Origin of the sequence: Paucibacter sediminis (genome assembly GCF_030254645.1) — a bacterium.
In the GTDB taxonomy this organism is placed as follows: domain Bacteria; phylum Pseudomonadota; class Gammaproteobacteria; order Burkholderiales; family Burkholderiaceae_C; genus Paucibacter_B; species Paucibacter_B sediminis.
The window spans coordinates 3,601,673-3,822,840 of sequence record NZ_CP116346.1; the positions used below are offsets into that span (position 1 = coordinate 3,601,673).

At 68.4% G+C, this 221,168-nt stretch carries 211 protein-coding genes (2 of these 211 running past the window's edge); 129 read left to right on the top strand and 82 right to left on the bottom strand.

Annotation, left to right across the window (positions count from 1 at the left end):
- Both PFX98_RS16670 and PFX98_RS16675 read right to left on the bottom strand, forming a co-directional pair.
- On the bottom strand, window positions 1–195 hold the 5' portion of the coding sequence (locus PFX98_RS16670; RefSeq protein WP_285231610.1) for a glycoside hydrolase family 13 protein. Its footprint begins 1,695 nt before the window's first position; 195 of the gene's 1,890 nt are visible here — the first part of the coding sequence; its start codon is at window positions 193–195; its stop codon lies beyond the left edge, outside the window.
- Window positions 192–1,793 carry an alpha-amylase family glycosyl hydrolase gene (locus PFX98_RS16675; RefSeq protein WP_285231611.1) on the bottom strand — a complete coding sequence of 534 codons (1,602 nt, stop codon included), beginning with the start codon at window positions 1,791–1,793 and terminating at the stop codon, window positions 192–194. The genes PFX98_RS16670 and PFX98_RS16675 overlap by 4 nt, the downstream gene beginning before the upstream one ends.
- A gap of 193 nt (window positions 1,794–1,986) precedes the next feature.
- On the opposite strand from PFX98_RS16675, the gene PFX98_RS16680 reads away from it, so the two are divergent.
- Together PFX98_RS16680 and PFX98_RS16685 are read left to right on the top strand one after the other, a co-directional pair.
- Window positions 1,987–4,716 carry an alpha-1,6-glucosidase domain-containing protein gene (locus PFX98_RS16680; RefSeq protein WP_285231612.1) on the top strand — a complete coding sequence of 910 codons (2,730 nt, stop codon included), beginning with the start codon at window positions 1,987–1,989 and terminating at the stop codon, window positions 4,714–4,716.
- Window positions 4,717–4,830: 114 nt separating this feature from the next.
- Entirely contained in the window at window positions 4,831–5,985 is a 1,155-nt protein-coding gene (locus tag PFX98_RS16685) for a tetratricopeptide repeat protein (RefSeq protein ID WP_285231613.1), read from the top strand.
- On the opposite strand, the gene PFX98_RS16690 is transcribed toward PFX98_RS16685, so the two are convergent.
- From PFX98_RS16690 to PFX98_RS16710, 5 genes are all read right to left on the bottom strand, one after another.
- Complete coding sequence (locus PFX98_RS16690) at window positions 5,986–6,318, bottom strand: YkgJ family cysteine cluster protein (RefSeq protein ID WP_285231614.1); 333 nt, start codon at window positions 6,316–6,318, stop codon at window positions 5,986–5,988. It abuts the gene before it with no gap.
- Entirely contained in the window at window positions 6,315–7,559 is a 1,245-nt protein-coding gene (locus tag PFX98_RS16695; protein WP_285231615.1) for a sterol desaturase family protein, read from the bottom strand. The genes PFX98_RS16690 and PFX98_RS16695 overlap by 4 nt, the downstream gene beginning before the upstream one ends.
- Before the next feature lie 64 nt (window positions 7,560–7,623).
- On the bottom strand, window positions 7,624–10,413 hold the full coding sequence (gene prsT / locus PFX98_RS16700) for an XrtA/PEP-CTERM system TPR-repeat protein PrsT (protein WP_285231616.1): 2,790 nt from the start codon (window positions 10,411–10,413) through the stop codon (window positions 7,624–7,626).
- Between the two features lie 125 nt (window positions 10,414–10,538).
- Window positions 10,539–12,005 (bottom strand): bifunctional serine/threonine-protein kinase/universal stress protein, encoded by a 1,467-nt coding sequence (locus tag PFX98_RS16705; RefSeq protein ID WP_285231617.1) that lies wholly within the window; start codon window positions 12,003–12,005, stop codon window positions 10,539–10,541.
- A gap of 17 nt (window positions 12,006–12,022) precedes the next feature.
- Entirely contained in the window at window positions 12,023–12,766 is a 744-nt protein-coding gene (locus tag PFX98_RS16710) for a metallophosphoesterase family protein (protein WP_285231618.1), read from the bottom strand.
- Window positions 12,767–12,861: 95 nt separating this feature from the next.
- On the opposite strand from PFX98_RS16710, the gene PFX98_RS16715 reads away from it, so the two are divergent.
- The gene (locus PFX98_RS16715) at window positions 12,862–13,671 is read left to right on the top strand and encodes a substrate-binding periplasmic protein (protein ID WP_285231619.1); all 810 of its coding nucleotides are present in this window, start codon (window positions 12,862–12,864) and stop codon (window positions 13,669–13,671) included.
- A 9-nt stretch (window positions 13,672–13,680) separates the two neighbouring features.
- On the opposite strand, the gene argF is transcribed toward PFX98_RS16715, so the two are convergent.
- Entirely contained in the window at window positions 13,681–14,643 is a 963-nt protein-coding gene (gene argF, locus PFX98_RS16720) for an ornithine carbamoyltransferase (protein WP_285231620.1), read from the bottom strand.
- Window positions 14,640–15,851 carry an aspartate aminotransferase family protein gene (locus PFX98_RS16725; RefSeq protein WP_285231621.1) on the bottom strand — a complete coding sequence of 404 codons (1,212 nt, stop codon included), beginning with the start codon at window positions 15,849–15,851 and terminating at the stop codon, window positions 14,640–14,642. The genes argF and PFX98_RS16725 overlap by 4 nt, the downstream gene beginning before the upstream one ends.
- A gap of 227 nt (window positions 15,852–16,078) precedes the next feature.
- On the opposite strand from PFX98_RS16725, the gene PFX98_RS16730 reads away from it, so the two are divergent.
- The 4 genes from PFX98_RS16730 to PFX98_RS16740 all read left to right on the top strand — a co-directional run bounded on the left by PFX98_RS16730 (window position 16,079) and on the right by PFX98_RS16740 (window position 18,532).
- Entirely contained in the window at window positions 16,079–16,408 is a 330-nt protein-coding gene (locus PFX98_RS16730) for a DUF3579 domain-containing protein (RefSeq protein WP_285231622.1), read from the top strand.
- A gap of 258 nt (window positions 16,409–16,666) precedes the next feature.
- Window positions 16,667–17,059, top strand: coding sequence for a M14 family metallopeptidase (locus PFX98_RS24675; protein WP_342399154.1), 393 nt, complete (start codon window positions 16,667–16,669; stop codon window positions 17,057–17,059).
- Window positions 17,050–17,709, top strand: coding sequence for a M14 family metallopeptidase (locus tag PFX98_RS24680; RefSeq protein WP_342399155.1), 660 nt, complete (start codon window positions 17,050–17,052; stop codon window positions 17,707–17,709). Before PFX98_RS24675 ends, PFX98_RS24680 begins: the two co-directional genes overlap by 10 nt.
- Complete coding sequence (locus PFX98_RS16740) at window positions 17,675–18,532, top strand: alpha/beta fold hydrolase (protein WP_285231623.1); 858 nt, start codon at window positions 17,675–17,677, stop codon at window positions 18,530–18,532. The genes PFX98_RS24680 and PFX98_RS16740 overlap by 35 nt, the downstream gene beginning before the upstream one ends.
- A 45-nt stretch (window positions 18,533–18,577) precedes the next feature.
- Here the strand turns inward: PFX98_RS16740 and rpsT are convergent, their stop codons facing one another.
- Window positions 18,578–18,874: a 30S ribosomal protein S20 gene (gene rpsT, locus PFX98_RS16745; protein WP_285231624.1), complete on the bottom strand. Its 297-nt coding sequence runs from the start codon at window positions 18,872–18,874 to the stop codon at window positions 18,578–18,580.
- Window positions 18,875–19,017: 143 nt separating this feature from the next.
- Here rpsT and murJ point away from each other — a divergent pair, with 143 nt between their 5' ends.
- The 10 genes from murJ (at window position 19,018) to PFX98_RS16795 (ending at window position 28,197) form a co-directional block, all read left to right on the top strand.
- Window positions 19,018–20,580, top strand: coding sequence for a murein biosynthesis integral membrane protein MurJ (gene murJ, locus PFX98_RS16750; protein ID WP_285231625.1), 1,563 nt, complete (start codon window positions 19,018–19,020; stop codon window positions 20,578–20,580).
- 9 nt (window positions 20,581–20,589) lie between these two features.
- Window positions 20,590–21,468: a SirB1 family protein gene (locus tag PFX98_RS16755; RefSeq protein WP_285231626.1), complete on the top strand. Its 879-nt coding sequence runs from the start codon at window positions 20,590–20,592 to the stop codon at window positions 21,466–21,468.
- A 66-nt stretch (window positions 21,469–21,534) separates the two neighbouring features.
- Window positions 21,535–22,596, top strand: a complete 1,062-nt coding sequence (locus tag PFX98_RS16760) for an AI-2E family transporter (protein WP_285231627.1) — start codon at window positions 21,535–21,537, stop codon at window positions 22,594–22,596.
- A gap of 29 nt (window positions 22,597–22,625) precedes the next feature.
- Window positions 22,626–23,309, top strand: coding sequence for a DnaA regulatory inactivator Hda (gene hda, locus PFX98_RS16765; RefSeq protein ID WP_285231628.1), 684 nt, complete (start codon window positions 22,626–22,628; stop codon window positions 23,307–23,309).
- A complete protein-coding gene (locus tag PFX98_RS16770; RefSeq protein ID WP_285231629.1) occupies window positions 23,306–23,974 on the top strand; it encodes a histidinol-phosphatase in 669 nt (222 codons plus the stop codon). The genes hda and PFX98_RS16770 overlap by 4 nt, the downstream gene beginning before the upstream one ends.
- Window positions 23,971–25,527, top strand: coding sequence for a polynucleotide adenylyltransferase PcnB (pcnB, locus tag PFX98_RS16775; protein WP_285231630.1), 1,557 nt, complete (start codon window positions 23,971–23,973; stop codon window positions 25,525–25,527). Before PFX98_RS16770 ends, pcnB begins: the two co-directional genes overlap by 4 nt.
- A 2-nt stretch (window positions 25,528–25,529) precedes the next feature.
- Window positions 25,530–26,024 carry a 2-amino-4-hydroxy-6-hydroxymethyldihydropteridine diphosphokinase gene (folK, locus tag PFX98_RS16780; RefSeq protein ID WP_285231631.1) on the top strand — a complete coding sequence of 165 codons (495 nt, stop codon included), beginning with the start codon at window positions 25,530–25,532 and terminating at the stop codon, window positions 26,022–26,024.
- Window positions 26,025–26,033: 9 nt separating this feature from the next.
- Window positions 26,034–26,390, top strand: a complete 357-nt coding sequence (locus PFX98_RS16785; protein ID WP_285231632.1) for a DMT family protein — start codon at window positions 26,034–26,036, stop codon at window positions 26,388–26,390.
- Window positions 26,391–26,525: 135 nt separating this feature from the next.
- A complete protein-coding gene (locus PFX98_RS16790; RefSeq protein ID WP_285231633.1) occupies window positions 26,526–27,173 on the top strand; it encodes a DUF47 domain-containing protein in 648 nt (215 codons plus the stop codon).
- A 13-nt stretch (window positions 27,174–27,186) separates the two neighbouring features.
- Window positions 27,187–28,197 (top strand): inorganic phosphate transporter, encoded by a 1,011-nt coding sequence (locus tag PFX98_RS16795; protein ID WP_285231634.1) that lies wholly within the window; start codon window positions 27,187–27,189, stop codon window positions 28,195–28,197.
- Between the two features lie 64 nt (window positions 28,198–28,261).
- Here the strand turns inward: PFX98_RS16795 and PFX98_RS16800 are convergent, their stop codons facing one another.
- On the bottom strand, window positions 28,262–28,708 hold the full coding sequence (locus PFX98_RS16800) for a TM2 domain-containing protein (protein WP_285231635.1): 447 nt from the start codon (window positions 28,706–28,708) through the stop codon (window positions 28,262–28,264).
- Window positions 28,705–29,265 (bottom strand): GNAT family N-acetyltransferase, encoded by a 561-nt coding sequence (locus PFX98_RS16805; RefSeq protein WP_285231636.1) that lies wholly within the window; start codon window positions 29,263–29,265, stop codon window positions 28,705–28,707. The genes PFX98_RS16800 and PFX98_RS16805 overlap by 4 nt, the downstream gene beginning before the upstream one ends.
- A 190-nt stretch (window positions 29,266–29,455) precedes the next feature.
- Here PFX98_RS16805 and rpsP point away from each other — a divergent pair, with 190 nt between their 5' ends.
- The 6 genes from rpsP to PFX98_RS16835 all read left to right on the top strand — a co-directional run bounded on the left by rpsP (window position 29,456) and on the right by PFX98_RS16835 (window position 33,437).
- Window positions 29,456–29,713, top strand: coding sequence for a 30S ribosomal protein S16 (gene rpsP, locus PFX98_RS16810; protein ID WP_285231637.1), 258 nt, complete (start codon window positions 29,456–29,458; stop codon window positions 29,711–29,713).
- Window positions 29,714–29,715: 2 nt separating this feature from the next.
- On the top strand, window positions 29,716–30,327 hold the full coding sequence (gene rimM / locus PFX98_RS16815) for a ribosome maturation factor RimM (protein WP_285231638.1): 612 nt from the start codon (window positions 29,716–29,718) through the stop codon (window positions 30,325–30,327).
- A 33-nt stretch (window positions 30,328–30,360) separates the two neighbouring features.
- Entirely contained in the window at window positions 30,361–31,119 is a 759-nt protein-coding gene (gene trmD / locus PFX98_RS16820) for a tRNA (guanosine(37)-N1)-methyltransferase TrmD (RefSeq protein ID WP_285231639.1), read from the top strand.
- A gap of 107 nt (window positions 31,120–31,226) precedes the next feature.
- Window positions 31,227–31,580 carry a 50S ribosomal protein L19 gene (gene rplS / locus PFX98_RS16825; protein WP_285231640.1) on the top strand — a complete coding sequence of 118 codons (354 nt, stop codon included), beginning with the start codon at window positions 31,227–31,229 and terminating at the stop codon, window positions 31,578–31,580.
- Between the two features lie 139 nt (window positions 31,581–31,719).
- Window positions 31,720–32,427, top strand: a complete 708-nt coding sequence (locus tag PFX98_RS16830) for a CoA pyrophosphatase (RefSeq protein ID WP_285231641.1) — start codon at window positions 31,720–31,722, stop codon at window positions 32,425–32,427.
- 20 nt (window positions 32,428–32,447) lie between these two features.
- Window positions 32,448–33,437, top strand: coding sequence for a CobD/CbiB family protein (locus PFX98_RS16835; RefSeq protein WP_285231642.1), 990 nt, complete (start codon window positions 32,448–32,450; stop codon window positions 33,435–33,437).
- 1 nt (window position 33,438) lies between these two features.
- On the opposite strand, the gene PFX98_RS16840 is transcribed toward PFX98_RS16835, so the two are convergent.
- The 3 genes from PFX98_RS16840 to PFX98_RS16850 all read right to left on the bottom strand — a co-directional run bounded on the left by PFX98_RS16840 (window position 33,439) and on the right by PFX98_RS16850 (window position 37,302).
- Window positions 33,439–35,460 (bottom strand): S9 family peptidase, encoded by a 2,022-nt coding sequence (locus PFX98_RS16840; protein ID WP_285231643.1) that lies wholly within the window; start codon window positions 35,458–35,460, stop codon window positions 33,439–33,441.
- Window positions 35,461–35,566: 106 nt separating this feature from the next.
- The gene (locus PFX98_RS16845) at window positions 35,567–36,463 is read right to left on the bottom strand and encodes a Tim44 domain-containing protein (protein WP_285231644.1); all 897 of its coding nucleotides are present in this window, start codon (window positions 36,461–36,463) and stop codon (window positions 35,567–35,569) included.
- Window positions 36,464–36,525: 62 nt separating this feature from the next.
- On the bottom strand, window positions 36,526–37,302 hold the full coding sequence (locus PFX98_RS16850; protein WP_285231645.1) for an SDR family NAD(P)-dependent oxidoreductase: 777 nt from the start codon (window positions 37,300–37,302) through the stop codon (window positions 36,526–36,528).
- A 33-nt stretch (window positions 37,303–37,335) separates the two neighbouring features.
- Between PFX98_RS16850 and PFX98_RS16855 the strand changes: the two genes are divergently transcribed.
- Entirely contained in the window at window positions 37,336–38,037 is a 702-nt protein-coding gene (locus PFX98_RS16855) for a hypothetical protein (RefSeq protein ID WP_285231646.1), read from the top strand.
- Here the strand turns inward: PFX98_RS16855 and PFX98_RS16860 are convergent.
- Both PFX98_RS16860 and PFX98_RS16865 read right to left on the bottom strand, forming a co-directional pair.
- Window positions 38,016–38,627, bottom strand: coding sequence for a pseudouridine synthase (locus PFX98_RS16860; protein ID WP_285231647.1), 612 nt, complete (start codon window positions 38,625–38,627; stop codon window positions 38,016–38,018). The genes PFX98_RS16855 and PFX98_RS16860 overlap by 22 nt on opposite strands.
- Complete coding sequence (locus tag PFX98_RS16865) at window positions 38,627–39,103, bottom strand: protein-tyrosine phosphatase family protein (RefSeq protein ID WP_285231648.1); 477 nt, start codon at window positions 39,101–39,103, stop codon at window positions 38,627–38,629. Before PFX98_RS16865 ends, PFX98_RS16860 begins: the two co-directional genes overlap by 1 nt.
- 141 nt (window positions 39,104–39,244) lie before the next feature.
- On the opposite strand from PFX98_RS16865, the gene PFX98_RS16870 reads away from it, so the two are divergent.
- Genes PFX98_RS16870 through PFX98_RS16885 form a run of 4 tightly spaced genes read left to right on the top strand, consistent with a single transcriptional unit; the run spans window position 39,245 to window position 42,082 of the window.
- On the top strand, window positions 39,245–39,670 hold the full coding sequence (locus PFX98_RS16870) for a VOC family protein (RefSeq protein WP_285231649.1): 426 nt from the start codon (window positions 39,245–39,247) through the stop codon (window positions 39,668–39,670).
- Window positions 39,671–39,694: 24 nt separating this feature from the next.
- The gene (locus tag PFX98_RS16875; RefSeq protein ID WP_285231650.1) at window positions 39,695–40,114 is read left to right on the top strand and encodes a VOC family protein; all 420 of its coding nucleotides are present in this window, start codon (window positions 39,695–39,697) and stop codon (window positions 40,112–40,114) included.
- A gap of 13 nt (window positions 40,115–40,127) precedes the next feature.
- The gene (locus PFX98_RS16880) at window positions 40,128–41,420 is read left to right on the top strand and encodes an MFS transporter (protein WP_285231651.1); all 1,293 of its coding nucleotides are present in this window, start codon (window positions 40,128–40,130) and stop codon (window positions 41,418–41,420) included.
- Window positions 41,417–42,082, top strand: a complete 666-nt coding sequence (locus tag PFX98_RS16885; protein ID WP_285231652.1) for a helix-turn-helix transcriptional regulator — start codon at window positions 41,417–41,419, stop codon at window positions 42,080–42,082. Before PFX98_RS16880 ends, PFX98_RS16885 begins: the two co-directional genes overlap by 4 nt.
- On the opposite strand, the gene PFX98_RS16890 is transcribed toward PFX98_RS16885, so the two are convergent.
- Entirely contained in the window at window positions 42,067–42,567 is a 501-nt protein-coding gene (locus tag PFX98_RS16890; RefSeq protein WP_285231653.1) for a thioesterase family protein, read from the bottom strand. The two genes, PFX98_RS16885 and PFX98_RS16890, sit on opposite strands and share 16 nt — an antisense overlap.
- 153 nt (window positions 42,568–42,720) lie before the next feature.
- Here PFX98_RS16890 and PFX98_RS16895 point away from each other — a divergent pair, with 153 nt between their 5' ends.
- Complete coding sequence (locus PFX98_RS16895; RefSeq protein ID WP_285231654.1) at window positions 42,721–43,110, top strand: hypothetical protein; 390 nt, start codon at window positions 42,721–42,723, stop codon at window positions 43,108–43,110.
- An 8-nt stretch (window positions 43,111–43,118) separates the two neighbouring features.
- On the opposite strand, the gene PFX98_RS16900 is transcribed toward PFX98_RS16895, so the two are convergent.
- From PFX98_RS16900 to PFX98_RS16920, 5 genes are all read right to left on the bottom strand, one after another.
- Window positions 43,119–44,372 (bottom strand): Zn-dependent hydrolase, encoded by a 1,254-nt coding sequence (locus tag PFX98_RS16900; protein ID WP_285231655.1) that lies wholly within the window; start codon window positions 44,370–44,372, stop codon window positions 43,119–43,121.
- 11 nt (window positions 44,373–44,383) lie between these two features.
- Window positions 44,384–45,853, bottom strand: a complete 1,470-nt coding sequence (hydA, locus tag PFX98_RS16905; protein ID WP_285231656.1) for a dihydropyrimidinase — start codon at window positions 45,851–45,853, stop codon at window positions 44,384–44,386.
- An 18-nt stretch (window positions 45,854–45,871) separates the two neighbouring features.
- Window positions 45,872–47,347 (bottom strand): NCS1 family nucleobase:cation symporter-1, encoded by a 1,476-nt coding sequence (locus PFX98_RS16910; protein WP_285231657.1) that lies wholly within the window; start codon window positions 47,345–47,347, stop codon window positions 45,872–45,874.
- Window positions 47,348–47,429: 82 nt separating this feature from the next.
- Window positions 47,430–48,737: an NAD-dependent dihydropyrimidine dehydrogenase subunit PreA gene (gene preA / locus PFX98_RS16915; protein ID WP_285231658.1), complete on the bottom strand. Its 1,308-nt coding sequence runs from the start codon at window positions 48,735–48,737 to the stop codon at window positions 47,430–47,432.
- A 3-nt stretch (window positions 48,738–48,740) separates the two neighbouring features.
- Window positions 48,741–50,102, bottom strand: coding sequence for an NAD(P)-dependent oxidoreductase (locus PFX98_RS16920; protein WP_285231659.1), 1,362 nt, complete (start codon window positions 50,100–50,102; stop codon window positions 48,741–48,743).
- 135 nt (window positions 50,103–50,237) lie between these two features.
- On the opposite strand from PFX98_RS16920, the gene PFX98_RS16925 reads away from it, so the two are divergent.
- The 3 genes from PFX98_RS16925 to PFX98_RS16935 are packed head-to-tail and all read left to right on the top strand — an operon-like array spanning window position 50,238 to window position 52,928.
- A complete protein-coding gene (locus tag PFX98_RS16925; RefSeq protein ID WP_285231660.1) occupies window positions 50,238–50,933 on the top strand; it encodes a TetR/AcrR family transcriptional regulator in 696 nt (231 codons plus the stop codon).
- The gene (locus PFX98_RS16930) at window positions 50,930–52,135 is read left to right on the top strand and encodes an ATP-grasp domain-containing protein (RefSeq protein ID WP_285231661.1); all 1,206 of its coding nucleotides are present in this window, start codon (window positions 50,930–50,932) and stop codon (window positions 52,133–52,135) included. Before PFX98_RS16925 ends, PFX98_RS16930 begins: the two co-directional genes overlap by 4 nt.
- Window positions 52,128–52,928, top strand: coding sequence for an amidohydrolase family protein (locus tag PFX98_RS16935; RefSeq protein WP_285231662.1), 801 nt, complete (start codon window positions 52,128–52,130; stop codon window positions 52,926–52,928). The genes PFX98_RS16930 and PFX98_RS16935 overlap by 8 nt, the downstream gene beginning before the upstream one ends.
- On the opposite strand, the gene PFX98_RS16940 is transcribed toward PFX98_RS16935, so the two are convergent.
- Window positions 52,925–53,251 (bottom strand): DnaJ family domain-containing protein, encoded by a 327-nt coding sequence (locus tag PFX98_RS16940; RefSeq protein WP_285231663.1) that lies wholly within the window; start codon window positions 53,249–53,251, stop codon window positions 52,925–52,927. The two genes, PFX98_RS16935 and PFX98_RS16940, sit on opposite strands and share 4 nt — an antisense overlap.
- Before the next feature lie 62 nt (window positions 53,252–53,313).
- Between PFX98_RS16940 and PFX98_RS16945 the strand changes: the two genes are divergently transcribed.
- From PFX98_RS16945 to PFX98_RS17035, 19 genes are all read left to right on the top strand, one after another.
- Window positions 53,314–53,823 carry a YbaK/EbsC family protein gene (locus PFX98_RS16945; protein WP_285231664.1) on the top strand — a complete coding sequence of 170 codons (510 nt, stop codon included), beginning with the start codon at window positions 53,314–53,316 and terminating at the stop codon, window positions 53,821–53,823.
- Window positions 53,820–54,041 (top strand): DUF1289 domain-containing protein, encoded by a 222-nt coding sequence (locus PFX98_RS16950; protein WP_285231665.1) that lies wholly within the window; start codon window positions 53,820–53,822, stop codon window positions 54,039–54,041. Before PFX98_RS16945 ends, PFX98_RS16950 begins: the two co-directional genes overlap by 4 nt.
- 7 nt (window positions 54,042–54,048) lie before the next feature.
- Window positions 54,049–54,693, top strand: a complete 645-nt coding sequence (locus PFX98_RS16955; protein WP_285231666.1) for a 2-hydroxychromene-2-carboxylate isomerase — start codon at window positions 54,049–54,051, stop codon at window positions 54,691–54,693.
- A 108-nt stretch (window positions 54,694–54,801) separates the two neighbouring features.
- Window positions 54,802–55,737, top strand: coding sequence for an ATP-binding cassette domain-containing protein (locus PFX98_RS16960; protein ID WP_285231667.1), 936 nt, complete (start codon window positions 54,802–54,804; stop codon window positions 55,735–55,737).
- On the top strand, window positions 55,734–57,317 hold the full coding sequence (locus tag PFX98_RS16965; RefSeq protein ID WP_285231668.1) for a hypothetical protein: 1,584 nt from the start codon (window positions 55,734–55,736) through the stop codon (window positions 57,315–57,317). The genes PFX98_RS16960 and PFX98_RS16965 overlap by 4 nt, the downstream gene beginning before the upstream one ends.
- A 208-nt stretch (window positions 57,318–57,525) precedes the next feature.
- Window positions 57,526–59,211 (top strand): MFS transporter, encoded by a 1,686-nt coding sequence (locus PFX98_RS16970; protein WP_285231669.1) that lies wholly within the window; start codon window positions 57,526–57,528, stop codon window positions 59,209–59,211.
- 145 nt (window positions 59,212–59,356) lie between these two features.
- Entirely contained in the window at window positions 59,357–59,869 is a 513-nt protein-coding gene (locus tag PFX98_RS16975; RefSeq protein ID WP_285231670.1) for a type IV pilin protein, read from the top strand.
- Complete coding sequence (locus PFX98_RS16980; RefSeq protein WP_285231671.1) at window positions 59,869–60,345, top strand: GspH/FimT family pseudopilin; 477 nt, start codon at window positions 59,869–59,871, stop codon at window positions 60,343–60,345. The genes PFX98_RS16975 and PFX98_RS16980 overlap by 1 nt, the downstream gene beginning before the upstream one ends.
- Window positions 60,339–61,061 carry a PilW family protein gene (locus PFX98_RS16985; protein ID WP_285231672.1) on the top strand — a complete coding sequence of 241 codons (723 nt, stop codon included), beginning with the start codon at window positions 60,339–60,341 and terminating at the stop codon, window positions 61,059–61,061. The genes PFX98_RS16980 and PFX98_RS16985 overlap by 7 nt, the downstream gene beginning before the upstream one ends.
- A gap of 22 nt (window positions 61,062–61,083) precedes the next feature.
- On the top strand, window positions 61,084–62,343 hold the full coding sequence (locus tag PFX98_RS16990) for a pilus assembly PilX family protein (protein ID WP_285231673.1): 1,260 nt from the start codon (window positions 61,084–61,086) through the stop codon (window positions 62,341–62,343).
- A gap of 12 nt (window positions 62,344–62,355) precedes the next feature.
- The gene (locus PFX98_RS16995; RefSeq protein ID WP_285231674.1) at window positions 62,356–63,513 is read left to right on the top strand and encodes a type IV pilus modification PilV family protein; all 1,158 of its coding nucleotides are present in this window, start codon (window positions 62,356–62,358) and stop codon (window positions 63,511–63,513) included.
- Window positions 63,514–63,603: 90 nt separating this feature from the next.
- A complete protein-coding gene (locus tag PFX98_RS17000; protein WP_285231675.1) occupies window positions 63,604–63,801 on the top strand; it encodes a hypothetical protein in 198 nt (65 codons plus the stop codon).
- Between the two features lie 55 nt (window positions 63,802–63,856).
- Window positions 63,857–65,767, top strand: a complete 1,911-nt coding sequence (locus PFX98_RS17005) for a type IV pili methyl-accepting chemotaxis transducer N-terminal domain-containing protein (protein ID WP_285231676.1) — start codon at window positions 63,857–63,859, stop codon at window positions 65,765–65,767.
- Entirely contained in the window at window positions 65,764–66,465 is a 702-nt protein-coding gene (locus PFX98_RS17010; RefSeq protein WP_285231677.1) for a response regulator, read from the top strand. The genes PFX98_RS17005 and PFX98_RS17010 overlap by 4 nt, the downstream gene beginning before the upstream one ends.
- Window positions 66,466–66,576: 111 nt before the next feature.
- A complete protein-coding gene (ubiU, locus tag PFX98_RS17015; RefSeq protein WP_285231678.1) occupies window positions 66,577–67,596 on the top strand; it encodes a ubiquinone anaerobic biosynthesis protein UbiU in 1,020 nt (339 codons plus the stop codon).
- Between the two features lie 11 nt (window positions 67,597–67,607).
- On the top strand, window positions 67,608–68,549 hold the full coding sequence (locus PFX98_RS17020; RefSeq protein ID WP_285231679.1) for a U32 family peptidase: 942 nt from the start codon (window positions 67,608–67,610) through the stop codon (window positions 68,547–68,549).
- A complete protein-coding gene (ubiT, locus tag PFX98_RS17025) occupies window positions 68,542–68,961 on the top strand; it encodes a ubiquinone anaerobic biosynthesis accessory factor UbiT (RefSeq protein ID WP_285231680.1) in 420 nt (139 codons plus the stop codon). Before PFX98_RS17020 ends, ubiT begins: the two co-directional genes overlap by 8 nt.
- A gap of 4 nt (window positions 68,962–68,965) precedes the next feature.
- The gene (gene ipdC, locus PFX98_RS17030) at window positions 68,966–70,594 is read left to right on the top strand and encodes an indolepyruvate/phenylpyruvate decarboxylase (protein WP_285231681.1); all 1,629 of its coding nucleotides are present in this window, start codon (window positions 68,966–68,968) and stop codon (window positions 70,592–70,594) included.
- 133 nt (window positions 70,595–70,727) lie between these two features.
- Window positions 70,728–72,272 (top strand): methyl-accepting chemotaxis protein, encoded by a 1,545-nt coding sequence (locus tag PFX98_RS17035; protein ID WP_285231682.1) that lies wholly within the window; start codon window positions 70,728–70,730, stop codon window positions 72,270–72,272.
- 69 nt (window positions 72,273–72,341) lie between these two features.
- Here PFX98_RS17035 and PFX98_RS17040 read toward each other — a convergent pair whose 3' ends face one another.
- A complete protein-coding gene (locus PFX98_RS17040; protein WP_285231683.1) occupies window positions 72,342–72,857 on the bottom strand; it encodes a hypothetical protein in 516 nt (171 codons plus the stop codon).
- 944 nt (window positions 72,858–73,801) lie between these two features.
- Between PFX98_RS17040 and PFX98_RS17045 the strand changes: the two genes are divergently transcribed.
- The 3 genes from PFX98_RS17045 to PFX98_RS17055 are packed head-to-tail and all read left to right on the top strand — an operon-like array spanning window position 73,802 to window position 76,744.
- Window positions 73,802–75,817, top strand: a complete 2,016-nt coding sequence (locus tag PFX98_RS17045) for a ribonucleoside triphosphate reductase (protein ID WP_285231684.1) — start codon at window positions 73,802–73,804, stop codon at window positions 75,815–75,817.
- 37 nt (window positions 75,818–75,854) lie between these two features.
- Window positions 75,855–76,037, top strand: a complete 183-nt coding sequence (gene nrdD, locus PFX98_RS17050; protein ID WP_285231685.1) for an anaerobic ribonucleoside-triphosphate reductase — start codon at window positions 75,855–75,857, stop codon at window positions 76,035–76,037.
- Window positions 76,034–76,744, top strand: coding sequence for an anaerobic ribonucleoside-triphosphate reductase activating protein (locus PFX98_RS17055; RefSeq protein ID WP_285231686.1), 711 nt, complete (start codon window positions 76,034–76,036; stop codon window positions 76,742–76,744). Before nrdD ends, PFX98_RS17055 begins: the two co-directional genes overlap by 4 nt.
- Window positions 76,745–76,769: 25 nt before the next feature.
- On the opposite strand, the gene PFX98_RS17060 is transcribed toward PFX98_RS17055, so the two are convergent.
- On the bottom strand, window positions 76,770–77,162 hold the full coding sequence (locus PFX98_RS17060; protein WP_285231687.1) for a ribonucleotide reductase subunit alpha: 393 nt from the start codon (window positions 77,160–77,162) through the stop codon (window positions 76,770–76,772).
- A 116-nt stretch (window positions 77,163–77,278) separates the two neighbouring features.
- Here PFX98_RS17060 and PFX98_RS17065 point away from each other — a divergent pair, with 116 nt between their 5' ends.
- From PFX98_RS17065 to PFX98_RS17095, 7 genes are all read left to right on the top strand, one after another.
- Window positions 77,279–77,704, top strand: a complete 426-nt coding sequence (locus tag PFX98_RS17065) for a c-type cytochrome (RefSeq protein ID WP_285231688.1) — start codon at window positions 77,279–77,281, stop codon at window positions 77,702–77,704.
- 12 nt (window positions 77,705–77,716) lie between these two features.
- Window positions 77,717–79,141 (top strand): cbb3-type cytochrome c oxidase subunit I, encoded by a 1,425-nt coding sequence (locus tag PFX98_RS17070; RefSeq protein WP_285231689.1) that lies wholly within the window; start codon window positions 77,717–77,719, stop codon window positions 79,139–79,141.
- The gene (locus PFX98_RS17075) at window positions 79,138–79,965 is read left to right on the top strand and encodes a CbbQ/NirQ/NorQ/GpvN family protein (protein WP_425334618.1); all 828 of its coding nucleotides are present in this window, start codon (window positions 79,138–79,140) and stop codon (window positions 79,963–79,965) included. The genes PFX98_RS17070 and PFX98_RS17075 overlap by 4 nt, the downstream gene beginning before the upstream one ends.
- Window positions 79,958–80,926, top strand: coding sequence for a 4Fe-4S binding protein (locus tag PFX98_RS17080; RefSeq protein WP_285231690.1), 969 nt, complete (start codon window positions 79,958–79,960; stop codon window positions 80,924–80,926). Before PFX98_RS17075 ends, PFX98_RS17080 begins: the two co-directional genes overlap by 8 nt.
- A 6-nt stretch (window positions 80,927–80,932) precedes the next feature.
- Window positions 80,933–82,801, top strand: coding sequence for a nitric oxide reductase activation protein NorD (locus tag PFX98_RS17085; RefSeq protein ID WP_285231691.1), 1,869 nt, complete (start codon window positions 80,933–80,935; stop codon window positions 82,799–82,801).
- A gap of 75 nt (window positions 82,802–82,876) precedes the next feature.
- The gene (locus PFX98_RS17090) at window positions 82,877–83,581 is read left to right on the top strand and encodes a Crp/Fnr family transcriptional regulator (RefSeq protein WP_285231692.1); all 705 of its coding nucleotides are present in this window, start codon (window positions 82,877–82,879) and stop codon (window positions 83,579–83,581) included.
- Between the two features lie 147 nt (window positions 83,582–83,728).
- Window positions 83,729–84,430, top strand: coding sequence for a Crp/Fnr family transcriptional regulator (locus PFX98_RS17095; protein ID WP_285231693.1), 702 nt, complete (start codon window positions 83,729–83,731; stop codon window positions 84,428–84,430).
- Between the two features lie 11 nt (window positions 84,431–84,441).
- Here PFX98_RS17095 and PFX98_RS17100 read toward each other — a convergent pair whose 3' ends face one another.
- Together PFX98_RS17100 and PFX98_RS17105 are read right to left on the bottom strand one after the other, a co-directional pair.
- Window positions 84,442–86,022 (bottom strand): S8 family serine peptidase, encoded by a 1,581-nt coding sequence (locus PFX98_RS17100; RefSeq protein WP_285231694.1) that lies wholly within the window; start codon window positions 86,020–86,022, stop codon window positions 84,442–84,444.
- 29 nt (window positions 86,023–86,051) lie between these two features.
- Window positions 86,052–86,570 carry a hypothetical protein gene (locus tag PFX98_RS17105; protein ID WP_285231695.1) on the bottom strand — a complete coding sequence of 173 codons (519 nt, stop codon included), beginning with the start codon at window positions 86,568–86,570 and terminating at the stop codon, window positions 86,052–86,054.
- A gap of 157 nt (window positions 86,571–86,727) precedes the next feature.
- Between PFX98_RS17105 and legP the strand changes: the two genes are divergently transcribed.
- Genes legP through PFX98_RS17120 form a run of 3 tightly spaced genes read left to right on the top strand, consistent with a single transcriptional unit; the run spans window position 86,728 to window position 89,394 of the window.
- A complete protein-coding gene (gene legP, locus PFX98_RS17110; protein ID WP_285231696.1) occupies window positions 86,728–88,068 on the top strand; it encodes a Dot/Icm T4SS effector Zinc-dependent metalloprotease LegP in 1,341 nt (446 codons plus the stop codon).
- Between the two features lie 25 nt (window positions 88,069–88,093).
- Window positions 88,094–89,053: an MvdC/MvdD family ATP grasp protein gene (locus PFX98_RS17115; RefSeq protein WP_285231697.1), complete on the top strand. Its 960-nt coding sequence runs from the start codon at window positions 88,094–88,096 to the stop codon at window positions 89,051–89,053.
- The gene (locus tag PFX98_RS17120) at window positions 89,050–89,394 is read left to right on the top strand and encodes a YbaY family lipoprotein (protein ID WP_285231698.1); all 345 of its coding nucleotides are present in this window, start codon (window positions 89,050–89,052) and stop codon (window positions 89,392–89,394) included. Before PFX98_RS17115 ends, PFX98_RS17120 begins: the two co-directional genes overlap by 4 nt.
- On the opposite strand, the gene cobA is transcribed toward PFX98_RS17120, so the two are convergent.
- Complete coding sequence (gene cobA / locus PFX98_RS17125) at window positions 89,389–90,198, bottom strand: uroporphyrinogen-III C-methyltransferase (RefSeq protein ID WP_285231699.1); 810 nt, start codon at window positions 90,196–90,198, stop codon at window positions 89,389–89,391. The two genes, PFX98_RS17120 and cobA, sit on opposite strands and share 6 nt — an antisense overlap.
- A 127-nt stretch (window positions 90,199–90,325) precedes the next feature.
- Here cobA and PFX98_RS17130 point away from each other — a divergent pair, with 127 nt between their 5' ends.
- Genes PFX98_RS17130 through PFX98_RS17160 form a run of 7 tightly spaced genes read left to right on the top strand, consistent with a single transcriptional unit; the run spans window position 90,326 to window position 96,784 of the window.
- Complete coding sequence (locus tag PFX98_RS17130) at window positions 90,326–90,682, top strand: c-type cytochrome (RefSeq protein ID WP_425334619.1); 357 nt, start codon at window positions 90,326–90,328, stop codon at window positions 90,680–90,682.
- Window positions 90,679–91,854, top strand: coding sequence for a cytochrome D1 domain-containing protein (locus tag PFX98_RS17135; protein WP_285231700.1), 1,176 nt, complete (start codon window positions 90,679–90,681; stop codon window positions 91,852–91,854). The genes PFX98_RS17130 and PFX98_RS17135 overlap by 4 nt, the downstream gene beginning before the upstream one ends.
- Entirely contained in the window at window positions 91,851–92,927 is a 1,077-nt protein-coding gene (gene ahbB, locus PFX98_RS17140) for a siroheme decarboxylase subunit beta (RefSeq protein ID WP_285231701.1), read from the top strand. Before PFX98_RS17135 ends, ahbB (PFX98_RS17140) begins: the two co-directional genes overlap by 4 nt.
- On the top strand, window positions 92,920–93,426 hold the full coding sequence (locus tag PFX98_RS17145) for an Lrp/AsnC family transcriptional regulator (RefSeq protein WP_285231702.1): 507 nt from the start codon (window positions 92,920–92,922) through the stop codon (window positions 93,424–93,426). Before ahbB (PFX98_RS17140) ends, PFX98_RS17145 begins: the two co-directional genes overlap by 8 nt.
- A complete protein-coding gene (ahbB, locus tag PFX98_RS17150; RefSeq protein WP_285231703.1) occupies window positions 93,419–93,907 on the top strand; it encodes a siroheme decarboxylase subunit beta in 489 nt (162 codons plus the stop codon). Before PFX98_RS17145 ends, ahbB (PFX98_RS17150) begins: the two co-directional genes overlap by 8 nt.
- Window positions 93,908–93,911: 4 nt before the next feature.
- Window positions 93,912–95,168: a heme d1 biosynthesis radical SAM protein NirJ gene (nirJ, locus tag PFX98_RS17155; protein WP_285231704.1), complete on the top strand. Its 1,257-nt coding sequence runs from the start codon at window positions 93,912–93,914 to the stop codon at window positions 95,166–95,168.
- A gap of 2 nt (window positions 95,169–95,170) precedes the next feature.
- Window positions 95,171–96,784 carry a nitrite reductase gene (locus PFX98_RS17160; protein WP_285231705.1) on the top strand — a complete coding sequence of 538 codons (1,614 nt, stop codon included), beginning with the start codon at window positions 95,171–95,173 and terminating at the stop codon, window positions 96,782–96,784.
- 152 nt (window positions 96,785–96,936) lie between these two features.
- Here PFX98_RS17160 and PFX98_RS17165 read toward each other — a convergent pair whose 3' ends face one another.
- The gene (locus PFX98_RS17165) at window positions 96,937–97,140 is read right to left on the bottom strand and encodes a hypothetical protein (RefSeq protein ID WP_285231706.1); all 204 of its coding nucleotides are present in this window, start codon (window positions 97,138–97,140) and stop codon (window positions 96,937–96,939) included.
- A gap of 90 nt (window positions 97,141–97,230) precedes the next feature.
- Here PFX98_RS17165 and PFX98_RS17170 point away from each other — a divergent pair, with 90 nt between their 5' ends.
- On the top strand, window positions 97,231–97,656 hold the full coding sequence (locus PFX98_RS17170; protein ID WP_285231707.1) for a YciI family protein: 426 nt from the start codon (window positions 97,231–97,233) through the stop codon (window positions 97,654–97,656).
- A 16-nt stretch (window positions 97,657–97,672) separates the two neighbouring features.
- On the opposite strand, the gene PFX98_RS17175 is transcribed toward PFX98_RS17170, so the two are convergent.
- The 4 genes from PFX98_RS17175 to PFX98_RS17190 all read right to left on the bottom strand — a co-directional run bounded on the left by PFX98_RS17175 (window position 97,673) and on the right by PFX98_RS17190 (window position 100,899).
- Window positions 97,673–98,140, bottom strand: a complete 468-nt coding sequence (locus PFX98_RS17175; RefSeq protein WP_285231708.1) for a RidA family protein — start codon at window positions 98,138–98,140, stop codon at window positions 97,673–97,675.
- Between the two features lie 48 nt (window positions 98,141–98,188).
- Window positions 98,189–98,728, bottom strand: coding sequence for a DUF924 family protein (locus tag PFX98_RS17180; RefSeq protein ID WP_285231709.1), 540 nt, complete (start codon window positions 98,726–98,728; stop codon window positions 98,189–98,191).
- 103 nt (window positions 98,729–98,831) lie between these two features.
- Window positions 98,832–99,155: a c-type cytochrome gene (locus PFX98_RS17185; RefSeq protein ID WP_285231710.1), complete on the bottom strand. Its 324-nt coding sequence runs from the start codon at window positions 99,153–99,155 to the stop codon at window positions 98,832–98,834.
- A gap of 19 nt (window positions 99,156–99,174) precedes the next feature.
- Window positions 99,175–100,899, bottom strand: a complete 1,725-nt coding sequence (locus PFX98_RS17190) for a nitrite reductase (protein WP_285231711.1) — start codon at window positions 100,897–100,899, stop codon at window positions 99,175–99,177.
- A gap of 187 nt (window positions 100,900–101,086) precedes the next feature.
- On the opposite strand from PFX98_RS17190, the gene PFX98_RS17195 reads away from it, so the two are divergent.
- The gene (locus PFX98_RS17195; protein WP_285231712.1) at window positions 101,087–103,027 is read left to right on the top strand and encodes a TonB-dependent receptor plug domain-containing protein; all 1,941 of its coding nucleotides are present in this window, start codon (window positions 101,087–101,089) and stop codon (window positions 103,025–103,027) included.
- 44 nt (window positions 103,028–103,071) lie between these two features.
- Window positions 103,072–103,485, top strand: coding sequence for a SirB2 family protein (locus PFX98_RS17200; protein WP_285231714.1), 414 nt, complete (start codon window positions 103,072–103,074; stop codon window positions 103,483–103,485).
- Here PFX98_RS17200 and PFX98_RS17205 read toward each other — a convergent pair.
- The 4 genes from PFX98_RS17205 to PFX98_RS17220 form a co-directional block, all read right to left on the bottom strand.
- On the bottom strand, window positions 103,433–104,587 hold the full coding sequence (locus PFX98_RS17205; protein ID WP_285231715.1) for an HPP family protein: 1,155 nt from the start codon (window positions 104,585–104,587) through the stop codon (window positions 103,433–103,435). The two genes, PFX98_RS17200 and PFX98_RS17205, sit on opposite strands and share 53 nt — an antisense overlap.
- A gap of 85 nt (window positions 104,588–104,672) precedes the next feature.
- Entirely contained in the window at window positions 104,673–106,283 is a 1,611-nt protein-coding gene (locus PFX98_RS17210; protein ID WP_285231716.1) for a S8 family serine peptidase, read from the bottom strand.
- A gap of 88 nt (window positions 106,284–106,371) precedes the next feature.
- Complete coding sequence (locus PFX98_RS17215; RefSeq protein WP_285231717.1) at window positions 106,372–107,259, bottom strand: acyltransferase; 888 nt, start codon at window positions 107,257–107,259, stop codon at window positions 106,372–106,374.
- 36 nt (window positions 107,260–107,295) lie between these two features.
- Window positions 107,296–107,697 carry a putative zinc-binding protein gene (locus tag PFX98_RS17220; RefSeq protein WP_285235621.1) on the bottom strand — a complete coding sequence of 134 codons (402 nt, stop codon included), beginning with the start codon at window positions 107,695–107,697 and terminating at the stop codon, window positions 107,296–107,298.
- Between the two features lie 119 nt (window positions 107,698–107,816).
- On the opposite strand from PFX98_RS17220, the gene PFX98_RS17225 reads away from it, so the two are divergent.
- From PFX98_RS17225 to PFX98_RS17255, 7 genes are read left to right on the top strand one after another with little or no spacing between them, the layout of a single operon-like run.
- Complete coding sequence (locus PFX98_RS17225) at window positions 107,817–108,098, top strand: DUF2249 domain-containing protein (protein ID WP_285231718.1); 282 nt, start codon at window positions 107,817–107,819, stop codon at window positions 108,096–108,098.
- A gap of 6 nt (window positions 108,099–108,104) precedes the next feature.
- Window positions 108,105–109,292 (top strand): NnrS family protein, encoded by a 1,188-nt coding sequence (locus tag PFX98_RS17230; RefSeq protein WP_285231719.1) that lies wholly within the window; start codon window positions 108,105–108,107, stop codon window positions 109,290–109,292.
- 10 nt (window positions 109,293–109,302) lie between these two features.
- A complete protein-coding gene (locus tag PFX98_RS17235) occupies window positions 109,303–109,758 on the top strand; it encodes an RrF2 family transcriptional regulator (RefSeq protein WP_285231720.1) in 456 nt (151 codons plus the stop codon).
- Complete coding sequence (gene ccoG, locus PFX98_RS17240; protein ID WP_425334620.1) at window positions 109,745–111,196, top strand: cytochrome c oxidase accessory protein CcoG; 1,452 nt, start codon at window positions 109,745–109,747, stop codon at window positions 111,194–111,196. Before PFX98_RS17235 ends, ccoG begins: the two co-directional genes overlap by 14 nt.
- A 3-nt stretch (window positions 111,197–111,199) precedes the next feature.
- Window positions 111,200–112,279 carry an NnrS family protein gene (locus tag PFX98_RS17245; RefSeq protein WP_285231721.1) on the top strand — a complete coding sequence of 360 codons (1,080 nt, stop codon included), beginning with the start codon at window positions 111,200–111,202 and terminating at the stop codon, window positions 112,277–112,279.
- A complete protein-coding gene (locus PFX98_RS17250) occupies window positions 112,276–112,602 on the top strand; it encodes a metal-sulfur cluster assembly factor (RefSeq protein WP_285231722.1) in 327 nt (108 codons plus the stop codon). The genes PFX98_RS17245 and PFX98_RS17250 overlap by 4 nt, the downstream gene beginning before the upstream one ends.
- The gene (locus PFX98_RS17255) at window positions 112,602–113,762 is read left to right on the top strand and encodes a hypothetical protein (RefSeq protein ID WP_285231723.1); all 1,161 of its coding nucleotides are present in this window, start codon (window positions 112,602–112,604) and stop codon (window positions 113,760–113,762) included. Before PFX98_RS17250 ends, PFX98_RS17255 begins: the two co-directional genes overlap by 1 nt.
- Here PFX98_RS17255 and PFX98_RS17260 read toward each other — a convergent pair.
- Window positions 113,712–114,818 (bottom strand): serine hydrolase domain-containing protein, encoded by a 1,107-nt coding sequence (locus tag PFX98_RS17260; RefSeq protein ID WP_285231724.1) that lies wholly within the window; start codon window positions 114,816–114,818, stop codon window positions 113,712–113,714. The two genes, PFX98_RS17255 and PFX98_RS17260, sit on opposite strands and share 51 nt — an antisense overlap.
- 179 nt (window positions 114,819–114,997) lie before the next feature.
- Window positions 114,998–115,762 (bottom strand): Crp/Fnr family transcriptional regulator, encoded by a 765-nt coding sequence (locus tag PFX98_RS17265; protein WP_285231725.1) that lies wholly within the window; start codon window positions 115,760–115,762, stop codon window positions 114,998–115,000.
- Between the two features lie 220 nt (window positions 115,763–115,982).
- Between PFX98_RS17265 and PFX98_RS17270 the strand changes: the two genes are divergently transcribed.
- Genes PFX98_RS17270 through PFX98_RS17310 form a run of 9 tightly spaced genes read left to right on the top strand, consistent with a single transcriptional unit; the run spans window position 115,983 to window position 127,767 of the window.
- Window positions 115,983–117,263, top strand: coding sequence for an MFS transporter (locus PFX98_RS17270; protein WP_285231726.1), 1,281 nt, complete (start codon window positions 115,983–115,985; stop codon window positions 117,261–117,263).
- Window positions 117,264–117,291: 28 nt separating this feature from the next.
- Window positions 117,292–118,944 carry an MFS transporter gene (locus PFX98_RS17275; protein WP_285231727.1) on the top strand — a complete coding sequence of 551 codons (1,653 nt, stop codon included), beginning with the start codon at window positions 117,292–117,294 and terminating at the stop codon, window positions 118,942–118,944.
- Window positions 118,945–118,969: 25 nt separating this feature from the next.
- Window positions 118,970–122,752 carry a nitrate reductase subunit alpha gene (locus tag PFX98_RS17280; RefSeq protein WP_285231728.1) on the top strand — a complete coding sequence of 1,261 codons (3,783 nt, stop codon included), beginning with the start codon at window positions 118,970–118,972 and terminating at the stop codon, window positions 122,750–122,752.
- The gene (gene narH, locus PFX98_RS17285; RefSeq protein ID WP_285231729.1) at window positions 122,749–124,272 is read left to right on the top strand and encodes a nitrate reductase subunit beta; all 1,524 of its coding nucleotides are present in this window, start codon (window positions 122,749–122,751) and stop codon (window positions 124,270–124,272) included. The genes PFX98_RS17280 and narH overlap by 4 nt, the downstream gene beginning before the upstream one ends.
- An 11-nt stretch (window positions 124,273–124,283) precedes the next feature.
- Entirely contained in the window at window positions 124,284–124,985 is a 702-nt protein-coding gene (gene narJ / locus PFX98_RS17290; protein WP_285231730.1) for a nitrate reductase molybdenum cofactor assembly chaperone, read from the top strand.
- Window positions 124,982–125,704, top strand: coding sequence for a respiratory nitrate reductase subunit gamma (narI, locus tag PFX98_RS17295; protein ID WP_285231731.1), 723 nt, complete (start codon window positions 124,982–124,984; stop codon window positions 125,702–125,704). Before narJ ends, narI begins: the two co-directional genes overlap by 4 nt.
- A 14-nt stretch (window positions 125,705–125,718) precedes the next feature.
- Window positions 125,719–126,579, top strand: coding sequence for a peptidylprolyl isomerase (locus PFX98_RS17300; protein WP_285231732.1), 861 nt, complete (start codon window positions 125,719–125,721; stop codon window positions 126,577–126,579).
- Window positions 126,580–126,583: 4 nt separating this feature from the next.
- Window positions 126,584–127,279: a carbonic anhydrase gene (locus PFX98_RS17305; protein WP_285231733.1), complete on the top strand. Its 696-nt coding sequence runs from the start codon at window positions 126,584–126,586 to the stop codon at window positions 127,277–127,279.
- Window positions 127,280–127,323: 44 nt separating this feature from the next.
- The gene (locus PFX98_RS17310) at window positions 127,324–127,767 is read left to right on the top strand and encodes a universal stress protein (RefSeq protein ID WP_285231734.1); all 444 of its coding nucleotides are present in this window, start codon (window positions 127,324–127,326) and stop codon (window positions 127,765–127,767) included.
- Here PFX98_RS17310 and PFX98_RS17315 read toward each other — a convergent pair.
- Complete coding sequence (locus PFX98_RS17315; RefSeq protein ID WP_285231735.1) at window positions 127,738–129,033, bottom strand: glycosyltransferase; 1,296 nt, start codon at window positions 129,031–129,033, stop codon at window positions 127,738–127,740. The genes PFX98_RS17310 and PFX98_RS17315 overlap by 30 nt on opposite strands.
- 121 nt (window positions 129,034–129,154) lie before the next feature.
- Between PFX98_RS17315 and PFX98_RS17320 the strand changes: the two genes are divergently transcribed.
- Window positions 129,155–130,069: a helix-turn-helix domain-containing protein gene (locus tag PFX98_RS17320; RefSeq protein WP_285231736.1), complete on the top strand. Its 915-nt coding sequence runs from the start codon at window positions 129,155–129,157 to the stop codon at window positions 130,067–130,069.
- On the opposite strand, the gene PFX98_RS17325 is transcribed toward PFX98_RS17320, so the two are convergent.
- Together PFX98_RS17325 and PFX98_RS17330 are read right to left on the bottom strand one after the other, a co-directional pair.
- The gene (locus PFX98_RS17325; RefSeq protein ID WP_285231737.1) at window positions 130,066–131,649 is read right to left on the bottom strand and encodes a sensor histidine kinase; all 1,584 of its coding nucleotides are present in this window, start codon (window positions 131,647–131,649) and stop codon (window positions 130,066–130,068) included. The two genes, PFX98_RS17320 and PFX98_RS17325, sit on opposite strands and share 4 nt — an antisense overlap.
- A gap of 143 nt (window positions 131,650–131,792) precedes the next feature.
- The gene (locus PFX98_RS17330) at window positions 131,793–132,830 is read right to left on the bottom strand and encodes a GGDEF domain-containing protein (RefSeq protein WP_285231738.1); all 1,038 of its coding nucleotides are present in this window, start codon (window positions 132,828–132,830) and stop codon (window positions 131,793–131,795) included.
- 265 nt (window positions 132,831–133,095) lie between these two features.
- Between PFX98_RS17330 and PFX98_RS17335 the strand changes: the two genes are divergently transcribed.
- Genes PFX98_RS17335 through PFX98_RS17345 form a run of 3 tightly spaced genes read left to right on the top strand, consistent with a single transcriptional unit; the run spans window position 133,096 to window position 136,054 of the window.
- Window positions 133,096–134,313 (top strand): NAD(P)H-dependent flavin oxidoreductase, encoded by a 1,218-nt coding sequence (locus PFX98_RS17335; protein WP_425334621.1) that lies wholly within the window; start codon window positions 133,096–133,098, stop codon window positions 134,311–134,313.
- A 51-nt stretch (window positions 134,314–134,364) separates the two neighbouring features.
- A complete protein-coding gene (locus PFX98_RS17340) occupies window positions 134,365–135,255 on the top strand; it encodes a DMT family transporter (protein ID WP_285231739.1) in 891 nt (296 codons plus the stop codon).
- Between the two features lie 10 nt (window positions 135,256–135,265).
- Window positions 135,266–136,054 (top strand): SDR family oxidoreductase, encoded by a 789-nt coding sequence (locus tag PFX98_RS17345; RefSeq protein WP_285231740.1) that lies wholly within the window; start codon window positions 135,266–135,268, stop codon window positions 136,052–136,054.
- 7 nt (window positions 136,055–136,061) lie between these two features.
- Here PFX98_RS17345 and PFX98_RS17350 read toward each other — a convergent pair whose 3' ends face one another.
- Window positions 136,062–136,970, bottom strand: coding sequence for a DMT family transporter (locus PFX98_RS17350; protein WP_285231741.1), 909 nt, complete (start codon window positions 136,968–136,970; stop codon window positions 136,062–136,064).
- Window positions 136,971–137,050: 80 nt separating this feature from the next.
- Between PFX98_RS17350 and PFX98_RS17355 the strand changes: the two genes are divergently transcribed.
- Window positions 137,051–138,037, top strand: coding sequence for a quinone oxidoreductase family protein (locus tag PFX98_RS17355; RefSeq protein ID WP_285231742.1), 987 nt, complete (start codon window positions 137,051–137,053; stop codon window positions 138,035–138,037).
- Here PFX98_RS17355 and PFX98_RS17360 read toward each other — a convergent pair.
- From PFX98_RS17360 to PFX98_RS17385, 6 genes are all read right to left on the bottom strand, one after another.
- Window positions 138,017–139,549 (bottom strand): hybrid sensor histidine kinase/response regulator, encoded by a 1,533-nt coding sequence (locus tag PFX98_RS17360; protein ID WP_285231743.1) that lies wholly within the window; start codon window positions 139,547–139,549, stop codon window positions 138,017–138,019. The genes PFX98_RS17355 and PFX98_RS17360 overlap by 21 nt on opposite strands.
- A 68-nt stretch (window positions 139,550–139,617) precedes the next feature.
- Window positions 139,618–140,313 (bottom strand): response regulator, encoded by a 696-nt coding sequence (locus PFX98_RS17365; RefSeq protein WP_285231744.1) that lies wholly within the window; start codon window positions 140,311–140,313, stop codon window positions 139,618–139,620.
- Complete coding sequence (locus PFX98_RS17370) at window positions 140,310–142,694, bottom strand: hybrid sensor histidine kinase/response regulator (RefSeq protein WP_285231745.1); 2,385 nt, start codon at window positions 142,692–142,694, stop codon at window positions 140,310–140,312. The genes PFX98_RS17365 and PFX98_RS17370 overlap by 4 nt, the downstream gene beginning before the upstream one ends.
- Before the next feature lie 15 nt (window positions 142,695–142,709).
- Entirely contained in the window at window positions 142,710–143,243 is a 534-nt protein-coding gene (locus PFX98_RS17375) for a YfiR family protein (RefSeq protein ID WP_285231746.1), read from the bottom strand.
- On the bottom strand, window positions 143,240–145,291 hold the full coding sequence (locus PFX98_RS17380) for a TonB-dependent receptor plug domain-containing protein (RefSeq protein WP_285231747.1): 2,052 nt from the start codon (window positions 145,289–145,291) through the stop codon (window positions 143,240–143,242). The genes PFX98_RS17375 and PFX98_RS17380 overlap by 4 nt, the downstream gene beginning before the upstream one ends.
- A gap of 52 nt (window positions 145,292–145,343) precedes the next feature.
- Window positions 145,344–146,126, bottom strand: a complete 783-nt coding sequence (locus PFX98_RS17385; protein WP_285231748.1) for a DUF2189 domain-containing protein — start codon at window positions 146,124–146,126, stop codon at window positions 145,344–145,346.
- Between the two features lie 393 nt (window positions 146,127–146,519).
- Here PFX98_RS17385 and PFX98_RS17390 point away from each other — a divergent pair, with 393 nt between their 5' ends.
- Genes PFX98_RS17390 through PFX98_RS17405 form a run of 4 tightly spaced genes read left to right on the top strand, consistent with a single transcriptional unit; the run spans window position 146,520 to window position 150,487 of the window.
- Window positions 146,520–146,879, top strand: a complete 360-nt coding sequence (locus PFX98_RS17390; RefSeq protein WP_285231749.1) for an Ig-like domain-containing protein — start codon at window positions 146,520–146,522, stop codon at window positions 146,877–146,879.
- A gap of 31 nt (window positions 146,880–146,910) precedes the next feature.
- The gene (locus PFX98_RS17395) at window positions 146,911–147,981 is read left to right on the top strand and encodes a TolB family protein (protein WP_285231750.1); all 1,071 of its coding nucleotides are present in this window, start codon (window positions 146,911–146,913) and stop codon (window positions 147,979–147,981) included.
- Window positions 147,982–148,012: 31 nt separating this feature from the next.
- Window positions 148,013–149,797: a dockerin type I domain-containing protein gene (locus tag PFX98_RS17400; protein ID WP_285231751.1), complete on the top strand. Its 1,785-nt coding sequence runs from the start codon at window positions 148,013–148,015 to the stop codon at window positions 149,795–149,797.
- A gap of 27 nt (window positions 149,798–149,824) precedes the next feature.
- Complete coding sequence (locus PFX98_RS17405; RefSeq protein WP_285231752.1) at window positions 149,825–150,487, top strand: cohesin domain-containing protein; 663 nt, start codon at window positions 149,825–149,827, stop codon at window positions 150,485–150,487.
- Window positions 150,488–150,521: 34 nt separating this feature from the next.
- Here the strand turns inward: PFX98_RS17405 and lspA are convergent, their stop codons facing one another.
- Window positions 150,522–151,019, bottom strand: coding sequence for a signal peptidase II (lspA, locus tag PFX98_RS17410; RefSeq protein WP_285231753.1), 498 nt, complete (start codon window positions 151,017–151,019; stop codon window positions 150,522–150,524).
- 197 nt (window positions 151,020–151,216) lie between these two features.
- Here lspA and PFX98_RS17415 point away from each other — a divergent pair, with 197 nt between their 5' ends.
- Window positions 151,217–151,723: a DUF1269 domain-containing protein gene (locus PFX98_RS17415; protein ID WP_285231754.1), complete on the top strand. Its 507-nt coding sequence runs from the start codon at window positions 151,217–151,219 to the stop codon at window positions 151,721–151,723.
- A gap of 42 nt (window positions 151,724–151,765) precedes the next feature.
- On the opposite strand, the gene ileS is transcribed toward PFX98_RS17415, so the two are convergent.
- From ileS to PFX98_RS17450, 7 genes are all read right to left on the bottom strand, one after another.
- The gene (gene ileS / locus PFX98_RS17420; RefSeq protein ID WP_285231755.1) at window positions 151,766–154,615 is read right to left on the bottom strand and encodes an isoleucine--tRNA ligase; all 2,850 of its coding nucleotides are present in this window, start codon (window positions 154,613–154,615) and stop codon (window positions 151,766–151,768) included.
- A gap of 108 nt (window positions 154,616–154,723) precedes the next feature.
- On the bottom strand, window positions 154,724–155,770 hold the full coding sequence (locus PFX98_RS17425; protein WP_285231756.1) for a bifunctional riboflavin kinase/FAD synthetase: 1,047 nt from the start codon (window positions 155,768–155,770) through the stop codon (window positions 154,724–154,726).
- A 38-nt stretch (window positions 155,771–155,808) separates the two neighbouring features.
- A complete protein-coding gene (locus PFX98_RS17430) occupies window positions 155,809–157,650 on the bottom strand; it encodes an ATP-binding protein (protein WP_285231757.1) in 1,842 nt (613 codons plus the stop codon).
- Between the two features lie 182 nt (window positions 157,651–157,832).
- Window positions 157,833–158,561: a pseudouridine synthase gene (locus PFX98_RS17435; RefSeq protein ID WP_285235624.1), complete on the bottom strand. Its 729-nt coding sequence runs from the start codon at window positions 158,559–158,561 to the stop codon at window positions 157,833–157,835.
- A 5-nt stretch (window positions 158,562–158,566) separates the two neighbouring features.
- Entirely contained in the window at window positions 158,567–159,550 is a 984-nt protein-coding gene (locus PFX98_RS17440) for a P1 family peptidase (protein ID WP_285231758.1), read from the bottom strand.
- 16 nt (window positions 159,551–159,566) lie between these two features.
- Entirely contained in the window at window positions 159,567–160,676 is a 1,110-nt protein-coding gene (locus PFX98_RS17445; protein ID WP_285231759.1) for an acyl-CoA dehydrogenase family protein, read from the bottom strand.
- A gap of 10 nt (window positions 160,677–160,686) precedes the next feature.
- Window positions 160,687–161,898 (bottom strand): acyl-CoA dehydrogenase family protein, encoded by a 1,212-nt coding sequence (locus PFX98_RS17450; protein WP_285231760.1) that lies wholly within the window; start codon window positions 161,896–161,898, stop codon window positions 160,687–160,689.
- A 125-nt stretch (window positions 161,899–162,023) separates the two neighbouring features.
- Between PFX98_RS17450 and PFX98_RS17455 the strand changes: the two genes are divergently transcribed.
- Complete coding sequence (locus PFX98_RS17455) at window positions 162,024–163,043, top strand: isoaspartyl peptidase/L-asparaginase family protein (RefSeq protein ID WP_285231761.1); 1,020 nt, start codon at window positions 162,024–162,026, stop codon at window positions 163,041–163,043.
- On the opposite strand, the gene PFX98_RS17460 is transcribed toward PFX98_RS17455, so the two are convergent.
- On the bottom strand, window positions 163,020–163,673 hold the full coding sequence (locus tag PFX98_RS17460) for a retropepsin-like aspartic protease family protein (protein ID WP_285231762.1): 654 nt from the start codon (window positions 163,671–163,673) through the stop codon (window positions 163,020–163,022). The two genes, PFX98_RS17455 and PFX98_RS17460, sit on opposite strands and share 24 nt — an antisense overlap.
- A gap of 8 nt (window positions 163,674–163,681) precedes the next feature.
- On the bottom strand, window positions 163,682–164,176 hold the full coding sequence (locus PFX98_RS17465; protein ID WP_285231763.1) for a YajQ family cyclic di-GMP-binding protein: 495 nt from the start codon (window positions 164,174–164,176) through the stop codon (window positions 163,682–163,684).
- A 65-nt stretch (window positions 164,177–164,241) separates the two neighbouring features.
- Between PFX98_RS17465 and murB the strand changes: the two genes are divergently transcribed.
- Window positions 164,242–165,315, top strand: coding sequence for a UDP-N-acetylmuramate dehydrogenase (gene murB / locus PFX98_RS17470; RefSeq protein ID WP_285231764.1), 1,074 nt, complete (start codon window positions 164,242–164,244; stop codon window positions 165,313–165,315).
- A 6-nt stretch (window positions 165,316–165,321) separates the two neighbouring features.
- Here murB and PFX98_RS17475 read toward each other — a convergent pair whose 3' ends face one another.
- The 3 genes from PFX98_RS17475 to argG are packed head-to-tail and all read right to left on the bottom strand — an operon-like array spanning window position 165,322 to window position 169,388.
- Window positions 165,322–167,553: an ATP-binding protein gene (locus tag PFX98_RS17475; protein WP_285231765.1), complete on the bottom strand. Its 2,232-nt coding sequence runs from the start codon at window positions 167,551–167,553 to the stop codon at window positions 165,322–165,324.
- Window positions 167,554–168,051 (bottom strand): putative pterin-binding protein, encoded by a 498-nt coding sequence (locus tag PFX98_RS17480; protein ID WP_285231766.1) that lies wholly within the window; start codon window positions 168,049–168,051, stop codon window positions 167,554–167,556. It lies immediately after the preceding gene.
- A complete protein-coding gene (gene argG, locus PFX98_RS17485; protein WP_285231767.1) occupies window positions 168,048–169,388 on the bottom strand; it encodes an argininosuccinate synthase in 1,341 nt (446 codons plus the stop codon). The genes PFX98_RS17480 and argG overlap by 4 nt, the downstream gene beginning before the upstream one ends.
- 175 nt (window positions 169,389–169,563) lie before the next feature.
- Between argG and PFX98_RS17490 the strand changes: the two genes are divergently transcribed.
- From PFX98_RS17490 to PFX98_RS17500, 3 genes are all read left to right on the top strand, one after another.
- Window positions 169,564–171,264: a long-chain fatty acid--CoA ligase gene (locus tag PFX98_RS17490; RefSeq protein ID WP_285231768.1), complete on the top strand. Its 1,701-nt coding sequence runs from the start codon at window positions 169,564–169,566 to the stop codon at window positions 171,262–171,264.
- A 96-nt stretch (window positions 171,265–171,360) separates the two neighbouring features.
- The gene (locus PFX98_RS17495) at window positions 171,361–172,740 is read left to right on the top strand and encodes an ATP-binding response regulator (RefSeq protein WP_285231769.1); all 1,380 of its coding nucleotides are present in this window, start codon (window positions 171,361–171,363) and stop codon (window positions 172,738–172,740) included.
- Window positions 172,741–172,887: 147 nt separating this feature from the next.
- Window positions 172,888–173,610 (top strand): hypothetical protein, encoded by a 723-nt coding sequence (locus PFX98_RS17500; protein ID WP_285231770.1) that lies wholly within the window; start codon window positions 172,888–172,890, stop codon window positions 173,608–173,610.
- A 2-nt stretch (window positions 173,611–173,612) separates the two neighbouring features.
- Here PFX98_RS17500 and PFX98_RS17505 read toward each other — a convergent pair whose 3' ends face one another.
- Genes PFX98_RS17505 through PFX98_RS17520 form a run of 4 tightly spaced genes read right to left on the bottom strand, consistent with a single transcriptional unit; the run spans window position 173,613 to window position 177,537 of the window.
- Window positions 173,613–173,891, bottom strand: a complete 279-nt coding sequence (locus PFX98_RS17505; RefSeq protein ID WP_285231771.1) for a GNAT family N-acetyltransferase — start codon at window positions 173,889–173,891, stop codon at window positions 173,613–173,615.
- Window positions 173,891–174,853, bottom strand: a complete 963-nt coding sequence (locus tag PFX98_RS17510; protein ID WP_285231772.1) for a Bug family tripartite tricarboxylate transporter substrate binding protein — start codon at window positions 174,851–174,853, stop codon at window positions 173,891–173,893. The genes PFX98_RS17505 and PFX98_RS17510 overlap by 1 nt, the downstream gene beginning before the upstream one ends.
- A gap of 55 nt (window positions 174,854–174,908) precedes the next feature.
- Window positions 174,909–176,960: a prolyl oligopeptidase family serine peptidase gene (locus tag PFX98_RS17515; protein WP_285231773.1), complete on the bottom strand. Its 2,052-nt coding sequence runs from the start codon at window positions 176,958–176,960 to the stop codon at window positions 174,909–174,911.
- 16 nt (window positions 176,961–176,976) lie between these two features.
- On the bottom strand, window positions 176,977–177,537 hold the full coding sequence (locus PFX98_RS17520; protein ID WP_285231774.1) for a YaeQ family protein: 561 nt from the start codon (window positions 177,535–177,537) through the stop codon (window positions 176,977–176,979).
- A gap of 88 nt (window positions 177,538–177,625) precedes the next feature.
- Between PFX98_RS17520 and PFX98_RS17525 the strand changes: the two genes are divergently transcribed.
- The 6 genes from PFX98_RS17525 (at window position 177,626) to PFX98_RS17550 (ending at window position 183,085) form a co-directional block, all read left to right on the top strand.
- On the top strand, window positions 177,626–178,279 hold the full coding sequence (locus tag PFX98_RS17525; protein WP_285231775.1) for a hypothetical protein: 654 nt from the start codon (window positions 177,626–177,628) through the stop codon (window positions 178,277–178,279).
- Window positions 178,280–178,378: 99 nt separating this feature from the next.
- Window positions 178,379–180,442 carry a M3 family metallopeptidase gene (locus PFX98_RS17530; protein ID WP_285231776.1) on the top strand — a complete coding sequence of 688 codons (2,064 nt, stop codon included), beginning with the start codon at window positions 178,379–178,381 and terminating at the stop codon, window positions 180,440–180,442.
- A 20-nt stretch (window positions 180,443–180,462) separates the two neighbouring features.
- Window positions 180,463–181,527, top strand: coding sequence for a 6-phosphofructokinase (locus tag PFX98_RS17535; protein ID WP_285231777.1), 1,065 nt, complete (start codon window positions 180,463–180,465; stop codon window positions 181,525–181,527).
- 161 nt (window positions 181,528–181,688) lie between these two features.
- Window positions 181,689–181,982, top strand: coding sequence for a hypothetical protein (locus PFX98_RS17540; RefSeq protein ID WP_285231778.1), 294 nt, complete (start codon window positions 181,689–181,691; stop codon window positions 181,980–181,982).
- 45 nt (window positions 181,983–182,027) lie between these two features.
- Window positions 182,028–182,786 carry an SDR family oxidoreductase gene (locus PFX98_RS17545; RefSeq protein WP_285231779.1) on the top strand — a complete coding sequence of 253 codons (759 nt, stop codon included), beginning with the start codon at window positions 182,028–182,030 and terminating at the stop codon, window positions 182,784–182,786.
- Between the two features lie 38 nt (window positions 182,787–182,824).
- Window positions 182,825–183,085 carry a hypothetical protein gene (locus PFX98_RS17550; RefSeq protein ID WP_285231780.1) on the top strand — a complete coding sequence of 87 codons (261 nt, stop codon included), beginning with the start codon at window positions 182,825–182,827 and terminating at the stop codon, window positions 183,083–183,085.
- 6 nt (window positions 183,086–183,091) lie between these two features.
- Here PFX98_RS17550 and rsgA read toward each other — a convergent pair whose 3' ends face one another.
- The 3 genes from rsgA to PFX98_RS17565 are packed head-to-tail and all read right to left on the bottom strand — an operon-like array spanning window position 183,092 to window position 185,615.
- Window positions 183,092–184,003, bottom strand: a complete 912-nt coding sequence (gene rsgA / locus PFX98_RS17555; RefSeq protein ID WP_285231781.1) for a ribosome small subunit-dependent GTPase A — start codon at window positions 184,001–184,003, stop codon at window positions 183,092–183,094.
- Entirely contained in the window at window positions 184,000–184,332 is a 333-nt protein-coding gene (locus tag PFX98_RS17560; protein ID WP_285231782.1) for a 4a-hydroxytetrahydrobiopterin dehydratase, read from the bottom strand. The genes rsgA and PFX98_RS17560 overlap by 4 nt, the downstream gene beginning before the upstream one ends.
- The gene (locus PFX98_RS17565; RefSeq protein WP_285231783.1) at window positions 184,329–185,615 is read right to left on the bottom strand and encodes a M48 family metallopeptidase; all 1,287 of its coding nucleotides are present in this window, start codon (window positions 185,613–185,615) and stop codon (window positions 184,329–184,331) included. Before PFX98_RS17565 ends, PFX98_RS17560 begins: the two co-directional genes overlap by 4 nt.
- 56 nt (window positions 185,616–185,671) lie before the next feature.
- Here PFX98_RS17565 and orn point away from each other — a divergent pair, with 56 nt between their 5' ends.
- From orn to PFX98_RS17580, 3 genes are all read left to right on the top strand, one after another.
- Window positions 185,672–186,247, top strand: a complete 576-nt coding sequence (gene orn / locus PFX98_RS17570) for an oligoribonuclease (protein ID WP_285231784.1) — start codon at window positions 185,672–185,674, stop codon at window positions 186,245–186,247.
- 10 nt (window positions 186,248–186,257) lie between these two features.
- A complete protein-coding gene (locus PFX98_RS17575) occupies window positions 186,258–188,060 on the top strand; it encodes a chorismate-binding protein (RefSeq protein ID WP_285231785.1) in 1,803 nt (600 codons plus the stop codon).
- A gap of 158 nt (window positions 188,061–188,218) precedes the next feature.
- Window positions 188,219–190,072: a helicase-related protein gene (locus tag PFX98_RS17580; RefSeq protein WP_285231786.1), complete on the top strand. Its 1,854-nt coding sequence runs from the start codon at window positions 188,219–188,221 to the stop codon at window positions 190,070–190,072.
- Here PFX98_RS17580 and PFX98_RS17585 read toward each other — a convergent pair.
- The gene (locus tag PFX98_RS17585; protein WP_285231787.1) at window positions 190,055–190,645 is read right to left on the bottom strand and encodes a DUF2087 domain-containing protein; all 591 of its coding nucleotides are present in this window, start codon (window positions 190,643–190,645) and stop codon (window positions 190,055–190,057) included. The two genes, PFX98_RS17580 and PFX98_RS17585, sit on opposite strands and share 18 nt — an antisense overlap.
- 611 nt (window positions 190,646–191,256) lie before the next feature.
- On the opposite strand from PFX98_RS17585, the gene PFX98_RS17590 reads away from it, so the two are divergent.
- The 3 genes from PFX98_RS17590 to PFX98_RS17600 all read left to right on the top strand — a co-directional run bounded on the left by PFX98_RS17590 (window position 191,257) and on the right by PFX98_RS17600 (window position 194,148).
- Window positions 191,257–192,933 (top strand): DEAD/DEAH box helicase, encoded by a 1,677-nt coding sequence (locus tag PFX98_RS17590; protein ID WP_285231788.1) that lies wholly within the window; start codon window positions 191,257–191,259, stop codon window positions 192,931–192,933.
- A 71-nt stretch (window positions 192,934–193,004) separates the two neighbouring features.
- On the top strand, window positions 193,005–193,631 hold the full coding sequence (locus PFX98_RS17595) for a DUF1294 domain-containing protein (RefSeq protein ID WP_285231789.1): 627 nt from the start codon (window positions 193,005–193,007) through the stop codon (window positions 193,629–193,631).
- A gap of 22 nt (window positions 193,632–193,653) precedes the next feature.
- A complete protein-coding gene (locus PFX98_RS17600; RefSeq protein ID WP_285231790.1) occupies window positions 193,654–194,148 on the top strand; it encodes a GNAT family N-acetyltransferase in 495 nt (164 codons plus the stop codon).
- Here PFX98_RS17600 and PFX98_RS17605 read toward each other — a convergent pair.
- Window positions 194,145–194,918, bottom strand: a complete 774-nt coding sequence (locus PFX98_RS17605; RefSeq protein ID WP_285231791.1) for a fumarylacetoacetate hydrolase family protein — start codon at window positions 194,916–194,918, stop codon at window positions 194,145–194,147. The genes PFX98_RS17600 and PFX98_RS17605 overlap by 4 nt on opposite strands.
- Window positions 194,919–194,969: 51 nt before the next feature.
- Here PFX98_RS17605 and PFX98_RS17610 point away from each other — a divergent pair, with 51 nt between their 5' ends.
- From PFX98_RS17610 to PFX98_RS17635, 6 genes are all read left to right on the top strand, one after another.
- On the top strand, window positions 194,970–196,319 hold the full coding sequence (locus PFX98_RS17610) for a hypothetical protein (RefSeq protein ID WP_285231792.1): 1,350 nt from the start codon (window positions 194,970–194,972) through the stop codon (window positions 196,317–196,319).
- Window positions 196,316–197,044, top strand: a complete 729-nt coding sequence (locus tag PFX98_RS17615) for a hypothetical protein (protein ID WP_285231793.1) — start codon at window positions 196,316–196,318, stop codon at window positions 197,042–197,044. The genes PFX98_RS17610 and PFX98_RS17615 overlap by 4 nt, the downstream gene beginning before the upstream one ends.
- A 3-nt stretch (window positions 197,045–197,047) precedes the next feature.
- Window positions 197,048–199,867 (top strand): ATP-binding protein, encoded by a 2,820-nt coding sequence (locus PFX98_RS17620; RefSeq protein WP_285231794.1) that lies wholly within the window; start codon window positions 197,048–197,050, stop codon window positions 199,865–199,867.
- A 431-nt stretch (window positions 199,868–200,298) separates the two neighbouring features.
- On the top strand, window positions 200,299–201,102 hold the full coding sequence (locus PFX98_RS17625) for a PEP-CTERM sorting domain-containing protein (protein ID WP_285231795.1): 804 nt from the start codon (window positions 200,299–200,301) through the stop codon (window positions 201,100–201,102).
- Between the two features lie 87 nt (window positions 201,103–201,189).
- Window positions 201,190–203,532, top strand: coding sequence for a CehA/McbA family metallohydrolase (locus tag PFX98_RS17630; RefSeq protein WP_285231796.1), 2,343 nt, complete (start codon window positions 201,190–201,192; stop codon window positions 203,530–203,532).
- A 12-nt stretch (window positions 203,533–203,544) separates the two neighbouring features.
- The gene (locus PFX98_RS17635; RefSeq protein WP_285231797.1) at window positions 203,545–204,186 is read left to right on the top strand and encodes an NF038129 family PEP-CTERM protein; all 642 of its coding nucleotides are present in this window, start codon (window positions 203,545–203,547) and stop codon (window positions 204,184–204,186) included.
- A gap of 66 nt (window positions 204,187–204,252) precedes the next feature.
- On the opposite strand, the gene PFX98_RS17640 is transcribed toward PFX98_RS17635, so the two are convergent.
- From PFX98_RS17640 to PFX98_RS17680, 9 genes are all read right to left on the bottom strand, one after another.
- The gene (locus PFX98_RS17640) at window positions 204,253–204,885 is read right to left on the bottom strand and encodes a PEP-CTERM sorting domain-containing protein (RefSeq protein ID WP_285231798.1); all 633 of its coding nucleotides are present in this window, start codon (window positions 204,883–204,885) and stop codon (window positions 204,253–204,255) included.
- A 194-nt stretch (window positions 204,886–205,079) separates the two neighbouring features.
- On the bottom strand, window positions 205,080–205,847 hold the full coding sequence (locus PFX98_RS17645) for an ABC transporter ATP-binding protein (RefSeq protein ID WP_285231799.1): 768 nt from the start codon (window positions 205,845–205,847) through the stop codon (window positions 205,080–205,082).
- A 2-nt stretch (window positions 205,848–205,849) separates the two neighbouring features.
- Window positions 205,850–206,968: a succinylglutamate desuccinylase/aspartoacylase family protein gene (locus PFX98_RS17650; protein ID WP_285231800.1), complete on the bottom strand. Its 1,119-nt coding sequence runs from the start codon at window positions 206,966–206,968 to the stop codon at window positions 205,850–205,852.
- Between the two features lie 11 nt (window positions 206,969–206,979).
- A complete protein-coding gene (locus tag PFX98_RS17655; protein ID WP_285231801.1) occupies window positions 206,980–207,666 on the bottom strand; it encodes an ABC transporter permease in 687 nt (228 codons plus the stop codon).
- Window positions 207,666–208,358, bottom strand: a complete 693-nt coding sequence (locus tag PFX98_RS17660; protein WP_285231802.1) for an ABC transporter permease — start codon at window positions 208,356–208,358, stop codon at window positions 207,666–207,668. The genes PFX98_RS17655 and PFX98_RS17660 overlap by 1 nt, the downstream gene beginning before the upstream one ends.
- Window positions 208,359–209,141 carry an ABC transporter substrate-binding protein gene (locus PFX98_RS17665; RefSeq protein ID WP_285231803.1) on the bottom strand — a complete coding sequence of 261 codons (783 nt, stop codon included), beginning with the start codon at window positions 209,139–209,141 and terminating at the stop codon, window positions 208,359–208,361.
- A 79-nt stretch (window positions 209,142–209,220) separates the two neighbouring features.
- Entirely contained in the window at window positions 209,221–210,204 is a 984-nt protein-coding gene (locus PFX98_RS17670; RefSeq protein WP_285231804.1) for an alpha/beta fold hydrolase, read from the bottom strand.
- 15 nt (window positions 210,205–210,219) lie between these two features.
- Complete coding sequence (locus PFX98_RS17675; RefSeq protein ID WP_285231805.1) at window positions 210,220–211,002, bottom strand: sulfurtransferase; 783 nt, start codon at window positions 211,000–211,002, stop codon at window positions 210,220–210,222.
- Window positions 211,003–211,056: 54 nt separating this feature from the next.
- Window positions 211,057–212,013 carry a peptidylprolyl isomerase gene (locus tag PFX98_RS17680; protein WP_285231806.1) on the bottom strand — a complete coding sequence of 319 codons (957 nt, stop codon included), beginning with the start codon at window positions 212,011–212,013 and terminating at the stop codon, window positions 211,057–211,059.
- Window positions 212,014–212,095: 82 nt separating this feature from the next.
- On the opposite strand from PFX98_RS17680, the gene PFX98_RS17685 reads away from it, so the two are divergent.
- From PFX98_RS17685 to PFX98_RS17700, 4 genes are read left to right on the top strand one after another with little or no spacing between them, the layout of a single operon-like run.
- Window positions 212,096–213,196 (top strand): sensor histidine kinase, encoded by a 1,101-nt coding sequence (locus PFX98_RS17685; protein ID WP_285231807.1) that lies wholly within the window; start codon window positions 212,096–212,098, stop codon window positions 213,194–213,196.
- Window positions 213,193–214,257, top strand: coding sequence for a sensor histidine kinase (locus PFX98_RS17690; protein ID WP_285231808.1), 1,065 nt, complete (start codon window positions 213,193–213,195; stop codon window positions 214,255–214,257). Before PFX98_RS17685 ends, PFX98_RS17690 begins: the two co-directional genes overlap by 4 nt.
- A complete protein-coding gene (locus PFX98_RS17695; RefSeq protein WP_285231809.1) occupies window positions 214,250–214,672 on the top strand; it encodes a hypothetical protein in 423 nt (140 codons plus the stop codon). The genes PFX98_RS17690 and PFX98_RS17695 overlap by 8 nt, the downstream gene beginning before the upstream one ends.
- A 15-nt stretch (window positions 214,673–214,687) precedes the next feature.
- Window positions 214,688–215,437, top strand: a complete 750-nt coding sequence (locus PFX98_RS17700) for a LytR/AlgR family response regulator transcription factor (protein WP_285231810.1) — start codon at window positions 214,688–214,690, stop codon at window positions 215,435–215,437.
- A 38-nt stretch (window positions 215,438–215,475) separates the two neighbouring features.
- Here the strand turns inward: PFX98_RS17700 and PFX98_RS17705 are convergent, their stop codons facing one another.
- Complete coding sequence (locus PFX98_RS17705) at window positions 215,476–216,807, bottom strand: vanadium-dependent haloperoxidase (RefSeq protein WP_285231811.1); 1,332 nt, start codon at window positions 216,805–216,807, stop codon at window positions 215,476–215,478.
- Window positions 216,808–216,978: 171 nt separating this feature from the next.
- Between PFX98_RS17705 and dnaE the strand changes: the two genes are divergently transcribed.
- Both dnaE and PFX98_RS17715 read left to right on the top strand, forming a co-directional pair.
- A complete protein-coding gene (gene dnaE / locus PFX98_RS17710) occupies window positions 216,979–220,476 on the top strand; it encodes a DNA polymerase III subunit alpha (protein WP_285231812.1) in 3,498 nt (1,165 codons plus the stop codon).
- 97 nt (window positions 220,477–220,573) lie between these two features.
- Window positions 220,574–221,168, top strand: partial view of a patatin-like phospholipase family protein gene (locus PFX98_RS17715; protein ID WP_285231813.1) — the 5' portion only. It continues 707 nt past the right edge of the window; the window shows 595 of its 1,302 coding nt (coding positions 1–595); the start codon lies at window positions 220,574–220,576; its stop codon lies beyond the right edge, outside the window.

Here is a 221,168-nt window from a genome sequence, read left to right on the forward strand (position 1 = left end):
CTTCAGCTCGGCAATGCCCTGGCCGTGCAACATCAGCTGCAGGCGCTGGTTCATCATGCCCACCCACCAGTTGGCGGGTTCGATGCGCTCGAGTTGCTGGGCCGGCTGGGCAGACTGGGCTGACTGGGCTGACGCAGGGCCCATGGCCAGGCCCAGCAGGGCGGCGGCGAGCAGGGTGGTTTTCTTGATCGTCATGGGGCGGCGTTGCTGGAGAAGACCTGGACGGATTGCGGCGGCAGCTCGAAGCGTCGGCCGCGCTGGGCGCGCGTCGCCGCGGCGGGGTACTGGCGCTTCAGGCCGCCGGGCTGCGGCCCCAGCTCGATCCGCCGCGCCTGCTCGCCATAGTTGATCAGCACCAGGCTCAGCCGGCCGCCGAGGCGGCGCTGGAAGCCCAACACCTGGCCATCGGCGAAGGCCAGCCGGTAGCTGCCGCGCGCCAGCTCGGGCCGGCTATTGCGCAAGCTGAGCATGGCCTTGTAGAAGTTCAGAATGGAGTTCGGATCGGCTTGCTGCCGCTGGGCATTGTGGCTGGCGGCATTGGGCGAGGCGGGACGGAAGGGGGCGACGTTGCTGAAGCCGCTGGCATCCGCACTCCAGCTCATCGGGCTGCGCAGCGGTGCGTCGCCCGCCAGCCCCGGCACGCCCGCCATGCCCACTTCCTCGCCGTAGTAGATGAAGGGCGTGCCCGGCAGCAGCAGGTAGGTGGCGGCCGCCAGCTTGTACTGCGCCTCGTTGCCGGCGAACTGGTCCCAGGCGCGCGCGCCGGCGAAGATGTCGTGGTTGGAGAGCATGGTCGCCATGTCCAGCGGCGCGCTCTCGAAGTATTGCCCGACCGCCTTGATCGCCTCGGCATCGCCCTTGGCGGCCTTGACGATCTTGCCCTCCAGGCCGAAGGCGAAGGCGCTGCCGCAGATCGCCGGGGCGGCGTAGACCTTGGGCTCGGCGGTGGCCTCGCACACCACATGGCGGCGCGGATAGCTGCGTATCAGCCCGCTGAACTCGCCGGTGAGGCGGCGGCTTTCGGGCTGGTCGTTCCAGTCCTTGGCGCTGTTCTCGATCAGATGCGGCACGGCGTCGAGGCGGTAGCCGTCGAGCCCGCGGTTGAGCCAGTAGCGCAGGCTGTCGCGGTGGTAGGCCACCACCGCCGGGTTACGCAGATTGAAGTCGGGCATGTGCGGGCCGAAGGTGCCGAAGTAGCGGCTCTCGTCGGCGCTCGCGTCGCTGCCGGCGTACCAGGGGTTCTTGCCCCAGATGTCCCAGTCCTTCAGCTCATCGGACGGCTCGCGCCAGACAAACCAGTCGCGGTAGGGGCTCGTCTTGCTGGCGCGCGCCTCGGCGAACAAGGGGTGGGCCTGGGCGCTGTGGTTGAGGATGTAGTCGATGATCACGCCGATGCCGCGTGCATGCGCCTGTTTGATCAGCTCGTCGAAGTCCGCCAGGCTGCCGTAGGCGGGCTCGATGCTGCGGAAGTCGGTGGTGGCATAGCCGTGGTCGTGGTCGGCGCTGGTGAAGATGGGCATCAGCCAGATGCCCTTGATGCCCAGATCCTTCAGATAGTCCAGCCGCTGCGTCAGGCCGCGCAGATCGCCGATGCCGTCGCCATCGCTGTCCTGGTAGCCGCGCACAAAGATTTCCATGAAGGCGCCATGGGCCCAGCCGGGCCGCAGCGGGCTGGCGCTGGGGCGCTGCGGCACCGGGCTCAGGTCCACCGGCGCGGCATGCCCTGTTGCGGCTGCCAGCGCCAGGCTCAGGGACAGGGCCAGAAGGCTGGGGGGCGCGCATTGCTTCTTCATCTTGGTGACCTGGTGTTTGTAGCAAAAGTACTCATCGTTTGACACGCTGTTCAGACTCAAGCATGCCATTCGATCGCTGAATTCATGTTGGTGAATTCAACGCTTATGAAATTTATGTAGTTTTGCTACTATGTTTCGACGCCTCCCTGTCTGGGCGGCAAGAACAGCGCGGGGCGAGGGGATGCGACGAAGCATGAAGCAGTGGGCGGCCGTCCACATCGGGTTGTGCCTGGGCATGGCGATCATGGCGGGAGGCGTGCGTGCCGAGACCGGCGCAGCCGCCTGCGATGCGGCGGCCGACCAGGTCTTGCAGGCCGCGCCCGCCATCGAGGCAAGGGCTCATTGGCTGGACGCACGGCAGATCGCCTGGCCCGGCATGGCGCCGGCGGGCAGCTACAAGCTCTACCACTCGGCGGCCGGGCGGCTTGCATTGGCAGAGGGGCAGGTCAGCGGCGCCGACGGCGAACTGAACCTGCAGGCGCAAGACCTGACCCCGGGCGAGCTGGCGGGCACGCCCCGCCAGCATCTGGGCGCCGGCGTGCGCCTGAGTCTGCCCGCTGCCTTGCCGCGCGAGACCCTGCAGGACCTGCTGCGGCAGCAGTTGCTGCTGGTTCATGACGGTGGTGACGGCGCCACGCAGGCCACGGGCCTGCAGCTGGCCGGCGCACTGGACGATCTGTACGCGGCGGCGGCACAGCTGCCGGACCTGGGCGTGAGCCTGCCGGCGCGCGCTGGCACGCGCTTTCGGCTCTGGGCGCCGACCGCGCAGGCGGTGTCGGTCTGCATCTACCCGCGCGCACAGGGCCGCGCCAGCCGGCTGCAGCCGCTGAGCCTGGATGCCGCCACGGGCGCCTGGGGCGGCGGCCCGGCGCAGCGTCTGGACGGGCAGTACTACCGTTATCTGCTGCAGCTGTTCGTGCCCGGCGTCGGCCTGGTGCGCCAGCTCGTCACCGATCCCTATGCGGTCAGCCTCAGCGCCGACTCGCAGCGCAGCTATATCGCCGAGCTGGCTGCGGCACGCCTGCAGCCGCCGGGCTGGGCCGCCAGCCGCAGCCCGGCCGGTGTCGAGGCTCCCACCGACATGGCGATCTACGAGCTGCATGTGCGCGACTTCTCCATCGGCGACGACAGCGTGCCCGCGGCGCATCGCGGCAAATACCTGGCCTTCACCGACCGCGGCTCGCGCGGCATGCGCCATTTGCGCGCGCTGCGCCGGGCCGGCATCACGGACGTGCACCTGTTGCCGGTGTTCGACATCGCCAGCATCCCCGAGCGTGGCTGCCTGCAGGCCAAGGTGCCCGCGGCCGCGGCCGACAGCGAGCGCCAGCAGGCCGCCGTGATGGCGGTGGCGGGGCGCGATTGCTACAACTGGGGCTACGACCCCTGGCACTACAGCGCGCCCGAGGGCAGCTATGCCAGCGACGCGGAGGATGGCGTGCGCCGTGTGCTGGAGTTCCGCCGCATGGTGATGGGGCTGCACGAGGCCGGGCTGCGGGTGGGCATGGACGTGGTCTACAACCACACCGCCGCATCCGGCCAGGCGGCGCACTCGGTGCTGGATCGCATCGTGCCCGGCTACTACCAGCGCCTGGATGCGGCCGGCCGGGTCGAGCGCTCGACCTGCTGCGCCAACACCGCCACCGAGCACCTGATGATGGGCAAGCTGCTGCTGGATTCGGTGCTGCTGTGGGCGCGCGAGTACAAGATCGCCTCCTTCCGCTTCGACCTGATGGGGCACCAGCCGCGCGCCCTGATGGAGCAGCTGCAGGCACGCCTGAAGCGCGAGCTGGGCCGCGACGTGCAGCTGATCGGCGAGGGCTGGAATTTCGGTGAGATCGCCAACGGCGCGCGTTTTGTGCAGGCCTCGCAGCTGGCCCTCAACGGCAGCGGCATCGGCACCTTCAGCGACCGCGCGCGCGACGCCATCCGCGGCGGCAGCGCGGCCGACAGTGGCGCGGCCTTGCTGGCCCGGCAGGGCTATGTCAACGGGCTCGTCTACGATCCGAACGGCCATGGCCAGCACAGCCGCGAGGAGCTGCTGCGGGCTGCCGATCTGGTGCGCGTGGGCCTGGCCGGCTCGCTGCGCGACGTCGAGCTCGAGACCTGGAATGGCGAGCGCAAGCGGCTTGACCAGATCGACTATGCCGGCCAGCCCGCGGGCTATGCTTCGCAGCCCGCCGAGGTGGTCAACTACGTGGACAACCACGACAACCAGACCCTGTTCGACATCAATGTCTGGCGCCTGCCGCGAGGCACCAGCGCGGCCGACCGCTCGCGCGTCCAGGTGCTGGCCGTGGCGCTCAACAGCTTCAGCCAGGGCGTGGCCTATTTCCATGCGGGGCTGGAATTGCTGCGCTCCAAGTCGCTGGACCGCAACAGCTATGAATCGGGTGACTGGTTCAACCGGCTCGACTGGAGCCTCAAGGACAACTTCTTCGGCAGCGGACTGCCACCCCAGGGCGACAACGGTGCCGACCACGCGCTGATGCGGCCCTTGCTGGCCGATCCGGCCATCAAGCCGGGGCCGGCCGAGATCGCCTGGACGAATGCCGCGGTGGCCGACCTGCTGCGCATCCGCGCCAGCAGCACGCTGTTCCGCCTGCGCAGCGCGACCGAGGTACGGCAGCGCCTGCAGTTCCTCAACACCGGCCCCGGCCAGAACCCGGTCGTGATCGCGGCCAAGCTGGATGGGCGCGGCCATGCCGGCGCCGGCTGGCGGGCGCTGCTGTACTTCGTCAACGTCGACAAGCAGGCGCATGAGCTGCTGCTGCCGAGCGAGGCCGGCCTGGCCTATCGCCTGCATCCGGTGCAGAGCGCCGCTGCTGCTGCCGACCGGCGCGTGGCGGCCGAGGCGGCCTATGCGCCGGTGCAGGGGCGCTTCAGCCTGCCGGCGCGCAGCGCCGTCGTCTTTGTGCTGGACTGATCTCCGTCTAGCAAGGGCGTCGTTCATCGCCCTGGCGGGGGCGCTCGTCGCCTCGCCGCACCGATGGGCCCGAATCGCACTAGCATTGGGCCGATTGCCTGCCGGAGGTCCACCATGAAAGCGCTGATCGCTGTCCTGCTCGCCTGCACGCTGGCCGCCTGCGCCACGGCGCCGCAACCGGTTGTTGCGACCGCGACCCTGTTGCGCGATGCGGCCTTTGCGCCCAGCACCGAGGCCATCGATGCCGGCCAGGTGATGGCGCTGAGTGACGAGATGCGCAGCTATCTGCGGCGCGAGCTCGGCGCCCAGCTGCGCAGCAACGGTACCCGGCAGGGCCTGCTGGATGCGCTCTATACCAAGAGCCAGCTCAAGCTCGAGTACGACACCGCGATGACGCGCACGGCGGCGCAGGCCTTCGAGGCGCGCGCCGGCAACTGCCTGTCGCTGACGCTGATGACGGCCGCCTTTGCCAAGGAGCTGGGCCTGCCGGTGCATTACCAGAACGTGCTGGTGGACGAGCTCTGGAGCCGGGTGGGCAATCTGCAGTTCGTGGCCGGCCACGTGAACCTGCGCCTGGGCCGACGCCATACGGAGTTCAAGGTCTACGGCGACGAGGCCGAGAACCTGGTCGTCGACTTCATGCCCGGTGCGCAGATCCGCAGCCAGCGCAGCCTCGACATCGATGAGTCGGTGATCGTCGCCATGTACATGAACAACCGCGCCGCGGAGTCGCTCAGCGAAGGCAAGGTGGACCAGGCCTACTGGTGGGCGCGCGCCGCGGTCCTGCACGAACCGCGCTATCTGGGCGGCATCAACACCCTGGGCGTGATCTACCGCCGCCATGGCGAGTTGGATGCCGCGGCGCGGGCCTTCCGCGAGGTGCTGCAGCGCGAGCCCGCCAACACGCCGGCGCTGGCCAATCTGGTGGTGGTGCTGCGCGAAACCGGCCAGACCGAAGAGGCCGATCGCCTGAACCTGCGCCTGGCCGAAATCCAGCCCTATCCGCCCTTCGTGTTCTACGACCAGGGCCGCGATGCCATGGGTGCCGGCGACTTCAAGCGTGCGCGCGATCTCTTCAACCGCGAGATCTCGCGCAACGCCTATTTCCATGAGCTGCATTTCTGGCTCGCGCTGGCCAACTATGCGCTGGGCGACATGGTGGAGGTGCGCCGCGAGCTGACCCTGGCCAAGGACAACAGCACCACCTTGCGCGATCGCGAGCTTTACAGCGCCAAGCTGGACAGCCTGCGCGTCAAGCGCAGCTATTGATCAGAGCGGCGGCAGGCCGTGGCGCGCGCGGGCGCGCGTGCAGGCCTCGTCGCCCAGCCCCAGCGGCGCGCGCAGCCCGAACTCGCGGCAGGGTGCGGGCCGCCACTCGTAGATGCCGCAGCTGGCTTGCACGCCCACCTTGCCCACCAGGGCGGCGCAGCGCGGTTGCGCATGATCGGTGCCGCGCATGCGGCAGCTGCTGTCGGTGAGCTCGACGGTCAGGCCATCGGGCACCGGGCCGCCTTCGCTGAGCAGTTCGGCACGCGCGAAGTCCACGCGGAAACTCGCGCAGCAGGCGCCGCAGCGGGTGCAGGGATTGTCGGCCGCGCTCATTGCACAGCCCCGGCGGTGAGCGGGCGGCGCAGCAGCACACCCAGCAGCGGCACGCTGAGTGCGAAGACGGCCACGCCGGTGGCCCACAAGGCCTGCAGCGCCGCTGAGGGCGCCGCCTGCAGCAGCCAGGCACAGGCCAGCGCGCTGACGATCAGGCGCAGCATCTCGCCGGCGCGCCTGGCCTGCGGGTCCTCCAGCAGCTGGGTCAGCAGCACCAGGCCGGCGGCCAGCCCGAGCGCCAGGGGCAGGGCGGTGGAGAGCGCCAGGCCCGGCGCCAGCGCCAGGAACAGCACGCCCAGGCCCAGTTGGATGAACAGGTGCACCAGGCCGTAGACGGGCAGGCCGGCGGGCAGCGGCGGCGCGTAGCGGTGGAACTGCCGCAGGTCTGGTACCGGCTTGGGCGCCAGCCGCTCGAGATCCGCCGGGCGCCAACCCGGATGCCGGAACCAGAGCGCGAGCTTGTCGCGCCAGCGCGCCGTCATGCGCATATCGCGCCAGCGCTCGGCGTAGACATGCAGATTGGCCGAGAGCGGGTTCCAGCGCCGCAGCTGGCCCAGCACGCCGTAGACGATGGGCTCGTCCGCGCGCTCCTCGACGAAGCTGCCGAACAGGCGGTCCCAGAGGATCAGGATGCCGCCGTAGTTGCGATCCAGGCAATAGGCGTTCTGACCATGGTGGACGCGGTGGTTGGAGGGCGAGACGAAGACGCGGTCGAACCAGCCCAGCCGCCCCACCAGCCGCGTATGCACCCAGAACTGGTAGAGCAGATCGATCAGCGCCACCGCGCCGAACACCAGCGGCGGCACGCCCAGCACGGCCAGCGGCAGGTAGAAGATCCAGCTGAAGAGAAAGCCGGTGCCGGTCTGGCGCAGCGCGGTGCTGAGGTTGTATTCCTCCGAGCTGTGATGCACCGCATGCGCGGCCCACAACAGCGCCACCTCATGGCCGAGGCGGTGATACCAGTAGTAGCAGAGGTCGTACAACAGCAGCGCCAGCAGCCAGACCCAGAGCGCGTCCATGCGCAGCGGCAGCAGCGCCAACTGCTGCCAGGCGAGCGTGTAGATGCCCACCGTGAAGGTTTTGCTGAATACCTCGATGAGCTGGCTGGTGATGCCGGCCGCCAGGCTGGAGACGGTGTCGGCCGCGCGGTAGATCGTCTGGCCGCGCCAGCGCCCCCAGGCGAATTCCAGCCCGATCATCAGGATGAACACGGGAGCGGCATAGACGATGGGGTTGAGCATGGGCAAGCGCCGTCGTGAGGAGTTGCGAGCGCTATTGTCCTGGCCTGTGCCGCCCGCCGCAGGCCTACTGCAGTTCAGCCAGCATGCGCGTGACCTCGGCCTTCTCCGGATAGTCCTTCTTGCCCATCTTGACCAGGTTCTTCAGCTCCACGATCGCATAGGACTTGTCTCCGGCCTGCGCATGCAGCTTGGCCAGGTTGAGCCGGTAGCCGGTCGACATCGGCACCATCTCGACCACCTGCTTCTGGATCTCGAGGGCACGCGGTACCTGCTTGTTGGCGGCTAGCACGGAGGCGAGCGTGTCCATCAGGGCGGGTTGCCCGGGCGCGGCCTTGACCGCCTTTTCGGCCGCATCCAAGGCCGGCGCGAGTTTGCCCTGCTTGAAATAGGCCCAAGCCAGGTTGTTCAGCGCGATCGGGTAGTTGGGGCGTATGGCCAACAGCTGCTGCAGGCGTTTCTCGGCCTCCGCATAGTCCTGCTGAGTCAGCGCCTGGTCCGCCAGATAGAGCACGAACAGCCCGTCCTTGGGTTGCTCCTTCGTCCAGGTTTCGCTGAACTTGGCTGCTTCGGCCGTCTTCTTCGCCTTCAGCAGCGCGAAATGGTACTGCGCCGGTGCTTGGGCCGGATTGGACTTGCCGAGCGCGGTACGGAAGGCGGCAACGGCTTGTTCGTAATGCTCCTGCGACTGCTCGATTTCGCCCTCCAGCATGAAGCCCAAGGCCTGAGTCGGGAACTTCTGCTGCACCTTGCGCGCGGTCTTGAGGGCTTCGTCGTAGCGTTTCTGGCGCAGCGACAGCATGATGGCAGCACGCTGCGTCTGCAGCGCGTCCGGCGCCAGTTCCAGGGCGCGTTTCACCGAACGGGCGGCGCCGTCCACATCGTTGGATGCCACCTGGGTGTCCGCCAGGCCCAGCAAGGCGCTGACCGAGCGTGGTTGTACCGAGATCAGCTTGTTGAAGGTTGCCAAGGCCTGGTTGGCATCGCCTGAGGCGAGTTGGGCACGCCCCAGCCGTTCCTGCAGTTCGGGGCTGTCGGGCAGCGCAGCAACTGCGGCCTGAGCGGCGAGCAGTGCGTCCTGAGCCGCTTCATGATTCATGTAGTGGTCGATCAGGGCGCGCCTGGCCCCCACATCAGACGGGTTGGCCTTGACGGCGTTCTTCAGCAACTCGGCCACGTCCGCGGGCGATCCATTGGTGCGCCCCTTCAACTCGGCCAGCGCGATCAGGGCGCGGCTGCTCTTCGGATCGGCCTTGAGCACGGCTTCGAAGCGCGCCTTCGCGGCGTCCGGTTTGCCTTCCAGGAAATCAAGCGCGGCCAGGCTGGCGATGGCGGGGAAGAAATCGGGGCGCGCCGCCAGGGCAGCCTCGAAACTCTTGCGAGCGCCGGCGCCGTCTTTGCGCAGCAACAGGACCTGACCGCGCAGATTGGCCGGGATGGATTTGTCGCCCTGTTTGCGCTCCATGGCGTCGATGGCGGTGAGTGCCTTGTCCAGTTCGCGGCGGCGCACCAGGGCGCTGATGAGTGCCATATCGGCGGCAATGCCGGTATCGCTGGCTGCGATATTGCGCAGGTCGCTGAAGCCGGCGTCGGTCTTGCCCTGGGCAATTTGCGACATCGCGAGCGCGGTTCTCGCCTTGGCGCTGTCGGGCTGGCTCTGCACCGCCTTGCCGAAATAGGTCTCAGCGCTCTTCAGGTCGCCAATGGCCAGATAAGCCTGGCCGGCGAGGGTCAGCGACTCGGTGTCGGCATGCCCGCTTTCAAGTATCGGCCGCAGGGCGTTGATGGCCTTGTCCGGCTGGTTCGACTGCATATTGGCCCGCGCCAGCAGGCGGCGTGCGCCGACATCATTGGGCATCGCCTGGACGGCGCGCATCAGCAGGGTTTCGGCCGGGGCGCTGGCGCCCAGTTGCAGTTCCACCGCACCGGCCAGCAGCAGCATGCGTGGATGATCGGGCATGCCGCGCAAGCCCTTTTGCAGCAGCGTCTGGGCTTCCTTGAATTGCCCCTTGCCCAGCATCATCTGCGCCTCGAACACCAGGGTGTCGGCGTGACGTGGCAGCGCCTTGCGCATCGCCTCCAGTTGCTTGCTGGCGGCATCGACGTCCTTGGCCGCGAGATGCATGGTGATCAGGGCACTGTGCGCGCGCGCCAGATCGCCGCGCAGCTTCAGCGCCTGCTCGAATGCCGCGCGTGCGCCGGCGTTGTCTTCCTTGGCCAGGAGGAGGTCGCCGCGCAACATGAAGGCCTGGGCGTTGCCGGGCTCACGGGCGGTCAGCTCTTCCATCAATCTGAGCGCTTCGTCGAACTCGCCACTGCCGGCCTTCAGCCGGGCCTGCAGGATCACGGCCGGGCCATAGCCGGGCTTGTACTTGAGCGCTTCCGCCACCGCGACTTGGGCCTTCTCGCGCGCACCCTGCGCAGTATGCGCGGCGGCGATGCTGGTCTTGTAGTCGGCCATCGCCTTGGCGTCACTGAACTCGAGCAAGGCAAATTCGTCGAGCAGTTTGCGGCTTTCTCCTTGTGCCAGCAGGGCGCGCGCCAGTTCGGGCATGACCAGCTCGTCGGCGACCTTCAGGCGGCGAGCCTGGCGTAACTCGATCTCGGCGCCGGCCGCGTCGCCCTGTCCCAGCAGCGCCTTGCCCAATAGCAGGCGGGCCTCAGCCGAATCGGCGTTCTTCTGCAGGGCGTTCTTCAGTTCGATGGTGGCGGCGCTGAAATTTTCGAGGCTGAGGTGCCCCTTGGCCGCAGTGATCAACTCCGCCTCGCTTTTGCCACCGCAGGCAGACAGCATGATCAGGGCGGCGAGTGACAGGCTCGCCAGGCCCAGCTTGGGCTTGTGGCTGGATTTTTTCAAAACTTCCCCTTTTGAGTAGGGCCACACCGTCGGCGGCCTTGCTGCGCGCGAGTATGGCCGAGGCCATGCGGCCCAACAAGCGAGCAGAAACCAGCAGCGTGAAGAATTGGGGAGGAGGAGGGGGCTCAGGCGCTGGCCATCTCGCGCACCACGGTGACGGTGCAGTCCGATTCCGCCACCACCTGGGCCGAGACGCTGCCGAGATAGCGCCGCAGCGCCGAGTTGCCGCGTGCGCCCATCACCACATGATCGACGCGGTTCTTGGCGGCAAATTCGATGATGGCATTGGCCGCGTCCGGCGCTTCCAGCACATGGAAGGTGAGCCGGCCGTCCTCCAGCTTGAGCGCGCGGGTGACAGGTCTTGCCCAGTGCTTGAGGGCGATCAATTGCTTGACGTGCAGGCTCTTGCCATCCTTGTCGGTGAGCTCGTCCATGCCGATGCGGGCGGTCTTCATCACGCTGACGCAGGCCAGGCGGGCGCCGGGTTCGGTCTGCACGATGCGGCGCACCGTCTCGCGCAACTGCTCCAGCAGGCCGGGGGTGGCATGGTCGATGTCCACCGCGGCCATGATGATGGGGCTGCGTGCCACCTGCTCGGTGACCGTGGCCTGGGCCACCGGCTCGGAGCCGAGCGCGAAGAACCAGCGCTTGAGGGTCTTGATGGTGCCGCTGGTGTGCAGGCGTTCGGCGCGCTTGCTGAGGGTGATGCCCTCGGGGCGCTGCAGGTCCAGCGCCAGCTGGGCGGCGCTCTGGTAGCGCCGCTCCGGCTTGACCTCCAGGCAGCGCAGCACCACCTCCTGGAACCAGGGCTGGATGTTGGGGTCGATGGCGCGCGGCGGCACCGGGTCCACATAGAGGCGGCGGCGCAGGCCGCGCACCGAGGCGGGCTGGCCGAAGGGGCGCTCGCCGGTGGCGAAGTGGTACAGCATCACGCCCAGGGCGAACAGGTCGCTGCGCGGATCGTTGCGCACGAACTGCACCTGCTCGGGCGACATATAGGGGCCGGTGCCCATCGGCAGCGAGAACTCCTCTTCGAGCAGATCGGGCAGCTGGTCGTGGCGCGACAGCCCGAAGTCCACCAGCACCGCCTCGCCGCTCGGGCGCAGCATGATGTTGCTGGGCTTGATGTCCAGGTGCACCACATGCTGGCGATGCAGATCGTGCAGGGCGGTGGCCACGCGCGAGCCGATCTCGATCACCTCGTCCAGCGGCAGCGGCGCCTCGTCCAGGCGCGGGCGCAGCGATTGGCCGGCGATCTGTTCCATCACGATATAGGCCTGGCGGGTCCAGTCGCCGCGCGCCACGAAACGCGGCACATGCGGGCCCTTGAGGGCCGGCATCAGCATCTGCTCGACCTCGAAGCCGACAATGGTGGCGGGGTCCTCGCCGCCCTTGATGCGCGGCACCTTCATGATGAGCGGGAAGTCCTCACCAGGCACCGGCTCCAGCCGCGTGACGCGCCAGAGATTGGCCATGCCGCCCTGGTGCAGGCGCTCTTCCAGCCGGAAGCCATCCAGCACCAGGCCGGGTTCCAGGCTGGCGATGGGCAGGGGGGCGGGGATGCTGGCGGGACCGCTGGACTGGTCTGGCATGGATTCCTCGTTAGGCACTAATCGCCGGTCAGCAGGCGCTGCGCCAGGCGCTCCGGCAGGCCGGCGGCGCGGATGCGCGCGGCGGCACCATCATGGTCGTAGGGCACGCGCTGGAAGCAGAGCTCGTGACTCACGGTGTCGAACAGGGCGTAGCAGGCGGCCGGGTTGCCGTCGCGCGGCTGGCCGCAGGAGCCGGGGATGGCCAGCCACTGGCGGTTGGGCAGCAGCGGGATCGACATGCCCGGCACCGGCTTGAAGTCGCCCGCCTTGCCGGTCCCCGAGAGGTGGTAGAGCATGGGCTCGTGCATATGGCCGCAAAAGGTGTAGCGGCACTCGGTGGCATGCAGGCTGCGCATCGCCTCCAGGCGCCCCTGGATGTACTCCCAGGCCCGCGGGTCGTAGGCATTGGCGTGCACATAGAGCCGGTCTTCCTGGGTCTGGCTCATCGGCAGGGCGGCCAGAAAGGCGAGTTGCTCGGCATTCAGCTGGGCACGCGTCCAGAGCACGGCGGCGCGGGCGTCGTCGCGCATGCTGGGTAGCGGGCCCTCCAGCACGGCGCTGTCGTGGTTGCCCATCACCGCGATGGCGCCGTCGGCGACCATTTGCCGCACCCGATTTACTACCCAGGCCGGATCACCGCCATAGCCTACGAAGTCGCCCAACAGGGCATATTGGCCGGCATGCTGGGACTCGGCATGGTCGAGCACCGCGCTGAAGGCTTCGCGATTGGCGTGCAGGTCGGTGATCAGGGCAATTTTCATGACCCGCATAGCTTGCCATGTTTGACTGACGGCTGGCTGATCCTTGCCGCCCGCGGCTTCGGTTATCCTGCAACGAACAGGACGGCAGTACAGGCATGTGGCGCGTATTTGGACTGACAGCTCTTTTCACGCTCGCGCAAGGTGCCTGCGAGCTCAGCCTGGCGGCGTGCAGCCGCGTGATCGAGGCGCCGCTGGCCGCCGTGGGGCTGAGCGTCACTGTGGATGGGCGGCTGCCCGGCGGGGTCTATCCCGAGCTGTTGCGCGGCATTGCCAAGGAGGGCTGCGACTTCGCGTTCAGCGTGGTGCCGCGGGCGCGCCAGGAGGCCATGTTCGAGGCCGGCAAGGCGGATCTGCTGATACCGGCGAGCCGTTCCTCCCGGCGCGACCAGTTCGGGCTGTTCGTGCCGCTGATCTTCGCGCGCGCCACGCTGATCTCCCTGCGCAGCGAGCGTCCCGCCATCACCAGCCTGGATGAGCTGCTGGAGCGCAAGGAGCTGCGCGTCGCGCTGGTGCGGGGCTTCGACTATGGCGACGCCTACCGTTCCCTGCTGTCAGAGCTGCGCGAGCAGCGACGGCTCTCGCTGGAGGTGGATGCGCTGGCGGTGGCACGCTCGCTCAGCAGCGGCATGTCGGATCTGACCATCATGGCGCCCTCCATCCTGGTGGGCGCGATCTCGGCCGAGCCGCGCTACCAGGCCCTGCTGGAGCGGCTGCGCTATGAGCCGGTGGAGGAGCTGCCCTGGGCCGACAGCGGCGCCTATCTGTCGCGGGCCAGCCTCAGCGACGGCGATCGGGAGGCGCTGCGCGAACTGCTGGAGCGCAGCGCCAGGACGGGGGCAGTCTGGAAGGCGTTCCAGCGCAACTATCCCGCCGGCAGCCTGAACGGCAGCATCCGCCCTCGTTGAGGCCTTTGCTCAGCCGATGCGGCCGAGCAGCAGGTACTCCATGAGCGCCTTTTGCACGTGCATGCGGTTTTCCGCCTCGTCCCAGACCACCGACTGCGGCCCGTCGATCACGTCCGCCGCCACTTCCTCGCCGCGATGGGCCGGCAGGCAATGCATGAAGAGCGCGTCCGGCTTGGCCTGGGCCATCATGTCGGCGTCCACGCACCAGTCCGCGAAGGCGGCCCGGCGCGCCTCGTTCTCGGCCTCGTAACCCATGCTGGTCCAGACGTCGGTGGTCACCAGGTCGGCGCCACGGCAGGCTTCGTTGGGGTCCTTGAAGACCTTGTAGCAGGCGCGGTTCTGGATGCCGGCCACGGCCGGGTCCACTTCGTAGCCGCTGGGGGTGCTGACGTGCACGGTGAAGCCGAGGATCTCGGCCGCCTGCAGCCAGGTGTTGGCCATGTTGTTGCCATCGCCCACCCAGGCCACCACGCGACCCTTCAGACAGTCCATGTCGATGGCGCCGCGGCGGTCCATGCCGCGCGCCTCGATGAAGGTGAAGAGGTCGGCCAGGATCTGGCAGGGGTGGTACTCGTTGGTCAGGCCGTTGATCACCGGCACGCGCGAGTGCGCCGCAAAGCGCTCGATCTTGGTCTGCTCGAAGGTGCGGATCATGACGATGTCGACCATGCGGCTGATCACGCGCGCACTGTCTTCGATCGGCTCGGCCCGGCCCAGCTGGCTGTCGCCGGTGGTGAGGTGCACCACCGAACCGCCCATCTGGTACATGCCGGCCTCGAAGCTCACGCGGGTGCGTGTGCTGGCCTTCTCGAAGATCATCGCCAAGGTGCGGTCGGAGAGCGGCTGGTACTGCTCGTAGTTCTTGAAGCGCCGCTTGATGATGGCGGCACGCTCGAACAGATAGGCGTACTCCTCGGCGCGGAAGTCGCGGAATTGCAGGTAGTGGCGCATCAGGCTGTTCCCCGGCTTCATGCTGGCACCGCCAGAAAGTCCTTGATCACCGGCACCAGGATGGCAGCGATCTGGGCGGCCTCGTCGCTGCTCAGGATCAGTGCCGGCACCAGGCGCACCACGCGGTCGGCGGTGACGCTGATCATCAGCCCGGCCTCGGCCGCCTTGGCCAGCAGCGCGCCGGCCGGGCGGTCGAGCTCGATGCCCAGCATCAGGCCCTGGCCGCGGATCTCCACCACGCCGGCCACGCTAGCCAATCCCTGCGCCAGGCTGGCCTTGAGCTCGGCGCCGACCTTGGCGGCGTTGGCCAGCAGGCCTTCCTCTTCCATCAGGCGCAGCGTCTCGACGCCGGCGCGCATGGCCAGCGGATTGCCGCCAAAGGTGGTGCCATGGTTGCCCGGCTGCATCACCTTGGCGGCGCGCGGGCCGCACACCACCGCGCCGACGGGCACGCCGCTGCCCAGGCCCTTGGCCAGAGGCATCACATCCGGCTGGATGCCGGCCCATTGGTGGGCGAACCACTTGCCGGTGCGGCCGATGCCGCATTGCACCTCGTCCAGCATCAGCAGAATGTCGCGCGCGTCGCAGACGCGGCGCAGTGCCTGCAGGAACTCGATGCGCGCCGGGTTCACGCCGCCTTCGCCCTGGATGGTCTCCAGGAAGATGCCGGTGATGTTGGGATGGGCGTCGAGTGCGGCCTCGACGGCGGCGATGTCATTCAAGGGCACGCGCACAAAGCCGGGCACCAGCGGGCCGAAGCCGGCATGGATCTTGGGATTGGCGGTGGCCGAGAGCGTGGCGATGGAGCGGCCATGGAAGGCACCCTCGAACACCAGCAGCTCGGGATTGTGGTTGCCACGGTCGTGGCCGAACTTGCGCGCGATCTTCAGCGCGGCTTCGTTCGCTTCCAGGCCGGAATTGCAGAAGAACACATTCGTCAGGCCGGAGAGCTCGCAGAGCTTGGCGGCGAGTTGCTCCTGCAGCGGCACATGGTAGTAGTTGCTGGTGTGGATCAGCTTGGCAATCTGTTCCTGCAGCGCCGGCACCAGCTTGGGATGGGCATGCCCCAGGGTGTTGACCGCAATGCCGCCCAGCCCGTCCAGGTATCGTCGGCCGTCCACGTCCCAGACCCAGCAACCCTGACCATGCGACAGCGCGATTGGCAGTCGGCCATAGGTTTGCATCACATGCGGTTCGGACGGGGGCACGGACGATACGGCGGCGTTCATCAAGTCTCCATGAAAGGGGAGGGAACAAGAAGGGGACACCCGGCGCCAGCCGGGAGCGATCGATTCTAAGTGTGCATCGCAGCAAATCCGGGTTTGCGCGCACAAAGCCGCAGCGTCCCGCTGGAAAGTTCGCACTGCGCGATGGCTCGTGCTGCGGCGCAACACATCCAGGGCACAATAGCGGTTTCGCCGCGGCTGGTTGTTGCCGCGGCCGCCGCTTTCACGTCATGAGCCAGCCCCCCAAACCGCGCGAAGTCTTCATCCAGGGTGTGACCCTGGAGGGGCGCGCCTTCCGGCCGAGCGACTGGGCCGAGCGACTCGCCGGGGCGATGTCCTGCTTCCGCCCGGGCGGGGCCAAGGGTGGCATCGGGGCCCATATCGGCTACTCGCCCTACTGCGTGCCGCGCGTCATCAACGGCGTGAAATGCGTGATCGTCAACGAAGAGCTGAAGAGCATCGAGCCGATGGCCTGGGACTTCGTGATGAACTTCGCCCGCGACAACCACCTGCAGGTGGCCGAGGCCTGCCTGTTGCCCGAGCGCTCTGAACGGCCCTAGCGGCGCCGCGCGCGCTCATCGGCGGCGCCAGCCTGCCCACTGCAGTGCGAACAGCTCCCTCACGCCCTGACAGCAGGCCCTCAGCAATCCCCATCGACAGGCGGCTGTGTTGGCGCTTGGTAGAGAGGGGCCGGGTGATGTGATGTCCATGTGGCGCCAGCCTGCCACCGCGTGATGACGGCTTGATGTCGTGGTTGATCCAATCGGCTCATGGTGGACCGGCCGCGGTATGACTATGCTGCAGCGCTTTGCATCGCGATGGCAACAGAACTCGGGGTGGCGGGTGGCGACAGCGTGGCGCGGGATCTGCTGGACGAGGTCCGGCTCCTGGCCGAACAAGGTCGGCCCCATGTGGAGTTGCGTCAGCTCGGCGAAGTGCAGGCTGCCGGTCAGTGTTTGCCGCTGTTGGCGTTGGTGCTTGGCAATCCGGCGCCGGACTGCCCGGCCGTAGGCTATTTCGGCGGCGTGCATGGACTCGAGCGCATAGGCATCGAGGTGGTGCTGGCTTTCCTGCGTAGCCTGGTGATGCGATTGCGCTGGGATGCCACCTTGCATGCGCAGTTGGCCGGGTTGCGCATGGTCTTCATGCCGCTGTCAATCCGGGCGGCTTGGCAAGAGGTACGCGCGCCAATCCACAAGGTGTGGACCTGATGCGCAATGCGCCAGTGGATGCCAGCGCCCCTGTGCCCTGGCTGTTGGGCGGTCAACGTCTGAGCGCCCGCCTGCCTTGGTACCGTGGACCGCGCGGGCAGGGCATGCAGCCCGAGAGCCAGGCCTTGTGCGACCTGGTCGAGACCGAGTTGTTGAGCCACCGCGTCGCGCTGAGCGTTGACTGCCATTCCGGTTTTGGCATGCTCGATCGCATCTGGTTTCCCTTTGCAGGCACGGCGCGGCCGCTGGCGCATCTGGCGGAGATGCATGCCTTGAGCGAAATTTTGGATCAGACGTTGGCGCAACACCGCTATGTGTTCGAGCCCCAGAGTCGGCAATATCTGACGCATGGCGACCTCTGGGATCACCTCTATTTGCGATCCCAGGCCCAGCCGGATCGGATGCTGCTACCCTTGACCCTCGAAATGGGCTCATGGCTGTGGGTCAAGAAGAATCCTCGCCAGCTATTCTCGAGGCAGGGGATCTTCAATCCCCAGGTTCAGCACCGGCAGCAGCGGGTCTTGCGGCGGCATCTCGCCTGGTTGGATTTTCTGGCCCGGGCCGCCTGCGGTGCGGCGGGTTGGTTGCCGGCTGGTGATCAACGCCCGGTGCATCATGAGCGTGCCGTGGAGCGTTGGTATCGTCGTTGAGGGCAATGAGGTGGGGATGACCCAGCCAGTCACCTGGATTTTGTTGCGCGGCCTCACTCGGGAGAGCGGACATTGGGGCAGTTTTCCCAGTGTGCTGGAGGCCGAACTGCAGCGGCAGCAGCCGGGCGTCGTGCTGGAGTTGCTAGACCTGCCGGGCAACGGCAGCATGCACCGCTTGACCAGCCCCAGTCGGGTGGACGATATGGTGGAAGTGTGCCGCGACGAAATGCTGCGCCGTGGTATTCCGCCCCCGTATCACCTGCTGGCAATGTCCTTGGGCGCGATGGTGGTGAGCGATTGGATGCGGCGCTACCCGGAGGAGGTGTCCGGCTCGGTGCTGATCAACACCAGCTTGCGGCCCTTCAGCCCCTTCTTCCGGCGTTTGCGGCCCAGCAATTACTGGCCCTTGCTGATGCTGAGCCTGTTCAGGGTCAGCCTGCGCCAGCGCGAGGCCAAGGTGTTGGCGCTGACGACTCGCCTGCTCGATCAACCCGATTCGGTGCTCAACACCTGGGTTGAGTTGCAGCGCAGTCATCCGGTCGGGCGGCGCAATGCGTTGCGGCAATTGCTTGCGGCGATGCGCTATCGCGCCAGTTATGCCAAGCCGCGCGCGCCCATGCTGCTGCTATGCAGCAAGGGTGACGAATTGGTGGATTGGCGCTGCTCCCAGGCGATCAGCCGGGCCTGGGGGGTACCGCTGCGTCTGCATGCAAACGCGGGCCATGATCTGCCCCTGGATGATGGCGGCTGGGTGGCGCGGTCGGTGGCTGACTGGCTGCGTGCTCAGCAAGTGCTGGCGCCGGTCGATATGATGCCCAAGTAAAAAGGTCCGCCGAAGCGGACCTTTTGCTTTGCACCAGGCTGGCTATTAGGCGGCCAGGGCCTTGATCTTGGCCGACAGACGGCTCTTGTGACGAGCAGCCTTGTTCTTGTGGAAGATGCCCTTGTCAGCGACCGAATCGATCACTTGCTGGGCGGTCTTGAACAATTCAGCAGCCTTGGTCTTGTCGCCAGCGACCACGGCCTTTTGCACGTTCTTCACGACCGTGCGGAATTTGGAACGCAGTGCCGTATTGGCAGCGTTGAGCTTGACGTCCTGGCGGGCGCGCTTGCGGCCCGATGCCAAACGGACGGTTTTCTTCTTGGCTTTGGAAGAGCTTGCCATGTTATAGGTCTACCAGTTGGTGCAAAGACCGCGAGTGTAGCACTTTTCTAGCGGTGATCAAAGACTTGAAGCGATTTGTCGACCAGCCCGGGCGCAAATAGATAATGCGCCGGCCGTCGAATGGCCGGCAAACCCCGTTCCCCATGAATCTGCTGCGCGCCGCTTCCCTTGTTTCCATCCTGACCCTTGCGTCGCGCGTCACCGGCCTGGTGCGTGAGCAGATGGTGGCGGCGCTGTTTGGCGCCAGTGCCATCACCGACGCCTTTCAGGTGGCCTTCCGCATTCCCAATATGCTGCGCCGACTGTTCGCAGAGGGCGCGTTCTCCCAGGCCTTTGTGCCGGTGCTGGCCGCGACCCGAGCCAAGGAGGGTGATGCCGCCACCGGCCTGCTCATCAGCGCCGTGGCCACCGCGCTGGCCTGGACGCTGCTGCTGACCTGCCTGCTGGGCGTGCTAGGCGCGCCGCTGCTGGTGTGGCTGCTGGGCGCCGGGCTGGCGGACGATGCGCGCCGCGCCGCCATCGTCATGACGCGCTGGATGTTTCCCTACATCGGCTGCATGTCGCTGGTGGCGCTGGCGGCGGGCATTCTCAACACCTGGAAGCGCTTCATGGTGCCGGCGGTCACGCCGGTGCTGCTGAACCTGTCGGTGATCGCCGCGGGCTGGCTGCTCGCGCCGCGCTTGCAGACCATGGGCTACCAGCCCATCTACGCCATGGCGATCGGGGTGATGCTCGGCGGCGTGTTGCAGTTGGCGGTGCAGATTCCGGCGCTGCGCCGGCTGGGTCTGTTGCCGCACCTGGGCCTGAGCTGGGGCGGCCTGCGGCGCGCCTGGCAGCACCCCGGCGTGGGCCAGATCCTGCGCCAGATGGGGCCGGCGCTGCTGGGCGTGGGCGTGGCCCAGCTGTCCCTGGTCATCAATACGCAGATCGCGATCTGGGTGGCGCCCGGCGCCGCCTCCTGGCTGACCTATGCCGACCGCCTGATGGAGTTTCCGATCGCCTTGCTGGGCGTGGCACTGGGCGTGGTGCTGACGCCGCAGCTCTCGGCCGCCCAGGCCAAGGGCGAGACGGCCCAGTACTCGGCCATGCTGGACTGGGGGCTGCGCATGGTCTTGCTGCTGGCTCTGCCTTGCGCGGTGGCGCTGCTGTTGTTTGCCGGCCCGATGGTGGCGGTGCTGTATCACCGTGGGGCCTTCAAGGCCGACGATGTGCTGCACACCACTAGCGCGGTGATGGGTTATGGCGTGGGGTTGATCGGCCTGGTCGCGATCAAGGTGCTGGCGCCGGGCTTTTATGCGCGGCAAGACACGCGCACCCCGGTGCGCATTGCCGTCGGCGTGCTGGTGCTGACGCAGCTGCTGAACGCCTGTTTCGTGCCCTGGCTGGGGGCTGCCGGCCTGGCGCTCTCGATCGGCCTGGCGGCTCTGGTGAATGCCGGCCTGCTGTTGCGCGGGCTGCGTGCGCGCGGCAGCTACACGCCCGCGCCGGGTTGGTTGCCCTTTGCCCTGCGCGTGCTGCTGGCCAGCCTGGCGATGGGGCTACTGCAGCATCAGCTGGCCGTGCGGCTGGACTGGGTGGCGCTGGGGGCCACCGAGCTGTGGCGCGCCCTGTACATGGCGGGCAGCCTGGCGGCTTCGGCGCTGCTGTACTTCGCGGTGCTGATCTTGAGCGGATTGAAGCTGCGCCAATTCGTGCGGCGCGCATAAACTCGGCCCATGAGTGCCTCCCTGAGCCTGCGTGCGCCAACGCCGCTGGAATACTTTGCGGCCCTGGTGGCCGACGAGCAGAGCCTGAACCTGCTTGAGGCGGCCATCACCATCGCCCAGGACGAATTCCCGCAGCTGGACGTGCAGCAGGTGCTGGCCGAGGTCGATACCCTGGCGCAGCGCCTGAAGCGGCGTTTGCCGGCCGATGCCGCCGCCGCCTACCGGCTGCGCGCGCTCAACCAGTACTTCCATCAGGAGCTGGGCTTCGCCGGCAACGTCAACAACTACTACGAGGCGGGCAACAGCTTTGTGCACCATGTGCTGGCCACCAGGCGCGGCATTCCCATCACCCTGGCGGTGATCTACATGGAGCTGGCGGCGCAGATCGGCTTGCGCGTGCAGGGCGTGGCCTTCCCCGGGCACTTCCTGCTCAAGCTGCGCCTGCCGCAGGGCGAGGTGGTGCTGGATCCCTTCAGCGGCCGCTCGCTGACGCGCAATGCGCTGGAGGAATTCCTGCTGCCCTACCGGCATGGCGCCGGCCTGCCGGACGACCAGGAGTTGCCCATGGAGCTGTTCCTGCAGGCCGCCAGCCCGCGCCAGGTGCTGGCCCGCATGCTGCGCAACCTGAAGGAAATCCACCGCTCGGGCCAGGACTGGCCGCGCCTGCTGCAGGTGCAGCAGCGCCTCGTCACCCTGCTGCCCGGCGAGGCTGCCGAGTGCCGCGACCGCGCCATGACCTGGTTCGCGCTGGGGGACTTGCAGGCGGCGGCGGTGGATCTGGCGCATTACCTCGCCGAGGTGCCGGATGCGCCGGACCGGCAGGCGCTGGAGGCCATGCTGCAGGAGTGGCGTGCCAAATGTGCCAGGGGCGGCCCCACCTTGCACTGAGCGTGAAGGGGCGCCGCGCACTTAGAATCCGCGCCGCAAGCCCCCACCATCTCCCGGCCATCCCCTATGACGCTCAGTACCCCGCAACGCCATGCCCTGGCCTGGGCCGCCCTGGCCCTGTTGGCATTGGCGCTGCTGCGGTTGCTGCAGCCGGTGCTGGCCCCCTTCATCGCCGCGGCGGTGCTGGCCTATGCGCTGACGCCGGCGGTCGAGTTGCTGGTGCGCCGGCGCGTGCCGCGCCTGCTGGCCGTGCTGCTGGTGGAGGTGGTGGCGGTGTTGCTGGTGCTGGCCCTGCTGCTGCTGATCGTGCCCATCCTCAGCAAGGAACTGCCGCTTCTGCGCGAGCAGATCCCGGTGCTGGCGAACGCCCTCAACGCCCATGTGCTGCCCTGGTTGCAGCAGCATGGCATCAACGCGGCGCTGGACACCGCCAGCATCAAGAGCTTTGTGCTCAAGTACCTGGACGCCAATCTGGAAGACTGGCTGGCCACGGCGCTGAGTTCGGCGCGCATCGGCGGCAGCTTCTTGCTGGCCATCGTCGGCAATGCGGTGCTGCTGCCGGTGGTGCTGTTCTACCTCTTGCACGACTGGCCCGAGCTGATGCGGCGCGCCTGGTCCATGGTGCCGCCGCGCATGCGCGAGCGCGTCGGCGGTTTTCTGGGCGAATGCGACCAGATGCTGGGGCAATACCTGCGTGGCCAATTGCTGGTGATGCTGATCCTGGCCGCCTACTACAGCGTTGCGCTGGCGCTGGCCGGCTTCGAGCTGGCACTGCCGGTGGGCGTGTTCACCGGTCTGGCCGTCTTCATTCCCTATCTGGGCTTCGGCCTGGGGCTCTTGCTGGCTCTGCTGGCGGGCGTGCTGCAGTTCGCGAGCCTGTATGGCCTGCTGGCGGTGGCGCTGATCTTCGGCCTTGGCCAGCTCATCGAGGGCTTTGCGCTCACCCCGCGCCTGGTGGGCGAGCGCATCGGCCTTTCGCCCTTGATGGTGATATTCGCCTTGCTGGCCTTCGGCCATTTGTTCGGCTTCCTGGGTGTCTTGATCGCCCTGCCGGTCAGCGCCCTGGGCGTGGTGGCCGGGCGCCGCGTGCGCGAGCTCTATCTGCGCAGCCCTCTCTACAAGGCTTGAGCGGCAATGAACCTGCAGTGACCACGCTCTTGAAACAGATTCCCCTCTCCCTCGGCCCCGAGCCGGTCTACAGCTTCGACAACTTCATGCCGGGTGCCAATGCGGCGGCGCTGGCGCAGCTGCACGCCTTGCAGCCCGGCGCGCCGCCGGTGTTTCTGTGGGGGCCGCCGGGCTGCGGCAAGACCCATGCCCTGAAGGCGCTGGCGCAGCGCTGGCAGCAGGGCGGCGCCCAGGTGGGCTGGTACGACGCCGACACCCCCTTGCCCTGGGAGCTGCCCGCCAATCCCAGCTTGCTGCTGCTGGATGACTGCGACCGTTTCGACGCCGGCCAGCAGCATGCCGCCTTCACGCTCTTCGTCGAGGCCGCCACCCATGGCCTGGCCGTGGTGGCCACCGGCACTGCACCGCCAGTGGACCTGGCGCTGCGCGAGGACCTGCGCAGCCGCCTCGGCTGGGGGCCCACCTTCGGCCTGCAGGCCTTGTCCGAGGCCGAGATGCGCGCGGTGCTGCGGCGCGAGGCGGATCGCCGCGGCATCTTCCTCGCCGACGAGGTGATGGACTATCTGCTGACCCGTTTTGCCCGCGATCTCAAGCACCTGATGAGCTTGCTGGATCGGCTGGATGAATTTGCCATGGCCAGCAAGCGCGCCGTCACCGTGCCCCTGCTGCGCCAGATGCTGACCGATGGAATGAGCGACGAGCAAGCCCCATGAACCTGACCCTCTTCGACCTGGACGGGACCCTGATCCCGATGGACTCCGACCATGCCTTTGGTGGCTTCATGGTGGAGATCGGCTGGGCCGACGGCGCCACCTGGGCGGCCCGCAACGACGAGTTCTACGCCCAGTACCAGGCCGGCCGCCTGGACCTGGACGCCTACATCGACTTTGCCACCTCGGTGTGGCGCTCGCGCCCCCTGGGCGATGCGCTGGCGATGCGCCGGCGTTTCATGGACGAGGTGCTGGCGCCGATGTTGCGCGACAATGCGCGGGCTCTGGTGCGCAAGCATCAGGAGGCGGGTGACCTGGTGGCCATCGTCACGGCCACCAATGAATTCGTCACCGCCCCGATCGCCGAGGCCTTTGGCGTGCCGCACCTGATCGCCGTGCAATTGCAGCGCGACGAGACGGGGCACTACACCGGCGCGGTGCAGGGTGTGCCCTCCTACCAGGCCGGCAAGATCACGCGCGTGCGGCAATGGCTGGCGGCCGAGGGCAGGGCCTGGGATGAGTTTGAACAGGTGCACTTCTACAGTGACTCGATGAATGATTTGCCCTTGTTGGAGTTGGTCAGCCACCCGGTGGCCACCAACCCGACCCCGGCCTTGCAGGCGCTCGCCCTTGAGCGCGGCTGGCCCATACTGAAGCTCTTTGCATGATCAAGAAATTCATAGACAAGCTGCTGGGCAAGCCCGGCGCCGCCAAGTCCGGCAAGACCGTGCTGGGCAAGCGCATCGAGGTGGGGCCGGCCGAACACGGCATCGACCCCGAGTTGCTCGACGAACGCGCGGTGCGCGTGGTCAAGACGCTGACCGAGGGCGGCTTCGAGGCCTATATCGTCGGTGGCGCGGTGCGCGACCTGCTGCTGGGCCGGCGTCCCAAGGATTTCGACGTGGCCACGAACGCCACGCCCGAGCAGGTCAAGGGCCTGTTCCGGCGTGCCTTCATCATCGGCCGGCGCTTTCGCATCGTGCACGTGGTCTACGGCCGCGGGCGCGAGCACGAGGTGATCGAGGTCTCGACCTTCCGCGCCCTGCTGGCCAACGAGTCGGCCGAGCAAGTGGCTGGCAACGAGAAGACCTCCAAGGATGAACTGGCCGGCAAGTCCCATGTGGTGGACGCCAGCGGCCGGGTGCTGCGCGACAACGTCTGGGGCCCGCAGATCGAGGATGCGGCGCGGCGCGACTTCACCGTCAACGCCATGTATTACGAGCCGGTCAAGCAGATGGTGGTGGACTACCACGGCGGCCTGGCCGACGCCAAGAAGCGCGTGCTGCGCATGATCGGCGACCCGGAAACGCGCTACCGCGAAGACCCGGTGCGCATCGTGCGTGCGGTGCGCTTCGCGGCCAAGCTGGGCTTCGAGCTGGAGCCCAAGACGCGCGCGCCGGTCAAGGCCTGCGCCCAGCTGCTGGCGAACGTGCCGATCTCGCGCCTGTTCGACGAGATGATCAAGCTGTTGCAGACCGGCCATTCGCTGGCCAGCCTGGAGGAGTTGCGCAAGCAAGGCCTGGCACGCGGCGTCTTCCCCATCCTGGATGCGGTGCTGGACGAGCAGGGCAATCTGCACGCGGGTGCGCGCGGCCAGTTCGTTCGCCGCGCCTTCGAGGACACCGACCGCCGCGTCGCCGAAGGGCGCAGCGTGGCACCGAGCTTCATGCTCGCCTGCATGCTCTGGCACGAGGTGCAGTCGCGCTGGCAGCGCCTGCGCGAGGCCGGCGAATCGCCCATCCCGGCGCTGCAGCAGGCCATTGATCTGGTGTTCGATGCCCGCATCGGCGACATCTCGGGCCGCGGCAAGCTGGCCGCCGACATGCGCGAGATCTGGATGATGCAGCCGCGCTTCGAGCGTCGCAGCGGCAACGGCCCCTACAGCCTGGTGGATCAGCCGCGCTACCGCGCCGGCTTCGATTTCCTGCTCCTGCGCGCCGAGGTCGGCGAGGTGGAGATGGGCCTGGTGGACTGGTGGGAAGACTTCGCGCTGGGCAGCGACGAGGAGCGCCGTGCCCTCATCGACGAGGCCCGCGAAGCCGACAAGGCGCGCCGCGGCAGCAAGGTGCATCAGCTGCCGCGCGGTGCCCTGAGTGGCCAGCCGCCGGCCGCTGAAGCCGAGGAGGGGGCCGAACCCCAGGCCGAAGGCGCCAGCGCGCCGGCGAAGAAACGCCGCCGTCGCCGCAAGCCGGCCAGCAAGGCGGCGCCGGCACAGGATTGAGCATGGAGCAGGCCTATATCGGCCTGGGCGCCAACCTCGGCGCGCTGCGTGCCACCCTGGAGGCGGCCCTGCGCGATCTGGATGCTCTGCCGCAGACGCGCGTGCTGGCGGTTTCCAGCGCCTACCGCAGCGCCGCCCTGGACTCCGACGGGCCCGATTACCTGAACGCCGTGGCGCGCATCGAGACCGGGCTCGCGCCGATGGAGCTGCTGGACGCGATGCAGGCCATCGAGCTCAAGCATGGGCGCGAGCGACCCTACCGCTACGCGCCGCGTACCCTGGATCTGGACCTGCTGATTCATGGCGATGCCAGCATGCAGCGGCCGCGCCTGGTGTTGCCGCATCCGCGCCTGCACGAGCGAGCCTTCGTGCTGCTGCCCCTGCTGGAGCTCGCACCGACCCTGAGCCTGCCCGTGCTGGGCCCCTTGGCGCCGCGCCTGGCCGGGCTGGCCGACCAGCGCGTGGAACGCGAGCCCCTGCCACTGAACTGGACCTGAAGGAACCTCATGTTCACCACCGCCGCCGGCTGGCAGACCCTCGGTCTGCTGATGCTGTCCAACCTCTTCATGACCTTCGCCTGGTACGGGCACCTGAAGGATCTGGCCGCCAAGCCCTGGTGGATCGCCGCCCTGGTGAGCTGGGGCATCGCCTTGTTCGAATACCTTCTGCAGGTGCCGGCCAACCGCATCGGCTATGGCGCCGGCTTCAGCCTGGCCCAGCTCAAGATCACCCAGGAGGTGGTGACGCTGGCGGTGTTCGTGCCCTTCTCGATGCTCTATATGGGGCAGGGTTTCCGCAGCGATTTCCTCTGGGCCGGCCTGTGCCTGATGGGGGCGGTGTACTTTATTTTCCGGGGTGCCTGAACGCGGCGGGGTTCGCTTGTGCGCTGCTCGCAATTACACTCCAGCCCGTGCCGCGTGACGCGGCGATGACATTTCCAAGAAATCTGCGTTGTTGGTGCGAGCTGGACACCTTGGTCCGGCACCTCAGGAGAACCCATGCTGTTTGGCAAGCTGCTGCCCCGAGAGGGCAATTTTTTCGAGCTCTTCAATGAGCACGGCGACAAGATCGCCTTGGGCGCGCGCGCCTTCATGTCCATGATCCAGAACTATGCGGATCCGCAGCTGCGCGAGAAATACGCGATCGAGGTTGACGACTACGAGCATCAGGCCGACCGCATCACCGCCGAGGTGAACCGCCTGCTGCACCGCACCTTCATCACCCCGATCGACCGCGAGCAGATCCACGGCCTGATCAATGCGATGGACGACATCCTGGACCTGCTGCAGGACTCCAGCGAAACCATGCAGCTCTACGATGTGCGCAGCATCCCGGAGGAAGTGCTGCGTCTGGGCGAGCTCTCGGCCAAGTGCTGCGAGCGCGTGCAACACGCGGTCTCCCTGCTGCCCAAGCTGAGCGAGCCCAAGACCGCCGAGGCGGCCATCAAGACCTGCGAAGAGATCGACAAGCTCGAGTCCGACGCCGACCGCGTGATGCGTGCCGCCATGTCCAAGCTGTTCCGCGAGCAGGAGGATGTGCGCGAGCTGATCAAGCTCAAGGCCATCTACGAGCAGCTCGAGTCGATCTCGGATCGCTGCGAGGATGTCGCCAACCTGATCGAGGGCATCGTCCTCGAGAACTCCTGATCGGATCCTCTTCATGGAATCGGTACAGGTAGCGTTCTGGGTCGTCGCAGTGCTGGTCGTGCTGGCCGTGCTGTTCGACTTCATGAACGGTTTTCACGACGCGGCCAACTCGATCGCCACCGTGGTGTCCACCGGCGTGCTGAAGCCGCAGCAGGCGGTCTTGTTTGCGGCCTTCTTCAACGTCATCGCGGTGGCCTTCTTCCAGCTCAAGGTGGCGGCAACCATCGGCAAGGGCATCGTCGACCCCGGCGTGGTCGATCACCATGTGATCTTCGGTGCGCTGATCGGCGCGATCTGCTGGAACGTCATCACCTGGTGGTACGGCATCCCCTCCAGCTCCTCGCATGCGCTGATCGGCGGCATCGTGGGCGCGGTGATCGCCAAGTCCGGCGCCGGCGCGCTGGTGGCCGGTGGCGTCGGCAAGACGGTGCTGTTCATCTTTCTCTCGCCGCTGCTGGGTTTCTTGCTGGGCTCCATCCTGATGGTGATCGTGGCCTGGGTGTTCAGGCGCAGCTCACCGCTGCGGGTGGACAACTGGTTCCGGCGCCTGCAGCTGGTCTCTGCCGGTCTCTACAGCCTGGGCCATGGCGGCAATGACGCGCAGAAGACCATCGGTCTGATCTGGATGCTGCTGGTGGCTTCGGGCTACGCGGCCGCGGCCGACAAGGCGCCGCCGAGCTGGGTGATCTGGGTCTGCTACACCGCCATCGGCATGGGCACCATGTTCGGCGGCTGGCGCATCGTGCAGACCATGGGTCAGAAGATCACCAAGCTCAAGCCGGTGGGCGGCTTCTGTGCCGAAACCGGTGGCGCCATCACGCTGTTCCTGGCCACCGCGCTGGGCGTGCCCGTGTCCACCACCCACACCATCACCGGCGCCATCGTCGGCGTGGGCTCGGTGCAGCGCGCCTCGGCGGTGCGCTGGGGCGTGGCCGGCAACATCGTCTGGGCCTGGATCTTCACCATCCCGGCCTCGGCCTTCGTCGCCGGTGTCTGCTACTGGGTGAGCTTCTCGCTGTTCTGAGCGCGCCGCGACCCGCCGCTGCAACAAGGCCCGCCGAGACTTGGTCTCGGGCGGGCCTTGGTCCTTATTGGCTGATCTCCTGCGCCGCGTCGACCTGGCTTTCGAAATAGCGCTGTGCGCTGAAGGCGATCGTGGTCATCAGGCAGGCGCCGCCCACCAGCAGGCAGCCCACCACGCCGATGATGGGTGCCCAGCCGGTGCGCCGTGGCGGCTGGCCCGGGTTGCGGTGGGCATCCCACTTCTCGTCGGGCGTGAGGCCGTAGACGATGCCGGTGAGCATGCTGATGCTCAGCATCAGCCCCAGGATGGGCATCAGCACCCAGGCCAGGCGGTCGTCTTGGCCCAGCAGGTCCATGCGCTGCACGCCGTACAGGCCCAGCAGGGTGGGCAGGGGATGCAGCCAGGCCAGCTTGTCGCCCAGGCCATGCAGGTAGAAGCGATGCAGGCCCAGGCTGCCGCCCGCGAAGGCCAGCCAGGTGGCGATGGTTTTGGATTTGTAGCCGCTGCTCATGCCTGGCCCTGTGCGGGGCTGCTCTGGTCGCCCTGGCCCAGTTGGCGCTGCATCAGCACCACGTCCAGCCAGCGGCCGAATTTCCAGCCCGCGGACTTGAGCAGGCCGGTGTGCTCGAAGCCCAGCGCGGCGTGCAGGCCGACCGAGCCGCGGTTCTCGGCATCGCCGATCACCGCCAGCATCTGGCGCGCGCCCAGCGCCTCGCAGCGTGCAACCAGCTCGGCCAGCAAGAGGCGGCCGATACCCTGGCCCTGGGCGGCGGGGGACAGGTAGATCGAGTCCTCCAAACAGAAACGGTAGGCCAGGCGAGGGCGGAAATAGTTGGCATAGGCGTAACCCAGCACCTGGCCATCGCACTCGGCCACCAGATAGGGCAGACCGCGGCTCAATACCTCGGCGCGGCGGCGCGACATCTCTGCCACATCGGGCACCTCGGTCTCGAAGGTGCCGGTGCCTTCCAGCACGGCCACCTGGTAAATCTGCTGGATGGCGGCCAGATCGGCCTCGTTGCTAGGGCGTAAGAGCAGGCTGGAGCCTGGTTTTTCTGGCGTCGTCATGGGATTTTGTGCATTGATGCTGGGGAATATCGCTGGGCCGAGTTTATAATGCCGGGTTTTGGTGCTGGTCGGTGGGGACGCCGGCGTATCTACAGCGCCATGCCATGGCGGTCATTGTGACCGCCGACCCGATCTGCTCGCCCTGAGTGTCTCCTGGTGCGGTGGAACGCTAAAGATCAAAGGAAACATCATGGTCGTGATTCGACTCGCACGCGGCGGCTCCAAGAAGCGCCCCTTCTACAACATCGTTGTGGCCAACAGCCAGCAGCGTCGTGACGGCCGCTTCATCGAGAAGGTCGGCTTCTACAACCCCGTGGCTTCCGGCGCTGCCGAGTCGCTGCGCGTGGCCACCGACCGCGTTGCCTACTGGACCGGCGTTGGCGCCCAGCTGTCGCCCACCGTGGCACGTCTGGTCGACCAGGCCAAGAAGGCTGTCGTCGCAGCCTGAGCTTGACGGTGACGCCCACTGACAACCGCCCCGCCGCGAACGCCTCTGACGAGACGGCGTGGCCGGCTGACGCGGTTGAAGTCGGGCGTGTGCTGGACGCCTGGGGTATCAAGGGCTGGATTCGCGTCCAGGCCTATTCCACCGATCCCCAGGCGCTGTTCGCGTCGCGCCGCTGGTTTCTGAAACCCGGCGACGCCGCACTGGGAGCGAAGGCGCAAGCCGTTCCCTCCCTGCTCAAGATTCTCGCGGTACGAGATCACGGCGATGGCATCGTGGCCAACGTCGAAGGCATCTCGGATCGCAATGCTGCCGAAGCCCTGCGCGGCGCCAGCATCCACATCTCCCGCGCCAAATTCCCGTCCTCGGACCCGGATGAGTATTACTGGGTCGATCTGATCGGCCTCACGGTGCTGAACCGCCAAGGCGAAACCCTGGGCGAGGTGATCGGATTGATGGAAACCGGCCCGCACAGCGTGCTGCGCATCGCGCCGCCCGGCCTCACGCCGCCGATCAAGCCCGACCAGGAGCGCTTGGTTCCCTTCGTGGCCGCCTTCGTCGACGCTGTCGACCTGGAGCAGCGCGTCATCACGGTGGACTGGGGCCTGGACTTCTGAGTCCCGGCGCCGCAGCGCAGGCTTCGCGTCGCAATGCGCTTTGATCTGATCACCCTCTTTCCCGAGTTGTTCGGCCCGCTGCTGACGGCGGGCGTGACGCGCCGCGCCTATGAGAGCGGCCAGGTCGATGTGCAGCTCTGGCAGCTGCGCGACTTCGCCGAAGATAACTACCGCCGCGTCGATGACCGCCCCTATGGTGGCGGCCCCGGCATGCTGATGCTGGCCGAGCCGCTGGAACGCGCGCTCGCGGCGGTCAAGCTGGCGCGCGTCGAAGCGGCCGCCGATGCCGGGCCGCCAGCCATCATCCACTTCAGCCCCACCGGCCGGCGCATCGACCAGGCGCTGGTGCGGGCGCTGGCGCAAGGGCGGGGCGGCGTGCTGCTGTGTGGCCGCTACGAGGGCATCGACCAGCGCTTTCTCGACAAGCATGTGACGCTGGAGTTGAGCCTGGGCGACTTCGTGCTTTCGGGGGGCGAACTGCCCGCCATGGCCCTGCTCGATGCCATCGCGCGCCTGCAGGAGGGCGTGCTCAACGATGCCGCCTCGCACCAGCAGGACAGTTTTTCCGACGGCCTGCTGGACTGCCCCCACTACAGCCGCCCCGAGGTGCTGGACGGCGTTGCGGTGCCGCCGGTGCTGCTGTCCGGCCACCATGCCCAGATTGCGCGCTGGCGCCGCGAGCGCTCGCTGGAGCTGACCTGGCGCCGCCGGCCCGAGCTGATCGAGGCGGCGCGGGCCGCCGGCCGCCTGAGCAAACAGGACGAAGCCTTTTTGCGCACCTTGAGCGTGTAGCATTTTCAGCTATAATGATCGGCTTTTCCGATCCTCTGCCGGGCAACACGGGGCGCCGCCTCGTCAACAGCAATTCATGCGCTGGCACGATCACTTGGAGTGAAAACATGGACTTGATCCAAACCCTTGAGCAAGAAGAAATTGCTCGTCTGAACAAGACCATCCCCGTGTTCGCCCCTGGCGATACGGTGATCGTCAGCGTGAACGTCGTTGAAGGCACCCGCAAGCGCGTGCAGGCATACGAAGGCGTCGTGATTGCCAAGCGCAACCGCGGCCTGAACAGCAGCTTCATCGTGCGCAAGATCTCCAGCGGCGAAGGCGTGGAGCGTACGTTCCAGCTGTACAGCCCCCTGATCGCCTCGATCGAAGTCAAGCGTCGTGGCGATGTGCGCCGCGCCAAGCTGTACTACCTGCGCGAGCGTTCGGGCAAGTCGGCACGTATCAAGGAAAAGCTGGCTTAAGGTCAGCTGCGGTGCGAACCTTGCCGGTTCGCGCTCAACCAGAAGCCGCCCGGGCCAGCGCCTCGGCGGCTTTTGTTTTGCCCGCCTGTTAACCCTGCGACAGCGCTGCCGCGCGCTTCGGCTCTATGCTCGGCCCACCATGTCCCGCCCACCCATTCTGAACGCGCAGGGGGTGCCTGTTGTCGGCACCGATGCGCATCTGCCTGCCGTGCCCGAAGCCGCGCTGCGTGCTGAGGCCCTGCGCCAGCGCTTTGCGGCCGCCCCGGCCTGGCAGCCCGAATTTCCCGGCGACGGAGGGCTGTTCAGCCAGCGCGAGCCGAGTGCGGCCGCGGTGCTCTTGCCCCTGGTGCAGCGGCCCGAGGGCCTGCAGGTGCTGTTGACCCAGCGCACCGCCCACTTGCGTGACCATGCGGGCCAGATCAGTTTCCCGGGCGGGCGCAGCGAGCCCGAAGACGGCAGCGCGGTGGCGACGGCCTTGCGTGAGGCCGAAGAGGAAATCGGTCTTGGCGCCGAGCACATCGAGGTGATCGGCGAACTGCCCGTCTACACCACCGTCACGGCCTTCCATGTCACCCCGGTGGTGGCGCTGGTGCGCCCGGATTTCGAGCTCAAGCTCGACGCCTTCGAGGTGGCCGAGGCCTTCGAGGTGCCGCTGGCCTGGCTGATGACGCCGGCCCACCATCGCCGCCACCGCTTCAGCTGGGAGGGCGGCGAGCGCCACTTCCTCTCCATGCCCTGGACGGGGTCAGATCTTGCCGGGCAGGGCGGCGGCGAGCCGCGCGAATACTTCATCTGGGGCGCCACGGCGGCCATGCTGCGCAACTTCTATCGCTTTCTCTCTGCCTGAGCCCGCTATCATCCCGGGCCATGAACTTCTTTGCGGTCTTGTTCGCGCTGCTCTGTGAACAGCTCAAGCCTTTGCCCCATGGCAACGCGGTACACCATGGCGTGATCGGCTGGGTGCGCTGGACCGGGCGCAACTTCGACGCCGGCCGCGAACACCATGCGGCGGTGGTCTGGAGCATCACCGCGCTGGGTCCGGCCCTGCTGGCCGCGCTGCTCTACATCACGCTGCGCCACTTCAGCGTGCTGCTGGCCCTGGCCATGGATGTGGCGGTGCTGTACCTGACCCTGGGCTTCCGCCAGTTCAGCCATTACTTCACCGACATCCGCGATGCGCTGGAGCGCGGCGATGAACTCGAAGCGCGCCGCCTGCTGGCCGAATGGCGCCACCTGGATGCCAGCGAGCTGCCGCGCACCGAGCTGCTGCGCCATGTCATCGAGCATTCGCTGCTGGCCGCGCACCGCCATGTGTTCGGCGTGTTCTTCTGGTTCATCCTGCTCTCCACCCTGGGCCTGGGTCCGGCCGGCGCGGTGCTCTACCGCATGGCCGAATTCGCCAGCCGCTACTGGGCCTTCAAGAGCCGCACCATCGATGCGCCCACCAACGAGCGCCTGATGCAGCTCTCGCGCAAGCTGTTCGGCTGGATCGACTACGTGCCCTCGCGCCTCACCGCCACCGGCTTTGCCATCGTCGGCAATTTCGAGGAGGCGGTGAACGGCTGGCGGCGCGACGCCGCGCTCTGGATGCATGCCAACGAGGGCATCATCCTGGCCTCGGCGGCCGGTGCCCTGGGCGTGCAGCTGGGTGGCTCGGCCGCGCCGGGCATCACGCCGGACCGCAGCAAGACCTTCAACGCCGGCGGCGACATGGACGCCACCCTGGCCGATGGCTCCACGCCCGGCCAGCTGCCCTCGCTGGGCGCGCTGCAGAGCGTGGTCGGCCTGGTGTGGCGCTCGGTGGTGCTGTGGATGCTGCTGCTGGCCCTGCTGACGCTGGCCAACCTGGTCGGCTGAACTACCGCAGCACCGTCTGCTGCATGAACAGGATCGTCGCGTAGAACTGGAAGTCCTGGTTCTCCTTGCGGGCGAAGCCATGGCCCTCGTTCTCGGCGCGCAGATACCAGACCGGCGTGCCGTTCTCGCGCACCTTGGCGACGATCTGCTCGGCCTCGGTATAGGGCACGCGGGGGTCGTTCTTGCCCTGCACCACGAACAGGGGCTTCGTGATCTTGGCGGCATTGCTGAGCGGTGAGATCCTGTCCTGGAACGCGCGCATCGCCGGATCGCGCTCGTCGCCGTACTCCACGCGGCGCAGGTCGCGGCGGTAGCTCTCGGTGTTCTGCAGGAAGGTCACGAAGTGCGAGATGCCCACCACGTCGATGGCGCCGGCAATGCGCTCGGCGTAATGGGTGGCCACCGCCAGCGTCATATAGCCGCCGTAGCTGCCGCCCGTGACCAGCACGCGCGAGGCGTCCAGGTTCGGCTGGGTGGCGATCCAGTCCAGCAGGGCGCCGATGTCCTTCACCGAGTCCTCGCGCTGGAAGCCGTTGTCCAGCGCCAGAAAGCGCTTGCCGTAGCCGGCCGAGCCACGCACATTGGGCTGGATCACGGCCATGCCCAGCTCCTGCAGGTAGTAGTTGTTGCGGCCCAGAAAGCCCATCGTGGCCTGCGATTCGGGCCCGCCATGGATGCTGATCAGCACCGGGCGCTTGCCCTCGAACTGCGTCGGCGGCAGGCTCAGCAGGCCGGAGATGCTGAGGCCGTCAAAGCTCTTCCAGCGCACCAGCTGCTGCTCGCCGAAGCGGCTGGCGTCGATGCCCGGCGGCACATAGGCCTGGGTCCAGGCCTGGGGCGCACCCCAGCCGGTCTTGGCGCGTGCCACGCTGAACACCTGGCTGGGGCTCCGGGCATGGCTGACGCCCATCACCAGCTCGCCGCGCTGCTGATCGAAATGCAGCGCACCGATGCTGCCGGCGGGCAGCGGCGGCGTCGGCAGGGGCTTGAGGCTCAGCGCGTCGAAGAGACGCAGCTCGCCGCGCCCGTCGGCGTTCACGCGCGCGGCCAGCAGGCGGCCATCCCGGCTCAGCGTGGCGCCGCTGACGTCCCAGGGGATGTCGGCCGAGACGCGCACCAGCTTGCCGCTGCGCAGATCCAGGCGCGCCAGCTCGCGGAACTCGCTGTGGCGGTCGGTGAGCACCCAGAGCTGCCGGTTGTCGTGGCTGAACTCGCCGGCAAAGTAGACCGCGCGCGCACTGTCGCCAGCGGCCGGCAGCAGCTTGCGCCGCGCGCCGCTGGCGAGGTCCAGCAACCAGAGTTCAGACTCGTTGGCCGAGATATAGCGCGTCAGCGCGAGCTGCCTGTCGTCGCGCGAGACCGAGCGCACGCCCCAACCGCCGCCTTCCAGCTGGGCCAGGCGGCGCTTGCCCTCGGGCTTCTCGGGGTCCATGACCCAGATGTCGGTCATCACCTGGGCGCGTGTGCCGCCCTGGGCGGTGCGGTCCAGCGGCAGCGAGGTGACGACCAGTTGCGCGCTGCGATGCAGCCAGGCGCTCATATTGTGGCGTTCGTCCGGGTTGGTCAGCAGCACCGGGGCGGCGCCCTTGCCATCCAGCCGGTACAGCTGCGCCACCTCGGAGCCGCCGCTGCTGCGCTCGAACACGATGTAGCGCCCCTGCCTGGGTTCGTAGCTGGCCTCACCCACCGGATCGGCGCCGTCGGTGAGCTGCTCCAGCTCGCCCTGCGGGTTCGTCAGGCGGTAAAGCTGGGCCGTGTTGGCGCCGGCCTTGCGGTGGCTCACCAGCATCTCGCGCTGCCTGGGATGCCAGTCCACGAAGGCATGGCCGCGGAAGTCGTTGTAGGCCGTGACCTTGTCGGCCAGGCTTTGCGGGATCTCCGGGATGCCCTGGGCCAGCAGCTTGGGGTTGGGTGACAGGAACTGGGGCGCCTGCGCCTGGCTGGCCTGGGTCAGGCCGGCCAGCAGCAGGCTCAGCGCGATCAGCGCGGTGCCGCGGCAGCGCTTGGAAGAGGAGTGGGGCATATTGGGTACGCGGAAATGAAAGGGCCGCGCCACCCCTGCGGTGCGCGGCCCGTGATTGTGGCAACAGCGGCCGGGTCTGAGCTAGGTCAGATCCCCGGGTTTTGCCTCACTGCGTCTGCTGAATGCCGGCAATCGCCCATTCGCGGCTGCCGTCCTGCGGGCGCACCAGATGCCAGATCTCGTCGAAGGACTCGGCGGCGGCTTCGCTCTGCTCGCGGATCAGGCCCCAGAAGCGCACGCTCACCACCTGCTGGTCCGGTTCCTGGGCACGGTCCAGCAGCTGCGCATTCAGCTGCAGCACGTCGGTGCGCTGCGCGCCCTTGCGATCCAGCAGATCATGCTGCACGGCGGCATACATCTCCGGCGTGGTGAACTTGCGCAAATCGTTTTGGTCGCCCGCATCGTTGGCGGCCTGCAGGCGGATGAAGACGCGCTTGGCGACTTGCACGAACTCCTCGTCTTCGGCACTGCTCACGGGCGCCGCAGCGAGCGGGGCTGTCGCAGCAGCGGCGGCGGCTGGCGCATAGCCAGCACCGGCGTCCGCACCTGCACCTGCACCCGCATACTTCAGGCCGGCGCCCTGGGCCGGCTTGGCCGCAAAGCGGCGCATCACGAAGCCCACCACCAGCATCAGGGCCACGCCGATCAGCAGCATGGTCATCACATTGGCCAGTGCGCCGCCAAAGCCGAAATGGCTGGCCAGTGCGGCCAGGCCCAGGCCGGCGGCCAGGCCGGCGATCGGACCCATCCAGCTGCGCTTGGGCGCGGCGGCTGGCGCGGCCGCGCCGGTCGGGGCGGGGCTGGGCGCGGCTTGCTGGGCCGGCACGCCGCTACCCTGCGGCGTCGTGCTCTGCTGGGTGGGCGGGCTGGCGGGCTGGGTCGGCACCGTGCGCTTCATGCCAGCGGAGCCGCCGCCGCCGATGCGCTTGGCCTCGGCGTCCGGGCTCAGCATGCTCAGGCTCAGGGCGGCCACCAGGGTGGCGATCAGCAATCCATGTTTCACGTCTTCATCTCCTTGCGGCCATCGACGGCCGTGGCGGGCATATGGGGTCGGGCGGGGGCAATTCAAGCGTCGCGCACATCGGCCAGCACCTTGCTGCCGAAGTCGGGGCGCGCCAGGAACTTGAGGATGCGCGCGGCCGCCTCGTCGGGGCTGGCCAGCAGGCCCTCGCGCTTGAAATTGGCGAACTGTGCCTGGTCGGGGAACTTGCTAGGGTCGCCGCTGCGCAGCTGGGTCTGCATATCGGTGTCGATGATGCCGGGTGCCAGCGAGACGATCTGCGCGCCGTTCAAACCCTGGCCGCGCTTGTGGGCCTCGTCCAGTGCCATCGCGGCGGACAGGTTGTCCATGCCGGCCTTGGCGGCGCAGTAGCCGGCGCTGGCCGCCATGGCGCGGCGCCCCAGGCCGGATGAGATATTGAGGATGCGCCGGGCGCCCGGCCAGGCGCGCGTGGCGTCGAGGAAGGCGGCACTCAGCAGCAGCGTCGCCTCCAGGCTGACGCGCAGGGTGCGCGAGAGTTCGGCCAGCGGCAATTCGTCCACCGGGCCGGGCGGGCTCACCGCGGCCGCGTTGTTGATGAGGGTGAGGCTGCGGTAGCCCTGGCCGTCCTGCTGGCTCAGCCAGCTGCGCAGCTGTTCGGCGGCGGGCAGGGGATCGGACAGATCGGCCGTCCATTGCTGCAGCGGCGCGCCCAGCCGCGCGGCCTCGGCCTGCAAGGCCTCGCTGCGCTGGCGCGCGATGCCGATGAGCTGCCGCGACGGCGCCAGCAGCTGGCGGGCTATCGCCTCGCCCATGCCGCGCGAGGCGCCGGTGACGATGGTGAGATCGGTGAGGGTGTTCATGGGCGCATGGTAGGGCAAGCTACAGTGGCGGCCATGACGCAGAAGAAGATGTTTGTCTGGCTGGGCCTCGCGGTCGCGGCGATATTCGTGCTGGCCTTTGCACCGGCCCTGTGGCAGATGGTGAGGGGCCCTGTGCCCGGGGCCGTGCCGGAGCACGACCTGCCCTGGCAGGTGCAGGCCTTGCCCGATGGCAGCAGCCGCGTGTTCGGCCTGGCGCTGGGGCCCGGTCGCCTGGCGGACGCGCGGGCGCGCTGGCCCGACAACTTCCAGCTCGCGCTGCTCGTCGACGGCACCGACGCCGCGACGCTGGAAGCCTATGTGGAAAATGTCCAGCTCGGTTTCGTCAGCGGGCGCCTGATCGTCAGCGCCATGCTGCCGGCGGCGCAGATGCAGGGCTTGCGCGAACGCGCCAGCAAGATCGAGCCGCTGGCCAGCGGGGCGCACCGCTACACCCTGGCCGCGCAAGACCTGGCTCTGGCCGATGGCGCCAGCTTGCGGGGCATCAGCCTGATCCCGGCGCTGCAGCTGGACGCGGCGCTGGTGCAGCAGCGCTTCGGCGCCCCCGCCGAGCGCCTGCAGCTGCAGGGGCTGGAGCATTGGCTCTATCCCGCGCTGGGCCTGGCCATCAGCCTGGACCCCAAGGGCAAGGAGCTGCTGCAGTATGTCGCGCCGGCCGATTTTTCGGCGCGCCTGCGCGAACCCCTGCTGGCGCTTCAGAAGTCCGGCGCGCAGTAAAAGCGCTGGCCGCTGTCTTCCAGCACCAGCTCGCTGGCATGCAGCAGCAGGCGCGGTGCGCGCGCCGCGTCCGCGAGGCTGGCGTAGAGCGCATCGCCCAGGATGGCGTGGCCGATCGCCATCAGGTGCACGCGCAGCTGGTGGGTGCGGCCGGTGAGGGGCACGAGCTCCACGCGCGTGCTGTCGGCCGTGCGCGCCAGCACGCGCAACCGCGTCTGCGAGGGTTTGCCGCGCTGCGCATCCACCATCTGGCGCGGCCGGTTGGGCCAGTCGGAGAGCAGGGGCAGGTCGATCTCCAGCTCGTCCTGCGCCAGCCGGCCCGCCACCACCGCCACATAGCGCTTGCCGACGCGGCGCGTGGCGAAGGCCTGGCTCAGCTCGCGCTGCGCCGCGGCCCCGCGCGCCAGCAGCAGCAGGCCCGAGGTGGCCTGGTCCAGCCGATGCACGATGAGCGCATCCGCGCACTGCTGCTGCACGCGCACGCTGGCGCAATCCTGCTTGTCGGGGCCGCGGCCGGGCACCGAGAGCAGGCCGCTGGGCTTGTTGACGACGATCAGGCGCGCATCGGCGTGCAGCAGCGTCAGGTTCATCAGAACTGGTCGACCCAGCCGGACTGCGCGGCCGACTGCGGATTCGAGCCCACCGCGCGCACCGCCGCCAGCGCCGCCTCGCGTTCCAGCCCCAGGCCCTTGAGCACGCAGGCCGCCACCGTGCCGGTGCGGCCGATGCCGGCGGCGCAATGCAGCAGCACCTGCTCGCCCAGCACCAGGCTGTGCGTCAGCTGCTCCACCCCCTGGCGGAAGGCCGCCGGGTCGGCGCCCAGGCCGAAATCGCGCATCGGCAGATGCTGCCAGCGAAAGGGCAGGCGGCCCTCGGCGATGGCCTTGTGGTAGGCGGGCGAGAGCTGCGCCACCTCCTCCAGCGGGTTCAGGCACACCACCAGGTGCAGCTGGCGCAGGCGCGCCTCGTCAAGAAAAGCGCCCCATGACTCGAGGCGGCCGGGCATGGACTGCAGCCAGAGGCGGCCGCTGATGGCAGAGGGCAGGGGCAGAGAGCGGAATGGCATGGCCGGATTGTCACTTGCGCCGGCCCGCTCTGTCAGCCGCGGCATGGGCCTGGCTGCTTCATGGTTTATAAACCAAACGTTTATTTAATTCGACGGCGCTGGCATGATGCCGGCCATCGGCGCTAAGCCTTGGAGGACGCGATGGGTGTGGTGAATCTGCAGTTGCTGGGCCTGGATCATGTGGTCTTGCGGGTGCGCGATCTGGACGCCGCGCTGGCCTTCTACGTCGGTGTGCTGGGTTGCAGCCTGGAGCGTCGCCAGGACGAGATCGGCCTGGTGCAGCTGCGCGCCGGCGCCGCCCTCATCGACCTGCTGCCCCTGGACGGCAAGCTGGGCCGCGCCGGCGGTAGCGGGCCGGGCGCCGAGGGGCGCAATATGGATCACTTCGCGCTGCGCGTGGCGAGCTTCGACGAGGCCCGGCTGCGCCTCGCGCTCGAGGCCGCCGGTGTCGAGGTGGGCGAGTATGGTCAACGTTATGGCGCGGAGGGCGAGGGCCCCTCGCTCTATCTGCGCGACCCCGACGGCAACGGCGTGGAGCTGAAGGGCCCGGCCCAGGCCTCGGCATAAGCGCTTGTGCGTACGGACCCCGCCATGACGTCTTCGCAAGCAACGCATCCCCATCTGCGCATTGCGCGCCCGGTCGCCGATCTGCGGCGCAGCGTCGCGCTCTATATCGACGGCCTGGGCCTGAGCCGCCTGGGCGAGTTCGCCGACCACGCGGGCTTCGACGGTTGCATGCTGGGCCAGCCGGGCGCGGCCTATCACCTGGAGTTCACGCAGTGCCGCCAGCACCCGGTGGCGCCGCGGCCGACGCCCGAGGATCTGCTGGTGCTCTACCTGCCCGAGCCGGCCGCCTGGGAGGCCGCCTGCGCGCGCCTGCTGGCGGCGGGTTTCCGCCAGGTGGCGGCCTTCAACCCCTATTGGGACGAGCGTGGCCGCAGCTTCGAGGACCCGGACGGCTACCGGCTGGTGCTGCAATGCGCGGCCTGGCGCAACGAGCCGGCCCCATGAGCCGGGACCTCGCATGAGCGCCAGCCTTGCCAGCCTCGCGGCCGAGCCGCCGCCCGCCATCAAGCATCCGCAGCTGGTGCTGTGGGCCGTCTGCCTGCTGGGGCTGCTGAGCACCATGGGGGTGGCGATGCCATACCCCATCCTGGCGCCCATCTTCGTGCACGGGCCGGCCGATGCCTTCACGCGCTTTGCGGGCCTGGATCCCAAGCTGCTGATGGGCCTCGCGCTGGCCGCCAATCCGCTGGGCATCCTGATCGGCAGCCTCTTCATCGGGCCGCTGTCGGATCGCTATGGCCGCCGTGCCGTGCTGGCCGTGACCCTGCTGGCCACCCTGGGCGGCTATCTGCTCACCGCCTATGCGCTGCAGCAGCGCTGGTATCTGCTGTTCGTCGCGGCGCGCTTCGTCACCGGGCTCACCGAGGGCAATGTGGCGGTGGCGCGCGCCCTGCTTGCCGACATGCATGGGCAGATCGACCGCACGCGTGCCTTTGCGCTGCTGAATGCCGCGCTCTACATGGGCTGGCTGCTGGGGCCGCTGGTGGGCGGGCTGACGCTCGGCTGGGGTGCCCCCGTGCCCTTCGTGCTGGCGGGGCTGGCCATGCTGCCCTGCCTGCTGGTGCTGGGCCTGGGCGTGCCGGCCTCGCCCGCGGCCAGCGGCCCCCTGCACCTGCTGCGCGCCATGCGCGAGCAACAGGCCCTGGGCCTGCTGGCGCGCGACCCACTGCTGGCCGCCCTGTTTGCGATGCAGCTGTGCCTGACCCTGGGGGTCAACGCCCTGTATGAGTTTTCGCCGCTCTGGCTGCTGGAGCAATTGGGCCTGGACGGCCGCGGCATCGCCTGGGTGACGGCGGGGCAATGCGCGGTGATGACGCTGGCCAGCGTGTTTTCCGGGCGCTGGCCCTTGCGCCGGTTCACCCAGGGCGGGCACCCGCTGCGGGCGGCGGCGCAGGCGGCGCTGGGCGCCGCGCTGCTGATCGGCGCGCTGGCCCTGGTGCCGGGCCCCGTCGGGCTGGCGGTGATCATGCTCTCGGGGCTGCCGCTGGCGCTCTACAACGCGCTGCTGCCGGCCTGGATGTCGGAGCGTTTTGCCGCCCATGGCCAGGGGCGGGTGATGGGCTTGCTGTCCACCGTGTTCTGCATCGCCAACGTGGCGATCGCCCTGGTGGGTGGCGCGCTGGCCCTGCTCTCGGTGCGCTGGATCATGGCCCTGGGCGGCTTGATGTGCGGCGCGGCCGCGCTGCAACTCCTGCGCCTGGCGGCGCGCGAACCGCAGCAGCATCAGCAGGTTGGGGGGCGCGCGCCATGAACGCCACCAGCGAGCGCCTGCTCTACCAGCTCAAGAGCCGCGGGGCGCAGAGCGCCGCCACGCTGGCGGCGGCCTGCGCCATCACGCCGATGGGGGCGCACAAGCAGTTGCAGGGCCTGCTGGCGCAGGGCCTGGTGGAGGCCGAGGACGAGGTCAAGACGGGCGGCACGGCGGGCCGCCCCAAGCGCATCTGGCGCCTCAGCGCGATGGGCCATGGCCGCTTTCCCGATCGCCATGGCGAGCTGGCGGTGCAGCTGATCCGGCAGACCGCCGAGCTGTTCGGGCCGGCCGCGCTGGAGCAGCTGATCGCGGCGCGCGAACGCGACATGCTGGCCAGCTACCAGCAGCGCCTGCAGGGCGCGCGCAGCCTGCCCGCCAGGCTCAGACGCCTGGCCGAGATCCGTGCCGAGGAGGGCTATCTGGCGCGCGTGGAGCGCGATGGCAGCGACTGGCTGCTGATCGAGGACCATTGCCCGATCTGCGCCGCGGCCAGCAGCTGCCAGGGCTTCTGCCGCTCCGAGTTGGCCCTGTTCCGTGCCCTGCTGGGTGCGCAGGTGGCGAGCGTGGAGCGCTGCGAGCACCTGCTGCAGGCCGGTGCCAGGCGTTGCGCCTACCGCATCCGCGCGGCCCGGCCGCGCGCCGCGGTTCAGGAGACGATGTAGGCGGCCGCGCCGGTGCTCAGCAGCCGGCCCTGAGCGTCCAGGAATTCCATGCGCGTGCTGGCCACCCGGCTGCCCAGGCGCAGCACCTGGGCGCGGGCGCGGAACAGCGGCCCGGTGGCGGGGCGCAGATAGTCGATGCGCAGGTCGATGGTGCCCAGCTTGCCGAAGCGCTGCAGGCGCTGCAGCGGCGGCTCGTCCAGGTGGCGCGCGCCGATGGCGGCCATCACCGCCAGCCCGCCCATCGCGTCCAGGGTGGCGCTGATCACGCCGCCGTGCAGGCGCTGGTGGGTGAAATGGCCGATCAGCTCGGGCCGCATGCTGATATGGGCCAGCACCTGCTCGGCCTCCAGCGCGTCGATCTGCAGGCCCAGCACGCGGTTGAAGGCAATATGTTCTTCAAAGATCTCGCACAGCCGCTGCGTGAACTCGGGCTCGAAGATGCTTTGCCGGGGCGGCTGCGGGGCAGTGGCTTGGTCGCTGGTCATGCCTCGAACTTAGCCCAGCGTCGCCTCCCTGGCACTGAGGGCTGACCCTCGGCCGCTGGCGCCTTGGCGACAGCTCGCAGCTGTAAAAGAATGTGTGGCCGGTCGGCAGGATGGTTGCGCTGGGCGTTGATGACGCATTGACCGGAGATCACCATGAAACTGACCGCCTTGTTGCCTCGCCTGTTGCTGTGCTCGGCCGCGCTGGCCTCGGGCGCCGCCTTCGCCTACGACCGCTCGCCCGAGATCGGCTTCAGCCTCTCGGTGGCCCAGCCCGGCGTGTATGGCCGCATCGATATCGGGCCGCAGCAGATCCCGCGTGTCTACTATCCGCAGACGGTGCTGGTACAGCCGGCCGCCGTGGCCTACCGGCCCATGTACATCTATGCGCCGGAACCCCATGTGCGGCATTGGCGCGACTACTGCCGCCAGTACGGCGCTTGCGACCGCCCGGTGTACTTTGTGCGCGACGAGTGGGTGCGCGAGAACTATCGCCACGAGCACCGCCACGGGCGTGGCCATGGTCACGGCCATGGCCATGACTGACTGAACGATCAGCCGGCGCGCTCCAGCATCGCGTGCAGCAGCACGTTGCAGCCCGCCGTGATGTGCTCGGGCTTGGCATCCTCGATCTCGTTGTGGCTGATGCCGTCCTTGCAGGGGATGAAGATCATGCCCGCCGGCGCCAGGCGCGCCATGTAGACGGCATCGTGCCCGGCGCCCGAGACGGCCGGCATGTTCGAATAACCCAGCTTCTCGGCCGCACGCGCCACCGCCTGCACGCAGTCCGCGTGGAAGGGCTGGGCGGGGTAATGCGAGACCAGCTCGATCTGGATGGGCAGGCCGCTTTCGGCGCTGTGCCGGGCGGCGCAGGCGCGGATGTCGGCGTCCATCGCCTCCACCAGCGCGTCGCTGGCATTGCGCAGGTCGATGCTGAACTTCACGCGGCCCGGGATGACGTTGCGGCTGTTGGGGTGCACCTGCACCATGCCGACCGTGCCACGACCATGCGGCGGATGCCGATGCGCCACCGCCACCACGTCCTGCATCAGGCGGGTGGCCACCTGCAGCGCATCCTTGCGCAGCGCCATCGGGGTCGGGCCGGCATGGGCCTCCATGCCGGTGACGGTGCAGTCATACCATTTGATGCCCAGCACGCCGGTCACCACGCCGATGGTGACGTCGTGATCCTCCAGCACCGGACCCTGCTCGATATGGGTCTCGAAATAGCTGCCGATCGGATGGGCGCCGGGTTCCTCGGGCCCGATATAGCCGATGCGCTCCAGCTCCGCCTTGACGCTCTTGCCCTCGGTATCGGTGGCGGCATAGGCATGCTCCAGCGTGAAGGCCTTGGCGAACACGCCCGAGCCCATCATCACCGGCACGAAGCGCGAGCCTTCCTCGTTGGTCCAGAACGCCACCTCGATCGGGGCTTCGGTTGCTATGCCATGGTCGTTGAGGGTGCGCACCACCTCCAGCCCGGCCAGCACGCCGTAATTGCCGTCGAACTTGCCGCCGGTGGGTTGGGTGTCGATATGGCTGCCGGTCACCACCGGGGGCAGGGCGTTGTTGCGCCCCGGCCGGCGCATGAAGCCGTTGCCGATCTTGTCCACCGTCACCGTCATGCCGGCCTCGCGCGCCCAGCGCAGCACCAGGTCGCGGCCCTGGCGGTCGAGTTCGGTGAGGGCGAGGCGGCAGACGCCGCCCTTGTCGGTCTTGCCGATCTGGGCCAGCTCCATCAGCGAGGCCCAGAGGCGCTCACCGTTGACGCGCAGGGTGCCGATGTCGGGGCGGGCGATGGTGTCCATGTGATTGCTCCTCAGCGCTTGGCCGAGCGATCGACCGGCGTGGGTGCCAGGTCTTGCGCGCGGGCCTTGGCGGCCTGGAAATTTGGGCCGAAGGCGGGGCGCTTCAGATAGCGGCCGGCGCCGGCTTCGGCACGCAAGTCGCCCTGGGCGTAGACCACGCGGCCCTGGCTGATGGTATGGCTGGGAATGCCGCGTACCGTGCGGCCCTCGAAGATATTGAAGTCGCCCTTGGAGTGCTGCGTCCGTGCCGAGATGGTCTTGGTGCCCTGCGGGTCCCACAGCACCAGATCGGCGTCGGCGCCCGCGGCGATGCAGCCCTTCTGCGGGTAGAGGTTGAAGAGCTTGGCCGTGTTGGCCGAGGTGATGGCCACGAACTCAGCAGGCGTGAGCCGGCCGCTGTTGACGCCGGCATCCCAGATCACCGCCATGCGTTCCTCGATGCCCCCGCAGCCGTTCGGGATCTTGGCGAAGTTCTCCAGGCCGGCGGCCTTTTGCTGGGCGCAGAAGGTGCAATGGTCGGTGGCGGTGGTGTGCAGCTGGCCCGATTGCAGGCCGCGCCACAGAAACTCCTGGTGGATCTTGGGGCGGAAGGGCGGGCTCATCACATGGGCCGCGGCCGTGGCGAAATCGGGGTGGCGGTAGACGCTGTCGTCGATCAAAAGATGGCCGGCCAGCACCTCGCCGTAGACGCGCTGGCCGCGCGCCCGCGCCCGGGCAATCGCCTCGGCCGCCTCGATGCAGGAGACATGCACGATGTAGATCGGCACGCCCAGCACGTCGGCGATCGCGATGGCGCGGTTCGCGGCCTCGCCCTCGACCATGGGCGGGCGCGAGAGCGGATGGCCCTCGGGGCCGGTGATGCCCATCTTGGCCACTTCCTGTTGCAGCAGATAGACCAGCTCGCCGTTCTCGGCATGCACGGTGGGCATGGCGCCCAGCTCCAGCGCGCGCTTGAAGCTGTTCACCAGGGTTTCGTCGTCGCACATGATGGCGTTCTTGTAGGCCATGAAGTGCTTGAAGCTGTTCACGCCCTCCTGCTGCACCAGGGTGGCCATGTCGGCATGCACGCTCTCGCCCCACCAGGTGACGGCGACGTGGAAACCGTAGTCGCCGGCCGACTTCTCGGCCCAGCCGCGCCACTGCCGATAGGCCTCCATCAGCGGCTGCTGCGGATTCGGGATCACGAAGTCGATGATGGAGGTGGTGCCACCGGCCAGGCCCGCCGCGGTGCCGGTGAAGAAGTCGTCCATCGTCACCGTGCCCATGAAGGGCAGCTGCATGTGCGTGTGCGGGTCGATGCCGCCGGGCAGCAGGTACTGGCCGCTGGCGTCCAGGGTCGGCGTGCCGGCCGGGGCCTGCGCCTGCGCGCTCGCGCCCACGGCCGCGATCTGCCCACCCACGCACAGCACATCGGCCTGGCATTCGCGGTCGGCGTTGACAACGGTGCCGCCACGTATCAGCAGTGCTGAAGAAGAAGCCATGAGGAGTCCTTTGATAGCTCAGGCGCGCTTGAGCGCCAGCCCTTGTTCGTTGACCTTGCCCGCCATCGCCAGGCGATACACCAAGGCCGCGATGCCCAGACCAATGAACCAGGCATAGGTATAGACCTGTTTGAAGATGTCCGCCACCTCGGGGAAGGCGGCCGGGAAGGCGGCGTTCAGAAAGCCCGGCACATTGGGCAGCACGCCCAGCACGAAGGCGGCCACCGCGGCCCAGTTCCAGCCGTTTGTGTAGCCGTAGGCGCCGCGCTCCTGGTAGAGCTGGGCCACGTCCAGCCGGGTCTTGCGCAGCAGGTAGTAGTCGACGATGAGGATGCCCGCCACCGGCCCCAGCAGGGCCGAGTAGCCGATCAGCCAGGTGAAGATATAGCCCTGGGTGGATTCCAGGATCTTCCAGGGCATCATCAGGATGGCCAGGCTGGCGGTGATATAGCCGCCGGTCTTGTAGCTGATGGCCTTGGGCGCCAGCGCCGAGAAGTCGTAGGCGGGGCCGACCAGATTGGCGGCCAGATTGACGCTCACCGTGTCGATCAGCAGCACGATCAGCGCGATCAGCACCGCCGCGCCGCTCATGCGGCTGGCCAGGTCCACCGGGTCCCAGATCGCCTTGCCGTAGATCACCACCGTGGCCGAGGTCACGAATACCGCCAGCGCGGCCAGCAGGCCCATCGGCGCCGGCAGGCCGATGGCCTGGCCGACGATCTGGTCCTGCTGCGACTTGGCGAAGCGCGTGAAGTCGGGGATGTTGAGCGCCAGCGTGGCCCAGAATCCCACCATGGCGGTCAGCGAGGGCCAGAACACGGCTGAGAACTGGCCGGCCTTCTTGCCGCCTTCCACAAAGGCCGAGGGCTGCTCGAGTATGGGCCCAAAGCCGCCCGCTTTTTCATAGGCCCAGTAGAGCAGAACGAAGCAGATGAGGATCTTGACTGGCGCGGTATAGGTCTCGAGCTTGCGGATCGCGTCGATGCCATGCACCACGTAGTAGAACTGGATCGCCCAGAAGGCCAGGAAGCAGCCGAACTGCGCCAGGTTGATGCCCAGGCCGGGCAGCTTGTCGCCCTCCAGCGGATGGCCGATCAGCACACCCGCCAGGGTGTAGATCATCATGCCGCCAAACCAGGTCTGGATGCCATACCAGCCGCAGGCCACGAGCGCGCGCAACAGGGCAGGCAGCTTGGCGCCGCTGGTGCCGAAGGAGGCGCGTGCCAGCACCGCATAGGGGATGCCGTACTTGGCACCCGCATGGCCGATCAAGAGCATGGGCACCAGCACGATCAGATTGCCGAGGAACACCGTCAGCACCGCCTGGTTCCAGCTCATGCCGGACTCGATCAGGCTGGCCGCCAGCGTGTAGGCAGGGATGCACATCACCATGCCTACCCACAGGGCCGCAAAGTGGTACCAGCGCCAGGTGCGCTGGGCGGCGCTGGTGGGTGCCAGGTCCTCGTTCCACAACTCGCTGCTGCGTTCAACCATGCTGTCGACTCCGTTCTCGGGGATGTTCAGGGTGAGCAAACTCTGTGCCCAGGCGCCTGGAGGCGCCATGTGGATAACCCTGTCAGGTGGCTGCCCGCATCGGGTTGTTGGGATGCGAAGTCCAGTTGGCATAGCCCGCGCGTACCGGCTCGCCAGTGCGCGCGTCGATCTCGCCGGGCTTCAGCGCGCGCATCGTGATGGTGTCGGGCACCGGGCAGATCGAGACGCAGAGATTGCAGCCCACGCACTCGTCTTCCATCACTTCGAAGTAGCGCCGGCCCTCTTTATCCATCGCCGTGATGGCCTGGTGCGAGGTGTCCTCGCACACCACATGGCAACGCCCGCACTGGATGCAGCTGTCCTGGTTGATGACGGCCTTTTCCACGTGGTTGAGGTTGAGCTGGTTCCAGTTCTTCACCGAGGGCACGGCCAGCCCCATCATCGCGTCGAGATTGCGGTAGCCCTTCTCGTCCATGAAGTTGGAGAGGCCCGAGCACATGTCCTGCACGATCTTGAAGCCGTAGACCATGGCGGCGGTGCAGACCTGCACCGTGCCGCAGCCCAGCGCGATGAACTCGGCCGCATCGCGCCAGTTGCTGATGCCGCCGATACCCGAGATCGGCAGCCCGGCGGTGGCGGGGTCGCGCGCGATCTCGGCCACCATGTTCTGCGCGATCGGCTTCACGGCCGGGCCGCAATAGCCGCCGTGCGAACCCCAGCCGTCGGTGCTGGGGTTCATCAGCATGCGGTCCAGGTCCACGCCCATCACCGAGTTGATGGTGTTGATGAGCGAGACCGCATCCGCGCCGCCGGCCCTGGCCGCGCGCGCCGGCTGGCGCACGTCGGTGATGTTCGGGGTGAGCTTGACGATCACCGGCAGCTTTGTGTACTGCTTGCACCAGGCCGTGACCATCTGGATGTACTCGGGCACCTGGCCCACCGCCGAGCCCATGCCGCGCTCGCTCATGCCATGCGGGCAACCGAAGTTGAGTTCGATGCCGTCGGCGCCGGTGTCTTCCACCAGCGGCAGGATGGCTTTCCAGCTGGCCTCGGTGCAGGGCACCATCAGCGAGACGATCATGGCGCGGTCCGGCCAGGCGCGCTTGACGCGCCGGATCTCATCCAGATTGGTGCGCAGCGGCCGGTCGGTGATGAGCTCGATGTTGTTGAGGCCGATGACGCGCCGATCCTGACTCATCAGCGTGGCATAGCGCGGGCCACTGACGTTCACCACCGGTGGATCCTCGCCCAGGGTCTTCCAGACCACGCCGCCCCAGCCCGCCTCGAAGGCGCGCGTGACGTTGATCTCCTTGTCGGTGGGCGGGGCCGAGGCCAGCCAGAAGGGATTGGGGCTCTGGATGCCCAGGAAATTGCTGCGGATGTCAGCCATGGCTCAAGCCCTCAGGAATTGATCGATGGAGATCGCGGCCAGCTTGCCGTGCTCCACGGCTTCGACCGTGAGATCGCGCCCGCCCAGGCGGCAATCGCCGCCGGCCCAGACCTTGGGATGGCTGGTGCGGCCGGCCTCATCGGTCTTGACGCGGCCGTTCTGCACTTCGATGGTGGGCGAGAGCGGATCACCAATGAGCTTCTGCCCGATGGCCTTGAGCACCATATCGGCCTGCAGTTCGAACTGTTCGCCCGTGTCCACCAGCTGGCCGTCGCGCTCGGCGGTGACGGCGAAGCGCATGCCGGTGACGCGCCCCTCGCTGCCCAGCACCTGCAGCGGCCGCGCCCAGGTGCGCAGCGCCACGCCATTGGTCTGCGCCCATTGCTGCTCATGCGCCGAGGCCCCCATCTGCGGCTGGCCGCGGCGGTACACGATGCTGACCTCGCGCGCGCCCAGCAGCCGGCTCTGCACCGCGGCGTCCACCGCCGTCATGCCGCCGCCGATGACGAGCACGCGCTGGCCCACCGCCACCTCGCTGGGGCGGGCCGCCTGTCGCAGTTCGGCAATGAACTCGACCGCGTCGCGCAGGCCATGCAGGGCCGGCTCGGCCACGCCCAGCGCATTCACGCCCGCGAGGCCCAGGCCCAGGAACACCGCGTCGTACTGCAGGGTCAGGTCTTGCAGGCTGAAGTCCCGGCCCAGGGCCTGGCCGCACTGCACGCCGATGCCGCCGATGGACAGCAGCCACTCCACTTCCTTCTGTGCGAAGCCATCGGTGGTCTTGTAGCTGGCCAGGCCGTATTCGTTCAGGCCACCCAGCTTGGGCCGCGCCTCCAGCAGCGTCACCTCATGGCCGGCGCGCGCCAGGCCATGGGCGGCGGCCAGGCCGGCGGGCCCGGCGCCCACCACCGCCACGCGCTTGCCGGTGGCAGCGGCGCGGGTAAAGAGTGGTGGGTTTTGCGCAGAAACGGGTTTGGCGAAGAAGGCATCGGTGGCATAGCGCTGCAGCAGGCCGATCTCCACCGGCTTGCTCTCGTTGCCATGGCGCACGCAGCCCTGCTCGCACAGGACCTCGGTGGGGCAGACGCGGGCGCACATGCCGCCGAGCGGATTCGCGCTCAGGATCGCCTCGGCCGCGCCGCGCTCGTTGCCCTGTGCGATGCGGGCGATGAAGCTGGGAATGTCGATGCCGGTGGGGCAGGCGGTGGTGCAGGGCGCATCAAAGCAGTAGTAGCAGCGCTCGGCCTCGATGAGGGCCTGGTGGCGCGTCAGCGGCGGGTGCGCGTCGGCGAAGTTGTGCGCATATTCGGCCTCGCTGAGGCGCGCGGCCTGGATGCCATCTGCGCTGGCGGATCGCTGGTCCATGGGTTCTCCCTGGTCGTGGCGGGCCGCCAATCGCGGCAGCCATGAGGAATGATTTACCAACTGGTAAAAACTAACCAGCTGGTAGATTCCCGTAGCACCACGCCGGGGCGGGCATGCACTCTGATAATCCGCGCCATGCCCAGAAACGTGCCCGCCACCTCTCCCAAGCCCGAGCTCAAGCCCATCGCCAAGAACCCGGCCGCACCGCGCGCCGCGCGTCTGCAAAAAGAGTCCCAGATCCGTGCCGAGGCCGAGCGCCAGTTTGCGCAATACGGCTTCGAAGGTGCCTCGCTCGAGAACATTGCGGCGGCCCTGGGCCTCTCGCGCCACAACCTGCTTTACTACTACCCCAGCAAGGAGGCGCTCTACCGCGTGGTGCTCGACGAGGTGCTGAAGGAGTGGCTGGAGCGCATGGCCGGCATCGTCGGCGGTACCGACCCGGAGGCCGCGCTGCGCGACTACATCGCCGCCAAACTGCGCTTCTCGCGCGAGCGCGCGGCCGGCTCGCAGGTGTTTGCGCGCGAGGTGATGGCCGGCGCGCCGCGCTTTCGCGATGCGATCGAGGGTCAGGTCTTGCCGGCGCTGAACGCGGATGTGCAGACCTTCGAGCGCTGGGCGCGCGAGGGCCGGATCAAGGTGCTGGACTACCGGCATCTGATGTTCACGGTCTGGTCCAGCACCCAGGCCTATGCCGATCTGGCGCCTCAGTTCGCGATCCTGCTCGGCAAGTCCAGGCTGGACGAGGGCGACTACGAGGCCGCCGGAACGCTGATCACGCAACTGGTGCTGGCCGGGCTGCGCCAGGGCCGGCCCGCATCGGAGGAGGCATGAGCGTCTTGCTGCTCGGTGCCGGGCGCGGGCAGTTGGCGGCCTATCGCGCCGCCCGCGAACTGGGGTTGACCGTGGTGGGCGTGGATCCCAATCCCGCGGCACCCGGCCTGGCCATGGCGCAGCATCGCTACAGCTTTGACCTGGCTCACCAGCAGCGAGCCCTGGAGGTGGCGCAGCGCCACCGCGTGCAGGGCGTTTTCACCATGGCCGCGGATTACCCCATGCCAACCCTGGCGGCACTTTGCGCGGCCTTGGCGCTGCCAGGCCCGAGCGTGGACGCCGTCCGCAATGCCACCCACAAAGCGCGCATGCGCGAAGCATTTGCCCGGCACGGTGTGCCCGGGCCGCGCTGCCTGCCGGCGCACAACGCCGCCGAGGCGATCGCTTGCGCACGGGAACTGGGCGGTGACGTGGTCTTGAAGCCGATGCTGAGTCAGGGCGGGCGCGGCATCAGCCGCGTCCCTGCCGGGGCCGATGTCGAGCGCCTGCGGCTTGCCTACGCGCATGCCCAGGCCCACACGCGGGCCGATGGCGTGCTGGTGGAAGACTGCGTCGATGGCCCCGAGTTCTCGGTCGAGACATTGACCTGGCAGGGGCAAAGCCGGGTCCTGGCAATCACCGACAAGCTCACGAGTGGTGCGCCACATTTCGTAGAGCTGGGCCATCAGCAGCCCAGCAGCCTCGACACGCAAGCGCAGGGGCGGCTTGCTGCCACCGCGCTGGCGGCGATCCGTGCGCTGGGCATTGACCAGGCGGCGGGCCACCATGAGATGCGCTTGGGCGCGGCCGGGCCGATGATGATGGAAAGCGGTGCGCGCCTGGGCGGGGGCTTCATCACCAGCGATCTGGTGCCGCTGTCGACCGGCATTGATCTGGTGCGCGCGGCCCTGCAGGTCGCCATGGGACAGTCGCCTGATCTTCGCCCGCAGCGCGCCAGTTCGGCTGCCGCCGTCCGTTTCATGACGGCGGCGCCCGGACGCGTGCTGGCCATCGAGGGCCTGGCCGAGGCCCGTGGGCAGGCCGGCCTGCAATGCCTGGATCTCTACCGCCAGCCCGGCGATCTGGTGCCGCCATTGACGGACGCCGCCGCGCGTTGCGGCCATCTCATTTGCTGCGCCGCGTCGCCGGTCGAGGCCGCGGCGGCGGCCGATGCCGCACTGGCCCGCTTGCAAATCACGACCCAGGAGGGCGCACATGATTGATGACGAGCTGCTCGATTCGCTGGCACATCCGACCTTGTCTTCGGGCTGGCTGGGCCAGGGGCGCGATGCCAGCTTCGCCGCGCTGGCGGGTGAGCTGCAAGCCCAGCCCTATCTTGGCGCTTGCGCAATCGGACTGGCAGGCGTGGAGGGCTACAGCCATCGGGGCTTCATCGAGGCCTGCCGCGCGTATCCGGGCATGATTCCGATCGCGGGCTGCGACCCGGCGTGCGACGGCTCGCTCGAGGCGTTGCGGGCGTTGCGGGCGATGGGTTTTCGAGGCATCAAGCTGCACCCGCGCTTTTCCGGCCTGACCCGGCGCCTGGACAGCCTGGCCCCGCTGCTGCGTGCCGCCGGAGATGTCGGATTGGTGGTGTTCTTCTGCACCTACCAGCATTGCGGGCTGGAGCAGTACCCCGACGAGGATCCCTTCTTCACAATGGTGGGTCTGCTGCGCGAGGCGCCGCAGACCAAGGTGGTGCTGGTTCATGGCGGTGACGTGTCGGTGCTGCGCTATGCGCAGCTGGTGCGACACAACCCGCGGCTGCTGCTCGACCTTTCGCTGACGCTGATGAAGTTCCAGGGCAGCTCGGTCGATGCAGACCTTGCCTACTTGTTCCGGCACTTCGACCGCCGCATCTGCGTGGGCAGCGACTGGCCCGAATACAGCCTCGGCGAGGTGCGCGCGCGCTACGAGCATTTCGCTGCCGGCTTGGCGCCGGACAAGCGGCGCAATATCGCGCATGGCAATCTGCTCGCCTTTCTGGGCGTTGACAGGGCCTCGCTGAGTGCCTAGAGCGTGGCGTTGCGCCTGAGGCTCTCCAGCCGCAGCGCGATGGCCTGTTCGAGTTCGCTCAAGCGCTGCTGCAGCGCTTGGCGTTCCAGCGGGTCCGCGCAGGCCTGCAGGCCTGCCGCCAGCGCGGCGCGCTCGCGCATGCGCTCGACCTCGGGCGGCACGAAGCCGGCGTTCTTGAGGATCTTGAAGGGCATGCGCAGGCCATCCGGTGTGGCCAGATAGCCGGCGTCCTCGTCCAGCGGCTTGCCAAAATGCTCCGCCTGGCGCAGTTCGCCGGATTTGCGCGCCTGTTCCAGGTGCCGGGCAATCTCGTCGTCTTGCATGGGCCGATTCTGCCTTGGCCCGACGCCGGCAGGGGCCGTCCAGGCCTGCCAGAATGCCGTCCATGCAAGATCCGAATATCAGTATCCGTCCCGAAGGTTTTCAACGCGTCAGCGCGGCGCTGCGTGATCGCCAGCATGGCCATGCACCGCTGTGGCTGGAGGTGGCGGCCCGCACCTCGCAGGAGGCCGCCGACGCGCTGGGCGTGAGCCTGGGCCAGATTGCCAAGAGCGTGGTGTTCCGCCGCAAGGTCGACGAGCAGGCGGTGCTGGTGATCGCCTCGGGTGACAGGCGCGTGGACGAGAAAAAGCTCAAGGAGCTGACCGGCCCGCTGGGCCGCGCCGATGCCGACTACGTGAAGGCGCGCACCGGTTTCTCGATCGGCGGCGTCTCGCCGCTGGGCTTTGCGCCGACGGGCGATGCCGCGCCGCCGCTGCTGTTCATCGACCGCGAGCTGTTCCGCTTCGAGCTGATCTGGGCCGCCGCCGGTCATCCCAATGGCGTGTTCCGCATGCGCCCGGACGAGCTGGTGCAGCTCACCGGCGCGCCGGTCATCGATGTGGTGCAGGCATGAGCGATACCCCCGCACGCGTCGCCTCGCCCTGCACCAATGTCTGCCGCATGCACGAGGCGAGCGGCTTTTGCGAGGGCTGCGCGCGCACCATCGCCGAGATCGCCGCCTGGTCGCGCGCCGACGACGCCAGCCGCCTGGCCATCCTCGCCGCGCTGCCGCCGCGCCGCGCGCTGCTGGTGGAGCAGGGCATCTACACCGCCGCCGAACCCAGCATCTGAGCAGCCTATGAAGCACATCCGTTTCTATTTCGACCCGATCTCGCCCTATGCGGCGCTGGCCTTCGAGCGCCTGCCCGAGGCGCTGGCGGGCCAGAGCTACAGCGTCGATTACGTGCCAATCCTGTTCGCCGCGCTGCTCAAGGCCGGCGGCCAGAAGGGGCCGGCGGAGATCCCGGCCAAGCGCGCCTGGACCTATCGCCAGATCGCCTGGCACGCGCACCAGCTGCAGATTCCGATGCAGCTGCCGACCCCGCATCCCTTCAATCCGCTGGCCCTGCTGCGCCTGGCCTGGGCCAGCGCCGAGCCGGGCCGCACGCCGAGCCGGCTGGCGGTGGAGCGCATCTTCCGCCATGTCTGGCGCGGCGCCGGCGCCGACCCCAACGAGCCGCAGCGCCTGGCCGACCTGACGCAAGACCTGGCCCTGGTGCAGGACCCCGAGGGCGAGCCGGTCAAGCAGGCGCTGCGCGGCGCCACCGATGCGGCGCTGGCGGCGGGCGTGTTCGGCGTGCCCACGCTGGAGCTCGAGGGCCGGCTGTTCTGGGGGCTGGACGCGCTGCCCATGGTGGCGGCCTGCCTGCAGGGGGATGCCTGGTTCGACGGCGGCGCCTGGGAGGCGGCCGGCGCGGCGCCGCCCGGGGTGCAGCGCGGCTGAAGCGGGGCTCTCTGCAGCGCATGCCGGGCGCTGCGCAATTGGTCGCAAGGCGCGCGACGCCCCGGCGCCGAGTTCCTAGCATGGCTTCCACATCGTTCGGGAGCCATCATGTCGGCCACGCCAACACCATCGCAACAATGCCCGCCCAGCCTGGAGCTGAAGGGCCTCGGCAAGCAGTACGCCGGCGGCTTCTGGGGGCTGCGCGAATTCAGCGCCTTGCTGCAGCCGGGCATCACCGGCATCCTGGGGCCCAACGGCGCCGGCAAGTCGACGCTGCTGCGCATGCTGGCCACGCTCAGCACGCCCAGCGCCGGCGAGATCTGCTGGAAGGGCGAGCGCGTGCCCACCGGCGGCCTGCACTGGGGTCAGGTCTTGCGCGAGCGGCTGGGCTATCTGCCGCAGGACTTCGGCGTCTACCCGCAGCTCAATGCGATCGAGTTCCTTGGCTATCTGGCCGCGGCCAAGGGCCTGTCGCCGCGCAGCGCCAGGGCGCGCATCGACGACCTGATCGCGCTGCTGAATCTGCAGCATTGCGCCAAGCAGGCCTTGGGCGGCTATTCGGGCGGCATGCGCCAGCGCGTCGGCATCGCCCAGGCGCTGTTGAACGACCCCGAGCTGCTGATCCTGGACGAGCCCACCATCGGGCTCGACCTGGCCGAGCGGGCGGCCTTCCGCCACTTGCTGGCCGAGCTGGCGCAGGACCGCATCATCCTGCTCTCCACCCACATCGTCTCCGACCTTGAGGCCACCGCCGAAGACATCCTGATGATGGCCGGCGGCCGCCTGATCGCGCGCGACTCGGCCGATTCGCTGGCCTTTGCGCTGCAGGGCCAGGTGTGGCTGTGGACCGTGCCTTTCAAGGACGTGGAGGCGCTGCGCCAGCGCTGGCTGGTGGCGGGCATGCTCAAGCGCCCGCAGGGCATGCAGCTGCGCGTGCTGAGCCCGGTGGCGCCGCACATCGATGCGCGCGCCGCCGAGCCGAATCTGGAAGACGCCTATCTGTGGGCCACGCGCCCGCGTGCTGCCCAGGCGGAGGCCGCATGAGCGGGGCGCTGCGCTGGCTGGCGCCGATCTGGCCGGTGGCCTTGGCGGACTTGCGCGAGCGCAGCCGCGGCCGCGGCTTTGTGCTGGCGCTGCTGCTGTGCGGCGCGCTGGCCGGCCTGGTGCTGCGCGGCGACATGATGCTGGCCGTGGGCGGCTACCGCGGCGCCCACAACGCGGCCTGGGTGGGCGCGCAGATGGCGCTGGTCTTCAACACCATGATGAGCTTGTTCGGCTACTTCCTGATCAAGGGCGGCGTGCAGCGCGACGCGCGTTCGGGCATGGACCAGATCCTCGGCAGCACCGGCCTCGGCGCGCTGCGCTACATGCTGGGCAAATGGCTCAGCCATCTGCTGTTGCTGCTGAGCATGCTCCTGGTGATGCTGGCGATGGCGGTGCTGCAGCAGTTCCTGCCGCCGGCGGGGCTGGCGCAGGTGGCGATGGCCGGCCCCTGGCAGGCGGCCACGGCACTGCTGGGCCCCTTCCTGGTGTTGAGCCTGCCGCTGCTGATGCTGCTGGCGGCGCTCAGCCTGGTGTTCGAGAGCCTGCCCTGGATGCGCGGCGCGCTGGGCAATGGCGTGGTCGTCCTGTTGCTGGGCGTGCTGATGAGCCAGGCGGTGCTGCGCAGCGAGCGCGGCGCGGCCGAGCCCTTGGGCATCTCGGTGCTGGTGCCGGATATGCGCGCTGCGCTGCTGAGCCAGGTGCCGCAGGAGAAGCTGCCCGGCTACACCCTGGGCTCGGGCTTCACCAGCGCCACGCAGCTGCGCCAACAGGGCGTCTTCCAATGGAACGGCATGGCCTGGACCGCTCGCCAGGTGCTGACGCAATGGGCCTTCGTGCTGCCCGCGGCCGGCTTGCTGGGGCTGGCGGCCTGCTTTCATGCCGCCTATGTCGCGCGTGGCCGGCGCATGCCGGCGGCCGAACCGCTGGCGGAGCTGGCCGAGGCCGAGCCGCGCGGTGCCGGCCGCCTGCGCCAGGTGCTGCGCCTGCCGCCGGGCTTGCGGCGCTTCGGGCCGCTGCTGTGGGCGGAGCTGCGCCTGTTGCTGCGCCAGCCGCGCTGGTGGCAGGCCGGCGCGCTCGCGCTGATGGTGGCCGGCGCCTTGCTGACGGGTGCGCGCGCCCAGCATGATCTGCTGCTGGCCAGCCTGGCCTGGGCGGCGCTGATGCTGGCGCCGGCGGGTGGCCGTGCGCCCGCCCATGACGCCGGCGCGCTGCTGGGCAGCAGCGCCTGCGGCGGCCGCAGCCAGCGGCTGGCGCTGTTCGCTGCGGGCGTGTTGCTGTGCCTCGCGCTGTGCGGCGGTGCCGGCCTGGCAATGCTGGCGGCGGGGCGCTGGGAGCTGCTGCTGGCCACCGCGGCCGCCTGCCTGTTCCTGCCGGCCCTGCTGATCAGCCTGGGCGCCTGGAGTGGCGGCCCGCACCTGGGCGAGAGCGTGGCCATGCTGTGGCTGCTGCTGGGCTGGCAAGGCCTGACCCCGCTGGATCCGCTGCTGAGCGGCGCGCCGGTCTACGCCGGCCTGGCCCTGCTGGCCTGGGCCGCGGGCGAGCTGATGCCGCGGCGCCGCCTCGAGCAAGCTTGGGCCTGAGCCGCCGCGGCGCATCGCGGTGCGCTCGGTGCTTACCCTTGATGGGGCTCAAATTTCGCATGGAGAAACAGTGGCCTAGGGTTGCTGCGGGTTTCGTCAGCCAGCGTTCAGTCTCGCGTCAGAGACGGGTCAGAGGAGGGGCTCACAGTCGCCCCCAAGGATCACCGGGCGGTGGTTCTCCACGACGCTTCTACTGGAGACTTCTCACATGGCAACTGCTACTGCAGTGTCGACCAACACGCCGATGACGGCGGAAGAGAAGAAGGTCATCTTCGCCTCTTCCCTCGGCACGGTGTTCGAGTGGTACGACTTCTACCTCTACGGTTCGCTGGCGCCGATCATCGCCAAGCAGTTCTTCTCGGGTCTGGACCCGCAGGCGGCCTTCATCGCCTCGCTGCTGGCCTTTGCCGCGGGCTTCATCGTGCGCCCCTTCGGCGCACTGGTGTTCGGCCGCCTGGGCGACATGATCGGTCGCAAGTACACCTTCCTGGTGACCATCCTGATCATGGGTCTGTCGACCTTTATCGTGGGTGTGCTGCCGTCCTATGCCACCATCGGATCGGCCGCCCCGGTGATCCTGATCGGCCTGCGCATGCTGCAGGGCCTGGCGCTGGGCGGCGAGTATGGTGGCGCCGCCACCTATGTGGCCGAGCATGCCCCGCAGGGCAAGCGCGGTGCCTACACCTCCTGGATCCAGACCACCGCGACGCTGGGTCTGTTCCTGTCGCTGATGGTGATTCTGGGCACCCGCACCATGATCGGTGAGCAGGCCTTCGCCGAGTGGGGCTGGCGCGTGCCCTTCATCGTCTCGATCCTGCTGCTGGCCATCAGCGTCTGGATTCGTCTGTCGATGAACGAATCGCCCGCCTTCCAGAAGATGAAGAGCGAGGGCAAGACCTCCAAGGCACCGCTGTCCGAGTCCTTCGGCCAGTGGAAGAACCTGAAGATCGTGGCGCTGGCGCTGTTCGGCCTGGTGGCCGGCCAGGGCGTGGTCTGGTATTCGGGCCAGTTCTATGCGCTGTTCTTCCTGACCAGCGTGTTGAAGGTGGATTCGTCCACCGCCAACATCATGGTGGCGGTCTCGCTGCTGCTGGGCACGCCCTTCTTCGTGGTGTTCGGCACGCTGTCTGACAAGATCGGCCGCAAGCCCATCATCATGGCCGGCCTGCTGCTGGCCTGCGTGACCTACTTCCCGCTGTTCAAGGCACTCACCAACGCCGCCAACCCGGACCTGGCCAAGGCGCAAGCCTCCGCGCAGATCTCGCTGACGGTGGACATGAGCACCTGCTCCTTCCAGGGCAGCCCGATTGCCCGTGAGGTGGACTTCACCAGCTCCTGCGACATCGCCAAGCGTGCCCTGGCACTGTCTTCGGCCAGCTACGAAACCCTGCCCGGCGCGGCCGGCAGCGTGGCCGTCGTCAAGGTCGGCGACAAGCAGATCACTGGTCTGAACGCGAGCGTGGCCGCAGGCGGTCACAAGTTCGATGAGGCCAGCGCCAAGGGCATCGCCGCCTTCAAGAAGGAACTGGGCGACGCGATGAAGGCCGCCGGCTACCCCGCCAAGGCCGATCCGGCCAAGGTGAACCAGCCGATGGTGATCGCGATTCTGTTCGTGCTGGTGTTGTACGTGACGATGGTCTACGGCCCGATTGCGGCGATGCTGGTGGAGCTGTTCCCGACCCGCATCCGCTACACCTCGATGAGCCTGCCGTACCACATCGGCAATGGCTGGTTCGGTGGCCTGCTGCCCTCCATCACCTTCGCGATGGTGGCGCAGAACGGCAACATCTACCACGGTCTCTGGTACCCCATCGGCGTGGCCGCCATGACCCTGGTGATCGGCCTGCTGTTTGTGCGTGAGACCAAGGACGTGGACATCTACGCGCACGACTGATGTCGACCTGACTGCAGCGCGACTGCAGCCAACCGAAAAGGGCTCCGCAAGGAGCCCTTTCTCGTGGCGTGAGCTCTAGGCGCGTTCGTTTGCCTGCGCCCCCGTGCCGGGAACCGCTCATCGCGGCGAGCCGGCCATTTGTCGCTTGGCCGACCTGAGTTGTGCCGTATGCACGCCCGTCTGGCGCGAGGCCGCCGACAATTCATCCGTCGAGTCGAAGATTCACTCCAACCGGGCCTTGCGGATGATTCACTGTTCTACCCTCAAACGGCGGCACGCCGGCTTCACCTTGATCGAGTTGATGATCACTGTGGTGGTAGTCGGCGTTCTGGCCGCGGTGGCCATACCTTCGTACCAGTCGTTTGTGCGCAGAGGTCATCGCAGCGACGCTGTCGATACGGCAGCGCGGGTCATGCAGGCCCAGGAGCGTTGGCGCAGCGAAAACAGCAGCTACGCCACGCTGGCCCAGCTCAATATCAGTTCACCCACGGTCGGGGGCTACTACTCCTTTGCGCTGTCGAGTGTCGACGCAACCGGCTATACCCTGACCTTCACCGGTCTGGGCAGCCAGGCCTCCGACAGCGGCTGTGCCACGCTGGCACTGACGGTGACCGCTGGCGCCGCCAACTACGCGCAGCCTGCCTGCTGGAGCCGCTGATGCACCGCGCCGCCACCAACTGCGGGATGACCCTCGTCGAACTGATGGTGACCTTGGTCGTGGTCGCGATCCTGATGGCTGTGGCCGTGCCGGGCGCAGTGGATCTGTTCAGGCGGTTGCGCATCGAAGGCGTGGCCAATGAGCTGGGTACCGATCTGCAGTACGCCCGCTCCGAGTCCATCCGGCGCCGCGAGGATGTCACCTTGGTGAGCAGCGCGGACGGCAGTTCCTATAGGCTGAAGGGGCTCACCAGCGGGATCGTGCTGAAGACCGTGGACCTGCCCAGTGGAGCCAGCCTGTCCCAGGGCGTCACGATCCGGTTTGAAAGCCTGCGCGGCAGTGCCGCTGCCACGGGCAGCATTGATGTCACGGTATCCGGCACCACCGCAAAGCTGACGCTGGCGGTGGACGAGGTCGGGCGCGTGACCACCTGCATCGCCGAAGGCTCGTTCATGGGGAGGATCAAGCCATGCTGAACATGACGATGACGTCGCGATCGTCAAGACGCCGGGGGGCACGGCTTGAGCGTGGCATTTCCCTGGTCGAGCTGATGGTGGGGCTGACGGTGGGCCTGATGGTGACGGCTGGTGCGATATCGCTGTTCGCGAGCAATGTCTCGCAGAGTCGGCGCGTGGTGGCAAATGCCCGTGTGGAGCAGGATCTGCGCAATATCGCCGATCTGATCACACGCGACCTGCGCCGTGCGGGTTATTGGGGCAACGCCATCAACGGCACGCTTGCCGTCGGCGCCGCCGCTGCTGCTGCGTCCAACCCCTATGCGTCGGTGGCGCCCGCCAGTTCGCCGACGGATGGACAAATCGTCTATTCCTTTTCTCGCGGCGCCGAGGATGATGCGAAAAGCGATGCCGAGACTTTCGGCTTCAGGCGCAATGCTGACGATGGCACGGTCGAAATGCAGACCAGCAACGGTACCTGGAAAAAACTCAACGATCCAAACTACACCACCATCACCTCGCTGAGCCTGAACGACGCCAGCCCGGACACCATTCCGCTTGGTTACCGCTGCCCGACGAATTGCTCCCCGGGCTCAGCCGGTTGCCCCGAGGTCAAGGTGCGCCGCTACGACCTGGTGCTGACGGGGCGCTCGGTGCTGGACAGCACCGTGGTCCGCACGCTGCGCACCAGCGTACGGCTTCGCAACGATGAAATGTCGGGCAAATGCCCGGCCTAAGCGGGGCGTGAGGACAGTAAGCATGAAGCAGCAACATCCAGCATCGAATGCGCGGCAGCGCGGCGTCGGCACCCTGGTGGTCACCCTGACCCTGATGCTCAGCATGTCATTGATCGTGTTCTATCTGAACCGCAATGTCATTTTTGAGCAGCGCACCGCGGCCAACCAGATTCGTTCGACCGAGGCCATGGAACTGGCCGAGGGCGGCATGGAGTGGGCGCTGGGCATGCTCAATACCCCCAGGGAAATAGACCCGGCCTGCGTGCCCACCAGTTCGGGTAGCAGCTTCAGAAAGCGTTACCTGGCGCCCAGCGGCACCACGTTCACGCCTCTGGCCGGTGTGACCGCGGGTTGCAAGCGCAGTGGCGGCGCCTGGACCTGCAGCTGCCCGACCAGCGGCAATGCCAGCCTAGGCAACGCCAGCGAACCTAGCTTCACGGTCGTGTTCGAGGCCCTTGCGGGTCAGTCGGGCGCGGTACAGATTACTTCCTATGGGTGCACGGCCCAGTCCGCTGCCTGCCAGGCGGGGCAGACGGGCAGCGCCGACGCGAGTGCCATGGTCAGGGCGGTGCTCAAGGCCAGCCCCCTGCTGCCGGGCAAACCCGCCGGGCCCATCACCTGCGGAACTTCTTGTGCCATTGGTGGCTCTTACAACATCGTCAACAACGATGTGGAAACCAACGGCGTGCTGGTCAATGCCGGCACGACCATCACCACCAGCCCGGGCACCTCGCTGACGACCATCCCCGGCCAACCCGCGGCCAATGCGCTGGTCGGTTCCGACAAGTCGCTGGCAGATCTGGCCAGCGCCGACCCGACCTGCAGCAATTCCCGCATGTTCAATGCCTACTTCGGTACCACCATGGATGAGTTCAGAACGGCGCCGACCACCACGGTGCTGTCCTGCAGCAGTGCCAGCGATTGCAGCAACAAGTTGAGCACCGCCTACGACCAGGGCAAGCGCGCCTTCTATTTCACCTCCGACGTGCAGTTGAGCGGTAACGGCACTTTGGGGACGGTGGCGGATCCGGTGGTGTTCGTGACGCCCAATGCGTTGAAGGTGAACGGGAACTGGGATCTCTATGGCATGGTGTTTTCCAATTCGGCCGATTACAACAACCTCGGCACGGGTGCGGCCAATATCCATGGCGCCATCGTCAGCTGTGCGGCCTATTCGAACAATGGCAATGGCACGGCGGCATACGACCCGAATGTGCTGAACAACCTGAATGCAAACAACGGCACCATCGTGCGTGTGCCCGGTAGTTGGCGCGACTGGTAAGTGGAGATCCTCATGATGCTGACGACGACAAATACCTACCGGCTTCGGACCATGGGCAGACAACGCGGCTTCACCCTGATCGAGGCCATGGTGGCGCTGCTGATCATGGCGTTCAGCATGCTGGGCCTGGCGGGCATGCAGATGGTGATGTCGCGCAATGCCGATCTGGCGCGCCAGCGCAGCGAAGCAACCAGGCTGGCGCAGGAAAAGATCGAGGAACTGCGTGCCTTCAATTCGATCGAAGCCGGTGCGGGCAAGGCGGCCTGGGATTCGCTTGCGAGCGCCCCCGATGAGATCGCGACGGGCTCCAACGTGACCTTTACGCGGCAGGTCACCATGGGCGGCAGCAATGCCGATGCGCAGCGCACCATCCAGGTGGCGGTTTCTTGGGTCGATCGGGCCGGCGAAACCAAGAGCGTGACGCTCAACTCTTACATTGCCAAGACCGATCCGGCCTTGTCGGGTGCGCTGGGCTTTCCGCTGCCAGGAAACGGCAATATCAAGCGCCCGAAGAACCGCAATCTGAACATTCCGATTGCCGCGACCGACCTGGGGGAGGGTAAGAGCGCGGTGCCGTTGGGTAATTTTGTGATCGTGTTCAGCAATGACTCGGGCTATGTTGTGCGGCGCTGTGGTTCCATGCCCTCCACGGCGGCCGAGGCGGAGAGCTGCGAAAACTACCCGGCCTATATCCTGGCGGGTTATGTGTCAGGTTCAAATTCGGCCGTCACCGGGCTCAATTTCAGCGGACTCTCGGGAACGACATCGCATGGCGCGGCGGATTGCAGCTTCGGCAACGCGGAAAACCAGAATACGCCCGGAGCCTTCATCGCCGGCTACAAATACTATCTGTGCGTGATGCGGGTAGCCGCTACGACTGATCCCTGGGCCGGCAAGGTACTCCTGACCGGCATGGCTTCGGGTAGCAACTATCTGGTCTGCCGGTTCCAGTACGCGGCCACGAATGGGCTCAGCGACAACCAACGCAACTTCCAGGCCTACACCAACGTGCGGGAGTCGCTGGATCAACAGAACTATTACATCACCACCAGCGGTTCATGCCCCACTGTGAGCGGCCTGGCGACCACCCTGCATCAGCGCTGCATCAGCAGCAACGCCAATCGCGCGATAGATTGCCCGGCCAGCCCCGACCCCGCTCCGGCACCTTAGTGCTGTTTGAAGGGACAGGACGCCGCGCTCAGCCCGGCGTCAGCAAGCCCGGCCAGAATGCGGCATCGAATCTTTGCCAGGAACTCTGACATGTGGAAATTGCTCGTCGCCTTCGTGATCTTTGCCGCCCTGGCGCTCTTCGTGCTGACCAAGAGTGGCGGCAATATCGACATGGGTGGCGAGAAGCATGATGTCTCGGCGCCGCACGCCGAGGCTTCGGCCCCGGCCGCCACCCCGGCCGCGGATGCCGCCAGCGCCGCGGCACCGGCATCTGCCGCCTCCAACTGAGGCCGGCTTGATCTTCATCAAGCTCTGACCCGGGGCGGCACCTTAGGGTGTCGCCATGCGCAAGCTCCTACGCAGCCTGGCGGGTAAGCTCGCCCTGATCCAGACCACCTTTCTGACGGTGGCTCTGGCCTCGATCGCCTTCACGCTATGGGTTTCCTGGCAGTTGGAGGGCGGCGCCGGCGCGATCAACGAGGCCGGGCGCATGCGCATGATGACCTACCGGCTGACGCTGGCGCATGAGACCGGCGGCCAGGCCGAGTTGCCCGATGGCGTCGCGGCCTTCGACGCGATGGTGCGCAATCTGCGCGAGGGCGACCCCTCGCGCCCGCTCTTCATCCCCGACAACCAGGCCTGCATCGAGCGCTTTGCCGAGGTCGAACGCGCCTGGCAGCCGCTGCGTGCCAAGCTGCTGGCGGAGCAGGGCGGGCCGGCGCTGCGCCAGCAGGCCGACCGGTTCGTCACCACGGTGGACAGCTTCGTCTCGGCCATCGAGCATGCCATCGCCACCCGCACCGCGCTGCTGGGCGGGCTGTGCTTCGGCCTCGTCGTGTTGGTGGCGGCCGCCTCGGTGGTGTTCGTCTCGGGCACGCTGATGTGGATCGTGCGGCCGCTGCAGCGCCTGCGCGACGGCCTGGCCACCATGGCGGCGCGCGACTTCTCGCAGCGCATCGACGAGCGTAATTCGGTCGAGGAGTTTTCCAGCCTGGCCCAGGGCTTCAACCAGATGGCCGACGCCCTGCAGCGCTCCTATGCGGGCCTGGAGGCCAAGGTGGCGGCCAAGACCGCCAATCTGGCGCAGCAGAACGAGCGCCTGGCCGCGCTCTACGACGTGGCCCTGCTGGCGGCGCAGAACCACGACAGCATGGAAGAGCTGGCGCAGAGCTTTGCGCAGAAGATCTGCCGCATCGCCGGTGCCGACGCCGCCGCCGTGCGCCTGGCCACCGAGGACGGCGAGCGCCTGCTGCTGCTGGGCCAGGTGCGCCTGCCGCAGCAGATGCGCGATGCCGAGCATTGCGTGCGCGTGGGCGAATGCGCCTGCGGCGAGCATCTCGAAACGGCGCCCGGTGCGCGCGTCATCCCGATCCGTCAGCTGGGCCCGCGCACGCTGCGGCATTGCGAGGCGGCCGGCTACCAGACCGTGGTCGCCATCCCCATGCGCACCCAGCAGCGCACCCATGGCGAGGTGGAGCTGTTCTTCTACGGCGAGCGCCCCATCCCCGAGGCCGAGCGGCATCTGCTCGATGCCCTGGTGGGCCAGGTGGCCTCGCAGCTGGAGAACCTGCGGCTGGCGGCGCGCGACCGCGAGATGGCGATCAGCGAGGAGCGCAATCTGCTGGCCCAGGAGCTGCACGATTCGATCGCGCAGTCGCTCGCCTTTCTGAAGATCCAGGTGCAGCTGCTGCGCAGCGCGCTGGCCAAGCAGCGCGCCGAGGAGGTGGAGCGCACCCTGGGCGAGATCGATGCCGGCGTGCGCGAGAGCTATGCCGATGTGCGCGAGCTGCTGCTGCACTTCCGCACCCGCGCCGGCCATGAGGACATCGAGCATGCGCTGCGCACCACGCTCTCCAAGTTCGAGCTGCAGAGCGGGCTGACGGCGCGCCTGGTGGTCACCGGCCAGGGCGTGCCCTTGCCGCCCGACGAGCAGATCCAGGTGCTGCACATCGTGCAGGAAGCGCTCTCGAACGTGCGCAAGCATGCCGGTGCGCGCAGCGTCGAGCTGCGCGTGCTGCAGGGGCCGCAATGGCGCTTCGAGGTCTGGGACGATGGCGCCGGCTTCGACCAGAGCGGCGACGCCGCCGATGAAACCCATGTGGGCCTGCATATCATGCGCGAGCGCGCCGCCCGCATCGGCGCGCGCCTGGAGATCCGCAGTTCGGCCGGCCAGGGCACCCAGGTCACCCTGCTGTTGCCGCCGCGCCAGGAGCGCCAGGCCGACACGCATGAACCGCAACGAGAAAGCGCATGAGCAAGCTGCCCGAGGAGAAGATCCGCGTCATGGTGGTCGACGACCACAGCCTGTTCCGCCGCGGCCTCACCGCCCTGCTGGCCCATGAGGAGGGCTTGGACGTGGTGGGCGAGGCCAGCGACGGCAGCGAGGCGCTGCGCCATGTGGCCACGCTCAGGCCCGACGTGATGCTGCTGGACAACCACATGCCGGGCGTGCGCGGCGTCGATCTGCTGCCGGGCCTGCTGGAGGCCGCACCCGAGACGCGCTTCATCATGTTGACCGTCAGCGAGGACGAGGAAGACCTGGCCGCCGCGCTGCGCGCCGGTGCGGTGGGCTATCTGCTCAAGACCATCGACGGCCAGGAGCTCGCCGCGGCGATACGGCGCGCGGTGCGCGGCGAATCGGTGGTCAGCCCCGAGATGACGCACAAGCTGGTGCGCGCCTTCAAGGCCAGCGTGGCGGCGCCGACGGCGGGTGCGGCGGCCACCAGCCAGGCCGAGCGCGACGCCGCCCTCGGTACGCTCTCGCCGCGCGAGCAGGACATCCTGCGCGAGATCGCGCGCGGCGCCAGCAACAAGGAGATCGCGCGCACCCTCGACATCGCCGAGACCACCGTGAAGATCCATGTGCAGCACATCCTGCGCAAGCTGGACCTCAGCTCGCGTGTGCAGGTGGCGGTGTGGGCCAGCGAACGGGGCCTGTTCAGCGGGCAGTGACGGCGCGCTTGATCGCGAGCAAGTCGGGCTGTTGAGACAGCACAAAACCATGCCGCGGGCATGCGCCTAGATTTCACAGCCTTGCCGCCCCGCGGCGACTATCTGTGATTCATGGCCTCGCCCGCACCCCACCCCAAGCCCGACCTCGTCTGCCCCGCCGGCTCGCTGCGTGCCCTCACCCTGGCCATCGATGCCGGGGCCGACGCCGTCTACCTCGGGCTGAAGGACGCCACCAACGCGCGCAATTTCGCCGGCCTGAACTTCGACGACGCCCAGGTGCGCGAGGGCGTGAGCTATGCCCATGCGCGCGGCCGCCAGGTGCTGATGGCGCTCAACACCTATGCCGATGCGCGCGATGACGGGCCCTGGCGCCGCGCCGTCGACCGCGCCGCCGAACTCGGCGCAGATGCCCTGATCGTGGCCGACAGCGCGGTGCTGGCCTATGCGCGCGCGCACCATCCCGAGCTGCGCCTGCATCTCTCGGTGCAGGCCTCGGCCACCAGCTACGAGGCGATCGAGTTCTACCGCGAGCGCTACGGCATCCAGCGCGCCGTGCTGCCGCGCGTGCTCACGCTCAGCCAGGTCCAGCATGTGATACGCCACACCGGGGTGGAGATCGAGGTGTTCGGCTTCGGCAGCCTGTGCGTGATGGTGGAGGGGCGCTGCGCGCTCTCGTCCTACGTCACCGGCCAGTCGCCCAACACCGCCGGCGTGTGCTCGCCACCCGCGGCGGTGCAATGGCTGGAGGGGCCGCAGGGCGTGGATGCGCGCCTTTCCGGCGTGCTGATCGACCGCTACGCCCCGCAGGAGCCGCGCGGCTACCCGACCCTGTGCAAGGGCCGCTTCCTGGTGGAGGGCGAGCGCGACTACGCGCTGGAAGAGCCCACCAGCCTGAATACGCTGGCACTGCTGCCGCAGCTGATCGAGGCGGGCGTCAAGGCCATCAAGATCGAGGGCCGCCAGCGCAGCCCCAGCTATGTGGCGGGCGTCACCAAGGTCTGGCGCCAGGCCATCGACATGGCCGCGTCGGATGCGCGTTATGCCGTGGCACCCGCCTGGAGCGCCGAGCTGGCGCGCTGGGCCGAGGGCCAGCAAAGCACCCTGGGTGCGTATGAGCGGCCATGGCGCTGAGGGAATCCATCATGGAAAAGAAACGACTGGGCCTGACCATTGGCCCGCTGCAATACTGGTGGCCGCGCACGTGCCTGGTGCAGGCCTATGCCGAGCTGGCCGAGGGGCCGGCCGACACCTTTGTGCTGGGCGAGGTGACCTGCTCGCGGCGCAACGAGTTCACGCTGCTGGACTGGCTGGCGCTGGCGCGCGACCTCGTCAGCGCCGGCAAGCGCGTGCGCCTGGCCACGCTGCCGCTCCTGATGTCGGAGGCCGAGCTGCGGCAGCTGCGCCGCATTGCGGAGCAGGGCGAGTTCGCGGTCGAGGCCGGCGATGCCGCGGCCCTGCAGCGCCTCGCGCAACAGTCTGAGCGCCTGCCCTTCACGCTGGGCCCGCACCTCAACATCTACAGCCGCGCGGCCCTGGTCGAGCATGCCGGCCTGGGCGCCGACACCTGGGTGGCGCCGCTGGAACTGGCGCTGGACGCGGTGGCCCGCGTCAACCCGCCCGCGGCCCGGGTGCATGGGCCGGCCGGCGCGATCCAGACCGAGGTGTTCGGCTTCGGCCGCATGCCGCTGGCCTTCTCGGCGCGCTGCTTCACGGCCCGCCATCACCGCCTCAGCAAGGACGAGTGCGAGTTCCGCTGCCGCGACGATGCCGACGGCCTGCTGCTCTCCACCACCGAGGGCCAGCCCTTCCTGGTGCTGAACGGCATCTCCACCCAGTCCGCGGCCCTGCATTGCCTGATCGGCGAGGGTGCGGCGCTGCGCGCCGCCGGCGTCGATCGGCTGCGGCTCTCGCCCTGTAGTCAGGGCTTTGCCCGCGTGGTGAGCTTGTTCGACGAGGTGCTGCATGCCGGCCTGCCGGCTGACGAGGCGCGTGCCGAGCTGCAGGCAATGCCGCTGCCGGGCGCGCTGGTGAACGGATTCGCCCACCGCCAGGCGGGCATGGTGGAGGAGCTTGCCCATGTTTGAACTGCCCCCCGGCCTCAAGGCTTTGCTGCGCCGCCTGCCGCTGCAACCGCCATCCTTCGTGGCGGCGCGCGCGCTCGACCGCCTGCTGCTGCCGCGCCTGGACGCCGAGCAGCGCCGCCTGCTGGCCGGCCGCGTGGTGGAGCTGGAGCTGCTGGAGCCCGGCCTGCGCGTGCGCCTGCTGCTGGGACCCAAGGGCTTCATGCCCGCCGCCGGTGGCGCGCAACCGGCCGTCACCGTGCGTGCGCGCAGCCTCGCGCTGTGGCGCCTGCTGCGCGGCGAGGAGGACGCCGACCGCCTGTTCTTCGAACGCGCGCTGGTGATGGAGGGCGACACCGAGTTCGGCCTGATGCTGAAGAACACGCTGGACGCGATCGGCCCGCTGCTGCCGGCATCGATGCTGGGCAAGGCCTGAAGCCATGTGGAGCAATCTCACCGAACAGCTGCTGCATGCGCTGAAGGCGCGCGGCGCCACCGAGATCTTCGGCATCCCGGGCGACTTTGCCCTGCCGCTGTTCCGCGCCATCGAGCGCGCCGCCATCCTGCCGCTGTACACGCTCTCGCATGAGCCGGGCCTGGGCTTCGCGGCCGATGCCGCGGCGCGCGTGCGCGGCGGCCTGGGCGTGGCCGCCGTCACCTATGGTGCGGGTGCGCTCAATATGGTGAACCCGGTGGCCAACGCCTATGCCGAGCGCGTGCCGCTGGTGGTGCTGTCGGGCGCGCCGGCCGCGCACGAGGTGGCCAGCGGCCTGCTGCTGCACCACCAGGTGAAGGCGCTGGATTCGCAATGGCGCATCTTCGAGGAGCTGACGGTGGACCGCGCCCGGCTCGACGACCCCGTCACCGCGCCGGCCCTGATCGCGCGCGTGCTCGACAGCGCGCTGCGCCGCGCCGGCCCGGTCTACCTGGAGATCCCGCGCGACATGCCCGAGCGCGCCTGCGCCGCGCCACCCGAGCTGCCGCCCCCGCCGCTGGACCGCGAGCGCCTGGCCGCCTGCGCCGACGAGCTGCTGGCGCGCCTGCGCGCGGCGCGCCATCCGCTGCTGCTGGTGGGCGTGGAGATCCGCCGTTATGGCATCGAGGCCCAGGTGGCCGAGCTGGCGCGCCGCCTCAACATCCCGGTCGCCACCACGCTGATGGGGCGCGGCCTGCTGGTGGATTCCGGCGTGCAGCATCTGGGCACCTACCTGGGCCTGGCCGGCGATCCGGAACTCACCGAGGCGGTGGAGGGCTCCGACGCCCTGCTGCTGCTGGGCGCCATCATCTGCGACAGCAATTTCGCCGTCTCGCGCAAGCGCATCGATTTCCGCCATGCCATCCGCGTCTGGCAGGGCGAGGTGGAGATGGGCCACCATGTCTACCGCGAGCTGCCCATCAAGGAGCTGGTGGAGGCGCTGCTGCTGCGCGTGATGACGCGGCCGCCCCAGCCCTTCATCGAGACCGCGCGCGCGACGCCCGAGCTGCCCGCGCCGGATGCGCCGCTCACCCCGGCGGCGATCGCCGCGGCGGCCAATGCCCTGATGCAAAAGCATGGCGCGTTGCCGGTGGCCTGCGACATGGGCGACTGCCTGTTCACCGCCATGGACCTCACGCCCACCGACCTGATCGCCCCCGGCTACTACGCCACCATGGGTTATGGCGTGCCGGCGGCGCTGGGCCTGCAGGTGGCCACCGGACGCCGCCCCCTGGTGCTGGTGGGCGATGGCGCCTTCCAGATGACCGGCTGGGAGCTGGGCAACGCCCGCGCGATGGGCTGCGACCCGATCGTGCTGCTGCTCAACAACGCCAGCTGGGAGATGTTGCGCACCTTCGAGCCCGAGGGCCGCTACAACGGCCGCGGCGCCTGGGACTTCGCGGCCATGGCCGCCGGCATGGGCGGGCGCGGCTACGAGGTCCACACGGTGGGCCAGCTGGTCGAAGCGCTGGCCTGCGCCCAGGCCGAGCGCGGCCGCTTCCAGCTGCTGGACCTGCGGCTGGCCCCCGGCGTACTGTCGCCCACCCTGCAGCGCTTCGTCGGCGCGGTGAAGCGGCTTTCGATGCCCGGCTGAGCGGCCTGACAGGCTAGGGTCAGATCTTGCTAGCAGGATCGGAAACCCTGGCCGGTGTGGAGCTCCATCCCTATACTGGCCCATCACCCCTGCGCCCAGGGGCATGGTTTGAGGATGGTGTCCGGAGGTCGAGATGCTTACGTTCGAGAACCTGAGAGTCGGAACCCGGCTCGCCGTGGGCTTTGGCACCGTGATGGTGCTGCTCATCATCATTTCGGTGCTGGGCACCCTGGGCGCGCGCCAGATCGCCGCCAGCACCAGCCAGATCTACGAAGACCGCACCGTGCCGCTGCAGCAGCTGGCCCGGGTCAACTCGCTGATGCTGCAGAACCGCGTGCTGGTCACCGAGATGATGCAGGCGCCGGGCAAGCTGGACGAGCTGAACGCGGTGATGCAGGGCAATATCGAGCAGGTCACCAAGGCCTGGAAGGCCTATGCGGCCAGCCAGATGACGCCCGAGGAGGCGCGCCTGGCCGCCAAGTTCATCGAGCTGCGCGGCCGCTACGTCAAGGACGGGCTGCTGGCCGCGCGCGATGCCATCAAGTCCGGTGCGGCCGAACAGTCGACCCAGATCTACTCGGGGCAGATCCTGCCGCTGGGCAAGCAGACCCAGGAGGCCATGGACGCCCTGATCGGGCTGCAGGTCAGCGAGGGCGCCAAGGACTATGCCGCGGCGCAGAGTGGCAGCAGCCAGGTGATGTGGGTGAGCCTGCTGGGCACGGCGCTGGCGATTGCGCTGTCGGTCTGGCTGGCCTGGGTTGTGAGCCGCTCCATCACCGCGCCGGTGCGTGAGGCCCTGGACCTGGCCGAGCGCGTCGCCGCGGGGGACCTCAGCGCCACGCTGCAGGCCAGGGGCCGCAACGAGATGGCGCAGCTGTTGCAGGCGCTTGGCCGCATGACGGAAAGCCTGCGCGCCATCGTCGGCCAGGTGCGCGACAGCAGCGAGAGCATCAGCACCGGCTCGGCCGAGATCGCCACCGGCAATGCCGATCTGAGCCAGCGCACCGAGACCCAGGCCAGCAATCTGGAGGAGACCGCGGCCACCATGGAGGAGCTCTCCAGCACGGTGCGCAACAACGCCCAGACCGCCGCCCAGGCCAACGAACTGGCGCACAGCGCCAGCGCCGCGGCCGGCCGTGGCGGCGCCGTGGTGGGCGATCTGGTCAGCAATATGGCGGCGATCTCGCAGAGCTCCAACCGCATTTCGGAGATCATCGGCGTGATCGATGGCATCGCCTTCCAGACCAATATCCTGGCGCTGAATGCCGCGGTGGAAGCGGCGCGCGCGGGCGAGCAGGGTAGGGGCTTCGCGGTGGTGGCGGGCGAGGTGCGCAGCCTGGCGCAGCGCAGCGCCGAGGCGGCGCGCGAGATCAAGTCGCTGATCGGCGACAGCCAGACCAAGGTCGAGAACGGCAACCGCCTGGCCGAGCAGGCCGGCGGCGCGATGCAGGACATCGTGCAGGAGGTGGGCCGCGTCAGCACCCTGATCGCCGAGATCGCCAGCGCCAGCGGCGAGCAGTCGCGCGGTATCTCCCAGGTGGGCGAGGCGGTGGGCCAGCTCGACCAGGTGACGCAGCAGAACGCCGCCCTGGTGGAAGAAAGCGCGGCCGCGGCCGAGAGCCTGCGCAACCAGGCGCAGCAGCTGTCGGAGCTGGTGGCGAGTTTCAGGTTGAGGTGAGGGGGATGTTTGCGCCGCACCAAGCCAGGCCGCCAGCTAGGCCTGCGCTGCGATGGAGTTCGTAGTCGCTCAGTTGGATTTCGGGGTAGGGATCAATGGGCTTTGGTCGAGCATCGATCGTTGAAGATCAGTAACCGTCGGATCGTTTGGCGGATATGCAAATGCGCCGGTTGCCGGGTCTTTCAGGCTTTGGGTGCCAAACCATTGCTGGCGTCCCATGGACAAATGCAGGCGATCCCAACTCACTCGTTTCAGCTGCTTTGCAAAGCGCCTTTCAGGCTCCAGGGCCGCTGCGATCGTGGCGAGGGCGTGCGCCAACCTGTACTCCTCCGGCGTGCTTCCGTGTTGGAAGATAAGCGCAGCATTCTCATAGTCGATGGGCTCGACCACCTTACCTTCGCGAAGCATTCTCAGCACTGTGGCGCGCCTTTCGTAGTCTCGCACGGAGCTATCGGCGGCAGATTCCCGTGTCTGACGAACAGCCTGATCGTCGGAGACCAACTTGGACAGTTCCATATTCATCGCCTGCACCGGCGATCCCAGTGCGACGAGTGCAAGCAGTGGCAAAAGGCAGCTGAATTTCATGGTTACCTAACTTATTAATGATCTGCTCGACGAAACGCGCTGCAGGGCAGTTCTCATCTGAGGTCATGGCATGGTCTTCAACGAACCCGACTCAATGCATTCAGATTCTCCCTCCAGAACGACGGCATTTTGGGGTCGGAGTTGGAGGTATCTAACGCGCGACTTAGCTGCATTCAGGCGCCAACCCCGTAAGTTGGATTGACAGAGCGGGAGATATCAAGCCGCCCGCGTTGCACAAGGGTGGCCGCGCCGCAGCCCAGGCCGGCAGGCACTCGGCCCCAGATGCGGTGGCCTTCGCGTAGAACGCTCAGGCTTCCCTCGGTGCTCGCCGAACCGGGACTCGCGCACAACTCGCCGTCGCACCCCTGCGGGCCGGCGTGTGCCAGTGGCACCCGCCTGTGCTCCAGCTCAAACAAGGCGCGCTCGACGCATCGCCTGGAGCGATGCGCAACCCGGTTCTGCTGCGCGCCTCGGCATCGCAAATGGGGCCTCGCACCTGCCGACCTGCGCTGCTCGGGCAGTGCACGGCCTTGATGTCGTGGTGCGCGAGCAGCGGTTGGAGCAAAGCGCAGGGCGGGTGGTTGCGGTGGCCCTTTTGCGGTGCCGAGCACCGCAGCGGCTCGCAGCCGCGCGCGTACTCGCGCGCTTCAAGCACTGGATTGGCGCAACTTGTCTGAGCGCAATGAGCGCAGCGAATGCAGCGAGTTTTGCGCCGGCTGCGAGTTGCGAGGAGCGCAGGGGAGCCTGAGCGCAGCGAGGGCCTCCGCATCCGGGCCGCAGCGGCCACCCGCCCTGGGCTTTGCCTGCATGACCGTCGCAGGGTTGCCGAGTTCGCCCTCGCATTTTGCGCTGGCGCAAAGCCCGCTCAAGTCGCCGGGGTCAGGTCTTGTTGACCACATATCTAGTGTCTATCCTGCCGGCCTGACACTAGATATAGGTTTTTCATGTCCACTCAAGCGGCCCAGCAGCCTACGGCGCTGATGAAACGAGACGGGCGCGTCGTCGCCTTCGACGCGGCCAAGATTGCCAGCGCGCTGGCGCGGGCCGGCGCGGCCACCGGCGAGCTGGATGCGCAGCGCGCGCAGCAGCTGACGCAGGCGGCGGTGCTGCCACGCCTGCAAGGGGTTCGCTGCCCGCAGATCGAGCAGGTCCAGGATGCCGTCGAGGCCGCGCTGTTCGATGCCGGCCTGCGCCACACGCTGCGCGCCTATGTGGTGTATCGCGAGCAGCACCGCCAGCTGCGCGGCGCGCGCCAGACCCTGGTGGATGTGCAGGCCACCATGGACGAATACCTGCAGCAGCGCGACTGGCGCATCAAGGCCAATGCCAACCAGGGCTGGAGCCTGGGCGGGCTGATCCTGAACGTCTCCGGCAAGGTGGTGGCCAACTACTGGCTGGACCAGGTCTATCCGCCCGAGGTGGGGCGCGCGCATCGCGAGGCCGATCTGCACATCCACGACCTCGATATGCTGAGCGGCTACTGCGCCGGCTGGTCGCTGCGCACCCTGCTCAACGAGGGGCTCAATGGCGTGGCCGGCAAGGTCGAATCGGCACCGCCGCGCCATCTCTCCAGCGCGGTAGGCCAGATCGTCAACTTCCTGGGCACGCTGCAGAACGAATGGGCCGGGGCGCAGGCCTTCTCCAGCTTCGACACCTATCTGGCGCCCTATGTGCGCCAGGACGCCCTGGGCTACGAGCAGGTGCGCCAGTGCATGCAGGAGCTGGTCTACAACCTCAACGTGCCCTCGCGCTGGGGCACGCAGACGCCGTTCACCAACCTGACCTTCGACTGGACCTGCCCCGAGGATCTGCGCGAGCAGGTGCCGGTGATCGCGGGCCGCGAGATGCCGTTCTGCTACGGCGATCTGCAGGCCGAGATGGACCTGATCAACCGCGCCTATATCGAGGTCATGATGGCCGGCGATGCGCGCGGCCGCGCCTTCACCTTCCCCATCCCCACCTACAACATCACGCCCGATTTCGACTGGGACAGCCCCAACGCGACCGCGCTGTTCGAGATGACGGCGCGCTACGGCCTGCCGTATTTCCAGAACTTCCTCAATTCCGAGCTGCAGCCGAACATGGTGCGCTCGATGTGCTGCCGCCTGCAGCTGGATCTGCGCGAGCTGCTCAAGCGCGGCAACGGCCTGTTCGGCTCGGCCGAGCAGACCGGCTCGCTGGGCGTGGTGACGATCAACTGCGCGCGCCTGGGCCATCTGCACGCCGGCGACGAGGTCGGCCTGCTGCGCCGCCTGGACGAGCTGCTGGCGCTGGGGCGCGACAGCCTGGAGATCAAGCGCAAGCTGATCCAGCGCCTCATCGATGCCGGCCTGTTCCCCTACACCAAGCGCTACCTGGGCACGCTGCGCAACCATTTCTCGACCCTGGGCGTGAACGGCGTCAACGAGATGATCCGCAACTTCACGGCCGATGCGCAGGACATCAGCACGCCCGCCGGCCATGCGCTGGCGCTGCGCCTGCTGGACCATGTGCGCGGCCGCATGGTCGAGTTCCAGGAACAGACCGGCCACCTCTACAACCTCGAGGCCACGCCGGCCGAGGGCACGACCTACCGCTTTGCCAAGGAAGACAAACGGCGCTTCCCTGCCATCCTGCAGGCCGGCACGGCCGAGCAGCCTTACTACACCAACAGCTCGCAGCTGCCGGTGGGCTTCACCGACGACCCCTTCGAGGCGCTCGAGCGCCAGGACGAGCTGCAGCGCAAATACACCGGCGGCACCGTGCTGCATCTCTACATGAACGAGGCGCTCTCCAGCAGCGCGGCCTGCCGCGAGCTGGTGCGGCGCTCGCTGTCGCGTTTCAAATTGCCCTACATCACCGTGACGCCCACCTTCTCGATCTGCCCCACGCATGGCTATCTGAGCGGGCGCCACGAGTTCTGCCCGCATTGCGATGCCGAGGCGCTGGCGCGCAAGCAGCAGGCCGCGGTGGCGGCCTGATGACGTCGATTCCCAACCCAAGCCAAGGAGGCAAGACATGACCCCAAACCAAGCACAGACCGAGCTGCAGGAGCACGAGCGCCAGCGCTGCGAGATCTGGACCCGCGTGATGGGCTACCACCGGCCGGTGGCGTCCTTCAACACCGGCAAGCAGGGTGAATTCGAGGAGCGGCTGTGCTTCCATGAACGGCCGCTGGGCCAGGGCGCGGCCGCGGCTTGAGCGCGGCGCCGGCGGTGGCCGGGCTGACGCCCTTCAGCAGCCTGGACTATCCCGGCCAGCTTGCCGCGGTGGTGTTCCTGCAGGGCTGCCCCTGGCGCTGCGTCTACTGCCACAACCCCGGCTTGCAAGCGCGCGGGCCGGGCCGGCTTGGCTGGGCCGAGCTGCTGGCCTGGCTGGAGCGGCGCCGCGGCCTGCTCGACGCGCTGGTGTTCAGCGGCGGCGAACCCACGCTGGACGCGGCCCTGCCGCGCGCCGCCGCGCAGGTGCGGGCGCGCGGCTTCAAGGTCGGCCTGCATACCGCCGGCCTCTATCCCGAGCGCCTGGCCACGCTGCTGCCCTTGCTGGATTGGGTAGGCCTGGACATCAAGGCGCCGCTGGCGGATGCGGCGCTGCACCGGCGCATCACCGGTGTGCCCGGCGCTGAAGGCGAGGTGGCGCAGAGCCTGGCCCTGCTGGCCGCCTCGGGCCTTGGCTATGAATGCCGCAGCACCATCCATCCGGCGCTGCACGATGGCGCGGCCCTGCAGCAGCTGGCCGAGCAACTGGCCGGCGCCGGCGTGACGCGCTGGGCCCTGCAGATCGCGCGCCCGGACGGGACGGCGGGCGGGGCCGGCGCATTGGCGCCGGTGCCGCCCGACTATCCCGATGCCGCGCTGCTGGCGCGGCTGCGCGGCCGCGTGCCGGGGCTGGAGCTGCGGCGCGGCTGACGAGGCCCCGGCCTCAGCCCCTTCCTCAACCCAGTTGCACCGCCTGCCCCTGCCGGTCGAAGGGGATGAAGCCGCCCAGCTGACCGCTGCGCACCGTTTCCACCATGCGCTGCAGGGCCGCGTCCACGCGCGCGGCGTCGGCGCGGCCGGAGAGCGCGGCGGCGAACACCAGCACCCAGGGCTGGCCCATGCCTTCAGCCTCGGCGGCCAGGGCGGCAAAGCCCTGCAGTTCCGCTGGGTCTTTGTCCACGCACATCAGCGGCTCCAGCTCGCCGCCATGGCCGGCCTCGAAGGCGGCGCGCTCGGCCGGCGTGGCCTCGGGGCTGAGGCTGGCGCCGGCAAACACCAGCAAGAGGCGCTGGGGTTCGGGCTGCTGACGCGCGGCCAGCAGCAGGTCTTCAAAGGTCGAGATATTCATGATGGATGTGATTGGACGCGAGGCCTGTTGGCATTTCCTTATCCCGGTTCAAGGAAATTCCCGAGCAAATCCCTAGGCTACCCACATTCCTTTTTTCTATTCGTCGGAGGCATTCCATGAGCCGAGGCTTCACCAGCCAGATGGCACGCAATATCTTCTACGGTGGCTCGCTGTTCTTCGTGCTGCTGTTTGCCGTGCTGATCTTCGATACCGAGCAACGCATCCCGCAGCGCTCCAAATCCGCTGAAATCACGCCCGCCGTGGTGCGCGGCAAGCATATCTGGGAAACCCGCAACTGCATCGGTTGCCACACCCTGCTGGGCGAGGGCGCCTACTTCGCGCCCGAGCTGGGCAATGTCTACACCCGCCGCGGGCCCGATTTCATCAAGGCCTGGATCAAGGCCCAGCCCACCGGCGCGCCGGGCCGCCGCCAGATGCCCAACTTCCATCTGGACGACAAGCAGCTCGACGACCTGGTCGAGTTCCTCAAATGGACCAATGGCGTGGACACCGAGAAGTGGCCGCCGAACATTGAAGGTTGAGGAGAGACAGACATGAAAACAGCCACTCTCAAGTTCAAATCCCAGTCGGTCGCCAAGCTCTACTTCATGGGCGCGATCGCACTCTTCGTGGGTCAGATCGTGTTCGGCCTGACGCTGGGCCTGCAGTACCTGATCGGGGACCTGATGTTCCCGGCCATCCCCTTCAACATCGCCCGCATGGTGCACACGAATCTGCTCATCGTGTGGCTGCTGATGGGCTTCATGGGCTCGGCCTACTACCTGGTGCCCGAGGAAGCCGAGACCGAGCTCTACAGCCCCCTGCTGGCCAAGATCCTGTTCTGGGTCTTCCTGGCCGCGGGCGCCGCGACCATCCTCGGCTATCTGCTGGTGCCTTACGCCACGCTGGCCGAGATGACCGGCAACAACCTCTTGGCCACGATGGGGCGCGAGTTCCTCGAGCAGCCCCTGCCGACCAAGCTGGGCATCGTGGTGGTGGCGCTGGCCTTCCTCTTCAACATCAGCATGACGGTGTTGAAGGGCCGCAAGACCGCCATCACCCTGGTGCTGCTGATGGGCTTGTGGGGCCTGGCGCTGATGTTCCTGTTCAGCTTCGTCAACCCCAGCAATCTGGTGCGCGACAAGATGTACTGGTGGTTCGTCGTCCACCTTTGGGTGGAAGGCACCTGGGAGCTGATCCTGGGCGCACTGCTGGCCTTCGTGCTGATCAAGACCACCGGCGTGGACCGTGAGGTGATCGACAAGTGGCTGTACCTGATCATCACCATGGCCCTGGTCACCGGCATCCTGGGCACCGGCCACCACTTCTTCTTCATCGGCCTGCCGGGTTACTGGCAATGGGTGGGCAGCGTGTTCAGCGCGATGGAGCCGATCCCCTTCTTCATGATGACCCTGTTCGCCTTCAATATGGTGCAGCGTCGCAAGCGCGAGCATCCCAACCAGGCAGCGGTGCTGTGGGCCGTCGGTTGCGCGGTGATGGGTTTCCTGGGTGCCGGCCTGTGGGGCTTCATCCACACGCTCAGCCCGGTCAACTACTACACCCATGGCAGCCAGATCACCGCGGCGCACGGCCACCTGGCCTTCTACGGCGCCTATGTGCTGGTGGTGATCGCGATGATCAGCTATGCCATGCCGATCCTGCGCGGCCGCGAGGCCAATCCGCGCCGCGCCCAGGCCGTCGAGATGTGGAGCTTCTGGATCATGACCATCGGTATGGCGGTGATGGTGCTGGCCCTGACCGGCGCCGGCATCCTGCAGATCTGGCTGCAGCGCATGCCCACCGAGGGTGCGATGGGCTTCATGGCCACGCAAGACCAGCTGCGCTTCTTCTACTGGGTGCGTGTCGCCGGTGGCGTGCTGTTCCTGTGCGGGCTGCTCACCTATCTGGCCAGTTTCTTCATCGGCGCCGGCGCCGACGAGGATGAGCCGGTGGCGAATGGTCGACTGAGGGCCGCATGATGGAAATGCTGAGCGCGCGCCAGCTCAGCCGGGAACTGCCGGAAGGGCTGCCTTTCTACGCCTCGCAGGGCCAGGAATGCCGGCTCTTCGAGCAGGCCCATGCCAGCCGCCTGCCGCTCTTGATCAAGGGGCCCACCGGCTGCGGCAAGACCCGGCTGGTGGAGCATATGGCCGCGCGCCTGGGCCGCCCGCTGGTGACGGTGAGCTGCCACGACGACCTCAGCGCCGCCGACCTGGTGGGCCGCCACCTGATCGCGGGCGGCGACACGCGCTGGTGCGACGGCCCGCTCACCCGTGCGGTGCGTCAGGGCGCGATCTGCTACCTCGACGAGGTGGTGGAGGCGCGCAAGGACACCACCGTGGTGCTGCATCCGCTCGCCGACGATCGCCGCCAGCTGCCCATCGAGCGCACCGGCGAGCTGCTGGACGCCGCGCCCGGCTTCATGCTGGTGATCAGCTACAACCCCGGCTACCAGAACCTGCTCAAGGGGCTCAAGCCGAGCACGCGCCAGCGCTTCGTGGCGCTGAGCCTGGACTATCCCGCCCCCGAGGTGGAGCAGCGCATCGTGCGCGCCGAGAGCGGCTGCACGGCCGAACAGGCCGCGCGCCTGGTGCGGCTGGCGCAGGCGCTGCGCCGCCTCACCGAGCATGACCTGGAAGAGACCGCCAGCACCCGCTTGCTGGTGATGGCGGCACGCCTGACGGTGGCCGGCCTGACGCTGGGCGAGGCCTGCCGGGCCGCGGTGGTGGATGCGCTCACCGACGATGCCGAGACCGCGGCCGCGCTGGCGGAGGTGGTGCTGGCGGTGGTCGGCGATGCCTGAGATCGTGCTGGCGGCATCGCCACAAGCGCACACGGGCCGCATGGCCCGCCTGCAGCGCCTGCGGCGCGCCACCCAGCTGGGCTTCTTCGCCCTGTTCCTGTGTGCACCGGCGCTGAACCTGCTGCGCTTCGACCTGCAGGAGACCCAGCTCTGGTTCCTGGGCTTCCGCTGGAGCCTGGGCATCGATGCCTTCACGCGCGGCGAGATCAGCGCCAACGAGGCGGCGCTGGCCATCCTGTTGCGCGGCATCCTGCCGGCGGTGCTTTTCGTGGTGGGCTTCATGACCCTGGCCTGGCGCTACGGTCGCGTCTACTGCGGCTGGCTGTGCCCGCATTTCTCGCTGGTCGAGACCCTCAACGAGCTGCTGCACCGCGCCACCGGCAAATACAGCCTGTGGGAGAAAAGCGAGCGCAGCGGCCAGGCCCATGCCGGTTGGTGGCCGCTGTTCCTGCTCAGCGGCCTCTTCTTCGGCTTTGCCTGGTCCATCACGCTGCTCACCTATCTGCTGCCGCCGACGCAGATCTGGAGTGGCCTCGTGCATGGCACGCTGACGCCCAACCAGGCGCGCTTCATCCTCATCGGCGGCGCGGTCTTCAGCACCGAGATGTTGCTGGCGCGCCATCTGTTCTGCCGCTTCGGCTGCGCGGTAGGCCTGTTCCAGAGCCTAGCCTGGATGGCCAACCCGCGTGCCCTGGTGGTGGCCTTCACGCGCGAACGCGCACGCGACTGCCGCGATTGCAGCACCGCCAAGGCCCCCGAGGGCGCGGCTTGCGACGTGGCCTGCCCGATGCGGCTGAAGCCGCGCAATATCAAGCGCCTGATGTTCTCCTGCGTGCAATGCGGGCAATGCGTCACCGAGTGCGAGAGCTCGCATGCGCCGCGCGGCGCGAATCCCAATCTGGAGTGGACCGTGGGCGTGGATGCGCTGCGCGAGACGCTCAAGCAACGCAGGCAGGGCTGATCGATCATGGAAGAGTGGGTCGGCGAGCAATGGCACCGCCTCATCAGCCGGGCGGCCTACCGCGGCTATCCCGAGCAGGCGGTGGCGCTGGCCTCGGTGCAGCGCGCCGCGGCGGTGCTTTACCGCGCCGCCGGCGGCGCCAGCGCGGTGCGCATCGTGCCGGCCGGCCAGGCCCGCGTGGGCGGGCCGCGCGGCTGGCTGCAGCGCATCGCGGGGGCGGGCCAGCGCGCCGCGCGCCCGCGCCTGGATGCCGAGACGCTGGCGCTGCCGCCGCAGATCGATGTGTTCGACGATGCCGGCCTCAACCGCGACCTCTATCTCTGGCTGGCGGCGCTGGCCGCGGCCTTCGAACCCGGCGCCACCTGGGTGATCGCCAACCGCGCCGCCACCGCGCGTGCGCTCGAGCGCTGCCCGGGCCTGGCGCCACGCTACCAGCGCCTGCTCGCCGCGCACCTGGCCCAGCGCCCCGATCCGGCGCGCCTGAACGGCATGGCCGCACGCGCCGAACAGGCGCTGCAGGCGGTGCTGCGCCATGGCCTGGACGGCTCGCCCGAGGGCAAGCTCAGCGGCATCGAGCTGGACGGCATGCAGCTGGCGCCGGTGTGGCTGTGGCTGGAGCCCTGGTCGGAGGCCGCGGCCACGGCGCCGCGCGCCGACACCGGCGAGGGCAGGGCGGGTGACGACGGCGCCAAGCCGCGCCCGCGCAGCACCAACAACAACACGCGCCGGCGTACCCGCCAGCAAGCCCAGAGCTCCGACCGCCCGCCGCTGCTGCTGCCCTCCAAGATCGAGTCCATCCTGACCTGGAGCGAGCATGTGCCGGTGGACCGCGGCACCGACGATGAAGACGACGACCAGTCGGCGGCCGCCGCCGACGACATGGAAAAACTGACGCTGGCACGCGGCCAGCAGACCTCGGCCTCGCGCATCAAGTTCGACCTCGACCTGCCCAGCGCCAGCGCCGACGATCGCCCGCTGGGCCCCGGCGAGCAGCTGCCGGAATGGGACTGGAAGCAGCGCCGCCTGCTGCCCGCGCATTGCGCCGTGCAGACCCTGGTGGCCACGCCGGCCGCGGGCCTGTTCGTGCCGCCGCCGGCGCTGCGCGCCACCGCACGCCGCGTGCGCCGCGGCCTCGAGCTGCTGCGCGCCGCGCCGCGCTGGCAGCGCGGCTGCGCGGATGGCGATGCCATCGACCTGGACGCCTGGGTGCGCCACGCCAGCCAGGCCAGCGATGGCGGCCCCAGCCTCAGCGACCCGGCCGTGTACGCGCGCCGCCAGCGCGGCGAGCGCAGCCTGGCGACGCTGCTGCTGGCCGATCTCTCGCTCTCCACCGATGCCCATGTCAACAACGAGGCGCGCGTGATCGACGTGATACGCGACAGCCTCTATGTGTTTGGCGAGGCCTTGCATGGCCTGGGCGATGCCTATGCGATGCTGGGGTTCAGCTCGGTGCGGCGCGCGCATGTGCGTATGCAGCACCTGAAGGGCTTCGACGAGGCCTGGAAGCCGGCGGTGCAGGCGCGCGTGGGCGCCATCAAGCCCGGCTACTACACCCGCATGGGCGCGGCCATACGCCTGGCAGCCAAGCGCCTGCAGGAGCGCCCCGAGCGCCAGCGCCTGCTGCTGATACTCACCGACGGCAAGCCCAATGACCTCGACGTCTACGAAGGGCGCTGGGGCATCGAGGACACCCGCCATGCGGTGCAGGAGGCGCGCGAGGCCGGCCTCACGCCCTTCTGCCTGAGCATCGACGAGGAGGCGCAGGACTATCTGCCCCATCTGTTCGGCAACCAGGGCTGGGCGCAGGTGAGCCGGCCGGCCGAGCTGCCGCTGCGGCTGGCGGCCGTCTATGCGCGGCTGACGCGGCGTAGTTAAGCCCCTGGTTTGATACGTATCAAGCCCGCCGGCGGCCCGGCGGGCAGACAATGCGCGTGCTTCTGGAGTCTTGCCATGGACATGCGCGCCTTCGACCTGCCGCGATACCTCGCCAACCTGCCGCTGTTCAGCGATCTCAGCGCGCCCGAGCTGCTGCGCCTGGCGGGCGGCTGCCAGCTGCGCCGCTACCAGCGCGGCGAGGCGGTGTTCCATGTGGGCCAGGCCTGCGAGGAGTTCCATGTCACCGTCACCGGCCAGGTCAAGCTGTTCGCGATCTCGCCGGCCGGGCAGGAGAAGGTGATCGAGCTGCTGGGCCCCGGCCACAGCTTTGCCGAGGCGCTGATGTTCACCGGCAAGCCCTACATCATCAATGCCCAGGCGCTCACCGACAGCCTGGTGCTGAGCGTCAGCAAGGAGGCGGTGCTGCGCGAGATCGAGGCCGACTCGCGCTTTGCGCTGCGCATGCTGGCCGGCATCTCGCGCCGCCTGCATGGCCTGGTGCACGATGTGCAGGCCTATGCCCTGCACAGCGGCGTGCAGCGCGTGATCGGCTATCTGCTGCGCGATCAGCTGGTGGAAGACTGCGCCAGCGGTGAGGTCATCACCGTCTCGCTGCCGGTCAGCAAGGCCACGGTGGCCTCGCGGCTCTCGCTCACGCCCGAGTATTTCTCGCGCGTGCTGCACGAGCTGGAGGCGGCGGGCCTGATCGAGGTGGACAAGCGCGACATCCGCATCCTCGATGCGCAGCGCCTCGCCAGTCACTCCTCGGTGGGTGGCTGAGCCGGGCCCGGCGCCATCGTCTGTTCGGATGAGGCGCCTAGTTCTGAAGAACTAGTGGCCGGCCGCATTTGATGCGGATCAAGTCGGCGGGGGCGGGGATGGCAAGAATCGCGGCCATAGAACACGCCATCCACCGGGGAGTCCACCATGTCTGCTGCTGTATTCGATGTGCCGCGTTATCTGGCCGTGCTGCCGCTGTTTGCTGGCCTGCCGGACGCTGACTTGCAAGGTATGGTCCGCGAGGGCGTGACGGCGCTGCGGCTGGAGCGCGGCGCCATGCTGCTGCATGCCGGCGACGCCTGCGACGCCGTGCACCTGGTGGTGACCGGCCATGTCAAGCTCTACACGGTGGCCAGCCATGGCGCCGAGAAGGTGTTCGAGCTGGTGGGGGCGGGCCAGAGCATCGGCGACACCCTGATCTTCAACCAGCAGCCCTACAGCTTCAGTGCCCAGGCGCTCACCGAGGCGCTGGTGCTGCGCGTGCCGGCGGCGCTGCTGACGGCGCAGGTGCGGCGCGACCCGGCGTTCGCGCTGCGGCTGCTGGCCGGCGCCTCGCAGCGCATCGAGGGCCTGCTGCGCGATGTCGAGTCCTACTGCCTGCACAGCGGCGCCCATCGCGTGGTGGGCTATCTGCTCGAGCAGGGCGGCACCGCCGGCCAGGGCTCGGCCGAACCCATCACCGTCTCTTTGCCGGTCAGCAAGGCCAATGTGGCGGCGCGGCTGTCGCTCACGCCGGAGTACTTCTCGCGCGTGCTGCGCGAGCTGGAGGACGAGGGCCTGATCCAGATCTGCCGGCGCGACATCCGCATCATGCAGCCGCGCCGCCTGGCGCGTTACAGCCTGCAGTAAGCGCCAGCGGCTCAGGGCTTCAGCGCCTTGACCGCCTGCAGCGTCTTCAGCGCGTCCACCATGCCATGGCCATAGGCCTTGGAGTGGCCGTTGGCGTCGTAGCTGCCCGGCGGGCCGATCTTCACCGCGCTGCGCTTGAGCAGCGCCGCGACCTGGGCTGGGCTCAGCTGCGGCTTGAGCGACAGCATCAGCGCCGCCAGGCCCGCCACCAGCGGGGTGGCGGAGGAGGTGCCGCCGAAGTCGTTCGTGAACAGGCCGTCCGCGCCACCGGCGGCCACGCTGCCGATATTGAAACCACGGCCCGGCAGCGCGACATCGGTGCAGAAGATGCCCTTGGCGCCGCCGCTGGACGGCGCCACCACCGCCAGCTGCGCGCCGCTGTTGGAATAGTCGGCCTGCAGCCTGGCATCGGTGCTGGCACCCACCGCGATGCAATGCGCATCGGCGGCCGGGTAGGAGACGCGCGGCGCCGCATCGTTGCCGGCCGCACACACGATCACCGCACCGCGGCCGGCGCGGCCCTGGGTGCTGGCGTCGGCGATGGCGGCCTGCAAGTCGGGGCTGCGCGGGCCGCCCCAGGAGCAGGAAATCACATCGGCGAACTGCGCGGCGTAGCGCACCGCATCGGCCACGCGTGCATCGGAGGCGAGGTCGTCGGCATGGAAGATCTTCACCGGCAGCAGGCTGCAGCGCGGCGCCATGCCAAAGCCGCGCGGGCCGCTGCCCACGGCCACGCCAGCGCAGCAGCTGCCGTGGATGTCGTTGCCATTCATCTGGTCGAAGGGCATGCGAAAGCGCTTGGGCCGCGGGTCGAAATGGTCGGCCGCGCTGTCGGGTACGTAGAAGTCGCGCCCCAGCAGGTCGCGTGGCTCCTGCGGGTCGGGCTTGCGCTTGAGGCGCGCCTTCAGCTCGGGATGGTCCACATCCACGCCATCGTCCAGCACCGCCACGGTGATGCTCTTCCTGCCCTGGCTGAGCGCCCAGGCCTGCCTGGCATGCACCATCGCCAGATGCCATTGCGCCTTGGCGGGGCTCGGTGGCGCACTGCTGGCGCAGCGCGTGTATTGCGAAATGAAATTGGGCGTGGCGAATTCCACCAGCGCCTGCTCGCCCAGCTGCAGCGCCAGCTCGATCAGCGCCTCGACGCTGTAGCGCCGCGCCGCGTCGACGACGACGAACTGCTGCGCGTGGAAGGCGTTGCCGCTGCGCTTGGAGAGGCCTAACTTCTTCAGTAGCTGGGCCTGCTGGACGCGCGTCGAATCGGCGCGGAAGCGCAGCACCAGCTCGCGGTAGGCCAGGCGCAGCAGGCCGCTCTCGCCATCCTCGAAGACCGCGAAGCGCTTGCGCGCCATCAGCGCGCCGAGTTCGTCGGCCGCGACGGTCTTGGCGCCCGCGCGCACCGCGCCGTCGCCGTCCGGCGCCGGGTAGTCGAAATGCGCTTGCGCGGCGCGCAGCACGCGGCCCGTGCTCATGGCCGCGTACTCGCGCCCCGAGAGCTTGAGCGCGGGGGCGTCACCCAGGGGCGTGCTCTGCGCCGCAATCGGCTTGAGCGTGACGATGCTGCCGTCGGTGGTCCTGTAGCCCAGTGTCATGGCAAGCTCCTGCGCGGGCGCGCTGATGTTCAGGGGGAACGCTGGTAGGCGCTCTCGGTGTCGAGCCAGGCCGCCGCCACGCCGCTGGCGCCGGCCAGCCTGGCCAGCAGCGCCGGCAGGTCGGCTTCGGCCGCATCGAGCGGGGCGAACAGGGCCTGATTCTGGATGAAGCTGCTGCGGCGCTGCATCCGCAAGCCGAATGAGCGGGCGAACTCGACCAGCTGAGCATCGCTCTGCGCGCCATCAAAGCGCAGCACCAGATCGCCGCTCGGATAGCTGCACAGGCCGGCCTCGTCCTGCAGCACCGGCAGCAGCTGGTAGGCCTGGCCGGCCGCAGCGCGCAGACCCGCCGGCGCTTGTGCGCCGCGCATGGGCTCGTGCAGATGCAGCAGCCAGCCGCCTCTGGCGCTGGCGAGGCGCTCGGCCCGCCCGAACGCCGCCACGGCCGCCGGTAACTCGGGCGATGCGGCCGATGCGGCGGACGCGGCGGACTCGGCGAGCGGGCGCAGCAGCAGGCACTGCGTATCGATCTTGGGTGGTTTGTTCACATGCTGACCATATGCTTGCTGGGGCCAGTCTAGGGCCTGGTGGCCGCCGGACCCCTAACTTCGCAGGGTCGCGACATTGCCATGCGGGGCCAGGCTGCCTATCCTGCCATCGACCCGCGCTGCCAGCGCGAGCGATGTCAACAGGGAGCGATGCATCATGGCGACCAAGAGATCAGCAAGGCGCGGTCAAACTCCGGCCACCACGCCGTCCACCAGCCCGGCCACCACGCAGGATGCCTGCGAGTGCCGTTCCGGCCCACTGGCCGGCAGCGCGCGGGTGCAGGGCTTCAGCTTCAAGAACCGTTGGCTGCACTATGCCGATGTCGATGGCGACGCGATGTTCGAGGGCGACATCGTGCTGGGGCGGGCGGCCGAGCTGGCCGCCGATGCCGCCAACCAGGATGTCACGGGCCGCTTCGGCGTCGGCATCACCGGCGCCAATGTGCGCTGGCCGAATGGCCGCCTGCCCTACGAGATCGATCCCACGCTGCCCAACCAGGCGCGCGTCACCGACGCGATCGCGCATTGGGAGGCGAACACCGCGATCCGCTTTGTGCTGCGCACCGCCGGCAATGCCGCCTCCTTCCCGGACTTCGTGCGCTTCGTGCCGGGCGGCGGCTGCTCGTCCATGGTGGGGCGGCGCGGTGGACAGCAGAACATCACGCTGGGCAGCGGCTGCACCACCGGCAATGCCATCCACGAGATCGGCCACACCGTGGGCCTGTGGCATGAGCAGAGCCGCGAGGACCGCGACGCGCGCGTGCAGATCGTCTGGGCCAATATCGACCCGGCGATGTCGCACAACTTCGACCAGCACATCGCCGATGGCGACGATATCGGTGCCTACGATTTCGGCTCGGTGATGCACTATCCGGCGAATGCCTTCTCGGTGAACGGGCAGAACACCATCGTGCCGCGCAGCGCGCTGCCGGCCGGCGTGGTGATGGGGCAGCGCAGCGGCCTGTCGGCCGGCGACATCGCGGCGGTGCAGGCCATGTACCCCGGCATCGGCAGCACCACCAAGGAGGTGCAGAAGGACCCGATCAGCGACGTCACCATCAAGGAAGTGCGCAAGGATGTGGCGGCCGATCCCACCATCAAGGAGGTGCGCAAGGACCCGACCTCGGACGTGACGCTCAAGGAGGTGCGCAAGGACCCGATCAGCGACCCGACCGTCAAGGAGGTGCGCAAGGATCCGGTGCGCGACCCCATCCCGACGCGCAAGGAGGTGGCGCTGGACAACCCGCGCATCCCCATCCCGATCCCGCGGCCCGGGCCGCTGCGCGGCCCCTTCGACCCCTCGGCCACGCCCTATGTGCTGGCCTCCGGCAGCCGCTATGCGGGCGACAGCGGCGACGCGCTGGCCGAGGCCGCGGCGCAGCTGGAGCAGCTCGCCGAAGCGCATACCCAGGCCCAGCAGGAGGCCGATGCGCTGGCCGAGGCCTACGAGCAGGCGCTGCAGCATTGGCTCAGCCTGCAGGGCGGAGACGGCGCGTGAGGGCGTGCATGAGGGCGGCGCGCGCATGATCGTCGTCGTCTCCTACGAGGGCGAGGATCACAGCGACGCGGTCTGTGCCTGCCTGCAGCGCGCCGGCCGGGAGCTGCTGCGCATCGACCTGGCCGACTTCCCGGTGCGCAACCGCATCGCGCTGCGCTGGCGCGATGGCGCGGCGCCGCAGTACCTGCTGGAGATCGCCGGCCGCGAAGTGGATCTGGCCGCTGCCCGCGTGGTGTGGTGGCGGCGCGTGCGCGGCTTCGATGTCGATCCCGCCATCCTGCGCGGCCAGCACCGCGCCTTTGCCAGCAGCGAGACCGGCCAGGCCGTGCACGGCATGCTCGACGCGCTGGGTTGCGCCTGGATGAACCCGCGCCTGGCCGACGAGGCCGCCCACCACAAGCCGCTGCAATGGACGCTGGCCCAGCAGGTCGGGCTGCAGGTGCCGGCCACCCTGGTCACCACGCGGGCCGAGGAGGCGCAGCGCTTCGTCGCCGAGCAGGGCCTGGGTCAGGTGGTGTTCAAGGCCTTCCTGGCCTCCATCGAGGAATGGCGCGAGACCCGGCTGGTGACGGCCGAGGATCTTGGCCGGCTCGACCTGCTGCGGCTGGCGCCGGTGATCTTTCAGCGCTACATCCCCGGCGTGGACCTGCGCATCACCATCGTCGGCCGGCGCCTGTTCACCACCGAGATCGACGCACGCCACACCTCCTACCCGGTGGACATGCGCATGGTGGTGGGCGAGGGGCGGGCGGCCGCGGCCCAGCTGCCGGCCGACATCGAGGCCAAGCTGCTGGCCCTGCAGGATCGCCTGGGCTTGCGCTACGGCGCCGTCGACATGCGCCGCACCGACGACGGGCAATACCTGTTCCTGGAGGTCAACCCGGCCGGACAGTGGCTGTTCGCCGAGCGCCTCAGCGGCCTGCCCATCACCCAGGCGGTGGCCGACCATCTGTGTGAGCTGGACGGGCCGGCCGCGGGGCCATGACCACCAGGCGCATCAGCGGGCAGCTGCTGCTGCCGGCCCAGACCCCGGCCGCGCAAGGCCTGCGCGTGCGCGTCGAGGTGCGCGATGTGTCGTTGCAGGACGTCGCCTCGGTGCTGGTGGCCGCCCAGGTGATGGAGGGCGTCGCGATCGCGCCGGGCCAAGGCCTGGCGTTCGAATTGATGGCCCCCGAGGTGCCGCCGGGCCGCAGCCATGCGCTGCAGGTTCGGGTGGAGCAGGGCGGTGCGTCGGCCCGCCTGCTGCTGCTCAGCACCGTGGCACAGCCGCTGCCGGCCAAGGGCGAGCTCAGCGGCCTCGAGCTGACCCTGACGCCGGCCTCATGACAGGGCTTGCGCCGCCTGCGGCATCAGCCGCTCATGCAGCGCCGCCACCCCGCCGATCAGCAGCAGCGCCGGCGACTGCACGCCCTCGGCGCGCGCCAGCGCCGGCAGCTCGCTGAGGCTGGCGCGCAGGCAGCGCTGGCCGGGCCGGCTGGCGTGGGCAATCAGGGCGGCCGGCGTGTCGGCCGGCAGGCCATGGGCGATCAAGCGCGCGCTGATGATCTCCAGACCCGCCAGGCCCATATAAATCACGACGGTCTGGTGCGGCCGCGCCAGCATCGGCCAGTCGAGCTCGACATCTTGCTCGGCGCCGGCTTGTGCATGGGCACGCAGATGGCCGGTGGCGAACACCACCGCATCGGCATGATCGCGGTGCGTCAGCGGGATGCCGGCGCAGGCCGCGGCGGCCTGCGCGGCGCTGATGCCCGGGATGGTCTGGAAGGGGATGCCGGCCGCGGCCAGGGCCTCGGCCTCCTCGCCGCCGCGGCCGAAGATATAGGGGTCGCCGCCCTTCAGGCGCAGCAGCGCGCGGCCCTCGTCGCGCACCAGGCGGATCATCAGCGCGATGATGGCCTCCTGGCTGAGATGGTGGTGGCCGCTCTGCTTGCCGACATAGACCAGCTCGGCCTCGGGATGCGCCAGCGCCAGCACCGCGGGCGAGACCAGCGCGTCGTACAGCACCAGCCTGGCCTCGGCCAGCGCGCGCGCGGCCTTCAGCGTCAGCAGCTCGGGGTCGCCGGGGCCGGCGCCCACCAGGGTCACGCTGGGGCTGTTGGCGAAGAAGCGGGGCTCGTCCAGTCGACTCATGATGTCTTGCTCCAAGGGCATGGGCCGATTGTGAAAACAGCGGGCCTGCCCCGTCCTTGAACTGGTTCAAGGACAGCTGAGCTACATCAAGCAAGCATTGGCACATCGAATCGAGAGGTGCTGCGTGATGCGTTGCAATCGGAGCTGGTGCTGGGCCTTGGCATGCTTGCCGGCGCTGCTGTGCCTGCTGCCGGGACTGGCCCTGGCGCAGGCGCCGGCCCCCACCCCGACGCCTCAGCGCCAGCAGCAGCTGCTGCGCATGCTGCAGCAGGACTGCGGCTCCTGCCATGGCATGCGCCTCACCGGCGGCCTGGGGCCGCCGATCCATGCGCAGGCCATGCGCGAACTGCCGCGCGACAGCATCGCCGCGGTGATCTACCACGGCCGCCCCGGCACGCCCATGCCACCCTGGAAATCCATGCTCAGCGCCGCGGAGGCCGAGTGGCTGGCCGGCGTGCTGCGGGGAGAGGAAGTCAAACCATGATCAACACACCCAAGTTATGGGCCGGCCTCGCCACGCTCCTGCTGGCGGCCTGTGCGCAGACACCCATCCAGGGCACCGGCGATCTGGGCCTGGTGGTGGAGCGCGCCAGCGGCAGCCTGCAGCTGCTCAACACCAGCACGCGCAGCGCGCTGGGGCGCGTGCAGGGCCTGGGCGATCTCTCGCATGCCTCGCTGGTGTATTCGCGCGATGGCGCCTACGCCTATGTGTTCGGGCGCGATGGCGCGCTCAGCAAGCTGCATCTGCCCAGCCAGCGCGTGGTGGCGCGGGTGCAGCAGAGCGGCAACTCGATCGGCGGCGCGATCTCGCAGGACGGGCGCTGGGTGGTGGCGCAGAACTACCAGCCCGGCGGCATCAAGGTCTTCGATGCGCAGGACCTCAGCCTGGTGGCCGACATCCCGGCCGAGTACGCGCCCGGCAAGCTCTCGCGCGTGGTGGGCCTGGCCGATCTGCCCGGCCAGCGTTTCATCTTCTCGCTCTTCGATGCCGACGAGATCTGGCTGGCCGACCTGAGCCAGCCGCGCGCGCCGCGCATCAGCAAGTTCAGCCACGTGGGCCACCAGCCCTATGACGCCCTCGTCACCCCGGATGGCCGCCACTACATTGCCGGCCTGTTCGGCGAGGACGGCCTGGCCATGATCGACCTCTGGGCCGCCGAGCCCAAGGTGCAGCGCATCCTGCCGGGCTATGGGCGCGGCCAGCAGCCGCTGCCGGTGTTCAAGATGCCGCATCTGCGCGGCTGGGCGGTGGCCGGGCGCCTGGCCTATCTGCCTGCCATCGGCCGCCACGAGGTGCTGGTGGTGGACACGCAGAGCTGGGCCGAAGTGGCGCGCATCCCGGTGGCCGGCCAGCCGGTGTTCGTGATGGCGCAGCCCGACGGGCGCCAGGTCTGGGTCAACTTCGCCGTGCCCGATTACGACCAGGTGCAGGTCATCGATACGCAGAGCCAGCGCGTCGTGCATGCCTTCAAGCCCGGCAAGGCGGTGCTGCACATGGAGTTCACGCCGCGCGGCGAGGCGGTGTGGATCTCGGCGCGCGACAGCGACCAGATCAGCGTCATCGACACGCGCAGCTTCGCCACCCTCGCCACGCTGCCGGCGCAGGCGCCCAGCGGCATCTTCTTCACCAGCCGCGCGCAGCGCATCGGACTATGAGCAGCCTGGACGACACCGCGCTGGACAGCCGCCTGCTGAACGACTGGCAGCAGCGCTTCCCGCTCGAACCCAGGCCCTACGAGGCGCTGGCCCAGAGCCTGGGCTGCAGCGGCGAGGATGAGGTGCTGGCCAGGCTGCGGCGGCTGCAGGCGGGCGGCAGCATCTCGCGCATCGGCGGTATCTGGAACCCCGGCGCCGGCGGCGCCGCGCTGCTGTGTGCGATGGCGGTGCCGCCGCAGCGCCTGGACGCGGTGGCGGCGCTGGTGAGCGCGCATCCGGGCGTGAACCACAACTACGAGCGCGAGCATGCCTACAACCTCTGGTTCGTGCTCACCGGCCACGACGGCGAGGCGCTGGAGCAGGCCCTGCAGGAGCTGGAGCGCCGCAGCGGCCTGCATGTGCTGCGCCTGCCCATGCAGCGCGCCTACCGCATCAATCTGGGCTTCGACCTGCAGCGGTCGGACCGGGGCGCTTGTGCCGGGCGCGCCGAAGGCGCTTGCCCTGTGGAGCGTGCCGCCGAGGGCGTCACGCGCAGCCGCGCCGTGCCGGTGGCGCGTGCCGACATGGGCTTGGCCGCCCTGGTGGAAGACGGCCTGCCGCTGCTGCAGCGCCCCTATGCGGCCTGGGCCGAGGCGCTGGGCTGGCGCGAGGACGAGGTGCTGGCGCGCCTGGCGCAATGGCTGGCGCAGGGCAGCTTGCGCCGCTTCGGCGTGGTGGTGCGCCACCACGAGCTGGGCTTTGCCGCCAATGCCATGTGCGTGTTCGACGTCGCCGACGAGGCGGTGGACGAGCGCGCCGCCCTGCTGGCCCGCCAGCCCGGCGTGACGCTGTGCTACCGCCGCGCGCGCGGCCCCGGCTGGCCCTACAACCTGTACTGCATGCTGCATGGCCGCGAGCGCGACGAGGTGCTGCACTGGCTGGCCAGCGCGCGCGCCAACGCGGGCCTGGAGAACTGCAGCCAGGCCGTGCTGTTCAGCCGCCGGCGCTTCAAGCAATGCGGCGCGCGCTATTTCCGCTCCGCCGCCGCCGGGCAGGGCAGCGGCATCTTGGAGGCGAATTTTTCTCATGCATGAACCCGACGACACCCCGCCGCTGCCGACGCACCTGGATGCGCTGGACGCGGCCCTGATCAACCGCCTGCAGATCGATCTGCCGCTGCTGCCGCGGCCCTTTGCCGCGCTGGCCGAGGAACTGGGCTGCGGCGAGACGCAGCTGATCGCGCGCCTGCAGCGCCTGCTGGCGCAGGGCACGCTGAGCCGCTTCGGCCCGATGTTCCAGATCGAGCGTGCCGGCGGCCGCTTCGTGCTGGCCGCCATCGCCGTGCCCGAGGCGCGCTATGCGGAGGTGGCCGCGCTGGTGAACGCCATGCCCGAGGTGGCGCACAACTACCGGCGCGAGCATGCGCTGAACATGTGGTTCGTGCTGGCCACCGAGAACCCCGCCGAGATCGCCGCGGTGTGCGCGCGCATCGAGGCCGCCACCGGCCTGCCGGTGCTGGCCTTTCCCAAGGAGCGCGAGTACCACGTGGGCCTTTATCTGGAAGCCCGTGCCGAGGAGGGCTCGCATGTCTGAACAGCCGCTGAGCCGCATCGAGCGCCAGCTCATCGCCGCCACCCAGCATGGCCTGCCCCTGCTGGAGCGCCCCTTCGAGGCGGTGGGCGCGGTGGTGGGCCTGAGCGAGGACGAGGTGATCGCGCAGCTGGCGCAGATGCGCGCGCGCGGCCTGATACGCCGCATCGCCGCCGTGCCCAACCATTACCGCCTGGGCTATGTGGCCAATGGCATGACGGTCTGGGATGTCGACGATGCGCAGGTGGACGAGCTGGGTGCGCGCATCGCCGCCCAGCCCGGCGTGAGCCATTGCTACCGCCGCCCGCGCCATCTGCCGGCCTGGCCCTACAACCTCTTCGCCATGCTGCATGGCCGCAGCCGCGCCGAGGTGGCGCAGCAGGCCGAGGCGCTGCGCGCCCTGCTGGGCCCGGCCTGCCGCGGCAGCGACATCCTCTACAGCACGGCGATCCTGAAGAAGACCGGTCTGCGCATCAAGGAATAGCCTCATGCTAAGAATCAGCCAATACCTGCGTGAAGTGGCCCAGGCCGAGCGCGACGGCGTGTATCCAGTGGTCGCAAGGAAAGGAACTTCGACCGGGCCCCTCGGCCCGGTCGTGATCTGGAACCTGACGCGCCGCTGCAACCTCACCTGCAAGCATTGCTATGCGCTCTCGGCCGATCACGACTATCCCGGCGAGCTCAGCTTTGCCGAGGTCGAGACGGTGATGCAGGACCTGCGCGCCCATGGCGTGCCGGTGCTCATCCTCTCCGGTGGCGAGCCGCTGCTGCGCCCCGACCTGTTCGAGATCGCCGCGCGCGCGCAGGCGCTGGGCTTCTACACCGCGCTCTCCACCAACGGCACCTTGATCGATGCGCCGATGGCGGCGCGCATTGCCGCGCAACGGTTCGACTATGTGGGCATCAGCATCGACGGTACGCGTGCCACGCACGACAAGTTCCGCCGCCTCGAGGGCGCTTACGACGCCTCGCTGAACGCGATCCGGCTGCTGCGCGAAGAGGGCGTCAAGACCGGCCTGCGCTACACCTTCACCGACCTCAACGGCCAGGACTTCCCGGCCCTGCTGCAGCTGATGCGCGACGAGCAGATCGACAAGTTCTACTTCTCACACCTCAACTACGCCGGCCGCGGCAATATCCACCGCGGCCGCGACGCGCATTTCCAGGCCACGCGCGATGCGCTGGACCTGCTCATCGAGACCGCCTGGCGCGATGCCCAGGCCGGCGTGGCGCGGGACTATGTCACCGGCAACAACGATGCCGACGGCGCCTACCTGCTGCGCTGGGTGGGCGCGCGTTTCCCGCAATGGGCGGCGCCGCTGCGCCAGCGCCTGGTGGCCTGGGGCGGCAATGCCTCGGGCGTGGGCGTGGCCAATATCGACAACCTCGGCGAGGTCCATCCCGACACCATGTGGTGGCATTACCCGCTGGGCAATGTGCGTCAGCGCCCCTTCTCGCAGATCTGGAGCGACCGCAGCGACCCGCTGATGGACGGCCTCAAGACCCGACCCCGCCCGGTGCAGGGCCGCTGCGCCGAATGCGAGCATTTCGCCCTGTGTGGCGGCAACACGCGCGTGCGCGCCCAGCAGATCACCGGCGATCTCTGGGCCGAGGACCCCGGCTGCTACCTGGACGACGCCGAGATCGGCCTCTCGGCCGAGGCGGCGGCGCGCCTCAGCGCGCGCGTGCAGCTGGAGCCTTTCAAGTACCGCGCCAAGACGGTTGCGCTTCACCCGGCGGCCTGACCATGAGCACCCTGCTGAAGATCCTCATCAAGCTGGGCCTGGCGCTGGCGCTGGTCAGCCTGGGCCTGGAGTACGGCCGCGCCCAGCCACTGCCGTCGCCATCAACGACGTCATCGCCCGATGCACCCGCCCTCTACCAGCAGCATTGCGCGGCCTGCCATGGCGCGCAGCGCCTGGGCGGCATGGGCCCGGCCTTGCTGCCCGAAAGCCTGGAACGCCTGCGCAAGCCCGAGGCCTTGAAGGTGATGGGGGCGGGGCGGCCGGCCACTCAGATGCAGGGCTTTGCCGGCAAGCTGAGCGAGGCCGAGCTGCAGGCCCTGGCCGCCTACATCTACCAGCCGGTGCAGCCCGCGCCGCAGTGGCGCGATGCCGACATCCAGGCCTCGCGCAGCTTTGATGCCGCCAGCCGCGACTGGCCGGCGCGCCCGCAATGGCGCGCCGATCCGATGAACCTCTTCGTGGTGGTGGAGGGTGGCGACCACCATGTCAGCCTGGTCGATGGCGACAGCTTCGAACCCATTCACCGCTTCGCCAGCCGCTTCGCCCTGCATGGCGGGCCCAAGTTCAGCCCGGACGGGCGCTATGTGTACTTCGGTTCGCGCGACGGCTGGATCAGCAAGTACGACCTCTGGAACCTCAAGCTGGTGGCCGAGGTGCGCGCCGGCATCAATATGCGCAATGTCGCGGTCAGCGGCGATGGCCGCTGGGTGATGGCCGCCAACTACCTGCCGCACACGGTGGTGCTGTTGGACGCCGACCTGCAACTGGTGAAGCGCTTCGATGCCAGGAGCCTGGACGGCCAGCAGAGCTCGCGCGTCTCGGCCGTCTACGATGCCGCGCCGCGGCGCAGCTTTGTGGTGGCGCTGAAGGACGTTGCCGAGCTCTGGGAGATCTCCTACGACCCCAAGGCCCCGCCCATCTACGACGGCCTGGTGCACGACTACCGCATGGCCGAGGCGATCGCCAAGCCCGGCTACCAGAACGCCCGCCGCACGCCGCTGGACGAGCCGCTGGACGACTTCTTCTTCGACGATGCCTACACCCATGTGCTGGGCGCCGCGCGGCCGCGCGCCGAGGGCAGCGCGATGCTGGGCCAGGTGGTCAACCTCGATGTGCGCCGCAAGATCAGCAACCTGCCGATCGCCGGCATGCCGCATCTGGGCTCGGGCATCAGCTTCGACTGGCAGGGCCGGCGCGTGATGGCCAGCCCGAATCTGAAGGATGGCCGCATCAGCGTGATCGACCTGAAGAACTGGAGCGCGCTGCGCGAGATCACTACCCCCGGCCCCGGCTTCTTCATGCGCAGCCACGCCAAGAGCCGCTACGCCTGGACCGACTCGATGATGAGCCCCGCGGCCAAGGACACGCTGAGCATCATCGACAAGCAGACCCTGGAGCTGGTGGCCCAGGTCAGGGAGCCCGGCAAGACCCTGGCCCATGTCGAATTCACCAAGGACGGCCGCTATGTGCTGGCCAGCCTCTGGGAAATGGACGGCGCCCTGATCGTCTACGACGCCGCCAGCTTCAAGGAAGTGAAGCGCATCCCCATGAGCAAGCCGGTGGGCAAGTACAACGTCTGGAACAAGATCAGCAGGGAGGAAGGGACCTCGCATTGAGGGGGCGGGATGGGGGCTTTGCGCGAAGCACTCACCCATCGCTCCCGGGGCGAGAGCCGCGCATTCATGTGCACGCCACGCACATCAAGGCGATCAAGGCTGCCTGGAACCACCACCTGCGGCAAGACCGGCCACACGGCCGAGAGCGCTTGCTATGGGCGATAGAAGTACGGGATCGCGCAGAGCACGATGCCCAGCGCCACCAGGCCCAGCAGATTGCTGACGAAGTAGGGGAATACCGCCAGCGCGATGCCGCACAGCAGCGGCACCGGCTTGCCCTGCTTCTTGCCATAGATGAAGTAGCCGGCGCCGATGGAGCCGAACAGCAGGCCCCAGAAGATGCTTGCGGTGTCCATGCGGCATTTTCACCTGTCGATGGCGTGCCGCGTCGTTCGTCGTGCGGATGTGACGACAATGCCGGCGCGAGCCGCCAACAGGAGACAGCAATGAAATTCATGGTGATGGTCAAGGCCGACCACAACAGCGAGGCCGGCGTGATGCCCAGCCAGGAGCTGCTGGCCGCGATGGGCCAGTTCAACGAGGAGTTGGTGAAGGCCGGCGTGATGCTGGCCGGCGAGGGCCTGCACCCCAGCAGCAAGGGCGCGCGCGTGCGCTTCTCGGGCACGGGGCGCAGCGTCATCGACGGGCCGTTTGCCGAGACCAAGGAACTGGTGGCCGGCTTCTGGATCTGGCGATGCGCCTCGCTGCAGGAGGCGATCGAATGGGTCAAGCGCTGCCCCAATCCGATGCTGGGCGATTCGGAGATCGAGATCCGCCAGGTCTTCGAGGCCGACGACTTCGGCGAGGCCTTCACGCCCGAGCTGCGCGAGCAGGAGGAGCGCCTGCGTGCGCAGGTGGCGGGGCAGGGCTGAGGCCGGCGGCGGCGCTTCAGGGCTGCCGCCGCACCTCGACGATGGCCTTGAGCGTCAGCGGCAGGCCCTTGCGCAGCGAGGCCACGCCTATCACCGAGCGCGCATGCATGCCGGCGGCGCCGAACACCTGGGCCAGCAGGTCCGAGGCGCCGTCCAGCACCTGGGCATGGTCCTCGAACTCGGGCGTGGTGTTGAGCGAACCCTGCAGGTCCACCACCCGCGCCACGCGGTCCAGCGAGCCCAGCTCGGCGCGTATCGCCGCCAGCAGCTCGATGCAGGCCGAGCGCGCCAGGGCATAGCCCTGGGCGGTGTCGTACTCGCGGCCCAGCCGGCCCTTGGGTACCTGGCCGTCCAGCGCCTGCGGCGCCTTGCCCGAGAGAAACAGCAGGTCGCCGGTCTGCACCGCGGCGGCGTAATTGCCGGCCGGCGCGCTGCCCGCGCCCAGCGCAATGCCAAGCTCGAGGATGCGTTGATCTGCACTCATGGGGGCTTCCTTCCTGGATTCACGGGTGGCGAACCATCCTGCCTTGGTTCAGAAGCTCGAGCCTGGCTGCTGCAGGAACTCGAGCTCCTCGGCGCTCGATGCCCGGCCGAGGATGGCGTTGCGATGCGGGTAGCGACCGAAGCGGTCGATGATGGCCTTGTGGCGCAGCTCGAACTGGAGGTTGTCGGGCAGGGCATGGGCGCGGTAGAGCTGCTCGGCGCGTTCATGCACCAGGCGCGACTCGCTGTGCATGAAGGGCAGCAGCAGGAAGCCGCGCTCCACGGCCTCGAGCCCGGCCAGCTCGCCGCGGGCCACCGCCTCCTGCGCCAGCACCAGGGCCATGCCGTCCTGGGCAAAGGCCTGGGGGCTGCCGCGGTAGGCGTTGCGTGAGAACTGGTCCAGCACCACGATCTCCGCCAGCCGGCCCTTGGGCTGGCTGCGCCAGGCCTCGCACTCGCCCTGGGCCGCGCGCCGCAAGACATCGCCGAAGCGCTGGCGTATCAGCGCGTCAAACAGCGGGTCCACCGCCCACCAGGCCTTGGGGGCGGTCTCTTCGAACCAGAAGTGCAGGATGTCTTGGGCTGTCATGAGCCCGCAGCATAGTGGCTTTGGCCGGCGTCTGCCGCCGGTGGCCCTGCACCATGAAAAAGGCGCCCGAAGGCGCCTTGCTGGAGGGTGATGGCACGCGGCCTCAACCGCCTTGCTTGAGGATCCAGCCGACCGAATCCTTCAGCTCGGCGTCGCCGATCTTGTCGGGCGGGTTGGGCGGCATCGGGATGGGCCCGTACACACCCTTGCCGCCGGCGCGCACCTTGGCCATCAGCGTGGCCGTGACGTCCTGGCCCTTGTACTTGTTGGCCACCTCCTTGAACGAGGGCCCCACCAGCTTTTTGTCCTTGGCATGGCAGGCCATGCAGCCGGCCTTGGTGAGGGCGGCCTCGTCGGCCTGGGCGGCGGGGGCGGCGGCCAGCAGGGCCGCCGCGAGGCTCCACAGCAGTTTGCTTGTTGTCGTCATCGTGCGGCCTTCTTTCTGCTCAATACACATCATGCTGCGTGTTGTAGACGTTGAACTTGCCGGTCGGCGTGATCAGGCGCGGGTCCTTGATGACGGTCTTGAGCTTGAGCGTCTTGTCGTCCACCACCACGATGGCGCTTTCCTTGTTCTTGGCCGACCAGACCGAGAACCAGACCTCGTCGCCCGCCTTGTTGTACTCGGGCTGCACCACGCGCTTGGCGCCGTCGTCCTTCAGGCCGGCCCACTCGGCGATCGGCAGCACCTTGAAGCCCTTGTCCAGCGCATTGATGTCGAACACCGCCACCGATTGCGAGATTGCGGCATCCGGGTTCAGCGGCGTGTCGGAGTAGAGGTGCTTGGACTGCGGGTGCGTCTTGATGAAGAGCGCGCCGCCGCCCTGGCCCTTGAGCTGCGCCACTTCCTTGAAGGCGTACTGCTTGTGCTTGACCGGGTCGGTGGCCACCAGCGAGATGGCCTCGTCGCCCAGGTGGCCGGTGCTCCAGACCGGGCCGAACTTCGGGTGCACGAAGTTGGCGCCGCGACCCGGGTGCGGGATCTTGCTCACTTCCACCAGCTGCACCAGCTTGTCTTCCTTGGCGTCCACCACGGCGATCTTGTTGCTCTGGTTAGCCGCCACCATGAAGTAGCGCTTGGTGCTGTCCCAGCCGCCGTCATGCAGGAAGCGGGCGGTGCCGATCTCGGTGGTCTTGAGCGCGTTCAGGTCGGTGTAGTCGACCATCAGCGTCTTGCCGGTCTCCTTCACGTTGACGATGAACTCGGGGCGGAAGTGGCTGGCCACGATGGAGGCGACGCGCGGCTCGGGGTGGTATTCCTGCTTGTCGACGGTGTTGCCGCGGGTCGAGACGATCTTCAGCGGCTCCAGCGTGTCGCCCTTCATGATGACGTACTGCGGCGGCCAGTAGGAGCCGGCGATCACCAGCTTGTCCTCATAACCCTTGTACTTGCTGGCTTCCACCGAGCGGGCTTCCAGGCCGACGCGGATCTCGGCCACGTTGTCGGGCTTCTCCATCCACAGGTCGATCATGTTGATCTTGGCATCGCGGCCGATCACGAACAGGTAGCGGCCCGAGGCCGAGGTGCGCGAGATGTGCACCGCATAGCCGGTCTTGACGATGTTGATGATCTGCTTGGTGTCGCCGTCGATCAGGGCCACCTCGCCGGTGTCGCGCAACGTGGTCGAGAAGATGTTCTCGATGTTGTACTTGTTCATCTTCTTGGTGGGGCGCTTCTCGGGCGGCACGATCACCTTCCAGGTGCCCTTCATGTCGGCCATGCCGAACTCGGGCGGCGTGGGCGCCTCATGCTGGATGTAGCGCGCCATCAGGTCCACCTGCTGCTCGGTCATCTCGCCCGAGGTCTGCCAGTTGGGCATGCCGGCCGGCGAGCCGTAGGCGATGAAGACCTTCAGGTAGTCGGTGCCCTTGCCCAGCGTGATGTCGGGGGTCAGCGGCTTGCCGGTGGCGCCCTTGCGTAGCACGCCGTGGCAGCCGGCGCAGCGCTCGAAGTAGATCTTGCGCGCAACGTCGAACTCGGCCATCGTCATCTGCGGGGCCTTTGGGTTGGTGCTTTGCACCATGGGCACGTCGGTCAGGGCCGAGGGTGCGGCGTGGTACTTCACATCGCCGGGGCTCACGTCCTTCTTCTCCTGTGCCTGGGCCGACAGGGGCAGTACGGCAAATGCCGCTGCGAGCATCAGCAGCTTGGCGGTGGGCAGCTTCTTCATGGTGACTCCTATGGGTTTGGGATCCAGCTTGTGACGGCATCGTCCTGCGCGCTGCCCCCAGCGTCCTTGAACTGGTTCAAGTCCCGGCCCGCTTGTTGCGCGTTTGCACGGGGAAACCCGAACTGGGTCAAGGTGCGTCTTGATATTTGTCGGCATGCTGGCGCTCATCATGTTCAACAAGAGCCCTATGAGACCCCTGCGCTACAGCCTGCCGACCCTCGCCGCCCTGGCCTGTCTGGGCACGGCCCGTGCCGAGCCCGAGCAGTTGCCGACCGTGCTGGTCTCGGCCACGCGCCACGCGATGAGCCTGGTGGACGCGCCCGCCGCGGTGAGCGTCATCAGCGCCGAGCAGATCGAGGCGCGCGGGGCCGACAACCTGCTGGAGGCGCTGCGCGGTGAGACCGGCATCAGCGTGTTCGGCCGCACCATCAGCGGCCGCAAGACGCTGAGCCTGCGCGGCATGGATGCGCGCCACACCCTGATCCTGGTGAACGGCAAGCGCGTCGGTGCCAGCGATGGCGTGATCGGGCATTCCGATTTCCAGCTCGACTGGGTGGCCGCCGACGACATCGAGCGCGTGGAAGTGGTGCGCGGCCCCTTGTCGGTGCTCTACGGCGCCGAGGCGCTGGGCGGCGTGGTCAACATCATCACGCGCCAGCCCGGCGAGCAATGGCAGGGCAGCGCGCGCCTGGAGGGCAGCCGGGCCGATGGCGGGCGTGGCGGCGACGGTCATCGCGCCTCGGCACGCCTGGCCGGCCCGCTGGTCGCCGGCCCGGATGGCGTGCGGGCGGCGCTGAGCCTGGCCGACACGCGCCGCGAGGCGGTGGCCTCCGGCCCGGACCCGCGCATCTCCGACATCGAGGGCCGCCACAAGCAGGACGCCGGCCTCACCCTGCAGTGGCAGCCGCAGCCCCAGCACCAACTCGAGCTGGAGGCGCGCGTCGGGCGCGAGCAGCGCGACGCGCTGGCGGTGGAGCGCAGCGGCAAGAAGCGTGTCTACGCGAGCGACACCCTGCTGGAGCGCCAGCACCTGATGCTGGGCTGGGAGGCGGACTGGGATGCCGCGCGCCATTGGCACAGCGTGGCGCGCGCCTATGCCAGTCGCATCGCGATGAGCAACGAGCGCAGCAACGGCGTGGCGGCGCTGCGGCCCAACACCCTGAACGACCAGGTGCTGGAGGCGCAGCTGAACGGGCACCTGAACGAGGCGCACTGGCTCACCACCGGCCTGGAGTGGCGCGAAGAAGCGCTGCGCAACGAGGGCCTGCCCGGCGGCGAGGCCCAGGCCCGCCATGCCGCGCTGTTCCTGCAGGACGAGTGGCGGCTGCAGCCGGCCCTGACCCTCACCGCCGGCCTGCGCCGCGACGAGCACCAGCGCTTCGGCGGTGTCTGGAGCCCGCGCCTCTACGGCGTCTGGCACCTTGCCAGGCGCTGGACGCTCAAGGGCGGCTACAGCGAGGGCTTCAAGCCGCCCACGCTCAAGCAGATCACGCCCGGCTACCAGGAAGACGAGGGCCCCTACACCTACCAGAGCAATCCGACCCTGCGGCCCGAGAAGAACCGCGCGCTGGAGCTCGGCCTGGGTTACGACAGCGGCGATGCCGGCGCCCAGCTGATGCTGTTCGACAACCGGGTGCGCGACCTGATCGTGCCGCTGCTGATCAGCAGCAGCGGCCCGCGCAGCCTGTTCCGCTTCGACAACATCGAGCGTGCGCGGCTGCGCGGCGCCGAGGCCTCGCTGCGCTGGCGCCTCGCCGGCGGCTTCGCCCTGGCCGCCAACTACCAGTACCTGGAGGCCACCGACGCGGCCGGCCAGCGCCTTGAGAAGCGCCCGCGCCATACCCTGGGGGCAGGTCTTGACTGGGCCGAGGGCCCCTGGCGTGCCGGCCTGCGCCTCGAGCGCAGCAGCGGCCAGCTGCTGGCCGCTGCGCAGCCGGGCCAGCCCCTGCAGCCGGTGCCGGCGCTCAATATGCTGGGCGCCAATGTGGGCCGCAGCCTGGGCGCGCAGCTGGCGCTGGACCTGGGCGTCAGCAACCTCGGCAATACCCAGCTGAGCGAACGCTCGCCGCTGTTCACCTGGGCCGAGGCGCCGCGCACCTGGCGCCTGGCGCTGCGCGGGCAGTGGTAGTCGTGGTGTTCGCGGCGGCGGCAGATCGGCGATGATGCCGGCCCATGAGCCTTTTGCTGCAAGCCCTCCAGGCTAACTACCCCCTCATCAAGAACCTGCACATCGGCCTGGTGAGCTGTAGCGGCACGCTGTTCGCGCTGCGCGGCCTGGGTGTGCTGGCGGGGGCGGCCTGGCCCATGCAGGCCTGGGCGCGCCGGCTGAGCGTCTGGATCGATGTGCTGCTGCTCAGCGCCGGCGTCAGCCTCTGGACCCTGCTGGGGCTGAACCCGGCGCGCGAGCATTGGCTGGGCGTCAAGCTCATGCTGCTGCTGGTCTACATCGTGCTCGGCAGCATCGCCCTCAAGCGGGGCCGCACGCGCGGTCAGCGCGCGCTGGGCTATCTGGCCGCGTTGGCGGTGTTCGGCTTCATGGTGACGGTGGCGCGCGCCCACCATCCGCTGGGTTGGCTGGCCGGCTGAGCGCGGCCACCACGTCCGACTGGGTGATCATGCCCAATAACTTCTTGCCGGGCCCGACGATGGGGATGTGGTGGTGGCCGGTGCTGCCGAACATCGGGATCAGCTCGGCCAGGTGACGGTCCACCTGGGCCACGCGCACCGAGCGCGTCATGATGTGGCCCACCAGCTCCTGCTTGCCGGTGCCCGAGCGCAGCGCCCAGTCGCGCAGCGCGCGCAAGCGGGTGTCGAAGCTGGCCTCGGGGCTGACCTCGGCGGCGCGCATGAAGTCCGCCGGCGTGACGATGCCCAGGATCTCGCCGTTCGCATCCACCACCGGCAGGGCCTTGATCTTGTGGGCGCGGAACAGCTGCCAGGCCTGTTGCAGGGGCGTGCTGTGCGTCACCGTGATGAGCTGGCGCGACATGATGTCGCCGCAGCGCAGGTCGGCCAGGCGGCGCTGGTAGCCCTGCAGCTGGGTGTCTTCGATGAGGGCGCGCAGCTCGTCGCGGCCGATGTCCAGCACCTGGTTGTAGCGCGCCAGCACCTCGTCCAGGTCGTGCTCGGCGGCCGGCGCGGCCGGGGCCGGGCGGTGCGGGTAGGGGCGGCGGGTGGCGTGGTTGTAGGCGATGCCGGCCAGCACCAGCAGCAGCGAGTTCAGCAATACCGGGTGCAGCGCGAACATGGGGTCGCGCACGCCGCTCAGCGCCACCAGCAGGGCCGAGGCGCCGCCGGGCGGATGCAGGCTGCGGGTGGCGATCATCAGCGCGATCGCGCCGCCCACCGCCGCCGCCGCGGCCCATTCGGGCGCCGCCACCCAGTGCACACAGGCCACGCCCACCAGGGCCGAGAGGCTGTTGCCGGCCACCACCGCCCAGGGCTGGGCCAGCGGGCTGTTGGGCACGGCAAACACCAGCACCGCGCTGGCCCCCATCGGCGCCACCAGCCAGGGCAGGGGCCCGGGGCCGGCCAGGGCATGGCAGAGCCAGGCGGTGAGCAGGATGCCGAGGGTGGCGCCGGCCACCACGCGCAGGCGCTCGCGCCAGTCGATCGCCAGGGGCTGGGGCCGCAGGGCCTGCAGCCATTGCAGCGCCGGGTGGCGTTGGGGGTCGGACGAGGTGGGCAAGAGCTGAGACGAAAAAAAGCGGGCCGCAAGGGCCCGCATGGTAGCCCGTCGCGGCCTCGCGGCCGCGGCGGGTGTGTTCAACGGCTCAGTTGCCGCAGCCGGTCTGGGCCAGGCGGTCGTAGGCCGCCTTGGCCTGCACCAGGCCGAAGCCGAACTCGGCGTCCTTGCCGGGCTTGCCCAGTTCCATCGCGCTGGCGTTCAGCACCTGGCGGATCTGCTTGGCGCTGCAGGTCGGGAAATGGCTCCACACCAGGGCGGCGACGCCGGAGACATGAGGCGTGGCCATCGAGGTGCCATTGAAGTAGGCGTACTCGGCCGGATCCGGCACCACGCTGACGGTGGCGGCCTGGCCGGTCAGGCCCATCAGCACCGCGCCGGTGGTGTCGGTGGTGCCGATCGAGGGGATGGTGGTGGGCGCGCCGCCCAGCGTGCCGAACAGCATGCCGGGGCGGTTGTTGTAGACCACCGCCGCCACGCCGCCGCTGAGCTGGCAACGCGTCACCTTCTCGGCAAAGCTGACCAGGCCGCGCTTGATCAGGCAGACCTTGCCCGCAGCGCCGGCGTCGTTGGCCGTGCCGAGACCGAAGTCATAGAGCGCCGCGGTGGCGCTGAGCCGGGGCGAGCCGGTCATGGCCGCCGCCGCGTAGCCCGTGCCGGCCACCGAGAGCTGGCCCAGCGATTCCAGATTGGGCGGGATGGTCGACAGCACGGCCACGCCCGGTGCGGCGATCTCGACGTCGTTGTTGACCTGCGAGAAGGCGGCGTGCGCCTTGTTGGCATCCAGCGCGGCCACCGACATCACTTCCTCGTAACCGGCCGGGTAGGAGGTGCTGGTATCGCCGTCATTGCCGGCGGCGGCGATCGTCAGCACGCCCTCGTTGAGCAGGGCGCGGAACACGCGGCGCTCGGCCTGGCTCGGGTCGCCACCACCCAGCGACATGCTGATGATGTTGGCGCCGGCGTCGGCACAGCGTGCCACGGCTTCCATCACCGTCGAGGAGGAGGCCGAGCCGGTGGCGTCGAACACCTTGGCGATGTGCAGCTTGAGCAGGGCGCTGCGGTTCACGCCCCACACGCCCAGGCCGTTGTTGCCCTCCGCCGCGATGGTGCCGGCCACATGGGTGCCGTGCGCGTTCTCGTCGCTGTCCCAGGTGCCCGAGCCGCTCAGGTTGTCGCCGCTGACATTGCCGTTGGTGAAGTTTCTCGCCAGGTCGGGGTGGTTGCGGTCAATGCCCGAATCCACGATGCAGAGCTTGCGGTTGCCGGTGAGCCCGTCGCTGACCCACATCGACTGCGTCATCTTGATGCCATAGGGCAGGACCTCAGTGCCGCTGGTCACTTCGTCGAGCACCGCCGACTGCGGCTGGACCATGCCTTCCATGGTGCGGGACGGCACGCCCAGCAGGCGGCGTTCCACATCGGGTTCGACGAAATCGACACTGGCGCTGGCCTGCAGGGCGGCCACGCCGGCCGCCGGCAGGCGCACCGCGAAGGCGCTGGCGCGACCGAGTTCACGCACGATCTTGCCGCCGGCGTTCAGCACCTCGGCGCGCACGGCGGCGGCCTTGCCGGCCTTGTAGGCCACGATCATGGCGTCCGGGGCGGGGGCGGCGGCCAGTGCCGCTGAGGTCGACAGGGCCAGTACCAGCAAGGTTGTTGCGCTCTGGATGGTCGACAGCTTGTTGAGCATGCTCATGATGGATCACTTCCTTGTTGGAAAGTTGAGGCCTCGACTGTCGCTGTGGGGCCAGCCGAGGTCCATCAGGGCAATCCGCACCCCCTGCTCAGGGTGGGGGGCTGCGCTTCAGCAGGGCCGCCATCAGCGCGTCCTTCTCGCTCCACTGCTTCTTGATCCACATGGAAATGCCGGCGCGCAGGCGCTTGTCTTCCATCGGGTTGCCCCCCACCAGTTCGGGGGGGATGGGGCGCTGCTGCACCCGCACCTGCACCTGGCCGCAGCGGCCGCACAGCAGATCCCAGAACTTGGGTGTGCCCTCGGGGTAGACCAGGGTTACGTCCAGCAGGGCCTCGAACTGCTCGCCCATGGTGGCCAGGGCCATGCCCAGCGCGCCGACCTTGGGCTTGAGCAGATGCTGGTAGGGGCTTTTCTGCTCGGCATGCTTGGCGGCCGTGAAGCGCGTGCCCTCGACGAAGTTGATTACCGTGGTCGGGATGGTCTTGAACTTCTCGCAGGCCTTGCGGGTGGTGGCCAGGTCGGCCGCCTGCGAGCCGGCGCTGCGGCCACGCTTCATGAAGGGGAAATCCAGCGCCCACCAGGCCAGGCCGATCACCGGCACCCAGATCAGCTCACGCTTGAGGAAGAACTTCAGAAACGGGATGCGGCCATGGAAGACGCGCTGCAGCACCAGGATGTCGACCCAGGTCTGGTGGTTGGGCGAGACCAGGTACCAGCCGCGCTGGTGCAGGCCGTCCACGCCCTGCACGTCCCAGACCTGCGGGTTGAGCGCCCGTATCCAGGCGTTGTTGACGGCCACCCAGCCCGAGGCGATGCCGTTCAGCGCCAGGTCACAGGGCTTGCGCACGAAGGGAAAGGGCAGCACCAGCTTGAGCAGGGCCGGCAGAATCATCAGCGTGACGCCGGTGACGGTGTTGATGGCCAGCAGGATGGCGGCCAAAGTGCCCAGCAAGGGGGCAGGCAGGAAACGTCGCATGGGCCGAACTGTAGCCTGAGCTTGGCCCGGCCCTGCTCAGCCCAGCGCGGTCTGCAGGGCGCGCGCCTCGTGCGCCAGCTGTTCAAACAGCGCGTCGGCCTGGGTCTTGTCGAAATCGGCGTGGTAATGCTTGCGCACGCCCATCTCGTGCAGGCGGATATGGCGGGTCGGCGCCAGCCCCTGCTGGGCCAGGCAGGCCTTGCAGCAGGCCAGCACGCAGCCGTCCAGGGCCAGCATGGGCCGGCCGGACTCGGCGGCCTCGCGCGCCTTGCGCACCAGATTGGGCACGCCGCCGCCCACGCCGGCGATGCAGGACATCTCGGCCAGGCCGGCGCGATCCAGGCGTACCGCCAGGTGATTGGCCAGCTGGGCGGCGTCGGAGCAGCCTGAGCAGCTGTAGACCAGGGGGAGGGCTGGGGCATCGGACATGGCCGCCATGCTGCCCACGGCGTGCAGGATTTGGCTTGAGGCAGATCAAAAGTCACATTTTGAATATTGCTTTAGGCGCCGCGCTTGGTGACAATAGCTATATTGCAAATGCAACTTTAAGGACGACCATGACCGTTGCCGCCACCCCCGCCGCCGAAGTGATCGATGTGCGCCTGATCGCACCGCAAGAGCGCCATGCGCGCATCTTCGAGACCTTCCAGGCCCTGCCCGTGGGCAACTGGTTCTATCTGCTGAGCGACCACGAGCCTTTGCCCCTGCGCCAGCAGTTCGAGGCCCAGTGGCCCGGACAGTTCGATTGGGAGGCCTTGGAAACCGGCCCCGCGCAATGGCGCCTGCGCATCAGCCGCAAGCCGGCCGGCAAGAGCTGCTGCGGCTGCTGCGGCGGCTGATCGATCATGAGCACCGTCTCCTTCATGGGCATTGAAGAGCCCCCGCAGCCCGCCGCGCAGCGCCTGGCGTTGTGGGACCTGGGCTTCCGGCCCTTCTACCTGCTGGCGGCGCTGCTGGCGGCACTCTCGGTGCCGCTGTGGGCGCTGCAGTTCTCGGGCCTGCTGACGCAGCCGGTGCTGCGCGGCTCGGCCTGGCATGCGCATGAGATGGTGTTCGGCTACGCGCTGGCGGTGGTGATCGGCTTTCTCTTCACCGCCGGGCGCAACTGGTCCGGCCAGCCCACGCCCACCGGCAAGCCCCTGATGGCGCTGGCGGCGCTGTGGCTGCTGGCGCGGCTGCTGGTGCTGAGCCCATGGCTGTGGGCCTCGCTGCTGCTGAACCTGGCCGTGCCCTGGGCGGCCGCCTGGGGGCTCTGGCGCGCGCTGCATGCCGCCGGCAACAAGCGCAACTACTTCTTCGTCGGCCTGCTCGTCGCCATGGGTCTGGCCAGCGCGGCCGTGCACCTGGGCCAGGCCGACGTGTTACGGTTGCCCGGGCTGAACATCGGCCTGGACCTGCTGCTCTTCATGATCGCGGTGATGGCCGGCCGCGTCGTGCCGATGTTCTCCAACAACGGCGTGCCGGGCATGTGCGCCACGCGCCAGCCCCAAGTGGAGAAGGCGGCGCTGGGTTCGGTGCTGCTGCTGCTGGCGCTGGACCTGCTGGCTGTCGAGGGCGCGGTGCTGGCCGCCGCGCTGCTGGCCGCCGCGCTGGCGCAGGGCTTGCGCCTGGCGCTGTGGCAGCCCTGGAAGAGCTGGCGCAATCCGCTCGTCTGGGTGCTGCACCTGGCCTATGCCTGGCTGCCCGTGCATCTGCTGCTGCGCGCTGGCGCCACGCTGGGCTGGATCGCGCCGGGCCCGGCCACCCATGCCCTGACCCTGGGCGTGATCGGCCTCATCACTCTGGGCATGATCACGCGCACCGCGCTGGGCCACACCGGCCGGCCGCTGAAGGCCGGGCCCGTCGAGATCAGCGCCTATCTGAGCATGCTGCTGGCGGCGCTGCTGCGCGTGCTGTTCCCGCTGCTGGCGCCCGCCAGCCTGATGCTGGGCGTGCAGCTCTCGGCGGCGCTGTGGAGCCTGAGCTTTGTGCTCTACCTGCTTCGTTACACCCCGCTGCTGATGCGTCCGCGCCCCGACGGCCAAGCCGGTTGAGAATGCTGCCATGCGACTCACCACCATGACCGACTACGCGCTGCGCCTGCTGATCTATCTGGGCCAGCACCAGGACCGCCTCTGCACCACCGCCGAGATTGCCGCGGCCTACCAGATCTCGGAGGCCCATCTCACCAAGATCACCCACCAGCTGGGCCAGCAGGGCTTCATCGCCACGGTGCGCGGCAAGGGCGGTGGTATGAAGCTGGCGATGAATCCGGCCGAGCTGAGCCTGGGCGATCTGGTGCGGGCGGTGGAGTCCGACTTCCAGCTGGTCGAATGTCTGGGCAGCGGCAACAGCTGCTCGCTCACCGGCGCCTGCCGCCTCACCGGCATCTTCAACGACGCGCTGGCCGCCTTCCTGGCCGAGCTTGACGGCCACAACCTCGCCGACCTCCTGCAACCCGCCACCGCCAAGCGCCTGGCCAAGATCAGCCTGCCTCAGGCCCGCGATGCCCGCGCCTGAAGAAACTGTTTCCTCCGTGTCCACGCCTTCCAAAGTCATTCCTATCACGCCGGTCGCCACCTCGATGTATGTGGCCGAGGCCAAGGTCTATCCGCGCGCGGTCAGCGGCCGTTTCGCCAACTGGCGCTGGATCATGGTGGCGCTGACCCAGGCCTTCTTCTACGGCATGCCCTGGCTGCAATGGCAGGGCCGCCAGGCGCTGCTGTTCGATCTGGACGCCGGGCGCTTCTATGTGCTGGGCCTGGTGCTCTATCCGCAGGACTTCATCTATCTGGCCGCCTTGCTGGTGATCGCGGCGCTGGGCCTGTTCTTCTTCACCGCCCTGGCCGGACGCCTGTGGTGCGGCTATGCCTGCCCGCAGACCGTCTACACCGAGATGTTCATGTGGCTGGAGCGCCATACCGAGGGCGACCGCCAGGCCCGCATGCGCCTGGACCGCGCGCCCTGGGGGGCCGAGAAGCTGGCGCGCAAGTCCGCCAAGCACGCCAGCTGGGTGGCGCTGGCCCTCGTCACCGGCTTCAGCTTCGTCGGTTACTTCACGCCCATCCGCGCGCTCGGCAGCAGCCTGCTGCAGCTGGGGCTCTCGCCCTGGGAATGGTTCTGGGTGCTGTTCTACGCCGGTGCCACCTATGGCAATGCCGGCTGGCTGCGCGAGCAGATGTGCAAGTACATCTGCCCCTATGCGCGCTTCCAGAGCGCCCTGATCGACGCCGATTCGCTCATCATCACCTACGACGAGAAGCGCGGCGAGCCGCGCGGCTCGCGCGCCCGCAAGGTCGCGGCGCTGGACCTGGGGCAGGGGGATTGTGTCGATTGCACCCTGTGCGTGCAGGTCTGCCCCACCGGCATCGACATCCGCAAGGGCCTGCAGAACGAATGCATAGGCTGCGCCGCCTGCATCGACGTCTGCGACCAGGTGATGGACAAGCTGGGCGCGCCGCGCGGCCTGATCCGCTACGCCACCGAGAACGGCGTCAAGCAGCAATGGACGCCGCGCCAGATGCTGGCGCGTGCGCTGCGGCCGCGCGTGCTGATCTATGGCTCGGTGCTGCTGGCCCTGTGCATCGGCTTTGCCACCAGCCTGTGGCGCCGGCCCGACTTCCAGGTCGACGTGCTGAAGGATCGCAACACGCTGGCGCGCCAGGTCGAGAACGGCGCGATCGAGAACGTCTACCGCCTGCAGCTGATGAACCGCACCGAGCGGCCGCTGACCCTGCACATCGAGGTCGACGGGCTGGACGGCCTGTACCGCGTGGGCCCGGCCGAGGTGGTGCTGCCGCCCGCCGCCATCCATGCCCAGGTGCTGCAGCTGCGCCTGCCGGCCGAGCAGGCCGCGCGCCTGGGCAGCGGCTCGCGCCCCATCCACTTCAGGCTTGAGGGCCAGGGCGGCCGGGGCTCGCGGGTGGACAGCAGTGCCAGCTTCTACCTGCCGCGCTGAGCGATGAACCCGAACCAGGCCCCGCACCGCGCCTGGTTCCTCGCCGGCGCCCTGGCCTGGGCCTGCCTGGGCCTGTGGTGGTGCGTGCGGGTCTGGCAGGGGCAGGGCGCGCCCCAGCATGGCCTGCTGTTCACGCTGGGTTTTCTGCCCTTCTTCATCGCCGGATTTGCGCTCACCGCCCTGCCCAAATGGTTGGGCGTGGCGGCGCTGCCGGCCTCGGCCTGGCTGGGGCCGCTCGGGCTGCTGATGCTGGGTTGGGGCGTGCATGCCGCGCTGGGCTCACCCGGCCTGGGCCTGGCGGCCGCAGGCTGGAGCTGGCTGCTGCTGCGCCTGGCGCCGCTGTTGCGCGTCAGCGCCAAGCCGGATCGTCGCCATGCCCAGGGCGTGCTGCTGGGCATGGCCGTGCTGGGCCTGGCGCTGTGGTGTGCGGCGCTGGGCTGGCCGGCCCAGGCCACCCGGCTCGGGCTGTGGGGCGGCCTGGGCAGCGTGTTTGCCTGCGCCTTGCAGCGCCTCACGCCCTTTCTGCATGCCGAGGGCCGGCGCGCCGATGGCCTGTTGCTGGCGCTGCTGCTGGGCCTGTGGTTGCGCGGCCTGGCACCGGTGCTCGGGCTGCCGGCCTGGCCGCCCGCCGTGGCCTATCTGGCCCTGGCCGCGCTGCTGGCGCGTGCCGCCTTCAATCCCGCCCTGGCCGCGGCCCGGCGCACGCCCTTTGTGGGCCAGCTGCACCATGGCCTGCTGTGGCTGATGGCGAGCTTCGCGCTTGCCGCCCTGCAGTTCGAGCTGGCCGCACTGCATGCGCTGACGCTGGGCTTTATGTGCACCACCATGCTGGCGATGGTGAGCCGCGTCACCGCGGTGCAGCAGGGCATCAGCGTGGTGGTGGATCTGCCGCTGCGCCTCATGCACGGCCTGCTGCAGGGCTTAAGCGCGCTGCGCGTGGCCACGGCCTGCTGGCCGCAGGCGCCGCGCTGGTGGCTGCCGGCCGCGGCCGCCGGCTTCGCCCTGCTGGCCGCGGCCTGGTTGCTGCGCTATGGTCCATGGCTGCTGCGGCCATCACAGCGAAGAGAAAGTACAAGCACATGACAGAAGCAGAACTCGCCAGCTTGCGCACCGCCATCATGCAGGCGCTGCACAAGGTGGCCGACCCCGAGATCGGCGAAAACATCGTCGATCTGGGCCTGGTCGAGACCCTCGAGCTGCGCCAGGACTTCGCCTCCCTGGTGCTGCTGCCCACCAGCGCCACCTGCCCGATGGCCGACCAGATCATGAACGACGCCGGCTGCGCCATCGAGGCGCAATGCCCGCCGGGCTGGGTGATCGAGGTGGACATGGACTGGGACAAGGTCTGGACGCCCGAGCGCATGGCGCCCGGCCTGCGCGCCCGCTTCGGCTGGGGCGGCGGCTGATGGCGCGTGCCAAACCGCTTGCGGTCGGGCGGGGGCTGATCGCTGCCTGTGCCGGCCTGGCCGTGGCCAATCTGCTCGCCGCCTTGCTGGGCGGCCTGTTGCGCCTGGGCGCCCTGCAGTCCGGCGCCGCCGCGGCCGGCCAGGCCCTGGCCCTGCATGGCGCGCTGATGATGGCGGGCTTCTTTGCCAGCCTGGTCACGCTGGAGCGCGTGGTGGCGTTGCGGCGTGGCCGCTGGATCCCGCTGCTGTCGGGCGGGGCCGGGCTGCTGGCCCTGGCCGGCCAGGCGGACGCGGCGGCGCTGCTGTGGCTGCTGACGGCGGCCGGCCTGCTGGAACTCTATCTGTGGGCCGGCCGACACCGCGCCTGGTCGCTGCCGCTGGCGGTGGAGGCGAGCGCCGCGCTGGCCCTGCTGGCTGGCGCGGCCGCGCATGCCGCGGGGCAGGCCGAGCTGGCGCGCTGGGGCTGGAGCCTGTTCCTGGTGCTGACGATTGCCGGCGAGCGCCGCGAGCTGATGCGCCTGCTGCCGCTGCCCCATTGGGGCCAACGCGCCTTCCTGGCCGGCTGGGCCGGCTTTGCCCTGGTGGCGGCGCTGCTGCTCTGGCGCCCGGAACTGGGCCGCCCGCTGGGCTTTGCGCTGCTGGGCCTGCTGGCGCTGTGGCTCTTGCGCTTCGACCTGGCACGCCTGCAATGGCGCGCCCCGGGCTGGGCCGGCCACACCGCCATCTGCCTGCTGGTGGGCTATGGCTGGCTGCTGCTGGCCGCGGTGTCGGGTCTTGCCGGCCAGGGCCTGCCGGGCGGCATCGCCTGGCATCTGCTGTGGCTGGGCTTTGTGTTCGCGATGGTGTTCGGCCACGCCCCCATCATGCTGCCGGCGCTGGCCGGCCTGCGGCCCCGGCACAGCCGCTGGGCGCTGCTGCCGCTGGCCCTGCTGGGGCTGAGCCTGCTGCTGCGCAGCGCGGCCAGCTTGTGGGGCTGGCCCCATGGCCTGGCGCTGGCAGGGGCCGGCCACGGGTTGGCGCTGCTGTGGTTCGGGCTGACGATGGGGCGCTTGGTGGCCAAGCCTGAGACGAAGGAAGTGTCGCGTTTTGCAGGATCGGAGAAGCGGACCTCAGGGCTTGGGCAAGGACCGGTAGAGCTCGGCGATTTGCGGGATGAATAGCTCCGGGTTGCCACCCACCATGTTGGTCAACACGATGACGGCGAGCCCTTCGTCCGGGTAGACGATGAAAGCCGCGCGGTTGCCGCCAATGCCCGCAACCTGCCTTCGTGGCGCTGATGCCAGCACCGGCCAGCCCGCCGCCCAGTCCGCGTCCGTGCCGCTGTTCAGTTTCTCGGCGGTCCACATGCTGCGCATGCTGGCTGCGCTGAGCAGCCGGCCATTCGTGAGCGCCGTCAGCCAACGCGCCAGTTCATCGGCCGTGGTCTGTATGCCGCCGCCAGCGCGCAGGCTGTACGGGATGTCGTAGAACCAGTGCGACAGGCGATGGGCGTCGTCCGGCGCGAGGGTTCGGCGCGGGAAGTGGCTATAGATGGTCGCGGCGCTCGGCACGATGTCGTAGCTGTCGCCGAAGCTGGTCAGGCGCATGTCCGCTACGGCAAACTGGCGCTCCGCCAGGTAGCGCTCGTAGGGCATCTTGGTCTGCTTGACGATGATCTGCGCCAGCAGGCCGTAGTTGGTCTGGTTGTAGGCAAACTTCTCGCCGATCGGCGCGTCCATGGGCTGCTGCCTGACCGCCTTCCACATGCCGGCCTCGGTGCCGCCGGCGACGGGGCCGGGCTGCTCGACGATATCGGGCAGCCCCGATGTATGAGCCAGCAGTTGGCGGACGCGAATCCGCCGCCAGGCTTCCGGCAGGTCATCGAGATAACGGGAGATCGGTGCGTCCAGGTCCACCAGTCCGGCCTCGGCCATCTGCATGACGGCGACGCCCGTGAATGCCTTGGTTGCCGAGTTGATGGGGAACAGGGTCTTGGCCGTCGCGGGTACCTGATTCTCCACATTGGCCAGGCCGTAGCTTTCAGACAGCACGACCCGGTCATCCTTGACGACGGCCACCTGCAGCCCCGGTATCCGGCGCTCCTTCATCTTCTGCAGAACCATCCCCCGGGCCTGCACATTCGCTTCCTCCAAGCTGCCTGCGGCATGGTTCAACCCGGGCAGCGACAGCAGGAACACCGTGGCAATGGCGAGGAGGCGTGGCTTTGCAAATGGCATGAATACCCCGGGAGCTTGGCGCTCGTGAACAGACGGCGGTTGGCGATCGCCTGACTGTGCGCTTGGGCGGCGCAGCCGGGATGGACGAGCTGCGAAGCTCGGCGGCACCGCCTCAGGCTGGCGCAATGTAGCCTGCCCTATTGCCCGTGCTGGAAGTCAGACGGTCCGGGGGACGAGGTTTATCGCGAATACCTCGACGGCTGCCGATCCGCCAGCGCCTGCAGGGCGGGGCGGTCGGTGATGGAGAGCTGGTAGCGATCGACGCGGGCGATGCCCTGGTCGTGCAGGGCGCGCAGGCTGCGCGAGAGGGTCTCGGGCGTGACGCCCAGTTGCGAGGCCAGGTCCTTTTTCTGCAGCTGCAGCTGCAGCTCGTCGGTATCGCCGGCCAGGCGCGATTGCTCCAGCAGCCAGGCGGCCAGGCGGGCGTGGATGTCCTTGGTGAGCAGGGCCTGGCGGTCCAGGGTGACGCCGCGTGCGCGTGCCGCCACGCAGCGCAGCAGCGCGCGCGCCAGGCCGGGCTGGGTGTCGCACAGCTGGGCCACCGCCTCCACCGGCAGGGCATGGGCCTGCACCTCGGTCAGCGCGATGGCGGTCTCGGCATGGGGTTCGCCCACCCAGGCGCTCAGCAGGTCGATCCAGTCGCCCGGGCCGAACTCGCGCGATTGCCACCAGCGGCCCTGGGCATCATGCTTGCCCAGCGCCACCTTGCCACTCACCAGCAGCCACAGCTGGGCATCGCGTTCGCCGGCCTGGAACACCGGCTTGCGCGCGCGCACCTGCTGGGGCTGGCCCAGCTGCATCAGCTCGTCGGCCAGGTAGTCGAGGTCGTCGGCGGGCGCGAGGGCCTTCTTCAGGGCCAGGCCCAGCGCACGCTGGTAGGCGCTGGGATAGCTGGCGCGGCGCTGTGCGGCGCTGAGGCGGCCAAGTTGTGGCATGGGATTCATGGTGTCGTCCTCCAGGCCCTAAGTTGACCGTTTCACTGGGGTATGCGGATTTGATCTGGTGCAAAGCCGACCGCAATTCCGAAGGGAGTAGTTCTTCAGAACGATGGCGTGCTGTGGGCGCCTCCTCCCTCTGCCGCGCCCGAGCCCTGCTAGCGGAGGATGTGCGCGCGGCCGCGCATGCGGGAAAGTGCTGAGCATGGAAAAAGCGAGGAGCAATCCCATGTCTGCAAGTCCCAAGCCCAACGGCAAGGCGCTTTCGGTGCTGATCGTCAGCACCCTGGCCTTCACCGTGTGCTTCATGGTCTGGATGATGTTTGGCGTGATCGGCATTCCGATCAAGAAGCAGCTCGGCCTGAATGCCACCGAGTTCGGTCTGTTGACCGCCATGCCGGTGCTAACCGGCTCGCTGATCCGCGTGCCCCTGGGCATCTGGACCGACAAGTTCGGCGGCCGCATCGTGTTCTTCGCACTGATGCTCTCCTGCGTGATCCCGATCTGGCTGATGAGCTATGCCACCGCCTACTGGCATTTCCTCACCATCGGCCTGTTCGTCGGCATGGCCGGCGGCTCCTTCTCGGTGGGCACGCCCTATGTGGCGCGCTGGTTCCCGAAGAACCGCCAGGGCTTTGCGATGGGCGTGTTCGGCGCCGGCAACTCGGGCGCGGCGGTCAACAAGTTCGTCGCTCCCGCCCTGGTGGTGGGTTTCGGCTGGACCATGGTGCCGCAGGTCTATGCCGCCGTGCTGCTGGGCACGGCCATCCTGTTCTGGCTCTTCAGCGCCACCGACGATGATCACCAGGTCTCCAGCCAATCCAGCTTCGTCAGCCAGCTCAAGGCGCTGAAGGATCCCAAGGTGCTGAAGTACTGCCAGTACTACAGCATCGTGTTCGGCGGCTATGTGGCGATGAGCTTGTGGATGGTGCAGTACTACGTCGGCGAGTACGGCCTGGACATCCGCGTGGCGGCGCTGCTGGCGGCCTGCTTCTCGCTGCCTGGCGGCGTGCTGCGCGCCATCGGCGGCTGGCTGTCCGACAAGCATGGCGCCCACAACGTCACCTGGTGGGTGCTGTGGGTGAGCTGGATCGTGCTGTTCCTGCTCAGCTACCCGCAGACTGACTTCAGCATCCAGACCGTCAACGGCCTGAAGACCTTCCACGTCGGCCTGAACGTCTATGTCTTCACGGCGCTGATGTTCGCCCTGGGCATTGCCTGGGCCTTCGGCAAGGCCAGCGTGTTCAAGTACATCAGCGACGACTACCACGCCAATATCGGCACCATCAGCGGCATCGTCGGCCTGGCCGGTGGCCTGGGCGGCTTCGTCCTGCCCATCATGTTCGGCGCCCTGATGGACCTCACCGGCATCCGCTCCAGCTGCTTCATGCTGATGTATGGTGTGGTCTGGGTGTCGCTGATCTGGATGTACTGGACCGAGGTGCGCAAGACCGAAATGATGGGCAAGAACGCCCCGGTCTCGCCGATCTCCCAGTCCTTCGCCCGCTGAGCCGGGTGCACAACAAGGAACAAGCACCATGAATACCACCACGCAGACCGGCGCCACCGCTTCCGGCGGCAGCGCGGCTGACATCCAGGATTGGCGTCCCGAAGACGATGCCTTCTGGGCCAAGACCGGCAGCAAGATCGCCTACCGCAACCTCTGGATCTCGATCCCCGCGCTCTTGTGCGGCTTCGCGGTCTGGGGCATGTGGGGCATCATCACCGTGCAGATGCTGAACCTGGGCTTCCCCTTCAGCCAGGCCGAGCTGTTCACGCTCACCGCCATTGCCGGCATCTCGGGCGCCACCATGCGCATCCCGGCCAGCTTCCTGATCCGCATGGCGGGTGGCCGCAACACCATCTTCCTCACCACCGCGATGCTGCTGGCTCCCGCCATCGGCACCGGCGTGGCCCTGCAGCATCCTGAGTGGCCGCTGTGGGTGTTCCAGCTGATGGCGCTGTGGTCGGGCGTGGGCGGCGGCAACTTCGCCTCGTCGATGTCCAACATCAGCACCTTCTTCCCGAAGCGCCTGCAGGGCACGGCCCTGGGCCTGAATGCCGGCCTGGGCAACTTCGGCGTCACCACCATGCAGGTGGTGATCCCACTGGTGATGACGATGAGCCTGTTCGGCGCCTTCGGCGGCGAGGCCAAGGCCCTCATCAAGGACAGCGGCTGGATCCTCGGCAAGATCAAGGCGGGCACGCCCACCTATATCCAGAACGCCGGTTTCGCCTGGGTGCTCTCGCTGGTGCCGCTGTCCATCCTGTGCTGGTTCGGCATGAACAACCTGAAGACGGTGACGCCGGCGGCCGGCTCGCCCATCACCGCCTTCTTCAAGATCATCTATCTGTACTCGCTGGCCTTCGTCCCCTCGATCGCCATGCTCTACCTCTACCTGCCGGCACCGACCGGGCTGGGCCTGCTGAACATGTGGGTGGCGATCCCGCTGGACATCGTCGCCGCGCTGCTGGTGATGAAGCTGGCCGCCTTCGGCACCATGAAGGAGAACGTCGCCAAGCAGTTCGAGATCTTCAAGAACAAGCACACCTGGGCCATGACGGCGCTCTACGTCGTCACCTTCGGCAGCTTCATCGGCTTCTCGATGGCCCTGCCGCTGGCGATCACCGTGATCTTCGGCTTCCAGCATGTGCCCGATGCCGCCGGCGTGCTGCAGCACACCCTGAAGAACCCCAACGCCCCGTCAGCGCTGACCTATGCCTGGATCGGCCCCTTCGTCGGTGCCGCGGTGCGCCCGGTGGGTGGCTGGATCTCCGACAAGGTGGGCGGCTCCATCGTCACCCAGATCATCTCGGCCATCATGGTGGTGGCCTCGGCGGCGGTGGGCTATGTGATGCTGCAGGCCTACCAGTCGGCCACGCCCGAGCAGTACTTCGGCACCTTCATGGGCCTGTTCATCCTGCTGTTCGCCGCCAGCGGCATCGGCAACGGCTCGACCTTCCGCAGCGTCGGCTTCATCTTCGACCGCCAGCAGGCCGGCCCGGTGCTGGGCTGGACCTCGGCGGTGGCCGCCTACGGCGCCTTCATCGCCCCGGTGCTGATCGGCCAGCAGATCAAGGCCGGCACGCCGCAATACGCCTTCTACGGCTTTGCCGTCTTCTACGCCGTGTGCCTGGTGCTGAACTGGTGGTTCTACCTGCGCGCCAACGCCTACGTCAAGAATCCTTGAGCGGAACCCTTTAAGGAAGCACAACATGAGTCATTTCCTCGACCGCCTGAGCTATTTCGCTCAACCGAAAGAAGACTTCGCCGACGGCCATGGCCGCACCACCGGTGAAGACCGCACCTGGGAAGACGCCTACCGGGCGCGCTGGCAGCACGACAAGATCGTGCGCTCCACCCACGGCACCAACTGCACGGGCTCCTGCTCGTGGAAGATCTATGTGAAGGGCGGCATCGTCACCTGGGAAACCCAGCAGACCGACTACCCGCGCACCCGCCCGGACCTGCCCAACCACGAGCCGCGCGGCTGCGCCCGCGGCGCCTCCTACAGCTGGTACCTCTACAGCGCGAACCGCGTCAAGTACCCGATGGTGCGTGGCTCCCTGCTCAAGCACTGGCGCGCCGCGCGCGCGGTGGCCAAGAGCCCGGTGGACGCCTGGACCAATATCGTCGAGAACACCGACCAGCGTCGTGAATGGCAGCAGGACCGCGGCCTGGGCGGCTTCGTGCGCTCGAGCTGGGACGAGGTCAACGAGATCATCGCCTCGGCGAATATCTACACCATCAAGAAGCATGGCCCGGATCGCGTGATCGGCTTCTCGCCGATCCCGGCCATGTCGATGATCAGTTATGCCGCCGGCAGCCGCTACCTGAGCCTCTTGGGCGGCGTGTGCATGAGCTTCTACGACTGGTACTGCGACCTGCCGCCCGCCAGCCCGCAGATCTGGGGCGAACAGACCGACGTGCCCGAGAGCGCCGACTGGTACAACTCGAACTACATCATCGCCTGGGGCTCCAACGTGCCACAGACGCGCACGCCGGACGCCCACTTCTTCACCGAGGTGCGCTACAAGGGCGCCAAGACGGTGGCGATCACGCCCGACTACGCCGAGATCTCCAAGCTGGCCGACATCTGGATGCACCCCAAGCAGGGCACCGATGCGGCCATCGCGATGGCGATGGGCCATGTGATCCTGAAGGAGTTCTACTTCGACAAGCGCAGCGCCTACTTCGACGACTACGCGCGCCGCTACACCGATCTGCCGCTGCTGGTGAAGATGAAGAAGCAGGTCACGGCCGATGGCCGCGAGCTGCTGGTGCCCGACCGCTACCTGCGCGCCAGCGATTTCGGTGGCAAGCTGGGCCAGGACAACAACCCCGAGTGGAAGACCGTGGCCTTCGACACCGCCGGCAAGGTGGTGCTGCCGAATGGCTCGATCGGCTTCCGCTGGGGCGCCGGCGAGCGCCCCGACCTGGGCAAGTGGAACCTGGAATCCAAGGAAGCCATCCACGACGGCGACGTCAAGCTCAAGCTCTCCATCATCGAGGATGGCGCGCAGGCGCATGAGGTGGCCGAGATCGGCTTCCCGTATTTCGGCGGCATCGAGTCGCCGCAGTTCACCGCCAACAAGCAGCAGGACGTGCTCTCGCGCAATGTGCCGGTGGTGCGCCTCAAGCTGGGCAAGCACGAGGACGCCGAGGAGGCCCTGGTGGCCACGGTGTTCGACCTGCAGGTGGCGCAGTACGGCATCAACCGCGGCCTGGGCGACGACACCCCCACCAGCTACGACGACAACAAGGCCTACACCCCGGCCTGGGCCGAATCCATCACCGGCGTGAAGCGCGAGCAGATCATCACGGTGGGCCGCCAGTTCGCCGACAACGCCGACAAGACCCGTGGCAAGTCCATGGTCATCATCGGCGCGGCGATGAACCACTGGTACCACTGCGACATGAACTACCGCGGCATCATCAACATGCTGATGATGTGCGGTTGCATCGGCCAATCGGGCGGTGGCTGGGCGCATTACGTGGGCCAGGAAAAGCTGCGCCCGCAGACCGGCTGGACCGCGCTGGCCTTCGCGCTGGACTGGATCCGCCCGCCGCGCCAGATGAACAGCACCAGCTTCTTCTACGCCCACACCGACCAGTGGCGCTACGAGAAGCTCGATGTCACGGAGGTGCTCTCGCCGCTGGCCGACAAGAAGGCCTATGGCGGCAGCCTGATCGACTACAACGTGCGCGCCGAGCGCATGGGCTGGCTGCCGAGCGCGCCGCAGCTGCAGACCAACCCCATCCAGGCGGTGAAGGACGCACAGGCCGCCGGCATGGACGCCAAGGACTATGCGGTCAAGGCGCTCAAGGACGGCTCGCTGCGCATGAGCTGCGAGGACCCCGACCATCCCGCCAACTGGCCGCGCAATATGTTTGTGTGGCGCTCCAACATCCTAGGCTCGTCGGGCAAGGGCCACGAGTACTTCCTCAAGCATCTGCTGGGCACCACCAACGGCGTGCAGGGCAAGGACCTGGGCCAGGACGATGCCAAGCCCGAGGAAGTGGAATGGCACGCCAAGGCGCCGGAAGGCAAGCTGGACCTGCTGGTGACGCTGGACTTCCGCATGAGCACCACCTGTCTGTACTCGGACATCGTGCTGCCCACCGCCACCTGGTATGAGAAGAACGACCTCAACACCAGCGACATGCACCCCTTCATCCACCCGCTGTCCACCGCGGTGGACCCGGCCTGGCAGGCGCGCAGCGACTGGGAGATCTACAAGGGCTTTGCCAAGAAGCTGAGCGAGCTCTGCGTCGGCCATCTAGGCGTCGAGAAGGAGCTGGTGCTGACCCCGCTGATGCACGACAGCCCGGCCGAACTGGCCCAGCCCTTCGGCGTGGCGGAATGGAAGAAGGGCGAGTGCGAGCTGATCCCGGGCAAGACCGCGCCCTCGATCGCGGTGGTCGAGCGCGACTACCCCAATCTCTACAAGCGCTTCACCGCGCTGGGCCCCTTGATGAACAAGGCCGGCAACGGCGGCAAGGGCATCGGCTGGGATACCAAGACCGAGGTCGAGCAGCTGGGCGATCTGAACGGCCGGGTGCGCGAGGAGGGCGTGACCTTGGGCATGCCCAGGATCGAGACCGACATCGACGCCACCGAGGTGGTGCTGTCGCTGGCGCCCGAGACCAATGGCCATGTGGCCGTGAAGGCCTGGGAGGCGCTGGGCAAGCAGACCGGCCTGGACCATACCCATCTGGCCCTGCACCGCGAGGACGAGAAGATCCGCTTCCGCGACATCCAGGCGCAGCCGCGCAAGATCATCTCCAGCCCGACCTGGTCGGGTCTCGAGAGCGAGAAGGTGTCCTACAACGCCGGCTACACCAATGTGCATGAACTGATCCCATGGCGCACGCTGACGGGCCGCCAGCAGTTCTACCAGGACCACCCCTGGATGCAGGCCTTCGGCGAGGGCTTCTCGAGCTATCGCCCGCCGGTCGATCTGAAGACGCTGGTGGATGTGCACAACGTCAAACCGAACGGCAACAAGGAGATCGCGCTCAACTTCATCACCCCGCACCAGAAATGGGGCATCCACTCGACCTACAGCGACAACCTGATGATGTTGACGCTGAACCGCGGTGGTTCGGTGATCTGGCTCAGCGAGGACGACGCCAGCAAGGCCGGCATCGTCGACAACGACTGGGTCGAGCTCTTCAACAGCAACGGCGCGATCGCGGCGCGCGCGGTGGTGAGCCAGCGCGTCAACCCCGGCATGGTGCTGATGTACCACTCGCAGGAGAAGATCATCAACACCCCGGGCTCGGAGATCACCGGCACGCGCGGCGGCATCCACAACTCGGTGACCCGCATCGTCACCAAGCCCACCCACATGATCGGTGGCTACGCGCAGCTGGCCTACGGTTTCAACTATTACGGAACCATTGGCACCAACCGCGATGAGTTCGTGCTGGTGCGCAAGATGGCCAAGGTGGATTGGATGGACGACGAGGCAGCCGCGGAAGGAGCACACGCATGAAAGTCAGAGCACAAATCGGCATGGTGCTGAACCTGGACAAGTGCATTGGTTGCCACACCTGTTCGGTCACCTGCAAGAACGTCTGGACGAACCGCCCGGGCATGGAATACGCCTGGTTCAACAACGTCGAGTCCAAGCCCGGCATCGGCTATCCCAAGGAATGGGAGAACCAGGACAAGTGGCATGGCGGCTGGATCCGCAAGGCCAATGGCGAGATCGAACCTCGCCAGGGCGGCAAGTGGAAGCTGCTGATGCGCATCTTCGCGAACCCGAACCTGCCGCAGATCGACGACTACTACGAACCCTTCACCTTCGACTACGACCATCTGCAGTCGGCGCCCAAGAGCAAGGCACCGCCGACGGCGCGGCCGCGCAGCCTGATCACCGGCAAGCGCATGGAGAAGATCGAGTGGGGCCCGAACTGGGAGGAAATCCTGGGCGGCGAATTTGCCAAGCGCTCGAAGGACAAGAACTTCGACGATGTCCAGAAGGACATCTACGGCCAGTTCGAGAACACCTTCATGATGTACCTGCCGCGCCTGTGCGAGCACTGCCTGAATCCGGCCTGCGTGGCGAGCTGCCCCTCGGGCTCGATCTACAAGCGCGAGGAAGACGGCATCGTGCTGATCGACCAGGACAAGTGCCGCGGCTGGCGCATGTGCGTGTCGGGCTGCCCCTACAAGAAGATCTACTACAACTGGCAGTCGGGCAAGGCCGAGAAGTGCATCTTCTGCTACCCGCGCATCGAAGCGGGCCAGCCGACCGTGTGCTCCGAGACCTGCGTGGGCCGCATCCGCTATCTGGGCGTGCTGCTGTACGACGCCGACCGCATCCAGGAAGCCGCCAGCGTCAAGGACGACAAGGACCTCTACCAGGCCCAGCTGGACATCTTCCTCGACCCGCATGACCCGCGCGTGATCGAGCAGGCGCGCAAGGACGGCATCCCCGAGGCCTGGCTGGAGTCCGCGCGCAAGAGCCCGGTCTACAAGATGGCGGTGGACTGGAAGGTCGCGCTGCCCCTGCACCCCGAGTACCGCACGCTGCCGATGGTCTGGTATGTGCCGCCGCTGTCGCCCATCAGCTCGGCCGCCAACGCCGGCCAGATCGGCGTGAACGGCCAGATCCCCGACGTCAAGCAGCTGCGCATCCCGGTGCAATACCTGGCGAACATGCTCACCGCCGGCGACGTGAAGCCGGTGGAGCGGGCGCTGGAGCGCATGCTGGCGATGCGCGCCTACCAGCGCGGCAAGCATGTGGACGGCGTGGAGGACAAGACCGTGCTGGACCAGGTGGGCCTGATCAAGCACGAGGTCGAGGACATGTACCAGACCATGGCGATCGCCAACTACGAGGACCGCTTCGTCATCCCGACCACGCACCGCGAGTACGCCGAAAACGCCTACGACCTGCGCGGTGGCTGCGGCTTCAGCTTCGGCAACGGCTGCTCGGAGGGCGAGACCAATGTGAGCCTGTTCGGCGGCCAGAAGAAGCGCACCATCCCGATCAAGACCACGGTCTGAGGAGACGCACGATGTCAAGCAAACAGAATCAAGCGATCTCCCTGAGCTGCCGCGTGCTGGCCAAGCTGCTGGACTATCCCAGCGACGAGACCCGCGCGCTGCTGCCCGAGCTGTTGCAGGCCCTGCAGCAGGAGCGCGCGCTGAGCCCGGCGCGGCTGGCCGAGATGCAGGCCCTGGTGGCGCGTCTGGCGCGCCCCGGCCAGGACGGTGCCTTCGCGGTGCAGGCCCTGTATGTCGAGAGCTTCGACCGCGGCCGCGCCACCAGCCTGCACATGTTCGAGCATGTGCATGGCGACTCGCGCGAACGCGGCCCGGCCCTGGTGGACCTGGCCAAGACCTACGAGCAGGCCGGCATGTTCTTCGATGCCAGCGAGCTGCCCGACTATCTGCCGGTGGTGCTGGAGTTCGCCTCCACCCAGCCGCCGGCGGTGGCGCGCGAGTTCCTGGGCGAGATGGCGCATATCCTGAACGCCATCCACACGGCCCTGATCAAGCGCGAGAACCCCTACGCCGCCGCCATCGGCGCGGTGCTGGAGCTGGCCGGGGAGAAGCCGCAGGCGGTGCAGATCACGCCCGATGAGCCGATGGACGAGGCCTGGGCGGAGCCCCCGGCCTTCGATGGCTGCTCGTCCAAGGGCCAGAGCCGGCCCGGTGCGCCCCAGCCCATCCATATCGTCAAGAAGAACCCTAGCCAAGAAGGAGCCCGCATATGAGCTCTCTAGACTTCGCCCTGTTCGGCATCTACCCCTATATCTGCCTGGCCGTGTTCCTGATCGGCAGCCTGCTGCGCTTCGACCGTGACCAGTACAGCTGGAAGAGCGACTCCTCGCAGCTGCTGCGCGCCGGCAGCCTGCGCTGGGGCAGCAATCTGTTCCACGTCGGCGTGCTGTTCCTGTTCTTCGGCCACAGCGTGGGCATGCTGACCCCGCACTTCCTGTACGAGCACTTCATCAGCGCCGGCAACAAGCAGCTGATGGCCATGGTGAGCGGCGGCCTGGCCGGCCTGGCCGGCTTCGCGGGCGTCAGCATCCTGCTGCACCGCCGCCTGTCCGACGAGCGCATCCGCCTCAACAGCAAGTTCAGCGACATCATGCTGCTGGTGCTGCTGTGGATTCAGCTCGCCCTGGGCCTGGCCACCATTCCGCTGTCGGCCCAGCATCTGGACGGCGGCATGATGATGCAGCTGGCCGGTTGGGCGCAGCGCATCGTCACCTTCCAGGGTGGCGCGGTGGAACTGCTGGCCCACGCCAGCTGGGTCTTCAAGCTGCATATGTTCCTGGGCATGAGCATCTTCCTGGTCTTCCCCTTCACCCGCCTGGTGCATGTGTGGAGCGGCTTCGGCACGCTGGCCTATATCGCGCGGCCCTACCAGATGGTGCGCAGCCGCCGTATTTCGCTGCCGCCCGGCCACACCACGCCGCAACGGCGCTGAGAGGAGACAAGAAAATGTCTGGATCAACTGGATGTGGTGGCGGCTCCTGCGGCTGCGGTGGTGGTGGTGGCGCCAAGGACGCGCTGGAGCTGAAGGCCGACCCGCGCGCGCCGCTGCCCATGGTCAACGGCGTGCCGCTGCAGGGTGAGGGCGAGAGCCCCGACCTGGAGCAGCTGCGCCAGCGCGCCTATAGCGAGCTGCTGCGCCAGGCGGCGCAGCGCCAGGGCCTGCTGGCGGTGGGCGATCTGCCCAGCCTGGACGGTGTGCTGAGCGAAACCGCCTCGGCCGCCATCGAGGCCTTGCTGGAGCGCGAGATCCGCATTCCCGAGCCCGACGAGGCCGCCTGCCAGCGCTACTTCGATGCCCATGCCTCGCGCTTCGCCCAGGGCGAGCGCGTGCAGGCCAGCCACATCCTGTTTGCCGTCACCCCCGGCGTGGATGTGGACGCCCTGCGCAAGCGCGCCGAGGGCCTGCTGGTGGGCCTGCGCTGCGGCGATGCCGCGGCCTTCGCGGCGGCGGCCACCGAGCAGTCCAACTGCCCCAGCGGCGCCGACGGTGGCGAGCTGGGCTGGCTCGCGCGCGGCGACTGCGTGCCCGAGTTCAGCGCGGCCCTGTTCGGCCAGGACGAGGCCAGCGCCCATGTGGGCGTGCTGCCGCGCCTGGTCAGCACCCGCTTCGGCTTCCACATCGTGCGTGTGGAGGCCCGTGAGCCCGGCGTGGCCCAGCCCTTCGAGGCGGTGGCCGCGGCGATCGCGCAGACGCTCAGGCAGCAGGCCTATGTGACGGCCTTGCGCCAGTACCTGAATCTGCTGGCCGGCGAGGCGGTGTTGGAAGGCATAGAGTTGGAAGCTGCCGACTCACCGCTGTTGCAGTAACACCATGCCCGACGAACTGCTGTCCCGACTGCGTCGTTTCAACACCGACTATTTCCCGCAATACCAGGCCCAGTTCAAGGATCTGGTGGAGCAGGGGCAGCATCCCACCACGCTCTTCATTGGCTGCTCGGATTCGCGCCTGGTGCCCTATATGCTCACCGGCGCCGGGCCGGGCGAGCTGTTCCTGGTGCGCAATGTGGGCGCCTTCGTGCCGCCCTACGACGGCTCGGCCGGCCACCATGGCACGGCCGCGGCGATCGAGTACGCGGTGCTGGCGCTGGAGGTGCAGCATATCGTCGTGTGCGGCCACAGCCATTGCGGCGGCATCCGCGCGCTTTATGGCGAGGTGCCGAACGAGGCCACCAACCTGAAGGCCTGGCTGGATCTGGGCCGCGAGGCCACGCTGCCGGTGCAGCTCAGCGACGAGGCCTTGCGCCGCACCGAGGAGCGCTCGGTGGTGCTGCAGCTCGAGCGGCTGATGGACTACCCGATGGTGCGCGCCCGCGTCGAGCAGGGCCGCATCGCCCTGCATGGCTGGCACTATGTGATCGAGGCCGGCGAGGTGCATGTGTTCGACGTCAACAAGGGCGCCTTCGTGCCGGCGTCGAGCTCCGAGCACAGCGGCACCGGACCCTATCGCGCGGCCGAGCCGGGCGCGCTGTTCAACGAGATCGACGACGCCTGGGCGCCGCGGCGCTAAGAACCGATGTCTTGCGGCTAAGCTCCCGCTTCAGGAGGTCCGCCATGTACAAGCATCTTCTGGTCCCCGTCGACGGCAGCGAGCTGTCGCAGCATGCGGTGCAGGCCGCACTGGCCCTGGCCAAGCCGCTGGGCGCGCAAGTCAGCGGCCTGGTGTGCGAATCGCTGCCGGTGCTGCCGGCGGTGGGCATGCATCCCAGCAATTACCAGCTCGCGGCCGACCAGCACCGTGCCTACACCGATGCCCATGCGGAGAAGGTGCTGGGCGAGTTCGAGGCCGCGGCGCGCGCGGCCGGCGTGGCCTTCAAGGGCCTGCAGCTGCGCTCCGATGACGTCGATCAGGCCATCGTCGACGCCGCGCGCGAGCAGGGCTGCGACCTCATCGTGATGGCCACCCATGGCCGCAGCCGCCTGGGCGAATGGCTGTTCGGCTCGCACACCAAGGCGGTGCTGGCGAAGTCACGCCTGCCGGTGCTGGTGATCCACTAGCGCCTCGATCCGGTCCAGCAGGCCCGCGCGCCCGAGGCCCTGGGCCAGCCGCGCGGCGGCGGCCTGGCATTGCTGCCGGCGCCCCGGCTCGTCCAGCAGGCGTTGCAAGCGGCGTTGCAGACGCCGCGCGTTCACGCGCTTGGCCGGCAGCACCTCGGCCACGCCCAGGCGCCTGGCGCGTTCGCCGTTGTCGAACTGGTCGAAGCCGCTGGGCACGATGAGCTGCGGCACGCCGGCGCGCAGGCCCTCGGCCATGGTGCCGATGCCGCCGTGATGGACGATCGCCGCCACCTGCGGCAGCAGGGTCTCGAACGGCGCCTGTGCCTGCCACAGGACCTCGGGCGGCAGGGGCTGCGGAATCTGCTCGGCATGCGGGCTGATGAAGAGCCCGCGACGCCCCAGGCCGCGCAACGCCCGCAGGGCCGCGGCGAAGAACTCGGCCGCATGGCGGTGGCCGGTGCCCGGCGTGAAGGCGATCGGCGCCGCGCCCGCCGCCAGAAACTGCTGCAGCGCGGGTGCCAGCGGCGCGCTGCAGCCCGCTTCGGCAAACAGGAAGTCGCCCGCCTGCAGGCTGGCCGGCCAGTCGGGATGCGCGGGCGCGAACCAGTCCGGGAACAGCGCGATCGAGGCGTCGCAGGCCTCCTGCATATGGGCCAGAAAATGCGGCACGGCCGGCAGCCCCAGCCCGGCACGCGCCGCGTTCAGCGCGGGCAGGATGGCTGGATCGATCCAGCAGCGGTCCACCAGCCGCCACATCGCCTGCCGCCAGGACCGCGGCACCCAGGGCGCGATGCTTTGCGCGCCCATCATCAGCGGGTCGTGCACGGTGCGCAGATTGGACGGTGCCAACTGCACGCCGATCACGCGCAGGCCGGAGCGGTGCGCGCGCGCCAGCGCCGCGCCGGGCAGCAGGATGGGGTGGCACAGCAGGGTGCAGGGCGCGTCGCCGGGCTGCGCCAACAGCAGCTCGTGCAAGGCCTGCAGGCGTGACAGCAGGCTGCGCAGGATCACGCCCATGCCTTCGCGCTCATGCCACAGCAGCGGGTTGTCCAGCAGCGCCTGATCCTGCTCGGGCGTGCCGAACAGGCGGTAATCGACGCCGGCCTCGCGCAGCGTGGCCTCGTACAGGCTGGGCGCGAACAGGCAGACGCGGCGGCCGCGCGCCTGCAACGCCTGGGCGATGCGCAGGAACGGCAGCAGGTCGCCACCGGTGCCCGAGGTGGCCAGCAGCACGGCTGGGGCCGGGGGGAGGGGATCAGGCGTCATGAACGGGCAGGGAGCAGGTGCGGTGGCGGCGGGTGGGCATCGCTGCGCATGCTAGGCCAGGCGCGGGCGGCCTGTCTTGAAGCTTTGCGACACGCGACGGCCGACTTCTATACTGCCGCCCATGCATGCGCTTGCCCAGCCCACCAGCCGTCGCGAGTACGCGCAGCTGCTGCTGCCACGCCTGTCGCTGAGCCATTGCGTGCAGGCGGTGTTGCTGCGCGATACGCGCGGCCTGCAGCTGGACGATCAGCAGCGCCGCAGCTACTTTCCCTGCACACCCATGTGCAGCATCACCTGGATCTTTGACGGCCAGGTCGAGCTGTTCGAGCTGCCGCCGGGCGGCCCGCAGGAGGGGCCGCGCCGGCCCATGCCGGCGGAGCTTGTCTTTGCCGGCCCCTGGACGCGGCCGGTGGCGAGCTGGAGCGCGGGCCCGGTGCATCTGATGAAGCTGATGCTGCGCCCCGACGCGCTGCAGGCGCTCACGGGCGTTGCGCCGTCCGACTGGGTGAATCGCGTGGCGCCGGCGCGCGAGGTGCTGGGCGAGCGCTGGTGGCAGCTCTGCCGCGAGGTGCGCGAGGCCGCCGACGACGCCGCGCGGATCGCCCTGCTGCAGGCGCGACTGGATGCCTGGTGGCAGGCGGCGCGGCCCGAGGGATCGGCCGGCGTGCATCGCATCGAGGACTGGAGCCAGGGCCTGGCGCTGCGCGCCGCCACGTCGGCGCTGGGCCGCAGCGTGCGCCAGATCGAGCGGCGCATCAAACAGTGGACCGGACAGCCGCTGCGTGAGTTGCGCGGCATGGGCAGGTCGGAGCGCGCCTTCTTCGAGGCGGTGCTGGCCGTGCAGGAGGCGGACTGGAGCTGGGCCGACGTGGCCGAGCGTGCCGGCTATGCGGATCAGTCCCATCTATGCCGCCAGACGCGGCGCGTGACCGGCTTCGCGCCTGAGGAGCTGCGCCGCCGCATGGACGACGAGAGCTTCTGGGCCTATCGCATCTGGGGCATGGCAGCGCTGCAGCCGCCCTGGCGCCAGCCCTAGAGGATGGCGTTGTCGGTGTCGCCGCTGCGCTCGGGGGCCACCAGGGGCATGCGCATCAGCATGGTGGCGCCCTGGCCGAGGTTGGAGATCACCTCGATGGAGCCGCCCAGCACATTCGTGACGATGTTGTGCACGATGTGCATGCCCAGGCCGGAGCCGCCCTTGCCGAGCTTGGTGGTGAAGAAGGGATCGAAGATGCGGCGCGCCACCGAGGCATCCATGCCGCGGCCGTTGTCGCTCACGATCAGCTCGACCTGGTTGCCGCCTTCGACACGCTGGCAGCGCACCCGCACCTGGCCGGCATCGCGGCCCTCGAAGCCGTGCACCAGCGCATTCATCAGCAGATTGGTCAGGACCTGGCCCAACGCGCCCGGGTAGCTGCTCATCGCGATGCCGCTTTCCAGGTCGGTGACGATCTGGAAGGGCGTGTGCTTGAAGCTGGGCTCCACCATCACGATCACGTCTTCCACCACCTGGGCGAGGTCGAACTCGCGGCGCGAGTCGGTGGTCTGGTCGATCGCCACCTGCTTGAAGTCGCGCACCAGGTCGGCGGCCTTCTGCACATTGCGCTGCAGGATGTCCTGGCCGCGCCGCGTGTCCTTCACCAGGTCTTCCAGCAGGCTGCGGCGCATCGGCGTGTTGTCGCTGAGCATCTGGTCCAGCTTGGCCCAGCGGTCTTCCAGCGCCGAGACCACCGTCATCGCATTGCCCAGCGGCGTGTTCAGCTCATGCGCCACGCCCGCCACCAGCCGGCCCAGCGAGGCCAGCTTCTCGGACTCGACCAGCTCGCGCTGCGCGGTCTTGAGGTTGCCCAGGGCCTGGGTGAGCTCGTTGTTGGCCTGGGTCAGCTCGGTGGTGCGCTGCGCCACCTGGTCTTCCAGGGTGTTGGCATGGCCGCGCAATTCCTCGAAGGCCTTCAAGAGCGCCTGGCGCATGCGCTCCATGGCCTTGCCGACGCGCGCGATCTCGTCCTCGCCGCCCAGCTCCAGCGGCTTCTCGAGATGGCCGGCGGCCAGCTCGTCGGCGGCGCGGCTGAGCCGGTCCATCGGGTGCAGCACGCGGCGCTGGATCAGGATGATGATGAGCCCGAGCGAAAGCGTCAGCGTCAGGCCGCTGCGCAAGAGCGTGCGCAGCATGTCCTCGCGCTTGCGCTCCAGCAGCGGCTCGGCGCTCATCACCACGGTCAGCTTGGCGATCTCGCGGCCGTCGCGCACCACGGCGCGGGTGTCGGAGAGCGTCAGCGCGGGGTCACTGACCTCGCGCTTTTCCTTGGGCAGCTCCAGAAAGGCCTGCTGGGCCGAGCTCTCCGTCACCAGCACCGAGACGAAGCGCGGGTCGTCGAGCTGGGCGTTCACCATCGGTTCGGCCAGATCGGGCGAGACCTGCCAGATCGGCTCGGCCAGCGAGAGCGCCAGCACTTCGGAGGCGCGCGCGAGGTCGCGCTTGAGGTCCTCCATGGCGGTGTCGCGCGTGAGCTGCTGCTCGTAGACCAGCACCACCGCGGTGGGCAGCAACAGGCCCACCAGCAGGGCCATCACCACCGCAATGCGCAGCGATTGATTGATCAGCGGCAGATTCACGGGCACTTGCAGGCCTTTGCTTGAATGTCGTCTCCCAGGCTCCGGCCGCTTGGCAGCCGGCGGGATGTGGCGCGATTATCCACACAAAACCAGGGCTCAAAGCCCGTCGGTGCCGGGTCTTGCCCTGGATGCAACGCGCGCCCTCAGGCGGACAGCGATTCCTGTGCCGACAGCACCGTGACGCGGTTGCGGCCGCCGCGTTTGGAGGCCTGCAGCGCCAGGTCGGCGCGCGCCAGAAAGGCGCTCGGCGCCTCGCCCTGGCCCAGCTGGGTCACGCCCAGCGAGAGCGTCACGCGCGCCGGGCCCTGGGCATCGGTGGCGATGCCGGTGCTGGCCATGCCCTCGCGCAGCTGCTCGGCCAGCATCAGCGCCTCGTGCAGGCCGGCCTCGGGCATCAGCAGGGCAAACTCCTCGCCGCCCACGCGCGCCACCACATGATGGCTTTGCGCGCAGCGCTGCAGCACGCGCGCCACGCTGCGCAGCACCTGATCGCCGAAGTCCAGGCCATAGCGCTCGTTGAGCTGGCGGAAGCCGTCGATGTCGCTGAGCAGCAGGCAGGGCGCCACCGGGCTGCCGGCATGCTCGCTCTGCGCGCATTCATTCAGGCGCTGCTCGAAGGCGCGGCGATTGGCCAGGCCGGTGAGGGCGTCCAGCAGCACCTCGCCGCGCGTGCGCTCGACCTCGTGGCGCAGGTGCTCGATCTCCGACTGGCTGGCATGCAGGCGCGCGCGCAGCGCCTTCATGGTGGATTGCATGTCCTGGGTGCCGGCCATTAGCTCGGCCAGCACCTGGGTGTGCTGGCCCGGCGCGGCGCTGCGCAGCTGCTCGTTCCAGCGCCCCAGCGAGCGGCCGAAGGTCTGGGTCTGGTCTTCCGCGAGCTCGGCGCTGTGGGCGATCTGGCCCAGCACATTGCCCAGGCCCTCGCCCAGGCGGGTGGCGCTCTCGGTGTCGAGCTCGGCGATATGGCTGCGGTAGAGCTCCCAGGTCTGGGTCTCGTCGAGCGGGCGATTGCCCTGGGTCAATTCCTGCAGGGCCTGGGCCAGCGCCGGGTTGCTGCCGCTGACGAATTCGTACCACACGGCGTAGCTGACCGGATGCAGCGCGGCGCGCTGGCGCGACATCATGGGCAAGGCGGTGCGCAGGTACTCGGCGCTGCGTGCGATGCTGTCTTGATACCTCATGCTCTGATTCCCTGGTTCCCCGACTATGCAGACGCGCCATGGCGCTGCATAGAGGCAGCTGGCTGGCTGCCGTGGCGGCTCCCTTGTGCGCATCATTCAAGCCGCCTCGCGCGGGCGGTGCTGGGGCCTGTATCGGAGGGCTTGGGCGGCACTTGAGGCGGGCGAGGTGCAAAAGATGAAACCGTGCCTGATATGCGTCAATACGTCACGGACCACGGCCCCTCAGCATCGCGTTCCTGCCCTTATTCGCCGATGCGAGCGCGCCATGAATCTTCCCTTCGTCGCCCCCGAGCTGGGCCCCTTGTTTGAACGCAGCGGACTCAAGCCCCTGATGCTGCGCGGCCGCGCCCTGCTGCCCATCGTGCAGGGCGGCATGGGGGTGGGCGTGAGCGCGCAACGCCTGGCCGGCGCGGTGGCGGCCGAGGGCGGCATGGGCACGCTGAGCTCGGTGGACCTGCGCCGCCACCATCCCGACCTGATGGCCCGCACCGAGGGCCACCATGCCGGCGAGGAGGCCAAGCGCGTCATCAACGCCGCGAATCTGGAGGCGCTGGGCCGCGAGATCGCCGGCGCGCGCGAGCGCTCGGCCGGCCGCGGCCTGGTGGCGCTGAACGTGATGCGGGCGGTGAGCGAGTACGCCGCCTCGGTGCGCAAGGCGCTGGAGGCCGGCATCGACGCGGTGGTGGTGGGCGCCGGCCTGCCGCTGGACCTGCCCGAACTGGCCCAGGACCATCCCGACACCTTGCTGATGCCCATCCTCAGCGATGCGCGCGGCGTGCAGCTGATCGTGAAGAAATGGGAGCGCAAGAAGCGCCTGCCCGATGCCATCGTGATCGAACACCCGCGCCTGGCCGGCGGCCATCTGGGCGCGGCGCGCATCAGCGATCTGCAGGACGGGCGCTTCGACTTCGAGCGCGCCATTCCCGAATGTCTGGAGTTCTTCGAGCGTGCCGGCCTGGCCGGGCGGATTCCGCTCATCGCCGCCGGTGGCGTGCGCAGCTTCGAGGACATCGCGCGCCTGCAGGCGCTGGGCGCGGCCGGCGTGCAGCTGGGCACGCCCTTTGCCGTCACCGAGGAGGCCGATGCCCACCCCGAGTTCAAGCGCGTGCTGGCCGAGGCGCGCGACGAGGACATGCTGGAGTTCACCAGCGTCGCCGGCCTGCCGGCGCGCGCGGTGGGCACGCCCTGGCTGAAGGCCTATCTGAAGATCGAGCAGAAGCTGCAGGCGGTGGCGCATGTGAAGAGCCGCTGCACCAAGGCGTTCGACTGCCTGGCCCAATGCGGCCTGCGCGACGGCCTGAAGGACTGGGGCCAGTTCTGCATCGACAACCAGCTCGCCGCCGCGCTGCGCGGCGACATCAAGAAGGGCCTGTTCTTCCGCGGCGCCGGCAGCCTGCCGTTCGGCGAGCAGATCCGCAGCGTGCGCGAGCTGATGGAAAAGCTGCTCACCGCGACCACGCCGATGGCCCCCCTGCGAACCTGAGCTTGCCGGCTCGCGAAGCGGCTGCTGCCGCGGCCTTCCTAGAATGGGGCCATGAGTTCCAAACCGGCCCTGGGGCCCGGCCTGGCCCTGGCCTCCATGGGCGCGGTGGCCTTTTCGGGCAAGGCCATCATCGTCAAGCTGGCCTACCGCCATGGGGTGGATGCGGTCACCCTGATCATGCTGCGCATGCTGTTCGCGCTGCCGCTGTTCCTGGCGCTGGCCTGGTGGGCCGGCCGCGGCAAGCCGGCGCTGACGGGGCGCGACTGGCGCGTCATCCTGGGCCTGGGCTTCACCGGCTACTACCTGGCCAGCTTTCTGGACTTTGCCGGCCTGGCCTATGTGAGCGCGAGTTTCGAGCGCCTCATCCTCTATCTCAACCCGACCCTGGTGCTGGCGCTGGGCTGGCTGATCTTCAAGCGCCGCGTCAGCGGTCGGCAGCTGCTGGCCCTGGGCCTGAGTTACGCGGGCGTGCTGCTGGTGTTCGGCCAGGAGCTGCATCTGCAGGGCGGCAATGTCTGGCTGGGCGCGGCGCTGGTGTTCGGCAGCGCGCTCAGCTACGCGGTCTACCTGCTCTTCAGCGGCGAGGAGGTGCAGCGCCTGGGTTCGCTGCGCCTCACCGGCCTGGCCACCACGGTGGCCTGCCTGCTGTGCATCGCGCAGTTCCTGCTGCTGCGCCCGCTGCACGGCCTGTTGGAGGTGGCGCCGGCGGTGATCTGGCTGTCGGTGCTGAATGCCACAGCCTGCACCTTCGCGCCGGTGCTGATGGTGATGATGGCGATCGAGCGCCTGGGCGCCTCGATGGCGGCGCAGACCGGCATGATCGGCCCGATGTCCACGATACTGATGGGCGTTGTGCTGCTGGGCGAGCCCTTCACGCCCTGGGTGGCGCTGGGCACCCTGCTGGTGCTGGCGGGCGTGTGGCTGTTGGCGCGTTGGCGCTAGAGGAGTTGTGATGGATCTGGGACTGCAGGGACGCTGGGCGCTGGTATGTGCCTCCAGCAAGGGCCTGGGCCGCGCTTGCGCGCAAAGCCTGGTGGGCGAGGGCGTGAACGTGGTGATCACCGCGCGCGGCGCCGAGGCGCTGGAGCGCACCGCCGCCGAGCTGCGCGCGCTCAACCCGGCGGTGCAGGTGCGCGCGGTGGCCGGTGACATCGCCACCGAGGCCGGCCGCGCCGCGGCGCTGGCGGCCTGCCCGCAGGTGGACATCCTGGTCAACAACGCCGGCGGCCCGCCGCCCGGCGACTTCCGCGACTGGGACCGCGCCGCCTGGCTGGCCGCGCTGGAAGCGAACATGCTTACGCCGATCGAACTCATCAAGGCGACGGTGGATGCGATGGCCGAGCGCGGTTTCGGCCGCATCGTCAACATCACCTCGGGCGCGGTGAAGGCGCCGATCGATACCCTGGGCCTGTCCAACGGCGCGCGCTCGGGCCTCACCGGCTTCGTGGCCGGGCTGGCGCGCCAACCGCGGCTGGCGGGGCGCAACGTCACCATCAACAACCTGCTGCCCGGCGCCTTCGATACCGAGCGCCTGGGCAAGACCATGGGCGCGGCCGCCGCCAAGACCGGCCAGACCCTGGAGCAGGTGATGGCCAAGCGCGCCGCCGCGATTCCGGCGCAGCGCCTCGGCCAGGCGGCCGAGTTCGGCGCGCTCTGCGCGATGCTCTGCAGCGCCCATGCCGGCTACCTGACCGGCCAGAACATCCTGCTCGACGGCGGCGCCTACCCCGGCACCTTTTAAGCGCGCATCAGCGCCGCGCTGATACCAGAATCCCGGCGGCGATCAGCACGAACGCCAGGCCGTGGTACCACTGTGGCCATTCGCCCAGCAGCGCGGCCGACATCAGCGCGGCGAACACCGGCGTGAGGTTGTTGAAGAAGGCGGCCAGCGCCGGCCCGCCCTGCGCCACGCCCAGGCCCCAGCAGCGGTAGGCGATCAGCGAGGGCCCAACCGCCACGTAGACCAGGGTCAGGGCAAGACCTGGCCCCCAGGCGATGGGCTGGCTGCCGACGGCCTGTTCCACGCCCGCCATACTGCCCGCGAACAGCAGGCCGAACAGCAACTGCGCCATCAGCATCTCGGCCCAGTTCCAGTCCGGTCGGGCGGCGCCCTGCATGTGCGCGGGCGGGCGCGCCAGCAGCCAGCTGTAGATCGCCCAGCTGAAGATCGCCAGCAGCATCAGCAGGTCGCCGGCGACGAAATGGATAGAGGCCAGGCTGGCGAGCTGGCCGCGCGCGATCACCAGGGCCACGCCGGCCAGCGAGAGCACGGCGCCCAGCAGCTGCTTGCGCGTTGGATGGACCTTGAAGACCAGGGCGCCCACCGCCAGCATCCAGACCGGCAGGCTGGCCGCGATCAGGGTCACGTTCAGCGCGCTGGAACTGTGCAGGGCCTGGTACTGCAGGGCGTTGTAGCAGCCCATGCCCAGCAGGCCGGTGAGGGCCAGATAGGGCCAGCGCGCGCGCACCTGCCCGAGCTTGCGAAAAAACAGGCCGCGCGCCAGCGGCAGCAGCAGCGCGAAGGCGAGTGCCCAGCGCATGGCATTCAGCGTCAGCGGCGGCACGCTGGCGGCCATCAGGCGCCCGACCACGGCATTGCCGGCCCACATCAGTGGCGGCAGGGTGAGCAGAAGTGCGAGGCGCGGCGTGAGCTGCATGGCGACGGCAAGCGCTGAATGGCAAAGGCTGGCACGATAGCGGAATTCCCTCAGCCCTTATTCATCAGCAGGAGTTTTTGATGAGCGATCTCGCGGTGCGCATACAACAGCCGGGTGGCCCGGAACAGATGCAGCTGGTGCCGGTGGAGGTGGGCGAGCCCGGGCCGGGCGAGCTGCGCATCCGGCATGTGGCGGTGGGGCTCAACTACATCGACGTCTACCACCGCAACGGCGTCTACCCCCTGCCCATGCCGGCCGGCATCGGCATGGAGGCGGCGGGCTTTGTGGAGGCGGTGGGCGAGGGCGTCACCCACCTCAAGCCGGGCGACCGCGCCGCCTATGCCAGCCAGCCGCCCGGCGCCTATTGCACGGCGCGCGTGATGCCGGCGCGCTGCGTGGTGCGATTGCCGGACGAGATCTCCTTCGAGACCGGCGCCGGCATGATGCTCAAGGGCCTGACGGCCCAGTACCTGCTGCGCCGCACGCTGCCGCAGGGCGGCCTGCATGCGGGCGACTTCGTGCTCTTCCACGCCGCCGCCGGCGGGGTCGGCCTGATCGCCTGCCAATGGGCACGCCTGCTGGGCCTGCGCCTGATCGGCACCGCCGGCAGCGACGAGAAATGCCAGCTGGCGCTGGACGCCGGCGCCACCCATGTCATCAACTACCGGCGCGAGGATTTCGCCGCGCGCGTGCGCGAGATCACCGAGGGGCGCGGCGTCAAGGTGGTGTACGACTCGGTGGGCGCCGACACCTGGGCCGGCTCGCTCGACAGCCTGGCGCCCTTCGGCCTGATGGCCAGCTTTGGCAATGCCTCGGGCGTGGTGCCGCCGGTGGCCCTGGGCACGCTGGCGGCCAAGGGCTCGCTCTATCTGACGCGGCCCACGCTGTTCACCCACCTGGCCACGCGCGAGAGCACCCAGGCGATGGCGGACGAGTTGATCGAGGTGGTGAAGAGCGGCGCGGTGCGCATCCATGTGGACCAGCGCTACCCGCTGGCCGAGGTGGCACGGGCGCACCGCGACCTGGAGGCGCGCAGCACCACCGGCTCAGGCGTGCTGCTGGTCTGAGTCGGCCGGCTGCGCCACGGCTTCGGGCTGCGCCGCTGCCGGCGCCGATGTGTGGGCTTTTGGCAGGCGCAGCTCGAAGCTGAAGCAGGAGCCGGTGCCGGGCTGGCTTTCCACGCTGACCGATCCGCCCATCAGGTTCACCAGGCGCTGCACGATGGTCAGGCCCAGGCCGGTGCCGCCATAGCGGCGCGTGATGCTGCCATCCGCCTGCGTGAAGGGCGCGAACACATGGGCGATCTGGTCGCGCGTCATGCCGATGCCGGTGTCGTGCACCGAGAAGCGCAGCAGCGCCGGCGCGCCGGCGGGCGCCTCATCCTCGGCGATCAGCTGCACCTCGACGCGCACCTCGCCCTTCTCGGTGAACTTGAGCGCATTGCCCACCAGGTTCACCAGCACCTGGCGCAGCCGCAAGGCATCGCCATGCAGATGCTGGGGCACGCCGGGCTGCACGCGCGCATGCAGCTGGATGCCCTTGTCGTGCGCCTGCAGCAGCAGCGGATGCAGGGACTCGCGCAGGCAGTCGTGCAGCGAGAACGCGGCGTCGTCGATGTGCACGCGCCCGGCCTCGATCTTGGCCACGTCCAGCAGGTCGTTGATGATCACCATCAGGCCCTTGGCCGAGCCATGGGCCAGCTCGATGAATTTGCGCTGGCGCTCGCTCAGCTCGGTCTGCAGCACCAGCTCGGTGAGGCCCAGCACGCCGTTCATGGGGGTGCGGATCTCGTGGCTCATGTTCGCGAGGAAGCTGCTCTTGGCCTGGCTGGCGGCCTCGGCCGCCTCGCGCGCGGCTTCCAGCGCGGCCTGGCTGGCCTTGAGGTCGGCGATGTCGCGCGCATTCAGCTGCATCACCAGGTCGCCGGTCACCGGGTCGCGCATCGGGCGCGCATCCACGCCATGCCAGCGCCGGCCCGAGCTGGTGTTGAGCTCCAGATCGGCGGCAAAGGTCTGGCCGCGCTGCACCTGGGCGTAGATGCGCCTGGCCAGTTCGGGGTCCGGGAAGATGGCGGCAAAGTCGCTCATGCCGGCGGCCTTGGGCAGGGCGGCGAAGCAGATCGCCGCGGCCGGGTTGCGCATCAGGGCGCTGCCGTCGCGCAGCGAGAACACGGCAATGCGCACCGAGGTGTGCTGCAGCGCCTCGACGCCGCGGAGCATCGACTTGTCGCTGCCGGCGGGCAGCGAGTCGGCGGCGAACAGCATCACCTGGCGGCGGTCGGGGGTGCGGATGCCGCGCGAGGTCAGCATCACGGTGGTGGGCTGGCCCTTGGGATAGAGGGTCCATTGCTCGCGCACGATCTTGCCCTGGCCATGGTCGGCGGCGGTCACGGCGAGGCGCTCGCGCACCGCGGCGCTGGTGTCGGCATGGTCGCGCGAGAGGAATTCTTCGGCGCTTTCGGCGCGCCAGAAGCTCAGGGCAGCGGCGTTGGCCCACAGATTGCGCTGGCGCTCGAGGTCGTACACCCACATGGGGACGTCGAGCCAGTCGTAATGCGTCAGGCTGGAGAAATCGAGCATGGCGGGCAGAAAAAAGGGCGGGCAGATCTCATCAACGCGCATTGTGGCCTGCGTCGGTGCGCCGCGGCTCAGTCAATCGCGAACAACTGGTGATGAAGTTGCTGTTGCAGCTCGTCCAGACCGTCCAGCATGTCCGCGCTGGCCGAGCCCTCGGCCGAGAACTTCTGCAGCAGAGCGGCCGCGCGCCACAGGCCCAGCGGCGCGCAGCCGGTCTGCAGCACCGCCATCTTCTCGCGTATCGGGGGCAGGGCGTCGTTGTTGGGGATGGTGGCGAGCTCGCCGATCAGCTGGGTCACCTGTCTTTGCATGGTGGTGAGATAGGCGCGGTAGCGGTCGGGTTCGAACTTCAGCCGGGCCATGGTTTCGGCGGGTTTTTCCATCACCTTGCTGCCGGACAGCGCCAGCGCCTTGCTGAGGCGGTCGCGCGCGTCCTTCTGGCTGAAGGGCTTGACGATGTAGCCGCTCACGCCGAACTGGATCGCTTCCTTGATGGTGTCGGCATCGTTGGCCATCGAGATCAGCACGAAGGGCATGTCCTGGGTGGCCGGGGTCGCGCGCACCTTCTTGAGCAGCTCGATGCCCGACATGCCCGGCATGCGGATGTCGCAGCACACCAGCATCGGCGGCACGCCGGGGCCGCTGATCTGCTGCCAGGCCTCGTCGCCGCTGGCCACCTCGACGATGCGGTAGTTGCCGCAGCCGTTGATGACATCGACCAGGGCCATGCGCGAAATCATGTCGTCGTCGATCACCAGAACCTTCATGCCCCGCTCCCCGCGTCCTGCTTCAATGTGTTGGCGAGTGCCTGCCCCAGCGCCTGCAGGCGTGCGTCGAACTCGGCCACCTCGCCCTGGTCGGCCATGCGCTCGAGCTGGTCGCTCAGCAGATAGGCGCTGCCGCTGGGCTCAATATAGGCCAGACAGCCCTTGATGCCATGTGCCACGATGGCGGCGGTGTTCCAGTCGGCCGCCGCGGCGGCCTCCGCGATCTCCTGCAGGCGCAGCGGCGCCTGCTCGCGGAAGGCCCGCAGCATCTGCGCCTGCACGCTGCGCGCGCGCTGCTGCATCGCGTCCTGGCTGGCACGTAGCGGTGCGGGCGGCGGCGCTGCTGGCGCATCCTGGCCGTCCAGACCAGTCAGACCGGCGTTTGCGGCCCAGCTGTCCAGCGCGCCCAGGGCGTCGTCGGCGCGCGGCTTCATCGGCAGGCCGGCGCGCAGCCGCTGCTCTATGACGCGGCCCAGCACCTGGTGCAGGGCCAGCTCGTCGACGGGCTTGCTGAGGAAGTCGTTCATGCCGCCGGCAAGGAACTTGGCGCGGTCCTGCTCGGAGGCGTTGGCGGTGAGGGCGATGATGGGGATGTGGCGGTCCGCGAAGATCAGCTCGCGCCAATGGCCGGCGCGGATATGGGCGGTGGCCTCCAGCCCATCCATCACCGGCATGCGGCCGTCCATCAGGATCAGGTCGAAGCTCTGGCGGGTCAGCGCCTCCAGGGCCTGATCGCCGTTCTCGACCACGCTGACCTGGTGGCCCATGTCCTGCAGCAGCGCCTTGATGATGAGCTGGTTGGTGCTGGCATCCTCGGCCACCAGCGCATGCAGCCGGTAGGCATGGCGGCCCAGCGCCTCGACGCTTGTTTCGGCCGGGCGCTGCCCGGGTGGCAGCGGCAGCTCGAAGAAGAAGATGCTGCCCTGGTCGAGCACGCTGTGCAGGCCGATCTGGCCGCCCATCAGCTCGACCAGCTGCTTGCAGATCGACAGGCCCAGGCCGGTGCCGCCGAACTTGCGGGTGGTCGACATGTCGGCCTGCTCGAATTTCTGGAACATGCGGCGCTGGGCGGCATCGCTGATGCCGATGCCGGTGTCCTGCACCGCGAAGTAGATCGGCGGCGGCGCCTCCGGCCGGCGCTCGTCGGGCGGCAGATTGCGCACCGTGACGTTGACGCCGCCGCGCTCGGTGAACTTGATGGCATTGCCCACCAGGTTGATGAGCACCTGGCGCAGGCGCGTCGGATCGCCCCGCAGATAGGCCGGCACGGCGTCGTCGATCTGCCAGCTGAGCGCGATGCCCTTCTCGACGGCGCGCTCGTGCAGCAGGCGCATGGCGTCGCCGAGCAGGGTCTGCAGCTCGAAGTCCACGCATTCGAGCGAGAGCTTGCCGGCCTCGATCTTGGAGACGTCCAGCAGGTCGTTGACCAGCTGCAGCAGCACGGCGGCGTTCTGGCTGGCCAGCTCGATGCGCTCGCGCACCGTCGCGTCCATCTGGCCGCGCAGGCTCAGCTTGAGCATGCCCAGCACGCCCGCCATCGGGGTGCGCAGCTCATGGCTCATCAGCGCCAGGAACTCGCTCTTCATATTGGAGGCCTGCTCGGCGGCGTCCTTGAGCGCGCGCAGGCGCGCATTGTTCTCGGCCAGCAGGCTGTCGCTCTTGATGATCTGATCCAGCATGTTGTTGAACACCGTGCTGAGTGCGCCGACCTCGTCGTTGGCCACCACCTCGGCCCGCACGGTGAAGCGCTGGCCCTGCGAGACGTCGTCCATCACCTGCTTGAGACCCTTGATGGGGGCGAGCGCGCGGTGCAGGAACTTGCGCGCCGCCAGCGCCGCCGCCGCCCCCGATGCGCCCAGCGCAACGATCAGCGAGATGGCGAACTGCAGGATCGAGCGCCACATGCGCGTGAGGTCGATTTTCGCCACCACGCTGCCCAGCATGTCCTCCGACAGCCGCACCGGCGTGGCAATCAGCAGCGCGCCGGCGAAGAAGGGCGTGGTGTTGGCGCGGGCCAGCTCGGCGGCCGACAGCTCCGGCTGCGACGCGGCCAGATGGCTGGCGAGCGTGGAGCCGTCGGCGCGCAGGATGTAGGCGGCCTGCAGGCCCGGGTAGATGCTGGCTGCCTGCAGGAATTCCTGCGCGGCCTTGGCGTCGTCGAAGGCCAGCGGCGAGGTGGCCTGCACGGCCAGGGTATTGAGCCAGGCCTGCCCGCCTTCGCTGAGCGCGGCGCGCTGGGTGAGCAGCTCCTTGGAGGTGATCAACACCAGCGCGATCAGCAGGGCGGCGCCCATGGTCGCGGCCAGGATGCTTTCCAGCCGGGTGACCAGGGAGCCCTGCTCACGGCCCGGGCGTTTCCACAGGGAGCTGATGCTGAACATGGACTTGGTTCAGCCCTAGCTGGCGGAGCGCGCCAGTTGCAGCACCTTGGAGGACAGCGTGATGCCGGCCTTCTTGATGCGCTGCACGTTCACGTCGAACACCAGCCGCCGGCCGTCGAGCGAGAGCAGGATGGCGGCGCCGCTGGCCAGCGGCGAGTCCGCCACGGTCAGCACCGGCGCCTCGCCCAGCACGTTCTGGATCGCGGCCATATTGGGCGCCTCGCGTTCGGTGACGAACAGCAGATGGCAGCGCCGCAGGCTGGCCAGGCTGCTGGCGCGCTGCACCACCAGCTTGCGGCCATTGACGTTCTTGCCCTCCAGGCTGTTCAGGGCGGTGCCGAAGTTGTCCGGCCCGAACACGCAGAGCTGCAGGGATTCCGGCGCGCCATGGGCGTCCTGGTTGGGCCACTCGGCGAACACCATGAAGTTGTAAAGATAGGTGGCCTTCATCGCGTACTCGGGCACGGCCTGGGCGTGGGCCTGCTGGCCAGCGGCCAGGGCCAGCGCCAGCGAGCCGGCCAGCAGCAGACGCGCGCGGGCCGCTCTCATCGCCAGGCGTCCCAGCTGAGTTGCACGAAGAAGTGGCGGCCGTCCATGGCCATGGTGTCGAGCACGGCGCCGTTGCCATCGCTGCGCACGGTGGACGCCGGCACCTCGTAGCGCTGATTCAAGGCGTTCTTGATGCCGATGGACCAGTTCAGCCCACGCCAGCCCTGCGCCGAGCTAAGCGTCAGGTTGAGCAGGCCGGCGCCGGCCAGGGGGCGCCCCTCGCGCGTCACGATGCCATCGTCATCGCGCAGCTCCTGGGTGATGCGCCGACCCAGGTATTGCGCCTCCAGGCCCAGCCGGCAGCTGCGCTCCCACAGCGGCGCGCTCAGGTTCAGTTTGGCCATGCTGCGCGGCGAATTCACCAGCTGCTTGCCCTCGGGGTCGCGCGCGGCCTGCCAGGCCGCGCTGGCGCGCAGCTTGATGCCGCCCTCCCAGAGCTGGTCGAGCTGGATCTCCAGCCCGCGCGTGCGGCTGCGGCCATCGTGCAGTTCCGCGCCGCTGGCGGAGGCCTGGTAGCGCTGGTTGCCCAGGCGGTAGTCGTAGATCGAGCCGGTGAAGCGCAGCGTCGGCGACCAGTCCTGCTCCAGCACCAGTTCGGCCGCACCCACGCGCTCCGGCCGGTACAGATCGGATTGCGTGGAGGCGCTGATCTCGTTGGGGTTGGGCAGGCGGAATGCGCGGCTGTAGGAGGCCTTCAGCGTGGTGTCGGGGCCGGCGGCCAGGGTGAAGGCCAGCCGCGGGCTGAAGGCGGGCTTGCTGGCGTAGGTGATGCAGGGCGCCACCGAGCAGTCCACCGCGTGGGGCTTGTCGTAGCGCACGCCGAGATTGGCGGTGAGGGCCTTGCTGACGGCGAACTCGTCGGTGGCGTAGAGGCTGTAGGTCTTGTTGGTATAGGGCAGGCGGTCGTACTCGATGCGCTCGACGTAGTGATCGTCCAGGCCGACGCTGGAAATGCGCTGGCGGAAATCGTCGCGGTACTCGGCACCGAACACCAGGGTGTGGCCCTCGTAGCGGGTGAGCGCAAATTTCTGGTCCAGACCCCACCACTGGCCCAGGGTCTGGTTGCGGCGGAACTGTTCGTCCGGATCGATGGCGACGTACTGGCGGAAGGTTCTGTCCTCGTAGCGGCCGAGGTACAGGCGCGATACCGACTTCAGATCGCGGCCGATATTGAAGTCGACCTTGGCGCTCACGCTGGTGGATTCGTCCACCAGGTAGTAGGGCAGGTTGAAGGCGTTCTGGCGCCTCGGCGTGGGCGAGGCCTTGGTGCGGCTCACATGGGCGGCCTGCAGGCTGAAGCCCTCGAATTCCAGCTTGGCGAACAGGCGCCGGTTCGATTCGAAATCCTGCCCGACGGCGCGGCCGCCATGCAGGCCGATGGCGTCGAAGTAGGGGAAGTAGTGCGTCTGGCCATCGCTGTGCAGGCCGGATGCCGAGAGCAGCAGGTCCACGCCGTTCTCGAACCGGTGCCCCAGCGTCAGCCGGCTCTTGCGGCCGCCGTAGCTGGACAGCTCGCCCGCGAGCTGGACGGCGTCGAAGTCGGCACCGCGCTTGGTGATGATGTTGATGATGCCCAGCAGGGCGTTGTTGCCGTAGCTCACCGAACCGGTGCCGGGCACGTACTCGACGCGCTCGATCAGCTCCAGATCGAGCAGGCCGGAGTTGTCGATATAGGCCTGGTTGTAGATATTGTCCTGGGTGGCCGTGCCGTCGATCAGCACCATGATGCGGCCGGTGTAGTCGCCCGGCGCGCCGAAGCCGCGGCCGCCCAGGTATTCGTAGCGGCGGTCGTAGGTGGTGTAGAGCCCGCGCATGCCGTTGACGACGTCCGCCAGCGTGCGGTAGCCGTAGGCGCGGATGTCGTCCGCGGTGACGATGGAGACCGCCGAGGGCGAGTCGCTCACCTGCTTGGCCAGCTTGGAGGCGGTGATGACCTCGGTCTGGGTCAGCTTCTCGAAGGGGATGCTGGTCAGGTCGAGAGGGGGCCCCTCGGCCCGGGCTTGGGCAAGGCAGCTCAGGGCCAGCAGGCAGGTGATAGGCAGTCTCATGGCAAGGCGCATTGTGGCCGAGCCCAGGGCTGCCGAAACGCTCGTGCGTGGCTCAGTGCGCGACGGCCGCGCGGTAGGCGTGCCAGCTGGCGTGCCCCAGCACCGGCCCCACCACCAGCAGGCCGGCAAACCAGGGCAGCATGGCCAGTACCACCAGCACCGTGATGAGGGCGCCCCAGAGCAGCATCACGCCGGTCTGCGTCAGCACCAGGCGCATGCTGACCAGGCCCGCGGTGACCGCGTCCACCTGCTTGTCGAGAATCATCGGCACCGAAATCACGCTGACCGCGTAGATCAGCCCCGCGAACAGGGCGCCCACGCAAAGATAGGTGACGATGAAGCCGAGGTTCTCGGGGTCGATCAGCTTGGTGAGCGAGCCCGAGAGGTCGGGCATGCCATCAAAGCTCACCGCAAAGATCACCAGCGAGGCGCGTGCCCAGATCATCTCGAGGATCAGCAGCACGCCGCCAAAGATGGCCATCTGGCCGGTGCGCGTGTGCCAGGCGGCGAGCGAATCGATGAAGCCCGGCGGCTCGCCGCGCTCCAGCCGCATGCTGACCTGGTACAGCCCCATGCACAGGAACGGGCCCATCAGCAGAAAACCGGCCGACAGGGCCAGCGTGTAGGCGGGCGCGTGCTCGTAAACCTTGAACAGCCCCCAGCCCATCGCCATGAAGCACAGCCCATAGAACAGACCGATGGCGGGCTGACGGCAGAAGTCGCGCCAGCCCAGGCGCAACCATTGCAGGGGGGCGCTCCAGCCCAGGGTGTTCAGGCCGATGCTGAGCGTGGACGCTTCTTCGGCGGATGGGTCGGGGTGGTCGTCGCTGGCCATTGGCTCTCCTGGACCGCAAGGCTATGCGCTGGCCCGGTTCCGGTGTAGCGGCATTTGCCCTAGTTGAGCCGGCCAGCGGGGCGGCGGGGTCAGGGGGCAGGGGGTCAGGTATTGCCCCGCGCCGGGTCCACCCCCCCGCTTCACGGGGGTTTTGCCGCCGTTCTCCCTAGCTTGAAGTGCCTTTGGATCGCGAGTTTGCCGAATGGCAATTGCGGTGCACGCCGATCCGAATTTCAATGGTGCCTCGGTTTGCTGCAAGGTCTCGGACGGCCGGGCAGCTCACCGTGCGGCAGGCCTGGTCGATCGGGCCTTGCGCCGCGGGTCAGGCATGGCGCTGCCTCGTCGCCATGGTCAAGGGCCCTGTTGCGGTTCATCGAGGGCGGAGTTGTCGCTATGAAGAACAGCCTCTTGCGCATGCCGGTTCTGGCCGCCTTGCGTTCACCGGTCCTCGCTCTGGGGGGCGCGTTGCTGGCCCTGGGCGCCTGGGCCGCCACGCCTTACTTCAGCGGCCCCTCGGTGGGCAAGCCGGCGCTGGCCAGCAAGTTCGACGGCAAGGGCTTTGAGCCCAATGCGGCGGTGACGGTGGTGGTCAGCGCGCCCGGTGGCGGCAGCACCAGCATCAGCGCGGTCACCAGCGCGGAGGGCGCGCTCAGCTACACGCTGACGCCGTCGCAGTCCGGGGCCTACACCATCAGCGTGACGGACAGTGGCGGCAGGACGCTGGCCAAGGCCGTCGTCGCCGTGCTGCCTTGAGCACAACATATCAGCAGGCAGGGTGATGTCGATGAAGCTACAACTCGGATTGGCAGGGCGTGCGGCGATGCTGGCCGCCTGGCTTGGGGCCGGGGTGGCCGTCGCGGCGCCGCTGGCGGCGCCCGACGACTTGCTGTTCATGTCGAACCGCAGCAACAGCGTGTTCGAGCTGTACCGGATGTCGGCCAGCGGCGAGCAGGTGCAGCGCGTGCTGCCGGAGCGCGGCGAGGCGAGCGAGATGTCCTGGTCGCCGGATGGCAGCAAGGTGCTCTACAGCAAGGCCAGGCCCGGCGAGATGCTCAACATCTACCTGACCGAATTGGCCACCGGCACGACCCGCCAGCTCACAAAGGACGAGCTGCCATGTACGCAGCCGAGCTGGTCTCCCGATGGCCGCACGATTGCCTTCGTGGCCTCGCGCGGTGGCGCACGCAAGATCTATCTGATGGATGCCGATGGCGGGCGGCAGCGCCGGCTCACCGAATCCGCCGCCGACGATGAGACGGCGCCACGTTTCGCGCCCACCGGCGACAAGATCGCCTACCTGGCCAGCAACCCGGAGTCCGCGCCGCGGGTGGCGGTGGCGGACCTGAAGTCGGGCAAGTCCGGCATCGTCAGCACCAACAAGGAGCGCGCGATGGAGACGCCGCCGGTCTGGTCGCCCGATGGCGGACGGCTGCTTTTCAGCTTCATGAAGGGCCAGTCCTCGCATGTGATCGCGATGGCCGCCGATGGCAGCGCGCGCGTGCAACTCACCAAGGCGGACGGCCGCCACGGGCAGGCGCAATGGTCCGGCGATGGCAAGCACATCCTGTTCCTGACCATCCCGCCAGGATCGGCGCGGCCGCTGCTGCAGCTCATGAATGCTGATGGCAGCGAAGCGCGACAGCTGCATGGCGGCGTGAATGATGTGATGGATGCGCGCTGGTCCGCGGACAGCCAGCGCATATTTTTCGTCGAGCAACTGCCCAGCGGCGGCAAGATTTTTGTACTTGATCTCGCCAGCGGCGCCATCAAGCGCCTGTCCGGCAGCGAGGGCTTCGACGTCGGTATCCAGGTCTACGCCGGCCGACCGTCAGCCCAGCTTGCCAGCCTCAAATAGCCCTTCATTGATGCCAGGAGTTCTTATGCGCATGCAAACCATGTCACGGCGTCAGCCGAGCGCCCCGCGGCTGTGCCTCTTGAGCGCCATGATGGCGCTGGCCACGCTGCCAGGCAGCGCCTTGGCGGCCAGCAAGACCTACACGCTGAACGCCGACTTCTCGCTGGGCACGATAGAAAATCTCAACTTCGTCGTGGTGCCAAACCAGCTGCAGGTCAATCTGATCGGCGTGGGCTCCAAGTACATCTTCGTCGCCAACCACAACGAAGACTCGGTGTCCAAGTTCGACACCACCGATCAGCTCGACCCGGTCACCCACAATGTGGTGGCCCCGGGCAAGGAGGTGGCGCGCTACAAAACCTATGCTGGCGCCCCGATGACTAGCGCCGGCGGCCATCCTTCGCGCATTGCCATCGACGTCGACGGTAACGCCTATGTGCTGAATCGCATGGATGGCTTTGGCTCCCCCCCTTATCTGGTGAAGATCCTGGTCGATTCGGCGATCGACCGTAACGGCAATGGCGTGATCGATACCTCCGGCGAAAGCAATGGCACACCGGGTATCCAGGCCGCAGAGATGATGGCCATGGCCTCGAACACGAATGCCGGCATTCTGGACGAGCGCGTGGCCTGGACGGCGCCGATTGGCACCGGTACCTCGTTCGGTCGCTCGGTCTGCATTGCCCCCGATGGCAAGCTGTGGGTGGGGATCTGGAATCAGGCACGCTATTACCGCGTCGATCCGGCCAACGGTGCGACGCTGCCGATCGGGCCCGGCGCGCTGCCGTATGTACAGCTGTCCGGTTGGAATCCCTACGGTTGCACCGTCGACAAGAACGGCATTCTCTGGAGTGCCACGATAGGCTCGGGCGTGGGCGGCGTGGGCCGGGTGGATACCAACACCGGGGCCTCTGGCCAGATCGCCAGCCCCTACCACCCCTACAACTACGGCATCGCGCAGGGCAATGGCAAGATCTACCAGGCACCTTATGCGGGTGGCTATGGTTGGGCCGCCTATGACCCGGTGGCCAACAGCTGGGCACGCAGCCCCCACAGCTATAGCGGCGCCGGCATTGCCGTCGACGGCGAGGGCAATATCCTGTCCACCGACTACTCAGGCATCCGCAAGTACAGGCCCGATGGCACCCTTCTCTGGGCCAAGAGCGAGGGTGGACAGACCTATGGCGTGATGGTGGACGGCAACAACGATGTCTGGGTGATGAATACCAGTACCTACCGCACCACCAAGTACCGCGGCACGGACGGCACGCTGGTCGGCTTCCTGCCGACGGGGGCATATCCGTATGTGTACACCGATGGTTCCGGCCTCACCACCAAGAACACAACGGTGAACAAGCTGGGTACCTGGACGGTGGTGTACGACAGCGGCGCCAGTGGCACCGAATGGGGCAAGATCAACTGGACCGACAGCGTGCCCACCGGCGCCAGCGTCGATGTGGTGGCGCGGGCTTCCGACAACCCGGCGGCGCTCGATCTGCAGCCCTATCAGCCGGTGGTCAAGAACACCAACTTCACCGCCAGCGGCCGCTACGTACAGGTGCGCACGCGTCTGCAGATGAACGCCAGCAACGAAACCCCGGTGCTCTATGACTTGACGGTCAACAGCAAGCTGCTGGTTTGCGACGTCGATGGTGACGGTGATGTGGACTCCGGCGACATCGCCTTGATCCAGGCCGGCATCGGCAGCACGCCGACCGCCAACGACCCGCGCGACGCCAACGGCGACGGCAAGATCACCGTCAACGATGCACGGACCTGCGCGCTCAAGTGCACGCGGCCTAACTGCGCCAAGTAATCGCAACCTGTACTGGAAAGACCCATCATGAAAAAACTGATTGCAAGTTTGGGACTGGCGGCGGCTGCCTTGTGCGGTGTAGCGCCAGCGAACGCGACCATCGTGGTCAGCTTTGATCCGGCCGCAATGACCGTGGGCAACAGCGCCAGCTTCTCGGTCAATGTGAACATCAGCGGGCTCGCCAGCGATTTCGTGTCGGGCTACGACCTGCATCTGCTCTATGACGCGTCGCTGCTGAGCTATGTTGGCGTGGTATTCAACACCGATCAATTGGGCGACTTGTGGGGGTCAGGCTCCCTCGTCTTGGATACGCCGGCCCCAGGCAACATTGACCTGTTCGCGACCTCGTTCTCATCGAACGCGGATCTGGACACCAACCAACTCAACAGCTTCACCCTGATGACGTTGAGCTTCATGTCCGATGCGAGCAATACCGGTAGCAGCCTGCTGCGCTTTGGCCCGAGCCCGGACTATGACCGCAACATCACCGGTGCGGTCGATGCCGACGGCTTTGCGCAATCGCTGGACGTCCAGTTCGGGCAGGCCTGCATCAATGTCGACCCGACCGGTGCTGAAGGGCGCTGCGTGCGCGTGATTCCGGAGCCCTCCAGCTACGGCTTGCTGGCCCTGGCCTTCATGGGCGCCTATGCCGCCCCAGCGGTACTGCGCAGACGGCGCAAGGAGATTTGATCTTCCTCTGCTGGGGCGCCTGCGGCGCCCCTTGTCAGCCGCCGCGACGTACGCGCCGCAATTCGTCCAGGATGAGCAAGACGGCGCCCACGGTGATGGCGCTGTCGGCGACGTTGAAGGACGGGAAATACCAGCCGGCCCAGTGCAGCTGGATGAAGTCGACCACATAGCCGTGCATCAAGCGGTCCAGCACATTGCCGATGGCGCCGCCGAGGATCAGCGACAAGGCCCAGGCGAACAGCGCCTGCTGGCCGTGACGACGCAGCATCCAGACGATGAAGACGGTGGCCGCGGCGCCCAGGGCGACGAAGAACCAGCGTTGCCAACCGGCCGCGCCGGCCAGGAAATTGAAGGCCGCGCCGGTGTTGTGCACCCGTACCAGATTGAAGAAGGCGGTCACATAGTGGCTGTCGTGCAACTGGAAGCTGGCCAGTATCAGCACCTTGGTCAACTGATCCAGGATGATGATCAGGGCGGCAATGGCGAGCCATTGCGACAGACGCGGTGAAGAACTGGAACGCTTGGACGACATGGCTGGGCGAATGCTGATGTTTGGGGCCGGCTTGGGCCGAGGGCGCTACTGTAGCGGAGCCGTTGCGGCACCCCGCAGCCCGGGGTTTCGGACAGCGGGCTCTTGAGCTTGCCGCCAGACCGGCGTAAAAGGGAAGGGCGTCCAGGGTTTGAAGCTTGCGGACCGTCGTCCGCGTCCTCGGGGGCAAGGAGTCCATCATGCGCAAACGCATCTACTGGTTGCTGCCGAATCTGGAAAGCGCCACCCGCACCATGAACGAATTGCTCTTGGCCCGGATCGCCGAGCAGCATATTCACTTTGTCGCCAGCGAGGGCGTTGACATGACCGGCCTGCATGCGGCCAATGTGTTGCAGACCTCGGACCTGGTGCAGGCGGCCCAGACCGGGCTGTTGCTGGGGGCGGGCCTGGGTGCTGCCGCCGGCGTCGCGGTCGCGTACAACCTGGGCGCCCATACACCTGCCGGCGTGGTGATCGCGATGGCCGGCCTGGGCGCGGTGCTGGGCACCTGGTCGTCCAGCATGATTGGCAGCTCCACGCCGAGCCGGCGCCTGACGCGCTTCCAGCCCGCCCTGAACCAGGGTCAGTATCTGCTGATGGTGGACGTGCCGCGCACGCGCGTCACCGAGATCGAGGAGTTGCTGGCGCGCACGCGGCCGGAAGCCCACTTCGAGGGGCTGGAGCCCAATGTGCCGGCCTTTCCGTGAGAAGAACGAAACAAGGGCGCTGCGGCGCCCTTGTCGTACCGATCAGGCGACCTGCCGGCTTTCGCCCGCACCATGCAGATTGCTGTCGCAGCGCCCGCAAATGGTAGGGTGTGCCGGGCTGATACCCACGTCGGCCCGGTAATGCCAGCAGCGCTCGCACTTCGCATGGCTGGAGGGGGTGACCGCGACGCTCAGCTCATCGGCCAGGGTGACCGTGGCGGCCGAGGTGATGAGCACGAACTTCAGGTCCTCGCCCAGGCTTTGCAGCAGGGCCAGGTCTTGCGCGTTGACGCCCAGCGCCACTTCGGCCTGCAGCGATGAACCCACGCCGCCGGCGCTGCGCACATCCTCGATGGCCTTGTTGACCGCCTCGCGGATCTCGCGCACGCGCGCCCACTTGGCCAGCAGGGTGGCATCGGCGCCGTCGAACTTCCAGTAGGTTTCGGTGAAGATGCTGGCATCGGCATGGCCGCCGTCGAACACCTTCCAGGCTTCCTCGGCGGTGAAGCTGAGGAAGGGCGCCATCCAGCGCAGCATGGCCTGGGTCAGCTGCCACAGCGCGGTCTGGGCGGAGCGGCGCGCCAGGCTCTTGGGCGCGGTGGTGTAGAGGCGGTCCTTCAGCAGGTCGAGGTAGAACGCGCCCAGGTCTTCGGAGCAATAGACCTGCAGCTTGGCCACCACCGGGTGGAACTCGTAGCGCTGGTAATGCGCCAGGATCTCCTCCTGGAAGGCGCTGGCACGGGCGAGGGCATAGCGGTCCACCTCCAGCAACTGGTCCAGCGGCAGGGCGTCGGTCTTGGCATCGAAGTCCGAGACATTGGCGAGCAGGAAGCGCAAGGTGTTGCGGATGCGGCGGTAGCCGTCCACCACGCGGGCGAGGATCTTGTCGTCGCCGGCGATATCGCCCGAGTAGTCGGAGGCCGCCACCCACAGGCGGATGATCTCGGCGCCCAGCTTCTTGCTGGTGTCCTGCGGGTCGACGCCATTGCCCTTGGACTTGCTCATCTTGTGGCCCTTGCTGTCCACCGTGAAGCCATGGGTCAGCAGGCCCTTGTAGGGCGCGCGGCCGTTCAGCGCGCAGCTGATGAGCAGCGAGGAGTGGAACCAGCCGCGGTGCTGATCATGGCCTTCCAGGTAGAGATCGGCCTCGGGGCCGTTCTCGTGCGCGGCGCCGGCATGGCTGCCCTTGAGCACATGCTGGAAGGTGGAGCCGGAGTCGAACCACACGTCCAGGATGTCGCTGCCCTTGCTGTACTGCTCGGCCTCATCACCCAACCACTCCGCCGGATCCAGCTTGGCCCAGGCTTCCACGCCACCGGCTTCCACCAGCTCGGCGGCACGCTCGATGAACTCCAGGGTGCGGGGGTGCGGCTGGCCGCTGTCCTTGTGCAGGAAGATCGGCAGAGGTACGCCCCAGCTGCGCTGGCGCGAGATGCACCAGTCGGGCCGGCCGGCGATCATGTCGCGCAGGCGCACGCGGCCGTTCTCGGGGTAGAAGTTGGTGGCCTCGATGGCGGCCAGGGCGGTCTGGCGCAGGGTCTGCGGCGCCTTGTCGACGGTGAATACGCCCGTCGTGCCGGATTCCGCTTCATCCATGCGCACAAACCACTGGGCGGCGGCGCGGTAGATCACCGGGCTCTTGTGGCGCCAGCAATGCGGGTAGCTGTGCATCAGCTTGCTATGGGCCAGCAGGCGGCCGGCGTTCTGCAGGGCCTCTGCGATCACCGCATTGGCCTTCCAGATGTGCTGGCCGGCGAACAGCGGCAGCTCGGCCGCATAGACGCCATTGCCCTGCACCGGGTTGAGGATGTCCTTGAAGGCCAGGCCATGCGAGATGCAGCTCTGGAAGTCGTCCAGGCCGTAGGCCGGGGCCGAATGCACCACGCCGGTACCGTCGTCGGCGGTGGCGTAGTCGGCCAGATAGACCGGGCTCTCGCGGTCGAAGCCAGCATCCACATGGGCCAGCGGATGCTTGAACTTCAGCAGCTCCAGGCGCTTGCCGGGCGTGGTGGCCAGCACCTGGCCTTCCAGCTGCCAGCGCGCCAGGCATTTCTCCACCAGGGCCTCGGCCACCAGGTAGATGCCCTGGGCCGTGTCCACCAGGGCATAGCTCAGCTCGGGGTTGAGGTTGAGCGCCTGGTTAGCGGGGATGGTCCAGGGCGTGGTGGTCCAGATCACCGTGTAGGCGGGCTTGCTCAGAGCGGGCAGATCGAAGGCCGCCGCCAGCTTGGCCGGCTCGGCGGCCAGGAAGGCCACGTCCACCGCCGGGCTCTGCTTGTCGGCGTACTCGATCTCGAACTCGGCCAGGGACGAGCCGCAATCGAAGCACCAGTACACCGGCTTCAGGCCACGGTAGACAAAGCCGCGCTCGAACAAGCGCTTGAGCACGCGGATCTCGCCGGCTTCGTTCTTGAAGTCCATGGTGCGGTAGGGGCGGTCCCAGTCGCCCAGCACGCCCAGGCGCTTGAAGTCCGCGCGCTGCTGGTCGATCTGCTCGGTGGCGTAGGCGCGGCTCTTGGCCTGCACCTCGTCGCGCGGCAGGCCGCGGCCGTAGGTCTTCTCGATCTGGTTTTCGATCGGCAGGCCGTGGCAATCCCAGCCGGGGATGTAGGCAGCGTCATAGCCTTCCAGCTGGCGCGCCTTGACGATCATGTCCTTGAGGATCTTGTTGACCGCATGGCCCATGTGAATCTGGCCATTGGCATAGGGCGGGCCGTCGTGCAGCACGAACTTGGGCGCGCCGCAACGCGCGTCGCGCAGCTTCTTGTAGACGCCTTGCTCCTCCCATTCCTTCACCCAGCCCGGCTCGCGCTTGGGCAGGTCGCCGCGCATCGGGAAGGGGGTGTCGGGCAGATTGAGGGTGGCGCGGTAGTCCGTTTTGGTATCGGTCATGGCAGGCTTTGCGGAGCAGACGGTGGGGCGGGGCTGGCCCACCGGAGATGAGGGGTGCGTGCCCAAGGCGTTGATCGCGGCACGCGGGCTGAGGGCAGGCTCAGCGCGTCAAATTCGGTCGCGGGTGGTCTGGCGCCCCGTGGTGGCATGGGAGGCGGCATGGGTGGCGGCATGGCTGGCCAGGTAGGCGCGCGCCTGCGTCTCGTCCTGACGGATCGCGGCCGTCAAGGCGTCCAGCCCCTCGTAGCGGGCTTCATCGCGCAGTTTGTGCAGGAGTTCCACGCGCACGAGTTTACCGTAGGCGCCCTCGGGCCCCAGTTCCGGCGGCCAGTCAAAGGCATGCACCTCCAGCAGCACGCGCCCGGCCTGCTCGATCGTGGGGCGCACGCCCAGCGAGGCGACGCCGTCCAGCGGGCGGTCTGCCAGGCCATGGGTGCGCACCGCGTAGATGCCCATGGCGGCCGGCTTGCTGTGCGGGAAGCGCAGATTGAGGGTGCGAAAACCGTCGGCCGCGCCGGCGCTGCTCTCGCCCAGGCTGCGACCCAGCTTCTGGCCATGCACCACATGGCCGGAGATCGAATAGCAGCGGCCCAGCAATTGCGCGGCGGCCTCCATCTGTCCGCTGGCCAGCGCCTCGCGCACCGCCGAGCTGCTGACGCGCAGGCCATGCACCTCGTAGCTCATCATGCGCGCCACGTCGAAGCCCTGTAGGCGCCCGGCGGCGTCCAGGGTGGCGTAGTCGCCCTGGCGCTTGCTGCCGAAACGGAAATCGTCGCCCACCAACACATAGCGGGCGCCCAGGCCCTGCTGCAGCACGCGCTGGATGAAGTCTTGCGCGCTCAAGGACGCCAGGCGCTCGTCGAAGCGCAGCACCACCACCTGGTCGATGCCGCAGCGCTCCAGCTCGCTGAGCTTGTCGCGCAGGGTGGCGATGCGCGCGGGCGCCAGCTCGGGCTTGCCCAGCCTGGCGGCGAAGAAGTCGCGCGGATGCGGTTCGAAGGTCAGCACGCAGGAGGGCAGGCCCCGGTGCAGGGCCTCGGACTTGAGCAGGGCCAGCATGGCCTGGTGGCCGCGATGGACGCCGTCGAAATTGCCTATCGTCAGCGCGCAAGCGCCGGCAATGCCTGGATGTTGGAAACCACGGAAAACCTGCATGGGGCGAGATTATCCGGCCGCAATGACGCGCTCAGGCATCAAGCCGGTGCGAAATCCGGCCGCGCCGGCGCCGCGGCCGACCCGGGCAGGTAGCGCTGCACCAGGGTGGTCAGGTCGTCCATCTCGAAGGGTTTGACCAGGTAGTCGTCCATGCCGCACTCGATGCAGCGCTCGCGATCGCTGTTCACCGCGCTGGCCGTGAGCGCCACGATGGGCGTGCGCATCGGCAGGGCCTCGCGCGTCTCATGCTGGCGCCAGGCCTGGGTGGCCTCGAAGCCGTTCATCTCCGGCATCTGGCAGTCCATCAGCACCAGGTCGTAGGGCGTGGCCTGCATGCGCTGCAGGGCGTCGCGGCCGTTTTCCGCCTGGTCCACCGTCAACCCGCAGCGCTCCAGCATGGTGGACGCCACCAGCAGATTGACGGCGCTGTCGTCCACCAGCAAGACCCGACCCCGCAGGGCGGGCAGGGGCAGGGAGCCGGCGAGCGGTGGCGGCACCACCGCCGCCGGGCCGGCTTGCAGGGGCAGGGTGAACTCGAACACCGAACCCTGGCCGGGCATGGAGGCGCAGCGCAGGTCGCCGCCCATGGCGCGCGCCAGTTCGCGCGAAATCGTCAGACCCAGGCCGCTGCCCTCGTGCTGGCGCGGCTTGGTGTTGTCGGCCTGCTCGAAGGGTGCGAACACGCGCTCCATCTGGTCGGCGGGGATGCCGGCGCCGGTATCGCGCACGGCCACATGCAGCAAGGTGCCGGCGCGCATGTCCAGCACGGTGGACACCTCCACCGAGACGCTGCCACGCTCGGTGAACTTGATCGCGTTGCCGATCAGGTTGTGCAGCACCTGCTTGATGCGCGGCGCGTCACCCATGATGAGCCGCGGCAGGCCCGGCGCCAGGCGGTAGTCGAAGGCGAGGCCTTTTCCCTTGGCGGTCTGGGCCAGCAGGCGGCACACGTCGTCCACCGCCTCGGCCAGTTCCAGCGCATGCGCTTCCACCACCAGCTTGCCCGACTCGATGCGCGCCAGGTCCAGGATGTCGTTCACCAGGGTCAGCAGGTGGCGGCCGGAGCGGCGCACGATGTCCACCTGTTCGCGCTGTTGCGCGTCCAGGCTGGAGCGCTCCAGCAGCTGGGTCATGCCCAGGATGCCGTTCAGCGGCGTGCGGATCTCATGGCTCATCACGGCCACGAAGCGGCTCTTGCTGGTGCTGGAATGCTCGGCCGACTGCAGGGCCTGCCGGCGCTGCTCGGCGATATGGGCGTTCTCGAAACGCAGGCGCAGCAACTCGGCATGGCGCGCCTCGATGCGGCGCGATTCGAACAGCGAAACGCCCAGGAACAGGCCAAGCCCGAGCAGCGAGAACCAGCCGGCCGGGCTGTTCTGCAGGCCCAGGTAGAGGGCCAGGGGCGCGAACGTGATGCCGGAGAACAGCAGATGGGCGCGCGTCACCCCGCCCAGCGAGAACATGCCCACGGCACCCAGCCCGATGATGGACGCCAGGATGATGCCGTCCAGTTCCGGAATGGCCGGGGTGTGGAAATACCAGCCCATCGCACCCCAGGTGAGCGCATCCAGGCTCAGCAGGGCCAGGTAGCGCTGGCGCCAGGGCTGCAGCTGCTCGGGGCCAGGTCTGGCGCGCCGGAAGCTCAGCACATCGCTGCAGCGCAGCGCCGCCACCGCGGCACGCGCGGCAAACCAGCTCAGCAGCAGTGCCTGCGGCAGCTGCTGCCAGAGCAGCACCAGCGGCAAGATGCAGAACAGCACGCCGCAGGCCGTGGGCAGCAACGTCAGTTCATAGAGCGAGGCCAATTGCTCCAGTTGGACCTGGGCAGCGATATTGGCATTGACCTCTTGCCCTCTGTCCCTCGCGGACTCAGCAGTCATTGTCATGATTCCCGAACAGCGCGGCCATGGTCTTCGCCTGGCTCCTGCGCGATGCACAGACGCGCCGCTGCGACGGGCCTGTTACCAGCCGCGATTTCTACACAGGGAATGTGACAGGACGCCTAGGAACAACCCTGGGCCGTGGCGCGCGCGCCGCGCGGGAAAGCCCCCATCAGGAGTGATCAGGGCGTGATCAGTGCGGGGCTCGCGATCCAGATCCACTCGCCGGGCTTGAGCCCGTCGGGGATGCTGAGGGCGCCGAAGCGCGGGCGGTGCAGGCCCTCGACGCGGTTGCCCACCGCCGCCACCATGCGCTTGACCTGGTGGTACTTGCCCTCGATGAGGGTCAGGCGCAGGCCATGGCTGTCGCTGCGCTCGGCGCCTTCGGCGCGCACCTGTTCGGGCTTGTGATGCGGCTTGGTCGGAGTTGACGATTCGGGTTCGCGCAGCTCCACGCCGGCCAGCAGGCGCGCCACTTGCTCGTCCGTGACCTCATGTTTGCAGCGCGCCTCGTAGACCTTGGGCACATGGTGCTTGGGGCTGGTGAGCTTGTGGATCAGGGCGCCGTCGTCGGTGAGCAGCAGCAGGCCCGTGGTGTCCTCGTCCAGCCGGCCCACCGGCTGCACATTGCGTTCGCGCAGGGGGGCGGGCAGCAGGCTCATCACGCTGGGGTGATGCTTGGGCTTTTGCGAGCATTCGTAGCCGGCCGGCTTGTTCAGCAGGATCAGGGCCTTCTCGTAAAAGGGCCAGGTCTTGCCGCTGACTTCAAAGCTGAAACCCTCTGTCTCGTACTCGGCCTCGGGGTCGTCGACGACCTCGCCGGCCACCTTGACCTCGCCGTTGTAAATCAGGCCGGCGCACAGGCGGCGGGTGCCGAAGCCTTGCGAGAACAGGATCTGGGACAAACGCATCGTACTCATGGCGCAATTGTCGCCGAGAGCTCGGCGGCCGCGGGCAGGCCGGGCAGGCCGACCGCATGGCGCACGGCATTCAGCACGGCCTGTGCCGTGACCTCGGCGGCCAGCGTGCCCAGCAAGGTCAGGTCGGCGCTGCGCCCGCTGCCACCGCTGGCCAGCGCAAACATCACGTCGCCATCGCTGGGCGTGTGCACCGGGTTGATGCTGCGCGCCAGGCCGTCATGCGACATCTGCGCCAGCTTGCAGGCCTGCGCCTTGCCGAGCATGGCGTCGGTGGCCACCACGCCGATGGTGGTGGCGCTGCCGTTCAGCAGGCGCGCGGGCAGCAGCCCATGCAGCATCGCCTGCGCGCTGCCGAGCAGGCGGCCCTGGGCATCGCGTGCACCCGCCAGCAGCTGGCCGGTGGCCGGGTCGATCACATCGCCGACGGCGTTCACCGCCACCATGGCGGCCACCGTGATGCCGTCCACGCAGACCGCCGCCGTGCCGATGCCGCCCTTCATGGCGCGCTCGGGGCCAAACAACTTGCCCACGCTGGCGCCGCTGCCGGCGCCCACGCTGCCCTGCGCGGGCGGCGCCGCACGGGCGGCCTCGCAAGCGGCATAGCCGGCGTCGGCATCCGGGGTGACGCGTGGATCACCCAGCCAGAGGTCGAACAGCACGGCCGCCGGCACGATGGGCACGCAGGCCGGGCCCACCCGGAGGCCATGGCCGCGCTCGGCCAGCCAGCGCATCACGCCGCTGGCGGCGTCCAGGCCAAAGGCGCTGCCGCCGCTGAGCAGGATGGCGTGCACCCGGTCCACGGTGTTCTCGGGGCGCAGCAAGTCGGTCTCGCGCGTGCCCGGCGCGGCACCGCGCACGTCCACGCCGGCCACCATGCCCTGCTCGCACAGGATCACGGTGCAACCGGTGGGGCGGCGCGTGTCGGTGAAATGGCCGACCTTGAGGCCGGCCACCGCGGTGATGCCAGTTTCTATCGCCATGCGGCGATTGTGCCGCTCAGGCGAACACGCCGGCCTGGTCCTGCATGCGTGCGCTGACCTCGCCCAGATGATGCAGGCTGTCGCCCCACTGCATCTCCATCGCGGTGAGGCGCTTGAAGTAGTGGCTGGAGATGTACTCGTCCGTCACGCCGATGCCGCCATGCAGCTGGGTGCATTGCTGGCCCACATAGCGCGTCGATTGGCACAGCTGCAGCTTGGCCTGCGAGAGCGCGCGCCGGCGCGCCTCGGCCGGCTCGCCCAGCTTGAGGCTGGCGTAGTAGCTCATCGAGCGCGCCAGCTCCAGCTGCATCTTCACGTCGGCCATGCGGTGGCGCAGGGCCTGGAAGCTGCTGATCGCGACCCCGAACTGCTTGCGCGTGTTGAGGTATTCGGCGGTGATGGCCACCAGCTTGTCCATCGCGCCCACGGCCTCGGCGGCCTGCGCGGCGATGCCGATGTCGGCCGCCAGTTCCAGCACCGCCAGGCCCTGCGGCGCCGGCACCAGCAGGGTGGCGGGGGCCTTGTCCAGGCTCAGCTCGGCGGCGGCCGAACCGTCCTGCAGCAGGTAGGGGCGCGTGCCCACGCCGGCCGCGCCGCGTTCCACCAGGTAGAGCGCGATGCCGGCGGCCGTGCGGGCCGGTACGATGAAGGCATCCGCATGTGCGCCGGCGGGCACCAGGCTCTTGGCCCCCATCAAGACCTGGCCCTCAGCCACGGTGGCGACCTGGTCCAGGCGGTAGCGCGCGCTGCGTTCCTGGTGCGCCAGCACCACCAACGCCTCGCCTGCGGCGATGCGCGGCAGCCAGGCCGCCTGCACCTCGGCGCCGGCATGCTGCAGCACGGCGGGGGCGATCAGCGCCGCCTGGGCATAGGGCTCCAGCACGATGCCGCGCCCGAGCTCCTCCATCACCACCATCGCGTCGATGGCGCCAAAGCCCATGCCGCCATGCGCCTCGGGCACCGCCAGCCCCATCAGCCCCAGGCCCGCCAGACCCTCCCAGTTGGCCCGCGAGAAGCCGCCGGCGCGCACGGTGGCGCGGCGGTGCTCGAAGCCGTAGTCCTTGTCGACGAAGCGGCGCACCGCGTCGCGCAGCGATTCCTGGTCTTCGGTGAAATCAAAGTCCATGTCTGTCTCCTCAGCCGAGCACGGTCTGCGCGACGATATTGCGTTGCACTTCGTTCGAGCCGCCGTAGATGGTGGTCTTGCGATAGTTGAAGTAGTGGCTGGCCAGCGGCGCGCAATGGGTAGAGCCGCGCGGCCACAGGCTGCTCAGCGCCTGGTCGCCCTGCCAGCCCGCCTCCATCGCCTCCTGGATGAAGGGCAGGGCATAGGGGCCGGCGGCCAGCATCATCAACTCGCTGTAGCGCTGCTGGATCTCGCTGCCGCGGATCTTCAGCAGGCCCGCCACGTCGAGCGACTGCTTGCCGCTCTTCTCGGCCGACAGCACGCGCAGCACCATCATCTCCAGCGCCACGATGTCCACCTCCAGCAGCGCGATCTGGTCGCGGAAGCGGGCGTCCTCATAGACGCCCTCGGCCTTGGCGATGCGCTTGAGCCGCTCCAGCTCGCGCTTGCCGCGGTTCACGTCGGCGATATTGGTGCGCTCGTGGGCCAGCAGGTACTTGGCATAGGTCCAGCCCTTGTTTTCCTCGCCCACCAGGTTCTCGGCCGGCACCTCGACGTTGTCGAAGAACACCTCGTTCACCTCATGCTCGCCGTCCAGCATGATGATGGGGCGCACGGTCACGCCGGGCGACTTCATGTCGATCAGCAGGAAAGAGATGCCGGTCTGCGGCTTGCCGCTGCTGTCGGTGCGCACCAGGCAGAAGATCCAGTCGCCGTACTGGCCCAGCGTGGTCCAGGTCTTCTGGCCGTTGACGATGTATTGGTCGCCCCGGCCGGTACTGACCCTTTCGGCCTTGCACTTCACCGACGCCAGATCCGACCCCGAGCCCGGCTCGCTATAGCCCTGGCTCCACCAGACCTCGCCGCTCATGATGCCGGGCAGGTGGCGTTCCTGCTGGGCCTGGCTGCCGAAGGCCATGATCACCGGCGCCACCATCACCGGGCCGAAGGGCACCACGCGCGGCGCACCGGCCAGCGCGCATTCCTCCTCGAACAGATGGCGCTGCACGGCGTTCCAGCCCGGGCCGCCGAACTGTTTCGGCCAGGCCCAGCCATGCCAGCCCTGCTTGCCCAGGATCTTGGCCCAGCGCTGCAAATCGTCCTTGTTCAGGCGCAGCGCGTTGTGCACCTTGTGGCTGATGTCGGCGGGCAGGTTTGCGGCCACCCATTGGCGGATCTCGGCCCGGAAGGCGAGCTCCTCGGTGGTGAAGTTCAGGTCCATGCGTGCTCCTTCGCTGATGGGCGCTTTTTAGCACGGTCGTTCGTTTTTCGGCTGTCTCTGCCGAGACAGCCCAGGGGCGTGCAAGGGATGGAAGAATCCGGCCTGACGCAGCCCTCAGGACCCTCATGAACACCCACAAGCAAGCCAGGCCCGTGCTGGCCATCCACGGCGGCGCCGGCACGCTGCTGCGCAGCAAGAGTTCGCCCCAGCAGGAGGCCGCCTACCTGGGCGCCCTGCAGCGCATCCTGGGCGACGGCCAGGCCCGGCTTGCGGCCGGCGCCACGGCCATGGATGTGGTGGTGGAGGCGGTGCGGCAGCTGGAGGAATGCGAGCTCTTCAATGCCGGCAAGGGCGCGGTCTATACCGCCGCCGGCAGCCATGAGCTGGACGCCAGCGTGATGGACGGCGCCACGCTGCGCGCGGGCGCGGTGGCGGGCGTCACACGCACCCGCAACCCGGTGCTGGCGGCGCGCGCTGTGATGCTGCACAGCGAGCACCTGATGTTCATCGGTGCGGCGGCCGATGCCTTTGCCGCGCGCCATGGCCTGGAGCAGGTGGCGCCCGACTGGTTCGGCACGCCGCTGCGCCTGGAGCAGCTGCAGCGCGCCAAGCAGGCCGAGGCCGGCGTGCTGCTGGACCATGATGGCCAGGCGCTGGCCTTCAAGCAGGCAGCGTCGGACCCGATCTCATGCCCGATCGATGAGCAAAGCAAGTTCGGCACCGTGGGTGCGGTGGCGCTGGATGCCCAGGGCCATCTGGCGGCCGCCACCTCCACCGGCGGCATGACCAACAAGCAGGTCGGCCGCGTTGGCGATTCGCCCGTCATCGGCGCCGGCTGCTATGCCAATGACGCGACGGTGGCGATCTCCTGCACCGGCACCGGCGAGGCCTTCATGCGCAGCTGCGCCGCCCACGATGTCTCGGCCCTGATGGAATATCTGGGGCTGCCGGTGCAGGAGGCGAGCCGCCGGGTGGTGATGGAGAAGCTGCCGGCCATCGCCGGTCGCGGCGGTCTGATCGCCGTGGCCGCGAATGGCGAGGTCGCCTTGCCCTTCAATACCGAGGGCATGTACCGCGGCTACGCCAGGGTCGGCGAGGCGCCGGTGGCGGCGATCTACGCCTCAGAAGCGCAGGTCGAGGGTTAGCACATCGTTCTCGCGCTTCATCTGGAAGCGCGAGAGAAAGCTGTTGCCCAGCAGCACATGGCTCATCTGCGCCGGGATGACGATGGCCTCGACATTGCGCACCTCGACATCGCCGATGCGCACCGTGTTGAGCGTGACCACATGGGCCGGCGCCGCACCGTTGGCGGTCTGCGTCAGCACGCGGCGGCCGTCGCGGTACTTGAGCCCCATGTGCTCGGCCTCGGCCTGGCTGATGGCAACGCTGGTGGCGCCGGTGTCGACCAGGAATTGCGTGCTCTTGCCGTTGATGCTGCCGACGCTGGTGAAGTGCCCGCCCGGGCCCGAGCTGAGCACGATCTGGCGGCCGCTGTTGGCGGCGGCCGCGCCATCGCCCAGCCGCACCTGCGCCGCGCCCATTTGCAGGCTGACGCGCCGCCCCTCGATCTCGACCAGCGCGCGGCCTTCCTCCAGGCTCAGCAGGCGCACGCCGCGCACCGTCTGGCCCAGCGTCAGCGTGCGCGCCTCGCCGTCGATCATCAGCAGCGCCGCCTTGCTGCCCAGGCTGCCCTGCAGGCTGACATTGGGCTGGGCATGGGCGTTGCCGAGCGCCAGCAGCGCCAGGGGCAGGGCGGCAAGACGTGGCAGCAGCATGGCGGGTCTCAGTCGCGGAAGTTGTCGTAGCTCAACGGCACGTCGGCGAAGTCCTTCTTGAACAGCGCGATCGCGGTCTGCAGATCGTCGCGGTTCTTGCCGGTCACGCGCACGGTGTCGCCCTGGATCGATGCCTGCACCTTGAGCTTGCTGTTCTTCACCGCGGCCACCAGCTTCTTGGCCAGATCGGCCTCGATGCCCATCTTGATCTTGTAGACCTGGCGCACCTTGTCGCCGCCGAGCTTCTCGATCTTGTCCTTCTTCTCCAGGAAGCTGATCACCACGCCCTGCTTGGTGAGCTTGCCGTACAGCACCACCTCGATCTGCTCGAGCTGGAACTCGCTGTCGCCGGTGGCGTGGATTTCCTTTTCCTTCTCCTTCAGCTCGACCTGGGCGCTGGTGCCCTTGAAGTCGAAGCGGGTGTTGATTTCCTTGCTGCTGTTGTCCACGCCATGGCCGATGTTGACCATATTGGGTTCGAGCTTGGTGTCAAAGCTGGGCATGCTGTTTTTTCTCTGCGAAAGGAAAGGGGCCGGTTTCGTGCCCCTCGATCTGAGAAAATTCTGCCATGCAGGAACAAGCTGTAAATCCCCCCATACCCGGCTCGCCGGCGCTCGACATCGAGCGCGATGTCAATCTGAAGCCCTACAACAGCTTCGGACTGCCCGCGCTCGCCGCGCGCCTGGTGCGCATCCGCAGTGAAGCCGATGTGCGCCGCGTGGTCGATCACCCCGAACTGGGGCGCTCGCCCAAGTTCGTGCTGGGCGGCGGCAGCAATATCGTGCTGACGCGCGATGTCACCGCCGTGGTGTTGAAGATGGAGATTCCCGGCTTGCGCCTGCTGGAAGAACGTGAAGACGCCTGGATTATCGAGGCTGGCGCGGGCGTGCTCTGGCACGAGGCGGTGCAATGGGCGATCGAGCAGGGTTATCCGGGGCTCGAGAACCTGGCCCTGATCCCCGGCACGGTGGGTGCGGCGCCGGTGCAGAACATCGGCGCCTATGGGGTGGAGCTGAAGGACCGGCTGGACAGCGTGCAGGTGATCGACCTGGTGACGGGCCGGCCGGCGCTGCTGCCCGCCAGCGTCTGCCGCTTCGGCTATCGCGACAGCGTCTTCAAGCAGAGCGGCTTTGGCGGCCTGGCGGGCAAGAGCGTCATCACCAAGGTGAGGCTGCGCTGCCTCAAGCCCTGGCAGCCGGTGCTGGGCTATCTGGACCTGGAGCGCAAGATGCACGAGAGCGGCATCAGCGCACCGACGGCGGCGCAGATCTTCGCCTGGGTGTGCGAGATCCGGCGCGCCAAGCTGCCCGACCCGGCGCGCATCGGCAATGCCGGCAGCTTCTTCAAGAACCCGGTGGTGAGCGCCGAGCAATGCCGCGACATCATCGGCCGCGACCCCCACATCGTGCATTACCCGATGGCCGACGGCAGCGTGAAGCTGGCGGCCGGCTGGCTCATCGACGCCTGCGGCTGGAAGGGCAAGTCGGTGGGCGGCGCGGGCGTGTACGAGAAGCAGGCCCTGGTGCTGGTGAACCGCGGCGAGGCGCGTGGCGCCGAGGTGGTGACGCTGGCGCGCGCCATCCAGGAGAGCGTCTACGGGCGCTTCGGCATCCGGCTCGAGCCCGAGCCCATCGTGCTCTGAGCTGCGCTAACCGAGCAATTGGTGGCGCTGCAGGGTGGCGGCGCTGGCCGTCAGCTGCTGCAGCAGGGTCTCGGTGAGCTGGCGCAGGCCGGCCTGGTCGGTGGCACCCTGCTTGGCCGCCAGCTCCAGCGCCAGCGCTGGCGCGGCGGCAAAGCGCAGGCCTAGATTGGCGGCCGCACCCTTGATGCTGTGGGCCGACTGGTAGAGCGCCTCGGCGCTGCCGCTCTCGAGCGCCGCGCGCAGCGCCGCCTCGAACTTCGGCACGCTGCCCAGGAAGGTGCGGAACAGATGCTGCAGCGTGGCGTCCGACAGGCTTTGGCGCAGCGTGCTGATGGCGGCCATGTCGATGTCGACGCCCGCGGCCTCGGGCCTTGGCGCTTGGGCGTCAGCCGCCGCGTCGCCGGCCGCATCGCCCGCTGCATCACCCAGGAAGCGCGCCAGCGCCTCCATGCTGACCGGCTTGGCCAGGAAGCCGTCCATACCCGAGGCGATCGCGCGCTGGCGCGATTCCTCGAAGGCGTCGGCCGACAGCGCGACGATGCGCACATCGCATTTGGGCGCCGGCAGGCCGCGCATCAGGCGCGCTGCCTGAAAGCCGTCCATCATCGGCGTGTGCAGGTCCATCAGCACCAGATCGAAGTCCTGCGCGCGCAGCTGCTGCAGCGCGTCGAAGCCGTTCTCGCAGAACTCGGCGCGGTGGCCCAGGCGGCTCAGCACCGCCTCCAGGAAGGCGCGGTTGGTGGCGTTGTCTTCCGATACCAGGATGTGCAGCGGGCGCGGCGCTTGCGCGGGCTGAGCCGGCGCGGCGATGGCCGCGGAGGCCGGCAGCGGCGCCGCGCAGGCCGGCAGGCGCAGCTCCAGCGTGAACACCGAACCCAGGCCCAGGCTGCTGCTGACGTGGATGTCGCCCCCCATGGCGCGCGCCAGATTGCGCGAAATCTCCAGCCCCAGGCCGGCGCCGCCGAAGCGGCGCGAGCGCTTGGCATCGCCCTGGCTGAAGCGCTGGAACAGCCGCGCCTGGGTGCCGGCGTCCATGCCGATGCCGGTGTCGCTGACCTCGAAGCGCAGCAGCTCCAGGCCCAGCGCATCGACCTCGCGGCTCAGGCGCAGGCCGACACGGCCGCGCTCGGAGAACTTGATGGCGTTGCTGATCAGGTTCAAGAGGATCTGGCGCAGCCGGGTCGGGTCGGCCAGCACCCAGTCGGGCAACTCGGAGCCGATCTGCAGCGTCAGTTCCAGCCCCTTGGCGCGCGCCTGCGGCGCGCTCAGCTCCTCCAGCTCGCGCAGCAGCGCCGCCAGACGGATCGGCTCGGGCTGGATGCTCAGTTCGCCGGCCTCCATCTTGGAGACGTCGAGGATGTCGTTCAGCACCGCCAGCAAATGCTTGGCGGAGTCCTGCGCCGCCTGCAGATGGGCTTGCTGCGGCGCGCTCAGCGGCGAATCGCGCAGCAGGCCCAGCATGCCCAGCAGGCCATGCATGGGCGTGCGCAGCTCATGGCTCATATTGGCCAGGAAGGCGCTCTTGGCGCGGCTGCCGGCCTCGGCCTGGCGCTGCGCCGACTGCAGATGCTCGGCCAGCGTCTCCTGTTCATGGGCGTAATGGTCCAGGCGCCGGAACTGCCGCACGATCACCCAGGCGAAGCCCAGCGTCAGCCCGCATTGCAGCAGGGTCAGCCAGAGGCTCAGCCGGCTCTGGTCCTGCACCATCTGGTTGCGCTCGGTGACCTGGGCCGCCACATGGTGCGAGGCGGTCAGCGAGAGTTCGCGGATCGGCGCGGCCAGCAGCTCCATGCGCGCCTGCACCTCGCGCAGTTGCTCGGCATGCTCGCGCACATAGCGGGCGTTGAGCGGCAGCTTGTCGGCCCAGTCGACGAACTGCAGGCTGCGCTCCACGGTGGTGCGGTAATGCGGATGGTTGGCCAGCACCTTGGTGGCATGTTCGCCCTCGATCAGCTTGAGGCGGCTGACGAAGATCTCGTAGCGCTGCTCGACCTGCTCCGGGTCCACCGTGGGCGCGGCGCTGGCGGCCTGCTCCAGCAACAGGCGCAGGCGCAGGAATTCCACCTCGTACTGGAACAGGCTCCAGACCAGGTAATCGTCCTGGTAGCGGTGCGTGGCGTTGAGCAGCTCGTACTGGCGCGTCTGCAGCAGGCCCACGGCCGCGAAGGCCAGCGCCAACAGGCCGCCCATGGCGGCCAGCAGGAGGCGCCAGCGGCGGCGCTGCGGGGTCGCGGGCACTCAGCGCACTTCCAGGGCTTTGAGCTGCCAGGCCGAGCGGCTGTAGTAGATGCTGTTGCGCAGCACCGGCTCGACATCGAAGGGGTAGATGATGAACAGCGGCCCCTTGTCGCGCAGCGACATGGGCTCGCCGTCCATCAGGCGCGCCACGATCACGGCGTAGCGCCGGGCGTCGTCCATCGGGATGCTGACGCGGTAGTCGTTGAGCGCGATCGCCTCGATCTGCTTGCCCTGCGCGCCCGCCGCCGCCAGCACATCGCGCAGCAGGGGGCCGGTGAACTTGTGCGCCGCCGGGTACCAGGGCGTCTTGGTCGTGAAGCTGTGCTGGGGCAGGCGCTCCAGCATGGCCATGTCGAACAGCGCGCGGCCGTCCCGGTTGGGCTGCTGCAGCGTGCCCGCGATGCTCAGCACCACCGGCCCGCTGGGCGCATCCAGCGCCCAGACGGGCAGGCACAGCGAGGCCGCCAGCGTCAACAGCGCGCGCCGCACGAGGCTCACGCCTTGTCGTCGTGCTTGAGCTGGGGCAGGGCGCTGGCCGAGCCGGGCGCCAGCAGGCCGACCTGCGCATAGGTGGCCAGCTTGGCGCGCGTGTCGACGATGTCGAGGTTGCGCATGGTCAGCTGGCCGATGCGGTCGGCCGGCGAGAACGGCGCGTCCTCGACCTTCTCCATCGAAAGCCGCTCGGGCTGGTAGGTCAGGTTGGGGCTGCGCGTGTCCAGCAGCGAGTAGTCGTTGCCGCGGCGCAGCTCCAGCACCACCTCGCCGGTGACGGCGCGCGCCACCCAGCGCTGCGCGGCCTCGCGCAGCATGATGGCCTGCGGGTCGAACCAGCGGCCCTGGTAGAGCAGGCGGCCGAGCTTGCGGCCGCTCTCGCGGTACTGCTCGATGGTGTCCTCGTTGTGGATGCCGGTCACCAGGCGCTCGTAGGCGATGAAGAGCAGGGCCAGGCCAGGGGCCTCGTAGATGCCGCGGCTCTTGGCCTCGATGATGCGGTTCTCGATCTGGTCGCTCATGCCCAGGCCATGGCGGCCGCCGATGCGGTTGGCTTCCAGCAGCAGGGCCACCGGGTCGCTGTACTCGACGCCGTTGAGCGCGACCGGCATGCCCTCCTCGAAGCGCACCGAGACCTCCTCGGCCTTGATCGCCACGTCCTCGCGCCAGAAGGCCACGCCCATGATGGGGTTGACGATCTTGATGCCCGAGTTGAGGTGCTCCAGGTCCTTGGCCTCGTGGGTGGCGCCCAGCAGGTTGGAATCGGTGGAGTAGGCCTTCTCGGCCGACATCTTGTAGCCGAAGCCGGCCTTGCTCATGAAGGCCGACATCTCGGCGCGGCCGCCCAGTTCGTCGATGAAGGTCTGGTCCAGCCAGGGCTTGTAGATCTTCAGCGCCGGGTTGGTGAGCAGGCCGTAGCGGTAGAAGCGCTCGATGTCGTTGCCCTTGAAGGTGGAACCATCGCCCCAGATGTTGACATCGTCTTCCTTCATCGCGGCCACCAGCATGGTGCCGGTGACGGCCCGGCCGATCGGCGTGGTGTTGAAGTAGGTCACGCCGGCGGTGCTGATGTGGAAGGCGCCGCTTTGCAGCGCGGCGATGCCCTCGTGCACCAGCTGGGCGCGGCAGTCCACCAGCACCGCCTTCTCGGCACCGTACTGCATAGCCTTGCGCGGGATCTCGTCGTAGTCCGGCTCGTCGGGCTGGCCCAGATTGGCGGTGTAGGCGTAGGGGATGGCGCCCTTGTTGCGCATCCAGTGCAGGGCCGCGCTGGTGTCCAGGCCGCCGGAGAAGGCGATACCGACCTTCTGGCCGGCGGGGATGTGCTGAAGAATGGTTGACATGGAGGCTCGGGGGGAAAGCTCGGGGAGTGGGCCGCGACATGGGACCCTGCTGGACGGGTATTTTCTGTCAAATTTGAAATCAACCGGCCGCTGCGCTCGGCCGGGCGTGTCGCTGCTGAGACAGGCAGGGGGCGCGCGGCCGTGGAAGATGCGCGTAAACAGGAGACAAACCCCCATGAGCGCAGAGACCGCAAGCCCCCAGCAGATCGCCCAGCGTAGCCATTGGCCAAAGCGCCTGCCCCTGGAGCTGGAGATCCCCGAGACCTCGCTGTGGTTCAACCTCGAGGTGGCGGCGCAACGCTATCCGCACAAGCCGGCCACGCTGTATTGCGGCGCGGTCAAGAGCTACCGCGAGCTGCATGACGAAGCCCTGGCCCTGGCCGGCTGGCTGCAGGCGCAAGGGGTGGGTGCGGGCGACCGCGTGGCCCTCTTCATGCAGAACTGCCCGCAGTTCCTGGTCGCCTTCTACGCGGTCAACCGCGCCAACGCGGTGGTGGTGCCGGTGAATCCGATGAACCGCGCCGAGGAGTTCGGCCACTACATCACCGATCCCCAGACCAAGCTGGTGATCTGCAGCGCCGACCTGGTGGACGTGGTGGCCGCGGCCAACGCCGCCCTGCCGCCCGAGCGTCGCCTGCCGGCCATGCTGGTCACCCGTTATGCCGATGCCCTGCCGGCGGACGGGCCGGCCGCCGACATGCCGGAGGCGATGCGCCAATGGCTGATGGCCGACCCGGCCCTGCCGGCTGGCGTGGTGCGCTGGATGGAGGCGCTGGCCGCCGGCCTGCAGCCCGGCCCGCATCAGGCGAAATCCGACGATCTGGCCCTGCTGCCCTATACCTCGGGCACCACCGGCCTGCCCAAGGGCTGCATGCACAGCAACCGCACGCTGATGGCCAACACCTGCGGCGGTGGCCAATGGGGCTATGCCTCGGCCGAGGCGATCTGCCTGGCGGTGGTGCCGATGTTCCACATCACCGGCCTGCTCTACGGCGTGCTGGGCCCGGTGTTCCTGGGCATGAGCATCGTCATCATGCCGCGCTGGGAGCGCGAGCTCGCCGGCCAGCTGATCTCGCGGCACAAGGTCACGCACTGGACCTGCATCCCGACCATGATCATCGACCTGTTCGGCAGCCCCAACTACCAGCGTTTCGACCTCTCCAGCCTGCGCTATCTGAGCGGTGGTGGCGCGGCGATGCCGCAGGCGGTGGCCGAGCGCCTGCAGCGCGAGTTCGGACTCACCTTTGCCGAGGGCTATGGCCTCACCGAGACCGCCGCGCCCTCGCATGGCAACCCGCCCGAGCGCGCCAAGCTGCAATGCCTGGGCATACCGATCTTCGGCGTCGATTCGCGCATCATCGACCCGGTCACGCTGGAGGAGCTGCCGATCGGCGAGGTGGGCGAGATCATCACCAGCGGCCCGATGGTGTTCAAGGGCTATTGGCACCAGCCGGAGGCCACGGTCGCCGCCTTCATCGAGCGCGAGGGCAAGCGCTTCTTCCGCACCGGCGATCTGGGGCGCATGGACGAGGAGGGCTATTTCTTCATCACCGACCGCCTCAAGCGCATGATCAATGCGAGCGGCTACAAGGTCTGGCCCTCCGAGGTGGAGCTGCTGCTCTACAAGAATCCGGCGGTGCAGGAGGCCTGCATCATCGCGGCGCGCGACGCCTATCGCGGCGAGACCGTCAAGGCGGTGGTGGTGCTGCGCGCCGAGGCCAGGGGCAAGACCACGCCCGAGGACATCATCGCCTGGTCGCGCGAGCATATGGCGGCCTACAAGGTGCCGCGCATCATCGAGTTCGCCGACAGCCTGCCCAAGTCGGGCTCGGGCAAGGTGATGTGGCGTTTGCTGCAGGAGCGCGAGCCTTCCTGATTTTTTCTATCGCCGCCCTTGATCTTGATTAAGACGCCGGGCGGCGCATGCGGGTGCAATGCCGGCTGTTGAAATAGAAGCCCCGAGTGCCCTGACATGCCATTGTTCCGAGGCCGGCGCCTGCGCGTGCGGCGTGCCGCCGTGCCCACCGCGCGCCTGTCCCTGCTGCTGACCTCCCTGCCACTGCTGGCCATGGCCGCCCTGGCCATGCTGCAGATGCCCGAGCAGGCCTGGGTCTGGGCCGCACTGGCCCTGCCCGGCCTGGGCCTGAATGTGCGCGTGCACCAGCATTGGCAGCGCCATGCGGTGCGCCGCGTGATGCGCGAGCTCAACCAGGCTCAGCTGGCCGAGCAGGCGCGCCAGGCCCAGGCGGTGGCCGAGGCGGCCAACCGTGCCAAGACCGATTTCCTCTCGCGCATGAGCCATGAGCTGCGCACGCCGCTGAACGCGGTGCTGGGCTTTGCCCAGCTGCTGCGCGCCGAGCTGCCGCAGCAGCAGGGCACGCCGCATCGGCATCTGGACCATATCGAGCGCGCCGGCTGGCACCTCACCGAGCTGATCGACGATGTGCTGGACGTCTCGCGCATCGAGGCCGGGCGGGTGGCACTGCGCGTCAGCGAGGTCTCGCTGCGCGCGGTGCTGGACGAGGCCTGGGAGATGAGCCTGCCGCTGGCGCTGGCGCGCGGCCTGCGCGCCGAGCCGCGCTTTCGCAGCAGTGCCGACCTGCGCGTGCAGGGCGATCCGGTGCGCCTGCGCCAGGTGGTGCTGAACCTGCTCAGCAATGCCATCAAGTACAACCGCGAGCAGGGCGAGCTGCGGCTCGAGCTCGACGCGCCGGACGGCCGCGCCCGCATCACCGTCAGCGACACGGGCCTGGGGCTCAGTGCCGAGCAGCAAACGCATCTGTTCGAACCCTTCAACCGCCTGGGCCGTGAGCACAGCGCCATCCAGGGCACCGGCATCGGCCTGGCATTGACGCGGCAGCTGCTGCAGATGATGGGCGGCGAGATCGCCGTGCAGAGCCGCCTGGGTGAGGGCAGCGCGTTCAGCGTGAGCCTGCCCCTGGCCGAGCCCGGCGCCGCGGCACTGCCCCGCGGGCGCGTGCTGTGCATCGAGGACAACGAGGTCAATATGCTGCTGGTGGAGCAGCTGCTGCTGGCCTGGCCCGATGTGGAGCTGCTCAAGGCCGAGAGCGTCGCCGAGGGCCTGCAGCTGGCGCGCAGCTGCGCGCCCGATCTGATCCTGCTGGACATGCGCCTGCCCGATGGCAGCGGCGAGCAGGTGCTGCAGGCCCTGCGCGCCGACCCCACCAGCGCCGGCCTGCGGGTGGTGGCGCTCTCGGCCAGCGCCGCGGCCGAGGATGCGCAGGCGGCGCGGGCGGCGGGTGCGCTCGACTACTGGACCAAGCCGCTCGACTTCGAGCGCTTTCGCCAGGATGTCAGCCGCCTGCTGTCGAGCACGCCGGCCGCGCGCTAGGACGCAGCCGCCCGCGCCAGGGCGCCGTTTCCATGCGTGTTTTCGAGACCCACGAACGCGGGGTGTGCCGCCTGGTGCGCGGTGCTATCGTCCACCGGGCCGTTACTTTCGGCATGCCTTCCTTGTCCTGTTTCAAGGAGAACGACTATGCGTCGCAGCGTCATTGGGCTCTTGCTTGGCGTCACCCTGCTGGCCACTGCGCCGGCGCAGGCGGCGCCCGTCAGATGGCTGTTCTCGGGCGTGTTTGACGAGGTGGATCGCACCAACTGGGCCGATCTGAACGCCGACATTGCGGTTGGGCGAACCTTCGAGCTGACGGTCAGCTTCGACAGTGCGCAGGCGCTGCGCAACAAGCTGCTGGATCCCAAGGACGGCAGCGGCTACCGCTACAACTTCTTCAACAACTCGCTGGGCATGTCCGTCAAGTCCGGTGCGGTCGACGCGACGCTCGACAACGATGTGCAGCAGGACATCATCGTGCGCGATGGCTACTTCGCGCCCGATGATCCCAGCAAGCAGGTCGATGGCGTTTCCTTCGGCTTGACCGACGAGTTCAGTGGCCAGGTAAACGGCCACAACATCGACATGAATGCCAGCCTGATCATGCGTTCGCTGGACCTGAGTCTGCTGACGGTTCTTGGCGACCTCATGCCCACGCAGGCCTTCGATGTCAGCAAGCTGTTTGTGAACCAGTTCTTTGTGTGCCGCTACGACCATGACCCGAACAACTGGGTGGATGGTTGCGGCGACTATGGCTATGTGATTGGCCATGTCACGTCGATGCAGGCGCTGCCCGAGCCGTCGACGGTGTTGTTGGCCGCGCTGGGTCTGTTCGCGCTGTCGCTGCCGCGGCGCCGGCCGCGCGCCTGAGTTCAGGCGCGCAGATCCTGCCACTCCGGGTGGCGGCGCATGAAGGCATCGACATAGCTGCAGCTGGGCACGACCTTCAGGCCCTGCGCGCGCGCCCAGGCGAGGCCATGCGCGACCAACTGCGCCGCCAGGCCGCGGCCCTCCAGCGCGCGCGGCACGCCGGTGTGGTGGAACACCACCTGGCCGGGGCGCAGCAGGTAGTCCAGCTCGCAGCGCTGGCCGGGCAAGGGTTCGGCCCAGAACTGACGGGTCGCCGCGTCGTGCCGGATCTGCAGCGCCATCAGTCCACCTTGGCGCCGGAGCGCTTCACCGCGTCGGCCCAGCGCGGCAGCTCGCGCTGCAACTGCGCCGTGAAGGCGTCCGGGCCGAGGAAGGCCGGGTCGGCGCCCTGGCTCACCATCTTGCTGCGGATCTCGGCCGTGTCCAGGGTCTGGCGGAAGGCCTCGCCCAGCTTCGCCACCACGTCCTTGGGCGTGCCGGCCGGCGCCAGGATGCCGTAGAAGCCCACCACCTCGAAGTCCTTCACACCGGCCTCGGCCATGGTGGGCACCTCCGGCAGCGCCGGGTTGCGCTTGGCGCCGGTGACGGCCAGGGCGCGTACGCGCCCCTGCTTGGCGTAGCTGGCCGCCTGCGGGATCGATTCGGCCATGAACTGCACCTGGCCGCCCATCAGGTCGGTGAAGGCCGGGGCGCTGCCGCGGTAGGGGATGTGCACCATGAAGATGCCGGTGGCCTGCTTGAACATCTCGGGCACCAGGTGCGAGATGCCGCCGTTGCCGGCCGAGCCGTAGTTGAACTTGCCGGGGTTCTTGCGCGCCAGCGCGATGAACTCGCTCAGGGTCTTGGCCTCGACCCCGGGGTGCACCACCATGGCCAGCGGCTGCTGGGCGGTGCGCGCCACCGGCGCGAAGTCCTTCAGCGTGCTGTAGCCCAGCTTGGCATAGAGCGCCGGGTTGATCACCATGGTGCCGGTATTGGCCAGCAGCAGGGTGTAGCCGTCGGCGGGCGACTTGGCCACGAATTCGGCCCCCACGCTGCCGCCGGCGCCGGCCTTGTAGTCAACGATCACCGGCTGGCCCAGCAGGGCCTGCAGGCGGTCGGTCATCAGGCGGGCATGGGCGTCCAGCGGCCCGCCGGCGGGGAAGCCGATGATGATCTTCACTGGCTTGTCGGGGAAGGCGGCCTGGGCACCGAGACTCAGCGCGAGCAGGGCCGCGGCGGCAATGGTTTTGTTGAGCGACATGGCGGGCTCCTTGAGGGCGTGGCCGCCATTGTGTGTCAAGACCTGGCCCTCAGCGCTAGGCCAACTGCTGCCAGAGATAGCTGTATTCCAGCGCCTGCAGGCTGGCGCGCTGCTCGTTGTCGGCCGCGCCGCCATGGCCGCCCTCGATGTTCTCGTAGTACAGCACTGCGTGGCCGAGCTCGCTCAGGCGCGCCACCATCTTGCGGGCGTGGCCCGGGTGCACGCGGTCGTCGCGCGTCGAGGTGGTGAACAGGGGCTTGGGGTAGGGCAGGCCGGGCTTGAGGTTCTGGTAGGGGCTGTAGGCGGAGATGAAGGCCCATTCGGCGGCCTGATCGGGGTCGCCATACTCGGCCATCCAGGAGGCGCCGGCCAGCAGCCGGTGATAGCGGCGCATGTCGAGCAGCGGCACCTGGCAGACCACCGCATTGAAGAGCTCGGGCCGTTGCACAAAGCTCGCGCCGACCAGCAGGCCGCCATTGCTGCCGCCCATGATGCCCAGGTGCCGGGGGCTGGTGATGCGCCGGGCGATCAGGTCCTCGGCCACGGCGATGAAGTCGTCGAAGCTGCGCTGCTTGCCGGCCTTGATGGCGGCCTGGTGCCAGGCCGGGCCGAACTCGCCACCGCCGCGGATATTCGCCAGCACGAACACGCCGCCCTCGGCCAGCCAGGCGCGCCCGCGGCCGCCCGAGTAGCCGGGTTGCATGGAGATCTCGAAGCCACCATAGCCATAGAGCAGGGTGGGGTTGCTGCCGTCGGCCTGGGCGCCGCGGGGCCAGACCACGAAATAGGGCACGCGGGTGCCGTCGCGGCTGTGGGCGAAATGCTGTACGGCGCGCATGCCGTCGGCATCGAACTGCGGCTCGCGCTGCTTCAGCAGCTCGCGCGCGTCGCTCCCGGCGCTGGCGAGGTAGAGGGTGTCGGGGGTGAGGAAGTCGGCGTAATGGACGAAATAGGCGTCGGCCAGATCGTCATCAGCCAGCTCCTCATCGTGCAGGCTGGCCAGGCTCAGCGTGCCGGGGAAGGGGGCCTGGACCGGCCGCAGCCGGGGCGCGGCCGGGTCGGCAAAGCTCCATTCCTCCAGCCGGCTGGCGACGTTCTCGCTGATGTTCAGCAGCAGGTGCTGGCGCGTGGTGGTGTAGCCGGCCAGGGTGCGCGCCGGGCCGGGCGTGAAGAGCGCCTGGAACCGGCGCGCTCCGTTCAGAAAGGCCGCCGCATCGGTGAGCAGCAGCGAGCCGGCGGCAAAGGTCTGGCCGCCCAGCGTCCAGTCGCTGCGCGGCTCCACCAGCAGGCGCGGGCCCCAGAAGCAGAGCTGCGCATCGCTGGGCAGGTCCAGCGCCAACAACTGGCCGTCCTGCAGCAGGAACTCGGTCTGGTGGTAGAAATCGATGGCGCGGGTGAACAGGGTGCGCGCATGACCGGGCGTGCGCTCGACATGCACCGATACCGCCACATCGCTGCGCTCGCCCTCGAAGACGGTGCGGGCGGCGCTCAGCGGCGTGCCGCGCTGCCAGCGCTTGATGACGCGCGGATAGCCCGAGTCGGTGAGGCTGCCGGGGCCGAAATCGGTGCCCACATAGACGCTGTCGGCGTCCGCCCATTCGATCTCGCTCTTGGCCTCGGGCAGCTCGAAGCCGCCGGCCACAAAGCGCTTGTCGACGGTATCGAATTCGCGCACCACGCTGGCATCCGCACCGCCGCGCGAGAGCGTCAGCAGGCAGCGCCGGTAGTCGGGCGCCAGGCCCTGGGCTCCCTGGAAGACCCAGCTTTCCTGCTCGGCCGCGCCGAGCGCGTCGAGGTCCAGCACGGTCTCCCAGGCCGGCTCGGGCTTGCGGTACTCGGCCAGGCTGGTGCGGCGCCACAGGCCGCGCCTGTGCTGCTCGTCCTGCCAGAGGTTGTAGAGCCAGGGGCCCATGCGCATCACGCCGGGGATGCGGTCGCTGGCGTTGAGGATCGCCAGCAAGTCCCGGCGCAGGCGCGGGTACTGCGGTGCGGCCTCGAGCTGCTGCTGGGTGCGGGCGTTGTGCGCACGTACCCAGTCCAGTGCGGCCGGCGCCAGCACCTCCTCGAGCCAGGCATGCGGGTCGGCGGGCGTGCTGTCGATGGCCATGGTGGCTTTATGCGCCCTAGGCAGCGGCCGCGCGCAGGCACAGCGGGCTGATCTCCACCGAGCCCTTCTCGGTGGAGACGTAGACGGCGCCGTCCTGGATGCTGATCTGCAGCTGCATGCCGCGCTCGGCCAGCGCGGCCAGGGCCTGGCTCTGCTCGGCGGGGATCTGCCAGACCGCCAGCTTGGGCAGGCGGGTCAGCTTGTTCTCGATGCCGGCCCACCACACCGGGGTGCTGCTGGCATAGCTGATGACCGTGACGCGCTGCGCCTTGCCGCAGGCCTGGCGGATGCGGCGCTCATCGGGCTGGCCCAGGTCGATCCAGTGCACCACCTCGCCGGTCAGGTCGCGCTGCCAGAGCTCGGGCTCGTCCACATCGGACAGGCCCTTGCTGAATTCCAGCTTGCCCTGCAGATCGTCGGCCGGCAGGTGCATGGCAAAGGCCAGCACGCGCTGCATCATGCGCTCGTCGGTTTCGGAGGGGTGGCGGGCGATGGTCAGGCCATGTTCACCATAGACATGGCGGTCCATGTCGGAGATCTGCAGCGTGGCTTTGTAGATGGTGGCCTTGATTGCCATGGGGAATGCCGGATGAGGAAAGCTGCGGATTATCCTTGGCCGCGCCTCGTGGCATGATTGCCGCCTTTGCCCACGCTAGAGTTCTGCCATGAAACGACTGCTTCTCTCCGTCTGCCTCGCCGCCCTGGTGCCCGTCCTGGCGCAGGCCCAGACGGTCAACCCCAACGCCAAGGTCGACCCCAAGAACAACAAGGTCAGCAAACCGGTCGTGGAGAAGCCCAAGCAGGTGCTGATGACGCGCGACGAGCTGCGTGCCTGCATGAAGTCCCAGGCCGCCAACGACGAAGAGGCCAAGGCGATCAAGGTCGTCGAGGCCGAGCAGAAGGCCGAGCGCGAAGCCCTGCTGGCGGCCAAGAACGAGTTCCCCAAGCGCGAGGAAGCGCTGTCCGCCAATGTCAACGCCATCAAGGCCGAGCAGGACGCGCTGCTGAAGATGCATGCCGACATCACCGCGCAGGCCTCCAAGCTGGAGAAGGCCGAGCTCAAGGCCAAGCAGGACGAGTACATGGCCAAGGCGAATGCCTTGAACGAGCGCATCGAGGCGCACAACAAGTCCAAGGACGCCTATCTGGCCGAGCGCAAGAGCTTCGACACCAAGGTCGAGGCCCACAACAAGGCCAAGGACGAGCTGTCCACCCGTGTCGACAACTACTTCGACAAGCACGACGAATGGAAGAAGTCCTGCGCCAACAAGGCCTATGACGAGGCGGACGAGATCGCCATCAAGAAGGAAATGAAGTAAGTCGCGAGCGCGGGCTTGCAGCTCGCACAGACAACGGCGCCGCCCCCACCCGGGGCAGGCGCCGTTTTTACAATCAACGGCGCCATCACCGGACCTGCCATGACGACAAGCAACCCTCTGCTGCAAACCTGGAACACTCACTACGGCCTGCCCCCCTTCGCACAGATCGAGGCGGCGCATTTCGCCCCCGCCTTCGAGGCCGCGCTGCGATCGCATCGCGCCGAGCTCGACGCCATCGCCGCGCAAGCGCAGGCGCCCAGCTTTGCCAACACCCTGGCGGCCTTTGACCGCAGCGGCCGCCTGCTGGCGGCACTGGAACATGCGTTCTACACCCTGTCGGCCTCGGCCACCTCACCCGAGCTGCAGGCCGCCCAGCGCGCCCTGGCCGCACCGCTGGCGGCGCACAACAGCGCCGTCTACATGCATGCCGGGCTGTTCCGGCGCGTCGATGCGCTCTACCAGCAGCGTACCGCGCTGGGCCTGAGCCCCGAGCAGCTGCGCCTGCTGGAGCGCGTGCACCTGGACTTCGTGCGCGCGGGTGCCCGCCTGGCCCCGGCCGAGCAACAGCGCTATGCCCAGGTGATGGAGCGCCTGGCCGAGCTCAACACCCAGTTCGCGCAGAACGTGCTGGCCGACGAGAACGGCTACCAGCTGCTGCTGCGCAGCGAGGCCGAGCTGGCCGGCCTGCCCGACTTCGTGCGCGCCAGCGCCAGCCAGGCGGCGCTGGACCGCGGCCTCGATGCGGGCCTGTACGCGATCACGCTGTCGCGCTCGCTGATCGTGCCCTTCCTCAGCTTCAGCGAGCGCCGCGACCTGCGCGAGCAGGCCTGGCGCGCCTGGACCAGCCGCGGCGAGAACGACGGCGCCACCGACAACCGGGCCATCGCGCGCGAGATCCTGAGCCTGCGCAACGAGCAGGCGCGCCTGCATGGCCATGCCTGCTATGCCGACTACGCGCTGGCCGACACCATGGCCGGCAGCCGCGCCGCGGTGCAGGGCCTGCTGGACCAAGTGTGGGAGCCCGCCAAGGCGGCGGCCCAGCGCGAGCGCGAGCTGCTGGAGGGCGAGATGGCGGCGCTGGGCCATGCCCATGGCCTGGAAGCCTGGGACTGGCGCTACTACGCCGAGAAGGTGCGCCAGGTGCGCTACGAGCTGGACGATGCCCAGGTCAAGCCCTTCTTCGCACTGGATGCGATGGTGCAGGCGCTGTTCGATTGCGCCCAGCGCCTGTTCGGCCTGCGCTTCGTGTACCAGCCCGAGGTGGCGGCCTACCACCCGGACGTGCGGGTCTACGAGGTGCAGAACGCTGCCGGCGAACTGCGCGGCGTGTTCCTGCACGACAACTTCGCGCGCCCCACCAAGCGCAGCGGCGCCTGGATGAATGCGCTGCGCTGGCAGGCGCGCAATCTGCAGGGCGAGGGCAGCCGCACCCTGCCCATCATCCTGAACAACAACAACTTCGCCAAGGGCGCGGCCGGCGAGCCCACGCTGCTGAGCTTTGACGACGTGCGCACGCTGTTCCACGAGTTCGGCCATGGCCTGCACGGCCTGCTGTCGGACGTGGAGTTCGAGCGCCTCTCCGGCACCCAGGTGCTGCGCGATTTTGTCGAGCTGCCCTCGCAGATCTTCGAGCATTGGATGGCCGAGCCCGAGGTGCTGAAGAAGCATGCGCGCCATGTCAAGACCGGCGAGGCCATCCCCGATGCGCTGCTGGCCAAGCTCAAGGCGGCCGAGCATTTCAACCAGGGCTACGAGACGGTGCGTTACTGCGCCTCCGCCATCGTCGACCTGGCCGCCCACTCGCTGGGCGCCGCCGAGGGGCCGGACATCACGGCCTTCGAGGCCGAGACCATGCGTGCGGCCGGCCTGCCGGCCGCAATCGGCATGAACCACCGCCTGGCGCATTTCCAGCATCTGTTCTCCAGCAGCGGCTATGCGGCCGGCTACTACGTCTACCTCTGGGCCGAGGTGTTGGATTGCGATGGCTTCGAGGCCTTTGTCGAGGCCGGCAGTGCCTTCGACGCCGGGGTGGCGCAGCGCCTGGTCGACTGCATACTCTCGGTGGGCAACAGCCGCGAACCGGGCGCGGCCTTCCGCGCCTTCCGTGGCCGCGATGCGGTGGTGCAGCCGATGCTGCGCGCGCGCGGGCTGATCCCGGCCTGAACAGAGCACAGGAGCAAGGCATGCATGTAGGCATCCTGACCGGCGGCGGCGATTGCCCGGGCCTCAACGCGGTGATACGCGCCGTCAGCCTGGCGCTGATGCATGGCTGCGGCGCGCGCGTGAGCGGCATCGAGCGCGGCTTCCTGGGGCTGCTGGAGGGGCGCAGCCGGCCGCTGGACGAGGCCGCGGTGCGCGGCATCGTCAATGTGGGCGGCACCCTGCTGGGCACGCACAACCGTGCCGATCCGTTTCACTACTTCGGCGCCAATGGCAGCGATTGCTCAGGCCGCGCGCTCGACTTCCTGGGCCGGCAGGGCATCGACAGCCTGGTGGTTGTGGGCGGCGACGGCACCATGACGATTGCCGAGCGTTTTGCGCGCCTGGGCGTGCCGGTGGTGGGCGTGCCCAAGACCATCGACAACGACCTGGCGCTGAACGAGCGCAGCTTCGGCTTCGATTCCGCGGTGGCGGTGGTGGCCGAGGCGCTGGGCCGGCTGGAGACCACCGCGCGCAGCCATGGCCGGGTGATGATTCTGGAGACCATGGGCCGCTATGCCGGCTGGATCGCGCTGGAGGGCGGCTTGGCCGGCGGGGCCGATGCCATCCTGCTGCCCGAGCTGCCCTACAACACCGAGCGCGTGGCCGCCTTCTGCCGCCAGCGCATGGCCGAGCAGGGCTATGCGCTGCTGTGCGTGGCCGAGGGCGCCAAGCCCGAGGGCGGCGAGTTCAGCGTGCAGCAATACCTGGAGGCAAGCCCTGACCCCATCCGCCTGGGCGGCATCGGCCAGCGCCTGATGCACGAACTCGAGCCCCTGCTGGGAGCCGAGACCGAGCTGCGCTACACCTTGCTGGGCCATCTGCAGCGCGGCGGCCATCCCACCGCATTCGACCGTGTGCTGGCCACCCGCTTCGGCGTGGCCGCCGCCGAGCTGGTGATGCGGGGGCAGTTTGGCCGCATGGTGGCGCTGCAGGGCAACCAATGCACGTCCGTGCCGCTGGGCGATGTGGCGGGCCGGGCCCGCCAGGTGGGCCTGGACGACGAGTTGCTGCTGCGCGCACGCAGCCTCGGCATCTGCCTGGGCTGATTTGCCTTCGCGGAGGGTCTAGGGTTTACCCGTTCATCCCGGCCAAGCGCAATTCATCCTCCCAGGCCGTGCCTTGGTCGCATGTGGCTGGAGCCTAGGGTTTGCCCCAGGCACATTTCAGTCCATGCCGCGGGCGCAGCCCGCCACCCAAGGAGGCTGAGATGAGCGCAACAACCAACACCGTTTACTGCTACGACCGCTACGACCGCGTCAAGAGCCTGGCCCTGGTGCTGGGCGTGGTGACAGGTCTTGCCAGTGGCGTGCTGATGATGGGCTCGGTGCAGGCCGATGTCGGCAGCCATGTCGAGACCCTGCCGCGCGTGGTGATCACCGGCACCAGCCAGGCCGAGCACGGCGTGGCGCAGCTGCCGCGCGTGGTCATCGAAGGCAAGCGCCAGGATGCGGCGGACGCACAGCAACTGGCCCTGGCCAACCCCACGGCGGCAGCGCGCTGATGAAACCTTGCCTATGATCCAGCCCATCTTGTTGGGATGGATGGCATGAGCGACACGGCACATCGAACCGCACTCGTCACCGGTGCCGGCACCGGCATTGGCCGCGCCGCGGCACTGGCCCTGCTGGACGCCGGTTACCGCGTCGCCCTGGTGGGCCGGCGCGTGGCGCCGCTGGAGGAAACCGCCGGGCTGGCGGCCGTGCCGGCGCGCGCGCTGGTGCTGCCGGCCGACGTCAGCGACCCCGAGGCGGTGCAGGCGCTGTTTGCACGCGTCAAGGCCGAGTTCGGCCGCCTCGACCTGCTCTTCAACAATGCCGGCATCAGCGCCCCGGCGGTGCCGGTGGACCAGCTCAACGCGGCGCAATGGCAGGCGGTGGTGAACGTCAATCTGAACGCCTGCTTCTACTGCGCCCAGGCCGCGTTTGCGCTGATGAAGTCGCAATCGCCGCGCGGTGGCCGCATCATCAACAACGGCTCGGTCTCGGCGCATGCGCCGCGGCCCAACTCCGCGCCCTATACCGCGACCAAGCATGCCATCAGCGGCCTGACCAAGGCGCTGGCGCTGGACGGGCGCGCCTTCGACATCGCCTGCGGCCAGATCGACATCGGCAATGCCCTCACCGAGATGGCCATGCCAATGACGCGCGGCGTGCCGCAGGCCAATGGCAGCCTGATGGCCGAGGCCACCATGGATGTGGCCCATGCCGCCAGCGCGGTGCTCTATATGGCCGGCCTGCCGCTCTCGGCCAATGTGCTGAACATGACCGTGATGGCCACCAACATGCCCTTCGTGGGGCGTGGCTGAATTGAATTGACCGAGAGAGGAATGCCTTGATCTCTGCTGTGTTGTCCCTTGTCGCCCGCCTGGTCTTCACGGTCTTCACCGTGCTGCTGGTGCTGGGCCTGATGGCCGTGGCCCTGGTGACGGTGCTGGGCCTGGTGCTCTGGAGCCTGCTGCGCGGCCGCAAACCGGTGGTCGATCTGTCCGGCTTTGCGCGCGCGCGCCAGTTCCGTCCGGGTGGCGCCGCGCGTGCCAGGCCCGCGGGCGAGGTGGTGGACGTGGAGGCGCGCGAGGTGCCCGCCGTGACGCCGCGGCTCGAGTAGGGCCGCTTACCAGCGCTTGCTGCTCAGCTCCTGCAGGATCTCGCCATAGATGCGGTAGCGCGAGGGGCTGATCAGCCCAGCGTCCACCGCGTCGCGCACGCCGCAGCCGGGCTCGTGCATGTGCGTGCAGTTGTAGAAGCGGCAATGGTCCGCATGCTTCTTCAGGTCGGGCATCAGCAGTGGCAGCTGCATGGGCTCGATCTGCTTGAGGCCGAATTCCTGGAAGCCGGGTGAATCGATCAGCGCCGTCTGGCGCCGCTCGTCCATCCAGTACCACTGCGTGGTGGTGGTGGTGTGGCGGCCCGAGTTCAGCGCCACCGAGATATCGCCCACCTGGGCGGCGGCATTGGGAATCAGCAGATTGATCAGCGTGCTCTTGCCGGTGCCGCTGGGCCCCAGCACAAAGCTGCGCTTGCCTTCCAGCCAGGGCGCCAGCAGGGCGCGCGAGGCCAGCGGGTCGGCCTTCAGCGCCACCTCCAGCACCTCGATGCCCATGTCGCGGTAGGGCTGCAGGCGCGCGCGCTGAGTGGCGGCGCCGGGCAGGTCGGTCTTGTTGAGCGCGATGGTGGCGGCAATGCCGGCGCTCTCGGCCGCAATCAGCGCGCGCGTCAGCTGCGACTCACTGAACACCGGCTCCACCGCCACCAGCACCAGCAGCTGGTCCAGATTGGCGGCAAAGCTCTTGGTCTTCCATTCGTCCTGGCGGAACAGCAGGTTGCGGCGCGGCTCCACCGCTTCCACCACGCCCTCGTCGCTGCTCACCTCGGCCCAGCGCACCATGTCGCCGACCACGCAATCGCTCTTCTTGCCGCGCGGGTGGCAGACGCGCCGCCGGCCCTCGCTGTCCTCGATGATGTAGTGGCGGCCATGGCCGCGCACCACCAGGCCGAGATCGAGCGTGGCGAACTTGGCCGTCATGCGGCGCTGGCTTCCGGCAGCGCGCTCACCTGCGCCGCGCAAATGAAATCATTGCGGGTCAGGCCTTGCGCGCTATGGGTGCTGAAGCTCACCGTGCAGACGCTGTAGCTGATCATCAGCTCGGGATGGTGGTCCTGCGCATGGGCGATCTCGGCCACCGCGTTGACGAAGGCCATCACCTGGTAGAAGTTCTCGAACTCGAAGCGGAGGGCTATCAGCTTGGCCTCGGGGTCGGGCAACCAGCCGGGCACCTGGGCCAGCCAATCAGGCAGTTGTTCGGCGGCAAGGGCCTCGCGCTGGGGCGTGCATTGGGCGAGCAGCAGGTTCATTTCAGGATCGCAGCGAGGCGTTCGCTGGCAGGGGGATGGGAGTAATAGAAGCGCGCGTAGACCGGGTCGGGCGTGAGCGTGCCGGCATTGTCCTCGTGCAGCTTCAAGAGGGCGGCGGCCAGGTCCGCACCGCTGGCCTGGGCGCAGGCATAGGCATCGGCCTGGAACTCGTGCTTGCGCGAGATCAGGGCCGAGAGCGGGGTGAAGAAGAAGCCGAACACCGGCAGCACCAGCATGAAGAGCAGCAGCGCCAGCGCGTCATTGGGGGCGGCCATATTGGGCTGCACGCTGAAGGCCAGGTAGAAGCCGGTCTGGCGGCTCAGCCAGCCGAGCAGGCCGAAGGCCAGCAGGCTCAGCGCAAACAGGCTCAGCATGCGCTTGAGCACATGCTTGTGCTTGAAGTGGCCCAGCTCATGCGCCAGCACCGCCTCCACCTCGGGGCCGTTCAGGCGCGCCAGCAGGGTGTCGAAGAACACCACCCGCTTGGCCGCGCCGATGCCGGTGAAATAGGCATTGCCATGCGCGGAGCGCCGGCTGCGGTCCATCACGAACAGGCCCTTGGCGGCGAAGCCGCAGCGCGCCATCAGGGCTTCCACGCGCTCGCGCAGGCCGGCATCGGCCAGCGGCTCGAACTTGTTGAACAGCGGCGCGATCACGGTCGGGTAGAGCACCATGATGAGCAGGTTGAAGCCCACCCAGGCCCCCCAGGCCCACAGCCACCAGGCCGCTCCTGCGGCGCCCATCAGCCACAGGATCAGCGCCGCAATCGGCAGGCCGATCAGGGCGCCGACCAGGGCGCCCTTGAGCGCATCGAGCACATAGAGCTTGAGCGTGGTGCGGTTGAAGCCGAAGCGTTGCTCCAACCGGAAGGTGTTGTAGAGCTCCCAGGGCAGCTCGATCAGCGCACCGATCAGCGTGAAGGCCACCAGCAAGCCGAGCTGGTAGGCCATCGCGCCGAAGCGCGCAAGCAGCGCATCCTGCAGTGCCAGGTTCAGCGCGTCGAGCCCGCCCAGCAGCGTCCAGGCGATCAGCACGGCGGCACCGAAGGCCATGTTGAGGATGCCGAAACGGCTGCGTGCCACCGTGTAGTCGGCGGCCTTCTGGTGGGCGGCCAGGGGCACGGTGGCGGCAAAGGCGGCGGGCACGGCCTCGCGGTGCGCCATCACGTGGCGGATCTGGCGCGTCGCCAGCCACAGCCGCAGCGCCAGCGAGAGCAGCAGGGCGATGACAAAGGCGATGCTCAGGGCTGCGGGGGAGAGTGTGGGAAGAAACGTCGGCTGCATGGGCCGCAAGTGTAGGCCTGCGACAATAGCGGCGACGAACGTACTGGAACCGACGCATGACCGAGAACACGAGCCCCGTGGCCACCCTGGCAACGCATGAGCAGAACCTGATCTGGATCGATCTTGAAATGACCGGCCTCTACCCGGACAGGGACCGCATCATCGAGGTGGCGGTGGTGGTGACCGACGCCCAGCTGACAGTGCGCGTCGAAGGCCCGGTGTTTGCCATCCATCAGAGCGACGAGACCCTGGACAAGATGGATGCCTGGAACAAGGGCACCCATGGCAAGAGCGGCCTGATCGATCGCGTCAAGGCCTCGACGGTGAGCGAGGAAGAAGCGGCCGCCAAGACCATCGAATTCCTGAAGGCCTATGTCCCGGCCGGCAAGTCGCCGATGTGCGGCAACAGCATCTGCCAGGACCGCCGCTTCCTTGCCAACTACATGCCCTCGCTGGAAGACTTCTTCCACTACCGCAATCTCGATGTCTCGACGCTGAAGGAACTGGCGCGGCGCTGGAAGCCCGGCATCATCGAAGGTTTCAAGAAGGCCCAGGCGCATACCGCGCTGGCCGACATCCATGAGTCCATCGACGAGCTGGCCTATTACCGCACGCATTTCCTGAGCCTCTGAAGCCTCGGCCATGAGCAGCACGCGCCGCCCCGAGCAGCTCTGGGCGGCCTTTGACTTTCCGCGCCATCCGCTCGCCCGCGAAGACGGCGAGCGCCTGCGTGGTGCCTTCTACGAGGCGCCGGCGCAGCGCTTGCTGGCGCACAGCCCGGGCGAGCTGGCCGGCGTGATCGCCCAGGCCCAGCAGGCCGCGCGCGCGGGTGCCTGGGTGCTGGGTGGGCTGCGCTACGAGGCCGCCGGTGCGCTCGACGCGGCGCTGGCCACGCGGGCAAGCGCGCAGCCGCTGGCCGAGTTCGCGATCTACCACCAGGCCCCGCAGCCCTGGCCGGCGGAGGCGGACTGCTTCACCGGCCCGCTGGGCTGGGCGGACGTGCAGGCCGACGCCGACGAGGCCGTGCAGATCGAACGGGTGCGCGAGTGGATCCGCGCCGGCGACTGCTACCAGATCAACCTGACCACGCGGCTGCACGCGGCACTGCCGGCGGACCTCGATCCGGCTCGGCTCTTCCTGGCCCTGCATGCGCAGCAGCCGGGCGGCTTCTCGCTGTTCCTGCGCAGCGCCGGTGTGGCCAGCGTCTCGCCCGAGCTGTTCTTCGACTGGCGCCCGCTACCCGAGAGCCAGCGCAGCTGGCTGCTCGCCGCCCAGCCCATGAAGGGCACGGCGCCGCGCGGCAACGATGTGGTGGAGGACGAGGCCGCGCAAGCCTATCTGCGCACCAGCGAGAAGGAACGCGCCGAGAACCTGATGATCGTGGACCTGCTGCGCAACGACCTGGGCCGCGTGGCGACGCTGGGCTCGGTGCGCGTGCCGCGCCTGTTCGAGCTGCATGCCCTGCCCACGGTCTGGCAGATGACCTCCACCGTCACGGCGGTGAGCCGCCCCGGGCTGAGCCTGGCCGAGGTGTTCGCGGCCCTGTTTCCCTGCGGTTCGGTCACCGGCGCGCCCAAGGTGCGGGCGATGCAGATCATCCGTGAGCTGGAGCCGGACGCGCGCGGCTGGTACTGCGGCGCGCTGGGCCTCATGCAGCCGGGCGGCGTGGCGACCTTCAATGTGCCGATACGCACCGTCGAGTGGCAGGGCGAGCGCCTGCAATGCGGCATCGGCAGCGCCATCACGCTGGACTCCGAGCCTGCCGCCGAGCTGGCCGAATGGCGCGCCAAGACGCGCTTTCTGCTGCGTGCCGAGGCGCCCATCGCGGCGCTGGAAACGCTCAGGCTGGAGCAGGGCGCCTACCAACGCCTGCCCGGCCATCTGGCGCGGCTGCAGCGTACCGCCCAGCATTTCGGGCTCAGGCTTTCGCCGGCGCGCGTGCGCGAGGCCCTGCAGGCCCTGGCGGCGCAGCATGGCGAGGGCTGCTGGCGCGTGCGGCTGACGCTGGACGCGCAGGGCGCCATCCATGCCGAAGCGCTGGCCTACGCGCCCAGCCCCCTGCCGCTGCGGCTGGCGCTGGCGCCCGAGCCCATCGCCAGCCTCGGCGCTGCGGCAGAATTCGTGCAACACAAGACCACGCGGCGCGAGCTCTATGAAGCCTGCGCACGCCACAAGCCGGCGGCAGCCTTCGACCTGCTGCTGTGGAACACCCAAGAGGAACTCACCGAGTGCAGCTTCGGCAATATCGCACTCCAGATTGACGGCGAGTGGCTCACGCCCGCACGCGCATCCGGCCTGTTGCCGGGCGTGCTGCGCGAGGAGCTGCTGGCCCAGGGGCGCGTGCGCGAAGCACGCCTCCTCAAGAGCGACCTGGCAAGAGCCCAGGCGCTGGCCTTTTTCAACAGCCTGCGGGGCTGGTGCCCCGCCGAGCTGATCACGAGCTGAATTTTCCTTTTCAAGCATCCATGGCCACGTCCATCAAGAGCCGCCGCAAGGCGGCAGAACCCATTGCCGAGGCTGCTGTCGAAGCCAAGGTCCCCGCCAAGCCGGCGCGCAAGACTGCAAAGAAGGCAGCGGCGAAGAAACCCGCAACCAAGCCGGCCGTGAGCAAGGCTGTCAGCGAGGTCGTGAGCGAGGTCGTCAGCGAGCCCAAGCCGGCGCGCAAGGCCGCGGCCAAGAAGCCGGCGCCGAAGAAGACCAAGGCGGCCGCAGCGGCCAAGGTGGTGGAAGCCCCTGCGCCGGTCGAGCCCAAGGCCAAGCCGGCACGCAAGGCGGCGGCACGCAGCAAGGCCAAGCCGGCTGAGGCAGTGGCAGCGCCGGCCGTGGTGGCTACCGCCAAACCTGCGGCCCGCAAGAAACCCGCCGCGCGCAAGACCAAGCCTGTTGTTGAAGCTCCACTGACGCCGCCGGTGCCGCCGGCGTACAGCGTCCTGACGCTGGACCAGGGCCTGCAGCGCGGCCTGTTGCTGCAGCCTGGTGCCGATGCGCCCTCTGGGTTGGTGCTGGATGCGCAGCCGATGGAGCAGCAGTTGCAGCGCTTGCTGACGCTGGCCGCCGACGCCGGCCATGAGCTGCGCGTCGCCGACGAGGTCTGGCTGCAGCTGGCCCCGGGCCGCGACGCCGAGGCGCGCGTGCTGCGCCTGGAGGCCGCGTATCCGGACGGTCAGGGTCTGGCCACGCTGCTGCAGGCGCCCCTGCATGGTTTCCAGTGGGAGGCGGCGCTGTTCGCCGTCTGCGCCGGCCGCGCCCTGTTGGCCGACGATCTGGGTCTGTCGCAGCGCGCCCCCGCGCTGGCGGCCTGGCGTCTGGCGGCGTTGCAGTTCGGCCTGGGCCGGGGTCTGCTGGTGGCGCCGGCCGAGCGCCACGCAGCCTGGCAGGCCGAGGCGCAACGCCTCCTGGGTGGCTGGCCGGCCGAGCTGCGCTTGCTGGCGCCCGCTGAGCTGCGCGGCGACGAAGCGGCGGACTGCTTGATCGTCGATGCGGTGCAGGAGCTCGCCGAGCTGGGCCCGCTGCTTGCGGTGCAGGCGCCCTGGCTGTGGCTGCTGGCCGATCGCGAACTGCTGGGCGAGCCCCAGCTGGACGCGCTGGCGGACTGGCTGGACGCGCAGCGCCGCGGCCCGCTGGCACAGTTGCGCGCACTGGGCGCGGATGCCTCCAAGCGCCAGCAGCGCGAGGCCCTGCAGATGGTGATGCTGAGCCGCCGCAAGCGCGATCTGGGCCAGACCCTGCCGCTGTCGCTGGAACAGCCGCTCTGGGTGCAGGCCGATGGCGTGCAGCCCGATGCGGAGGCACTGGCGCAGAGCAGGCAGCTGCTGCAGCGCTGGCAGCGCCTGGGCTATCTGGCCCATGCCGAGCAGTTGCAACTGCTGCGCGCGGTGGCGCGCTTGCGTGAGGCTGCCGTCGGCCAGCCGGCTTGCGCGGCCAAGCTGCAAGCCATCGTGGCCCTGCTGCCGCAGATCATGCCGGCGCTGACGCAGAAGCTGGTGATCGCGGTGCAGCAGGATGCCACCGCGGCCATGCTGGCCCAGGGGCTCGCCGAGCTGGGCCTGGCCGTGGCCAGCCTGCGCCGCGACCAGACACCCGCGCAGCGCGCGGCCGAGCTGGCGCAATGGCAGGGCGAGCAGGGTCAGGTCTTGCTGGCGGTGGATGCAGCCTGCCCGGGCCTGGATCTGAGCGCCGCCGGCGTGGCGCTGCTCTTGCATGCCGATCTGCCCTGGAATCCCGCACAGCGGGCCCAGCGCGTGGCCCGCGTGGCCGGCGGCAGCCGCGGTCTGCTGAGCTGGCAACTGCTGGTGCCGGGCAGCCTGGATGCCGGCCTGCTGGCCGCGCATGAGGGTCAGGCAGCGCTGCCGGCGGCACAGCTGGACTTCGAGCCCACGGCCCAGCCCTTCCTCGAGGCTGCGGCACTGCAGCGCTTCATGGCCGCGCTGCAGCCGGCCCTAGCCGCGCAGGCGTAGGGCCTTCAGCAGGGCGGCCACGTCCGCGTCGGGGCGTGCCGCCACCTTGTGATAGCAGGCGCCGTCAGCGGTGCGCTCGAGCAGGCGCATGTTGACGAGTTCGCGCCGCAAGGTGCAGTGGTCACCAAAGCTGTGGCGCGACTTCAGGATCTCGTTGACCTCGCGCTCGGTGTAGGGGCGCTTGGGATCGAAATGCATCCACAAGCCCCACATGGCATGGCGCTGCACGCTGTACTTGGTGGGCCAGCGCGCCAGCCGGCCCTGTTCGTCGAACTGGCGCAAGGCGCGGTCGGCCGTTTCGCTAAGACCAGGCAGGCGCGGGCCATGGGCCGGCTGGGTGCGCTGGCGTGCGGGCAGCGTCGCCTGGCCATGGCTGCTGCCCGGCTGGGCGGCATGGCTGGCCTTCAGTGCCTGCAGATTGCGATGGCCGGCGGCGCGCGCCAGCATATTCATCAACGTCAGGTGGCTGGGCGCTTCGGCCGCGCTCTCGGCATGCGCTTGCAGCTGGCTGCGCAGCGTCTTGGCGAAGGCCGACAGGTCCTGCACGGCGCAGGGGATTGCATCACGGGGCATGGATGTCTCACTCCAATGCGTGCACCTGAAGCTGTCGTCACAACAGCGGCTGGGCTTGCCGACTTGCAGCCTTGGCACACGTGTTCCGCGTGACCAAAACGAATTGTCAAAGGCAGGTTTAGCTCGCGACCGGGTCGCGCGGCAAGGCCTGGGTGAACTGCCGACCGAGGCCCAGTATAGGTAGCAGGCGCGCAGGCCGGCAGAAAGTCACGTCGATAAGACTTGCCGGGGAAAACCCTAGCGTGCTATAGTCGCGTTCTCGCTGCAAAGCTCCCATCTCGAGAAGAGAAGCTTCACGCAGCGGTTCGTACGTCTCCTCTGACCTCGTTCAGGCCACAGCAGTTGATTCTTACCTTCAACTCGCCGTGACGCGCTGAACACCCTCGGGTTCGGTCGGCGGCGATGCCGTCGCTTTGACTGTTCCCCCGGCGCCTCACCTCTGCGTGCCACCAAGCGTTCAAGCGCTTGCGCATGCCTGCCTCGGTGATCGACGCGAGCTTGTCTCCCAGCGACTTTTACTGTCTTGCCACGCATGCCTGAGGCAGCGCGGCAAGGACTGCTTTTGTCCGGTTTCCAGGCCGGCAGGGCAGGGCTTTGTTGAAAGAAAAACGATGTCTTTTGAAAATTTGGGTCTGCATGAAGCGCTGCTGCGCGCCGTCAAGGATTCCGGTTATGAGACCGCCACCGACGTGCAGGCGCTGGCGATTCCCGCCGGCCTGGCTGGCAAGGACCTGATGGTTTCCTCGCGCACCGGCTCGGGCAAGACTGCCTCCTTCATCCTGCCCGCGCTGGAGAAGATCCTGGCCTCGCGTGGCGAGAACAATACCCGCCGCGAAAAGGGCAAGATCTACGGCCCCAAGGTGTTGGTGCTGGCCCCCACCCGCGAGCTGGCGATGCAGGTCTCCAAGGCCGCGTCGACCTATGGCCGCCATGTGCAAGGCCTGCGCGTCGCCACCGTGCTGGGCGGCATGCCTTACCCCCTGCAGATCCGTCAGCTGATGGGCCCGCTGGACATCCTGATCGCCACCCCCGGCCGCCTGCTGGACCATCTGCAATCCGGCAAGTGCGTGCTCGACAACGTCGAGATGCTGGTGCTGGACGAAGCCGACCGCATGCTGGACATGGGCTTCATCGACGACATCAAGGTGGTGGCTTCGCACACCCCGGCCACGCGCCAGACCGTGATGTACAGCGCCACCTTCGCCGGCCATGTGGGCCGGCTGGCGCAAGACCTGCTGAATGATCCGCAGCGCATCGAGGTGGCTTCGCACACCGACACGCACGAGAACATCACCCAGCGCCTGCACTGGGCCGACAACAACAACCACAAGGACCAGCTGCTGGAAGCCATCCTGGCCGAGCCCACGCTGGACCAGGCCGTGGTCTTCACCAGCACCCAGCGCGATGCCGACTGGCTGGCCGAGCGCCTGCAGGAAATCGGCCACGCCGTGGCCCCGCTGCATGGCGGCATGCCGCAAGGCCGCCGCAACCGCACCCTGATGGCCCTGCGCCGCCGCGAACTGCGCGTGTTGGTGGCCACCGATGTGGCGGCCCGCGGTATCGACGTGCCCACCATCAGCCACGTCATCAACTACGGTCTGCCGATGAAGGCCGAGGACTATGTGCACCGTATCGGCCGTACCGGCCGTGCCGGCCGCGAAGGCCTGGCCGTGACCCTGGCCGTGCGTGACGACGTCTCGATGATCCGTCGCATCCAGCAGTTCACCACCCAGACCATCCCGGTGTCGCAGATCGCCGGCCTCGAGCCCAAGACCCAAGAACCGCGCATCTTCCCGCCGCGCCCCGCCGGTGCCGGTGGTTTTGAAGACCGTGGCCCGCGTGCTGGCTACGCCAACAAGAGCGGCTTCAACAAGGGCTTCGGCAGCAAGCCCTTCCACCGCGATGGCGGCCGTCCGGCCTTTGCCGGCAACCGCGATGGTGGCGGCAAGGCCTTCGGTCGTGACGTCGGTCGTGACGGTGCACCGCGCTTCGACCCGCGCTTCGCCGATCGCAACGACCGTGGCGCCGATCGCGGCTTTGCACCGCGCGAGGAGCGTGGTTTCGCGCCGCGTGAAGAGCGCGGCTTTGCGCCCCGTGACGACCGCGGCTTCGCCCCGCGTGGCGATCGCCCCAGCTTTGGTGACAAGCCTGCCTACGCCGGCAAGCCTTCCTTTGCCGGTAAGCCCTCGTTTGGCGGCAAGCCCAGCTTCGGTGGCGGCGGCAAGCCCAGCTTCGGCGGTGACCGCCGTGGCCCGGCCGGCCCGCGCAAGGGTGGCTTCGGCAGGTAATTGCTGCCTTGCTTGAGAACAGCCCGCTTCGGCGGGCTTTTCTTTTTTTCATGGCACAGTCCCGCCCCATCATGACGAATAGACAGAAAGGCATCCTGGTCCAGTGGGACGATGCCAAGGGCTATGGCTTCATCGCCCCCGAGGGCGGTGGCGCCAAGCTCTTTGTGCACATCAAGGCCTTTGGCCTGCGGGCCCAGCGCCCCTTCGTGGGCGAACGCCTCAGCTACGCGGCCGGCCATGACGCCCAGGGCAAGCTCCGTGCACTCAAGGTGCAGAGCCTGGAGCCGCGCCCCGCGCCCAGGCCCGCGCCGGCACCGCCGGCGGCGCGCCAAGGCAGCAGCCTCTGGCTGATCCCCGGCTTTGCGCTGCTGGTGCTGGGTGTGCATCTGGCCTGGGGCGTGCCGCAGGCGCTGTGGGGCTTCTACCTGGCCATGAGCGTGGCGACCTTCATCGTCTATGCGGGCGACAAGCGCGCCGCGCTGAAGGGAGGCTGGCGCGTGGCCGAGGGCACGCTGCATGCCCTGGCTCTCGTCTGCGGTTGGCCCGGTGCCTTGCTGGCCCAGCAGCTGCTGCGCCACAAGAACCGCAAGCCGAGCTTCCAGCGCCTGTTCTGGCTCTGCGTGAGCCTGAACCTGCTGGCCTTTGTCATGATCTTCACGCCGCTGGGCACGCGGCTGCTGGCACGTTTTGTGAGTTGATGTGAACCTGGTATTTCGTGAGATGGCCCCGGCGGATCTGCCCGCCGTGCTGGCCCTGCAGGCCCAGTGCTATGGGCCCGAGTTTCTGGAGAGTGCCCAGGCCTTCGAGGCCAAGCTGCGGGCCGCTGCCGCACTGGGCACCTGCTGGCTGGCCAGCCGGGCGGGCCAGCCGCTGGCCTATGCGGTGAGCCTGCCGCTGTGCCCCGAGACCCTGCCCGCGCTGGACGCGCCGCAATGCGCCCTGCCAGCCGAGCCCCAGCTGCTCTATCTGCACGATATGGCGGTGGCGCCGGCGGGCCGCGCCATGGGTGTTGCGCGGCGCCTGCTGGCCCTGCTGGAGGCGCGCGCGCAAGCCCTGGGCCTGGGCCGCATGGGCTTGGTGGCGGTGCAGGGCTCGCTGCCGTACTGGCAGCGCCATGGCTTCGCGCCCCTGCAGCAGCTGCCCGCGGCGCTGCAGCGCAAGCTCGCCAGCTTTGGCCAGCAGGCGCGCTATCTGGAGCGGCCGCTGCTCGCCTAAGTCCTGAGCCGCAATTCGCCCAGGCCCTCGAAGCCGACGCGGGCGACGCGGCCCGGCGACAGCGGCAGGGTGCCGGTCCATGAGCCGGTGGTGACCACGCTGCCAGCCCGCAAGGTCTGGCCATGGCGGGTGGCATGGCGCAGCCAGTGGGGCAGCAACCAGCACGGATCGCCCAGCGCGTGGCTGCCGCGGCGCTGCAGCCGCGGCTGGCCCTCGATCTCCACCCAGCAGGTCTGACCGGCCCAGTCGCGCGCCGCCGGCGCCAGCCAAGGGCCCAGCAGCAGGGCGCCATGTGAGAGCAGATCGGCCTGGCGCAGCGGCTCGGGCGCCGCGTCGGCCTCCCGCCAGCGCGAGGCGGTGAGCTCCACGGCGACCGCCATGCCATCCACCAGGGCCGTGGCCGCGGCCTGATCCAGGCCGGCCGCCAGCGCCGGGCTCACGTCCCGCCCCAGGCGCAGCGCAATCTCGGCCTCGATGCCGCAGGCGGGCAGCCAGAGATCGCTGAAGTCCATCGATGTGGCGCCCTGGACCTGCCGTACGCCAGCACGGGGCAGGGGCGCATGGCTCAGCGAGGCCGCTTCCCGGCGCGGCCCGCCGGATTTCCAGAAGCCCGGCAAGGTCTGCCCGTCCAGCGCGGCCACCACCGCCTCCTGGGCGTTGCCGATGCCCGCGGGGTCCGGCAAGGCCCAGCCGGCCGATGCCAGCAATTCGCGCCGCCGCCAGGCCCCCAGCAAGGCCAAGCCCAGATCACCATTCACAGCTGTTTGCATTTGGGGTGCATCCTAGCCGGATCGCCCCATCCAGCCTGGGATAATCGCCCGATGAGCGAAAGCATGGTGGGCGCAGAGCATGAAGAACAAGAGCTGCGCTTTGAAGACTATTTCCGAGAAGGCAGCGCCCCCGGCGAGGCGCTGCTGTGGTGGCAGCTGGAGCGCAACGAGGCCCAGCTGAATGCCCTGCGGGCCCTGTGCCATGGCCCTGCGGCGCTGGTGCGCCTGCGCGTCTGGGTGTTCCTGGAGCTGATGGCGCTGCCGGAGTCGCGCGTCAGCCGCGACACCCTCAACCGCCACTTCCACATGCTGCGCGACGAGGCCCTGGAGCTGGTGCTCAAGCGCCTGCGCGAGGCCGAGCTGCTGGCCTGGGATGGCTCCAACCAGCAATACGGCGTGACGCCGCTGGCCCAGCAGCTGATCGGCATCCTCTCGCCGCTGACACGCGCCGCCGAGCAGGATGCCGACCTGGCCGCGCTCTTGGCCAACGTGGCCGGCGCCCACCAACTGGGCACTCTGGACCCGGCCCAGCTGCACCATCTGCAGGCCCAGCTGGCGCGGCTGTACGACGAATTCGCCGATGCGATCGCCAGCGGCAGCGAGTTCCATCTGCGCCGCGCGCGCCAGCGTTTCGAGCGCGCGCTCAAGCTGGTGGACCGCGCCGGCGACGCGCTCAAGGCCATCATCGAGCAGGCCCAGACCGAGGGCAATGCGCGCCTGGAGCGGCTGGCGCGCGAGCTGGGCCTGGCGCAGGCGCGCCTGCTGGCGATGGCCAGCCAGTTCAACCGCGCGCTGCAGCAGGTGGACCGCCAGCGCGTCACCCTGGGGTCCACCGGCATCACCACCACCGATGTGCGGCGCTGGTTGCAGGGCGTGGGTTTTCTGGAAAACCTCAGCCTGGGTGCGCTCTCGCGCCCGGTGCACCCGGTGCTGGTGAGCCAGCACGAGCTGCTGGACATGTGCGAGGCCGAGTTCGAGCGCGACCGCCCCAAGCCAAAGGAGCTGGAGCCCCTGCCGCAGGGCATGGCCGCGCCCGAGGGCCAGCTGGCGGTGCTGAGCCTGCCGCCCGAGATGGCGGCGTTGCAGACCCTGCTGCAGCAGTGGAGCGGCGCGGGCCATGCCGAGCAAGACCTGTCCCCGGCGGTGCTGGGCGGCAGCTATGCGCGCGCCTCCTACCGTGCCCAGCTGCTGCCGCTGCTGGGCGATGTGCAGGCCCAGCATCTGCAGGGCGCCACCGGCGACATGGCGCGCCAGCCCTGGCGGGTGCGCTGGTCGGCCGAGCAGGGCGAAATTGATGACGAATACGTGTCGTGGATGAGCCGTGGTGTGCTCCATAGCACCGAGCACGGCAATGAAAAAAGCCCGACACCTCCTGCCAGCGAAGAATCTTCCTCCTCATGAGTGCTTCCACCTTTGACGATGCCGCGCAACTCGCGGCACAGCTGCTGGCGCGCCGCTGGCTGCCGCGCAACCACCCCCTGGTCAAGCGCGCCCTGATCGATACCGAGCTTTGGGGCGCTTTGGGCGCGCGCCTGGCCGCCGTGGGCCTGCGCGTGATCGACAACCTCTATGCCGACCACATCAGCGTGGCGATGCTGCGCCCGGTCGAGGTGGCGGTGTTCGGCGAGACCGGCCTGGCCGCCAACAACAACCTCGACCTGCCGCGCGATGGCGTGGCCCTGCTGGTGGTGCTGTGGTCGCTCATCATCCTGCCCAAGCGCCAGCGCCAGGTGGCACGCGCCGACGCCAAGGAGGGCGAAGGCCAGGGCGAGATGTTCGCCACCGACAAGCCACTGCCGCTGGCCGCCAGTGTCTCGCCCACGCTCAGCTACCGCAGCCTGCTGGCCGATTTCGGCAACCAACTGGGCAAGAAGATGCGGCTGGATTCCAACCTCAAGCTGCTGGAACGCCAGGGCTTCATCATCCGGCGCGCCGAGGACATTGCCGAGGGGCCGCTGCTGGACCTGCTGCTGGACTACGACACCCTGGCGCCGCGCATCCTCGATGGCGCCCTGGCCGAGGTGCTGGCCCGCAGCACCGACCCCACTGCCGCCCCCGCGCTCGCCCGGCTTCGCGAAGCCGAACAAGAAGTGATAGCCGAAGTAGAAGACGACAGCGAGCTCTGAGACATGTTTCATCTGCAATCCCTGGAACTGCTGCACTGGGACTACTGCCAGCGCGTCTCGATGCCGCTGGACGGCGCCATCATCACCATCGCCGGCCCCAATGGCTCGGGCAAGACCACGCTGCTGGATGCGATGCGCACCCTCTTGGGCCTGGAATGCTCGGGCGGCCGCACCTTCCGCACCTATGCCAGGCACGCGAACGCCGAGACCGCCTGGCTGCGCGCCCTGGTGGACAACCGCCCGCGTGGCCGCCAGAACAGCAGCCGCCCCTTCGGCAGCTCGCTGCTCTATGCCGACCAGGTGACCTTGGCCTGCCGCATCGAGCGCCATGGCGGCGATTGGCAGCGCCGCTATGTGATGGTGGACGGCGTGCACGAGATCGAGGCCCTGGCCAGCCGCCCCGAGAAGGACTGGATGGGCATCGAGGCCTGGAAGCGCCGCCTGGAGGCCGCCGGCCTCACGCGCGCCATCGGCCGCGTGCTGGCGCTGGAGCAGGGCCAGACCGACCGCCTCTGCGAGCTCAGCCCCAAGGAGCTCTTGCGCCTGGTGTTCGAGGTGTTCGGTGACCAGGAGGTGCTGGACCGCTACGACCAGGCGCGCAGCCACCAGCAGCAGCTGCTCAAGGAAGTGGAACAGGCCACGCACGAGCTTTCGCACACCCAGGCCCAGCTCTCGGACCTGGCGAACCGCGTCAACAGCTACCAGCAATACCAGCTGCGCCTGAAGGAACGCGAGCGCCTGGCCAGCGAGGTGGTGCCGGTGCTGCAGTGGGCGGAAGGCAGACAGCGCACTGCGCAATCGCTGCGCGAGCTGCACCGCCAGCGCCTCTTCGCCGCCCACGACCAGCGCCATATGGCCGACAAGCGCGCCGAGCTGCATCGCCTCTTCGAGGCCCAGCAGGCCGCCAAGCAGAAGCTGCTGGACCTGGAGTCCGAGCGCAAGGCCGCGCGTGCCGCCTTCGACGCCGCACGCGAATCCGAGCGCCCCTTCGAGCTGCTCGCCAAGCGCGAGGAAGAGCTCAAGACCCTGGCCGCGGTGGAGGCCGACGCCCAGGAGCTGACGCAGCGCCTGGAGAGCCTCGCCAGCCAGCAGCATGGGCTGCGCGAAAGCTTTACCCGCGCCAATGACCAGAGTCGCAAGGCCCAGGCCGCGCTGGAGGCGATGACGGGCCAGCGCCTACCGCCGCCGCCGGCCGAGGTGACGCGCTTCCGCCGTGCGCTCGACGAAGCTGGCATAACCCATCATGTGCTGGCCGATTGCATCGACATCGCCGACGAGACCTGGCGTGCCGCCGCCGAAGGCATGTTGCGCCCCTCGCGCTGGGTGGTGGTGCTGGCGCACAGCAGCGACGAGGGCCGCGCCTTCAGCCTAGCCTCCAAGGAGCGCTACCGCCATTACGTGGTGGCCGACGCCGAGCATGCGCCGGCCGTGGCGCCCAAGGATTCGCTGCTGGCCGCGCTCAAGATCAACGCCAAGGTGCCCGGCTGGATGCTGCGTCAGCTGGGCGGTATCCGCTGCGTGAAGGACACCGAGGCCGGCGCCCGTGCCGGGGGCGAATGGATCACCCCCGACGCCTATTACCGCGACGGCCGTGGCGGCCGCAGCCTCTGGGTGGAGCCGCGCGAGTACCAGTTCGGCGTCTCGGCGATGGAGTCGCGCCGCAAGGCGCTGGAAGCCGAGCTGGCGCGCTATGACGGCGAGCTCACCCGCATCGCCAAGGAGCAGGCCGAGGTCGAGCGCCAGCTGAAGGACGCGCAACGTGCCGCCCAGGGCCACAAGGCCGCCAAGGAGCTTTCCGAGCGCAGCGATGAATTTGCCGAGGGCAGGGCGCGCCTGCCGGCGCTGCGCCAGGCGCGCATCGAGGCCAGCACCCGCATGGGCGCGCTGGAGCAGGAGCATGACCGCGCGCTCACCCAATCGACCCGCAGCGAACGCGACTACGAGGCCGCGCAGGGCGGGCTCAAGGCCAGCGAGGAGAACGTCTTGCGCGTGCAGCGCGAGCATGAAAGCCGCCGGCAAGACCTGACCCTGGCCGCGAAGGCCTCGCGCGAGGCACGCGGCAATTTCCCGGCCTCCTGGGTACAGCCGGCCAAGCTGCAGGCCTTGCGCGACGAGTTCGAGAACGCCAAGCAGGCCGAGATCGCCGCACGCCATGTGCAGGCCGAGCTCGACACCGGGGTGTGGGAAACCGACCCCCAGGTGCAGGAGCGCCATGCGCGCATGAGCGTCTCGGTGCTGGAGCAGAGCACCCAGCTGGACGACCGCCGTGCCAGCAACGAGATGGCGCGCATCGCCGCCTTCAATGCCCGCGAGCGCTATATCGATGTGCTGCGCGCCACCGTGCGCCGCTACAAGAAGAACGTCCAGGAGCTCGGCGAACTGGCCGGCGTGCTGGCCCAGGCCGAGCTGCCGCACCTGGACAACGACGACACCGTGCTGGCCCAGGCCGGCCTGCATGTGAAGTTCAACTTCGACGGCAAGGGCGAGGTGGGCCTGAACGACGGCGAGGCCTCGGGCGGCCAGCAGGTGCTGAAGAGCCTGATCCTGCTGGTGGGCCTGATGAAGGACGACGACTCGCCCGGCGGTTTCGTCTTCATCGACGAACCCTTTGCCCACCTGGACGTGCGCAACATCCAGCTGGTCGGCCACTTCCTGCGCTCCACCCGCGCCCAGTACCTGCTCACCACCCCCATCACCCACAACGTGGAAGTGTTCGAGCCCTCGGAGATCACGCTCGTCACGAGCAAGAAGTCGCGCGGCGAACGCTGGGCGCCGCCCATCGCGGTGCTGGCGAGACGGCCGGAGAAGGCTCTCTACGACTGAGTGCGTGCCATCGCGCACCGCGATGGCACCTCCTGGGCAAGACCTGGCCCCAGCTTGATGCGCGGCCCGCACCGTGCGGGTTCACGCGCCCATGGCGTCAGGGTTTGCGCGGCCCCTTACCTGCGGGGAGCACGCGCCAAGTCACGGAACTGACACGCTCAAATCGGCATCGACTCGCTATGCTTGCCCGCAGCGAAGCGGCAGCCGACGACGGTGTTCTGTTCGTCCCGCTGACTGTTTTGCCGCGCGAATTGCAGTTTGTTCGCGCAGCACCGGGTGGCCGAGCGTGATGCTTTGACTGCCCAGATTTTTTCCTGGATGCGCAAACGTTTTTATGCAATCGCCAAACGTTTGCGAGCGTGACCGAAGGGCGAGCCCGACGTGTCGCGTCCGAGTTTTGTGTTGTTCCAACTGACCGAGGGATCCTCACCATGCTGAACTTCAAACCCACCGTCGCGCTGAGCGCGCTTGCCGCCGCGGCCATGCTCGCGGCCGCCCCGGCGCAGGCCGCCATCACCGTGAGCAGCGGTGCTTTCAACTATGCGCAGTCGTTCGACTCGCTGGCGACCACGGGCACCACCGTCGTCTGGGCGAATGACTCCACGCTGCCCGGCTGGAGCCTGTTCAACACCAATTTGACGGCTGTCACCGCCTACCTGGCCGATGACGGCACCAGCAACGCCGGCAAGTTCCGCAGCTTCGGTGCGGCCGGCTCGACCGAGCGCGCGCTGGGTGGCGTTGGCTCGGGCTCGCTGTCGGGCTGGATCGCCGTGGCCTTCGACAACGCCACCGGCCATGACCTCTCCGGTTTCAAGATCGGCTTTGATGGCGAGCAGTGGCGCAATGGCGGCAACACCACCCTGGCCGCGCAAAACATGGTGCTGCAGTACGGCTTCGGCTCCAGCTTCGCCACGGTGGCCAACTGGGTCACGCCCGGCGGCAACTTCGACTGGACTTCGGTCGTCAACACGGCCACCGCGGGCAAGGTCGACGGCAACGCCGCCGGCCTGCAGGCGGCGCGCGGCGGTGTCGTGAACACCAGTTGGGCCGCCGGCAGCACGCTGTGGGTGCGCTGGGCCGAGAACAACGACGCTGGCAACGACCATGGCCTGGCGATCGACAACCTGAGCCTGAGCGTCATCGCCCCCGCCGTCCCCGAGCCCAGCACCTACGCGCTGCTGCTGGCCGGCCTGGGCACGGTGGGCTTCATGGCCCGCCGCCGCCGTTCGAACTGATAGCCCGACGAGCCGGCATGCCCGCCCGCGCGGGCATGCCCCTCCGTCCGACCGTCTCGCCCTCTTGCTGGAATGACCATCACCACCATGCCTAGCCACTCGCTCAAACTCGTACCGCGCGCCATCGTGCTGCTGGCCGCGCTCTCGGCCGCGGGCCTGGCCATCGGCGGCGCCATCAGCCCCGATCACCAGGAATTCGAAGCCACCCTGCACGTGCCCTACCGCGCCGATGCCACGGCCATCGCCGAGGCACGCAGCTTCACGCTGCGCTTCGAGTACCCGCAGGTGGAGCGCACCCAGACCATCTCCTGGCGGCTGGAGTTGCTGGACCCCGCCGGCGCCCTGGTGCAGCGTTGGTATGGCGTGGAGACCCTGGTCAAGGGCGAGATCGCGGTGCAGGTCGACTGGGCCGGCAGGCAGGCCGGCATGGCCGCCGCCGATGGCGTCTACCAGGTGCGCCTGAGCGCCAGCTCCGCCGATGCGAACGGGCAATTGCCCAGCGTGGGCCTGATGGAAGACTTCGTCGAGGCCAGCCTGAGCGCTGCGGCCGACGACGTGATCGAGCAGGCCTGGGACATGCATGTGGGCGTGCTCACGCCGCCGTCCATGCCGGCCTTCAAGCCGCTGGCAACGGCGAGTGCGGCGCGCGCCGGCAGCGGCACCGCGGGTGCCAAGCCCGCGCAGCGCAAGGCCCTGGCCGCGCCGGTGAGCAACGGCCTGCCCTACACGGTCTACCTGGGCAATCTGCACAGCCAGACCGGTCATAGCGACGGTGGCGGCATCATCGGCGCCTGCACCGGCGAGAACGACCCGCAGTCGAACATGGCACGTGGCCCCAAGGAGGCCTATCTGTACGCGATGCAGCGCGGGCTCGACATCCTGGTGACCTCCGAACACAACCACATGTTCGATGGCTCGACCAGCACCAACACGGCCCAGACTCCCGCGTACGCCAAGGACCTGTACAAGGCCGGCCTGGCCGAGGCTGCCGCATTCAACGCCGCCAACCCGAGCTTCCTGGGCGTGTACGGCATGGAGTGGGGCACCATCAGCGGCGGCGGCCACCTGAACATCTTCAATTCCACCGATCTGCTGGGCTGGGAATACAACGCCAAGAACGAGCTGCTGGCCGATACCTATACCGAGAAGAACATCGCCGACAAGCTCTACGCCCTGATGGCGCAGCGCGGCCTGGTGGGGCAGTTCAACCATCCGTCCAGCAGCGGCCAGTACCTGGTGAACAACGTGGCATTCGGCTACACCGCGGATGGCGAGAAGGCGATGGCCTTGTGCGAGGTGATGAACACGCCAGCCTTCTCCAACACCATCAACGAGTCCGACAACGGCAACAGCGGCTACGAGGGTGCCTGCAAGAAGGCGCTGGAGGCCGGCTTCAAGGTGGCGTTCTCGACCAACCAGGACAACCACTGCGCCAATTGGGGTGCCTCGTCGACCAACCGCACCGGCATCCTGATTCCCAGCGGCGTGCCGCTGAGCAAGGACGCCTTCATCGACGCGCTGAAGGCGCGCCGCGTCTTCGCCACCATGGACAAGACCTCGCAACTGGTGCTGACGGCCAACGGTCACCTGATGGGTGAGACCTTCACCAATGCGGGCCCGCTCAACCTCGTCGCCAACTACGCGCCCGGCGCCGGCAAGGCAGCCGCCACGGTGAAGATCTACGAGGGCGTGCCCAAGCGCAATGGCACGGTCACCGAGTTCTCGAGCACGGCGGTCAACAACTTCACGCCCGCGCTGGGCAACCATTTCTACTACGCCAAGGTGACGCAGACCGACGGCAAGATCCTCTGGTCGGCACCGATCTGGGTCAACCAGGTGGCCGACACCGTGGCGCCGCAAGTCAGCGCCTCCGTCAGCGGCAGCAGCGGCCTGATCACGCTGGCCGCCGACGCGAGCGACAACGTCGGCGTGACGCGGGTGGATTTCAGCGTGGACGGCGCGCTCAAGGGCAGCAGCAGCCAGGCGCCCTATGCCCTCAAGCTCGATTCCAAGCTGCTCGCCAATGGCGGCCATGCGCTGGTGGCCACGGCCTACGACGCGGCCAACAACGCCGGCAGCTCGGCCAGCGTGGGCTTCACGGTGGCGAATGTGGCCGACGTCAGCGGCTCGGTGCTGGTGCAGAGCTCGGGCCTGGTGCTGAACCGCAGCACCCAGCGTTTCAACGGCACGATCACGCTCACCAACCAGGGCGGCGTGGCGCTGTCCGGCCCGCTGCAGCTGCAGCTCGACGGCCTGCCCGCCGGCGTGAGCCTGTTCAACGCCACCGGCACGCACGCCGGTTCGCCCTACATCACCGCCACGACGGGCAACCTGGCGGCGGGTGCCAGCGTCAGCGTGCCGGTCAGCTTCAGCAATCCCAACAAGATTGCCATCAGCTACAGCAGCAAGATCTTTTCAGGTTCGTTCTAAGGACAGCACACCATGACTAGCAAGACTTCCGTATCGGCCTTGCGCCACACGCTGCTGGCGCTGGCAATGGCAGGCGCCAGCGCCATGGCCGGCGCGGCCACCAGCTACCACGCCGTGATCGACACCACCGGCCTGGCCGGCGGCGGCTGGCTCGACATCCAGTTCAATCCCGGCAGCCTGCCCGCGGTCGGGGCCACGGCCACGTTGACGCATTTCAGCGGTGCCTTCGGCAGCGACTTCGAGCTCATCGGCGGCAGCGGCAATCTGGCCAGCGGCTTCACGCTCAACAATGCCCAGCAGTTCAACGATCTGTTCCACGCGCTGAACCTGGGCGGCAAGATCAGCTTCGACGTGAGCTTTGACGGCGCCTTCGCCAGCACGCCAGGCCCGGTGGGCACGACCTTCTCGGTCGGGCTGCTGGCGGCCGACCAGAGCAGCTATCTGGGCCGCCCCGGCTGCAATGCCGCGCTGGGCGACAACTGCAGCCTGTTCCAGATCGAGCTGACGCCGCCCGGTGGCCTGACGCTGACCCTGCCTTCCGGCAGCATCGCCAGCGTGACGGCGGCGGTGCCGGAGCCCGGCAGCTACGCGCTGCTGCTGGCCGGCCTGGGGCTGGTGGGTGTGGCGGCGCGCCGCAGCCCTAAGTCGGACTGAGCAAGTTCGGAGACCCAAAGAAAAAGGCAGCCGAGGCTGCCTTTCTTGCGTGTCGCGTGGACGCGTTCAGCGGCGCTTGCGGGTCAGGCCCAAGGCTGCCAGGCCCAGACCGGCAAGCAACAGCGAGCCGGGCTCGGGCACGTTATGGCTGCCGAACACATCGCTGGTCAGCGTGGCGCGGATAGCCTCAGAGCCGAAGCTCAGGTTGGGGTAGGCGAAACCGCCGTTGGGGAAGTCCGTGCGCACGTAGCCGCTGCTCAGGCCGACGCCGTTGCCAATCTTGTTGTTGCTCAGCGCGACATTGTCTGCGTTGGCCGTACCAGCAACGCGGTAGGTGCCGGGGGCCAACAGCAGATCGCTGATCTCGGTGACAAACCAAAGCGCGGTGCCCTGCGCGCTCAGAATCTGCGTGCTGGCGTTGTTGACGACGGCTTGCGCGAGCAGGCTTCCCGCTGCGTCCCACAGGCCCACGGTGTGGATGCCGGTGAGGCCATTGCCTTCGGCATCAAGCCAGCCCAGGCCATCGACAAGCAGCGAGCTGCGCAGCGTGAATTCGGTGCCCGCCACGTAGTTGCCGGTCAGAAAGTCTTGCTGATTCGACTGTGGGCCTGCATCGATGATCACACCAGCATGGGCGCTGCTGGCCAGACCCAAGATGATGGCGAGGGCCGTGGCCGCGAGGGATTTGGAAAAAGGCATGGGGAGTTCCTGATTGGGCAACAAAGTGGTGTTCGACAGCGACGCGATTGTTGACGCTCGCCCGCACAAGGTCCGGCCAGCATCCCCCTGAGGTCGGGGGCTTGTCGTGGTGAATACGCGACTAAGCACGCGCGCCTCCCCGCATTCGAGTGGCCGCATGACCTCTCGCGGCGAGCCGGTGGACGTCGCAGGGGCTACTTCAGCCCGCCGCTCAGGAAGGCCTTGAGCCGCTCGCTCTGCGGCCTGGCCAGCACCTCGCGCGGGTTGCCTTCCTCCTCCACCCGGCCCTGGTGCAGGAACAGGGTGTGGTTGGAGACCTCGCGGGCGAAGCCCATCTCGTGCGTCACCACGATCATGGTGCGGCCCTCGGCGGCGAGGTCGCGCATCACCTTCAGGACCTCGCCCACCAGCTCGGGGTCGAGCGCCGAGGTCGGCTCATCGAACAGCATCACCTCGGGCTCCACCGCCAGCGCGCGCGCAATCGCCACGCGCTGCTGCTCGCCGCCCGAGAGCTGGGCCGGGTAGACGCTCTTGCGGTGCGACACGCCCACGCGCGCCAGCAGGGCCTCGGCCTTCTCGATGGCCTCGGCCTTGGGCACGCCCAGCACATGCACCGGCGCCTCGATGACGTTCTCCAGCACGGTGCGGTGGCCCCAGAGGTTGAAGTTCTGGAACACCATGGCCAGGCGGGCACGCCAGAGCTGCAGCTGCTTGGCGTCGCCGGCCTTGAGGCTGCCGTCGCGGTCGCGCACCAGCTTGAGTTCCTCGTCGCGCAGGAAGAGCTGGCCCTCCCAGGGCTGCTCGAGCAGGTTCAGGCAGCGCAGAAAGGTGCTTTTGCCCGAGCCGCTGGAACCGATCAGGGTGACCACATCGCCCTTCTTGGTGTCGAGCGAAACGCCCTTGAGCACCTCGCGCTCGCCGTAGCGTTTGTGCAGATTGATGACGCGCAGACTGCTGGTCATGTTCAGGCTCCCAACAGTTTGCCGGTGCGCAGCGCTTCGCGCCCCGCGACCTTGGCGGCGCTTGCGCCCGCCGTGATGAAGCGCAGGCATTCGCGCGCGAACATCAGGCCGTCCACCGGCGCCGTCAGCTCGGTGCAGCTGGCGCTGACGGGGTCGATCACATGGGCAATCACCTCGCCCTGTTTGACCGTGGCGCCGGGCTCGCGCAAATAGACCAGCACGCCCGCCACCGGTGACTTCACCGACATGCAGCCGGCTAGCGGACGCGCGTCGCCCAGCGCCTCTGGCATGGGCGGCACAGCGCCGCTGATGAGGCCGCGGTAGGCCAGGAAGTCGAGGATGTTCTGCGCGTCGCGGCTGGCCAGTTCGTGCGTCACATCGGCCTGGCCGCGCAGCTCCACCGTCACCGCCAGGCAGGCTTGGGGGATCGGGAAGTGGCCGGCGAACTGCTTGTCCCATTTCCACCAGACCTGCGAGCAGGCCTCGTCGAAGGGGTTGTCACCGGCGTCGGTGGCCAGGAGGGTCAGCGGCGAGCCCAGATAGCGCTGCAGCGGTTCGCATTGTTCCCAGCAGGGCGTCTCGGTGTAGAGATGCATGACGGCCTGGGCATCGCAGTGCAGGTCCAGCACGATGTCAGCATCGCAGGAGAGCGCCATCAGCGTGCGGCGCAGCGATTGCAGCTCGGTGGCCACCGGCGCGCCCGCCACCGCCTTCTGCAGCTCGCGGCGCAGCACGCGCACATTGTGGGCGGCGTCCTGGTTCAGCTCGGGCTCGGCGGCGGCCGCGGCCTGGGCGATCTGGTCGGGGTAATGGCGGTTGAAGTTCTCGCCCGAGAGCAGCTCGAAGCGGCCCTGCGGGCCCTGCAGCAGCCATTGCGAGAGGCCGATCGGGTTGGCCATCGGCACCAGCACGATCTCGCCCTGCAGGCGGCCGGCGGCTTCCAGGGCATCGAGCTGCTGGCGCAGATGGTGGGCGGTGAGCATGCCGGGCAGTTCGTCGGCATGCAGCGAGGCCTGGATATAGGCCTTGGGTCCGCTGCCGGGCGTGCCGTAGTGCAGGGACAGGAGCTCGCGCTGGGTGCCGGGGGCGGGTGCGAGCAGCAGGTGTTTCTGGATTTGCATGGGGGATGGGTTCAGCGTGGCATCAGGGGCTTGAGCCAGCGCGCCTCGGCCTTGTGGAACAGCGCCACCAGCACTAGGGTCATCAGGAAATAGAAGACCGCGGCGCTGATGAAGGCCTCGAAGGGCATGTAGTAGGTGGAGTTGACCTGGCGCGCCGCGCCGGTCAGGTCCAGGATGGTGACGATGCTGGCCAGCGAGGTGCCGTGCAGCATGAAGATGGCCTCGTTGCTGTAGGCCGGCAGCGAGCGGCGCAGCGCCGAGGGCAGCACGATGCGGCGGAACAGCACCCAGCGGCTCATGCCCAGCGCCTTGGCGGCCTCGATCTCGCCATGCGGCAGGGCACGGATGCTGCCGGCGATGATCTCCACCGTGTAGGCGCAGGTGTTGAGCACAAAGCTCAGGCAGGCGCAGAACCAGGCCGAGCTGAGGTAGGGCCACAGCGCGCTCTGCTGCACCCACTCGAACTGCGCCAGGCCGTAATAGATCAGGAACAGCTGCACCAGCATCGGGGTGCCGCGGAACACATAGGTGTAGAACCAGATCGGACGCGACAGCCAGGGGTTGGGCAGGCTGCGCAGCACCGCCAGCGGTATCGCGAACAGCAGGCCCAGGCCCAGCGAGATCACGAGCAGCTCGAAGGTGGTGAGCGCGCCGCTCAGGTAGAGCGGCAGGTTTTCGAGAATGGTGTCGAGATCCATCAGAGCACACCCTTGCGCACGCCCACCGAGAAGCGCTTTTGCAGCCAGTCGAACAGCAGCTCCGAGGCGCTGGTGAAGAGCAGGTAGATCACCGCCACGGCGCTGTAGAACACAAACGGCTCTTTGGTGGTGCCGGCGGCCTGCGAGCCGCGCGTCATCAGGTCATGCAGGCCGATCACCGAGACGATGGCGGTGCTCTTGATCAGCACCAGCCAGTTGTTGGACAGGCCCGGGAGGGCATGCCGGAACATCTGCGGGAAGGTGATGCGCCAGGCGATCTGCCAGGGCGTCATGCCATAGGCCAGGCCGGCCTCGCGTTGGCCCGGCGGCACCGCCAGGAAGGCGCCGCGGAAGGCCTCGGTCAGGTAGGCACCGAAGATGAAACCGATGGTCAGCACGCCCGCCAGATAGGGATCGACGTCGATGCCCTCCTGGTAGCCCATCGCCTCGGCCACATGGTTCACAGCCACCTGGCCGCCGTAGAAGATCAGCAGCATCAGCACCAGATCGGGGACGCCGCGTATGAGGGTGGTATAGGCAAAGGCCAGGGCCTTGGGCAAGCGCCATTTCGACAGCTTGGCCAAGGCACCCAGCAGCCCCAGCACCATGGCCATGCTGAGGGAACTCAAGGCCACGCCCAGCGTGACCAGGGTCCCATCCAGCAGGCTGGGCAGAAAGCCGTTCAGAAACATTTACTTGATGGACAGGTCGTACTCGAAGTACTTGTCGTTCAACTTCTTGAACGTGCCATTGGCCTGGATGGCGGCGATGGCGTCGTTGAACTTCTTGCCCAGGGCCTTCTCGTCGGCCTTGCGCATGCCCACGCCCGAGCCGGTGCCGAAGTACTTCACGTCGGTGAAGTTGGGGCCCACGAAGGCAAAGCCCTTGCCGGCCGGAGTCTTGATGAAGCCCTGGTCGATCGCGACCAAATCGGCCACGGTGGTGTCGATGCGGCCCGACTTCAGATCCAGGAAGACCTGGTCCTGGGTCGCATAGCGCACGATCTCGCTCTGCTTGAAGGTCTCGGCGGCGAACTTCTCGTGGATGGTGGCGCGCTGCACGCCGATCTTCTTGCCCTTCAGGCCGGCGGCGCTGATGTCCAGCTTGGCGTCGGCCTTGGCGGCGAAGCGTGCCGGGGTGTTGTAGTAGGGCTTGGAGAAGGCGATCGCCTTCTTGCGCTCGTCGGTGATGGACATCGAGGCAATGATGGCGTCGATCTTCTTGGCCTGCAGGGCCGGGATCAGGCCGTCGAAGTCCTGTTGCACCAGCACGCACTCGGCCTTCATCTCGGCGCAATAGGCCATGGCCAGGTCGATCTCAAAGCCCTTGAGCTTGCCGTCCGGGCCCACTTCGCTGAAGGGAGGGTAGGCGCCTTCCACACCGATGCGGATCTTCTTCCACTCGGGGGCTTGGGCCTGGGCGGTGGCGACGCTCATGGCCAGGGCGGCCAGAGCGATCAGATGACGTCGTTGCATGTAGTCGACTCCTCGATGGATGAGAAAGAGAGAAAAAATGAAGAAGGTGGATGTTGCTATGCCCACGCGCTGCCGGACATCAGGGTTTGAGCGATTGCAAAAACGCCTGCACCGGCTTCAGCGTGGCGGCCGGGTCTTCTTCCTGCGGCACGTGGCCGAGCGTATCAAAGACCACGAGTTCGCTGCCCTTGATCGCCTGTTTCATTTGTTGGCCATATTCCAGCGGGATCAGACGGTCGCGCCGGCCCCACAGTATCAGGGTCGGTTGGCGAATGTCGCCCAGCTGTGCGGCGTATGCTCCGGGCCGCATTTGCTCGAAGCGCTGGGTGAGGGCCAGGCGGTTGCCCTCGCGCAGGGTGAGCTCGAAATAACGGTCCACCAACTCGGCCGTGACCTGGCCCGGCTCGCCATAGACATTGCGCACCGAGCTTTCGATCAGGCGGCGCGGCAGAAAGCCGCTCACCAGGCTGCGCATGCCCGGTATGCGCGCCAGCTGGAAGCCCAGCGGCACCGACTCGGGCTTGAACGCCAGCCCGCCGGCATCCACCAGCAGTAGCGCCGCCACGCGCGCCGGCTGCTGGGCGGCAAATTCCCAGGCGATCTGGCCGCCCAGTGAGTTGCCGCCCAGCACCACGCGCGGCAGTTGCAGCTTGTCCAGCAGGGCCAGCAGCAGGCGCTGGTAGGCGGCGTCGCTGTAGTCGCCGCTGCCGGCCGGGCCGGTGAGGCCGAAGCCGGGCAGGTCCAGGGTGATGACGCGGCGGGTCGCACTGAGCGTCTTCACCCAGCCGGCCCAGGTATGCAGGCTGGCCGAGGTGCCGTGCAGCAGCACGATGGGTGTGGGGTCGCCGCGCGGCCCCTCGTCGCGCCAGTGCAGCAGCTGCTGGCCGCCGTCCAGCGGCAGTTCCATGAATTCGGAGGGCGGCGGCGCCCAGCGCGCCACCAGGCTTTCGAGGCTGCGCTCGGGCGCGCGGAAGGCCGCGGCACAGATCGCCAGCGCCAGTATCAGCAGGCCCAGCAGGCGCAGCAGGCTGTGGCGCAGACGCTCGCTCAGACGTTTGCTCACGGGGTTCAGGCGCATTCAGCCACGATGGGCCTCGCTGGCCGGGCGCATGATTTCGGTGGCGGGCTCCAGGCCGGCGCCGAGCGCCTCGCGCTGGTCGAACACGAAGCAGCTGCCGTGGTAATGCGGGCCGCCGGTCTCCTCGAAGTACTTGAGGATGCCGCCCTCGAGCTGGTAGACGGGGCCGTCCAGGCCCTGCTGCTGCAGCACGATGGCGGCCTTTTCGCAGCGTATGCCGCCGGTGCAGAAGCTCACCACGGTCTTGCCCATCAGCTCCTCGCGGTGCGCGGCCAGGGCGGCAGGAAACTCGGTGAACTTGCTGATGCGCCAGTCGATCGCGCCGTCAAACGTGCCGTAGTCCACCTCGAAGGCATTGCGCGTGTCCAGCGTCACCACCGGACGGCCCTCGTCGTCGTGACCCTGGTCCAGCCAGCGCGCCAGCGTCTTGGCGGGCAGGGCGGGGGCACGCGGCAGCTGGTCGGGGCGGATCGCCGGCATATTCATGCGGATGATCTCGGGCTTGACCTTGACCAGCAGCTTCTTGAAGGGCACGGCCTCGCTCCAGCTTTCCTTGGGCGCGAGGTCGGCAAAGCGGGCGTCCTGCTGCAGCGCCGCGACCCAGCCGCGCACCGCCTCGGCGCTGCCGGCCAGGAACAGGTTGATGCCTTCCTCGGCAATCAGCACCGTGCCCTTCAGGCCCAGCTCCAGGGCGTGCTGATAAAGCGTCTCGCGCAAGGTGGGCGCATCGGCGATCAGGACGAACTTGTAGGACGAGATATTGAGGATGGGGCCGGACTGCATGGGGCGGGATTGTAAGGACTGCGCCATACCGCCCCGCCGGGCCCGCAGCTCAGCTTAGGGCGCAGGTCGCGGACGGGTCGGCACGCTGGCGCTGCAGATCTCCACATGCTTGGGGCTGTGCACGAACCAGCCGCCGCGGTGGCGGCGCGCCTCCAGCAGGGCGTCCCAGGTCTTGCTTTCGGTCCTCAGCACCTGCAGGGCAGGGCGCTCGGCCTCGGGCAGCTCGCTGGCCAGGCGCACGCGCGTGATGCCGGTGCGCTGCTCGGGCTTGTCATAAAAGCCCATATTGGGGCCGCCGCGCTGCAGCGCGGACAAATACTCCATGCCCTTGAGCACGCGGCCCACCACGGTGATGTTGAGGTCCAGGCCGCGCGGCGCATGGCCGATCACGGCATAGAGCTCGGCGCCGGTGCTGGAGTCCACCGCATCGCTGCGGCCCGCGCCCACCATGCCGTAGCAATGCGCCAGCCAGGCCTTGCCGGCCTTGGGGTCGGCGGCCACCGGGAAGCCGTCCACGAAGCCACTCATCGGGGCCCAGCCATCCAGATCGGGAATCTTGTTGAACAGGGCGGGGGGCAGACTCTTGTAGTCCACCGAGAACTCGGCCGGGATCTTGGCCTCGGCCTTGCCCAGGGGCTTGGCGGTCTTGGCATCGTCGCCGTTCGGGTCGCCCCATTGGGTGACGAAGTTGTCCTGCACGCGCACGATCGCCAGGCCGTCGTAGAAACCGCCGCGCGCCAGGGCGCGGATATTCGCGGCATGGCGCGGCGCAAAGCGCGGCGCCAGTTCGATCAGTACTTGCTGAGTGGCCTGACCCTGCGCCAGCTCCATCACCAGCAGATCCTCGGGCTTGATCTCGCGCCAGTCGCCGGCGGGGGACTGGGCCAGGATCTCGGCGCTGCTCTTGGGTGGGGTCACGGGTTTTTCCGGGGGCTGTCTGACGGCAATTGCGGCCTGACTCAGCAGCGCGAGGACAGCGGTCGCCAGCAAGGTCGGAAGGGTCTTGTGCATGTCGATGGGCTCCTGTTCGGGCGGCAGCATAACGCCTGGTGCCAGTTGCCGGACTATCATCAAGTCACCGGGGGCTTCTTCGATGCAGCAACGTGCCCACCATTCGCAGGTGCCGAGGGATGCCGCGTTGCGGCAGTTGCCACTGTCTACGGTGTTCATCGGCGCGGCCGTCGTAGCGACCTTGATGTCGACCGAATACCTGTTCCAGTTTTTTGTCTGGCGCCACTGGCCCTGGGACGAGGTGATGGCCGGCTGGCTCGAAGTGCTGCGTGACCGGCTCGTCGTGGCGCTGATGATCGCCTTGTCGCTGAGTGCTGCTGCGCGCGTGCGGGCGCGCGGCCTGCGGTGGCGCTCCGCCCTGCTGGCCGCGTCCATTCTGGCGGGCGCCGCGGCGGGCGAAGTGCTGCTGCTGGCTGCCGGGGCATCGGGCTCGTCGGGCGATGCGCCTGCCGTGCTCGGTCGGGTGGCGCGCTGGACGGTGGTGGCCGGTGCGGTGGCGGCGATGTGGTACTTGTGGCGGCGCGCGGCCGATGTTGGTGCAGCAGAGCAGGCGACCCAGCTGCGCCATGCGCAGATCCAGCGCCAGACGGCCGACCTGCAGCTCGAAGCGCTGCGCAGCCAGATCGAACCGCACTTCTTGTTCAATACCTTGGCGACGGTGCGGCGATTGCAGCAGGTGGATCCGGCTGACGGTGCGCGCTTGCTGGCCTGCTTTGTCGGCTACCTGCGCTCGGCGCAACCAGCCCTGCACGCCGATGCGGCGACGCTGGGGCGCGAGATCGATCTCGCGCGTGCCTATCTGAGTGTGGTGGCGCTGCGCATGGAAGGCCTGCTGCAATTCAGTTTCGACGTGCCGGACGCCCTCCGCTCGCAGCCATTCCCGCCGCTGACCATAGCCACGCTCGTGGAGAACGCCGTGAAGCATGGCATTGAGCCTTCGATCAACGGTGGCTCGATCAGGGTGTCGGCGCGGCTGCTCGACAGCGCGATCGAGGTGGTGGTGGCCGACACCGGTGTGGGCTTGCAGGGAACCGGTGGCAGCGGCATCGGCCTGGCGAACGTGCGCGCCCGCTTGTCGACGCTGTATGGCAGCGCCGCTGCGCTGACGCTGCAGGGGCAGATGCCAAGCGGCGTGCGCGCCAGCCTGCGCCTGCCCTGTGCGTCCAGGGCCGTGGCGGCATGAAGGTCCGCTCGCTCGGCTTCTTGGGGCTGAGTGGCGGCCGTGCCGCGGGCCTGGGTTTGCTGTGGGGGCTGGCGGTCACGGCCATGGAGTCGTCCACCCTGCCGCTGGGCAGGGTCAGCGCCGGCGAGCTTGCGCAGTTCGCGCTGCATCTGCTGCCGCAATGGTGTCTGGCCGGGCTGTTGCTGGCGCTTGGGACGGCCTTGCTTGAGCAACGCCTGGGAGGTGCGCAGACGGCACTGGCGATGTTCGGTTTTGCGCTGTTGAACTGTGCCGTTTGGCGCGTGTTCGGCCAGCCCTTGGCGTACTCCTTGCGGGAAAGTGACGATGCCTTGCTGCACGTCTTTTGGAGCAGCATGTTTTATGGCGGCCTGTTTGTGACGGCCTACGGCCTGAGCCAGCGCTCCGAGCGAACGCGCGAGCTCTTGGCGCGGGCGGAAATCGCGCGTCAAAAGACGGAGGCACAACTCAGCGCCTTGCGTCTGCAGGCGCTGCGGGGGCAGATCGACCCGGCGTTCCTGCTGCGGGCGATCAGCGAAATCGAGCGCCGCTACGCCGATGACGTCGAGGGCGCAGAGCGCCTGCTGGTCCCCTTGGTCGAATTCCTGCGCGCGGCCATGCCTGGCGTGCGCGAAAGCGCGTCCACCGTGGCGGCGGAGCTGCGCCTGGCCGGCCTGTTCGCGGCGCTGCTGAGCGAGTTGGCGCCCGAACGCAGCAACTGGCATATCCGCGTCGACGGGGCCATGCCGGATGCGGCATTCCCATCGCTGCTTTTGCTTCCGGTGCTGGAGCAACTCCTGGCTTCTGACAGCCTCGACGCAGCCGTCGAGCTGAGACTTCATCAAGTTGATGGACGCTGCGTGTTGCGCCTTGAGCGGGAACGGCGGGGTCCGCCACGCCATTGGCTTTCCCCCGATCTTGAGTACCGCATGCAGGTGGCGCTGCAGGCCCTGCACGGCATTGACTGGACGCTGATGGTGGGGGAAAGTCCGCAAGCGCCCGCGTTGCTGCTGACCCTGCCGCTGCGCGGGCCGGACGAATCACAGGGAGAGCAGCATGAGTGAGAACGAGTTCCTGGCCGCCGTCGGCAATCCGGATCGGCGTCATGCGCTGTTGGCCGCCTTGAGCACCCTTGCGGCGGCGGATGCCGCTCAGGCCCAGGACGCAGCTGCGGTGCAGCCGCGTGCCTATCGTGTGGCCTTTGAAAACGAGCACTTGCGTGTGCTCGAGTTCAACAGTCGTCCCGGCATGGGTGTTTGCGGGAGTGGCATGCACTCGCACCCGGCCCACCTCACCGTCTTGCTGAGCCCGGCCAAGGTGCGCGTGAAGCTGCCCAGCGGCCAAACCATGGTTGGCGAGAACAAGCTGGGCGATGTGTTCTGGAGCGAGGCCGAGACCCATGAGGTGGAGAACATCTCGGGCAGGAATATGCGGGCGCTGCTGGTGGAGTTGAAGTCCGCGAGCGCCGGCAAGGCCTGACCTGGCGCGCCGCCCATGTCGCAAGCGACGGCGGTGATCGCCGAGAACGAAACGGTGCTGCGCGATGAACTGCGCTCGCATCTGACGGCGCTTTGGCCTGAACTGCGTGTGGTCGGCGAGGCCCGCAACGGCTTCGAGGCCCTGCAACTGCTGGAGCGTCTGCAACCGGCACTGGTCTTTCTCGACGTTCAGATGCCCGGCATGAACGGCCTGGAGGTTGCGCGCGCGCTGGGGGGCGCCTGCCATGTGGTCTTCGTGACCGCCTACAACGCCCATGCAGTGGCTGCGTTTGAGCAGGGTGCCGTGGACTACCTGCTCAAGCCCTATTCGATCGAGCGGCTGGCGATGACGGTGCACCGCCTGCGGCAGCGACTGGATGGTGCGCCAGCCTCGCTCGAAAAGCTGCTGCCTGAGCTGACCAGTGCGTTGCCGCCGCGCGCCTACCTGCGGTGGATCAACGCAGCGAAGGGGCAGGAGGTCAGCCTGATCACGGTGGACGAGGTGGTCTACTTCCAGTCCGATATCAAATACACCCGTGTCGTGACCGCCGAGGGTGCAGCGCTGATACGCAAGTCCTTGAAGGAGTTGCAGGAGGAATTGGACCCCGCCTGCTTCTGGCTCATTCATCGCTCCACCATCGTCAACGCGAACGCCATCGCCGGCGTACTGCGCGATTTTCGCGGCCATGTGATGTTGAGACTGAAGTCGAGAGCCGAGAAGCTGCAGGTCAGCGAGGCGCACACGCATCTGTTTAGGCAGATGTGATGACGCCGCGCCTCGCCGGCCGGCAGCGTCATCGCGCTTCAGCGCGGCTGGAACGCATGCGCCAGCACCCAGCCGCCCACGCTCTTGCCGAGCGCTGCGCCGTCCACGGTGGCGGTGCGGAAATGCATGCCGCCGGCGATGCGTGCCATCTGAACTTCCGACACCAGATCGGCCGTCGTACTGAAGTGGTGGGTGCTGCCCGTGACGGTGCTGTTGAAGTCGAAGCTGACCTTCGACGTCCCGTAGTAGCCGCTCAGCACCTCCGCCATCGCTGCGCTGATGCAGCTGTGGGCGGCGGGGTATTCAGGGTGATTGGGCGTGGGCACGACGGGCACCCAGGCGAGGTCTGCCGTCGTGGCGGCGTTGCCGTCGGTATCGGCCAGGGTGATGGCACTCGCCGGACGCCAGGCCTGGTGGTAGTACTTGGACTCAAAGCAGGCATTCTGCGCGTCCGCCTGCGCCACCCAGATCAGGGCCATCAGTCGCGCATGCTCGGCCACACTGCGATTCGTCATCGCGAAGTTGCGCATATTGCGGGGCCAGAACAAGGGCGGCGGTTCGGTGTGAAAGCGCGCCGCCTCGGTTTGTTGGGCGCTGCGGGTGCTGCTGTTGGCAGCGCCGAGCGACATGGTCTCGTTGACGTCCGCTGCATAGCCGGCGCTGCCCAGTGCTGCCGGCCCGGGGGCCCGGAACTGCGATGTCGAATTCAAGACGAAGGGCTTGATGAACGGGTTGGGCCGACCGATCGGGTTGTTGCCGCGAAACTGGCCGGGTGCGTTGCCGGGCTGGTAGGCCGTCAGCACGACCGAACGCCCGTCAGCCGCTCGCAGCGCGAGCATGCCTGACGCCACCTCGGCCCCGATCGCCAGCCCCTGGGCCCTGGCGGCGTTGTCCGGCAGGCTTGCCAGATAGCTGTCGTAGGCAGGCTGGAACTGCGCGCTGCGGCTGGGAAACAAACCGAGCAGGACCTGATAGGCCGCCGAGGCCACAGCCGCCTCCTGCGAAGCACTGGCGCTGCCACTGCTGGGCGTGATGGCATAAGACCGGTGTGTGCCCGCGATGGCCATCACCGCGTCGTAGATGGCCAGGTGCACGGTGGCCAGGTCAACCGCGAGATTGGGGCGTTGCTCTTCGGCGGTACCCGTGGCCGCGGCCGGCAGGTTGATCACCGTGGTGGCCACTTCGTTCCAGTAGGAGACCGCATTCGGGCCGACGGTGGTGATGGTGACCGTTTGCTCGGGCTGCGGCGTGACGCTCGGTTGAAGCGGTTGCGCCGGGGCGTCATCGCTGCCGCCGCCGCAGGCGGTCGACAGGCAGCAGGCGCACAGGACGGCGAGGGTCGTCATCGGCATGTGGGGCAGGTGTGTCATGGTGTTCGCTCCGCTTTCGGCCGGAGAGCGAGACATTCACCCCCCGCCGCAAGCAGAGTCTCTGAGCGCCAATGAGCTGGCGCTGCACCAAGTGACGAACGCGGCGAAATCCGGGCCGAATGCGGCGAGGCGCTTCCGAATGCCGCCCCCGGCCCTCTCTACAATCCCGCCATGCCTTTTGTCCATCTGCGCACCCATACCGAGTTCTCCGTCGTCGACGGCACCCTGCGAATCGACGACGCCGCGGATGCCGCGTCCCAGGACAAGCAGGTGGCCCTGGCCATCACCGACCTGGCCAATCTGTTCGGGGGGGTGAAGTTCTACAACGCCTGCCGCAAGGCGGGCGTGAAGCCCATCCTGGGCGCGGATTGCTGGATCGAGTCGGACGCCAGCGACAAGCCGCCCACCCGCGTGCTGCTGCTGGTGCAGAGCTACCAGGGTTATCTGAACCTTTGCGAGCTGCTGTCGCGTGCCTGGATACAGAACGTGCAGCGCAACCAGGCCTGCCTCAAGCTGGTGTGGATGGAGGAGCTGAACGAGGGCCTGATCTGCCTGTCCGGCGCCCAGTTCGGCGCCATCGGCCAGGCCCTGATGCAGGGCGACCAGCCGCGCGCCCGCGAATGGGCAGAGCGCCTGGCCGCCCTCTATCCGCAGCGCTTCTACATCGAATTGCAGCGCGCCGGCCTGCCCGGCCAGGAGGCGCTGGTGCGCAGCTCGGTGCCGCTGGCGGCCGAGCTGGGCCTGCCGGTGGTGGCCACGCACCCGGTCCAGTTCCTCGGTGAGGAAGATTTCGACGCCCATGAGGCGCGCACCTGCATCGCCGAGGGCGAGACCCTGGCCAACCCCAAGCGCATCAAGCGCTTTCTGCCGGGCCAGTACTTCAAGCCCCAGGCCGAGATGGAGGCGCTGTTCGCCGACATTCCCTCGGCGATCGCCAACACGGTGGAAATCGCGCGCCGTTGCAGCCTCAAGCTCACGCTTGGCAAGCCGCAGCTGCCCAACTTCCCCACGCCCATCCTGGACGATGGCTCGACCATGCCCATGGAAGCCTATTTCCGTGAGCTGAGCTACGAGGGCCTGGAGCAGCGCCTCGTGCAGCTGTTCCCCGACGCCGGCAAGCGCGATGCCGAGCGCCCGCGCTATGTGGAGCGGCTGGAGTTCGAGCTGGGCACCATCATCAAGATGGGCTTCCCGGGCTACTTCCTGATCGTGTCGGACTTCATCCGCTGGGCCAAGGCCAACGGCTGCCCGGTGGGGCCGGGCCGGGGTTCGGGCGCGGGCTCGCTGGTGGCCTATGTGCTCTCGATCACCGACCTGGACCCGCTGCAGTACAACCTGCTGTTCGAGCGCTTCCTGAACCCCGAGCGGGTCTCGATGCCCGACTTCGACATCGACTTCTGCCAGGGCAATCGCGACCGCGTCATCGACTATGTGAAGGACAAGTACGGCCGCCCCGCGGTGAGCCAGATTGCCACCTTCGGCACCATGGCGGCCAAGGCCGCGCTGCGCGATATCGGCCGCGTGCTGGGCATGGGCTTCGGCCATGTCGATTCCATCGCCAAGCTGATCCCGGCGCCGCCCGGCAAGACCGTGACCCTGGCCAGGCTGCCGCCCGACTTCGACCCCGACAAGGCCAAGGTGATCTACGCCCGCCACGAGGCGCCGGAGATCGAGGAGCGCGAGCAGCAGGAAGAGGAGGTGGCCGAGCTGCTCAAGCTGGCCGCGCGCGTCGAGGGCATGGTGCGCAATATCGGCATGCATGCCGGCGGCGTGCTGATCGCGCCGGGCAAGATCACCGATTTCTGCCCGATGTACCAGCAGCCGGGCTCGACCAGCGCGGTGAGCATGTACGACAAGGACGACGTCGAGGCCATCGGCCTGGTGAAGTTCGACTTCCTGGGCCTGGCCACGCTGACCATCCTGGAGCTGGCCAAGAACTTCATCATCGCGCGCTACCCGGATCGCCAGGACTTCGACTGGGCCAAGGTGCCGCTGGACGACCGCAAGGTGTTCAAGCTCTTCGGCGATGGCTTCTCGGAAAGCGTGTTCCAGTTTGAATCGCCCGGCATGCAGCGCCTGCTCAAGGACGCCAAGCCCTCGCGCTTCGAGGACCTGATCGCGCTGGTGTCGCTGTACCGCCCGGGCCCGATGGACCTGATCCCTTCGTTCGTGGCGCGCAAGCATGGCCGCGAGACCATCGAGTACCCGCATCCCTTGCTGGGCCAGGTGCTGGAGGAGACCTATGGCGTGATGGTCTACCAGGAGCAGGTGATGCAGGCGGCCCAGGTGCTGGGCGGCTACAGCCTTGGCGGCGCCGACATGCTGCGCCGCGCGATGGGCAAGAAGAAGGCCGAGGAAATGGCCATGCACCGCGAGATCTTCCGCAAGGGAGCCGCGGCCAAGGATATTTCGCAGGACAAGGCCGACGAGGTCTTCGACCTGATGGAGAAGTTCGCGGGCTACGGCTTCAACAAGTCGCACGCCGCCGCCTATGCCTTGCTGAGCTACCACACGGCCTGGCTGAAGACGCATTTCACGGCCGAGTTCTACGCCGCGAACATGACGATCGAAATGGACGACACCGACAAGCTCAAGGTGTTGCTCAACGACGCGCAGATCTTCGGCATTGAGTTCCAGCCGCCCTGCGTGAACCGCGGCGTCTACCGTTTCGAGCCCATCAGCAACAAGCTCGTCAACTACGGCCTGGGTGCCATCAAGGGCACGGGCCAGGGCGCCATCGAGGCGATCGTGGCGGCGCGCCAGTCGGGCGGCCCCTTCAAGAGCTTCTTCGATTTCTGCGCCCGCGTGGACCGCAAGGCCGTCAACAAGCGCGTGGTGGAGGCCCTCATCAAGGCCGGCGCCTTCGACACCCTGGAGGCCGAGCGCGCGCGCCTGCTGGCCAGCGTGGCGCTGGGATACACCTATGCCGACAAGCTGGCGCAGGACGCCGACCAGGGCGGGCTGTTCGACTTCGACGAGGGCGCCCATGGCTCCTCCTCGGCCGAGCCCGCGCTGGTGGACGCCGCGCCCTGGAGCATCAAGGAGCGCCTGAGTCTGGAGAAGACGGCGATCGGCTTCTACCTCTCCGGCCATCTGTTCGACCAGAGCGGCGAGGAGGTGCGCCGCATGGTGAAGCGCCGCATCGCCGATCTGCAGGACAGCCGCGATCCCATCATGGTGGCGGGCATCGTCTCGGACATGCGCATCATCAACGGCCACCGCGGCAAGGTGGCGATCTTCAAGCTCGACGACAAGAGCGATGCGATCGAGGCGGTGGCCAACGAGGAACTCATCAACGCCCACAAGGAGACGCTGGCCGAGGACGAGCTCATCATCGTCTCGGGCAAGGTGCAGAACGACCGCTTCTCGGGTGGCCTGCGGCTGAACATCCAGCAGCTGTGGAGCCTCACCGCGGCGCGCGCGCGCTTCGGCAAGTTCCTGCGCCTGCAGGCAAATGGCGTGACGCCGCCGGTGGCCGAGGTGGTGGCGGCCTGGCCGGCGCGCCGCGTCGAGGCCGAGCAGGGCACCCTGGTGCAGGGCCTGTCGCTGCGCCTGGCCGTCAAGCGCGAGGGCGCCAGCGCCGAGCTGGACCTGGGCGAGGCGGCCAAGTTCTGGCCCTGCGACGAGGCCCTGGCGAAGCTCGGCAACGCGCAGATCGTGTACGACTGAGGCGTCGCGGCGGCGCTGTTGCGCGGCGGCGAATGGCCCCTCTTTTGAGCGTTTGGCGCAACGGGGATTTCGGGCATGATCGCCTCAAGCGACAGCCATGGACACCCCGGCGCCCAACCCCTCCATCCCCACCACCGGCCTGATCCTGACCGGCGGCGGTGCCCGCGCGGCCTACCAGGTGGGCGTGCTGGCGGCGATCGCGCAATTGCGCCGCGATGCCGGGGTCACGGCCGCCAACCCGTTTCCGGTGATTGCCGGCACCTCGGCCGGCGCCATCAATGCCGGCACCCTGGCCTGTCAGGCGGACGACTTCGATGGCGCCGTCGATGGGCTGATGCACATCTGGCAGAACATCCATGTGGATCAGGTCTATGCCGCCGATGCCTTTGGCGTGATACGCACCGGCGCGCGCTGGATGACCATGATGAGCCTGGGCTGGGCGGTGGCGCGCTGGCATCGCAGCAAGCCGCGCAGCCTGCTGGACAACGAGCCGCTCGGCCGCCTGCTGCAGCGTTGGGTGCGGCTGGAGCGGCTGGACGACATGCTGGCGCAGGGCCATCTGCGGGCGCTGGCGGTGAGCGGCTCCAGCTACAGCTCGGGCCAGCATGTCACCTTCTACCAGACCCATGCGGCGCTGCAGCCCTGGATGCGCTCGCAGCGCATCGCCACACCCGCCAAGCTGAGCATCGAGC

Excerpts from the sequence above, each read along its gene's own strand:
- PFX98_RS16675 (WP_285231611.1), bottom strand. The coding sequence starts at position 1,793 with ATGAAGAAGCAATGCGCGCCCCCCAGCCTTCTGGCCCTGTCCCTGAGC.
- PFX98_RS16680 (WP_285231612.1), top strand. The coding sequence starts at position 1,987 with ATGAAGCAGTGGGCGGCCGTCCACATCGGGTTGTGCCTGGGCATGGCG.
- PFX98_RS16685 (WP_285231613.1), top strand. The coding sequence starts at position 4,831 with ATGAAAGCGCTGATCGCTGTCCTGCTCGCCTGCACGCTGGCCGCCTGC.
- PFX98_RS16690 (WP_285231614.1), bottom strand. The coding sequence starts at position 6,318 with ATGAGCGCGGCCGACAATCCCTGCACCCGCTGCGGCGCCTGCTGCGCG.
- PFX98_RS16695 (WP_285231615.1), bottom strand. The coding sequence starts at position 7,559 with ATGCTCAACCCCATCGTCTATGCCGCTCCCGTGTTCATCCTGATGATC.
- PFX98_RS16705 (WP_285231617.1), bottom strand. The coding sequence starts at position 12,005 with ATGCCAGACCAGTCCAGCGGTCCCGCCAGCATCCCCGCCCCCCTGCCC.
- PFX98_RS16710 (WP_285231618.1), bottom strand. The coding sequence starts at position 12,766 with ATGAAAATTGCCCTGATCACCGACCTGCACGCCAATCGCGAAGCCTTC.
- PFX98_RS16715 (WP_285231619.1), top strand. The coding sequence starts at position 12,862 with ATGTGGCGCGTATTTGGACTGACAGCTCTTTTCACGCTCGCGCAAGGT.
- argF (WP_285231620.1), bottom strand. The coding sequence starts at position 14,643 with ATGAAGCCGGGGAACAGCCTGATGCGCCACTACCTGCAATTCCGCGAC.
- PFX98_RS16725 (WP_285231621.1), bottom strand. The coding sequence starts at position 15,851 with ATGAACGCCGCCGTATCGTCCGTGCCCCCGTCCGAACCGCATGTGATG.
- PFX98_RS16730 (WP_285231622.1), top strand. The coding sequence starts at position 16,079 with ATGAGCCAGCCCCCCAAACCGCGCGAAGTCTTCATCCAGGGTGTGACC.
- PFX98_RS24675 (WP_342399154.1), top strand. The coding sequence starts at position 16,667 with ATGGCAACAGAACTCGGGGTGGCGGGTGGCGACAGCGTGGCGCGGGAT.
- PFX98_RS16740 (WP_285231623.1), top strand. The coding sequence starts at position 17,675 with ATGAGCGTGCCGTGGAGCGTTGGTATCGTCGTTGAGGGCAATGAGGTG.
- rpsT (WP_285231624.1), bottom strand. The coding sequence starts at position 18,874 with ATGGCAAGCTCTTCCAAAGCCAAGAAGAAAACCGTCCGTTTGGCATCG.
- murJ (WP_285231625.1), top strand. The coding sequence starts at position 19,018 with ATGAATCTGCTGCGCGCCGCTTCCCTTGTTTCCATCCTGACCCTTGCG.
- PFX98_RS16755 (WP_285231626.1), top strand. The coding sequence starts at position 20,590 with ATGAGTGCCTCCCTGAGCCTGCGTGCGCCAACGCCGCTGGAATACTTT.
- PFX98_RS16760 (WP_285231627.1), top strand. The coding sequence starts at position 21,535 with ATGACGCTCAGTACCCCGCAACGCCATGCCCTGGCCTGGGCCGCCCTG.
- PFX98_RS16770 (WP_285231629.1), top strand. The coding sequence starts at position 23,306 with ATGAACCTGACCCTCTTCGACCTGGACGGGACCCTGATCCCGATGGAC.
- pcnB (WP_285231630.1), top strand. The coding sequence starts at position 23,971 with ATGATCAAGAAATTCATAGACAAGCTGCTGGGCAAGCCCGGCGCCGCC.
- folK (WP_285231631.1), top strand. The coding sequence starts at position 25,530 with ATGGAGCAGGCCTATATCGGCCTGGGCGCCAACCTCGGCGCGCTGCGT.
- PFX98_RS16785 (WP_285231632.1), top strand. The coding sequence starts at position 26,034 with ATGTTCACCACCGCCGCCGGCTGGCAGACCCTCGGTCTGCTGATGCTG.
- PFX98_RS16790 (WP_285231633.1), top strand. The coding sequence starts at position 26,526 with ATGCTGTTTGGCAAGCTGCTGCCCCGAGAGGGCAATTTTTTCGAGCTC.
- PFX98_RS16795 (WP_285231634.1), top strand. The coding sequence starts at position 27,187 with ATGGAATCGGTACAGGTAGCGTTCTGGGTCGTCGCAGTGCTGGTCGTG.
- PFX98_RS16800 (WP_285231635.1), bottom strand. The coding sequence starts at position 28,708 with ATGAGCAGCGGCTACAAATCCAAAACCATCGCCACCTGGCTGGCCTTC.
- PFX98_RS16805 (WP_285231636.1), bottom strand. The coding sequence starts at position 29,265 with ATGACGACGCCAGAAAAACCAGGCTCCAGCCTGCTCTTACGCCCTAGC.
- rpsP (WP_285231637.1), top strand. The coding sequence starts at position 29,456 with ATGGTCGTGATTCGACTCGCACGCGGCGGCTCCAAGAAGCGCCCCTTC.
- trmD (WP_285231639.1), top strand. The coding sequence starts at position 30,361 with ATGCGCTTTGATCTGATCACCCTCTTTCCCGAGTTGTTCGGCCCGCTG.
- rplS (WP_285231640.1), top strand. The coding sequence starts at position 31,227 with ATGGACTTGATCCAAACCCTTGAGCAAGAAGAAATTGCTCGTCTGAAC.
- PFX98_RS16830 (WP_285231641.1), top strand. The coding sequence starts at position 31,720 with ATGTCCCGCCCACCCATTCTGAACGCGCAGGGGGTGCCTGTTGTCGGC.
- PFX98_RS16835 (WP_285231642.1), top strand. The coding sequence starts at position 32,448 with ATGAACTTCTTTGCGGTCTTGTTCGCGCTGCTCTGTGAACAGCTCAAG.
- PFX98_RS16840 (WP_285231643.1), bottom strand. The coding sequence starts at position 35,460 with ATGCCCCACTCCTCTTCCAAGCGCTGCCGCGGCACCGCGCTGATCGCG.
- PFX98_RS16850 (WP_285231645.1), bottom strand. The coding sequence starts at position 37,302 with ATGAACACCCTCACCGATCTCACCATCGTCACCGGCGCCTCGCGCGGC.
- PFX98_RS16855 (WP_285231646.1), top strand. The coding sequence starts at position 37,336 with ATGACGCAGAAGAAGATGTTTGTCTGGCTGGGCCTCGCGGTCGCGGCG.
- PFX98_RS16860 (WP_285231647.1), bottom strand. The coding sequence starts at position 38,627 with ATGAACCTGACGCTGCTGCACGCCGATGCGCGCCTGATCGTCGTCAAC.
- PFX98_RS16865 (WP_285231648.1), bottom strand. The coding sequence starts at position 39,103 with ATGCCATTCCGCTCTCTGCCCCTGCCCTCTGCCATCAGCGGCCGCCTC.
- PFX98_RS16870 (WP_285231649.1), top strand. The coding sequence starts at position 39,245 with ATGGGTGTGGTGAATCTGCAGTTGCTGGGCCTGGATCATGTGGTCTTG.
- PFX98_RS16875 (WP_285231650.1), top strand. The coding sequence starts at position 39,695 with ATGACGTCTTCGCAAGCAACGCATCCCCATCTGCGCATTGCGCGCCCG.
- PFX98_RS16880 (WP_285231651.1), top strand. The coding sequence starts at position 40,128 with ATGAGCGCCAGCCTTGCCAGCCTCGCGGCCGAGCCGCCGCCCGCCATC.
- PFX98_RS16885 (WP_285231652.1), top strand. The coding sequence starts at position 41,417 with ATGAACGCCACCAGCGAGCGCCTGCTCTACCAGCTCAAGAGCCGCGGG.
- PFX98_RS16890 (WP_285231653.1), bottom strand. The coding sequence starts at position 42,567 with ATGACCAGCGACCAAGCCACTGCCCCGCAGCCGCCCCGGCAAAGCATC.
- PFX98_RS16895 (WP_285231654.1), top strand. The coding sequence starts at position 42,721 with ATGAAACTGACCGCCTTGTTGCCTCGCCTGTTGCTGTGCTCGGCCGCG.
- PFX98_RS16900 (WP_285231655.1), bottom strand. The coding sequence starts at position 44,372 with ATGGACACCATCGCCCGCCCCGACATCGGCACCCTGCGCGTCAACGGT.
- hydA (WP_285231656.1), bottom strand. The coding sequence starts at position 45,853 with ATGGCTTCTTCTTCAGCACTGCTGATACGTGGCGGCACCGTTGTCAAC.
- PFX98_RS16910 (WP_285231657.1), bottom strand. The coding sequence starts at position 47,347 with ATGGTTGAACGCAGCAGCGAGTTGTGGAACGAGGACCTGGCACCCACC.
- preA (WP_285231658.1), bottom strand. The coding sequence starts at position 48,737 with ATGGCTGACATCCGCAGCAATTTCCTGGGCATCCAGAGCCCCAATCCC.
- PFX98_RS16920 (WP_285231659.1), bottom strand. The coding sequence starts at position 50,102 with ATGGACCAGCGATCCGCCAGCGCAGATGGCATCCAGGCCGCGCGCCTC.
- PFX98_RS16925 (WP_285231660.1), top strand. The coding sequence starts at position 50,238 with ATGCCCAGAAACGTGCCCGCCACCTCTCCCAAGCCCGAGCTCAAGCCC.
- PFX98_RS16930 (WP_285231661.1), top strand. The coding sequence starts at position 50,930 with ATGAGCGTCTTGCTGCTCGGTGCCGGGCGCGGGCAGTTGGCGGCCTAT.
- PFX98_RS16935 (WP_285231662.1), top strand. The coding sequence starts at position 52,128 with ATGATTGATGACGAGCTGCTCGATTCGCTGGCACATCCGACCTTGTCT.
- PFX98_RS16940 (WP_285231663.1), bottom strand. The coding sequence starts at position 53,251 with ATGCAAGACGACGAGATTGCCCGGCACCTGGAACAGGCGCGCAAATCC.
- PFX98_RS16945 (WP_285231664.1), top strand. The coding sequence starts at position 53,314 with ATGCAAGATCCGAATATCAGTATCCGTCCCGAAGGTTTTCAACGCGTC.
- PFX98_RS16950 (WP_285231665.1), top strand. The coding sequence starts at position 53,820 with ATGAGCGATACCCCCGCACGCGTCGCCTCGCCCTGCACCAATGTCTGC.
- PFX98_RS16955 (WP_285231666.1), top strand. The coding sequence starts at position 54,049 with ATGAAGCACATCCGTTTCTATTTCGACCCGATCTCGCCCTATGCGGCG.
- PFX98_RS16960 (WP_285231667.1), top strand. The coding sequence starts at position 54,802 with ATGTCGGCCACGCCAACACCATCGCAACAATGCCCGCCCAGCCTGGAG.
- PFX98_RS16965 (WP_285231668.1), top strand. The coding sequence starts at position 55,734 with ATGAGCGGGGCGCTGCGCTGGCTGGCGCCGATCTGGCCGGTGGCCTTG.
- PFX98_RS16970 (WP_285231669.1), top strand. The coding sequence starts at position 57,526 with ATGGCAACTGCTACTGCAGTGTCGACCAACACGCCGATGACGGCGGAA.
- PFX98_RS16980 (WP_285231671.1), top strand. The coding sequence starts at position 59,869 with ATGCACCGCGCCGCCACCAACTGCGGGATGACCCTCGTCGAACTGATG.
- PFX98_RS16985 (WP_285231672.1), top strand. The coding sequence starts at position 60,339 with ATGCTGAACATGACGATGACGTCGCGATCGTCAAGACGCCGGGGGGCA.
- PFX98_RS16990 (WP_285231673.1), top strand. The coding sequence starts at position 61,084 with ATGAAGCAGCAACATCCAGCATCGAATGCGCGGCAGCGCGGCGTCGGC.
- PFX98_RS16995 (WP_285231674.1), top strand. The coding sequence starts at position 62,356 with ATGATGCTGACGACGACAAATACCTACCGGCTTCGGACCATGGGCAGA.
- PFX98_RS17000 (WP_285231675.1), top strand. The coding sequence starts at position 63,604 with ATGTGGAAATTGCTCGTCGCCTTCGTGATCTTTGCCGCCCTGGCGCTC.
- PFX98_RS17005 (WP_285231676.1), top strand. The coding sequence starts at position 63,857 with ATGCGCAAGCTCCTACGCAGCCTGGCGGGTAAGCTCGCCCTGATCCAG.
- PFX98_RS17010 (WP_285231677.1), top strand. The coding sequence starts at position 65,764 with ATGAGCAAGCTGCCCGAGGAGAAGATCCGCGTCATGGTGGTCGACGAC.
- ubiU (WP_285231678.1), top strand. The coding sequence starts at position 66,577 with ATGGCCTCGCCCGCACCCCACCCCAAGCCCGACCTCGTCTGCCCCGCC.
- PFX98_RS17020 (WP_285231679.1), top strand. The coding sequence starts at position 67,608 with ATGGAAAAGAAACGACTGGGCCTGACCATTGGCCCGCTGCAATACTGG.
- ubiT (WP_285231680.1), top strand. The coding sequence starts at position 68,542 with ATGTTTGAACTGCCCCCCGGCCTCAAGGCTTTGCTGCGCCGCCTGCCG.
- ipdC (WP_285231681.1), top strand. The coding sequence starts at position 68,966 with ATGTGGAGCAATCTCACCGAACAGCTGCTGCATGCGCTGAAGGCGCGC.
- PFX98_RS17035 (WP_285231682.1), top strand. The coding sequence starts at position 70,728 with ATGCTTACGTTCGAGAACCTGAGAGTCGGAACCCGGCTCGCCGTGGGC.
- PFX98_RS17040 (WP_285231683.1), bottom strand. The coding sequence starts at position 72,857 with ATGAAATTCAGCTGCCTTTTGCCACTGCTTGCACTCGTCGCACTGGGA.
- PFX98_RS17045 (WP_285231684.1), top strand. The coding sequence starts at position 73,802 with ATGTCCACTCAAGCGGCCCAGCAGCCTACGGCGCTGATGAAACGAGAC.
- nrdD (WP_285231685.1), top strand. The coding sequence starts at position 75,855 with ATGACCCCAAACCAAGCACAGACCGAGCTGCAGGAGCACGAGCGCCAG.
- PFX98_RS17060 (WP_285231687.1), bottom strand. The coding sequence starts at position 77,162 with ATGAATATCTCGACCTTTGAAGACCTGCTGCTGGCCGCGCGTCAGCAG.
- PFX98_RS17065 (WP_285231688.1), top strand. The coding sequence starts at position 77,279 with ATGAGCCGAGGCTTCACCAGCCAGATGGCACGCAATATCTTCTACGGT.
- PFX98_RS17070 (WP_285231689.1), top strand. The coding sequence starts at position 77,717 with ATGAAAACAGCCACTCTCAAGTTCAAATCCCAGTCGGTCGCCAAGCTC.
- PFX98_RS17075 (WP_425334618.1), top strand. The coding sequence starts at position 79,138 with ATGATGGAAATGCTGAGCGCGCGCCAGCTCAGCCGGGAACTGCCGGAA.
- PFX98_RS17080 (WP_285231690.1), top strand. The coding sequence starts at position 79,958 with ATGCCTGAGATCGTGCTGGCGGCATCGCCACAAGCGCACACGGGCCGC.
- PFX98_RS17085 (WP_285231691.1), top strand. The coding sequence starts at position 80,933 with ATGGAAGAGTGGGTCGGCGAGCAATGGCACCGCCTCATCAGCCGGGCG.
- PFX98_RS17090 (WP_285231692.1), top strand. The coding sequence starts at position 82,877 with ATGGACATGCGCGCCTTCGACCTGCCGCGATACCTCGCCAACCTGCCG.
- PFX98_RS17095 (WP_285231693.1), top strand. The coding sequence starts at position 83,729 with ATGTCTGCTGCTGTATTCGATGTGCCGCGTTATCTGGCCGTGCTGCCG.
- PFX98_RS17100 (WP_285231694.1), bottom strand. The coding sequence starts at position 86,022 with ATGACACTGGGCTACAGGACCACCGACGGCAGCATCGTCACGCTCAAG.
- legP (WP_285231696.1), top strand. The coding sequence starts at position 86,728 with ATGGCGACCAAGAGATCAGCAAGGCGCGGTCAAACTCCGGCCACCACG.
- PFX98_RS17115 (WP_285231697.1), top strand. The coding sequence starts at position 88,094 with ATGATCGTCGTCGTCTCCTACGAGGGCGAGGATCACAGCGACGCGGTC.
- PFX98_RS17120 (WP_285231698.1), top strand. The coding sequence starts at position 89,050 with ATGACCACCAGGCGCATCAGCGGGCAGCTGCTGCTGCCGGCCCAGACC.
- cobA (WP_285231699.1), bottom strand. The coding sequence starts at position 90,198 with ATGAGTCGACTGGACGAGCCCCGCTTCTTCGCCAACAGCCCCAGCGTG.
- PFX98_RS17130 (WP_425334619.1), top strand. The coding sequence starts at position 90,326 with ATGCGTTGCAATCGGAGCTGGTGCTGGGCCTTGGCATGCTTGCCGGCG.
- PFX98_RS17135 (WP_285231700.1), top strand. The coding sequence starts at position 90,679 with ATGATCAACACACCCAAGTTATGGGCCGGCCTCGCCACGCTCCTGCTG.
- ahbB (WP_285231701.1), top strand. The coding sequence starts at position 91,851 with ATGAGCAGCCTGGACGACACCGCGCTGGACAGCCGCCTGCTGAACGAC.
- PFX98_RS17145 (WP_285231702.1), top strand. The coding sequence starts at position 92,920 with ATGCATGAACCCGACGACACCCCGCCGCTGCCGACGCACCTGGATGCG.
- ahbB (WP_285231703.1), top strand. The coding sequence starts at position 93,419 with ATGTCTGAACAGCCGCTGAGCCGCATCGAGCGCCAGCTCATCGCCGCC.
- nirJ (WP_285231704.1), top strand. The coding sequence starts at position 93,912 with ATGCTAAGAATCAGCCAATACCTGCGTGAAGTGGCCCAGGCCGAGCGC.
- PFX98_RS17160 (WP_285231705.1), top strand. The coding sequence starts at position 95,171 with ATGAGCACCCTGCTGAAGATCCTCATCAAGCTGGGCCTGGCGCTGGCG.
- PFX98_RS17165 (WP_285231706.1), bottom strand. The coding sequence starts at position 97,140 with ATGGACACCGCAAGCATCTTCTGGGGCCTGCTGTTCGGCTCCATCGGC.
- PFX98_RS17170 (WP_285231707.1), top strand. The coding sequence starts at position 97,231 with ATGAAATTCATGGTGATGGTCAAGGCCGACCACAACAGCGAGGCCGGC.
- PFX98_RS17175 (WP_285231708.1), bottom strand. The coding sequence starts at position 98,140 with ATGAGTGCAGATCAACGCATCCTCGAGCTTGGCATTGCGCTGGGCGCG.
- PFX98_RS17180 (WP_285231709.1), bottom strand. The coding sequence starts at position 98,728 with ATGACAGCCCAAGACATCCTGCACTTCTGGTTCGAAGAGACCGCCCCC.
- PFX98_RS17185 (WP_285231710.1), bottom strand. The coding sequence starts at position 99,155 with ATGACGACAACAAGCAAACTGCTGTGGAGCCTCGCGGCGGCCCTGCTG.
- PFX98_RS17190 (WP_285231711.1), bottom strand. The coding sequence starts at position 100,899 with ATGAAGAAGCTGCCCACCGCCAAGCTGCTGATGCTCGCAGCGGCATTT.
- PFX98_RS17195 (WP_285231712.1), top strand. The coding sequence starts at position 101,087 with ATGAGACCCCTGCGCTACAGCCTGCCGACCCTCGCCGCCCTGGCCTGT.
- PFX98_RS17200 (WP_285231714.1), top strand. The coding sequence starts at position 103,072 with ATGAGCCTTTTGCTGCAAGCCCTCCAGGCTAACTACCCCCTCATCAAG.
- PFX98_RS17210 (WP_285231716.1), bottom strand. The coding sequence starts at position 106,283 with ATGAGCATGCTCAACAAGCTGTCGACCATCCAGAGCGCAACAACCTTG.
- PFX98_RS17215 (WP_285231717.1), bottom strand. The coding sequence starts at position 107,259 with ATGCGACGTTTCCTGCCTGCCCCCTTGCTGGGCACTTTGGCCGCCATC.
- PFX98_RS17220 (WP_285235621.1), bottom strand. The coding sequence starts at position 107,697 with ATGGCGGCCATGTCCGATGCCCCAGCCCTCCCCCTGGTCTACAGCTGC.
- PFX98_RS17225 (WP_285231718.1), top strand. The coding sequence starts at position 107,817 with ATGACCGTTGCCGCCACCCCCGCCGCCGAAGTGATCGATGTGCGCCTG.
- PFX98_RS17230 (WP_285231719.1), top strand. The coding sequence starts at position 108,105 with ATGAGCACCGTCTCCTTCATGGGCATTGAAGAGCCCCCGCAGCCCGCC.
- PFX98_RS17235 (WP_285231720.1), top strand. The coding sequence starts at position 109,303 with ATGCGACTCACCACCATGACCGACTACGCGCTGCGCCTGCTGATCTAT.
- ccoG (WP_425334620.1), top strand. The coding sequence starts at position 109,745 with ATGCCCGCGCCTGAAGAAACTGTTTCCTCCGTGTCCACGCCTTCCAAA.
- PFX98_RS17245 (WP_285231721.1), top strand. The coding sequence starts at position 111,200 with ATGAACCCGAACCAGGCCCCGCACCGCGCCTGGTTCCTCGCCGGCGCC.
- PFX98_RS17250 (WP_285231722.1), top strand. The coding sequence starts at position 112,276 with ATGACAGAAGCAGAACTCGCCAGCTTGCGCACCGCCATCATGCAGGCG.
- PFX98_RS17255 (WP_285231723.1), top strand. The coding sequence starts at position 112,602 with ATGGCGCGTGCCAAACCGCTTGCGGTCGGGCGGGGGCTGATCGCTGCC.
- PFX98_RS17260 (WP_285231724.1), bottom strand. The coding sequence starts at position 114,818 with ATGCCATTTGCAAAGCCACGCCTCCTCGCCATTGCCACGGTGTTCCTG.
- PFX98_RS17265 (WP_285231725.1), bottom strand. The coding sequence starts at position 115,762 with ATGAATCCCATGCCACAACTTGGCCGCCTCAGCGCCGCACAGCGCCGC.
- PFX98_RS17270 (WP_285231726.1), top strand. The coding sequence starts at position 115,983 with ATGTCTGCAAGTCCCAAGCCCAACGGCAAGGCGCTTTCGGTGCTGATC.
- PFX98_RS17275 (WP_285231727.1), top strand. The coding sequence starts at position 117,292 with ATGAATACCACCACGCAGACCGGCGCCACCGCTTCCGGCGGCAGCGCG.
- PFX98_RS17280 (WP_285231728.1), top strand. The coding sequence starts at position 118,970 with ATGAGTCATTTCCTCGACCGCCTGAGCTATTTCGCTCAACCGAAAGAA.
- narH (WP_285231729.1), top strand. The coding sequence starts at position 122,749 with ATGAAAGTCAGAGCACAAATCGGCATGGTGCTGAACCTGGACAAGTGC.
- narJ (WP_285231730.1), top strand. The coding sequence starts at position 124,284 with ATGTCAAGCAAACAGAATCAAGCGATCTCCCTGAGCTGCCGCGTGCTG.
- narI (WP_285231731.1), top strand. The coding sequence starts at position 124,982 with ATGAGCTCTCTAGACTTCGCCCTGTTCGGCATCTACCCCTATATCTGC.
- PFX98_RS17300 (WP_285231732.1), top strand. The coding sequence starts at position 125,719 with ATGTCTGGATCAACTGGATGTGGTGGCGGCTCCTGCGGCTGCGGTGGT.
- PFX98_RS17305 (WP_285231733.1), top strand. The coding sequence starts at position 126,584 with ATGCCCGACGAACTGCTGTCCCGACTGCGTCGTTTCAACACCGACTAT.
- PFX98_RS17310 (WP_285231734.1), top strand. The coding sequence starts at position 127,324 with ATGTACAAGCATCTTCTGGTCCCCGTCGACGGCAGCGAGCTGTCGCAG.
- PFX98_RS17315 (WP_285231735.1), bottom strand. The coding sequence starts at position 129,033 with ATGACGCCTGATCCCCTCCCCCCGGCCCCAGCCGTGCTGCTGGCCACC.
- PFX98_RS17320 (WP_285231736.1), top strand. The coding sequence starts at position 129,155 with ATGCATGCGCTTGCCCAGCCCACCAGCCGTCGCGAGTACGCGCAGCTG.
- PFX98_RS17330 (WP_285231738.1), bottom strand. The coding sequence starts at position 132,830 with ATGAGGTATCAAGACAGCATCGCACGCAGCGCCGAGTACCTGCGCACC.
- PFX98_RS17335 (WP_425334621.1), top strand. The coding sequence starts at position 133,096 with ATGAATCTTCCCTTCGTCGCCCCCGAGCTGGGCCCCTTGTTTGAACGC.
- PFX98_RS17340 (WP_285231739.1), top strand. The coding sequence starts at position 134,365 with ATGAGTTCCAAACCGGCCCTGGGGCCCGGCCTGGCCCTGGCCTCCATG.
- PFX98_RS17345 (WP_285231740.1), top strand. The coding sequence starts at position 135,266 with ATGGATCTGGGACTGCAGGGACGCTGGGCGCTGGTATGTGCCTCCAGC.
- PFX98_RS17350 (WP_285231741.1), bottom strand. The coding sequence starts at position 136,970 with ATGCAGCTCACGCCGCGCCTCGCACTTCTGCTCACCCTGCCGCCACTG.
- PFX98_RS17355 (WP_285231742.1), top strand. The coding sequence starts at position 137,051 with ATGAGCGATCTCGCGGTGCGCATACAACAGCCGGGTGGCCCGGAACAG.
- PFX98_RS17360 (WP_285231743.1), bottom strand. The coding sequence starts at position 139,549 with ATGCTCGATTTCTCCAGCCTGACGCATTACGACTGGCTCGACGTCCCC.
- PFX98_RS17365 (WP_285231744.1), bottom strand. The coding sequence starts at position 140,313 with ATGAAGGTTCTGGTGATCGACGACGACATGATTTCGCGCATGGCCCTG.
- PFX98_RS17370 (WP_285231745.1), bottom strand. The coding sequence starts at position 142,694 with ATGTTCAGCATCAGCTCCCTGTGGAAACGCCCGGGCCGTGAGCAGGGC.
- PFX98_RS17375 (WP_285231746.1), bottom strand. The coding sequence starts at position 143,243 with ATGAGAGCGGCCCGCGCGCGTCTGCTGCTGGCCGGCTCGCTGGCGCTG.
- PFX98_RS17380 (WP_285231747.1), bottom strand. The coding sequence starts at position 145,291 with ATGAGACTGCCTATCACCTGCCTGCTGGCCCTGAGCTGCCTTGCCCAA.
- PFX98_RS17385 (WP_285231748.1), bottom strand. The coding sequence starts at position 146,126 with ATGGCCAGCGACGACCACCCCGACCCATCCGCCGAAGAAGCGTCCACG.
- PFX98_RS17390 (WP_285231749.1), top strand. The coding sequence starts at position 146,520 with ATGAAGAACAGCCTCTTGCGCATGCCGGTTCTGGCCGCCTTGCGTTCA.
- PFX98_RS17395 (WP_285231750.1), top strand. The coding sequence starts at position 146,911 with ATGAAGCTACAACTCGGATTGGCAGGGCGTGCGGCGATGCTGGCCGCC.
- PFX98_RS17400 (WP_285231751.1), top strand. The coding sequence starts at position 148,013 with ATGCAAACCATGTCACGGCGTCAGCCGAGCGCCCCGCGGCTGTGCCTC.
- PFX98_RS17405 (WP_285231752.1), top strand. The coding sequence starts at position 149,825 with ATGAAAAAACTGATTGCAAGTTTGGGACTGGCGGCGGCTGCCTTGTGC.
- lspA (WP_285231753.1), bottom strand. The coding sequence starts at position 151,019 with ATGTCGTCCAAGCGTTCCAGTTCTTCACCGCGTCTGTCGCAATGGCTC.
- PFX98_RS17415 (WP_285231754.1), top strand. The coding sequence starts at position 151,217 with ATGCGCAAACGCATCTACTGGTTGCTGCCGAATCTGGAAAGCGCCACC.
- ileS (WP_285231755.1), bottom strand. The coding sequence starts at position 154,615 with ATGACCGATACCAAAACGGACTACCGCGCCACCCTCAATCTGCCCGAC.
- PFX98_RS17425 (WP_285231756.1), bottom strand. The coding sequence starts at position 155,770 with ATGCAGGTTTTCCGTGGTTTCCAACATCCAGGCATTGCCGGCGCTTGC.
- PFX98_RS17430 (WP_285231757.1), bottom strand. The coding sequence starts at position 157,650 with ATGACTGCTGAGTCCGCGAGGGACAGAGGGCAAGAGGTCAATGCCAAT.
- PFX98_RS17435 (WP_285235624.1), bottom strand. The coding sequence starts at position 158,561 with ATGCGTTTGTCCCAGATCCTGTTCTCGCAAGGCTTCGGCACCCGCCGC.
- PFX98_RS17440 (WP_285231758.1), bottom strand. The coding sequence starts at position 159,550 with ATGGCGATAGAAACTGGCATCACCGCGGTGGCCGGCCTCAAGGTCGGC.
- PFX98_RS17445 (WP_285231759.1), bottom strand. The coding sequence starts at position 160,676 with ATGGACTTTGATTTCACCGAAGACCAGGAATCGCTGCGCGACGCGGTG.
- PFX98_RS17450 (WP_285231760.1), bottom strand. The coding sequence starts at position 161,898 with ATGGACCTGAACTTCACCACCGAGGAGCTCGCCTTCCGGGCCGAGATC.
- PFX98_RS17455 (WP_285231761.1), top strand. The coding sequence starts at position 162,024 with ATGAACACCCACAAGCAAGCCAGGCCCGTGCTGGCCATCCACGGCGGC.
- PFX98_RS17460 (WP_285231762.1), bottom strand. The coding sequence starts at position 163,673 with ATGCTGCTGCCACGTCTTGCCGCCCTGCCCCTGGCGCTGCTGGCGCTC.
- PFX98_RS17465 (WP_285231763.1), bottom strand. The coding sequence starts at position 164,176 with ATGCCCAGCTTTGACACCAAGCTCGAACCCAATATGGTCAACATCGGC.
- murB (WP_285231764.1), top strand. The coding sequence starts at position 164,242 with ATGCAGGAACAAGCTGTAAATCCCCCCATACCCGGCTCGCCGGCGCTC.
- argG (WP_285231767.1), bottom strand. The coding sequence starts at position 169,388 with ATGTCAACCATTCTTCAGCACATCCCCGCCGGCCAGAAGGTCGGTATC.
- PFX98_RS17490 (WP_285231768.1), top strand. The coding sequence starts at position 169,564 with ATGAGCGCAGAGACCGCAAGCCCCCAGCAGATCGCCCAGCGTAGCCAT.
- PFX98_RS17495 (WP_285231769.1), top strand. The coding sequence starts at position 171,361 with ATGCCATTGTTCCGAGGCCGGCGCCTGCGCGTGCGGCGTGCCGCCGTG.
- PFX98_RS17500 (WP_285231770.1), top strand. The coding sequence starts at position 172,888 with ATGCGTCGCAGCGTCATTGGGCTCTTGCTTGGCGTCACCCTGCTGGCC.
- PFX98_RS17505 (WP_285231771.1), bottom strand. The coding sequence starts at position 173,891 with ATGGCGCTGCAGATCCGGCACGACGCGGCGACCCGTCAGTTCTGGGCC.
- PFX98_RS17510 (WP_285231772.1), bottom strand. The coding sequence starts at position 174,853 with ATGTCGCTCAACAAAACCATTGCCGCCGCGGCCCTGCTCGCGCTGAGT.
- PFX98_RS17515 (WP_285231773.1), bottom strand. The coding sequence starts at position 176,960 with ATGGCCATCGACAGCACGCCCGCCGACCCGCATGCCTGGCTCGAGGAG.
- PFX98_RS17520 (WP_285231774.1), bottom strand. The coding sequence starts at position 177,537 with ATGGCAATCAAGGCCACCATCTACAAAGCCACGCTGCAGATCTCCGAC.
- PFX98_RS17525 (WP_285231775.1), top strand. The coding sequence starts at position 177,626 with ATGAAACGACTGCTTCTCTCCGTCTGCCTCGCCGCCCTGGTGCCCGTC.
- PFX98_RS17530 (WP_285231776.1), top strand. The coding sequence starts at position 178,379 with ATGACGACAAGCAACCCTCTGCTGCAAACCTGGAACACTCACTACGGC.
- PFX98_RS17535 (WP_285231777.1), top strand. The coding sequence starts at position 180,463 with ATGCATGTAGGCATCCTGACCGGCGGCGGCGATTGCCCGGGCCTCAAC.
- PFX98_RS17540 (WP_285231778.1), top strand. The coding sequence starts at position 181,689 with ATGAGCGCAACAACCAACACCGTTTACTGCTACGACCGCTACGACCGC.
- PFX98_RS17545 (WP_285231779.1), top strand. The coding sequence starts at position 182,028 with ATGAGCGACACGGCACATCGAACCGCACTCGTCACCGGTGCCGGCACC.
- rsgA (WP_285231781.1), bottom strand. The coding sequence starts at position 184,003 with ATGACGGCCAAGTTCGCCACGCTCGATCTCGGCCTGGTGGTGCGCGGC.
- PFX98_RS17560 (WP_285231782.1), bottom strand. The coding sequence starts at position 184,332 with ATGAACCTGCTGCTCGCCCAATGCACGCCCCAGCGCGAGGCCCTTGCC.
- PFX98_RS17565 (WP_285231783.1), bottom strand. The coding sequence starts at position 185,615 with ATGCAGCCGACGTTTCTTCCCACACTCTCCCCCGCAGCCCTGAGCATC.
- orn (WP_285231784.1), top strand. The coding sequence starts at position 185,672 with ATGACCGAGAACACGAGCCCCGTGGCCACCCTGGCAACGCATGAGCAG.
- PFX98_RS17575 (WP_285231785.1), top strand. The coding sequence starts at position 186,258 with ATGAGCAGCACGCGCCGCCCCGAGCAGCTCTGGGCGGCCTTTGACTTT.
- PFX98_RS17585 (WP_285231787.1), bottom strand. The coding sequence starts at position 190,645 with ATGCCCCGTGATGCAATCCCCTGCGCCGTGCAGGACCTGTCGGCCTTC.
- PFX98_RS17590 (WP_285231788.1), top strand. The coding sequence starts at position 191,257 with ATGTCTTTTGAAAATTTGGGTCTGCATGAAGCGCTGCTGCGCGCCGTC.
- PFX98_RS17595 (WP_285231789.1), top strand. The coding sequence starts at position 193,005 with ATGACGAATAGACAGAAAGGCATCCTGGTCCAGTGGGACGATGCCAAG.
- PFX98_RS17600 (WP_285231790.1), top strand. The coding sequence starts at position 193,654 with ATGGCCCCGGCGGATCTGCCCGCCGTGCTGGCCCTGCAGGCCCAGTGC.
- PFX98_RS17605 (WP_285231791.1), bottom strand. The coding sequence starts at position 194,918 with ATGCAAACAGCTGTGAATGGTGATCTGGGCTTGGCCTTGCTGGGGGCC.
- PFX98_RS17610 (WP_285231792.1), top strand. The coding sequence starts at position 194,970 with ATGAGCGAAAGCATGGTGGGCGCAGAGCATGAAGAACAAGAGCTGCGC.
- PFX98_RS17615 (WP_285231793.1), top strand. The coding sequence starts at position 196,316 with ATGAGTGCTTCCACCTTTGACGATGCCGCGCAACTCGCGGCACAGCTG.
- PFX98_RS17620 (WP_285231794.1), top strand. The coding sequence starts at position 197,048 with ATGTTTCATCTGCAATCCCTGGAACTGCTGCACTGGGACTACTGCCAG.
- PFX98_RS17625 (WP_285231795.1), top strand. The coding sequence starts at position 200,299 with ATGCTGAACTTCAAACCCACCGTCGCGCTGAGCGCGCTTGCCGCCGCG.
- PFX98_RS17630 (WP_285231796.1), top strand. The coding sequence starts at position 201,190 with ATGCCTAGCCACTCGCTCAAACTCGTACCGCGCGCCATCGTGCTGCTG.
- PFX98_RS17635 (WP_285231797.1), top strand. The coding sequence starts at position 203,545 with ATGACTAGCAAGACTTCCGTATCGGCCTTGCGCCACACGCTGCTGGCG.
- PFX98_RS17640 (WP_285231798.1), bottom strand. The coding sequence starts at position 204,885 with ATGCCTTTTTCCAAATCCCTCGCGGCCACGGCCCTCGCCATCATCTTG.
- PFX98_RS17645 (WP_285231799.1), bottom strand. The coding sequence starts at position 205,847 with ATGACCAGCAGTCTGCGCGTCATCAATCTGCACAAACGCTACGGCGAG.
- PFX98_RS17650 (WP_285231800.1), bottom strand. The coding sequence starts at position 206,968 with ATGCAAATCCAGAAACACCTGCTGCTCGCACCCGCCCCCGGCACCCAG.
- PFX98_RS17655 (WP_285231801.1), bottom strand. The coding sequence starts at position 207,666 with ATGGATCTCGACACCATTCTCGAAAACCTGCCGCTCTACCTGAGCGGC.
- PFX98_RS17660 (WP_285231802.1), bottom strand. The coding sequence starts at position 208,358 with ATGTTTCTGAACGGCTTTCTGCCCAGCCTGCTGGATGGGACCCTGGTC.
- PFX98_RS17665 (WP_285231803.1), bottom strand. The coding sequence starts at position 209,141 with ATGCAACGACGTCATCTGATCGCTCTGGCCGCCCTGGCCATGAGCGTC.
- PFX98_RS17675 (WP_285231805.1), bottom strand. The coding sequence starts at position 211,002 with ATGCAGTCCGGCCCCATCCTCAATATCTCGTCCTACAAGTTCGTCCTG.
- PFX98_RS17680 (WP_285231806.1), bottom strand. The coding sequence starts at position 212,013 with ATGCACAAGACCCTTCCGACCTTGCTGGCGACCGCTGTCCTCGCGCTG.
- PFX98_RS17685 (WP_285231807.1), top strand. The coding sequence starts at position 212,096 with ATGCAGCAACGTGCCCACCATTCGCAGGTGCCGAGGGATGCCGCGTTG.
- PFX98_RS17690 (WP_285231808.1), top strand. The coding sequence starts at position 213,193 with ATGAAGGTCCGCTCGCTCGGCTTCTTGGGGCTGAGTGGCGGCCGTGCC.
- PFX98_RS17695 (WP_285231809.1), top strand. The coding sequence starts at position 214,250 with ATGAGTGAGAACGAGTTCCTGGCCGCCGTCGGCAATCCGGATCGGCGT.
- PFX98_RS17700 (WP_285231810.1), top strand. The coding sequence starts at position 214,688 with ATGTCGCAAGCGACGGCGGTGATCGCCGAGAACGAAACGGTGCTGCGC.
- PFX98_RS17705 (WP_285231811.1), bottom strand. The coding sequence starts at position 216,807 with ATGACACACCTGCCCCACATGCCGATGACGACCCTCGCCGTCCTGTGC.
- dnaE (WP_285231812.1), top strand. The coding sequence starts at position 216,979 with ATGCCTTTTGTCCATCTGCGCACCCATACCGAGTTCTCCGTCGTCGAC.